The sequence below is a fragment of the Pseudomonas sp. DC1.2 genome (assembly GCF_034351645.1).
In the GTDB taxonomy this organism is placed as follows: domain Bacteria; phylum Pseudomonadota; class Gammaproteobacteria; order Pseudomonadales; family Pseudomonadaceae; genus Aquipseudomonas.
Map to the genome: position 1 here is coordinate 3,796,830 of NZ_CP133782.1, position 230,686 is coordinate 4,027,515.

214 protein-coding genes, 4 tRNA genes and 5 pseudogenes (2 of these 223 only partly in view) are annotated in these 230,686 nt (G+C 57.1%); 61 read left to right on the plus strand and 162 right to left on the minus strand.

The features are described from left to right. Together RHM68_RS16995 and RHM68_RS17000 are read left to right on the plus strand one after the other, a co-directional pair. Window positions 1-3,556: the 3' portion of a transporter substrate-binding domain-containing protein gene (locus RHM68_RS16995; protein WP_322216880.1), read on the plus strand. 89 nt of this gene lie to the left of the window's left edge; only the last 3,556 of its 3,645 coding nucleotides appear in the window; its start codon lies off the left edge, out of view; its stop codon occupies window positions 3,554-3,556. 48 nt (window positions 3,557-3,604) lie between these two features. Continuing rightward, complete coding sequence (locus RHM68_RS17000; protein ID WP_322216882.1) at window positions 3,605-6,553, plus strand: HD domain-containing phosphohydrolase; 2,949 nt, start codon at window positions 3,605-3,607, stop codon at window positions 6,551-6,553. Here RHM68_RS17000 and RHM68_RS17005 read toward each other — a convergent pair whose 3' ends face one another. Further along, window positions 6,554-7,036, minus strand: a complete 483-nt coding sequence (locus RHM68_RS17005) for a GAF domain-containing protein (RefSeq protein WP_322216884.1) — start codon at window positions 7,034-7,036, stop codon at window positions 6,554-6,556. Beyond that, the gene (locus RHM68_RS17010; protein WP_322216887.1) at window positions 7,033-7,923 is read right to left on the minus strand and encodes an ATP-binding protein; all 891 of its coding nucleotides are present in this window, start codon (window positions 7,921-7,923) and stop codon (window positions 7,033-7,035) included. The genes RHM68_RS17005 and RHM68_RS17010 overlap by 4 nt, the downstream gene beginning before the upstream one ends. 166 nt (window positions 7,924-8,089) lie before the next feature. Between RHM68_RS17010 and RHM68_RS17015 the strand changes: the two genes are divergently transcribed. Continuing rightward, window positions 8,090-10,411, plus strand: coding sequence for a hybrid sensor histidine kinase/response regulator (locus RHM68_RS17015; RefSeq protein ID WP_322216890.1), 2,322 nt, complete (start codon window positions 8,090-8,092; stop codon window positions 10,409-10,411). Here RHM68_RS17015 and RHM68_RS17020 read toward each other — a convergent pair. From RHM68_RS17020 to msrB, 3 genes are all read right to left on the minus strand, one after another. Further along, a complete protein-coding gene (locus tag RHM68_RS17020; RefSeq protein ID WP_322216892.1) occupies window positions 10,395-10,856 on the minus strand; it encodes a MarR family winged helix-turn-helix transcriptional regulator in 462 nt (153 codons plus the stop codon). The genes RHM68_RS17015 and RHM68_RS17020 overlap by 17 nt on opposite strands. Continuing rightward, window positions 10,853-11,338, minus strand: coding sequence for a glutathione peroxidase (locus tag RHM68_RS17025; protein WP_322216894.1), 486 nt, complete (start codon window positions 11,336-11,338; stop codon window positions 10,853-10,855). The genes RHM68_RS17020 and RHM68_RS17025 overlap by 4 nt, the downstream gene beginning before the upstream one ends. Before the next feature lie 129 nt (window positions 11,339-11,467). Beyond that, entirely contained in the window at window positions 11,468-11,863 is a 396-nt protein-coding gene (gene msrB, locus RHM68_RS17030) for a peptide-methionine (R)-S-oxide reductase MsrB (protein ID WP_322216897.1), read from the minus strand. Between the two features lie 226 nt (window positions 11,864-12,089). Here msrB and RHM68_RS17035 point away from each other — a divergent pair, with 226 nt between their 5' ends. The 3 genes from RHM68_RS17035 (at window position 12,090) to RHM68_RS17045 (ending at window position 16,033) form a co-directional block, all read left to right on the plus strand. Then, window positions 12,090-13,301: a pyridoxal phosphate-dependent aminotransferase gene (locus RHM68_RS17035; RefSeq protein ID WP_322216900.1), complete on the plus strand. Its 1,212-nt coding sequence runs from the start codon at window positions 12,090-12,092 to the stop codon at window positions 13,299-13,301. Window positions 13,302-13,608: 307 nt separating this feature from the next. After that, on the plus strand, window positions 13,609-14,496 hold the full coding sequence (gene htpX, locus RHM68_RS17040; RefSeq protein WP_322216902.1) for a protease HtpX: 888 nt from the start codon (window positions 13,609-13,611) through the stop codon (window positions 14,494-14,496). A 112-nt stretch (window positions 14,497-14,608) separates the two neighbouring features. Further along, a complete protein-coding gene (locus RHM68_RS17045; RefSeq protein ID WP_322216905.1) occupies window positions 14,609-16,033 on the plus strand; it encodes an IS1182 family transposase in 1,425 nt (474 codons plus the stop codon). Between the two features lie 138 nt (window positions 16,034-16,171). Here the strand turns inward: RHM68_RS17045 and RHM68_RS17050 are convergent, their stop codons facing one another. Continuing rightward, window positions 16,172-16,828, minus strand: coding sequence for a thiopurine S-methyltransferase (locus RHM68_RS17050; RefSeq protein WP_322216907.1), 657 nt, complete (start codon window positions 16,826-16,828; stop codon window positions 16,172-16,174). 102 nt (window positions 16,829-16,930) lie between these two features. Here RHM68_RS17050 and RHM68_RS17055 point away from each other — a divergent pair, with 102 nt between their 5' ends. Beyond that, window positions 16,931-17,698 carry a class III extradiol ring-cleavage dioxygenase gene (locus RHM68_RS17055; RefSeq protein WP_322216909.1) on the plus strand — a complete coding sequence of 256 codons (768 nt, stop codon included), beginning with the start codon at window positions 16,931-16,933 and terminating at the stop codon, window positions 17,696-17,698. Window positions 17,699-17,814: 116 nt separating this feature from the next. On the opposite strand, the gene RHM68_RS17060 is transcribed toward RHM68_RS17055, so the two are convergent. Then, entirely contained in the window at window positions 17,815-19,488 is a 1,674-nt protein-coding gene (locus RHM68_RS17060) for a DEAD/DEAH box helicase (RefSeq protein ID WP_322216912.1), read from the minus strand. Between the two features lie 421 nt (window positions 19,489-19,909). Between RHM68_RS17060 and RHM68_RS17065 the strand changes: the two genes are divergently transcribed. Beyond that, window positions 19,910-20,701: a crotonase/enoyl-CoA hydratase family protein gene (locus RHM68_RS17065; protein ID WP_322216914.1), complete on the plus strand. Its 792-nt coding sequence runs from the start codon at window positions 19,910-19,912 to the stop codon at window positions 20,699-20,701. Window positions 20,702-20,755: 54 nt separating this feature from the next. Here the strand turns inward: RHM68_RS17065 and RHM68_RS17070 are convergent, their stop codons facing one another. Continuing rightward, a complete protein-coding gene (locus tag RHM68_RS17070; RefSeq protein WP_322216916.1) occupies window positions 20,756-21,511 on the minus strand; it encodes a spermidine synthase in 756 nt (251 codons plus the stop codon). Window positions 21,512-21,660: 149 nt separating this feature from the next. Between RHM68_RS17070 and RHM68_RS17075 the strand changes: the two genes are divergently transcribed. Further along, window positions 21,661-23,007: a class II 3-deoxy-7-phosphoheptulonate synthase gene (locus tag RHM68_RS17075; RefSeq protein WP_322216919.1), complete on the plus strand. Its 1,347-nt coding sequence runs from the start codon at window positions 21,661-21,663 to the stop codon at window positions 23,005-23,007. A gap of 324 nt (window positions 23,008-23,331) precedes the next feature. On the opposite strand, the gene RHM68_RS17080 is transcribed toward RHM68_RS17075, so the two are convergent. Further along, window positions 23,332-23,547 (minus strand): DUF1127 domain-containing protein, encoded by a 216-nt coding sequence (locus tag RHM68_RS17080; RefSeq protein WP_322223829.1) that lies wholly within the window; start codon window positions 23,545-23,547, stop codon window positions 23,332-23,334. A 94-nt stretch (window positions 23,548-23,641) separates the two neighbouring features. Between RHM68_RS17080 and RHM68_RS17085 the strand changes: the two genes are divergently transcribed. Next, window positions 23,642-24,496, plus strand: coding sequence for a LysR substrate-binding domain-containing protein (locus RHM68_RS17085; RefSeq protein ID WP_322216922.1), 855 nt, complete (start codon window positions 23,642-23,644; stop codon window positions 24,494-24,496). Here RHM68_RS17085 and RHM68_RS17090 read toward each other — a convergent pair. Next, entirely contained in the window at window positions 24,486-25,235 is a 750-nt protein-coding gene (locus tag RHM68_RS17090; RefSeq protein WP_322216924.1) for a sulfite exporter TauE/SafE family protein, read from the minus strand. The genes RHM68_RS17085 and RHM68_RS17090 overlap by 11 nt on opposite strands. Window positions 25,236-25,345: 110 nt before the next feature. Here RHM68_RS17090 and RHM68_RS17095 point away from each other — a divergent pair, with 110 nt between their 5' ends. The 4 genes from RHM68_RS17095 (at window position 25,346) to RHM68_RS17110 (ending at window position 28,589) form a co-directional block, all read left to right on the plus strand. Next, a complete protein-coding gene (locus tag RHM68_RS17095; RefSeq protein ID WP_322216926.1) occupies window positions 25,346-26,302 on the plus strand; it encodes a LysR family transcriptional regulator in 957 nt (318 codons plus the stop codon). A gap of 69 nt (window positions 26,303-26,371) precedes the next feature. Next, window positions 26,372-26,833 carry a MarR family transcriptional regulator gene (locus tag RHM68_RS17100; RefSeq protein WP_322223831.1) on the plus strand — a complete coding sequence of 154 codons (462 nt, stop codon included), beginning with the start codon at window positions 26,372-26,374 and terminating at the stop codon, window positions 26,831-26,833. Between the two features lie 288 nt (window positions 26,834-27,121). Further along, the gene (locus RHM68_RS17105; RefSeq protein ID WP_322216928.1) at window positions 27,122-27,541 is read left to right on the plus strand and encodes an organic hydroperoxide resistance protein; all 420 of its coding nucleotides are present in this window, start codon (window positions 27,122-27,124) and stop codon (window positions 27,539-27,541) included. Between the two features lie 34 nt (window positions 27,542-27,575). Beyond that, on the plus strand, window positions 27,576-28,589 hold the full coding sequence (locus RHM68_RS17110; RefSeq protein ID WP_322216932.1) for an alpha/beta hydrolase: 1,014 nt from the start codon (window positions 27,576-27,578) through the stop codon (window positions 28,587-28,589). Between the two features lie 120 nt (window positions 28,590-28,709). Here RHM68_RS17110 and RHM68_RS17115 read toward each other — a convergent pair whose 3' ends face one another. After that, window positions 28,710-29,279, minus strand: a complete 570-nt coding sequence (locus RHM68_RS17115) for an elongation factor P (RefSeq protein ID WP_322216935.1) — start codon at window positions 29,277-29,279, stop codon at window positions 28,710-28,712. A gap of 48 nt (window positions 29,280-29,327) precedes the next feature. Next, window positions 29,328-30,470, minus strand: coding sequence for an elongation factor P maturation arginine rhamnosyltransferase EarP (gene earP / locus RHM68_RS17120; protein WP_322216937.1), 1,143 nt, complete (start codon window positions 30,468-30,470; stop codon window positions 29,328-29,330). Window positions 30,471-30,594: 124 nt separating this feature from the next. Between earP and RHM68_RS17125 the strand changes: the two genes are divergently transcribed. Together RHM68_RS17125 and RHM68_RS17130 are read left to right on the plus strand one after the other, a co-directional pair. Beyond that, window positions 30,595-31,005 (plus strand): hypothetical protein, encoded by a 411-nt coding sequence (locus tag RHM68_RS17125; protein ID WP_322216940.1) that lies wholly within the window; start codon window positions 30,595-30,597, stop codon window positions 31,003-31,005. 2 nt (window positions 31,006-31,007) lie between these two features. Beyond that, window positions 31,008-31,490, plus strand: coding sequence for a transcription elongation factor GreAB (locus RHM68_RS17130; RefSeq protein ID WP_322216944.1), 483 nt, complete (start codon window positions 31,008-31,010; stop codon window positions 31,488-31,490). Between the two features lie 9 nt (window positions 31,491-31,499). On the opposite strand, the gene cysB is transcribed toward RHM68_RS17130, so the two are convergent. The 5 genes from cysB to RHM68_RS17155 all read right to left on the minus strand — a co-directional run bounded on the left by cysB (window position 31,500) and on the right by RHM68_RS17155 (window position 35,451). Continuing rightward, window positions 31,500-32,474 (minus strand): HTH-type transcriptional regulator CysB, encoded by a 975-nt coding sequence (cysB, locus tag RHM68_RS17135; protein ID WP_322216947.1) that lies wholly within the window; start codon window positions 32,472-32,474, stop codon window positions 31,500-31,502. Between the two features lie 112 nt (window positions 32,475-32,586). Next, window positions 32,587-33,090, minus strand: coding sequence for a universal stress protein (locus RHM68_RS17140; protein WP_322216950.1), 504 nt, complete (start codon window positions 33,088-33,090; stop codon window positions 32,587-32,589). A 92-nt stretch (window positions 33,091-33,182) separates the two neighbouring features. Then, a complete protein-coding gene (locus tag RHM68_RS17145; protein WP_322216953.1) occupies window positions 33,183-34,088 on the minus strand; it encodes a 5'-nucleotidase in 906 nt (301 codons plus the stop codon). Between the two features lie 23 nt (window positions 34,089-34,111). Further along, a complete protein-coding gene (locus tag RHM68_RS17150) occupies window positions 34,112-35,068 on the minus strand; it encodes a putative 2-dehydropantoate 2-reductase (protein WP_322216956.1) in 957 nt (318 codons plus the stop codon). Further along, window positions 35,065-35,451, minus strand: a complete 387-nt coding sequence (locus RHM68_RS17155) for a thioredoxin family protein (RefSeq protein WP_322216959.1) — start codon at window positions 35,449-35,451, stop codon at window positions 35,065-35,067. The genes RHM68_RS17150 and RHM68_RS17155 overlap by 4 nt, the downstream gene beginning before the upstream one ends. Here RHM68_RS17155 and RHM68_RS17160 point away from each other — a divergent pair. Both RHM68_RS17160 and RHM68_RS17165 read left to right on the plus strand, forming a co-directional pair. Continuing rightward, window positions 35,450-35,893 carry a PilZ domain-containing protein gene (locus RHM68_RS17160; protein ID WP_322216962.1) on the plus strand — a complete coding sequence of 148 codons (444 nt, stop codon included), beginning with the start codon at window positions 35,450-35,452 and terminating at the stop codon, window positions 35,891-35,893. The genes RHM68_RS17155 and RHM68_RS17160 overlap by 2 nt on opposite strands. Before the next feature lie 128 nt (window positions 35,894-36,021). After that, a complete protein-coding gene (locus tag RHM68_RS17165; protein ID WP_322216964.1) occupies window positions 36,022-37,098 on the plus strand; it encodes a 3-deoxy-7-phosphoheptulonate synthase in 1,077 nt (358 codons plus the stop codon). Between the two features lie 71 nt (window positions 37,099-37,169). On the opposite strand, the gene RHM68_RS17170 is transcribed toward RHM68_RS17165, so the two are convergent. Further along, a complete protein-coding gene (locus RHM68_RS17170; protein WP_322223833.1) occupies window positions 37,170-37,457 on the minus strand; it encodes a GNAT family N-acetyltransferase in 288 nt (95 codons plus the stop codon). A 637-nt stretch (window positions 37,458-38,094) separates the two neighbouring features. Between RHM68_RS17170 and oprI the strand changes: the two genes are divergently transcribed. After that, complete coding sequence (gene oprI / locus RHM68_RS17175; RefSeq protein ID WP_002553018.1) at window positions 38,095-38,346, plus strand: outer membrane lipoprotei OprI; 252 nt, start codon at window positions 38,095-38,097, stop codon at window positions 38,344-38,346. 121 nt (window positions 38,347-38,467) lie between these two features. Here oprI and RHM68_RS17180 read toward each other — a convergent pair whose 3' ends face one another. From RHM68_RS17180 to RHM68_RS17190, 3 genes are all read right to left on the minus strand, one after another. After that, window positions 38,468-39,439, minus strand: a complete 972-nt coding sequence (locus tag RHM68_RS17180) for a L,D-transpeptidase family protein (protein WP_322216984.1) — start codon at window positions 39,437-39,439, stop codon at window positions 38,468-38,470. A 156-nt stretch (window positions 39,440-39,595) separates the two neighbouring features. Next, window positions 39,596-39,889, minus strand: a complete 294-nt coding sequence (locus tag RHM68_RS17185) for a hypothetical protein (RefSeq protein ID WP_322216985.1) — start codon at window positions 39,887-39,889, stop codon at window positions 39,596-39,598. Window positions 39,890-39,944: 55 nt separating this feature from the next. Beyond that, window positions 39,945-40,550 carry an arylesterase gene (locus RHM68_RS17190; RefSeq protein WP_322216987.1) on the minus strand — a complete coding sequence of 202 codons (606 nt, stop codon included), beginning with the start codon at window positions 40,548-40,550 and terminating at the stop codon, window positions 39,945-39,947. A gap of 10 nt (window positions 40,551-40,560) precedes the next feature. Here RHM68_RS17190 and RHM68_RS17195 point away from each other — a divergent pair, with 10 nt between their 5' ends. From RHM68_RS17195 to greB, 3 genes are read left to right on the plus strand one after another with little or no spacing between them, the layout of a single operon-like run. Beyond that, the gene (locus RHM68_RS17195; RefSeq protein WP_322216989.1) at window positions 40,561-41,244 is read left to right on the plus strand and encodes an ABC transporter ATP-binding protein; all 684 of its coding nucleotides are present in this window, start codon (window positions 40,561-40,563) and stop codon (window positions 41,242-41,244) included. Further along, the gene (locus RHM68_RS17200) at window positions 41,244-43,748 is read left to right on the plus strand and encodes an ABC transporter permease (RefSeq protein WP_322216991.1); all 2,505 of its coding nucleotides are present in this window, start codon (window positions 41,244-41,246) and stop codon (window positions 43,746-43,748) included. Before RHM68_RS17195 ends, RHM68_RS17200 begins: the two co-directional genes overlap by 1 nt. A gap of 34 nt (window positions 43,749-43,782) precedes the next feature. Then, a complete protein-coding gene (gene greB / locus RHM68_RS17205; protein ID WP_034150173.1) occupies window positions 43,783-44,280 on the plus strand; it encodes a transcription elongation factor GreB in 498 nt (165 codons plus the stop codon). Between the two features lie 2 nt (window positions 44,281-44,282). Here greB and RHM68_RS17210 read toward each other — a convergent pair whose 3' ends face one another. From RHM68_RS17210 to RHM68_RS17225, 4 genes are all read right to left on the minus strand, one after another. Next, complete coding sequence (locus RHM68_RS17210) at window positions 44,283-44,591, minus strand: class I SAM-dependent methyltransferase (RefSeq protein ID WP_322216994.1); 309 nt, start codon at window positions 44,589-44,591, stop codon at window positions 44,283-44,285. 316 nt (window positions 44,592-44,907) lie between these two features. After that, window positions 44,908-46,332 (minus strand): IS1182 family transposase, encoded by a 1,425-nt coding sequence (locus tag RHM68_RS17215; protein WP_322216996.1) that lies wholly within the window; start codon window positions 46,330-46,332, stop codon window positions 44,908-44,910. Window positions 46,333-46,440: 108 nt separating this feature from the next. After that, entirely contained in the window at window positions 46,441-46,875 is a 435-nt protein-coding gene (locus RHM68_RS17220; protein ID WP_322216997.1) for a DoxX family protein, read from the minus strand. 103 nt (window positions 46,876-46,978) lie between these two features. Next, window positions 46,979-48,400: a transglycosylase SLT domain-containing protein gene (locus RHM68_RS17225; RefSeq protein WP_322216999.1), complete on the minus strand. Its 1,422-nt coding sequence runs from the start codon at window positions 48,398-48,400 to the stop codon at window positions 46,979-46,981. 237 nt (window positions 48,401-48,637) lie between these two features. Here RHM68_RS17225 and RHM68_RS17230 point away from each other — a divergent pair, with 237 nt between their 5' ends. The 3 genes and pseudogenes from RHM68_RS17230 to RHM68_RS17240 form a co-directional block, all read left to right on the plus strand. Continuing rightward, window positions 48,638-49,447: a TatD family hydrolase gene (locus tag RHM68_RS17230; protein ID WP_322217002.1), complete on the plus strand. Its 810-nt coding sequence runs from the start codon at window positions 48,638-48,640 to the stop codon at window positions 49,445-49,447. 126 nt (window positions 49,448-49,573) lie between these two features. Further along, window positions 49,574-51,055, plus strand: a complete 1,482-nt coding sequence (locus RHM68_RS17235) for a methyl-accepting chemotaxis protein (protein ID WP_322217005.1) — start codon at window positions 49,574-49,576, stop codon at window positions 51,053-51,055. A gap of 117 nt (window positions 51,056-51,172) precedes the next feature. Beyond that, window positions 51,173-51,403: pseudogene (locus tag RHM68_RS17240) on the plus strand (terminase); the annotation flags it as partial. A gap of 31 nt (window positions 51,404-51,434) precedes the next feature. Here RHM68_RS17240 and RHM68_RS17245 read toward each other — a convergent pair. The 3 genes from RHM68_RS17245 to RHM68_RS17255 form a co-directional block, all read right to left on the minus strand. Further along, complete coding sequence (locus RHM68_RS17245) at window positions 51,435-52,232, minus strand: thioesterase family protein (RefSeq protein WP_322217008.1); 798 nt, start codon at window positions 52,230-52,232, stop codon at window positions 51,435-51,437. A gap of 175 nt (window positions 52,233-52,407) precedes the next feature. Then, entirely contained in the window at window positions 52,408-53,175 is a 768-nt protein-coding gene (locus tag RHM68_RS17250) for a CHAD domain-containing protein (protein WP_322217011.1), read from the minus strand. Window positions 53,176-53,263: 88 nt separating this feature from the next. Beyond that, window positions 53,264-53,542, minus strand: coding sequence for a hypothetical protein (locus RHM68_RS17255; protein ID WP_322217014.1), 279 nt, complete (start codon window positions 53,540-53,542; stop codon window positions 53,264-53,266). A gap of 223 nt (window positions 53,543-53,765) precedes the next feature. Between RHM68_RS17255 and RHM68_RS17260 the strand changes: the two genes are divergently transcribed. Next, window positions 53,766-54,803: a patatin-like phospholipase family protein gene (locus RHM68_RS17260; protein WP_322217016.1), complete on the plus strand. Its 1,038-nt coding sequence runs from the start codon at window positions 53,766-53,768 to the stop codon at window positions 54,801-54,803. Between the two features lie 39 nt (window positions 54,804-54,842). Here the strand turns inward: RHM68_RS17260 and RHM68_RS17265 are convergent, their stop codons facing one another. The 6 genes and pseudogenes from RHM68_RS17265 to kdpF all read right to left on the minus strand — a co-directional run bounded on the left by RHM68_RS17265 (window position 54,843) and on the right by kdpF (window position 62,934). Further along, a complete protein-coding gene (locus tag RHM68_RS17265) occupies window positions 54,843-55,541 on the minus strand; it encodes a response regulator (RefSeq protein ID WP_322217018.1) in 699 nt (232 codons plus the stop codon). A 48-nt stretch (window positions 55,542-55,589) separates the two neighbouring features. Further along, complete coding sequence (locus RHM68_RS17270; RefSeq protein WP_322217021.1) at window positions 55,590-58,241, minus strand: sensor histidine kinase KdpD; 2,652 nt, start codon at window positions 58,239-58,241, stop codon at window positions 55,590-55,592. A 127-nt stretch (window positions 58,242-58,368) separates the two neighbouring features. Continuing rightward, window positions 58,369-58,914 (minus strand): potassium-transporting ATPase subunit KdpC, encoded by a 546-nt coding sequence (gene kdpC, locus RHM68_RS17275; RefSeq protein WP_322217024.1) that lies wholly within the window; start codon window positions 58,912-58,914, stop codon window positions 58,369-58,371. Between the two features lie 159 nt (window positions 58,915-59,073). Further along, window positions 59,074-61,127: pseudogene (kdpB, locus tag RHM68_RS17280) on the minus strand (potassium-transporting ATPase subunit KdpB). A 14-nt stretch (window positions 61,128-61,141) separates the two neighbouring features. Then, the gene (kdpA, locus tag RHM68_RS17285) at window positions 61,142-62,836 is read right to left on the minus strand and encodes a potassium-transporting ATPase subunit KdpA (RefSeq protein WP_322217029.1); all 1,695 of its coding nucleotides are present in this window, start codon (window positions 62,834-62,836) and stop codon (window positions 61,142-61,144) included. 8 nt (window positions 62,837-62,844) lie between these two features. Next, on the minus strand, window positions 62,845-62,934 hold the full coding sequence (gene kdpF / locus RHM68_RS17290) for a K(+)-transporting ATPase subunit F (RefSeq protein ID WP_032830911.1): 90 nt from the start codon (window positions 62,932-62,934) through the stop codon (window positions 62,845-62,847). A gap of 413 nt (window positions 62,935-63,347) precedes the next feature. On the opposite strand from kdpF, the gene eat reads away from it, so the two are divergent. Together eat and RHM68_RS17300 are read left to right on the plus strand one after the other, a co-directional pair. Next, window positions 63,348-64,712 (plus strand): ethanolamine permease, encoded by a 1,365-nt coding sequence (gene eat / locus RHM68_RS17295; protein WP_322217035.1) that lies wholly within the window; start codon window positions 63,348-63,350, stop codon window positions 64,710-64,712. A 126-nt stretch (window positions 64,713-64,838) separates the two neighbouring features. Then, window positions 64,839-65,006 (plus strand): DUF2897 family protein, encoded by a 168-nt coding sequence (locus RHM68_RS17300; RefSeq protein WP_322217037.1) that lies wholly within the window; start codon window positions 64,839-64,841, stop codon window positions 65,004-65,006. Between the two features lie 61 nt (window positions 65,007-65,067). Here RHM68_RS17300 and RHM68_RS17305 read toward each other — a convergent pair whose 3' ends face one another. Next, window positions 65,068-65,919 (minus strand): urea carboxylase-associated family protein, encoded by an 852-nt coding sequence (locus RHM68_RS17305; protein ID WP_322217039.1) that lies wholly within the window; start codon window positions 65,917-65,919, stop codon window positions 65,068-65,070. Window positions 65,920-65,934: 15 nt separating this feature from the next. Further along, a complete protein-coding gene (locus tag RHM68_RS17310; RefSeq protein ID WP_322217040.1) occupies window positions 65,935-66,588 on the minus strand; it encodes a GntR family transcriptional regulator in 654 nt (217 codons plus the stop codon). Between the two features lie 177 nt (window positions 66,589-66,765). Between RHM68_RS17310 and RHM68_RS17315 the strand changes: the two are divergent. Next, window positions 66,766-67,313, plus strand: a pseudogene (locus RHM68_RS17315) (TetR/AcrR family transcriptional regulator). Here the strand turns inward: RHM68_RS17315 and fabF (RHM68_RS17320) are convergent. The 7 genes and pseudogenes from fabF (RHM68_RS17320) to tnpB all read right to left on the minus strand — a co-directional run bounded on the left by fabF (RHM68_RS17320) (window position 67,310) and on the right by tnpB (window position 75,172). Then, window positions 67,310-68,584 carry a beta-ketoacyl-ACP synthase II gene (fabF, locus tag RHM68_RS17320; protein ID WP_322217043.1) on the minus strand — a complete coding sequence of 425 codons (1,275 nt, stop codon included), beginning with the start codon at window positions 68,582-68,584 and terminating at the stop codon, window positions 67,310-67,312. The pseudogene RHM68_RS17315 and the gene fabF (RHM68_RS17320) overlap by 4 nt on opposite strands. A 32-nt stretch (window positions 68,585-68,616) precedes the next feature. Further along, the gene (locus RHM68_RS17325) at window positions 68,617-69,411 is read right to left on the minus strand and encodes an SDR family oxidoreductase (protein WP_322217044.1); all 795 of its coding nucleotides are present in this window, start codon (window positions 69,409-69,411) and stop codon (window positions 68,617-68,619) included. A 188-nt stretch (window positions 69,412-69,599) separates the two neighbouring features. Then, window positions 69,600-69,935, minus strand: coding sequence for a helix-hairpin-helix domain-containing protein (locus tag RHM68_RS17330; RefSeq protein ID WP_322217047.1), 336 nt, complete (start codon window positions 69,933-69,935; stop codon window positions 69,600-69,602). A 112-nt stretch (window positions 69,936-70,047) separates the two neighbouring features. Next, window positions 70,048-72,042 (minus strand): nucleoside-diphosphate sugar epimerase/dehydratase, encoded by a 1,995-nt coding sequence (locus tag RHM68_RS17335; RefSeq protein ID WP_322217050.1) that lies wholly within the window; start codon window positions 72,040-72,042, stop codon window positions 70,048-70,050. 341 nt (window positions 72,043-72,383) lie between these two features. Beyond that, window positions 72,384-73,331 carry a glycosyltransferase family 2 protein gene (locus RHM68_RS17340; RefSeq protein ID WP_322217051.1) on the minus strand — a complete coding sequence of 316 codons (948 nt, stop codon included), beginning with the start codon at window positions 73,329-73,331 and terminating at the stop codon, window positions 72,384-72,386. Between the two features lie 1,279 nt (window positions 73,332-74,610). After that, a pseudogene (locus RHM68_RS17345) lies at window positions 74,611-74,793 on the minus strand (IS66 family transposase); the annotation flags it as partial. Beyond that, the gene (tnpB, locus tag RHM68_RS17350) at window positions 74,765-75,172 is read right to left on the minus strand and encodes an IS66 family insertion sequence element accessory protein TnpB (RefSeq protein WP_322217053.1); all 408 of its coding nucleotides are present in this window, start codon (window positions 75,170-75,172) and stop codon (window positions 74,765-74,767) included. The pseudogene RHM68_RS17345 and the gene tnpB, both read right to left, overlap by 29 nt. Window positions 75,173-75,574: 402 nt before the next feature. Here tnpB and RHM68_RS17355 point away from each other — a divergent pair, with 402 nt between their 5' ends. After that, entirely contained in the window at window positions 75,575-77,941 is a 2,367-nt protein-coding gene (locus tag RHM68_RS17355; RefSeq protein ID WP_322217055.1) for a hypothetical protein, read from the plus strand. Between the two features lie 217 nt (window positions 77,942-78,158). On the opposite strand, the gene RHM68_RS17360 is transcribed toward RHM68_RS17355, so the two are convergent. The 32 genes from RHM68_RS17360 to mtnA all read right to left on the minus strand — a co-directional run bounded on the left by RHM68_RS17360 (window position 78,159) and on the right by mtnA (window position 114,317). Continuing rightward, window positions 78,159-78,548 carry a GtrA family protein gene (locus RHM68_RS17360; RefSeq protein WP_322217057.1) on the minus strand — a complete coding sequence of 130 codons (390 nt, stop codon included), beginning with the start codon at window positions 78,546-78,548 and terminating at the stop codon, window positions 78,159-78,161. Continuing rightward, window positions 78,549-79,214, minus strand: a complete 666-nt coding sequence (locus RHM68_RS17365; protein ID WP_322217058.1) for a class I SAM-dependent methyltransferase — start codon at window positions 79,212-79,214, stop codon at window positions 78,549-78,551. Window positions 79,215-79,227: 13 nt separating this feature from the next. Next, on the minus strand, window positions 79,228-80,514 hold the full coding sequence (locus RHM68_RS17370; RefSeq protein ID WP_322217059.1) for an NAD(P)/FAD-dependent oxidoreductase: 1,287 nt from the start codon (window positions 80,512-80,514) through the stop codon (window positions 79,228-79,230). A gap of 1 nt (window position 80,515) precedes the next feature. Beyond that, a complete protein-coding gene (locus RHM68_RS17375; RefSeq protein WP_322217061.1) occupies window positions 80,516-81,454 on the minus strand; it encodes an NAD-dependent epimerase/dehydratase family protein in 939 nt (312 codons plus the stop codon). A gap of 14 nt (window positions 81,455-81,468) precedes the next feature. Then, window positions 81,469-83,052 (minus strand): hypothetical protein, encoded by a 1,584-nt coding sequence (locus RHM68_RS17380; protein WP_322217063.1) that lies wholly within the window; start codon window positions 83,050-83,052, stop codon window positions 81,469-81,471. A 340-nt stretch (window positions 83,053-83,392) separates the two neighbouring features. After that, window positions 83,393-84,139, minus strand: coding sequence for an SDR family NAD(P)-dependent oxidoreductase (locus tag RHM68_RS17385; protein WP_322217065.1), 747 nt, complete (start codon window positions 84,137-84,139; stop codon window positions 83,393-83,395). Between the two features lies 1 nt (window position 84,140). Continuing rightward, on the minus strand, window positions 84,141-85,433 hold the full coding sequence (locus tag RHM68_RS17390) for an FAD-binding oxidoreductase (protein ID WP_322217067.1): 1,293 nt from the start codon (window positions 85,431-85,433) through the stop codon (window positions 84,141-84,143). Then, window positions 85,430-86,920, minus strand: a complete 1,491-nt coding sequence (locus RHM68_RS17395) for a UbiA family prenyltransferase (RefSeq protein WP_322217070.1) — start codon at window positions 86,918-86,920, stop codon at window positions 85,430-85,432. The genes RHM68_RS17390 and RHM68_RS17395 overlap by 4 nt, the downstream gene beginning before the upstream one ends. Before the next feature lie 11 nt (window positions 86,921-86,931). Beyond that, entirely contained in the window at window positions 86,932-87,276 is a 345-nt protein-coding gene (locus RHM68_RS17400) for a hypothetical protein (RefSeq protein ID WP_322217072.1), read from the minus strand. Between the two features lie 61 nt (window positions 87,277-87,337). Next, complete coding sequence (locus tag RHM68_RS17405; RefSeq protein WP_322217073.1) at window positions 87,338-88,648, minus strand: hypothetical protein; 1,311 nt, start codon at window positions 88,646-88,648, stop codon at window positions 87,338-87,340. Continuing rightward, window positions 88,638-91,523: a glycosyltransferase gene (locus RHM68_RS17410; RefSeq protein WP_322217074.1), complete on the minus strand. Its 2,886-nt coding sequence runs from the start codon at window positions 91,521-91,523 to the stop codon at window positions 88,638-88,640. The genes RHM68_RS17405 and RHM68_RS17410 overlap by 11 nt, the downstream gene beginning before the upstream one ends. Beyond that, window positions 91,520-92,893, minus strand: a complete 1,374-nt coding sequence (locus RHM68_RS17415; protein WP_322217076.1) for an ABC transporter ATP-binding protein — start codon at window positions 92,891-92,893, stop codon at window positions 91,520-91,522. Before RHM68_RS17415 ends, RHM68_RS17410 begins: the two co-directional genes overlap by 4 nt. Continuing rightward, window positions 92,883-93,698 carry an ABC transporter permease gene (locus RHM68_RS17420; protein WP_322217077.1) on the minus strand — a complete coding sequence of 272 codons (816 nt, stop codon included), beginning with the start codon at window positions 93,696-93,698 and terminating at the stop codon, window positions 92,883-92,885. The genes RHM68_RS17415 and RHM68_RS17420 overlap by 11 nt, the downstream gene beginning before the upstream one ends. Further along, entirely contained in the window at window positions 93,698-93,946 is a 249-nt protein-coding gene (locus tag RHM68_RS17425; RefSeq protein ID WP_322217079.1) for a dTDP-4-dehydrorhamnose 3,5-epimerase family protein, read from the minus strand. Before RHM68_RS17425 ends, RHM68_RS17420 begins: the two co-directional genes overlap by 1 nt. Before the next feature lie 136 nt (window positions 93,947-94,082). After that, entirely contained in the window at window positions 94,083-94,475 is a 393-nt protein-coding gene (locus tag RHM68_RS17430) for a hypothetical protein (RefSeq protein WP_322217081.1), read from the minus strand. Between the two features lie 138 nt (window positions 94,476-94,613). Next, on the minus strand, window positions 94,614-95,630 hold the full coding sequence (locus RHM68_RS17435) for a glycosyltransferase family 4 protein (protein WP_322217083.1): 1,017 nt from the start codon (window positions 95,628-95,630) through the stop codon (window positions 94,614-94,616). Then, window positions 95,627-96,589: an SDR family oxidoreductase gene (locus RHM68_RS17440; RefSeq protein WP_322217085.1), complete on the minus strand. Its 963-nt coding sequence runs from the start codon at window positions 96,587-96,589 to the stop codon at window positions 95,627-95,629. Before RHM68_RS17440 ends, RHM68_RS17435 begins: the two co-directional genes overlap by 4 nt. Beyond that, entirely contained in the window at window positions 96,586-97,509 is a 924-nt protein-coding gene (locus RHM68_RS17445; protein ID WP_322217087.1) for a glycosyltransferase, read from the minus strand. The genes RHM68_RS17440 and RHM68_RS17445 overlap by 4 nt, the downstream gene beginning before the upstream one ends. Before the next feature lie 55 nt (window positions 97,510-97,564). Next, window positions 97,565-98,455 carry a glucose-1-phosphate thymidylyltransferase RfbA gene (rfbA, locus tag RHM68_RS17450; RefSeq protein ID WP_322217090.1) on the minus strand — a complete coding sequence of 297 codons (891 nt, stop codon included), beginning with the start codon at window positions 98,453-98,455 and terminating at the stop codon, window positions 97,565-97,567. Then, complete coding sequence (rfbD, locus tag RHM68_RS17455) at window positions 98,452-99,345, minus strand: dTDP-4-dehydrorhamnose reductase (RefSeq protein ID WP_322217092.1); 894 nt, start codon at window positions 99,343-99,345, stop codon at window positions 98,452-98,454. Before rfbD ends, rfbA begins: the two co-directional genes overlap by 4 nt. Continuing rightward, window positions 99,342-100,418 (minus strand): dTDP-glucose 4,6-dehydratase, encoded by a 1,077-nt coding sequence (gene rfbB / locus RHM68_RS17460; protein ID WP_322217095.1) that lies wholly within the window; start codon window positions 100,416-100,418, stop codon window positions 99,342-99,344. The genes rfbD and rfbB overlap by 4 nt, the downstream gene beginning before the upstream one ends. A gap of 229 nt (window positions 100,419-100,647) precedes the next feature. Then, window positions 100,648-100,887, minus strand: coding sequence for a LapA family protein (locus RHM68_RS17465; protein ID WP_322217097.1), 240 nt, complete (start codon window positions 100,885-100,887; stop codon window positions 100,648-100,650). 11 nt (window positions 100,888-100,898) lie between these two features. Continuing rightward, a complete protein-coding gene (gene ihfB / locus RHM68_RS17470; RefSeq protein ID WP_054051920.1) occupies window positions 100,899-101,207 on the minus strand; it encodes an integration host factor subunit beta in 309 nt (102 codons plus the stop codon). Window positions 101,208-101,358: 151 nt separating this feature from the next. After that, on the minus strand, window positions 101,359-101,637 hold the full coding sequence (locus RHM68_RS17475) for a hypothetical protein (protein WP_322217100.1): 279 nt from the start codon (window positions 101,635-101,637) through the stop codon (window positions 101,359-101,361). A 218-nt stretch (window positions 101,638-101,855) separates the two neighbouring features. Further along, window positions 101,856-103,550, minus strand: coding sequence for a 30S ribosomal protein S1 (gene rpsA, locus RHM68_RS17480; RefSeq protein ID WP_123406822.1), 1,695 nt, complete (start codon window positions 103,548-103,550; stop codon window positions 101,856-101,858). Between the two features lie 120 nt (window positions 103,551-103,670). After that, window positions 103,671-104,360 (minus strand): (d)CMP kinase, encoded by a 690-nt coding sequence (gene cmk / locus RHM68_RS17485; RefSeq protein WP_322217104.1) that lies wholly within the window; start codon window positions 104,358-104,360, stop codon window positions 103,671-103,673. Further along, a complete protein-coding gene (locus RHM68_RS17490; RefSeq protein ID WP_322223835.1) occupies window positions 104,357-106,564 on the minus strand; it encodes a bifunctional prephenate dehydrogenase/3-phosphoshikimate 1-carboxyvinyltransferase in 2,208 nt (735 codons plus the stop codon). The genes cmk and RHM68_RS17490 overlap by 4 nt, the downstream gene beginning before the upstream one ends. Window positions 106,565-106,592: 28 nt before the next feature. Further along, window positions 106,593-107,705 carry a histidinol-phosphate transaminase gene (hisC, locus tag RHM68_RS17495; protein WP_322217106.1) on the minus strand — a complete coding sequence of 371 codons (1,113 nt, stop codon included), beginning with the start codon at window positions 107,703-107,705 and terminating at the stop codon, window positions 106,593-106,595. A 12-nt stretch (window positions 107,706-107,717) separates the two neighbouring features. Next, the gene (gene pheA / locus RHM68_RS17500) at window positions 107,718-108,812 is read right to left on the minus strand and encodes a prephenate dehydratase (protein ID WP_322217108.1); all 1,095 of its coding nucleotides are present in this window, start codon (window positions 108,810-108,812) and stop codon (window positions 107,718-107,720) included. Beyond that, a complete protein-coding gene (gene serC, locus RHM68_RS17505) occupies window positions 108,812-109,897 on the minus strand; it encodes a 3-phosphoserine/phosphohydroxythreonine transaminase (RefSeq protein WP_322217110.1) in 1,086 nt (361 codons plus the stop codon). The genes pheA and serC overlap by 1 nt, the downstream gene beginning before the upstream one ends. 255 nt (window positions 109,898-110,152) lie before the next feature. Further along, window positions 110,153-112,807 (minus strand): DNA gyrase subunit A, encoded by a 2,655-nt coding sequence (gene gyrA, locus RHM68_RS17510; protein WP_322217112.1) that lies wholly within the window; start codon window positions 112,805-112,807, stop codon window positions 110,153-110,155. A gap of 433 nt (window positions 112,808-113,240) precedes the next feature. After that, window positions 113,241-114,317, minus strand: a complete 1,077-nt coding sequence (gene mtnA / locus RHM68_RS17515) for an S-methyl-5-thioribose-1-phosphate isomerase (protein WP_322217115.1) — start codon at window positions 114,315-114,317, stop codon at window positions 113,241-113,243. A 108-nt stretch (window positions 114,318-114,425) separates the two neighbouring features. Here mtnA and RHM68_RS17520 point away from each other — a divergent pair, with 108 nt between their 5' ends. From RHM68_RS17520 to RHM68_RS17540, 5 genes are all read left to right on the plus strand, one after another. After that, window positions 114,426-115,760 (plus strand): TRZ/ATZ family hydrolase, encoded by a 1,335-nt coding sequence (locus RHM68_RS17520; RefSeq protein WP_322217117.1) that lies wholly within the window; start codon window positions 114,426-114,428, stop codon window positions 115,758-115,760. Between the two features lie 56 nt (window positions 115,761-115,816). Continuing rightward, window positions 115,817-116,515 (plus strand): bifunctional 2-polyprenyl-6-hydroxyphenol methylase/3-demethylubiquinol 3-O-methyltransferase UbiG, encoded by a 699-nt coding sequence (ubiG, locus tag RHM68_RS17525; RefSeq protein WP_322217120.1) that lies wholly within the window; start codon window positions 115,817-115,819, stop codon window positions 116,513-116,515. Window positions 116,516-116,519: 4 nt separating this feature from the next. Next, window positions 116,520-117,191, plus strand: coding sequence for an N-acetylmuramic acid 6-phosphate phosphatase MupP (gene mupP / locus RHM68_RS17530; protein WP_322217122.1), 672 nt, complete (start codon window positions 116,520-116,522; stop codon window positions 117,189-117,191). Window positions 117,192-117,342: 151 nt separating this feature from the next. Next, complete coding sequence (locus tag RHM68_RS17535) at window positions 117,343-118,083, plus strand: YciK family oxidoreductase (RefSeq protein ID WP_322217124.1); 741 nt, start codon at window positions 117,343-117,345, stop codon at window positions 118,081-118,083. 372 nt (window positions 118,084-118,455) lie between these two features. Next, complete coding sequence (locus RHM68_RS17540) at window positions 118,456-119,382, plus strand: GGDEF domain-containing protein (protein WP_322217126.1); 927 nt, start codon at window positions 118,456-118,458, stop codon at window positions 119,380-119,382. A 108-nt stretch (window positions 119,383-119,490) separates the two neighbouring features. Here the strand turns inward: RHM68_RS17540 and RHM68_RS17545 are convergent, their stop codons facing one another. From RHM68_RS17545 to RHM68_RS17575, 7 genes are all read right to left on the minus strand, one after another. Then, window positions 119,491-120,252 (minus strand): TenA family transcriptional regulator, encoded by a 762-nt coding sequence (locus tag RHM68_RS17545; RefSeq protein ID WP_416195201.1) that lies wholly within the window; start codon window positions 120,250-120,252, stop codon window positions 119,491-119,493. 78 nt (window positions 120,253-120,330) lie between these two features. Continuing rightward, window positions 120,331-122,787 carry an EAL domain-containing protein gene (locus RHM68_RS17550; RefSeq protein ID WP_322217132.1) on the minus strand — a complete coding sequence of 819 codons (2,457 nt, stop codon included), beginning with the start codon at window positions 122,785-122,787 and terminating at the stop codon, window positions 120,331-120,333. Between the two features lie 248 nt (window positions 122,788-123,035). Continuing rightward, complete coding sequence (locus RHM68_RS17555; RefSeq protein ID WP_322217135.1) at window positions 123,036-124,853, minus strand: ABC transporter ATP-binding protein; 1,818 nt, start codon at window positions 124,851-124,853, stop codon at window positions 123,036-123,038. Continuing rightward, window positions 124,846-125,448 (minus strand): DsbA family protein, encoded by a 603-nt coding sequence (locus RHM68_RS17560; protein ID WP_322223837.1) that lies wholly within the window; start codon window positions 125,446-125,448, stop codon window positions 124,846-124,848. The genes RHM68_RS17555 and RHM68_RS17560 overlap by 8 nt, the downstream gene beginning before the upstream one ends. 36 nt (window positions 125,449-125,484) lie before the next feature. Further along, entirely contained in the window at window positions 125,485-126,426 is a 942-nt protein-coding gene (locus RHM68_RS17565; RefSeq protein WP_322217138.1) for a rhodanese-related sulfurtransferase, read from the minus strand. Between the two features lie 102 nt (window positions 126,427-126,528). After that, window positions 126,529-126,828, minus strand: a complete 300-nt coding sequence (locus RHM68_RS17570) for a BolA family protein (protein ID WP_322217141.1) — start codon at window positions 126,826-126,828, stop codon at window positions 126,529-126,531. A gap of 12 nt (window positions 126,829-126,840) precedes the next feature. Then, window positions 126,841-127,365: a DUF2059 domain-containing protein gene (locus RHM68_RS17575; RefSeq protein ID WP_322217144.1), complete on the minus strand. Its 525-nt coding sequence runs from the start codon at window positions 127,363-127,365 to the stop codon at window positions 126,841-126,843. A gap of 204 nt (window positions 127,366-127,569) precedes the next feature. On the opposite strand from RHM68_RS17575, the gene RHM68_RS17580 reads away from it, so the two are divergent. Continuing rightward, a complete protein-coding gene (locus tag RHM68_RS17580; protein ID WP_322217147.1) occupies window positions 127,570-128,964 on the plus strand; it encodes a class II fumarate hydratase in 1,395 nt (464 codons plus the stop codon). 46 nt (window positions 128,965-129,010) lie between these two features. On the opposite strand, the gene RHM68_RS17585 is transcribed toward RHM68_RS17580, so the two are convergent. Further along, window positions 129,011-129,964: a DMT family transporter gene (locus RHM68_RS17585; RefSeq protein WP_322217150.1), complete on the minus strand. Its 954-nt coding sequence runs from the start codon at window positions 129,962-129,964 to the stop codon at window positions 129,011-129,013. Between the two features lie 209 nt (window positions 129,965-130,173). On the opposite strand from RHM68_RS17585, the gene RHM68_RS17590 reads away from it, so the two are divergent. Next, the gene (locus RHM68_RS17590; protein ID WP_322217154.1) at window positions 130,174-130,368 is read left to right on the plus strand and encodes a DUF6316 family protein; all 195 of its coding nucleotides are present in this window, start codon (window positions 130,174-130,176) and stop codon (window positions 130,366-130,368) included. Between the two features lie 105 nt (window positions 130,369-130,473). Here RHM68_RS17590 and RHM68_RS17595 read toward each other — a convergent pair whose 3' ends face one another. After that, window positions 130,474-131,658 carry a thiolase family protein gene (locus tag RHM68_RS17595; protein WP_322217157.1) on the minus strand — a complete coding sequence of 395 codons (1,185 nt, stop codon included), beginning with the start codon at window positions 131,656-131,658 and terminating at the stop codon, window positions 130,474-130,476. Between the two features lie 104 nt (window positions 131,659-131,762). Next, on the minus strand, window positions 131,763-133,277 hold the full coding sequence (gene pap / locus RHM68_RS17600) for a polyphosphate:AMP phosphotransferase (protein ID WP_322217159.1): 1,515 nt from the start codon (window positions 133,275-133,277) through the stop codon (window positions 131,763-131,765). A 209-nt stretch (window positions 133,278-133,486) separates the two neighbouring features. Here pap and mnmC point away from each other — a divergent pair, with 209 nt between their 5' ends. From mnmC to RHM68_RS17625, 5 genes are all read left to right on the plus strand, one after another. After that, window positions 133,487-135,466: a bifunctional tRNA (5-methylaminomethyl-2-thiouridine)(34)-methyltransferase MnmD/FAD-dependent 5-carboxymethylaminomethyl-2-thiouridine(34) oxidoreductase MnmC gene (gene mnmC / locus RHM68_RS17605; protein WP_322217162.1), complete on the plus strand. Its 1,980-nt coding sequence runs from the start codon at window positions 133,487-133,489 to the stop codon at window positions 135,464-135,466. A 242-nt stretch (window positions 135,467-135,708) separates the two neighbouring features. Continuing rightward, on the plus strand, window positions 135,709-137,481 hold the full coding sequence (locus tag RHM68_RS17610) for an N-acetylglutaminylglutamine amidotransferase (RefSeq protein WP_322217164.1): 1,773 nt from the start codon (window positions 135,709-135,711) through the stop codon (window positions 137,479-137,481). Window positions 137,482-137,484: 3 nt separating this feature from the next. Then, a complete protein-coding gene (ngg, locus tag RHM68_RS17615) occupies window positions 137,485-139,230 on the plus strand; it encodes an N-acetylglutaminylglutamine synthetase (RefSeq protein ID WP_322217166.1) in 1,746 nt (581 codons plus the stop codon). 68 nt (window positions 139,231-139,298) lie between these two features. Then, window positions 139,299-140,489 carry an osmoprotectant NAGGN system M42 family peptidase gene (locus RHM68_RS17620; RefSeq protein ID WP_322217168.1) on the plus strand — a complete coding sequence of 397 codons (1,191 nt, stop codon included), beginning with the start codon at window positions 139,299-139,301 and terminating at the stop codon, window positions 140,487-140,489. A 138-nt stretch (window positions 140,490-140,627) separates the two neighbouring features. Continuing rightward, window positions 140,628-140,855, plus strand: coding sequence for a YheU family protein (locus RHM68_RS17625; RefSeq protein ID WP_007945785.1), 228 nt, complete (start codon window positions 140,628-140,630; stop codon window positions 140,853-140,855). A 5-nt stretch (window positions 140,856-140,860) separates the two neighbouring features. On the opposite strand, the gene csrA is transcribed toward RHM68_RS17625, so the two are convergent. The 3 genes from csrA to RHM68_RS17640 all read right to left on the minus strand — a co-directional run bounded on the left by csrA (window position 140,861) and on the right by RHM68_RS17640 (window position 142,419). Beyond that, a complete protein-coding gene (gene csrA, locus RHM68_RS17630) occupies window positions 140,861-141,055 on the minus strand; it encodes a carbon storage regulator CsrA (RefSeq protein WP_322217170.1) in 195 nt (64 codons plus the stop codon). A 152-nt stretch (window positions 141,056-141,207) separates the two neighbouring features. Beyond that, complete coding sequence (locus RHM68_RS17635; RefSeq protein ID WP_322217172.1) at window positions 141,208-141,540, minus strand: YnfA family protein; 333 nt, start codon at window positions 141,538-141,540, stop codon at window positions 141,208-141,210. 63 nt (window positions 141,541-141,603) lie between these two features. Beyond that, window positions 141,604-142,419 (minus strand): SDR family oxidoreductase, encoded by an 816-nt coding sequence (locus RHM68_RS17640; RefSeq protein ID WP_322217174.1) that lies wholly within the window; start codon window positions 142,417-142,419, stop codon window positions 141,604-141,606. A gap of 410 nt (window positions 142,420-142,829) precedes the next feature. Between RHM68_RS17640 and RHM68_RS17645 the strand changes: the two genes are divergently transcribed. Further along, a complete protein-coding gene (locus RHM68_RS17645) occupies window positions 142,830-142,988 on the plus strand; it encodes a DUF3309 family protein (protein ID WP_322223839.1) in 159 nt (52 codons plus the stop codon). A gap of 59 nt (window positions 142,989-143,047) precedes the next feature. On the opposite strand, the gene RHM68_RS17650 is transcribed toward RHM68_RS17645, so the two are convergent. The 10 genes from RHM68_RS17650 to RHM68_RS17695 all read right to left on the minus strand — a co-directional run bounded on the left by RHM68_RS17650 (window position 143,048) and on the right by RHM68_RS17695 (window position 152,541). Next, window positions 143,048-145,141 carry an LTA synthase family protein gene (locus tag RHM68_RS17650; protein ID WP_322217177.1) on the minus strand — a complete coding sequence of 698 codons (2,094 nt, stop codon included), beginning with the start codon at window positions 145,139-145,141 and terminating at the stop codon, window positions 143,048-143,050. A gap of 339 nt (window positions 145,142-145,480) precedes the next feature. Then, window positions 145,481-146,092 (minus strand): START domain-containing protein, encoded by a 612-nt coding sequence (locus tag RHM68_RS17655; RefSeq protein ID WP_322217179.1) that lies wholly within the window; start codon window positions 146,090-146,092, stop codon window positions 145,481-145,483. A gap of 41 nt (window positions 146,093-146,133) precedes the next feature. Continuing rightward, window positions 146,134-146,388: a YkgJ family cysteine cluster protein gene (locus RHM68_RS17660; protein ID WP_322217181.1), complete on the minus strand. Its 255-nt coding sequence runs from the start codon at window positions 146,386-146,388 to the stop codon at window positions 146,134-146,136. A 165-nt stretch (window positions 146,389-146,553) separates the two neighbouring features. Beyond that, the gene (locus RHM68_RS17665) at window positions 146,554-147,036 is read right to left on the minus strand and encodes a translation initiation factor 2 (protein WP_322217183.1); all 483 of its coding nucleotides are present in this window, start codon (window positions 147,034-147,036) and stop codon (window positions 146,554-146,556) included. A 91-nt stretch (window positions 147,037-147,127) separates the two neighbouring features. After that, window positions 147,128-148,567, minus strand: coding sequence for a PLP-dependent aminotransferase family protein (locus RHM68_RS17670; protein WP_322217188.1), 1,440 nt, complete (start codon window positions 148,565-148,567; stop codon window positions 147,128-147,130). Between the two features lie 201 nt (window positions 148,568-148,768). Then, window positions 148,769-149,581 carry an OmpA family protein gene (locus RHM68_RS17675; RefSeq protein WP_322217190.1) on the minus strand — a complete coding sequence of 271 codons (813 nt, stop codon included), beginning with the start codon at window positions 149,579-149,581 and terminating at the stop codon, window positions 148,769-148,771. Continuing rightward, window positions 149,578-149,934, minus strand: coding sequence for a DUF4398 domain-containing protein (locus RHM68_RS17680; RefSeq protein ID WP_322217192.1), 357 nt, complete (start codon window positions 149,932-149,934; stop codon window positions 149,578-149,580). Before RHM68_RS17680 ends, RHM68_RS17675 begins: the two co-directional genes overlap by 4 nt. A gap of 9 nt (window positions 149,935-149,943) precedes the next feature. Continuing rightward, entirely contained in the window at window positions 149,944-150,780 is an 837-nt protein-coding gene (locus RHM68_RS17685; RefSeq protein ID WP_322217194.1) for a substrate-binding periplasmic protein, read from the minus strand. A 79-nt stretch (window positions 150,781-150,859) separates the two neighbouring features. Continuing rightward, the gene (locus tag RHM68_RS17690) at window positions 150,860-151,789 is read right to left on the minus strand and encodes an electron transfer flavoprotein subunit alpha/FixB family protein (protein WP_322217197.1); all 930 of its coding nucleotides are present in this window, start codon (window positions 151,787-151,789) and stop codon (window positions 150,860-150,862) included. Between the two features lie 2 nt (window positions 151,790-151,791). Continuing rightward, on the minus strand, window positions 151,792-152,541 hold the full coding sequence (locus RHM68_RS17695) for an electron transfer flavoprotein subunit beta/FixA family protein (protein WP_322217200.1): 750 nt from the start codon (window positions 152,539-152,541) through the stop codon (window positions 151,792-151,794). A gap of 545 nt (window positions 152,542-153,086) precedes the next feature. On the opposite strand from RHM68_RS17695, the gene RHM68_RS17700 reads away from it, so the two are divergent. Further along, a complete protein-coding gene (locus RHM68_RS17700) occupies window positions 153,087-154,751 on the plus strand; it encodes an electron transfer flavoprotein-ubiquinone oxidoreductase (RefSeq protein WP_322217202.1) in 1,665 nt (554 codons plus the stop codon). Between the two features lie 93 nt (window positions 154,752-154,844). Here the strand turns inward: RHM68_RS17700 and RHM68_RS17705 are convergent, their stop codons facing one another. Then, complete coding sequence (locus RHM68_RS17705) at window positions 154,845-155,735, minus strand: AraC family transcriptional regulator (protein WP_322217205.1); 891 nt, start codon at window positions 155,733-155,735, stop codon at window positions 154,845-154,847. A gap of 178 nt (window positions 155,736-155,913) precedes the next feature. On the opposite strand from RHM68_RS17705, the gene RHM68_RS17710 reads away from it, so the two are divergent. Next, window positions 155,914-156,966, plus strand: a complete 1,053-nt coding sequence (locus RHM68_RS17710) for an NAD(P)-dependent alcohol dehydrogenase (RefSeq protein WP_322217207.1) — start codon at window positions 155,914-155,916, stop codon at window positions 156,964-156,966. On the opposite strand, the gene RHM68_RS17715 is transcribed toward RHM68_RS17710, so the two are convergent. From RHM68_RS17715 to RHM68_RS17740, 6 genes are all read right to left on the minus strand, one after another. Further along, window positions 156,963-157,766 carry an IclR family transcriptional regulator gene (locus RHM68_RS17715; RefSeq protein WP_322217209.1) on the minus strand — a complete coding sequence of 268 codons (804 nt, stop codon included), beginning with the start codon at window positions 157,764-157,766 and terminating at the stop codon, window positions 156,963-156,965. The two genes, RHM68_RS17710 and RHM68_RS17715, sit on opposite strands and share 4 nt — an antisense overlap. Before the next feature lie 60 nt (window positions 157,767-157,826). Continuing rightward, window positions 157,827-159,137 (minus strand): MFS transporter, encoded by a 1,311-nt coding sequence (locus RHM68_RS17720; protein ID WP_322217211.1) that lies wholly within the window; start codon window positions 159,135-159,137, stop codon window positions 157,827-157,829. Between the two features lie 84 nt (window positions 159,138-159,221). Then, the gene (gene dgoD / locus RHM68_RS17725) at window positions 159,222-160,370 is read right to left on the minus strand and encodes a galactonate dehydratase (RefSeq protein WP_322217214.1); all 1,149 of its coding nucleotides are present in this window, start codon (window positions 160,368-160,370) and stop codon (window positions 159,222-159,224) included. 46 nt (window positions 160,371-160,416) lie between these two features. Beyond that, entirely contained in the window at window positions 160,417-161,037 is a 621-nt protein-coding gene (locus tag RHM68_RS17730) for a 2-dehydro-3-deoxy-6-phosphogalactonate aldolase (protein ID WP_322217217.1), read from the minus strand. 19 nt (window positions 161,038-161,056) lie between these two features. Further along, entirely contained in the window at window positions 161,057-162,049 is a 993-nt protein-coding gene (locus RHM68_RS17735) for a 2-dehydro-3-deoxygalactonokinase (protein ID WP_322217220.1), read from the minus strand. A 187-nt stretch (window positions 162,050-162,236) separates the two neighbouring features. Further along, window positions 162,237-162,719, minus strand: coding sequence for a GNAT family N-acetyltransferase (locus RHM68_RS17740; RefSeq protein ID WP_322217222.1), 483 nt, complete (start codon window positions 162,717-162,719; stop codon window positions 162,237-162,239). 139 nt (window positions 162,720-162,858) lie between these two features. Between RHM68_RS17740 and RHM68_RS17745 the strand changes: the two genes are divergently transcribed. Both RHM68_RS17745 and RHM68_RS17750 read left to right on the plus strand, forming a co-directional pair. Then, a complete protein-coding gene (locus RHM68_RS17745) occupies window positions 162,859-163,512 on the plus strand; it encodes an HD domain-containing protein (RefSeq protein ID WP_322217224.1) in 654 nt (217 codons plus the stop codon). Window positions 163,513-163,704: 192 nt separating this feature from the next. After that, the gene (locus RHM68_RS17750; RefSeq protein ID WP_322217226.1) at window positions 163,705-164,043 is read left to right on the plus strand and encodes a hypothetical protein; all 339 of its coding nucleotides are present in this window, start codon (window positions 163,705-163,707) and stop codon (window positions 164,041-164,043) included. Between the two features lie 77 nt (window positions 164,044-164,120). On the opposite strand, the gene RHM68_RS17755 is transcribed toward RHM68_RS17750, so the two are convergent. From RHM68_RS17755 to RHM68_RS17885, 27 genes are all read right to left on the minus strand, one after another. Further along, complete coding sequence (locus RHM68_RS17755) at window positions 164,121-165,041, minus strand: PfkB family carbohydrate kinase (RefSeq protein ID WP_322217229.1); 921 nt, start codon at window positions 165,039-165,041, stop codon at window positions 164,121-164,123. Beyond that, complete coding sequence (locus RHM68_RS17760) at window positions 165,034-166,500, minus strand: purine-cytosine permease family protein (protein ID WP_322217231.1); 1,467 nt, start codon at window positions 166,498-166,500, stop codon at window positions 165,034-165,036. Before RHM68_RS17760 ends, RHM68_RS17755 begins: the two co-directional genes overlap by 8 nt. Window positions 166,501-166,691: 191 nt before the next feature. Beyond that, entirely contained in the window at window positions 166,692-167,708 is a 1,017-nt protein-coding gene (locus tag RHM68_RS17765; protein WP_322217233.1) for an ADP-ribosylglycohydrolase family protein, read from the minus strand. Next, window positions 167,705-168,418, minus strand: a complete 714-nt coding sequence (locus RHM68_RS17770) for a GntR family transcriptional regulator (protein WP_322217236.1) — start codon at window positions 168,416-168,418, stop codon at window positions 167,705-167,707. Before RHM68_RS17770 ends, RHM68_RS17765 begins: the two co-directional genes overlap by 4 nt. Window positions 168,419-168,589: 171 nt before the next feature. Further along, window positions 168,590-169,558, minus strand: coding sequence for an L-arabinose ABC transporter permease AraH (gene araH / locus RHM68_RS17775; protein ID WP_322217239.1), 969 nt, complete (start codon window positions 169,556-169,558; stop codon window positions 168,590-168,592). A gap of 9 nt (window positions 169,559-169,567) precedes the next feature. Further along, on the minus strand, window positions 169,568-171,112 hold the full coding sequence (gene araG / locus RHM68_RS17780; RefSeq protein ID WP_322217241.1) for an L-arabinose ABC transporter ATP-binding protein AraG: 1,545 nt from the start codon (window positions 171,110-171,112) through the stop codon (window positions 169,568-169,570). A 64-nt stretch (window positions 171,113-171,176) separates the two neighbouring features. After that, window positions 171,177-172,181, minus strand: coding sequence for a substrate-binding domain-containing protein (locus tag RHM68_RS17785; RefSeq protein WP_322217243.1), 1,005 nt, complete (start codon window positions 172,179-172,181; stop codon window positions 171,177-171,179). 128 nt (window positions 172,182-172,309) lie between these two features. Then, window positions 172,310-173,128: an SDR family oxidoreductase gene (locus RHM68_RS17790; RefSeq protein ID WP_322217245.1), complete on the minus strand. Its 819-nt coding sequence runs from the start codon at window positions 173,126-173,128 to the stop codon at window positions 172,310-172,312. 272 nt (window positions 173,129-173,400) lie between these two features. Then, window positions 173,401-174,276, minus strand: coding sequence for an SMP-30/gluconolactonase/LRE family protein (locus tag RHM68_RS17795; RefSeq protein WP_322217246.1), 876 nt, complete (start codon window positions 174,274-174,276; stop codon window positions 173,401-173,403). A gap of 64 nt (window positions 174,277-174,340) precedes the next feature. Further along, entirely contained in the window at window positions 174,341-175,057 is a 717-nt protein-coding gene (locus tag RHM68_RS17800; protein WP_322217249.1) for a FadR/GntR family transcriptional regulator, read from the minus strand. 141 nt (window positions 175,058-175,198) lie between these two features. Continuing rightward, window positions 175,199-175,759, minus strand: a complete 561-nt coding sequence (locus RHM68_RS17805) for a DUF1285 domain-containing protein (RefSeq protein ID WP_322217250.1) — start codon at window positions 175,757-175,759, stop codon at window positions 175,199-175,201. A gap of 16 nt (window positions 175,760-175,775) precedes the next feature. Beyond that, entirely contained in the window at window positions 175,776-176,381 is a 606-nt protein-coding gene (locus RHM68_RS17810; RefSeq protein ID WP_322217252.1) for a DUF4823 domain-containing protein, read from the minus strand. A gap of 159 nt (window positions 176,382-176,540) precedes the next feature. Then, window positions 176,541-177,509 carry a GTP 3',8-cyclase MoaA gene (locus RHM68_RS17815; RefSeq protein WP_322217253.1) on the minus strand — a complete coding sequence of 323 codons (969 nt, stop codon included), beginning with the start codon at window positions 177,507-177,509 and terminating at the stop codon, window positions 176,541-176,543. 141 nt (window positions 177,510-177,650) lie between these two features. Beyond that, complete coding sequence (locus tag RHM68_RS17820; protein ID WP_008152317.1) at window positions 177,651-178,289, minus strand: TetR/AcrR family transcriptional regulator; 639 nt, start codon at window positions 178,287-178,289, stop codon at window positions 177,651-177,653. A 342-nt stretch (window positions 178,290-178,631) separates the two neighbouring features. Next, the gene (locus RHM68_RS17825; RefSeq protein WP_322217261.1) at window positions 178,632-179,417 is read right to left on the minus strand and encodes a TatD family hydrolase; all 786 of its coding nucleotides are present in this window, start codon (window positions 179,415-179,417) and stop codon (window positions 178,632-178,634) included. Between the two features lie 15 nt (window positions 179,418-179,432). After that, window positions 179,433-179,789 carry a PilZ domain-containing protein gene (locus RHM68_RS17830; protein WP_322217263.1) on the minus strand — a complete coding sequence of 119 codons (357 nt, stop codon included), beginning with the start codon at window positions 179,787-179,789 and terminating at the stop codon, window positions 179,433-179,435. 42 nt (window positions 179,790-179,831) lie between these two features. After that, window positions 179,832-180,821 carry a DNA polymerase III subunit delta' gene (locus tag RHM68_RS17835; RefSeq protein ID WP_322217265.1) on the minus strand — a complete coding sequence of 330 codons (990 nt, stop codon included), beginning with the start codon at window positions 180,819-180,821 and terminating at the stop codon, window positions 179,832-179,834. After that, window positions 180,814-181,446: a dTMP kinase gene (gene tmk, locus RHM68_RS17840; protein WP_322217268.1), complete on the minus strand. Its 633-nt coding sequence runs from the start codon at window positions 181,444-181,446 to the stop codon at window positions 180,814-180,816. The genes RHM68_RS17835 and tmk overlap by 8 nt, the downstream gene beginning before the upstream one ends. 19 nt (window positions 181,447-181,465) lie before the next feature. Then, window positions 181,466-182,686, minus strand: a complete 1,221-nt coding sequence (gene mltG, locus RHM68_RS17845; protein ID WP_322217271.1) for an endolytic transglycosylase MltG — start codon at window positions 182,684-182,686, stop codon at window positions 181,466-181,468. Between the two features lie 3 nt (window positions 182,687-182,689). Beyond that, the gene (gene pabC / locus RHM68_RS17850; RefSeq protein ID WP_322217274.1) at window positions 182,690-183,505 is read right to left on the minus strand and encodes an aminodeoxychorismate lyase; all 816 of its coding nucleotides are present in this window, start codon (window positions 183,503-183,505) and stop codon (window positions 182,690-182,692) included. Then, the gene (gene fabF / locus RHM68_RS17855) at window positions 183,505-184,749 is read right to left on the minus strand and encodes a beta-ketoacyl-ACP synthase II (protein ID WP_322217277.1); all 1,245 of its coding nucleotides are present in this window, start codon (window positions 184,747-184,749) and stop codon (window positions 183,505-183,507) included. Before fabF (RHM68_RS17855) ends, pabC begins: the two co-directional genes overlap by 1 nt. 108 nt (window positions 184,750-184,857) lie before the next feature. Continuing rightward, window positions 184,858-185,094 carry an acyl carrier protein gene (gene acpP / locus RHM68_RS17860; RefSeq protein WP_322217280.1) on the minus strand — a complete coding sequence of 79 codons (237 nt, stop codon included), beginning with the start codon at window positions 185,092-185,094 and terminating at the stop codon, window positions 184,858-184,860. 191 nt (window positions 185,095-185,285) lie between these two features. After that, window positions 185,286-186,029, minus strand: a complete 744-nt coding sequence (gene fabG, locus RHM68_RS17865) for a 3-oxoacyl-ACP reductase FabG (protein WP_322217283.1) — start codon at window positions 186,027-186,029, stop codon at window positions 185,286-185,288. A 16-nt stretch (window positions 186,030-186,045) separates the two neighbouring features. Then, window positions 186,046-186,984, minus strand: a complete 939-nt coding sequence (fabD, locus tag RHM68_RS17870) for an ACP S-malonyltransferase (protein WP_322217286.1) — start codon at window positions 186,982-186,984, stop codon at window positions 186,046-186,048. Window positions 186,985-187,109: 125 nt separating this feature from the next. Beyond that, window positions 187,110-188,120: a phosphate acyltransferase PlsX gene (gene plsX, locus RHM68_RS17875; protein WP_322217289.1), complete on the minus strand. Its 1,011-nt coding sequence runs from the start codon at window positions 188,118-188,120 to the stop codon at window positions 187,110-187,112. A 4-nt stretch (window positions 188,121-188,124) separates the two neighbouring features. Beyond that, entirely contained in the window at window positions 188,125-188,307 is a 183-nt protein-coding gene (gene rpmF / locus RHM68_RS17880; RefSeq protein WP_008152339.1) for a 50S ribosomal protein L32, read from the minus strand. 13 nt (window positions 188,308-188,320) lie between these two features. Beyond that, window positions 188,321-188,848: a YceD family protein gene (locus tag RHM68_RS17885; protein WP_322217292.1), complete on the minus strand. Its 528-nt coding sequence runs from the start codon at window positions 188,846-188,848 to the stop codon at window positions 188,321-188,323. Between the two features lie 105 nt (window positions 188,849-188,953). Between RHM68_RS17885 and RHM68_RS17890 the strand changes: the two genes are divergently transcribed. Next, on the plus strand, window positions 188,954-189,532 hold the full coding sequence (locus RHM68_RS17890) for a nucleoside triphosphate pyrophosphatase (protein ID WP_322217296.1): 579 nt from the start codon (window positions 188,954-188,956) through the stop codon (window positions 189,530-189,532). Window positions 189,533-189,578: 46 nt separating this feature from the next. Here RHM68_RS17890 and sppA read toward each other — a convergent pair whose 3' ends face one another. The 3 genes from sppA to rluC are packed head-to-tail and all read right to left on the minus strand — an operon-like array spanning window position 189,579 to window position 192,201. After that, window positions 189,579-190,568 carry a signal peptide peptidase SppA gene (gene sppA, locus RHM68_RS17895; RefSeq protein WP_322217299.1) on the minus strand — a complete coding sequence of 330 codons (990 nt, stop codon included), beginning with the start codon at window positions 190,566-190,568 and terminating at the stop codon, window positions 189,579-189,581. A gap of 24 nt (window positions 190,569-190,592) precedes the next feature. After that, the gene (locus tag RHM68_RS17900; RefSeq protein ID WP_322217303.1) at window positions 190,593-191,252 is read right to left on the minus strand and encodes an HAD-IA family hydrolase; all 660 of its coding nucleotides are present in this window, start codon (window positions 191,250-191,252) and stop codon (window positions 190,593-190,595) included. Continuing rightward, window positions 191,239-192,201, minus strand: coding sequence for a 23S rRNA pseudouridine(955/2504/2580) synthase RluC (gene rluC / locus RHM68_RS17905; RefSeq protein ID WP_322217306.1), 963 nt, complete (start codon window positions 192,199-192,201; stop codon window positions 191,239-191,241). The genes RHM68_RS17900 and rluC overlap by 14 nt, the downstream gene beginning before the upstream one ends. 703 nt (window positions 192,202-192,904) lie before the next feature. Here rluC and rne point away from each other — a divergent pair. After that, a complete protein-coding gene (gene rne, locus RHM68_RS17910; protein ID WP_322217309.1) occupies window positions 192,905-196,153 on the plus strand; it encodes a ribonuclease E in 3,249 nt (1,082 codons plus the stop codon). A gap of 179 nt (window positions 196,154-196,332) precedes the next feature. On the opposite strand, the gene RHM68_RS17915 is transcribed toward rne, so the two are convergent. The 12 genes from RHM68_RS17915 to RHM68_RS17970 form a co-directional block, all read right to left on the minus strand. Next, complete coding sequence (locus tag RHM68_RS17915) at window positions 196,333-196,923, minus strand: nucleotidyltransferase family protein (RefSeq protein ID WP_322217311.1); 591 nt, start codon at window positions 196,921-196,923, stop codon at window positions 196,333-196,335. Next, window positions 196,920-197,903 (minus strand): XdhC family protein, encoded by a 984-nt coding sequence (locus RHM68_RS17920; RefSeq protein WP_322217314.1) that lies wholly within the window; start codon window positions 197,901-197,903, stop codon window positions 196,920-196,922. The genes RHM68_RS17915 and RHM68_RS17920 overlap by 4 nt, the downstream gene beginning before the upstream one ends. Then, window positions 197,903-200,233 carry a xanthine dehydrogenase family protein molybdopterin-binding subunit gene (locus tag RHM68_RS17925; RefSeq protein ID WP_322217317.1) on the minus strand — a complete coding sequence of 777 codons (2,331 nt, stop codon included), beginning with the start codon at window positions 200,231-200,233 and terminating at the stop codon, window positions 197,903-197,905. The genes RHM68_RS17920 and RHM68_RS17925 overlap by 1 nt, the downstream gene beginning before the upstream one ends. Continuing rightward, window positions 200,230-200,700, minus strand: a complete 471-nt coding sequence (locus RHM68_RS17930) for a (2Fe-2S)-binding protein (RefSeq protein ID WP_322217319.1) — start codon at window positions 200,698-200,700, stop codon at window positions 200,230-200,232. The genes RHM68_RS17925 and RHM68_RS17930 overlap by 4 nt, the downstream gene beginning before the upstream one ends. 241 nt (window positions 200,701-200,941) lie before the next feature. Beyond that, window positions 200,942-201,961: a UDP-N-acetylmuramate dehydrogenase gene (gene murB, locus RHM68_RS17935; protein WP_322217320.1), complete on the minus strand. Its 1,020-nt coding sequence runs from the start codon at window positions 201,959-201,961 to the stop codon at window positions 200,942-200,944. After that, window positions 201,958-202,422 carry a low molecular weight protein-tyrosine-phosphatase gene (locus RHM68_RS17940; RefSeq protein ID WP_322217323.1) on the minus strand — a complete coding sequence of 155 codons (465 nt, stop codon included), beginning with the start codon at window positions 202,420-202,422 and terminating at the stop codon, window positions 201,958-201,960. Before RHM68_RS17940 ends, murB begins: the two co-directional genes overlap by 4 nt. Beyond that, the gene (gene kdsB / locus RHM68_RS17945; RefSeq protein ID WP_322217327.1) at window positions 202,422-203,186 is read right to left on the minus strand and encodes a 3-deoxy-manno-octulosonate cytidylyltransferase; all 765 of its coding nucleotides are present in this window, start codon (window positions 203,184-203,186) and stop codon (window positions 202,422-202,424) included. The genes RHM68_RS17940 and kdsB overlap by 1 nt, the downstream gene beginning before the upstream one ends. Then, complete coding sequence (locus tag RHM68_RS17950; protein WP_007945752.1) at window positions 203,183-203,368, minus strand: Trm112 family protein; 186 nt, start codon at window positions 203,366-203,368, stop codon at window positions 203,183-203,185. Before RHM68_RS17950 ends, kdsB begins: the two co-directional genes overlap by 4 nt. A 24-nt stretch (window positions 203,369-203,392) precedes the next feature. Further along, window positions 203,393-204,403 carry a tetraacyldisaccharide 4'-kinase gene (gene lpxK, locus RHM68_RS17955; RefSeq protein ID WP_322217336.1) on the minus strand — a complete coding sequence of 337 codons (1,011 nt, stop codon included), beginning with the start codon at window positions 204,401-204,403 and terminating at the stop codon, window positions 203,393-203,395. Then, window positions 204,403-204,831 carry a biopolymer transporter ExbD gene (locus RHM68_RS17960; protein ID WP_322217339.1) on the minus strand — a complete coding sequence of 143 codons (429 nt, stop codon included), beginning with the start codon at window positions 204,829-204,831 and terminating at the stop codon, window positions 204,403-204,405. The genes lpxK and RHM68_RS17960 overlap by 1 nt, the downstream gene beginning before the upstream one ends. Then, window positions 204,828-205,463, minus strand: a complete 636-nt coding sequence (locus RHM68_RS17965; RefSeq protein WP_322217342.1) for a MotA/TolQ/ExbB proton channel family protein — start codon at window positions 205,461-205,463, stop codon at window positions 204,828-204,830. The genes RHM68_RS17960 and RHM68_RS17965 overlap by 4 nt, the downstream gene beginning before the upstream one ends. A gap of 98 nt (window positions 205,464-205,561) precedes the next feature. After that, window positions 205,562-207,796, minus strand: coding sequence for a ComEC/Rec2 family competence protein (locus RHM68_RS17970; RefSeq protein ID WP_322217343.1), 2,235 nt, complete (start codon window positions 207,794-207,796; stop codon window positions 205,562-205,564). Between the two features lie 135 nt (window positions 207,797-207,931). On the opposite strand from RHM68_RS17970, the gene RHM68_RS17975 reads away from it, so the two are divergent. Then, window positions 207,932-208,447, plus strand: a complete 516-nt coding sequence (locus RHM68_RS17975; RefSeq protein WP_322217346.1) for a DUF2062 domain-containing protein — start codon at window positions 207,932-207,934, stop codon at window positions 208,445-208,447. A 68-nt stretch (window positions 208,448-208,515) separates the two neighbouring features. Here RHM68_RS17975 and RHM68_RS17980 read toward each other — a convergent pair whose 3' ends face one another. From RHM68_RS17980 to RHM68_RS17995, 4 genes are all read right to left on the minus strand, one after another. Beyond that, complete coding sequence (locus RHM68_RS17980; RefSeq protein ID WP_322217348.1) at window positions 208,516-209,295, minus strand: ABC transporter permease; 780 nt, start codon at window positions 209,293-209,295, stop codon at window positions 208,516-208,518. Next, window positions 209,292-210,224: an ABC transporter ATP-binding protein gene (locus RHM68_RS17985; RefSeq protein WP_322217351.1), complete on the minus strand. Its 933-nt coding sequence runs from the start codon at window positions 210,222-210,224 to the stop codon at window positions 209,292-209,294. The genes RHM68_RS17980 and RHM68_RS17985 overlap by 4 nt, the downstream gene beginning before the upstream one ends. Before the next feature lie 133 nt (window positions 210,225-210,357). After that, window positions 210,358-210,981 carry a glutathione S-transferase gene (locus tag RHM68_RS17990; RefSeq protein WP_322217353.1) on the minus strand — a complete coding sequence of 208 codons (624 nt, stop codon included), beginning with the start codon at window positions 210,979-210,981 and terminating at the stop codon, window positions 210,358-210,360. A gap of 43 nt (window positions 210,982-211,024) precedes the next feature. Further along, entirely contained in the window at window positions 211,025-211,684 is a 660-nt protein-coding gene (locus RHM68_RS17995) for a transglutaminase family protein (protein ID WP_322217355.1), read from the minus strand. 249 nt (window positions 211,685-211,933) lie between these two features. Between RHM68_RS17995 and RHM68_RS18000 the strand changes: the two genes are divergently transcribed. Next, window positions 211,934-214,381 (plus strand): acyl-CoA dehydrogenase, encoded by a 2,448-nt coding sequence (locus tag RHM68_RS18000; RefSeq protein ID WP_322217358.1) that lies wholly within the window; start codon window positions 211,934-211,936, stop codon window positions 214,379-214,381. Between the two features lie 86 nt (window positions 214,382-214,467). Further along, a complete protein-coding gene (locus RHM68_RS18005) occupies window positions 214,468-214,875 on the plus strand; it encodes a PA2817 family protein (RefSeq protein WP_322217361.1) in 408 nt (135 codons plus the stop codon). A gap of 93 nt (window positions 214,876-214,968) precedes the next feature. On the opposite strand, the gene RHM68_RS18010 is transcribed toward RHM68_RS18005, so the two are convergent. Next, complete coding sequence (locus RHM68_RS18010) at window positions 214,969-215,967, minus strand: LysR family transcriptional regulator (RefSeq protein ID WP_322217364.1); 999 nt, start codon at window positions 215,965-215,967, stop codon at window positions 214,969-214,971. Window positions 215,968-216,057: 90 nt separating this feature from the next. On the opposite strand from RHM68_RS18010, the gene RHM68_RS18015 reads away from it, so the two are divergent. From RHM68_RS18015 to RHM68_RS18025, 3 genes are all read left to right on the plus strand, one after another. Beyond that, on the plus strand, window positions 216,058-216,684 hold the full coding sequence (locus RHM68_RS18015) for an alanyl-tRNA editing protein (RefSeq protein ID WP_322217366.1): 627 nt from the start codon (window positions 216,058-216,060) through the stop codon (window positions 216,682-216,684). Between the two features lie 93 nt (window positions 216,685-216,777). Next, a complete protein-coding gene (locus RHM68_RS18020; RefSeq protein WP_322217369.1) occupies window positions 216,778-217,548 on the plus strand; it encodes a 2OG-Fe(II) oxygenase in 771 nt (256 codons plus the stop codon). Window position 217,549: 1 nt separating this feature from the next. Then, a complete protein-coding gene (locus tag RHM68_RS18025; protein WP_322217372.1) occupies window positions 217,550-218,188 on the plus strand; it encodes a LysE family translocator in 639 nt (212 codons plus the stop codon). Between the two features lie 114 nt (window positions 218,189-218,302). On the opposite strand, the gene RHM68_RS18030 is transcribed toward RHM68_RS18025, so the two are convergent. The 4 genes from RHM68_RS18030 to RHM68_RS18045 form a co-directional block, all read right to left on the minus strand. Then, window positions 218,303-218,378 (minus strand) — tRNA-Gly (locus RHM68_RS18030). A gap of 3 nt (window positions 218,379-218,381) precedes the next feature. Next, window positions 218,382-218,457: transfer RNA gene (locus RHM68_RS18035), tRNA-Glu, on the minus strand. Between the two features lie 105 nt (window positions 218,458-218,562). Then, window positions 218,563-218,638 (minus strand) — tRNA-Gly (locus tag RHM68_RS18040). 3 nt (window positions 218,639-218,641) lie between these two features. Then, window positions 218,642-218,717, minus strand: a tRNA-Glu gene (locus RHM68_RS18045). 393 nt (window positions 218,718-219,110) lie between these two features. Here RHM68_RS18045 and RHM68_RS18050 point away from each other — a divergent pair. After that, entirely contained in the window at window positions 219,111-219,869 is a 759-nt protein-coding gene (locus RHM68_RS18050; RefSeq protein WP_322217375.1) for a hypothetical protein, read from the plus strand. A 173-nt stretch (window positions 219,870-220,042) separates the two neighbouring features. Here RHM68_RS18050 and RHM68_RS26770 read toward each other — a convergent pair whose 3' ends face one another. From RHM68_RS26770 to RHM68_RS18065, 4 genes and pseudogenes are all read right to left on the minus strand, one after another. After that, window positions 220,043-220,924 carry a methyl-accepting chemotaxis protein gene (locus RHM68_RS26770; protein ID WP_416195249.1) on the minus strand — a complete coding sequence of 294 codons (882 nt, stop codon included), beginning with the start codon at window positions 220,922-220,924 and terminating at the stop codon, window positions 220,043-220,045. Then, window positions 220,904-222,196, minus strand: a pseudogene (locus tag RHM68_RS26775) (HAMP domain-containing protein); the annotation flags it as partial. The gene RHM68_RS26770 and the pseudogene RHM68_RS26775, both read right to left, overlap by 21 nt. Continuing rightward, window positions 222,120-223,508 (minus strand): PLP-dependent aminotransferase family protein, encoded by a 1,389-nt coding sequence (locus RHM68_RS18060; RefSeq protein WP_322217379.1) that lies wholly within the window; start codon window positions 223,506-223,508, stop codon window positions 222,120-222,122. The pseudogene RHM68_RS26775 and the gene RHM68_RS18060, both read right to left, overlap by 77 nt. A gap of 196 nt (window positions 223,509-223,704) precedes the next feature. Next, window positions 223,705-224,466 (minus strand): SDR family oxidoreductase, encoded by a 762-nt coding sequence (locus RHM68_RS18065; RefSeq protein ID WP_322217380.1) that lies wholly within the window; start codon window positions 224,464-224,466, stop codon window positions 223,705-223,707. 236 nt (window positions 224,467-224,702) lie between these two features. Here RHM68_RS18065 and RHM68_RS18070 point away from each other — a divergent pair, with 236 nt between their 5' ends. Continuing rightward, window positions 224,703-225,707: an NADP-dependent oxidoreductase gene (locus RHM68_RS18070; RefSeq protein WP_322217382.1), complete on the plus strand. Its 1,005-nt coding sequence runs from the start codon at window positions 224,703-224,705 to the stop codon at window positions 225,705-225,707. Between the two features lie 42 nt (window positions 225,708-225,749). Here the strand turns inward: RHM68_RS18070 and RHM68_RS18075 are convergent, their stop codons facing one another. Further along, entirely contained in the window at window positions 225,750-226,352 is a 603-nt protein-coding gene (locus RHM68_RS18075; RefSeq protein WP_322217385.1) for a tRNA-uridine aminocarboxypropyltransferase, read from the minus strand. 4 nt (window positions 226,353-226,356) lie between these two features. Continuing rightward, on the minus strand, window positions 226,357-227,250 hold the full coding sequence (locus tag RHM68_RS18080) for a LysR family transcriptional regulator (RefSeq protein ID WP_322217387.1): 894 nt from the start codon (window positions 227,248-227,250) through the stop codon (window positions 226,357-226,359). Window positions 227,251-227,415: 165 nt separating this feature from the next. On the opposite strand from RHM68_RS18080, the gene speB reads away from it, so the two are divergent. The 4 genes from speB to RHM68_RS18100 all read left to right on the plus strand — a co-directional run. Continuing rightward, window positions 227,416-228,366: an agmatinase gene (gene speB / locus RHM68_RS18085; protein WP_322217389.1), complete on the plus strand. Its 951-nt coding sequence runs from the start codon at window positions 227,416-227,418 to the stop codon at window positions 228,364-228,366. 9 nt (window positions 228,367-228,375) lie between these two features. Beyond that, window positions 228,376-228,798, plus strand: coding sequence for a YybH family protein (locus RHM68_RS18090; protein ID WP_322217391.1), 423 nt, complete (start codon window positions 228,376-228,378; stop codon window positions 228,796-228,798). A gap of 54 nt (window positions 228,799-228,852) precedes the next feature. Continuing rightward, the gene (locus RHM68_RS18095) at window positions 228,853-230,364 is read left to right on the plus strand and encodes a purine-cytosine permease family protein (RefSeq protein WP_322217393.1); all 1,512 of its coding nucleotides are present in this window, start codon (window positions 228,853-228,855) and stop codon (window positions 230,362-230,364) included. A gap of 67 nt (window positions 230,365-230,431) precedes the next feature. Beyond that, on the plus strand, window positions 230,432-230,686 hold the beginning of the coding sequence (locus RHM68_RS18100) for a sodium:solute symporter (protein ID WP_322217396.1). It continues 1,125 nt past the right edge of the window; 255 of the gene's 1,380 nt are visible here — the first part of the coding sequence; its start codon is at window positions 230,432-230,434; its stop codon lies beyond the right edge, outside the window.

A 230,686-nucleotide genomic window follows, 5' to 3' on the forward strand; every position in this document is an offset into this window, starting at 1 on the left:
GAACTACACCCTTCTCAGCCGCTCAACGGTCGGGCACATGGAAGTCCAACTGGATAAACCGCAACAACAATGGATACAGAGCAAACGCGAACTCATCCTGGGCACATCCTCCCCGGACTACCCCCCGTTTGATATGACCATCAGCGGCCACGACTATGAGGGTTATACGGCTGACTATGCCGCCATCCTCGCTAGGGCAACGGGATTGTCCATCAAGGTCCAGCGCTTTGCTTCGCGTGACCGCGCCATCAAAGCGCTGGAACGCGGTGAAGTCGACCTCTTGGGCACCGCCAATGGATTCGAGGCGCACAGCACCGACATCGTGCTCTCAGCACCTTATGCCGTGGATCAACCGGTACTGGTGACACGTGAAGACGAAACCCGCTCCCTGAGCGACGGCCTCGCCGGGCTTCGACTGAGCATGGTGTATCACTACCTGCCGCTGGAAGAGATAAAGGCGCTGTATCCCAAGGCAATCGTCGTTTCCTACCCGTCCTACCAGAATGCAATCAACGCCGTTGCGTTCGATCAGGCCGACGTTTTTCTCGGCGACACCATTTCTACTCACTACATGATCAACAAGGGTTACCTGAACAACGTCCGCATGGCCAATTTCGGTAAACATGAGGCTTACGGTTTCAGTTTTGCCGTCAACAAGAATAATCCGCAGCTCCTTGGGATCATCAATACAACACTCGACGCCATACCCACCAGCGAACGAGAAAACATTGCCAAACGCTGGAGTGCCGGCAGCGACATATTGCTCACCGATCACAAACTGCAACTGACACACCGCGAAGACCGCTGGCTGGAGCAGCATCCGGTAGTGCGGGTGGTGGTCAACGAAGCCTTCGCACCGCTGACGTTTTTCGACAATGACGGTAACCTTCGTGGCGTCACCGCTGACCTGCTGGAACTCATCAGGTTGCGTACTGGCTTGCGCTTCGATATCCAGCGCAGTCGCAGTGACGATCAGATGATCGAAAAAATCAACAACCATCAGGCCGACCTGATCGCCGCATTGCTCCCAAGCCCAACGCGCGAATCGACGCTGAACTTCAGCCGCCCTTACCTGGAAAACTCCTTTGTCCTGCTGACGCGAAAATCCGCGGACAGTCCGACCAACCTTGCACAACTTGAAAACCAGCGCCTGGCAATCGCCAAGGGCAATCCCTTGGCGGACTACCTACGTCACGAGTTTCCACAAGTCCATCTGATCGAAACCAATGACACCTTCAGCGCCGTGGAGTTGCTGGCCGAAGGCAAGGTGGAAGGCGCCGTTGCAGCACTGGTAATCGCCAATTACTTTATTTCCTCGGGAGTCTTTGAGCACAAACTTCAGATCAGCACCACGATTGGCACCCAGCAGGCCGCCTTCTCTCTGGCCACAGCGCGAGGTGCCACGGAACTGAGTTCGATCATCGACAAAGCACTGTTAAGCATTGCCCCGCAAGAGCTGGGGGTCATCAACAACCGCTGGCGTGGCTACTCGCCAGCCTCGCAAAGTGCCTGGCGAAACTATCACCGCGTGTTCTATCAGGTCGTCGGCGGTGCTGGCGTGCTGTTGCTGCTTTCCATGGCCTGGAATGCCTACATGCAGCTTCAGATCAAACGACGCCAGGCGGCAGAGCTCGCACTGAACGATCAGTTCGAATTCATGCGTTCACTGGTCAACGGCACCCCTCATCCGATTTACGTGCGAGACCGTCAAGGGCTGCTGCAAAGCTGTAACGACAGTTACCTGCAGACCTTCGGCGCGAAACGCGAAGACGTCATCGGCAAAAGCATCATGCAGGGCAACATGAACAATGCCTTCGAAGCTAAGGAATACCAGGCGGACTATGAACGTGTCATGGCCGAGGGCGCGCCGTTGATCGTTGACCGCCCGCTGCACATCGGAGGTCACCGAATGACGATTTATCACTGGATTCTCCCTTACCGTGATTGGAGCGGTGAAGTGCAAGGCATCATCGGTGGCTGGATCGATATCAGCGAACGGCGACAACTGTTCGATGAACTGCGGGCCGCTAAAGAACGGGCCGATGACGCCAACCGAGCTAAAAGTACATTCCTGGCCACCATGAGCCACGAAATCCGCACGCCAATGAATGCCGTCATCGGCATGCTTGAACTGACCCTCAAACGCCTTGATCAGGGGCACATGGATCGTTCATCAATCGAAACGGCGTACAGCTCGGCAAAGGATTTACTGGAATTGATTGGCGACATTCTTGATATCGCACGGATCGAAACCGGGCACCTGAGCCTGAGCCCCGAGCGCGTCAACCCGGGTGAAATCGTTGCCTCAGTGATCAGGGTTTTCGACGGGCTGGCCAGGCAAAAAAATCTTCTCCTGCTGCTGGAGTTCACCCCGCCTCCCAAGCCGGTCGACGTGCTGCTCGACCCACTGCGCTTCAAGCAGGTGCTGTCGAACCTGGTCAGCAACGCCATCAAATTTACGCAGCAGGGCCAAATCAGAATTATCGTCGACCTGCTGGCGGCCGAAGCCCCTGATCGGGCTTGGATGCAGGTACAGGTACAGGACAGCGGCATAGGGATCAGCGAACAGGATCAGCAGCGTCTGTTCGAACCGTTCGCGCAAGCCGAAAACTGTGGGCAGCTGGCCAGAGGCGGCGCAGGTCTGGGTTTAGTGATCAGTCGCAGCTTGTGCGAAATGATGGGGGGCAGCCTGCAACTGAGCAGTGAGCCCGGGGTCGGTACCCATGTCAGCGTTTCGCTGCAACTGACAACACTGCCACTTGAGAAATCTGCGGAACGGATTGAGGCGCCCATCCACACCAGCGATACCCCTCTGAACGTACTGGTGGTCGACGATCATCCCGCCAATCGCCTACTCATGTGCCAACAGCTTGAGTTCCTGGGGCACCGGTTCACCGGTGCCTGCGATGGCGAAGCGGGACTGCTGGCCTGGCAAAGCGAGTCCTTCGATCTCATTGTTATCGATTGCAACATGCCCATCATGAATGGCTACCAACTCGCTCGCGCCATCCGCCAGCATGAACAGCAGGAACATTCTCCTCGCTGCACCATTCTCGGCTTTACCGCCAACGCACAACCGGAAGAGGTCCAGCGCTGCAAGCAAGCTGGCATGGACGATTGCCTCTTCAAACCTCTCAGCCTGACGGTATTGAGCCAGTGGGTCGAAAGCATCAAGCCGACCGCACCAGTGCGGGTGTTCAATCTGGAAGGACTGCGTTTGTTGACCGGTGACAATCCGGCGTTGACCCAGCGAATGCTAGCCGAACTGTTGAGCAGCAATCGCCTGGACCGCCATGAGTTACTCGCCCTGCCCTGCTTCGATAACCGGCAGGCGCTGATGGACGTCGCGCACAAGATCAAAGGCGCGGCACGAATCGCTCAGGCCGCCCGGTTAATCGGCAGCTGCGAGGCACTCGAAAAGGCGTGTCACGAGACGCGTGACGAAAGTGAAATTGAGCGCTGCCGCACAGCGATCAACGATGCCATGCTCGAACTGGAGCAAGCACTGCTTGTTCAGATAGGGCGAAACGACAACAGCAAAATGATGGAGCCTTAACTATGCTAAGGGCTGAGCAGTGCCTTAATTACTAAAGAGAGTCTTGTAATGCCCAACCCACTGCTCCCGGATCAACGTCGGTTCCCGTTGCATGTGCATATCAGCGCCATGTTCACCTTTCTGTTGTTACTGACGGGTGTTGTGTTGGGTATTTTCAATTATCAGCAAACCACGCAGATCATCCTCTCGAGCAGTGAAAAGCTCTTCAATCGCATCGAGCAGGATGTGCGCCAAGACTTGCAGGCCACCTATGAGCCGATTCGTCACCTGTTGAGTCTGCTGGCTGATTACCCAGCCGCCCAGACCACAGGGATCGAACAGCGTTTGGCGCTGCTCAAACCGTTCAGCCAATCGCTCAAGGACAACCCCAACCTCGCGTCGCTGTACCTGGGCTACGGCAATGGCGACTTCTTTATGGTTCGTCCACTGCGTACCCCCGCCCTCAGAGCGCTCGTTCAAGCCCCCGACGCGGCGGCCTATCAGGTCTGGAGTGTCGAACAGCAAGGCAGCGGCGCCAAGTTCCACTCACAATCCTTGTTCTACGATCAGGCCCTGACGTTCATCAGCCGCCAGGACGTTCCCGACAACACCTTCGACCCGCGCACCCGAGCCTGGTTTTCCGCGGCTCGCCAAGACGCAGATCAGATCACCACCCAGCCGTATGTTTTTTTCTCCACCCACAACGTCGGCACCACCCTGGCCCGACGCAGTGGCAGCAGCGCCGTGATAGGTGCCGACCTGACCCTGGACGCACTCAGCGCGACCTTGGCCAAACACGTGGTTACGCCCAGCACCGAAATCGTACTGTTCGATACTCAAGGCAATGCGATTGCCTACCCCGACAGCCGCAAACTGATCGTCGATGACCAGACCGACCGGCTGAGCAAAGCCGCCGACCTGAGCCCCGCCCTTAATGCCTTGCTCAACCATCCGCCAGAGGGCAATCGACTGGACGCCACCGGCCGCCAGTGGATCGTCGCCCGCAGCAGCCTGCAAGAGGGGGGGCCTCAAGGCCTGCAACTGGCGCTGCTGGTGCCGGAAGACGAGTTACTGGTCGATGCCTATCGCATGCGCTGGCAAACGGCGCTGATTACCCTGGCGACCTTGCTGCTGTGCCTACCGTTAGGCTGGCTGACCTCCCGAATTCTGGTCAAACCACTAAGCGTGTTGGTGCAGGAAGCCGATGCGATTCGCAGTTTCAACTTCAACTTTCCCGTCAGCCGCCGGTCGCCGGTGCTGGAAATAGATCAATTAAGCACGTCGATGGCGCGGATGAAGGACACCCTGGGGAGTTTTTTCCAGATCACCGAAAGCCTGAGCGCCGAAACCCGATTCGCCCCGCTACTGCAACTGGTGTTATTTGAAACGGTGAAAATCGCTCAGGCGCAGGCAGGTCTGATCTACTTGCGCGAACGTGACGGCAATCGAATGGAGCCTCAAGGACTGATCATCCACAACACGTCAGAGGCGCTCACGTCATTCAATATTGAGGGTCACGACCTCAATGGTATGCAGAGCCCGGATTGGCTTCAGCAGCTTTCCAAAACCGACAATATTGTCACCAGCCTCGGCTTCGAACAGGCCGGTGACCTGCAGACTGTGTTCCTCGCGCTGGCGGCTCCGCGTGTCCATTTGATCGGCATTCGATTGCACAACCGGCATGACGAAACTGTAGGGATGCTGATACTGTTGCTGGCTGACAGCGGTCACCAATCCGACCTGGAAAAGCTTCGCCCCGATCGCATCGCCTTTCTTCAAGCGGTGTCCGGTGCAGCGGCAGTGTGCATCGAAAGTCAGCGCCTGCAAGCCAAGCAGAAACAACTGCTCGACTCCTTCATTCAACTGCTGGCCGGCGCGATCGACGCAAAAAGTCCTTACACCGGCGGCCATTGCCAGCGAGTGCCGGCGCTGACCCTGATGCTCGCTCAGGCGGCTGCCGCCAGTCAGGCCCCTGCGTTTGTCGGCTACCAACCTACAGAGGATGAGTGGGAAGCCCTGCACATCGCGGCCTGGCTACATGACTGCGGCAAGGTCACCACCCCTGAATACGTAGTCGACAAGGCGACCAAACTGGAAACCTTGAACGACCGTATTCATGAAGTTCGTACCCGCTTCGAGGTACTCAAGCGCGATGCCTGGATCGACTACTGGCAAGCAATTAGCGCGGACGGTAACGCGCAACACTTGGCCGCAATGCGCGACGCCACCCTGGCGGAGCTGGATGATGACTTCGCTTTTGTTGCCCGCTGCAATCTCGGTGGCGAGGTCTTGGCCGAGACCGACCTGCAACGCCTGAACACTATTGCCCAACGCACCTGGAGCCGAACCCTGGATGATCGATTGGGGGTGTCCTGGGAAGAGAATCACCGTCAGGCCAAAAGCCCAGCGCCGGTGCTGCCGGTCAGTGAGCCTTTACTCGCGGATAAACCCGAACACCTGCTTGAACGCGCCGAGGTCGAACTGATCCCGGCCGATAATCCGTGGGGGTTCAAACTCGACGTACCGCGCTACAAGTACAACCGTGGCGAGCTGTACAACCTGAGCATCAGCCGCGGCACCCTGACTCGCGAGGAACGTTACATCATCAATCACCACATGGTGCAGACGATCCTGATGCTCAGCCACCTGCCGTTCCCTAGCCACCTCGACAACATTGCGGAAATCGCCGGCGGCCACCACGAGAAAATGGACGGCACCGGGTATCCCAAAAGATTGAAGCGTGAAGAGCTGAGCCTGCCGGCGCGGATGATGGCGATTGCCGATATTTTCGAGGCACTCACCGCGGCCGATCGTCCTTACAAGAAAGCCAAGTCCTTGAGCGAGGCGTTAGGCATCATGGCCACGATGTGCCGTGACGCCCATATCGACTCTGAATTGTTCGAGCTGTTTCTCAATGACCGGATTTACGAGCAGTACGCCGAGCAGTTCCTCAATCCAGAGCAGATCGACGCGGTAGATCCAAACAGCCTGTTGATCAAGGCTGGCTTGAAAACCTGATCAGCAATCGGTCAGGCGCAAGAAAATAGCGGCCAGATGCTCGATGCCAGCCTGATCGAGTTCGGTAAAACGTGACAGATTCGGGCTGTCCAGATCCAGCACGCCAATCAATCGACCGTCCTTGACCAGTGGCACCACCAATTCACTGTTAGACGCGCTGTCGCAAGCGATATGCCCAGGGAATGCATGCACATCTGCCACTCGTTGAGTCTGCAAGGTGGCCGCCGCCGCACCACACACGCCCCGACCGAACGGAATCCGCACACAGGCGATCTGCCCCTGAAACGGCCCGAGCACCAGTTCTTCGTTGCGATTCAGGTAGAAACCAGCCCAGTTCAAGTCATCGATCTGGTTGAACAAAAACGCCGAAAACTGCGCGGCATTGGCGATAAAATCGCGCTCGTCAGCCAACAAGGATTCCAGCTGCGCCCACAACAGGCCATAGCCATCAAGGCCCTGCCCGCTCTTTTGTAATTCGATCATGCCTTGTGCTCCAACAGCTTGAGGCCTACCCAATAGCGCGCAAACTGGTAGGCGCACCGTCCATTACGATTACCCCGCCCCGTGGCCCAGCGCACCGCAAGAATGTCCAGCTCATCGCAACGCTGCCACTCAAGGCCGGCCTTGTCCGCCAATTGACCGATCCAGTGCTCGACGACGTCGAGGAAGTGTTCCTGGGTAAATGGATAGAACGAGAGCCACAAGCCAAAACGGTCCGACAGTGCAATTTTGTCTTCCACCGCCTCGCTGGGATGCAGTTCGCCATCAACCCTTTTCCAGTTTTCGTTATCACTGTCCTTTTCCGGCACCAAGTGGCGGCGGTTGGAAGTGGCGTACAGCAGTACGTTATCCGGCGCCTGTTCAAGGGAGCCGTCGAGCACACTCTTGAGCACGCGATAGTCGCCCTCGCCCGACTCGAACGACAGGTCATCGCAGAACAGCACGAAACGTTGAGGCAACTTGGCGATCTGCTCGACCACTCGCGGCAGATCCGCCAAGTGATCGCGCTCGATCTCGATCAGTCGCAGGCCAGCACTGGCGTGCTCCGCCAGCAAGGCGCGCACCAGCGACGACTTACCGGTGCCACGGGCGCCCCAGAGTAAGGCATGATTGGCGGGCATGCCATCGAGGAACTGCTGGGTATTACGCCCCAGTTGTTCCAACTGACGGTCAACGCCAATCAGGTCGGACAACCGCATATCGAGGCTGACTTGCAGCGGCAACAGAAACCCATTGCGCCCTTCACGATGCCAGCGCGCTGCCAGGCAGTGCGTCCAATCGATGGTCTGCCGAGGTGCCGGCAGCAGCGGTTCGATACGGGCCAGAACGGCATCGGCGCGTTCAAGAAAAGCATTCAATCGGGAATCCACGTCTTCTCCTCGGGCTCGTTTAACAGTAATGATGGCGATACAGCTGACAAACAGTACGTTCAATACTCGGATAAGCCCTCAACAAGGGCTACCCGCCAATAACGGTATCCATGCATGATCGACTATGCTTGAGCAGCGAAGGGAAACGGAAGTGGTTCAACACCCCATGGATATCAAGTTCACCCACCGACTGTCTTATAAACAGGCCCGGCTGACTGTGCTGGTCGGTTTCATACTGGGCACCTCGCTCAGCTTGCTGCAAATAGCCATCGATTATGCCAGCGAAGACGCCTCCATCAACCGCGAAATACGGTCGTTGCTGGAAATCAGCCATAACCCTGCCTCACGCATCGCCTACAACATCGATGCGGAACTGGCTCAGGAACTGACCCAGGGCCTTTTGCGCTCGCCGGCAATCATCGGTGCGCAGTTGACCGACAACAACAATACCGTGCTGGCACACGTCAAGCGCCCCGGTCTTCAGAGCGGTTACCGGGCCATAAGCGATTACCTGTTCGGCGCCAACCGCCAGTTCGAAGACCGACTCTATCTTGAGCACCTGCCAGACGAATCCCTCGGCTCGCTACACCTGGAAGTCGATACCTACGCGTTCGGTAGCCGCTTCCTGCGTCGGGCCGAGATCACCCTGCTCAACGGTTTTGTCCGCAGCCTGATCCTTACCGGCATTCTGCTGGCGCTGTTCTACGTGATGCTGACCAAACCGTTGGTGCGTGTCATCCGCGAACTCAGCGACCGTGACCCAGGCAGCACTCAGCCCACCTGGCTGGAGTACCCACCCGGCCATGAAAACGATGAAATCGGGGTACTGGTCAAAGTCGCCAACCAGCAATTCGAAAGTATTGCCACTGAAATTCAGCAGCGACGCAACGCCGAAAACCGATTGACTGACTACCTGAGCCAACTGGAAAACATTGTTTCGGCCCGCACAGCTGAACTCAAGGCGATCAACACTCGGCTCAGTCAATCCAACCAGGAACTGGAAATCGCGCGCAGCACGGCTCTGGACATGGCCGAAGCGCGCTCATCCTTCCTGGCCAACATGAGCCATGAAATCCGCACACCGCTCAACGGCTTGCTGGGCATGATTGCACTCTCACTCGACGGCCCCCTTAATGCCGAGCAACAGCAACAACTGTCCATCGCTCATGACTCAGGCAAAGTGCTGGTGGAACTGCTCAACGATATTCTCGACCTGTCGAAATTCGACGCTGGCCAACTGGAGCTCGAACACATTCCATTCGACTTGGGCTCCCTGATCGAGGATACCGCCAACCTGCTATCGCAAAACGCCGCGCCCAGCGTAGAGCTGGCATGCCTGATTGATCCACAATTTCCAGCGTTGGTAATTGGCGATCCGACGCGGGTCCGGCAGATTGTCAGCAACCTACTATCCAACGCCCTCAAATTCACCCGCTTTGGCCGTGTCGATGTTCGCCTTTGCACGTTCGAGGATGGCGTCAGAATCGAGGTTTGTGACACCGGCATAGGGATTGCCCAAGACGCGCAGGTCAAAATCTTCCAGCCCTTCACCCAAGCCGGCGCCGGCATTACCCGACAATTTGGCGGCACCGGGCTCGGGTTGGCCCTGACCTATAACCTTTGCGAAGCCATGCAGGGGCGACTGACCATCAGCTCGGAAGCCGGCTTTGGCAGTCAGTTCTGCGCCGACCTGCCGCTACCGTGCCATACGCGCGCCTTGGTGCCAAAACCGCTGCAAGGCAAGGTCGTCGCCATCACGGCGGCCAGCAGTGGCCTGGCAGAGCTATTGAAGGGGCTGCTGCCTGGATGGGGGATCGACTATGAGCGACGCTCCATCGAAGATTCATTAATCGGCCTCAATCCCGATGTGTTGATCACTGATTGCCCCGAATGCCTATTCGGCCTGAGGCCCACGGTCCCCGCAGCAATTTTGTTGGTGACCGCCTACGGCAGCTTCCTGCCCAGCGAAGAAGCCAGCGCCCTCGCGCCGCTCCAGCAACAAGCGCGCCCGCTGGCTCGCAATGCGCTTTACCAGACGTTGCGGCGAGTGTTGCAACCGGATCTCATCAGCAATAACGATGTGCGTGCCGATAACCTCACACCCCAGCGACGCGGACGCGTATTGCTGGTGGAGGACAATCCGGTCAATCAATTGGTGGCCAAGGGGATGCTTGGCAAGCTCGGCTGCGAGGTGATTGTGGCGGCCCACGGCGGCGAAGCGCTGGACCAGCTTGAGCAAAGAGATTTCGATCTGGTGCTGATGGATTGCAATATGCCGGTGATGGACGGATATGAGGCCAGTCGGCAAATTCGTCGCAGCGGGCGCTGGCCCCAGTTACCTATTGTCGCCCTGACCGCCAACGCCATGTCCGAAGAGCGCGAACGCTGCCGCGCGGCAGGCATGAGTGACTACCTGGCCAAACCCTTTCGTCGCGAAGAACTGACCGCCCTGCTCGACCTGTGGATCCCTACTACGACAGCGCTTTGATGTGCGCCAGCAACTGATCAAGCCCCACGCGCAAATCCGTCAGGCAATCCAGGTCGATGCCGCTGTCGCACAGTAACCGGGCCTTGAGCGGGCCGACCTCATCGCGCAACGCCTTGCCCGCGGCGCAAAGGCTCAGGTGGACCTCGCGCTCATCGCGTACCGAGCGCTGACGCTGAATCAACTGCAAGTGTTCAAGGCGTTTGAGCAAAGGCGTCAGGGTCCCGGAATCCAGCGCCAGGCGCTCGCCCAGCGCCTTGACGGTAGGCTGCTGCGGCGCCGCGTCCTGCCACTCCCATAACACCAGCATCGCCAGGTATTGCGGGTAAGTCAGGCCCAACTGATCGAGCATTGGCTTGTACGCTCTAATCACCGCCCTGGAGGCCGCATACAGCTTGAAACAGAGCTGACTGTCGAGGTTAAGGGAATCGACTGACAGCGTGTTCATTTGAGCAGAGCTTCAATCTCAAGGCTCAAATCTTGCGGCTTGGTGGTCGGCGCGAAACGCTTGACCAACTGGCCATCCTTACCGATGAGGAACTTGGTGAAGTTCCACTTGATGCCCTGAGACCCCAACAAACCCGGCGCACGTTTTTTCAATTGCACGAACAGCGGATGAGCATCGGCACCATTGACCTCCACCTTCTTGAACAACGGAAAACTGACACCGAAGTTCAATTCACAGAACTCGGAAATCGCCCCCTCGCTACCCGGCTCCTGCTTGCCAAACTGATTACAGGGAAAACCAAGTACAACCAAGCCCTGATCCTTATAGGTTTGCCAAAGCTCTTCGAGGCCTTTGTATTGCGGGGTGAATCCGCATTTGCTCGCAGTGTTGACCACCAGCACCGCTTTGCCGGCGAAATCGGCCAGGGTCTTTTGCTCACCCTTGATGGTGGTGCAAGGGATGCTCAGAAGGTTATCGCTCATGGCAAGGCTCCAGATAAAGTTAAGGAAGGCCAAACATAGCGAGCAATTGAATTGTGTGCAATTTAATAAATCGATCCTGTGTTTAGCGCTGGAGCCGCCGTAGGGTCGGCAACTCCAACAGGCCACCAATCATTCGCGAGGGACGAGGTCCAGGCACACCGAATTAATGCAGTAGCGCAAACCGGTCGGCGGCGGGCCGTCGGGAAATACGTGCCCCAAGTGCGCGTCACATCTACCGCAGACCACTTCGGTGCGGATCATCCCGTGGCTGACGTCGCGGATCTCGACCATGGCGCTGTCACCGAGCGGTGCATAAAAACTTGGCCAGCCGCAGCCGGAATCGAATTTGGTTTTAGAGTCGAACAACGGCTCATTGCAACAAATGCAGTGGTAGACACCGTCAATCTTGCTGTCGTTGTACTGGCCGGAGAACGGGCGTTCAGTGCCTTTGAGGCGGCAAACGTTGTACTGCTCCGGATCGAGCATCGCCCGCCACTCTTCCAGGGTTTTTTCCAACTTTTCCATCGTCACACCTCAGCAGCTGAAAAAGCCCGATCTGTACCTTTTCCACGGATCGGGCGGCACGTATGATTGCGCCTCGTCAAACGCCAGTCTGGCAGCCAGACCACGCGCATTCAAACGGATTTATGGGTGCAGCATTTCAAGGCGTCAGGCCTGTGTGAATACGCAGGATTCCCAGTACGGTAGTTCACACACCGCCTGGATCGTTCATTTTTGGGAACACATCGCCATGCAGGTTAGCAAATCGAACAAGCTCGCCAACGTCTGCTACGACATTCGCGGCCCAGTGCTCAAGCACGCCAAGCGCCTGGAAGAGGAAGGCCATCGCATCCTCAAGTTGAACATCGGCAACCCGGCGCCCTTTGGTTTCGAAGCGCCGGATGAAATCCTCCAGGACGTGATCCGCAACTTGCCAACCGCTCAGGGCTACAGCGACTCCAAGGGCCTGTTCAGCGCACGCAAAGCTGTGATGCAGTACTACCAGCAAAAGCAGGTTGAAGGCGTCGGCATTGAAGACATCTACCTGGGCAACGGCGTTTCCGAGCTGATCGTGATGTCGATGCAGGCCTTGCTCAACAATGGCGACGAAGTGCTGGTGCCGGCCCCCGACTATCCACTGTGGACTGCCGCAGTCAGCTTGTCGGGCGGCAGCCCGGTGCATTATCTGTGCGACGAGCAAGCTAACTGGTGGCCGGACCTGGCCGACATCAAGGCCAAAATCACGCCGAACACCAAGGCACTGGTGATCATCAACCCAAACAACCCGACCGGCGCGGTGTACTCCAAAGAAGTGTTACTGGGCATGCTGGAACTGGCGCGCCAACACAACCTGGTGGTGTTCTCCGACGAAATCTACGACAAGATCCTGTACGACGACGCCGTGCATATCTGCACCGCTTCGCTGGCGCCAGACCTGCTTTGCCTGACCTTCAACGGCTTGTCCAAGTCCTATCGAGTGGCGGGTTTCCGGTCTGGCTGGATCGCCATTTCCGGGCCAAAGCACCACGCCCAAAGCTACATTGAAGGCATCGATATGCTGGCCAATATGCGTTTGTGCGCCAACGTACCGAGCCAGCATGCGATCCAGACTGCACTGGGCGGATACCAAAGCATCAACGACTTGGTGTTGCCGCAGGGCCGCTTGCTGGAACAGCGTAATCGTACCTGGGAATTGCTCAACGACATTCCAGGCGTAAGCTGCGTCAAGCCGATGGGCGCGCTGTATGCATTCCCGCGAATAGATCCAAAAGTCTGCCCGATCCTCAACGACGAAAAATTCGTGCTCGACCTTCTGCTCTCGGAAAAACTCCTGGTGGTTCAAGGCACCGCCTTCAACTGGCCATGGCCGGACCATTTCCGTGTCGTCACCCTGCCCCGGGTCGACGAACTGGATCAGGCCATCGGCCGCATCGGTAATTTTCTCAAGACCTACCGTCAGTAAACCGAACATCACCGTGCGACGCGTGCGCATGTCGCACGGTGATTAATCCAGCAACACATCTACTCCCTCCCGCCTCCCAGGCCTGCACCTACGACTGCCGGATGATTACTGTCGAGCTCACGTCTAACAGAAGCGGGGGTTAGGGATGACAAATGCGTCCGGTGTCAGCGTCGGAAATGCCCTGCAAACAGCGAGGCAATTGCCGTAGGACACAGTTTGAAATAGTCACCCAGTTGAATAGCCTGCAACAGCACCTTATATACCCCGCAGTACGCTACATCTTTAGCATGAGGAGATTTCTACAACCATGATGCGCATCCTGCTGTTTTTGGCCACTAACCTGGCGGTCGTGCTGATTGCCAGCATCACCCTGAGCCTTTTCGGCTTCAACGGGTTCATGGCGGCCAATGGGGTTGATCTCAACCTCAATCAGCTGCTGATTTTCTGTGCGGTCTTTGGTTTCGCCGGCTCCCTCTTCTCGCTGTTCATCTCCAAGTGGATGGCGAAGATGAGCACCAGCACCCAAATTATCAGCCAGCCGCGCACCCGGCACGAGCAATGGTTGCTGCAAACCGTAGAGCAACTGTCCAGGGAAGCCGGGATCAAGATGCCCGAAGTAGGGATCTTTCCGGCTTACGAGGCAAACGCCTTCGCCACCGGCTGGAACAAGAACGACGCCTTGGTTGCGGTCAGTCAGGGGCTGCTCGAGCGCTTTACACCGGACGAAGTCAAAGCCGTTCTGGCCCACGAAATTGGTCACGTGGCCAACGGTGACATGGTGACCTTGGCGCTGATTCAAGGCGTGGTGAACACCTTCGTCATGTTCTTCGCACGGATCATCGGCAACTTTGTCGACAAAGTAATCTTCAAAAACGAAGAGGGCCAGGGCATTGCTTACTACGTGGCGACCATCGTCGCCGAACTGATTCTGGGCATTCTGGCCAGTTCCATCGTGATGTGGTTCTCGCGCAAACGTGAATTCCGCGCGGATGAAGCCGGCGCGCGCCTCGCCGGGACCAGCTCGATGATTGGTGCTCTGGAACGGTTACGTGCCGAGCAAGGCCTGCCGGTACACATGCCAGATACTCTGAACGCCTTCGGCATCAACGGCGGTATCAAACAAGGGTTCGCTCGCATGTTCATGAGCCACCCGCCGCTAGAAGAGCGTATTGACGCATTGCGTCGTCGAGGCTGAAAGGCTACGCACTAAAAGAAGAGGCCCGCAGTGATCAGGCTGTGTGAAAACCTAGCAATCTGCTGGCCGGTTGAAGAAAATGCCCGTATCGCAAGATACAGGCATTTTTCTTATGCGCTATATCCAAGGTGAAAACCGCTCCCAGAGCGCGCTGTTTCCACTCTCGCTAGACGAACTCATTCCCGATGACCATCTGGTTCGGGTGATCGAGGCCTATGTTTCGCTTCTGGACTTTGAGCTGCTGGGCTTCGACAAAGCCAGGCCCAAGGCCACGGGACGCCCTTCGTATGATCCCGCCGACCTGCTCAAACTCTACCTCTACGGCTATTTTCAGCGCATCCGCTCGTCGCGGCGGCTCGAGGCCGAGTGTCAGCGCAACGTTGAAGTCATGTGGCTGCTTGGCCGGCTGGCCCCTGACTTCAAAACCATCGCTGATTTTCGGCGCGATAACAGCGCTGCGTTCACCGCAACCTGTCGCACCTTTGTTCGGTTTTTCCGAAATGCCGGTCTGATTGCCGGCGAGTTGGTGGCAATCGATGGCAGCAAGTTTCAGGCGGTTGCCTCAAGTCGCAAACACCTGACACCGAAAAAACTCAAGCAGCGAGAAGCGGTGCTCGATAAGCGAATTGCGCGTTATCTGGCACAACTTGATGAAGCAGATCGTGGCGAGGATGGGGAATCGATTGATCGTTCAGCGGTGCAAGCCGCGCTTCAAGAGTTGCAGGTAAAAAAGGCCAATAACCAGACCTGTCAGGTGCCGATGGAGGCTCAAGGTCTGGCTCAACACGTCGTGGGCGAGCCCGAGGCCCAGAAAATGCGAACGGCGTCCGGCCCGCTCGTGGTCTACAACATTCAAAGTGCTGTAGATGCCAAACATTGTCTGATTCTGCACCACGAAGTCACTCAGGAAGGCACCGACAATCGCCAGCTCGATCCGATGGCCAAAGCGGCCAAAGAGGAGCTGCACCAATCAGAACTCTGCGTCACAGCGGATGCGGGTTACTCCAATGGCGCCCAGTTTCAGAGCTGTGAAGATGCCGGCATCACGGCGTTTGTGCCCCCGAATCGGTCAATCAACACCACCGGTGGCGACGAACAGTACTTTGATCGAACCGAATTCATTTATGACACGGACAACGATCAATATCAGTGCCCCGCCGGCAACCAACTGACGCTCAAACAACTGAGCAAGGGCGACCGGATCTATCAGGCGGCTATCAGCGACTGCCGAAGTTGTCCGCTCAAAAGCCGCTGCACCAAGGCCGAACGCTGGTATCTGACGCGCCATGCCCACGAAGCGGCATTTGAGCGAATGGAGCGGCGGATGAAGGCCCATCCCGAAATGATGGTCAATCGCCGATCCATCGTCGAGCATCCCTTCGGCAACCTGAAGCAATGGATCTTCGGCAATGGCCGGTTTTTGCTGCGCCAGTTACAGGGTACTCGCGCAGAAATGGCGCTTGCGGTACAGGCCTACAACTTGAAAAGGGCTATCCAGGTGTTGGGAGCGCAAAAGCTGATGGCGCTGATGGGCTGAGAGGCCCTTTATTTTTCAGATCGCAGAAAAGCAAATGCCCCGACAAGTCGGGGCATTTGCTTTTAACCGGGACAGATTGTGTTTTCACACAGCCTGAGTGATGCGGGCCTTTTTTATAATTTGCGTGGCGCCCAAAATCTACCGGCTAGAGACCCGGTAGACCCGCTCCTCAAGCCGAGTCACCCCACCCTGCAAAAACTTCGGACTCTGGGCAAGAATGTCCTGATCTTCCAGAATCTTCAGTGTCCACGATTTGCCAAACAACCGTCGCACGTCCTCATCAAGCACAGCAAACGGCGGCCCCTCGATTTGCGTCTGATCGTAGTCCATCGTAATCAGCAACCCTAGGGAGTCCTGCGGCAGGATTCGCTTGAGATGCTCGGCATACTGCTCACGCATCGTCGGCGGCAAGGCGATTAACGCGGCGCGGTCGTACACCGCACTGCAATCGGCAACATCGCCAGCAGTCAAAGCAAAGAAATCACCGCACCAAATTTCGATCGACCCTGCCCGATAGACAGTAAAGGGACCTTGGTCGCTGACGTTTGGGTCAAATTGATGCTCGCGGAAAAAGTCCTCCACCGCTTTTTCCGACAGTTCGACACCCAGCACCTCATGCCCGCATTGCGCCAGCCACAAAAGATCGAGGCTCTTCCCGCACAAAGGCACCAGTACTCGAGCACCCTGATCCAGACCCAGCTGCGGCCAGTAGCGTTGCAGATATGGATTAACTTCAGGCAGGTGGAAGCCGATCTGATTCGTCGTCCACCGTTTGTGCCAAAACTCCGGCTGCATAAATAATCCTAAAAATTCGATCAAAAGACGCTAAAACTTATATTAGATTTAGATCAATGATCTGACTGAAGATGGCGCCATCTTACTCTCAGGAGCGCATTCATGTTCCCCAGCCTGTACATCTCTCATGGTTCTCCCATGTTGGCACTTGAACCTGGTGCCAGTGGTCCGGCCCTGACGAGCATTGCCGCCCACCTGCCGACACCCAAAGCCATCGTGGTGGTGTCCGCGCACTGGGAAAGCGACGAACTGTTGGTCAGTGGCAATCCTCAACCACAAACCTGGCACGACTTCGGCGGGTTCCCGCAGGCCCTGTTTGACGTGCAGTACCCCGCGCCAGGCGACCCACAACTGGCGGCCAGGATCGTCGAACTACTAAAAATTGAAGGCCTGCCCGCACGCATTGACGCCAAGCGTCCCTTCGATCACGGGGCTTGGGTGCCCTTGTCGTTGATGTACCCGAAGGCCGACATCCCGGTCGTGCAAGTCTCACTGCCCACCCGGGGCGGCCCAGCCCTGCAAACTCGTGTTGGCCATGCACTGGCCGGCCTGCGCGCACAAGGCGTGCTGCTGATCGGCTCCGGCAGTATCACTCACAACCTGCGCGAACTGAACTGGCACGCAGGCACAGAAAGCGTCGAACCCTGGGCCAAGGCGTTTCGCGACTGGATGATTGAAAAACTCGCTGCCAATGATGAAGCCGCGCTGCACGACTATCGCCAGCAAGCGCCAAATGCCGTGCGCAACCACCCAAGCGATGAGCATTTGCTGCCGCTGTACTTTGCCAGAGGCGCCGGAGGCGAGTTCAGCATTGCCCATCAGGGGTTCACGATGGGCGCCTTGGGCATGGACATTTATCGTTTTGGCTAGCGTGTAGGCGCGAGCCGCGCCCCGCCCTCCTCAAGACCAGCCATAAACAGCAGGCATAAAAAATCCCCGAACCAGTCGGGGATTTTTTATGTTCGATCAATCAGCTCGAGAGCGGATTAATCTTCGCGATAGCGACGCAGCTTCAACTGCTTACCAGCAACGCGAGTGTCCTTCAGTTTGGTCAGGAGTTTTTCCAGACCATCTTCCGGCAGCTCGACGAGACTGAAGCTGTCACGTACCTGGATGCGACCGATTGCTTCGCGAGCCAGGCCACCCTCGTTGAGGATAGCGCCCAGCAGGTTCTTGGCAGCGATACCATCACGCGCGCCCAGCGCGGTACGGCAACGAGCACGACCTTCAGCCAATGCAACCGGAGCACGACGCTCACGATCACCACGGTCCGGACGATCACCGGTACGCTCTGGACGATCGCCACGCGGTGCGTTGTTCGGCACCAGTGGACGTTCTTTCTCGATCGCAGCCAGGGTCAACGCCTGAGCGTTGGTTGCCTTGCGCAGCAGAGCAGCGGCCAGCGCACGTGGGGTGCAACCGATATCGGCGGTCAGGCGATCCAGCAGATCACCGTGAGTCGACTCGGCGTCAGCCACCAGCGGCGACAGGCTGTTGGTCAATTTCTTGATGCGAGCATCGAGAACAGCTTGAGCGTCCGGCAGGCGAACTTCAGCAACCTTTTGACCGGTTACACGCTCGATCACTTGCAGCATGCGACGCTCACGCGGAGTCACCAGCAGCAACGCACGGCCTTCGCGACCGGCACGGCCGGTACGGCCGATACGGTGAACGTAGGACTCTGGGTCGTATGGCATGTCAACGTTGAACACGTGAGTGATACGCGGAACATCCAGACCACGAGCGGCTACGTCGGTCGCTACAACGATGTCCAGACGGCCATCCTTGAGGGATTCGATCACGCGCTCACGTTGGTTCTGAGCAATGTCACCGTTCAGCGCAGCAGCTTTGTAGCCTTTGGCTTCAAGGGCACTGGCCAGGTCCAGGGTCGCTTGCTTGGTACGCACGAACATGATCAGGGCGTCGAAGTCTTCGACTTCCAGCAGGCTCAATACAGCCGAGGTCTTCTGGTCAGCGTGAACCAACAGGTGAGCCTGTTCGATCGCGGTAACGGTCTGAGTCTTGGTCTGAATCTTCACGTGCTGCGGATCACGCAGGTGACGCTCGGCAATGGCACGGATCGACTGCGGCAAGGTCGCCGAGAACAATACGGTCTGACGGGTTGCAGGCAACGACTTGAAGATAACTTCCAGGTCGTCCATGAAACCGAGTTTGAGCATTTCGTCCGCTTCGTCGAGAACCAGGTGGTTCACGGTAGCCAGGACTTTTTCGTCGCGACGCAGGTGGTCGCACAGACGACCCGGAGTGGCGACAACAATCTGTGCGCCATTACGGATTGCTTTCAGTTGTGGACCCATAGGGGCGCCGCCGTAAACGGCCACAACGGTAACGCCCGGCATTTGCTTGGCGTAGGTTTCGAAAGCGGTTGCTACTTGCAGCGCCAACTCACGGGTTGGCGCCAGGATCAGGGCTTGCGGCTCGCGCTTAGCAGGATCGATGCGATGCAGGATTGGCAGGGCAAATGCGGCGGTTTTACCGGTACCGGTTTGCGCCTGGCCAATCATGTCGTGGCCGGCCATGATGATCGGGATCGATTGATGCTGAATAGCCGAAGGCTCTTCGTAGCCAGTCGCGATGACGGCTGCAAGGATATTCGGATTAAGATTAAAAGCGGCGAAGCCGCCGGTTTCCTGGGTCATGGGTCTGCCTCTAAGTGCATCCGCAAAGACCCATGCTCCAAAGCTGCGCATGCCGTGTAAGACTCAAGAGTCGCCCTGGCTGCTTTGTCGGCGGGGATTTGCGAAAACGAATGAATGAAAAAGATTCGTCAAGGAAGAGTCCGCTGTACGGACATGCAGCCGAAGCTGACTTCGGGGAATTGCGCTACCTAAACGCGGCCCGGTTAAAGGCCGGCGCGCACTATACCGGAATTCGGCCAAAAAGGGAGCATTATTTGTCGGAAAACTGACGCATACACCGTTATGTCACAGGCTTTGCGGATATTCGTGCAACGGTCTATTTTTCAAAGGCCCGGCCCTGTTGGGGATGGCGCTAAAACGGTTCACCCTGGTGAAGCAGACCTTCGGTCTGACACACCCTTCCCGCCCGAGGAAACGCCCCATGACTCAGCCCGTTTCCAGTCGCGTCAGCCGAGAACGACGCGGTCACGTCCTGTTGATCGGACTCGATCGAGTTGCCAAGCGCAACGCGTTCGACCTTGATCTGCTCAACGAACTGAGCCTTGCCTATGGCGAGTTCGAAGCAGATACCGAGGCGCGGGTAGCGGTCGTGTTCGGGCACGGCGAGCACTTCACCGCCGGGCTCGATCTGATCAACACCAGCGCGGCCCTGGCTCAGGGTTGGCAAGCGCCACCCGGTGGCTGTGATCCGTGGGGGGTATTGGCCGGCCCCAGGGTCAGCAAACCGGTGATCGTCGCCGCGCAGGGTTACTGCCTGACCATCGGCATCGAGCTGATGCTGGCCGCCGACATCAACCTGTGCGCCAGCAACACCCGCTTTGCCCAAATGGAAGTGCAACGCGGTATTTTTCCGTTCGGCGGCGCCACGCTACGGCTGCACCAAGTAGCCGGCTGGGGCAATGCCATGCGCTGGCTGCTAACCGGCGATGAGTTCGATGCCCATGACGCGCTGCACCTGGGACTGGTGCAGGAAGTCATGGCCAGCGAGGATTTGCTGCCGAGGGCGATTGAGCTGGCGCAGCGAATCGCCCGACAGGCGCCACTGGGCGTACAGGCGACGCTGATGTCTGCAAGGCAGGCGCGTTATGAAGGGGAAACAGCGGCAGCGCAGGCATTGCCGCCGCTGGTGAAAAAGTTGCTGGCCAGTGAAGATGCCAAGGAAGGAGTTCGTTCAATGGTCGAAAAGCGCCCCGGTGTTTTCAAAGGTCTTTGACTTGGGTGCGGGCTTTATAAAGCTATTGCAAGCAGGCTCGCAACGCGACAACGCCTATGTCGCCGGCCGGATTGCCTTGATCAGCGACTGCAACGAATACCCTAACTGCGGCGCCAGCCCTTCGGCCCGAGTAATCAGGCCCTCCATGTTCAGCTCCTGATCCAGCTCCGACGGCACGATCAGGATTACGTTGCCCTCCTTCACCGGCAGCTCCCAGTAATGCCGGTGATAAAGGCCACGAAACAACGCAGCACCCAACGGTTTGCCATCGTCGGTGGCCCACTGATTGATCACCAGCCAGCCACCCGGATTCAAGCGTTTCTGGCAGTCGCCAAGAAAACGCCAGGCCAAGTGCCCGACACCCGGACCGACGTCGGTATAAAGGTCGACAAAAATGAGGTCCGCAGGCTCAGCCGTTTCCAGCAGCTCCAACGCGTCGCCAATCCGGATATACAGTCGCGGATCGTCATCCAGCCCCAGGTATTCGATGGCCAGGCGCGGTACGTCGGGGCGCAGCTCAATGGCCTCGACGTCGTCCAGTGGCAGAAACTTAAGGCATGCCTGGGTCAGGGTGCCGGCACCCAACCCCAGAAACAAAGCGCTCTCCGGCTGCTCATGGCACAACGCACCAATCAACATAGCGCGGGTGTAGTCGTACTCCAGCCAGCTCGGATCAGCGGTGAAAACGCAGCTTTGCTCAATGGCATCGCCGAATTCGAGAAAACGATAATCGGCCACTTCCAGCACGCGAATCACCCCGAACTCATCCTGTACCTCGGCGAGCAGATGCTCGACGCGCTCCTCAGTCATTTCTTCTCCTGATGGTCACCGGGCCCGGCAACGCAATAAAACCGCTGGCCTACAGCTTATAAGACGCGATTGTCCGCGAAGCGACGGGAACAGGTCACGCACTAATTGCTGATAACATGGCCGCCCGTGCGTAAACCCTAGAGACCGTGATGAACCAACCCTGGAGCCCTGACAGCTGGCGCGCCCTGCCGATCCAGCAGCAACCCCATTACCCAGACGCGGCCAAGTTGCTGCAAGTCGAGCAAACCCTGGCCAGCTATCCGCCGCTAGTGTTTGCCGGCGAAGCCCGGGAGTTGCGCCGTCAATTTGCCGAAGTGACCCAGGGGCGCGCGTTTCTGTTGCAGGGCGGCGACTGCGCCGAAAGCTTCGCTGAGTTCTCCGCCGCGAAAATCCGCGACACCTTTAAGGTGCTGCTGCAAATGGCGATTGTCATGACCTTTGCCGCCGGTTGCCCAGTGGTCAAGGTCGGCCGCATGGCCGGTCAGTTCGCCAAACCGCGTTCGGCCAATGACGAAACCATCGGCGGCGTGACCCTGCCGGCCTATCGCGGTGACATCGTCAACGGCATCGGTTTCGACGAAAAAAGCCGCGTGCCCGACCCGGAGCGCCTGTTGCAGTCGTATCACCAGTCCACCGCCACGCTGAACCTGTTGCGTGCTTTCGCCCAAGGCGGCTTTGCCGACTTGCACCAAGTGCATAAGTGGAACCTCGATTTCATCGCCAACTCAGCCCTGGCCGAGAAGTACAGCCACCTGGCTGATCGCATCGATGAAACCCTGGCCTTCATGCGCGCCTGCGGCATGGACAGCTCGCCACAACTGCGCGAAACCAGTTTCTTCACTGCCCATGAAGCGCTGCTGCTTAACTACGAAGAAGCCTTCGTGCGCCGCGACAGCCTGACCAACGATTACTACGACTGCTCGGCCCACATGCTGTGGATCGGCGACCGTACCCGTCAATTGGACGGCGCTCACGTCGAATTCTTGCGCGGGGTAAACAACCCAATCGGGGTCAAGGTCGGCCCGAGCATGAACCCTGACGACCTGATTCGTCTGATCGACGCACTCAACCCGGATAACGATCCGGGTCGCTTGAACCTGATCGCGCGAATGGGCGCGAACAAGGTCGGGGATCACCTGCCTGCATTGATCCGAGCCGTGCAGCGCGAAGGTAAGCAAGTGCTGTGGAGTTGCGACCCGATGCACGGTAATACCATCAAGGCCAGCAGTGGCTACAAGACGCGCGACTTCGCGCAGATCCTGGGTGAGGTGAAGCAATTCTTCCAGGTTCACGAGGCTGAATGCACATACGCCGGGGGCATCCACATCGAAATGACCGGGCAGAACGTCACCGAATGCATCGGTGGGGCACGACCGATCACCGAGGATGGCTTGTCGGATCGTTATCACACCCATTGCGACCCACGCATGAATGCCGATCAGTCGCTGGAGCTGGCGTTTTTGATTGCTGAAACCTTGAAGCAGGTCAGGCGCTAAATCTCATCGACTGCCTCGCGGGCAAGCCCGCTCTCACATTGGAATGCGTTCCGATGTGAGAGCGGGCGTGCCCCCGCTAGCATCAACTCAATCACCACCCATCTTGCGTGGCACTTTTTCAGGGCCACAACGAGCTAAATGCTGATAACTGATCGATCAGCCGGTTTGATTGTCGATGGCGGCTGGCGCCCATTAAATCCTTGGGCGACCAGCGCCAAACGCCGTGCTTGCGTGAGGCAAAAAGACGTCATTGCGCGCATGAGCATCTCCTCATCTGCTCGCAACCTGTCTCACCGGGAAAGGCTTTGTGTAGCGGTGGCCCCCTCATTTATGAATCGGATCGTCCCAAAACGGCCTGATCGACTCCTGCTCCACATCGGCTCGGCTCACACCGATGTCTTTCAGCGCTTCATCACTCAAGCTCGCCAGCAGCTCACGTTCGCGGTGAAGTTCGTACCAGCGACCAAACTTGTGCAGCAGATCGGACACCGCGTGAATCGAGAACCTGTCTTCCGTTGCTGGCTGATTTTGACCTTTCATCATTTACCCTCCGTTGGAATGGCTCAAGTCTCGCGCCGCGGCTATGATCAATCCAACGAATGTTTCTGATACCACGCATCTCGGAGATTGATGAATGTCCGCCTACCCCAGTATCGACACCGATGTGCTACGCACCTTTGTTGCCATCGCCGATCAGGGCGGTTTCACCCGTGCCGGAGAAATGGTCAACCGCACGCAGTCGGCGGTCAGCATGCAGATGAAACGCCTGGAAGAAGATGTTTTGCAGCGACAACTGTTCGAACGGAGCGGGCGCCAGGTCAAACTCACGGCCGAAGGGCAGGTACTACTGGGCTATGCACGGCGCATCCTCAAACTTCACAGCGAAGTCTTCAATACACTGCGCGAGCCGCACATGGTCGGCACCGTGCGCATTGGGACGCCTGATGATTACGTTATGCGCTTTTTGCCGGGCATTCTGTCGCGTTTTGCGAAGTTCTACCCGCTGATCCAGATCGAAGTTCACTGCGAATCGACCAAACAGTTGTTACAGCGCCAGGACCTGGACTTGTCCATCGTCACCCGCGAACCCGGCACCGAAATAGGCCAGTTGCTGCGCAAAGAGCGCTTCGTCTGGGCCGAGGCGCAATGTTTCAGCGCTCACGAGCAAACGCCATTGCCCTTGGCAATGTTCAACAGTGACTGTTTCTGTCGGCAGTGGGCCTGCAATGCCCTTGATGCCATGGGCCGCGATTACCGCATCGCCTACAACAGCACGAGCCTGTCCGCATTGATGGCCGTGGTCAGCGCCGGCCTGGCCGTCACCGCGCAACTGGAAAGCCTGATCACTGCGGACATGCGCATCCTTGGCGCCGCCGAAGACCTGCCGTTGCTGCCAGAAGCTTGCATCATGCTGGTGCGCAATCTGAACAACCCCTCCCCGATTACGGAATGCCTGGCAGAGCACATCGTCGAAGGTTTCAAACTTTAACGGCGAGCATGGCCGCACAAAATACCAGGAAGCCACAAAACAGCCCGCGCAACAGACGCTCCGGCATTGCGTGGGCAATTTTCACGCCCCAACTGATACTCATCAGGCCACCGATGGCCAAGGGCAGACCAATCATCCAGCTCACCTGATGGTGCAGGGCGTAAGTCGCCAGCGTGATGCTTGTACTCGGCAGCGCCAACGCCAGAGACAAACCTTGAGCCACTACCTGACTGGTGCCGAACAGGCTGGTCAGCACCGGGGTTGCCACCACCGCCCCGCCTACACCAAACAACCCGCCCATGGTGCCCGACACAGCGCCGAGTAACCCCAGCCACGGCCATGAATACTGCATCTGCGCAGACGCCGGCGCGCTGACGATAAACATTCGCACCAGATTGTAGGCAGACAGCACCACCAGAAACGCGACAAACCCTAAGCGCATGGTTTGCGCATCAACGCCCACCGCCCAGGTTGAACCGATCCAGGCAAAGCAAAACCCCATCGAGGCCAGCGGCAGCGCATGGCGTAGCTCGATGCGGTTGCGCTGGTGATAGCGCCACAACGCCAGCATCACGTTGGGCACCACCATCACCAGCGCCGTACCTTGCGCGATCTGCTGGTCAAGCCCAAACAACACGCCAAGCAGCGGAATGGCAATCAGGCCGCCGCCGATGCCGAACAGTCCGCCCATGGTTCCGAGGGCAACGCCAAAAACCAGATAGATCAAAAACTCAATCACAGGACTATTCCCTCTAATCAGGCGACTTATCCTACGCAGTCGTGTCTGGCACGGAAACGCACAGCAACGCACAATGGCTGTGCCAACTTCGCATAGGCACTATCGAAACCATGAACCCCAATCAACTCACAGAGCAACTCGGCCTGTTCCTCGATGTACTGGAAACCGGCAGTTTTTCCGCCGCGTCACGTCGCCATCCGCTAACGCCTTCGGCGGTCGCACGGCGTATCGATAGTCTTGAAAACGCGGTCGGCAGCCAGTTGTTCATCCGCAGCACTCATGCAGTACGCGCGACACCGGCCGGCCTGGCTTTTGCCGAACGTGCCCGACGCATCGTTGCCGAACTGCGACTGGCCCGGGCCGAAGCCGTCTCATTGAGTAGCGCACCGGAGGGGCTGCTTCGAGTCGATGCACCGGCAGCGTTCGGACGCAGACATCTGGCGCCCGTGATTGCCGACTTTCTGATGCTCTACCCCAATCTCGATGTGCAATTGCACCTGATCGACAGTTTTGTCGACATGCAGGGTTTGAATTTAGGCAAGGTCGATCTGGTGCTGCGTGCTGGGCAAATGGCCGATACCCGACTGGTGGCCACGCCGCTGGCGAACATGGTTCGCATCGCCTGTGCCAGCCCCGATTACTTGAAACGTCGGGGCGTACCAATCGATCCTACGCAGTTGACCGAGCACGATGGTCTTGACTGGGACGGCCTCGCCCCAGCTTTTGCCTGGCGCTTCGAACGCGAGGGGCATATGCACTTTCACCGCCCTGCGCGTATCAGAATGAAAGCCAACAATGCCGAAGCGCTGGTGTGCGGCGCGTTGGCCGGACTGGGCATCGCCCATTTGCCGACGTGGCTGGCCAGCGAGTACCTGTTGCGAGGGGAGCTGTTGCCATTGTTCTGCGAAAGCGGCCTGCCGAAAGCGGAAACGACAGGCATCTATGCGTTGCGCCTTGAGCAGCATGCGAACGCACGCAGTCGTTTGCTGCTGGAATACCTGAAAACCCGCTTTAGCCCCATCCCGCCATGGGATCTAGCGCTGCAAAGCGACCTGCATCGGCACTAGCTGATAATTATCTGGCGCATTAAAGGTTCGCCCGCTAGATTCATGACCATTACCGATCAAGGCACCGACATGACCACCGAACGCAACACCCCGGACACCTGCGATGACCTGCTGCTGAACAATCAGGTCTGCTTCGCGCTCCACTCCACTTCGCTGATGATGACCAAGGCCTACAAGCCACTTTTGCAAGCACTGGGTCTGACCTATCCGCAGTACCTGGCGATGATGGTGTTGTGGGAACGGGACGGATTGACCGTCGGCGAAATCAGCACACGCCTACTGACCGATCCCGGCTCATTGACGCCGCTGCTCAAGCGCCTCGAAGTCGAAGGCCTGCTCAGCCGCACTCGTAGCCGCGAAGACGAACGCGTGGTCATTGTCGAGCTGACCGAGCAAGGCCGCGCGCTAAGAGAAAAGGCTCGCGGCATACCTCAGTGCATCCTCGGTGCCAGTGGCCAGACATTGGAACAGTTGAAAACGCTGCAAGCGGATCTCCAGGTACTGCGCAGCAACCTGCAAGCCAGCCTGTAGTCCAGAGAACGTTATCCATGACCAGTGGGAGTAAGCTCCCACAGACCCTCTTACAACGTTCCGCCGCCATGCCGCCGCCCTTCTGTCAAAAAATCGGCTGCTAAGAATTTCTAACGAGCGGCTCTAAAGCAACTGTCTTGACCTCATTCGACCACGTGACTGGCGCCACGGAACGATTTTTCTGAAAATTTATCTTGCGCGCAAACTATTAGCGAACTACATTTGCTTCGAACTTACTTGGCGCACAATTATTTGGCGCTAACACCCCAGTCCAATGAGGCCTACACCATGCAAACTCTCTACACCGCAATCGCAACCTCCACCGGCGGCCGTGATGGTCGTGCCATTTCCAGCGACAACATTCTCGACGTCAAACTCGCCACTCCGAAAGAACTCGGCGGCGCTGGCGGTGCGGCCACCAACCCTGAGCAACTGTTCGCGGCCGGCTATTCCGCCTGCTTCATCGGTGCATTGAAATTCGTCGCCAGCCAGACCCAGCGCAAAATCCCGGACAACGCCTCGATCACCGCCCATGTCGGCATCGGCCAGATCCCCGGCGGTTTCGGCCTCGACATCGACCTGCACATCAGCCTTCCGGGCCTTGAACAAGCCGATGCGCAAAGCTTGGTAGACGCCGCTCACCAAGTTTGCCCGTACTCCAACGCCACCCGTGGCAACGTCGATGTACGCCTGCACGTTAGCGTCTAACAACTGATTCCCTGGCCTGTACAAGGAAACCCACATGCGCACTTTCAGTAAAGTTTTGACCGGTACCGTTCTCGCCCTGTCCATCCACAGTGCATTTGCAGGCGATGGCATTGAACACAGCACCCAGGCATTTCTCGATGCGCTGAATGCCGGCACCGGCAAACCGATGGAGCAACTGACGCCTAAAGACGCTCGCGCCGTCCTGACGGGTGCGCAGGCCGGGGTAAAGCTGACGCTGCCAAAAGCCGATGTCAGTGAGAAAATCATTCAAGTCGACGGTCAATCCATCAGTCTGACCATCGTCCGGCCGGCTGGGGTCAAGAGCGAACTGCCAGTGTTTATGTTCTTCCACGGCGGGGGCTGGGTGCTGGGGGATTTCCCGACTCACGAACGGCTGGTTCGGGACTTGGTAGTGGGGTCGGGTGCGGCGGCCGTGTTCGTCAATTACACCCCGTCGCCGGAAGCGCATTACCCGGTGGCGATCAACCAGGCGTATGCCGCCACAAAGTGGGTGGCCGAACACGGGAAGGAGATCAACGTCGATGGCAAGCGCCTGGCGGTGGCCGGCAACAGCGTGGGTGGCAACATGGCGACCGTCGTGTCGCTGATGGCCAAAGACAAGGGCACACCCGCTATCAAGTTCCAATTGCTGCTATGGCCTGTCACTGATGCCAGTTTCGAGACAGCCTCCTACAACCAGTTTGCGGAAGGACACTTCCTCACCAAAAACATGATGAAGTGGTTCTGGGATAACTACACCACCGACGCCAAGCAACGTAACGAGATCTACGCCTCACCGCTGCGGGCAACCACCGCACAACTCAAAGGGCTGCCGCCCGCACTGGTGCAAACCGCCAGCGCCGACGTGCTGCGCGATGAAGGCGAGGCTTACGCCCGCAAGCTCGACGAGGCAGGGGTGCCCGTCACGGCAGTACGCTACAACGGCATGATCCACGACTACGGCTTACTCAATGTCGTGAGTCAGGTGCCCGAAGTGCGTTCGGCGATACTTCAAGCCTCTGAAGAGCTTAAGCAACACCTGAAATAAATAACCTGTTGGAGCACGCTCGCTGACACCAGGTTTCATCGTTGTACTTGAGACAGCCGTTCTGACAGATACAAAAAAGCCCGACTCAAAGGTCGGGCTTTTTCATTCCTGGGGCTGTGCTTATTTGGCACGGCCTTTGTAGGAACCGCCTTCGCGGGTATCGATCTCGATCATGTCGCCGATTTCGATGAAGTCAGCAACCGACAGCTCGGTACCGTTCTTCAGTTTGGCAGGCTTCATCACCTTGCCGGAAGTGTCGCCGCGAGCGGAACCTTCGGTGTAGTCGATCTGACGCACGATAGTGGTCGGCAGTTCTACGGAAACCAGGCGTTCTTCGAAGAAGATCGCTTCGCATACATCGGTCATGCCTTCTTCAACGAAAGGCAGAACGGCTTCGATGTCTTCAGCGTTCAGCTCGTACATGGTGTAGTCGGAGGTGTCCATGAACGTGTAAGTGTCGCCGCTGATGAAGGACAGGGTCGCTTCTTTGCGGTCGAGGATCACGTCGTCCAATTTGTCGTCAGCGCTGTAAACGATCTCGGTCTTGTAACCGGTCAGCAGGTTCTTCAGCTTGGTTTTCATGATCGCGCTGTTACGACCGGACTTGGTGAATTCAGCTTTCTGAACCAGCCAAGGATCGTTTTCGAGACGGATCACGGTACCGGGTTTCAGTTCTTTACCAGTTTTCATTGCGAATATCCGAATTTGGATGGGATTTACAAAAATCTAGGCCGCGTATCATATCCAATTTACCCAAAACTGTACCAGCGCCGCGGCAAGATCAGCCTGCAAGGCTTGTTCCAGACACCACGCCTCAGCGTGTTTTTCCAGCTCAGGCCAGTGTTTACGGGCCGCCAGCCACTGGTCGGCCATGCCGTCACCTGCATTCCAGGCCCGCCACAAACCGCTGATAGCCGCTTCGGCCGGCGCCGAAAGGCCTTTTGTATAGAGCACGAGGAACGCTTCCAGCTTGTCCAGGTGAATGTCTTCGTCTTGCGAGTAGATGTGCCAGAGCAACGGCCGACCTGCCCACTGAGCGCGGACAAAGGAGTCTTCGCCGCGCACGGCATTAAAATCGCAGCTCCACAACAACAGGTCATATTGGTCCTGTGGGACGAATGGCAACACCTGCACCGTCAGAGCACCGCGGACGTGTAGCGCGCCAGGGACCAATCCTTTCACCCCGAGCCAGTCCTCGACATCATCGAGAATCCGACCTACAGGCACTAACAGATGGGCCGGGGTCGAGTCAGTCGACATCGCGTCGAACCAGCGCGCCAACCCAGTATTTTCGTAGGCAAACAGTGAAATCAACTGCGCTCCTGAAGCACGATTAACCCCCAACCCACGCAGGAAGTCTCGCTGTGCTTCTGGACTTTGCTGAAACTGCCGACGCCGATCAAGTAATTGGCTTTCACGCAGCAAGCCACCGGTGCCCTTCTGGAATCCCGGAAAAAAGAAGTACTTCTGCACGGTCTTATACTTCACCGACGGCAATCCATGGCAGCCGACGACCCAATCCTCGGCGCTCAGATAATCCAGGTTCAACCACAGCGGCGGTTTTTCCCGAACGGCCATCGCGTTCATGTAGGCAACGGGCAGTTGACAGGCAAACGCGGCAATGACGACGTCGGCTGCCGCAGTGGGTGGCCACTCGGCCGGCCATTGACACACCTCAACCCCCTGCTGCCACTGCTGCGACACATCGATATCGATTTCCGGGCACAGATGTTCGAGGGCGCGCAGATCATCGACCCACAAACGCACCTCAAGGGCGTGCTCGGTCACCAGTTGACGGGCCAGGCGCCAAGTCACGCCGATGTCGCCAAAATTGTCGACGACGGTGCAAAAAATATCCCAGCGGGTTTTCAGTTCAGGCATTGCAGGCTCCCGTTGGCAAAGGCGCCGATTGTCCGCATAAATTACCCCGTACAGAAGAGCCGACGGCGATTAATCTTCGTGCGACAATCGCCGCTCGCTCGCGACTATCCGCCAGGAGGCAGCCATGCCCTACCGTCCCAACACGCGCCGCCCATTGCCGATCCGCTTCAATGCAATGCAATTGAGCATCAGCATTGCCGTGGGAATATGGCTGGGGTTCATCGCCATCGCACTGACATTCTGGCTCGCCTCCGGCTTTATCTTTCCCGAGCAATTGGCACCAGTGACTCAAGCCGTGCAACGCCTGGCAAAACCGCCGATGGTGGTGCAACCGACGCCAGACATTCCGACACAGAGCCAGATGTTCGAACAATACAAAGAGAACCTGCGCAAGAACGAGCAACAGCAAGCCCTTGATCAGGCTCGGACCAATAACCGCAACCTGTCCAACCCGAAATGCCAATTCTGGCTGCAACAGGACCAGACCGCGCCGAATGAAAAAAGCCGCGCCAACGTTCTGCAATTCTGCGATTGATCATGAACAAACAGATCGTCCACCAACTGATTATCGACAAACTGCGCATCGACCTCGACATCGCAGAACGTGCGGCGCAAACCGCTTATGAAACCGCAACCCACGAAGAAAATATCGCCGAAAACAAATACGACACGCTCGGACTGGAGGCGTCTTATCTGGCAGCGGGACAGGCAAAGCGAGTGGAAGAGATCAGGCAATCGCTGAACCTTTGCCAGCACCTGACGTTACGCGCCTATGACGATCAGCGCGGTATCGAAGTCGGCGCCTTGCTCGGCCTGCAGGACGAAAAGGGGCGCGAGCAATGGTTGTTCCTGGCCCCGGACGCGGCGGGTTTGAAGGTCGATCTGGTGGGGCAATGGATCACCGTCATTACCCCCCGCTCACCGCTGGGAAAGAGCTTGCTAGGCAAGTTCGAGGGGGACGAAGTGGACATTCTGGTGGCGGGCGCTCGGCAACAATTCGCTGTTACCGAGGTGGTTTAGGCCGGACGATCAGTGGACGGGCAATTCGACGCCGTCGAACAGCTCTTCCAGTTCCTGCTTGTTATGACACTGGATGGCTTTAGCCATCACTTCGCGAGTCAGGTGCGGGGCGAATTTCTCAATGAAGTCGCACATAAAACCACGTAAGAATGTACCGCGACGGAAACCGATCTTGGTCACACTGGATTCGAACAGCTCACTGGCATCAAGCATCACCAGGTCGCTGTCGAGCTTGGCATCGACGGCCATTTTCGCCACGATACCCACGCCCAGGCCCAGGCGAACGTAAGTCTTGATCACGTCGGCGTCGGCCGCAGTGAATACCACTTTTGGCGTCAGACCACGATGGCTGAAGGCTTCGTCGAGTTTCGAGCGACCAGTGAAGCCGAACACGTAAGTCACAATCGGGTATTCGGCCAGCGCTTCGAGGGTCAGCTTCGGCAACTTCGTCAGCGGGTGCCCCTGAGGCACGACCACGCAGCGGTTCCAGCGGTAGCACGGCATCATCACCAGGTCACCAAATAGCTCGAGGGCTTCAGTGGCGATGGCAAAATCCACGGTGCCGTCGGCGGCCATTTCAGCAATCTGCATCGGCGAACCCTGGTGCATATGCAGGGCAACGTCCGGGTACTGCTTGATGAAACTACTAATCACCGGCGGCAACGCATAACGGGCCTGAGTGTGCGTGGTAGCAATCGACAAGGTGCCTTTCTTCTCGTTGGAGAACTCCTGGGCGATCTGCTTAATGCTTTCCACTTTGCGCAAAATCTCGCCGGCGGTGTTGATGATGCGCTCGCCGGCCGGGGTGACGCGGGTTAAATGCTTGCCGCTACGGGCGAACACCTCAACGCCTAATTCGTCTTCCAGCAGACGGATCTGCTTGCTGATGCCGGGCTGAGAGGTGTAAAGACTTTGAGCTGTGGCTGAAACGTTGAGGTCGTGGTGCGCCACTTCCCAGATGTAGCGCAATTGTTGAAGCTTCATATGAATCCCTCAAAGCAGGTAGACGCCACGGGCATCAGCGACGGTATATAACTATATTAATGGTTTGAATAATAAATCTAGAACTTTTTATCAAAATGCCATTATTCGTGCGCTAACGATCCCCTTGGCGCCGACGCTGCACCAGCGGCACCAGGTAAACCGGTACCGGCGAGAGCTGCAACACCCTCGCAGCCGTCCTGCCCAAGGGCATTTGCGTACCAGCGCCCTGGCTGTGACTACCTACGATCAGTAAATCCACGGAGAGTTTCTGCACCTGGTCGAGAATCACCTGCGACGGCTCGCCCTGCAGCACCCGCACCGCCTGAATTCGTTGTAAATCCTGTGCGCCTTCGTCCCCCAGTTCTTCACGAAAACTGTCGAGTACCCGTTGCTCGATACTGGCGATCACCGTATTCAGACCCTGACTGTGGAACTCGTTCAACGCCTTTTTATCGAGGTAGCTCTGTAGCACGGACTCAGCGAACAGCCCCATCGGTTCAACTGCGTGTACGACGTACAAGTCGGCGTTGAATGTTCGCGCCAAGGCCAAGGCATGCTGCATCACGACAGGTGCGTACAACCCGAGGTCAGTGGCATACAGCATTGCGCGAATCATATGAACTCCTCGTGCCAACATGGCGGAGACTGATTCAGCTTAGCAGTGCCATGGCGAGTACGACGGGCCGCACAACGTGTTGAACCGCGAGCTTAGCCCTTCTGTTCATTGCTGATGCCATGGGGCACGTGACCGGTGGCAACCACTTCCCGGGCAAGCTCGCAATGACCAGCCTGATCGTCGAAAAACACGTCGGCGGCGAAGGCTTCCAGAAATGCCGACTTGGTCAAGCCGCCGAGGAACAGCGATTCATCCAGACGAATGTCCCACTCACGCAAGGTACGGATCACCCGCTCATGGGCCGGCGCCGATCGAGCGGTGACCAGGGCCGTGCGGATCGGGCATGCGCCCTCGGGAAATTCACGCTGCAATAAATTGAGTGCCGCCAGAAAACCTTTGAACGGCCCACCGCCCAATGGCTCTCGCGCAGATTCACGCTCACTGGCCTGAAAGGCTTCGAGGCCGCCCGCCTGATAAACGCGCTCCGACTCATCGGAAAACAGCACCGCATCACCGTCGAAGGCAATGCGCAGTTCGTCGCTGGCCGCACGGCTCGCGCCACCGGACAGGATGGTCGCCGCCGCAAAGCCTGCGTCCAGCGCACTGCGCACGTCTTCAGCATGGGTGGACAGAAACAGGTCACAGCCAAAGGCCTTGAGGTACGGGTAAGGACTGCGTCCGCCGACAAATGCCGCACGGGAAATCGCCAGGCCGTAGTGGTGAATCGAGTTGAACACCCGCAGGCCAGTATCGGCACTGTTGCGCGACACGAGGATCACCTCGACACGAGCGCGACCGAGTCGAGTATTGAGGTTCAGGAGTTTTTCCACCAACGCAAATGCATCGCCGGGTTCGAGGATTTCGTCTTCGTGCTCGATCTGATACTGCCGATAGGCCTCAACCCCGCTCGACAGATAGACCTTGTGGCTTTCACTCAAATCAAACAGCGCGCGAGAAGAAATCGCCAGCACCAATTTGTCGTCTATTACCTTTGCCATGCCCTTCCCCCCGATTGATCGACTTAAGTATTACGTCGATCGATAAAACTCAAACTGCGATGCAAGCTCTCGATGAGCGGTAACTCGCACCCTGCGGCCTTTGCCGCTGCCAGAGGCTTGAGGTAAATGGCGTCCAGTTCCAGCGGGCGCTTGTGCAGAAAATCGTGATACATACTTGGCCAGTAGTCGGGCATTTTTTCGGTCACGCTCAGCAAATGGTCGGCATAACCGAGCGGCATGTCATGGCCGCAAGCTGTCGCACCGCGGACCACTTCGGCCATCAACGCCTTGACCAGCTCCCGACTGTCGACATCGGCCATCAGCGGCGCAGTACTGGCCCCGAGCAAAACCGACAGACCGTTGTAGGGAATGTTCCAGACCAGTTTTTGCCAACGCGCCTGATGCAGGTTCGGCATGGCCAGGGAGTCGATACCTGCAGCCCGAAATAGCGCGGCCCCCTCCTCTACAATCGCTATGCGCGCCTTTTCATCGGCGGCAGGACCGCTGTGGTAGCCGACATTCACCGCACCGAGCGCCTGGTGGGTAATGACCCCAGGGTCGGCACGGTGGACGCAAATAAAACAGAGCCCGCCGAGCACATGCAGCGAATCTGGAAGCCACTGACGCAGGCTGTCTTCAACGCCCAGGCCATTTTGCAGCAGCAGCACTTTTGCACCGGGCGCCGCGGCGTGAAGAATGGCAGGGGCAAGATCCGCGTTGCTGGTGGTCTTGGCGCCCACCAGCAACCAGTCACACGGCGGCATGTTTTCGGCCGATGAATAGGCCTGGACCGGATTCAAGGTCAGCGCTCCATGCACTGCGCTATCCAGTTTCAGGCCGTGCTCGGCCACCGCTGAAAACTCACTGCGCAATAAAAAATGCACATCGAAGCCCGCTCGCGCAAGTATTACCCCATAGAACCCACCGATTGCTCCGGTGCCGACAATACCGATTGTCGGTTTTGCAATTGCACCCATCATGGCAACTCCTCTGCAATTCGAGTCAACGCTTGCTTCAAGGCGGCATTAAGCTCGGTAGGGGTCAAGCGCGACTGTAGCGCCCCAAAGAACTGACCGTCGCGCACTACAAACAGCGCCGGTAAATGAAAGACCTCATAACGCTCCACCAGCCCACCGTTGTTTTCCGCATCGACCCAACACAGCCGATCGATCCTCAGATCGAGTCCAGGCAATTGTTGCCGGGCAAATCGGCAACTGGCGCAGCCGACGCTGGTAAAAACAATCAGTGACACACCACCCATCGCTAGCAGTCGTTGATCGGCGTCGAAATCGGTCAGTTCCGATTCGGCCACTATACTGGTGGAAACACTGTCAAATGGGCGACACAGGGAATCCGTGTTCATGGGACGTTTTCTTCCTCATCCTGATGATGTGCCCGTGGAGCTGACGCTGCTCAAGCATGAGTGCATTTCACGGCAACGGCTGCACACTATCAGCCTCGGCGGCATGGCTTGCAATTATCACCGTGCCTGGCGACGGGGGTCAGCGCTGGAAGTGCGAATGCCCAGCTTGAGCCCCAATCTTTGCTATCTGGGCTACGTCGCCTGGTGCTTGAGACGAAAGCGCGGCTATCTGGTCGGGATTGCCTTCGTCGACGAGCAGACACTGTTCAGTGCTCGAATGGGCGAGCAGGCGTGCCAGATCGACCGCTACTGCCGCCTGCACGAACCCCAAAACCAACTGCAAAACAATCAGGCCCTGGCCCTGGAATGGGTCCAGCAACACGCCGACGAGTTCTCTCACGATACGGTCAGCAAGGCATTTGCACAGCCAGTGCTGGATTAAACCGGTGTCTGCCCATTGTCGAGCAGGCGCGTAACGCGCTAAGGTTCGGCTCCCCGACGCGCTTAATTTGCTGTGCTCCGCCGCGCGGGTTCGCTGGCGGCCGGCACCCGTGACCTGACGAGTAAACGATGGCTGATTTACCGATCAACGACCTAAACGTCGCCTCCAACGAGACGCTGATCACTCCCGATCAGCTCAAGCGTGATATTCCTCTGAGTGACGCTGCCCTGCACACCGTCACCAAGGGCCGCGAAGTGATTCGCAACATCCTGGACGGCACTGACCACCGCCTGTTCGTGGTCATCGGGCCATGCTCGATCCACGACATCAAGGCTGCCCACGAATACGCTGAGCGCCTCAAGGCTTTGGCCGCAGAAGTGTCCGATACCCTGTATCTGGTCATGCGTGTGTATTTCGAGAAGCCGCGCACCACCGTCGGCTGGAAAGGCTTGATCAACGATCCGTACCTGGATGACTCGTTCAAGATTCAGGATGGCTTGCACATCGGTCGCCAGCTACTGATGGACTTGGCTGAAATGGGTTTGCCAACCGCCACCGAAGCCCTCGACCCGATCTCCCCGCAATACTTGCAGGACCTGATCAGTTGGTCGGCCATCGGCGCACGCACCACCGAGTCCCAGACTCACCGTGAGATGGCCTCTGGCCTGTCCTCGGCCGTCGGCTTCAAAAACGGCACCGACGGTGGCCTGACGGTTGCCATCAACGCCTTGCAATCGGTTTCCAGTCCGCACCGTTTTCTGGGTATCAACCAGGAAGGAGGCGTGTCAATCGTCACCACCAAGGGCAATGCTTACGGGCATGTGGTGCTGCGCGGCGGGAATGGCAAGCCGAACTACGATTCGGTCAGCGTTGCGCTCTGCGAACAAGCGCTGAACAAGGCGAAGATCAAACCGAACATCATGGTCGATTGCAGCCACGCCAATTCCAACAAGGACCCGGCCCTGCAACCGCTAGTGATGGAAAACGTCGCCAACCAGATCCTCGAAGGCAACCAGTCGATCATCGGCCTGATGGTCGAGAGTCATCTGAATTGGGGCTGCCAGGCAATCCCGAAAGACCTCGCCGACTTGCAATACGGCGTGTCGATCACCGATGCCTGCATCGATTGGTCAGCTACCGAAAAAACCTTGCGCAGCATGCATGCCAAGCTCAAGGATGTGCTTCCAAAACGTGATCGCCACTGATCAGACGTCTTTATCGCACACACAAAAACGCCGGGCTTAACCCGGCGTTTTTTTATGCGTGATTGTTTGGGTTACGGGTTCAGCTTCGCGGCATGCCGCTGGTGACGCTCCATGTAGCGCTCGACGTAGGAGCACGATGGAATCACGGTGTAGCCCATTTCCTCGGCATACTGCAGCGCCTGCTCGGTCAGTGCCGCTGCAATGCCTCGACCGCGCAATGCGTTTGGCACGAAGGTGCGATAGATATCCAGGGTCTGCTTTCCCAGATCCATATAGGTCAGATAGGCACGATGACCGTCCACATTGGTCTCGAACTGATGACCAGCCTGGTCATGGTGGATGGACAACGCCTCGCTCATCACTACTCCTCGCGGGTCTTGAATTTTGACCCCTACCTTACCGATGTTTTTCCGGCGAAGGAACATCTACGCCACCCTGCGCCTGAATGGACACCGAGAAGAGCGGCACCGATCTCGCGCAACCTGGCACGTATCAAATAGTAGGCACCATTGACACAAATGCTCAAGATACGCTCGTCATCACGTTTGGGTGACGGGTGCATTGCGCAATTACGCAGGGGCGACTCGACCAAAGATCAGAAGGTCGAAAGCCTGAACATTGCCGGATGTTGAGACTTAAGACGAGCGCCCGTTGTTAAAGTCACCTCAACATGCAGAAAGATATGAGGGAGGCACTGCAAAATTCGAACAGAAGTGTAGACGACCCCATCTAGACAAATTGTAGTCAACACCAAAAAAACAGCCGCCAGCGCAGACAGCCTTGCGCCAGACGGCTCGCTGAATCCGAGCCTTGCCGATGCATATTTTTTAGACAACTCAGTTAAAAGTTGCTCGAAAAAGAATCAACGCCTACAATTTTTTTGCTTCTTGCGCTACGTCAGTTTACTTACTACAAGTAATGGGTAGTATGTACGCCGGCTATTTCCTCACTCTGAGGAGACAGCTACTTAATAGAAAGTCCTTGAAGGGGAACACGATGAACAACGTTCTGAAATTCTCTGCTCTGGCTCTGGCCGCAGTTCTGGCTACCGGTTGCAGCAGCGTATCGAAAGAAACCGAAGCACGTCTGACCGCTACTGAAGACGCAGCTGCTCGCTCCCAGGCTCGTGCAGACGAAGCTTACCGTAAAGCTGATGAAGCTCTGGCTGCTGCTCAAAAAGCACAACAGACTGCTGACGAAGCTAACGAGCGTGCTCTGCGCATGCTGGACAAAGCTAGCCGCAAGTAATAGTCCTTCGGGATTATTATCAAGCCGACCCATTTTTGGGTCGGCTTTTTTATGCCTGGATTTTAGCCCGGTCATAGAAAACCCGCCGACGCGATTAACGCCGGCGGGTTCCTTCACACGATTACTGCTGCAGGTCGATCGGCGTACTCGAGACCATTGGAGCCGCGGTGTTAGGCACAGCGATCTCGGTTGGCAAGCCATCTTCGGCCGCCACCACGTCACGTACCACATCCCAGTTCATGCGCAGATTGTTGGTGATGTCTTCACGCTTGAGCATCGCGTTGATCACCGCAGTGTGTTTGTCGACTACCGACGGGTTGCCCTTGTCGTCCAGCGGCGTATGCGCTTCGAGATAAACCTTGCCGCCGCTCATGCCGAACTTGTACGGGTCGTTGATGATCCGTACCGAAGTACCGACCGGCACCATGGCCGCCATTTCCAGTACGTTGTTGTTGAACATCCGGAAACAGCCATGGCTGGTGCGCATACCGATGCCAAATTTTTTGTTGGAACCGTGAATCAGGTAGCCCGGCGTGCCCAGGTTGAACTTGAATGGCCCCAGAGGATTGTCCGGGCCTGCGGGCACCACATTCGGCAGTGGATCACCATCTGCGGCGTGCTCGGCCTTAATCGACGCTGGAGGCGTCCAGGTCGGGTTCGGCGTCTTCGCGGTAATAGTGGTGTGAGCAATAGGCGACCCCCAGCCCTCGCGACCAATACCCAGCGGGAAGGTGTAAACCACGTTGCGGCCTTTCGGGTAGTAGTACAGGCGGTATTCAGCCAGGTTGATCACGATACCTTCGCGAGGACCCGGCGGCAGGATGAAGCGGGTCGGCAGCACGACTTCAGTGCCGGCGCCCGGCAGCCAGGCGTCGACACCGGGGTTGGCTGCGACCATCTCCAGGTAACCCAGGTCATAAGTGGTGCCCAGGTCGGCGAAGGTGTCTTCGTACTTGGCCTTGATCACCTGCACCTGACCGATGATATCTTCGCCGGGCGGTGGCAGAGGCAACTCCAATGCTGCAACGGGACCTGCCACACAGAGGGCGGCAAGAGACAAGCAGCGGGTGACGGCAGGAAAGCGCGACAACATCCGGAAAATCCTTCGCATGATCGACAAGGGTTATAAGTCGGCGATTGTACACCGACGCCCGCGAATTCGGGGAGATGGAGCGCGCCACAGACGATGCATGACGTTTTTTTCATGTGGCGGGGAGCGGGTTTGAAGAGCCCCCCCTCGGCTTTAAGCCTAAAGCTCGAATCGCAGTTCAGGCCAGATCGGCGATGTACCGCGCTTCTGCGACTCGAGGATGGCCCGGCACAGCGAACACAGCCGTTGATCCTGGAAGACTCTGCGATCAACGCTCGACCAGCGCGGCTGTGCCGGCAGCAGGCCGCCGCACAGGGTGCGGTCTGCCGAGCCACCGAGTTCCAACTGACGGGCCACCAGATGCACGCGCACTTCCTGGCAGGCAAACAGATCCAACTGCTCATCAGGCTCGATCAGTTGGTAGGCAAACAGGGACCAGGCGGGACGCGGCATCGGGGGCTCCAAATCGGGGCGCCACCTTAGCCGAAACACCGCCGCTAGAAAAGCGTCAAAGCAGCGGTTTCAGTGTCGGCCAGACATTTTCCAGCAACTTGCCTTGGGCCCCTGCCGCAGGGTGTAGGCCGTCTGCTTGCATGAGGTCCGGATGGCCGCCTATGCCATCGAGAAAAAACGGCACCAGCGGAATCTTTTTTTCGTTGGCAAGAGTGCCGTACACCTCGGCAAAAGCTTTGGTATAGCGCGCGCCGTAATTGGGCGGCAATTGCATGCCCAACAACAACACCTTGGCGCCACTGGCCCGGGAGCTGTCGATCATCGACGCAAGATTTTGTTGCAATTGAGTCGGCAGCAAGCCACGCAGGCCGTCGTTACCACCCAACTCAAGGATCACCAGTTGCGGCTTGTGCTCTGCAAGCAGCGCCGGCAGGCGCGCCTGGCCTCCGGCACTGGTGTCGCCGCTGATGGACGCGTTGACCACCTTATCGTCGAAACCTTCACGCTTGAGGCGTTGCTCAAGCAACGAGACCCACCCCAAGCGGGTATCCAGGCCGAAACCGGCGCTGATACTATCGCCAACGATCAGGACTGTTCCCGCCGCTGCGTTCTGGGCCATGCACATCAAGGCCAGGCCAGCACTCAAAAACCACACTCGCATCGGACTCTCCATGGGCGCAAGTATTCTCACCGCGAAGAACCTCAGCAAAGTGGTTCCCAGCGCGGAAGGTGAACTGACCATCCTGCACGAACTCAGCCTGGAACTGAACAAGGGCGACAGTCTGGCGATCGTCGGCGCCTCCGGTTCCGGCAAATCCACCCTCCTTGGACTGCTCGCCGGCCTGGATCTGCCGAGCAGCGGCGAAGTCACGCTCGCCGGGCAAGCCCTGAGCCGTCTCGACGAAGATCAACGGGCCCGCATTCGCGCCGAGCACGTAGGGTTTGTGTTCCAGTCATTTCAATTGCTGGACAGTCTCAACGCGCTGGAAAACGTCATGCTGCCCCTGGAACTGGATGGCCGCAAAGACGCCCGCGAACGTGCCACCGAGCTACTGCAACGAGTGGGCTTGGGTCAGCGCCTGACTCATTCGCCGCGCCAGCTCTCCGGCGGAGAGCAACAACGCGTAGCGATTGCCCGCGCCTTCGCCGCCGAACCCGACGTTCTGTTTGCCGACGAACCCACTGGCAATCTCGACAGCCACACCGGGGAGCGCATCAGCGACTTGCTGTTCGAATTGAACAAGGAGCGCGGCACGACCCTGGTGCTGGTGACCCACGATGAACGCCTGGCACATCGCTGCCGGCGCCTGATCCGTCTTGAAGCGGGCCTGCTGGTCGCGCCCCTGGAGCCTTGATGGCACGCCTGCCAATGTTGCGCCTGTTCAGTCTCGCCATCCGCCAGCTACTGCGCGACGCTCGTGCCGGTGAGTTGCGCGTGTTGTTCTTCGCGCTGGTGGTCGCCGTCGCTGCGAGCACCGCCATCGGCTACTTTGGTGCTCGCCTGAACGGCGCCATGATGTTGCGTGCCACCGAGTTTCTCGGCGCCGACCTGCTGCTCGAAGGCAGCTCCCCGGCACGCGACGAACAGATACGAAGCGGCACGGAGCTGGGGCTTGAACATGCTCAAGTGGTGGAGTTTTCCAGCGTCATCGCCACCGACAACGGCATTCAACTCTCCAGCATCAAAGCCGTCGACAACAGTTACCCTCTGCGCGGCGAACTGAAAAGCGCCCCGACCCCCTTCGCCCCGGAAGTGTCCGGCGGCGGGCCTAAACCCGGCGAAGCGTGGGTTGAAGCGCGACTGCTGACTGCGCTGAACCTGAAAATGGGCGATAGCATCGACGTCGGCATGAAAACGCTGAAACTGTCGCGCGTGCTGACATACGAACCGGACCGCGCCGGTAATTTCTACAGCCTCACCCCTCGGGTCTTGATTAATCTCAGCGATCTGAACGCGACCGGCGTCGTACAACCTGGCAGTCGAGTCAGTTACCGTGAACTGTGGCGCGGCCAATCGCAGATGCTGGAAGCCTATCGCCAATCGATCAAGCCCGGCCTCGCGGCCAACCAGCGGTTACAGGATGCCCGCGATGGTAACCGGCAGATCGGCGGCGCCTTGGGCAAGGCCGAACGTTACTTGAACATGGCCAGTCTGGTAGCGGTGCTGTTATCCGGCGTGGCCGTTGCGCTGTCGGCGACACGCTTCGCCACCCGCCGATTCGATGCGAGTGCGTTGCTGCGCTGCCTCGGTTTGTCACGCCGGGAAACAATGGTGCTGTTCAGTTTGCAACTGACCCTATTGGGATTGCTGGCCAGCCTAAGCGGTGCCCTCATCGGTTGGTTGGCGCAACTTGGGTTGTTTGCGTTGCTGCATGATTTGGTCCCCAGCGATGTGCCACCGGGCGGCCTGTTTCCGGCCATTGCCGGGATCGGCACCGGGCTGGTCGCACTGGCCGGGTTCGCCCTGCCGCCGCTGGCCGCTCTGGGTAGAGTTCCGCCATTGCGCGTGCTGCGCAGGGACATGCTACCCATTCCCTCCAGCACCTGGATGGTCTACGGCGCAGCACTGGGCGCACTCGGGCTAATCATGTGGCGCTTGAGCCTGGACCTGGTCCTGACTTTCGCTCTGCTGGGCGGCGGCGTGCTGGCAGCCTTGATCCTCGGCGGCTTGCTGTTGCTGCTGCTCAAAAGCCTTCGCCGAATACTGGCTCGCGCGTCGTTGCCATGGCGCCTGGGCTTGGGTCAATTGCTGCGCCATCCACTGGCCGCAGCCGGCCAGTCGCTGGCCTTCGGTTTGATTCTGTTATCCATGGCTCTGGTCGCGCTGCTGCGCGGCGAGTTACTGGACACTTGGCAAAATCAGCTCCCCAAAAACGCACCGAACTACTTCGCGTTGAACATTCTGCCAGCGGACAAACAGGCCTTCACCGACCGCCTGATCGAACTCTCCGCGCAGTCGGCGCCTCTTTACCCGGTGGTGCCAGGACGTCTGATCAGTATCAATGGCGAGCCCGTGCAGGATGTTGTCAGCAAGGACTCCGCAGGTGACCGGGCGATTCAGCGCGACCTGAGTCTGACGTGGGCGGCGGACCTGCCGGCGGGCAATACGCTCACCGCCGGCTCTTGGTGGACCCAACAGACCGCGGATGATGTCCCCGGCGTTTCAGTCGAAGGTAAAGTCGCTGAAAGTTTGAAGCTGAAACTGGGTGATCACTTGGTGTTCACCGTCGGCGGGGTCAATCGCGAAGCAAAAGTCACCAGCCTGCGCCAAATCAATTGGGACAATTTCCAACCAAATTTTTTCATGATCTTCCAGCCAGGCACCCTGAAAGATCTGCCGGCGACGTACCTCACCAGCTTCTATCTGGCTGCCGGTCACGATCAGCAGATTGTCGACCTGTCCAGGGCATTCCCGGCGGTCACTATTCTGCAAATCGAAGCCTTGTTGGAGCAGTTGCGCAGCATCCTCGCTCAAGTAACCCTGGCGGTGGAATACGTGCTGTTGTTTGTCCTCGCAGCGGGGATGGCGGTGCTGTTCTCCGGCTTGCAGGCGACCCTTGATGAACGTATTCGCCAAGGCGCACTGTTACGGGCGCTGGGCGCCGAACGGCAACTGCTGGTCAAAGCCCGGAGGATCGAATTCGGCTTGTTGGGCGCCGTCAGCGGTTTGCTGGCAGCACTGGGTTGCGAATTGGTGAGCCTGGTGCTTTACCGCTATGCCTTCGACCTGTCTTGGCATCCGCACCCATGGCTGTTGGTATTGCCACTGATCGGAGCAGTGCTGATCGGTGGCGCCGGCGTCTTCGGTACGCGCCGCGCACTGAACGCCAGCCCCCTGACAGTCCTGCGCGAGGGTTGATAGACTCGATGCCTTTCCACAACAAGAAGTCGCCATGAGTCGTTATCGCCCTCCCCGCACTGCGGGCACCGCGCTGATCACCCCCGAAGGTGAAGCGCGGATGCGCGCCGAGTTTCACGAGCTCTGGCATGTGCGCCGACCACAGGTAACGCAGTCGGTCAGCGAGGCTGCGGCACAGGGTGATCGCTCGGAAAACGCCGAGTACACCTACGGCAAAAAAATGCTGCGCGAAATCGATAGCCGCGTGCGCTTCCTTACCAAACGGCTTGAGGCACTCAAGGTCGTCAGTGAGAAGCCCAGCGATCCGAACAAAGTGTATTTCGGTGCCTGGGTCACGATCGAGGATGAGGACGGCAAGGAATCACGCTACCGCATCGTCGGACCGGATGAGCTGGACTTGAAGCAGGGCCTGATCAGCATCGACTCACCTCTGGCTCGCGCACTGATCGGCAAGGCGCTGGACGCCGAGGTTCGGGTGCAGACACCCACCGGTGAACAGTGCGTGTACATCGTGGCCATCGATTACCCCTGACCTCAGCGGCGGGTAATCAGCCCTTGCCGAGCCACACGGATCAACTGTTTGATGACGTCTGGAGCATCTGCAAGGCTGGGCGACTGAATCACCGCCAAGTCGAAACTGTCATTGGCGAAACGTAATAGCGATTCACCGTCTTCGACGAACTGGATCAGAAAGGCAGCCGGCCGACCGGTACGACGAGGCCAACCATCGAGATAACGCAAGAGCGTTGGCTGATGTTTGCCGCCTAGCAAGATTTTTGGATTGCGTTGGGTCAGGTGTGCCGTGATCGGCGCGGGGCGTACAACGGGGCTTAGTGCATTCATTGGGTCGTGTCTCTGCCTCAAAAGTCTGCATGGCAGGTGAGAGGCAACACCGAACCAGCGCTTTAGCGGTATTTCGAAGCCCTGTTCTGGCTTCTATCGGCAACTCACTGAGTCACCTGGCGCCCCGCAAGTAGCTGTTTAAATCGGCGCATGAGCCACATCCTAGAGAAGCTGAGTAGACAGTGTCAACAATCGTGAAAACAAAAAAAGGCCCGCGAATCAGGCTGTGTGAAAACACAATCTGTCCCGGTTAAAAGCAAATGCCCCGACTTGTCGGGGCATTTGCTTTTCTGCGATCTGAAAAATAAAGGGCCTCTCAGCCCATCAGCGCCATCAGCTTTTGCGCTCCCAACACCTGGATAGCCCTTTTCAAGTTGTAGGCCTGTACCGCAAGCGCCATTTCTGCGCGAGTACCCTGTAACTGGCGCAGCAAAAACCGGCCATTGCCGAAGATCCATTGCTTCAGGTTGCCGAAGGGATGCTCGACGATGGATCGGCGATTGACCATCATTTCGGGATGGGCCTTCATCCGCCCCTCCATTCGCTCAAATGCCGCTTCGTGGGCATGGCGCGTCAGATACCGGCGTTCGGCCTTGGTGCAGCGGCTTTTGAGCGGACAACTTCGGCAGTCGCTGATAGCCGCCTGATAGATCCGGTCGCCCTTGCTCAGTTGTTTGAGCGTCAGTTGGTTGCCGGCGGGGCACTGATATTGATCGTTGTCCGTGTCATAAATTAATTCGGTTCGATCAAAGTACTGTTCGTCACCACCGGTGGTGTTGATGGACCGATTCGGGGGCACAAACGCCGTGATGCCGGCATCTTCACAGCTCTGAAACTGGGCGCCATTGGAGTAGCCCGCATCCGCTGTGACGCAGCGTTCTGATTGGTGCAGCTCCTCTTTGGCCGCTTTGGCCATCGGATCGAGCTGGCGATTGTCGGTGCCTTCCTGAGTGACTTCGTGGTGCAGAATCAGACAATGTTTGGCATCTACAGCACTTTGAATGTTGTAGGCCACGAGCGGGCCGGACGCCGTTCGCATCTTCTGGGCCTCGGGCTCGCCCACGACGTGTTGAGCCAGACCTTGAGCCTCCATCAGCACCTGACAGGTCTGGTTATTGGCCTTTTTTACCTGCAACTCTTGAAGCGCGGCTTGCACCGCTGAACGATCAATCGATTCCCCATCCTCGCCACGATCTGCTTCATCAAGTTGTGCCAGATAACGCGCAATTCGCTTATCGAGCACCGCTTCTCGCTGCTTGAGTTTTTTCGGTGTCAGGTGTTTGCGACTTGAGGCAACCGCCTGAAACTTGCTGCCATCGATTGCCACCAACTCGCCGGCAATCAGACCGGCATTTCGGCAAAACCGAACAAAGGTGCGACAGGTTGCGGTGAACGCAGCGCTGTTATCGCGCCGAAAATCAGCGATGGTTTTGAAGTCAGGGGCCAGCCGGCCAAGCAGCCACATGACTTCAACGTTGCGCTGACACTCGGCCTCGAGCCGCCGCGACGAGCGGATGCGCTGAAAATAGCCGTAGAGGTAGAGTTTGAGCAGGTCGGCGGGATCATACGAAGGGCGTCCCGTGGCCTTGGGCCTGGCTTTGTCGAAGCCCAGCAGCTCAAAGTCCAGAAGCGAAACATAGGCCTCGATCACCCGAACCAGATGGTCATCGGGAATGAGTTCGTCTAGCGAGAGTGGAAACAGCGCGCTCTGGGAGCGGTTTTCACCTTGGATATAGCGCATAAGAAAAATGCCCGTATCTTGCGATACGGGCATTTTCTTCAACCGGCCAGCAGATTGCTAGGTTTTCACACAGCCTGGAATGCGGGCCTTTTGATTGAGCCTGGGCGGTCAACCCGAGATCGCGCGGTCTACCGAAAGCTTGCCGGCACCCTCAATCATTACGGCGATGCTGCCGCCGAGCAATGCCAGGGCGAACTCGTAACCGTTGTTGGCCATAAACAGACCGTTATGAATGTGTACCGACAAGATCGCGACCAGCGAGAGAAAGCTCAACCCCAGCGCAGCGGGACGCACCAACAAACCAATAATCAGCGCCAAACCGGCGAAAAACTCCGTGCCGCCTGACAGGATCGCCATCAGGTAACCCGGCGTCAAACCAAGACTCTCCATGTACTGCGCAGTACCGGCCAAGCCATAACCACCAAACAGACCAAAAAGCTTCTGCGAACCATGGGCAGCGAAAATGATACCGACGAAGATCCGCAAAACGGTCAAACCGTAGCCAGCGCGGGTGAACAAAACCTTGTTGATCAGTGTGCTCATGCCGTGTCATTCCTTATAAACGAGTGGGGGGTGGCCGCCATATTAATCGGATAATCAAATGATATAAGCGCAAATAACCCATCATAACAATCGATTTATTTGATTACTTGCGAGAGGCGATTTTTTGCTCCTGGGGCTCCAACGACTCCCTCTCTCGATCAAACGCCAAATAGTACTTGTTCACGCTATTTACATAGCTGACGGCGCCCATCCCCACTTGCTCCATGGCGATACGTTCCACCTGAAAGAACCATTGATTGGGGTTCAAACCCCTTCGCCGAGCTTCGGCACGCATACCCTGCACGCGCTCCGGCCCCATGTTGTAGGCCGCGAGCACGAACGCCATGCGCTCACGCTCATTGAGTTTGGGGCTTGCGAAGAACTTGCGGCGGATCATCGCCAGGTACTTGGCACTCGCTTGCACATTGGCGTCGAGGTTCTGGATATTGTTGACGCCCACGCGCTGGGCGGCTGACGGAGTGATCTGCATCAGGCCAGTAGGACCGCCGCCGTTACTCGCGCCAGGCTGCAATGCGGACTCCTTGAATGCCAGCGCAGCCAGATTTAGCCAATCCATGCCTTGCGCATCAGCATGTTTCTGCAACACCGGCCGGAGTTTTTCCAGACGCTGTCGATCAGACTTGGCCAAGGGATAGCGCACTTGATACAGCCGTCGGTAAATACGTAGAAATGCCACGTCGTCATCGGACGGTTTTTTGTAGGTGCTCAGGAAACGATCAATACTGGCGCGCAACATCGACGCATCACGACGCACAAACCAATGCTCTTCACCCGGCTCGCTGATGATCACCTGCCGATCAAAACGTAGCTTGGGCAGAATCTTGCCCCAACGCTCGGCGATCGGCTGCTCGACGATGGTCAGGTGGAAGATGCCGCCCTGGACCATTTCCAGGACGTCCTCCACCGCCAGGCTGGGATCGACCCATTCGACCTTGATCGGTGCCAGTTTGCGCAGGGCAAGTTTTTGATTGATCTGACTGATTGCGTCGCCGGCGGCACTGCCATTGGCAAGGGCCAGGGTTTTGCCAGAGAGCTGCTCCAGATGGGTGTAACGCCGCTCCCCCTTGATACCGACCAACAACAACGGCACGTTACTGGCAATCGGTTGACTGCTACTGACTGCGTGCCCCGATTGCGCATCGAGCAGCTCGCCAGGCGCCACCAAGTCACCCTCCCCGCGCTGCAAGGCGCCAATCAGTTGATCCTTGGCTTTGGGGATAATCTTGAGGGTGATTTCCTGACCGTCACGGGCATGACTGTTGAGGTATTGCTCGAAGGCGCGCAAACGGTGGTACTCAACACCGATGGACTGGCCTTGGACTTCGCCGGAGCTGTTACGACTCTGATTGACCAGCACCCGCAGCACGTGGCTGCTGCGGATGGCTGCCAGATCACGCGCCTTGCTAGACGGCACTGCCTGCAGCGGCCCGGCCAGACGGGCAACTGCCGGCATCGGCAGCAAAAACGAACAACACAGCAGTAGCAAAACCGAGGGACGTATCATCCACTCTCCGGAAAGAATACTGGCGGACCTCATGACACATTTCATGAAGTTGAGCGACAGAAACAGAGCGCCTTGAGCGCTGGCAACGTGCGAAAGACTGGCACAGTGATGGCAACCCCACCAACCTGACCTGTCTCGCGGCATCAAGAGACAGCTATAACTCTATGTAGTTCTTGGCTTTTCTTATAAATCTACAGCTCTGATATGCTTTCCGGCCTTTTGGTCCGAGGTAGCACCATGCAACTCATCGATATCGGCGTCAACCTCACCAACCCCAGTTTCGACGACAAGCACTCAGCCGTACTCGAACGCGCCTATGCCGCCGGAGTCTGCCAACTGGTGCTCACCGGGACCAGCGTGGAGGGCAGCGAGCACGCCCTGGAGCTCTGCCGGCAACTGGATGAAACCGCTCAGCGTTTGTTTGCCACCGCCGGCATTCACCCGCATTCGGCCAGCGACTGGAACGCCGACAGCGCCCAGCGCCTGCGCAGTTTGCTCAAGGAACCGAACATGGTGGCCGTGGGTGAATGCGGGCTGGATTTCAATCGCGACTTCTCGCCGCGCCCGCAGCAGGAGAAGGTCCTGGAAGCCCATCTGGAAATGGCGGTCGAGCTGCAATTGCCGGTGTTTCTTCACGAGCGGGATGCCAGCCAACGACTGCTGGAAATCCTGCGTAACTACCGCGATCAGCTACCTGCTGCCGTGGTGCATTGCTTTACCGGTGAAAAGAAGGCGCTCTTCAGTTACCTCGATCTCGATTTGCATATCGGCATCACCGGCTGGATTTGCGACGAGCGCCGGGGCACGCATCTGCATCCATTAGTCAAAGAGATCAAGCAAGGACGACTGATGCTGGAAAGTGATGCGCCGTATCTGCTGCCGCGCACACTCCGACCCAAGCCGAAAAACGGGCGCAATGAACCGGCGTACCTGACCGAGGTCTTGCGGGAAGTGGCGCTGCACCGCGCTGAGCGCGAAGAAGATCTGGCGGCGCACACCACCGCGTGCGCGAGGGCCTTCTTCAGTCTGCCGACTATTGCCCAATAGCCGCCGACTTCCAGTCGTGCTCGCCTGCTGGCTTGCGCATTGACCTGCATCAAGATCCAAACTCCTGCATAGCGGCACAATGCTGGCACCTTGCCAATGCTGTTTCCGCTATCAGAGAAGACCTCCATGGGTGCCTGGCTTAGCAACATCTCACTGAAATACAAATTCTGGGCGGTCAACGCCGTCGCTTTCATCACCACACTGCTGCTGGTCCTGTACGCCGTACAACTTGAACAGGAGGCTCGCAGCCATGCCTCTCAGGCGTCGGCCCAGGCTCAGGCGCGATTGCTCTCGGCATGGCCGGCCGGGCAACCGCTGCCCAAGGCCGACAATGTGCTGACTTTTAGTCACGGACAAGCGCCGCGAATAAACGAGCAACCGGTACTGGAACTGACCGACAGCAATGGCTGGATCGACATCAACGCCATGCCGCTGTTCGGCGACAACTTGTTAATGGGCGCCGAGGTCTTCAGTCGTGCCGACGGCCAGCAAGTCGCTGTCATTGCCTACGGCCCGAGCCTGAGCCAGGTGTTCGGCGAACGCTTCTTCAACTATGCAATGGCGGTGGCGATCCTGATGCTGGCAATGCTCGGTGCGTCGCAGTTGTTGATCCGCTTCCTGCTCAGTCAGCTCAACACTCTGAAAGATGTGATGCTGCACGTGGAGCAGACCGGCGACCTGTCGGCCAGGGTGCCGTTGGCCTGCAAGGACGAAGTCGGGCAGATGGCCAGTGCCTTTAACGCGATGCAGGCCGGTTACCAGCGCGTGGTCAATACCGTGGCCAACACCGCGCGGCAACTGGATGTCGGCGCGGCGCGATTGGCCTCGAACATGAACGAAGTGCGACACGGCATGCTTGGCCAGCAAAGTGAAACTGATCAGGCGGCGACAGCGATCAATGAAATGACCGCCACCGTCCACCACATTGCCCAACATGCCGGCGCCACCCGCGACCTCTCGCAAAGCGCCGACACCCTCGCCGGTGGAGGACAGGAAGTGGTCAGTCGCGTACAGAAATCGATTGCCGGGTTGTCCAACGGCGTGCAACAGACCGCCGAAATGATCCAGCGTCTGGCCGAAGACAGCCAAAAGATCAATGGCGTGGTCAGTGTGATTCACAGCATCGCTGAACAAACCAACCTGCTGGCGCTCAATGCCGCCATCGAAGCCGCTCGCGCCGGCGAAATGGGCCGAGGTTTTGCGGTCGTGGCCGATGAAGTGCGCAACTTGGCCAAGCGCGTGCAAACCTCTACCGATGAAATCACCCTGATGGTTTCTGCGTTGCAGGCCGGAACACGGGACGCTGTGGACTTTATGCAGGAAAGCTCGTTCAAGGCCGACGACTGTGTGCAACAAGCTCAGGAAGCCGGCGCGGCCTTGGCGGAGATCACCAGCGCGGTGGCACAAATGCGCGAGAGCAACACACAAATTGCGGTGGCAGCCGAGCAGCAGAGCCATGTGGCAGAGGAGATGAATCGGGCAGTGGTGAGCATTCGTAATGTGACCGAGAACACCGTGCAGCAAACGGTGGCGTCGGCCACCACCAGCAACGAGCTGGCGACATTGGCCGGAGAATTGAGCAAAGCCATCGGGCAGCTAAAACTGTGAAGGCCGATTCGCCAGCAAGCCCCCCTATCGCGCCGATAGCCAACCTTGATTCGCCGTCCACTGCCGCCAAGCCTACTCTTCAAGCATGTCTTCAACATGTAACGAGGAGTTTCCACCATGGGCAAACGTCATCCCCACCTTCCCGCCTGGCAATGGCGAGTTAATCCACAGACTGATCAGCACTCCGCCCACTGGGCGCTGCAACTGATCGCCGCGCCACTGTTCATCATTGCGTTCATGCTGATGGTCTCCGGGGTGTTTAGCGCCAGCTTGCCGAGTCTCGCTATCGGTATCGTCGGCCTGGTGGCCGCGCTGGGTTTACAACGCCACGGTCATGGCCTGGAGGCGTGATCGAGGTCGGTGCCAGCGAGCTCACCGATCAGGCAAAAATCGTCACCGTCTGGCGGCTCATGGCTATCAAGTGCCCGTCGCTGCTCCACAGCTGGGCGGCGGCGTGGCCATAACCCTGCGCGGCGTGTTCGATTTCCACCCGGTATTTGAACCAATCCAACGCGCTCAACGTGCGCAGCGGCTGGACGAATTCGATGGTCCAGGTCAGCGTGCTACCTGGCGCCGGTTTGTTCAGGTGCGGTAACAACGCTGGCGGCCACGCGTCCACCAGCGCCAGGATATACGCTTCGCTGAGCGCCTCTTCTTTGACCTCGCCACGCAAACGTACCCAACCGCCCATGTCACGGGATTTGTTGCCGGTGAAGGGCAAGCCGCCGATACTCCAGCGCATCGCCAGATTGCGCATAAACTCCGGCGTCACGCCCTTGATGTAAGGCAATTCCTCGCAGTCATCCCAATGTTTCATCTGCGGGGCCGATTGCGCCGCCACCGCCACCTCGCTAGGTCGCGACGCACCAAAGCTGCCCTGCACCAGCGTGACGACCTGTCCTTTCTGCATCACGCGGCCCAGCACTTGGCTGACGGCTTTGCCCTCGCGCAGTACCTCGACTTCAAAACTCACAGGCACCTCGGGTTCGACCGGGCCAACAAACGTGATCGCCAACGAACGCACCGGACGATCCGCCGGTACTTTTGCGCGCATGACTTCGTATTGCAAAGCGGCGACCAAACCACCGAAGCTGGCACGGCCCTGGCCCCATTCAGCGGGTATAGACAGCGCTTGCGGGTGGCTACGGACAGCGTCGAGCAGATCGGAAAAGCGCATGAAAACCTCGCGAAGTGGAAAAAGATGACAGGATCTTAACCAGCCAACGCAAGCGGCACAGCGTTCATTCCAGCCATAAGCACTGACAGATGAGCCGCGCTTACCTCGAACGCCACACACACGCCCCGGCAGGAGGGCGCGTTTGCGCGCTCCCCACAGGGGTCGTCAATGCCTTTCAGGATTTGAAGCAAGCGCTACTGAGCTTGTCGAGCACCCGGTCAGCGCGGCTTTCGGCCTTGGCCATGGTCGTTTTCCAGATCGCGACACAGGGCAACAAGTCTGCTTCCTGCTCGGCCCGGGCCAGCCATTGCCAGCAGTCGTGCCAATCACCCAGCGCAGCCTGGGCCGATTGAAGCCTGGGCAAGGCCGTTTCAGGTAAACGGTCCAGTTCGGGATAGGCTTCAATGCCGTAGCGAACACGCTTGATCAACAGGCGCAAGCGATGACGATCATGAGTCGGATCGTGCAGTGTCTGATCGAGTTTCTTCCATTGCCCGGACAGGCGTTTTTCGATGCGTGGGCGTAAGCCCTTGAGCAATCCCTGACGCTGAGATGCCCGTAGGAAACGTGGAAAGGCGTCGAGCACTCTCAGCAAATGTGCCAACTCATCACTGGCCGCCACCGCCGGATAGGCAATAGCCATCTGCGCCATACGCCGCTGCGCTGCCGCGGGCTGATGGTGCAGCAGCAGATACGCGGCCAGCACTTCGCGATCACGCAGCGGCGTGGTCAGTTGCCCGACACCGGACGCGGCCGCCTCCAATTGCTCGACACCGGGCAAGCCGCGCAGGGGACGCAAAAGACTGCGCAAACGGCGGACCGTGGTGCGCAAATCATGCAGCGCTTCAGAGTCGGTACAGGCACTCAAGCGTGCCTGACAGGACAGCAAACGGACTTCCAGGCTCAACACCTGAGCCACTAATCGGTCAATCAAGGCAGACATCGCTTGCTCCCTGAATCGAAGTTCCCACAGCAGTCATCGCAATGTTGCCAGCATCAACGCCACCGTTCATTGCGCTGCATCAAGCAGCTTAGCGCCCTGCGCGGGACTCACCAATGTAGAAGCGGGCCTTCTCGGCCTTGCTGGTGCAGCCTTCATAGGCTTCGAATTGCTGCTGGGTCTTGGCGCCGGTCAGCAACGACAAGGCTTTGGAGTAACTGACCGTACCGGCAAACCCTTCGGCTTTGGCCAGGTCCAGTTCGTGCCAGGCGCCGTCGAGCTGGCTTGCACAACTGTCTCGGTAAGCAGTTTTGCCAGCGCATCCGGCGAGCGTCAGGGCAATCAAAGGCACACAGATCCAGGCTTTCATCAATAACACCTCAACGTTAGGTCAACATTCGTGCAGGTTAAGACGACGCGACCGGTAAAAAGTGCCTTGGCCCGCCTCAGGAAACTGTAGCGCGGCCAAGGATAGCCACTCGCCGCCGCGGCGTATCGAAAAAACGCGCCTTGTCCGCGTCCGACGAGCTTAGCGATTGAAGCACGCCCCTCGATGGGTGCATTGTTGAGGCCTTGTCAGATGAGGGCGGTTCATGAAAAAGCGTGTCGCACTGGTGCTGGGCTCAGGCGGAGCCCGTGGCTATGCCCATATCGGTGTCATTGAAGAGATCGAACGGCGTGGCTACGACATTGCCTGCATCGCCGGTTGCTCAATGGGCGCGGTGGTCGGCGGGATCTACGCCGCCGGCAAACTCAACGAATACCGCGACTGGATCGAAAGCCTGGATTATCTCGACGTGTTGCGGCTGGTGGACGTCAGCTTTCGCTTGGGGGCGATTCGCGGTGAAAAAGTCTTCGGGCAGATTCGCAAAATCGTCGGCGAAATCAATATCGAAGACCTGCGTATTCCCTACACGGCGGTGGCGACCGACCTGACCAACCAACAGGAAATCTGGTTCCAGGAAGGTTGCCTGCACCAGGCAATGCGCGCCTCGGCAGCAATCCCCAGCCTGTTCACCCCGGTGATGCAGGGCAATCGCATGCTGGTGGACGGAGGTCTGCTGAACCCATTGCCCATCGTGCCGGTGGTGTCGAGCCATTGCGACCTGATCATTGCGGTTAACCTCAACTCTACCAACCAGAAGCACTATCAACTGCCCGTCATCCAACGCCCGCCGGCGTTCAGGAGCCGCTTCGACAACCTGATCAACTCCCTCGGCTCACACCTGCCGTTCCGCCGTAAGCAAGCCGAGCAACTGCTGTTGCTGGAGCAGGAAGCGCTGAAGGCCGAAGCGGCGGAAATCAACCCGTGGATCGAATCGGCCGAACCTGAAGCACAGCAACCGGCGGCGGCTCCCGAAGTCGAGGGCGCCCCGAAGTCCGCTACTGGGTCATTCATCATCGACAACGTCGGGCCGGCGTCGCTGCTGGACCTGATCAACCAGAGCTTTGAGGTGATGCAGACGTCACTCGCGCAGTACAAGATCGCCGGGTATCCGCCGGATGTATTGATCAACGTACCCAAGCGCGTGTGTCGGTTTTTCGAGTTCTACAAGGCGCCGGAGTTGATCGCCCTGGGGCGCGAGATCGCGCGCGATACGATGGACCGGTACGAGAGTGAGCAGAGCTGAAGCGTTTCGGTGAAGGCGTCCTAACCCTCAACGTCCCCCCTAAAGACTGCCTTCGTTCAACAACCGATACCCGACCCCCGCTTCGGTCACGATAAAACGCGGCTGGGTCGGATCATCCGCCAGTTTTTGGCGCAGATGGCCGACGACGATCCGCAGGTAATGGCTGTCTTCAGTATGGGTCGGCCCCCAAATATCCTTGAGCAATTGCTGCTGGGTGATGACCCGCCCTGGATGACGCGCCAGTTGCGCCAGCACTGCGTATTCCTTGCGGGTCAGCGCCACTTCAGTGCCATCAAGCGATACCCGGCGATACGCCAAGTCCACGGTCAGCGGGCCGAATGTCAGCGCTGCTTGCTGCACCTCACCGGTCGGTGCCTGGCGCAACAACGCACGAACCCTGGCGAGAAATTCCTGAATGCCAAACGGCTTGGTCACGTAGTCGTTGGCGCCACCGTCCAGGGCTTCGACTTTCTGTCCCTCGCCGGCGCGCACCGACAGCACCAGCACAGGCACCGTCGACCACTCGCGAAACTCACGCAACACTTGCTGGCCGTCCATGTCTGGCAAGCCGAGGTCGAGCACCAGCAAGTCGGGCTTGTTCAACGCCGCCTGCGCCAAGCCTTCAGTGCCGTTGCCGGCCTCCAGCACCTTGTAGCCTTGGGAGGCAAGACTGATGCGCAGGAATTTGCGGATCTGCGGTTCGTCATCAATGATCAAAATGGTTGCGGTCTGGCTCATGAATTCACATCAACACAAAGAGGTGGCGAGAGAGTAGCGCACGCGCGCTCAGGCTTCACTTTCATAGCCCGGCTGTTCCTGCAACGGCAGGTGCAAGGTGATGCAGGTGCCGTGCCCTTCGATGCCATCTGCGACGCTGATCCGCCCACCGTGAGCACCGACCATGCCCTGACAGATCGCCAGCCCCAGCCCCGTGCCCTGCCCACCCCGATCACCGCGAGCGGCGGTGTAGAACATGTCGAAAATCTTCGCCCGTTCGTCCTCCGGAATACCCGGTCCTTCATCGCTGACCGAGAAAAACAGTTCACTGTCCTCGGCTCCGGCGCGCACTTGCAAGCGGCCGTGAGGCGGGGAAAACCGCGCGGCGTTTTCGATCACGTTGACCAGCGCCTGTTCGATCAGCGCAGCATGAACGTAGAGCAGCGGCAACTCGGCCGGCACTTCGGTGCTGACCTGCAACGGCGCCAACACCGCCCGCAAACGATTGAGAGAACTGCCCACAATGTCCGCAGGCGACACCCAGTCACGCGCCAGTTTCAAGGCACCGTGTCCGAGACGCGTCATGTCCAGCAGGTTTTGAATGTAACGGTCGAGGCGCTCGGCCTCATCGCGCGTGCCTTCGAGCAGCTCACGCCGATCCTCCAGCGGGATCGCTTCACCCAGGGCCAACAGGCTGTCGATGCTGCCGCGCATGGAGGTCAGCGGCGTGCGTAAATCGTGGGATACCGAGGCCAGCAAGGCACTGCGCAACTGCTCGGTTTCGCCATGCAGACGTGCCGCCTCCAGGTCTTCGGCCAGTTGCGCCCGGGCCAGCGCCTGCGCCAGCGGCTGGCTCAACGCAGTCAATAAACGCCGACGCTGGCCGCTCAACGTCTGGCCCTCTTTGGCACACACACCGAGCAGGCCGAGCGGCCCGTCTTCGACCGACAAAGGCCACCACCACCAGCGCCCAAACGGCAGCGTACCGGTGCCGGCGCCGGCAGGCTGATCATGTTGCCAGGCCCAATCGGCGGCAGCACGTTCGGCTTCGGAAAACGACAGTGGACCACCGGTTTCGACTTTCCAGCCACCCTGCCCATCACGATTGAGCAGGCACAGCGTCAAATCGCTCCAGCCGGTGAGGTGCTGGGCGGCCGCACTGATCACGGCCTGACGGTCGGTGGCCGCGGTGAGTTTGCGCGACAAGTCGAGCAGTTCGCTGGTCTCTTGCTGGGTTTCGCGCAGCGCCTGCAACTGCCGCCGTTGCCGAGCCGCCAGGTTACCGGTCAGGGCGGCCATCAACAGGAAGAACAGCAAGGTCAGCACATCTTCTTCGCGCTGAATGGCGAAAGAAAAACTGGGCGGGATAAACAGAAAATCGTAGGTCAGAAACGACAGGGCCGCGCAGGCCAGCGACGGGCCAAGGCTGCTGCGCACCGCCACCAGCAATACGGCCGCGAGGAAGACCAGCGAGATGTTCGGCAACGGCAGCACACTCGACACGCCCCAAGACAGAGCCGTGGCGAGCACCGTGGCCACCAGCGCCAACGCGTAGTCGAACCAGACCAGCGTCAAGGCTGAGCGCTCGCGCGGCAGATGCTGCTCCTGATCACTGTCGAGAACGTTGATTTCCAACCCACGAGCATCGCGCAGCAAGCGCGAAGCCAATCCACCGCCGAACAGTCGGCGGCGCAAGCGCTGCCGCGACTGCCCTACCAGCACCAGGCTGGCGCGACGTTCGGCAGCATGCTGAATCAGGGTTTTCGCCACTTCCCCGGCCCGCAGCAACACCACTTCGCCACCGAGCCGTTCGGCCAGTTGCTGGGCGCTTTGCAGGCGCAAGCGAGATTGCTCGTCGCGCACACTGCCGTTGTCCACATGCACCAGGCTCCAAGGCAAGTGCCGACGCTGGGCGACACGGCTGGCATGACGCACCAGACGTTCGGCCTGAGCGTCGCCGTCTACCCCGACCAGCAAGCGCCCGCGCACTGCCGGTGCAGCTTGGCCGAGCTGGCGATAACCCTGGGCCAGGTCATCATCGACTTGCGCGGCAGCGGTTTGCATGGCCAGTTCGCGCAGAGCAGTCAAGTTGGTCTGGGTGAAAAACGCGTCGATGGCCGCCCGCGCCTGCTCCGGCACGTAGACCTTGCCGTCGCGCAGACGCTCCAGCAACTCACGCGGCGGCAGGTCAATCAGCAGCAATTCGTAGGCTTCTTGCAGCACCCAGTCCGGGAGGGTTTCACGCACCTGGACACCGGTGATGCCGAGCACCTGATCGTTGAGACTTTCCAGGTGCTGAACGTTGACCGTGGTGTACACGTCAATGCCCGCGGCCAGCAGTTCCTGGATGTCTTGCCAGCGTTTGGCGTGGCGACTGCCGGGGGCGTTGCTGTGGGCCAGTTCGTCCACCAACACCAGCTTCGGCTTGGCCTTGAGCAGGCCATCAAGGTCCATTTCTTCAAGCATCACGCCACGGTATTCGGAGCGCACCAACGGCTGTTGCGGCAACCCGCCGAGTAACGACTCGGTTTCGGCGCGGCCGTGGGTTTCCACCACGCCGGCAAGGACTTTCACGCCTTGGCGCAATTGGCTGTGGGCCGCTTGCAACATGGCGTAGGTCTTGCCGACACCCGGTGCCGCACCGAGGAAAATCTTGAGCCGGCCACGACCATCGCGGGGCAGGTCTGCTAACAGCGCATCGGCGCGGCCGGAGTCACTCATGCTTGAAGTTCTCTTGATCGTTCCCACGCTCCGCATGGGAATGCTGCCTGGGACGCAGGGCGCCCCCAAAACGGACGCAAAGCGTCCGGTCATTCACTCCCACGCAGAGCGTGGGAGCGATCCCTTGTTAAAGGTTTTCCAGCGCCATGTTCAGCGCCAACACGTTCACGACCGGCGGGCCTACCAGCGGCCGCTCGATGTGAGCGTTCATCAGCTGCTCAACCTTGGCCACCGGCAAATTGCGCGCCTGTGCGACACGCGCCAGTTGATAGGCAATCGCCTCCGGTGGCAAGTGCGGATCGAGGCCACTGCCGGAGGTGGTCAGCATGGCCAATGGCACTGGACCTTGACCCGGCACCAGCAGTTTATTGGCATCGTCGATCACCCGAGTGGCCAGGGCCGGGTTACTCGGCGACAGGTTGCTGGCACTGCTCGACACGGTGGCAAACGCACCCGCCGATGGACGTGGGTGGAACCAGGCATCACCGACAAAATCCTGGGCAATCAGCGACGAGCCGCGAACCTTGCCGCCAGCGTCACGCACCAGGCTGCCGTTGGCCTGGTCAGGAAACGCAACCTGAGCCACGCCGGTGACGACCAACGGGTAGGCGACGCCGGTGATCAGCGTCATCAAAACTAGCAGGCTCAGGGCCGGACGTATCATTGTGGACATTTCAAAATCCTCGAATTCAGAGATCACTAGCGCGTTCATTCAGACTTGATGCGCTGTATTCATCGCGCCAAGACCGCGCTTACAAAAGCCTCAAGGCTTCCAATGGGCACGAGCTTGCCCGCGATGGCGGTGTGGCTGGCACACCGCACCGCGCCAAGGTCAAACCAAATGCAACGCCGTCAACAGCATGTCGATCGCCTTGATACCCACGAACGGCACCAGAAGCCCGCCCACCCCGTAGATCAACAGGTTGCGCCGCAACAGCGCCGCCGCACTGGCGGCCTGCACTCGCACCCCCCGCAGAGCCAACGGAATCAGCACCACGATGATCAAGGCGTTGAACACAATCGCCGAGAGAATCGCGCTCTGTGGACTGCGCAGGTGCATGACGTTGAGCACCCCCAGTTGCGGGTAGATCGAGGCAAACAGCGCCGGCAGAATGGCGAAATATTTGGCCACGTCGTTGGCGATGGAGAAGGTTGTCAGCGCGCCGCGCGTCACCAGCAATTCCTTGCCGATCTGCACCACGTCCAACAGCTTGGTCGGATCGCTATCGAGATCGACCATGTTCGCCGCCTCGCGCGCCGCTTGGGTGCCGTCGTTCATCGCCATGCCCACGTCTGCCTGGGCCAGAGCCGGAGCATCGTTGGCACCGTCACCACACATGGCGACCAGACGACCGTCGTTCTGTTCATGACGAATGCGCGCCAGTTTTTTCTCTGGTGTCGCTTCGGCCAGCACGTCATCCACACCGGCTTCAGCAGCGATCGCCGCGGCAGTCAGCGGGTTGTCACCGGTCACCATGACAGTACGAATCCCCAGCTTGCGCAACTCGGCGAAACGCTCACGAATGCCAGGCTTGACCACATCTTTAAGGTGGATCGCGCCCAGCAGTTTGCCGTCGGCACACACCAGCAACGGCGTGCCACCGCTTTGGGCAATCTTGTCGATTTCCCGGGACAGCGACGCGGCCAGGTCGGCACGCTTCAAGCCGACGAAAGCCAGCAGCGAATCCACCGCGCCTTTGCGATACACGCGGCCCTGATAGTCAACACCGGACAGACGCGTTTCAGCGCTGAACGGCACGACCGTCAGCAGCTCGGCGCTCGGCTCGGCTTGCGGGTGCAGGCCGCGCAGGTACTCGACGATGGATTTACCTTCAGCCGTGTCATCCGCCAGGGAAGCAAACAGCGCCCCCTCGGCCAGCTCTTTACCGTTGACGCCAGGCGAGGCGTACACCGCGGTGCAACGACGATTACCGAAAGTGATGGTGCCGGTCTTGTCCAACAGCAGGACATGCACATCACCCGCTGCTTCCACCGCGCGACCGGATTTGGCGATCACATTCAAGCGCACCAGACGGTCCATGCCGGCGATACCAATGGCGGACAACAGACCGCCGATGGTGGTCGGAATCAACGTGACCAATAACGCCACCAGGAACACCAGCGGCAGGCTGCCGTTGGCGAAGTGGGCGAACGGTTGCAGGGTGACGACCACCAACAGAAAGATCAGGGTCAGGCCAATCAGCAGGATGTCGAGTGCCACTTCATTCGGGGTTTTCTGACGTTTGGCGCCTTCGACCAGAGCGATCATGCGGTCCAGGGTCGACTCCCCCGGGTTGGCAGTGATGCGCACCAGCAGCCAGTCAGAGACCAGCCGCGTGTTGCCGGTGACCGCCGAACGGTCGCCGCCAGACTCGCGAATGACCGGCGCCGACTCACCGGTAATCGCCGCTTCGTTGACCGCCGCGATACCTTCAATCACCTCGCCGTCACCGGGGATCATTTCCCCGGCTTCGACACGCACCACGTCATCCTTGCGCAGGCTGGTGGCAGGCACCACCTGGAAGGTGCCATTGGAGGTTTTGCGCCGAGCGCTCAAGCCTTCGCTGCCAGCCTTGAGGCTATCGGCGCGGGCCTTGCCGCGACCTTCAGCCAAGGCTTCGGCGAAGTTGGCGAACAACACGGTGAACCACAGCCACAACGCGATTTGCGCCGCGACATACGTCGGCACCGCCGCATCGGGGATAAAGCAGAGCACGGTGGTGAGGATGGCGGTCAGTTCGACCACCAACATCACCGGCGCACGCTGCAATTGCCGTGGGTCCAGCTTGACGAAGGCTTGCACCAGCGCTGGACGCCACAGGGCCGAGATCGCCGTTTTAGGTTGTTCCGGCGCCTTGACGACGACCGGTTTAGTTGCGGGCATATTCATCATTGACTCCTTAGAAGCCCATGCTCAGATGTTCAGCGATTGGGCCCAGCGCCAGGGTCGGCAAAAAGGTCAGGCCGCCCACCAGCAAAATGGTCACGGTCAACAAGGTCACGAACAACAGGCCGTGAGTCGGGAAGCTGTTCTGACCAATCGGCGCGGTTTTCTTCATCGCCAGACTGCCAGCCAGGGCCAGTACCGGAAGGATGTAACCGAAACGACCAATCAACATGCCCAGCCCCAGCATCAGGTTGTGGAACGAGGTGTTGGCACTCAGGCCACCGAATGCCGAGCCGTTATTCGCGGCGGCTGAGGTGTAGGCGTAAAGCAACTGGCTGAAGCCATGAGGGCCTGGGTTGCTGATGGCACCGGCAGGACCGGGCAGGCTCGCCGCAATCGCGCCAAGCACCAGCACACCGATCGGCATCACCAGCAACGTCACGACCAGTAGTTGGACTTCCTTGGCTTGCAGCTTTTTGCCGAGGTATTCCGGTGTGCGGCCGATCATCAAGCCAGCGAGGAACACTGCGATCAACACGTGCAGCAGCATGCCGTAGAGCCCGGCACCGACGCCGCCGAAGATCACTTCGCCGACCATCATGTTGACCAGCGCGACCATGCCGGTAAGCGGGTTGAGGCTGTCATGCATGGCGTTGACCGAACCGTTGGACGCCGCCGTGGTGGCCACCGACCACAAGACCGTCGCCGTCGTACCGAACCGCGCTTCCTTGCCTTCCAGCGGTGCAGTCTGTTCGACGGCCGCGTTGACGAGGGTCGGGTTGGGTTGGTATTCAGCCCACATCGATGTCGCACAACCGATCAGGAACAGCGCAAACATGCAGGCGATGATCGCGCGGCTCTGACGCAGGTCTTTGACGTAATGGCCAAAGGTAAATACCAACGCCACCGGGATCAGAATGATCGAGCCCATCTCGAACAGGTTGCTCCACGCAGTCGGGTTCTCGAACGGGTGCGCCGAGTTGACGCCGAAGAAACCGCCGCCGTTAGTGCCCAGTTGCTTGATCGCAATCTGGCTGGCGGCCGGGCCCAGCGGAATCACTTGATCGACGCCCTGCAAGGTCAGGGCATTCACGTAATGCGCGAAAGTTTGTGGCACGCCCTGCCAGACGAGGTACAACGCCAGCACCAGGCACACCGGCAGCAGGCCGTAGAGCGTGGCGCGGGTCATGTCGACCCAGAAGTTACCCAACGTTTTGGTGGACTTGCGACCGATACCACGGCACAACGCAACCAGCACAGCGAGGCCGGTGGCGGCGCTGACAAAGTTTTGCACGGTGAGGCCGACCATCTGACTCAGGTAGCTCAGGGACGCTTCACCGCTGTAGGACTGCCAGTTGGTGTTGGTCATGAAGCTGATGGCCGTGTTGAACGCCAACGTCCACTCCTGACCCGGCAGGTTTTGCGGGTTGAGCGGTAAGTGATCCTGGAACAACAGGATCGCAAACAGCAGCAAAAAGCCCGCAAGGTTGAACGCGAGCAACGCCAGGGTGTATTTCTGCCAGCTCTGCTCCTCCTGCGGATCCACGCCAGCGACTCGATAGCAGCCGCGCTCCACAGGACCCAGGATCGGTGAAAGCCACGTGCGCTGTCCCTCCATCACCTTGTAATAGAAACGCCCCAGCGCTGGCGCCGGAATCAGCACCAACGCAAAGAAGGCGAGGATCAGCCAATAGTCATAACTGTGCATAACCGCTCCTAGCTCCGATCCGCGCGCAACAGCGCAACCAACAGATAAATGAACAGCCCCACTGCGAGTAGCAGTGACACCCCGTCCAGAACGCTCATGGAAGTTCTCCGTGTTACGGCGTATTGCCGCGTGTGGAGCCATTGTCCGCAGGGTGGCTGTAAAGGAACGAGAGCGAGGGGTGAGGCGAGGCATAAAGAAAGCGTAAAGAGTGGCTTTATGCCGGCGTTACAGACAGGTTTGGCGACGCATGGCCGCACCTCCTCGCGAGCAGGCTCGCTCTCACGGGTGATCGGCACAGTGCCTCTGAAGGCATTCCAACGGTGGGGAGCCTGCTCGCGAAGGCGGCATATCAGATGAAGCCGCCCGCAACTGGCGCAGAAAAATGCGCACATCAAGCTGCGATCATCACCGATACGACAGCTTTCCGCACTTTACGACGAACAGTCACACAATGGCACGCCCACTGCACGCACCCTCCCGTGGACTTTCAAAATCGTTCAGGGAGCAACCGATGAACACACAACTCAAACCCACGCTGGGCACGCTGCACTTATGGGGGATTGCGGTCGGCCTGGTGATTTCAGGTGAGTATTTCGGCTGGAGTTACGGCTGGGGCGTCGCGGGCACCCTCGGTTTTCTGGTGACCTCATTGATGGTCGCCACGCTGTACACCTGTTTCATCTTCAGCTTCACCGAACTGACCACGGCGATTCCCCATGCCGGTGGTCCTTTTGCCTACAGCCGCCGCGCCTTTGGCGAAAAAGGTGGGTTGATCGCCGGATTGGCGACGCTGATCGAATTCGTCTTCGCCCCACCCGCCATTGCACTGGCGATTGGCGCGTACCTGAACGTGCAGTTTCCAGCGCTTGATCCAAAACAGGCGGCTGTCGGCGCCTACATTGTGTTCATGGGCCTGAACATCCTGGGAGTGAAACTGGCGGCGACCTTCGAACTGGTGGTCTGTGTGCTGGCGGTCGCCGAGTTACTGGTGTTCATGGGCGTGGTCGCACCTGCGTTCAGCTTCAGCAATTTCGCCCTTAACGGCTGGGCGGGCTCCAACGTGTTCGGTGCTTCAGCAATTTCCGGGATGTTTGCCGCGATCCCGTTTGCAATCTGGTTTTTCCTGGCCATCGAAGGCGCGGCCATGGCGGCCGAAGAAGCCAAAGATCCGAAGCGGACGATTCCTAAAGCCTATATCAGCGGCATCCTGACCCTGGTGCTGCTGGCCATGGGCGTGATGTTCTTTGCCGGTGGCGTCGGCGACTGGCGCGCCCTGGCGAACATCAACGACCCACTGCCACAAGCGATGAAAGCCGTCGTCGGCGAAAGCTCCGGCTGGTTGCATATGCTGGTGTGGATTGGCCTGTTCGGTCTGGTCGCGAGTTTCCACGGCATCATCCTCGGCTACTCGCGACAGTTCTTCGCCCTCGCCCGTGCCGGTTACTTGCCTAAATACCTGGCCAAACTGTCACGCTTCCAGACCCCGCACCGAGCAATTATCGCCGGAGGCCTGATCGGCATCGCCGCGATCTACAGCGATGGTTTGATCAACCTCGGCGGCATGACCCTGACGGCAGCGATGATCACCATGGCGGTGTTCGGCGCAATTGTGATGTACATCATGAGCATGCTCAGCCTGTTCAAACTGCGTAAAACCGAGCCGAACCTGGAACGGACTTTCCGCGCGCCGTGCTATCCGCTGGTACCAATGATTGCGCTGGTACTGGCGGTGGTGTGCCTGGTGGCGATGGCCTGGTTCAACGCGTTGATCGGGCTGATCTTCCTCGGCTTCATGGCGGTGGGTGTCGTGTACTTCACGCTGACCGCGCAATTGCGCGCCGATGCGCCGGAGGATGTGATGTTGACCGGACTCTAAATGGCTGCAGATGTTGCAGATAGATCAGGCATAGAATGGAACCACTGCGAAAATTAATCGCTCAAAGTGGTTATGCATGATCGGTTGGCGAAACCCGCCAACCGACCTGCCCTCAAGGAGAGCGCTATGCCCTGGTATGCCTGGTTGATTCTGGTGGTTGCAATTGGCTCGATCGTGGGTGGTCTGATGATGTTGCGCGACACCGCCAACAAGGTCGACATGACCGATGAGCAACGTAAACGCGTCGCCGAACGCAATGCGCAAATGGACGCCAAGGATGCCCAGGACCGCTGACCGAAAACCCCACCCTCGCCGGTGGGGTTTGTTCTGAACCTTACCAGAACACAAAAGAGCGTTACTGTTCCCAGTCTGCTTTGGCAATGTGTAAACCATGCTGGCCCTTATAGGCCGCACGTTCGGGCTGGCTCCAGCCTTCGAGCAACGAATCCTCCAGCCGATAAATTTCCACCCCCAGCGGTCGACACACGCTCAAGGGATCCTGCGCCTGCGGCCCCCACATGGCCAATGACAAATCGCCCCCCGGACACGTCGATAGCGCACACAGCAGATCAATTTCGGCGAAAAACTCCAGGTAATCGCCCTTCTGCGCCGGGCACGCCTTCATGAAGTACATGTCATCGTGGTTCAAGCCCGTGCATTGGAAAATGTTCAGCACATCATGCACGTCAAACTCCGTCAGGCCATGGGGCAACACGGCGCGGGTCAGGTTCGAGTGGCAGTGGTGATGGAAGTCCTCGCCGGTAAGCATTTTGTTCACGTAAGGATCGCAGCGCGTGCCCAACAGATCGTGTAAACGTCCGCCATGTTCATCGATGCCATAGCCGGCCAGGCTGTCATCGGTAATTGTCACCAACGGTCGCAAAAATGGCAGGTTCGACCACAAACGGTCATGCGTGCTGACATGCGCGCCCTGCAATTGTCGAGTACGCGCCGCCCACAAACGCTCACGCGGGTCATGCGCATTCCAGACGTTGAAATCCCCCACCTGCGGCCCGACCGGTGTGGTCACGCGAAATACATGCCCGGCCGGCACATGCCAGGCGCGGCCGGTGCGGATCGGCACGTCGAATTGCTCGATCAGGGTGCGCCCGTCCTTACTGTCGCGGACCCGTTCATAGAACGCCTTATCCACCTGTAAAGCCGAGCCTTTGCTGACTTGATAGGCCGCCGGATAGTCTTTGTACATGGCACGAATCCTCGATCAGTGATGGGAAGTGGGGGTCAGCATTTGCAGCAACAGTTGCTCGGAATCGTCGAGGTACAGGCTCACGGCATCCAGCGCAGACGCCTTATTACCTTCGGCGAGCAAGTCGTGGATCAAACGGTCACGGGCCAGCCACGGCGCCTGAAACCGCGATTCATCGGGGGCGCTGCAAAACACCAAGCGCAGTTGCGCGACGACGTTGGTAAAGAACTCATCGAACAAGGGGCTGCGCAGCAACCCGACGATGTGTTGATGAAAGGCCAGGCTGTGGGTGCCGACGGCGCGCCAGTCCTCACGTTCCCGGGCCAGTTCGGTGGCTTCCAGGGCTTCGAGCATTCGGTCGGACTGGTATTCACGCAGCGGCTGGCTGGCGCTGATGGCTTGCAATTCCAGGGTACGGCGCACGTTGAACAGGTCCTTTACATCTTCAACGCCCACTCGGCGCACCATCACACCTTTGTTGCGCACATAGCGGGTCAGGCCTTCCTGCCCCAAGCGGTGCAAGGCCTCACGAATGGTATTGCGCGAAGCGTTGTAGGCCGACACCAGATCGTTTTCCACCAATGCCATGCCCGGCAGCAAGCGACCGCCAATGATGTCGGCGCGCAACTCCAGGGTGATGTGATCGGCCAGGGACAGTCCGCTGCTCATGCTCATCGCCTCATGATTGTTCAACAATCGTTGACGAAGGAGTAATCACTATTCATGCCAATTGGTTAAACATACTGCGACCAAGTTGGACGCATCTGCATGCTTTTAAGAAGTAGAAGTACAGTCACCATTCAACTTTCATTGGTTAATATGGCGAGATTGTCGCGGAGAATCGAGATGCGTTACTCGCAGGACCATAAAGCCCAGACCCATCAGCGAATCATCAAGGAAGCCTCAGCACGTTTTCGCCGCGACGGAATCGGAGCGACTGGCTTGCAACCTTTAATGAAAGCGCTAGGGCTGACCCACGGCGGCTTTTACTCGCACTTCAAGTCCAAGGACGACTTGGTAGAAAAGGCCTTGCAGATGGCCGGCGACGAGCTGGACGCGCATTGCGCCACGCTGTTTGCGGAAGATCGCCCTTTGGAAGCCTTCGTTGACAGCTATTTGTCGCAGTGGCACCAGACGTCTCCGCACGAGGGCTGTCCGCTGTCGACCATGTCGTCGGAGCTTGGCCTGCGCGGACAACCGAGCCCGACCACAGACACGGTGCTCAATTCCCGACTGAAGCAAGTGCAAGATACTCTCGAAGGCGACGATGCCCTGGAGCGCAGCATTGTCATCATGTCGACGCTTTACTACTCTCACGCAGCGTCGAAAACCCCGAGCTGGCTCAGCGGATCCTCGACGCTACACGCGATCACCTCAAGCAATCCGCCGACTAACCTTGCCAGCGCTTAAACAACACACTGGCATTGACCCCTCCGAAGCCAAAGCCGTTGGACAGCGCGTATTCAATGGGCATCGAGCGCGCCTGGCCATGAACAATGTCCACCCCTTGCGCTGCCGGGTCCGGGTTTTCGAAATTGAGCGTGGCCGGGACGATCTGATCCCTCAGGGCAAGCAGCGTGAAGATGGCCTCTATCCCGCCCGCCGCACCGAGTAAATGCCCGGTGGCCGATTTGGTCGATGTCACGGCAATCTTGTTATCCGTTCCAAACAATGACTTGATGGCCGCCAACTCCCCCAGATCACCCACAGGGGTCGAGGTCGCGTGAGCATTCAGGTGTTGGACCTGCGCCGGCGAAATACCCGCTTGCGCCAATGCCAGCGCCATCGCCCGACGCGCGCCGCTGCCATCTTCGGGGCCAGCAGTCAGGTGATAGGCGTCGGCACTGGTGCCGTAGCCGACCAGTTCTGCAATCGGTTGAGCACCCCGGGCCAAGGCATGCTCAAGGGACTCGATCACCAGCAGCCCCGAGCCTTCCCCCATCACGAAGCCATCGCGGCCACTGTCGAATGGCCGCGAAGCGCGCTCCGGGGTTTCGTTATAACCGCTGGACAAAGCACGGGCGGCGGCAAAACCGGCCAGGCTGACGCGATCAATCGAAGCTTCCGCCCCGCCGCACACGGCAATATCCGCTTCACCGCAACGAATCAGCCGCGCAGCATCGCCAATCGCCTGAACCCCGGCCGCACACGCGGTGACCGGTGCACCCAATGGGCCTTTGAAACCATGCTGGATCGACACGTGACCGGCGGCGAGGTTGACCAGAAAAGACGGAATGGTGAACGGCGACAAACGTCGCGGCCCGCGAGTGTCGGTGGTCCGCACCGCATCCGCAATCGCGCCAAAACCGCCGACCCCGGAACCGATGATGGTCGCCGTGCGTTCTTGGGCATTCGCGTCCTGAGCTTGCCAACCGGCCTGCTCCACCGCCTGGCGCGCGGCTTCCATGGCGAACAGAATGAAGCGATCCATCTTTTTCTGTTCTTTGGGTGGCGTTGCCCGATCCGGGTCGAAACCGGCCTCAGGATCTTCCGCCAAAGTCTGCACGGAGCCACCAACCTTGGCCGGCAAATCGGCAACCACCTCATCCGGCAATGCGCGAATCCCGGAACGCCCCGCCAGCAGCCGCGCCCAAACCGCCTCGACACCGCTACCCAACGGCGACACCAGCCCCATCCCTGTTACAACTACTCGACGATCACTCATACCGCATTCACCTCAAACCGATTCATGGCGCCTCACTTATAGCGTGCGGCGGCTTTATCTCGGGACAAGTTCGGCGCCATCACATGACGGGCCGCAACAAAGGATTCCCACTCACCGGCCTCTGGCAAGGAAGGAATGGTGATCAGCTCACCCTGGTCCAGACCGGCCAGTGCGGCGTCGACCATTTCCCCTGCCTCCATGACCATTTCCGCCGGGATGCCACTGGCATCGATCCCGGAACGCTCCCAGATCTCAGTGCGTGTTACCCCTGGCAACACCGCTTGGACCTGGACACCGGTGCCGTTGAGTTCAGCATTCAGCGACTGGGTCAGACTCAGAACATACGCCTTGCTGGCGCTGTAGGTCGCATTGAACCGTTCAGGGAATAAGGCCACGACCGAAGCGATATTGATGATCGTCCCCCGCCCTGCCTTGGCAAAACTGGCGGCCGCGGCCGAGGCCAATCGAGTGACGGCGGTGACGTTGAGTTGAATTAAACGCTCGAGCTGATCCATATCGGCATTGGCCAGCAAACCATCGGCTGCGACACCGGCATTGTTGAGCAACAGGCTGATGCTCGAATCGCTGCGCAGGCGTTGCTCGAGTTTGATCACTTCATTTTTTTGCGTCAGATCGGCTTTCAATACTTCAACCTGAATGCCGTGCTCGGCGCGCAACTTGCTCGCGGCCGCCTCCAGTCGCTGCTCATCTCGAGCCACCAACAACAAATCAAAACCACGGGCCGCCAACCGCTCGGCGTAGACCGCTCCGATACCTGATGAGGCGCCTGTGACGAGGGCCGTACCTTGGGATTGGACTGAATTCATGACGGTGCTCCTTTGGTATTTGAGAAAGGCGAGCGCCAGAGCGCATCAGCTATTTATTATAGGCATAATCCAAATGCAATATGATAAGCGTAATTTTTCATGCGCCGACGAAAGGGAACCCATCGCTGCTGACGCCAGAATGCAAAAAGGCCGGTCAATGACCGGCCTCATGGCGTTGATCTACAAGCTTAGTTCACTTGAAGCTTTTCACGATTACGGTCCAGAATCGCCTTGCCGATCCCTTTCACTTCCAGCAACTCGTCCACGGACGCAAACGGCCCATTTGTCTCACGATACGCAACAATCGCCTTGGCCTTGGCTTCACCGACACCGGCCAGTTCGCGTTGCAGGGTCTGGGCATCCGCATCGTTCAAGTCGATTTTTTCACCCTGCGCCTTCGCGGCAACGTTCTGCACCAGCGGGGCTTTTACCGCATCAGCCGTGGACGCGGGTGCAGCGATAGCAGCAATAGAGGCGCTGGTGAGCAGGGCGAAAACCAGAGAATAGAAATAGCCAGTACGCATAAATGAAGCTCCATGACATCAATTGAGAAAGCAGCTTTTCCGAAGCTGCTCTCCAAACTTAGGCGATGTGGTGGAGCTGTCAAAAGTGTGTCTGTTACGGGATGTGAAATAATCAGGGTTCGAGGCGACGTTCCTGGTAGATCCAGTCGACGATTTCGCCGTCGGGGGAATAGCCACTGACGGTTTCGCGCAGGAGTTGGCGGACTCGGGAGTAATCGTCTTGATCAACGGCACTCAATAACTCGGTCAAGCGCTCCTTGAGAACCTCCCAAGGTAAATGGTCTTCATTGGCGCACATGATCATCGGATGTTGAGTCGCCGAAACGTTGTCGCCAATCAGCAACTCTTCATAAAGTTTCTCGCCTGGCCGCAAGCCAGTGAATTCGATCGAGATATCCCCCTGAGGATTCTTCTCAGAACGAATGCTCAAGCCGGAAAGGTGGATCATCTTCTCAGCCAGCTCGACAATCTTCACCGGCTCGCCCATATCTAGCACGAACACATCCCCTCCTTGGCCCATCGAGCCGGCCTGGATCACTAACTGCGCGGCTTCGGGAATGGTCATAAAATAACGAGTGATTTTGGGATGGGTAACGGTCAACGGACCGCCAGTTTTGATTTGACGATGAAAAAGCGGGATGACGGAACCCGAAGAGCCCAACACATTGCCGAAGCGAACCATAGTAAAACGGGTTTTGTTTACACGAGACACGTTAGCCTTGTCGCCGAACAAGACAGGAGCAATCTCGCGGCTAAGCGCCTGAAGGCTCAACTCGGCGAGACGCTTGGTGCTGCCCATCACATTAGTGGGACGGACAGCCTTGTCAGTGGAAATCAGCACAAAGTTGGAAACACCCGACTGCAACGCCGCCTGAGCAGTGTTAAGCGTTCCGATGACATTGTTCAGAACGCCTTCGGCAATGTTGTGCTCGACCATTGGGACGTGCTTGTAAGCCGCAGCGTGGTAGACGGTATCTACGCGCCAGGCTTTCATCACGTCGAGGAGTTTTTCCTGATGGCGGATTGAGCCCAGGATGGGGAGCAGCTTGACCGGCATCGACTCGCGACAGCCTCGTTGCTCCAACTCGGAGAGAATGCTGTAGAGATTGAACTCACTGTGCTCGAACAGCAAAAGAGTGGACGCGCCAAGTGAGAATATCTGACGGCAAAGCTCTGAACCGATCGACCCGCCAGCCCCCGTCACCATCACTGTCTTGCCCTTGATACAGCGCTCAAGCAAGTCCGGTTGTGCAGGCACCGAGTCGCGACCCAGCAAATCGGCAATGTCCACCTCCTGGATATCTTCGACTTTTACGCGGCCGCTGGCCAGGTCGGTGAAGTTCGGAACGCTTCTTATGTGAAGCGGGAAACGTTCCAAAATAGTTAGAATCTCGCGACGTCGTGCGCGGGTAGATGACGGCAGAGCCAGGAGGATTTCCTGCGCGCCTGTTTCATCGATCATCTGCTGCATGTGTTTGGGTTTGTAGACCTGCAGGCCTGCGATCGAACGATCTGCAATGCTTGGATCATCATCTATAAATGCCACGGGACGCATCACTCGCCCCATACGAAGTGCCGCTACAAGCTGGTTGCCGGCCACCCCTGCACCGTAAATGGCGACCTTGGTAAGGCCATCATCTCGGTTAGTGAACGGTACATGTTGGGAGGCATTGAACCAGTCGCCCATGAAGTATTGACGCATGCACAAGCGCAGGCCGCCGATGATGACGAGGCTAAGCCACCAGTAGTTAAAGACAATAGAACGCGGTACCACCGACTCATGATTGCTATACCAGTAGACGACGAGCGCCAGAATCAGCGATGAGAGGGTGACGGCCTTAATGATGGCGACAAGAGCGTCGTTGCCGAAGTAACGCATCACAGCGCGATACATACCGAATCGGATGAAAAGAGGAATCGCTATCAAGGGTGCGAATAGGAACAACCAGAGGTGCACCTTGAAAGGGTTGAACATCTCATCAACACCCAATCGAACGACAAAGGCCATCCACAGCGCTGCCCATACCAAGACGACGTCTGTGACGACCTGCAACAATCTCTTCTGTCGGCGGGGTAGCGCCAACAAAAACGACTTTATCCTGTCCATATTGCTATCCGGCACCTAAGAGAGCTCCATTCAAAGGACTGCGAAATTCCAAAGGATTCTATAGCCGAACCTCGTCACTATAAAGATCAATAATATTAATAGACGTTCGAGTTGGCTCTGGGCACATCGTTCCGACGGACAGACAGTTGGTCGCCCCGCCCCACCAAGCAGATCCACACATTCGTGCCTCATCCACTGCAGCAGGCGATAGAATCTCTCTTTCCATGCCACGCGCCCGACCATCAGAACCTGCTCTGCTGCAGTCGGAGTGTCGCTGCCAGATACTCCGCTCATCGTGCAGCAACACCTTCATGGTGTTAGACGCGGTGGTTGGCAATTTATCATTTGATTTTACCCGTCACTCCAATCATTCCGTCCCGCAGGCCTCGCCACATCATCTTCAAGCAAACACTTCGCGACGAAGAGAAGATCCCAAAAAACAAAAAAACGCTAAGGCATCGGTTTATGTCAGCCAGTTTCCAACCCAACGGCATGTAAGATCTACGCTGGAGCAAAATGCTGTTTCTAAACATATAGTAATAGCGAAACGGGGAATGATAAGGAACAGTCCGCCAACGTAAGAACCAGACTCTTACTCTCCGATCTCCAAGCGTGTGGAGCATTACTGCGTTACATACTCCAAAAAGCCTATAGCCTTTTGACTTGGCACGAAAGCACCATTCTGTATCGACATGATCTATAAACAAGCTGGAATCCATTTTACCCACATCCTCAATAACGGACATGGGAATTAACGACCCAGAAGAGATAAGAAAGTCTGCCTCGACTAAGCCTGCCCCTTCGACACAAGCCGTCCGCTTAAAACCAAAAATACCGAGGCGCACAAAGCTCGACAATGCCCCACCTTGAGTATCTTTATAGGAGGGTGCAACCGCAGCCAAACGCACCCCCGTAAGCTGTAACTCAACTGCAGAGGTGTGAAGCCTTTCAATCATATTTGACTCAGGGCAACTATCCTGATCAAAAAATGCAACATAGGAGGCGCCAGCGTTTCGAGCATAATCGATACCAACGTTTTGGGCGTAACCGATTCCCAAATTTTCGCCAAGACTTAAAACAGCAACATTATTGATAAGCCTCTGCGACACCACAAAACTTTCTAAAGATTCAGGAGAGCCGTTATCGACGACAACAATCTCCGCGACCTGCCCCGTCAATGAGGCAAGCAGAACCTTTAAATTCTCCAGATCTGGATGGTAGGTTACTACTACAGCACAGATCGATAAAACTTGACTATTCATATAAACCCAACTAAACGCGCCATTCATTAGTGCTTCTCGGCGCTTTGCAAAGCAAAACAGTTTGCAAATCGATGTAAAGCCTTACATAAACATCTCAACGCCGCAGACGATACAGACAATACAGTTTTGTTACCACCCGATGCACGGACTATCGCAAAACGATTTCGAAAATTCTTGAGAGGACCCACGCCAGTGGTCCCGAGGTTACCGTATGGCCTGTCAGGCACTGTTAGTGTAGAACTGCCAGCCGATCTCGTCTAGATGAGCGCTCGCCACCTTGAAGCCGCTGGGTTTAGGTGTGGTGATAAACGTTTGGGGCCGCTGCAATCTGGCGTCGTCGCGCAAGCCAGAGGCTCAAACTAAAGCGAGCGAGGATGTCGCGGTTTTTATCGGAACTGGCGTTATTTTCATCTAGGAAAAAACCACCCAACGGCGGTTAGATAGTTCTCGGGGCGATTGCTTACTAATTGGTTGGCAGATCTGATGCGGGCGAAAACGATGCTAAGCCCAAATTGAGTGACCGACTCTCAACATATCGGTAAGTTAACATCACAACTGGAGTTCTCACGAAGGTCAACGAGTATGCCACGAAAAGCGAAACCAGCGACGACATCCGAACTCCGACATTCAGAAATAGATTGCTGATCGCATACAAAATAACGAAATTAGTCAAGTAGAAATTATAGAAAATGTGTCTCCCCCTAAACAGAGAAACTCTGTTATCGAGCAACACCAAAAATCGCGATAGAGTGCCATCATTGATAGCCAGAATCAAACTTGATTCTGCAAGTACTATCACTCTACCGGAAAAATGAGCTATCTGATGAGAGAAAGAAATCAGCGCGACAATTAATAATCACCTATCACCAATAATATTTCCCCCAAGCGCAACGACTTCGTGTAGTCGGAGGTTTAGAATCGCGGTACCGACCACAAACACGTAGAAGTAATGAAAAGCGATGTAATTTTATGGAGGTAGAGGGCAATTTAAACATCGAGTGTGATAACGTCGGCGTCCCGAATTGATCTTTCCAAGATTGATCTATCTGCCCTATGGAAAGCCATATCATTGAGCGACAAACCGCAGACTTCGGTAACTCCTTGAAGATCTTCCTATCGGCTAAGGAAGCGTGAAGCCACCATGCCCGTTACACTCATCTTTAGCATCCCCGAAAGAATCCCTATGTTAGCAGAAGGCCTAACTGGTTGGACCTAGTATTAATGGAAGCATCGGTGCATCAGTGCATTTACTACGCTAACAATAATTGCCGATGGCGCCGGACTGTACAGAATTCGGAATGACCACGTCATTGAAAAGGGCTAGTTGCGGCGTGGATGGATCGATTGTTTGTTCGGACTTGCGCCCGAACAAGCGCTGGCGCAGTAGCGCATTTTCTTCCTCGAGGAAACCGACCCGCGACTGCATCTTCGCAAGCATTTGCTTGAGCAGTTGGGGGTCGTCAGGAAGTTTTTCGGGCACGGAATCCATGCCCTGGATCATAGCGAATCAAGCCACAAATCGCGGCGCCAAAACCTGATGAGGACGGTTTCGCCAGAGGTCGAAACCGTCGAGCATCCAGTTGAACTCCTGAACAGTGAGGACAAATCGCCTCGTCGCCAGCATCGGGTGATGTTTTAAATCGCTCGGACTCCAGACGTTTGAGCCAAAGGCAGAAGCCGTTACGCTCCCAATACAAAATCTTCACGCGGTTGCGCGGCTTGTTGAGGAAGACGAAGAGCACGGGGTCAAACACGGCGACCTTAATGCACAGCTCGACCAACGCAGCAAGCCCATCGATGGATTTTCGGAAGTCGACTGGCTTTGGATACAGATAGACTTTTTCGACTTTTGCATCGGGTCGCATCATGGCGAACGGGCTCCTAAGAGAATCGGGAGCACAGCATCCGACATCAGCGAAGCGCTTTGAATGTGGGGCATGGAGCGCTTACAGTTGATCTGGCAGATCAGCATTCTGGAAAGCGAGCGTTCCCTACCATTGTCCACAATCAGCAGGTCGCCGCTGAATACTCCGGCACGCTGGATGCGCTGCCTTCGCATTTCATCATCTATATGCCAGGTGAGTGAAGGCTCCGCAGAGGGCCGAGGGATATTACGAAGCGACCGGAGCCAACCGCAATGGCCAAACACTGGATAAATGAACAGCATCAAAACTGCTATCCATCTATTCAAGTGATTGCCGACGAGTAGACCGTATCGATAAACTGCGCCGGCGGACTAACACTAAAAACTCAAAAAATTTGGCGGTGGCATGAGATCGGAAATCGGCAGCACCCAAAGACAAATAGGAAAACTTTTAGGCGAGAACTTCTACACCTACCTAGCAAAACTGGCATTGCTGTTGATTCTTTTACTAACAATAGTTCCATTCTACCCGTTGTTCCCTCAGGGTTCACTTGATGATTCATGGATTTACGGACTGAATCAAGCTGTTGCCCAAGGATTGGAGTTCGGAAAAGATATAATATTCACCTTCGGCCCCTACGCCTCAATTTACACAAGAAGCTTTCATCCAGATACGAACCTAATTATGATGCTCGGCAGTACCTATATCGCCATATCTCTATGGTTATCAGCATTATTGCTAACTAATAAAAAAAAATTAATTGTAACCATAGCTTTTATTTTAACTTATTTTTATGTTGCCCGATCCGCCGAAGCAATATTGTTTTCATACACGCTGATCGCTGCGCTCAATGTGCTAGTGATTTCTGAAAAATACGAAAACAGCAAAGCCCCAGTTTGGATATATGTAATATTTTTACTTTTTGGGCCGATTGGCCTTTTGCCGTTAATAAAGGGTTCATTATTAATCCTGTGCACGGGATTTACATTATTTTGTTTTATATTCCTCCTCTCTAGAAGACAATACGGACTAGCACTCCCATTGCTATTTTCCCCCATAATTTCATCCGTAGCGTTGTGGATAATTTCTGGGCAGCCAATCCCTGGGATGGTTTTATACTTCAAAACAATGATGCAAATGTCAGCAGGTTATACAGAGGCAATGGCCACAAATGGAAATACATCTGAAATACTTGCTTTCTTAATAGGTGCCGGCACACTTATCATTCTAGTCATTCGAGAACACAACCCACTAACAGCAAAAGGGTTGCTTTTGCTTCTGACGCTTAGCCTATTTTTATTTATTTCATTTAAGTCCGGCTTTGTCAGACATGATGGACACGCTATATTGCCGACTGTCACACTTGTTATATCGTCGGTGTTTTATTTGGCTATTGCAGATAGAAGAACGGTAGCAATCGCAGTTTCGATACTTTCTTTTTCTGTTTGGGGATATGTGTACGGGAACTACGTTCGGCAATCACCTACTACGCTAACCAACAACATACTTTACGATTACAAAAGAACCATAATTGGTTTGAAACATCAACTTTTTGAGAAGCAATGGCTTCTACAAAACTATGCAATTAACGCCGAAAAAGTCAACAAACGATATAGTCTATTGACCCTTAATGGAACGACAGACATCTATTCATTCGGACAGTCTTACCTGATCGCCTCCGGTAACAAGTGGAATCCGCGACCAGTATTTCAAAGTTATGCGGCCTACACGTCACAACTTGCTCATGCGAACCAAAAACACCTGACAGGCGAGAATCCTCCAGATAATATTATTTTTAAATTAGAACCAATCGATGGAAGACTCCCTTCATTAGAAGATGGAGCAAGCTGGGCTACAATCATTAACAACTATGTGCCAAGTCGCCTTGACGAAGACTTTCTATACCTTAAAAAACAACAAGGGAATGATACTGTTGGTGATGTATCAGTTTTGAGTAGTGTCACTTTCAATCTAGGTCAGCGGGTCGATCTTCCAGATACTGATAAGCCAATTTTTGTCGAGATCAATGTTGAAAGAAGCTTAGCTGGCAAGCTAGCGAACCTACTATACAAAACATCTATTCTCGAGATCGAACTGACGTTAAATAATGGTGAGAGTCGACGATTCCGCACTGTTTCAGAGATGATGAAATCTGGGTTCGTCTTATCCCCGCTTATAGAGACAAATTCAGAATTCTCCATGCTGTACGGAAACACTTCAACTTTATCAGGAAAACAAGTAAAATCTTTCTCAGTCATCACTACGGAAAAAGGCCAGTTTTTTTGGAAAAATGAAGTGTCGGCAACCTTTACGAAAATAAATACACACCAGACTAACAAGAAATTAAACATAGTCCCCCTAGATAAAATCTATAAAAACACTTCGAGCGAGATAGCATCCGCCACGGAATGTCATGGCGGAATCGACAAGATTGGCGTACCAGAAATTTCAAATAACACCAGCGCCTCCAAGACAATAACTGTAATGGGATGGCTATCTCAATCGGTGGCAAAAGAAACAAATCCGAATAGTGCTGTTATGGTTTTGACGAAGAATGATAAAAGTATAGCGCTCATTGAGACGCACAAATCCTATCGTGCAGACGTCGGAGCTTACTTTAAAGATGAATCTCTGAGTTACGCGGGATTTTTATCTACATTTGACGCAAAAGACTTCGAAGGAGACTACCGGATAGGGATGGCATTGAATCAGAATGGTGAGCTCAAGCTGTGCCCTCAGACTTGGCTACCCATGATTGTTCCTAAAACCTAGTCTTTCTTCTTATCTGTCATTTCGCGCACGATGCTCTGGCAAGTGGCCAGAGCTATCGTTTCTCGATTACCGGTGTCGGTCATTCCGGTGACAAGCTGAAGGTGCAGAGGAAAGTCGCGGTCTTGTGGCGCCATAAACCACGCCGTCGATTCAGGCTAAGGTTGGTACCGAGGAGCCTCCAGCGGCATTGAGTGCATTCCCTTATCTCCACTCCCAATTATCGAAACGTCAAAAGCTTGTGCCCAAAATAGCTGCTAACCACAGGTAGCAATACACCCGCCAAATGAGCCAAGGCTTCAGCATGTTGAACAATGCCCATCGCTGGAAAAAGCCAACGAGCACAGACAATGCTAATAATAAGGGTTTGACCTAACGCCAGTAAGTTTACGGCAACGTACTTCCCGACTTGCGGAGCCAGTGGCTTGCCAGCACCGTCAAAAACAAACAGGCGCATCAGGATGAATCCGGAAAGCAAGCCAACGAGAAACGCCAGGATGACCGCGATCTCAAACTGAAAAAACACAGAAAAGAGAAAGCGCGATCCCCAGTTCAATCCAGCAGCAACACCACCGCTAACGAGGAAGAAAGCAAACTGTTTAACCGCCACTTATGACTTCTCTGCAATGACTAAAAATTGCTTGCCGAAGAATCTCCATGCGAAAGCCATTTTTAGATAAAGACGGATAGCAATCAGCGGAGCATTTCTGCCGCCAGACATCGTGTAAGGAAGGAAGCGATCAACCTTTCTGACCACGTTGAATCCCTTCAGAGAAAGCGCCTCAGCCATCGATTCTTCGGTAATCGGAATATAGTGATCCCAATAGTCCCAATACGCACCAGGGACGAACTTAATGTTTGGCCCCATACAAATGATCTTTCCGCCAGGTTTCAAGCAACGGAAAGCCTCACGAAGGGTTTTGTCGACCAAATCCTTGCTAGGCAAGTGCTCGAGAAAATTACTGGTGAACACAACATCCAGTGAGCCATCTTCGATAGGCCATGTCATTGAGCAGTCCTGATGCAGAAACGTAGAGTGACCAGCCACTCGTGTTCCGCAATCAGGGTTCAAGTCCATCGCATATTTCTTTTCAGCCTGGATATTCCGCGAAAACTCACCCCAACCCGCGCCCAAATCCAGCAGAACACTATTTTTATTGATGTACTTCGAAAAAAACTCATTGCAGAGTATTTTCCAAACAGCGTCACGGTATTGGTCTGCACCTTCAAAACGCTTTTGATACTCTTCCTGCAAATCCGTCGAACGCGTATCCATTATTTTTCCCACTTTAAGAAACTGCACTCTTCGCCATTTGGCGGCCAAAGCCAATACTTTCCGAAATACCTCTATCCTCTGGATAGTAATAGGAGGTATCAGCGACCCACAATCCTTTTACTGGTAATGCAACCGGGGGAAGTTTATCGAGGTATCCGGGATCACAAATAGGCTGTGCATAACGATAACGACTTGCGCGGATATCGATGAAGTCATCATCGCTTAGCAACGGATTGATCTTTTTCAAATAACTACGCACTTTGCCCAAAAAAGCCTCGTCAGGCTCAGCAAACATCGGATGCTCGCCGGGCACGTAAAAAGGCACATACACAACATGTTGATCAAGCGGGCGGAGGTTGCTGTATTCAACCAACCCGGGAATATCCATCTCAGGGTCGTTGGTGTTCAGCCAGAAATTCTCGGTAACCGGCTTCTTCAGCTTGGCGATTACACAGACCACAGCGATATTTTTAGTGGCTGCAAATTTAGCCAACACATCAGCTGGCAGATCCGGCATCAGCTGTGGCACATAGGGTAGCGGCACGGTACTAATGACTTTGTCGAATACCTCTAGCTGACCAGCAATCTGCACACCGGTAACAGCACCGCCCTCAATGAATACTTTTTCCACCGGAGTTTTTAGCCGAATCTCGCCGCCAGCGGCCTCAATGGCGCTCTTAAGCCCTTGCAACAAAGTTGTTGAGCCGCCTTCAAGATAACCGAGCTTCTCGCGGAACAGGCTGTAACGGGAGCGGCCTATACGGCGAATACGGCTCCATATCCACGCAGCAGACAAACCATGAGCGTAATTATAGAACTTATAGTCAAATAGCCTACGCCAAAGAATCTCCCATGCTTCATCCCCCACCCAGCGCCGAATCCAGCCTGCGGCCTCTACGTTATCGAGCGGTCGCCAGTCTTTACGTTTAGTAGAGAGGAATGCGTGCAAGCCGTAGCGGAACTTGGCCATCAGACTCAAACCGCGGAACTTGAGCAGCGCCACTGGGTTGCCCCAGGCCTGCAAACGGTTCTGGTACCAGTAGCCCATTTTGGTTTCGACCCAACGCATCCGGTCGGCCAGACCTAACTCCTCAAGCACCTGCAGGAAGTCATGATCGGAAATGCAGTGGAAGTGATAATAGCGCTCGATCTCCAGCCCATTAAAATCGAAACACGCGGTCATGCCTCCCACGCGATCATCGGCCTCAAACAGCACTGGCTGGTGACCGTCCAGTGCCAATTGATACGCGACAGCAAGCCCCATTGGCCCCGCTCCCAATACTGCTATCCGCTGTCCCATCTTAGAACTCCAGCACCACGCCGCTGTACCGCGGGTCGTTAAACGTTTCGTCAATGGCGGCTTTAAACGAGGTGCAAGGCACACCGAAAATTCCAGGCCAGTCGATCACCTCAAACTCATCCTTGGCGCTCAAGGCTGCCAGCTGCTGAGTGGTGAACGGCGGGTTATTATCAAACAAACCCCAGACCCATAACAACGCATAAAACAGGCCATACGGGATCCGCAAAATCATCGCATTGGCATGAGTCGCGCGCTTTATCTCGCGGATGATATCGATGTAGTCGACCTTTTCATGCCCGGATATGTTGTAGACACCATCGCGCACACGGTTCTCTAAGCAGCTTATGATGATATTGGAAAAATCTCCGACATAGAGCGGTTGACGCATGTAGCGACCGTCAGCAGGCACAGGGAATACCGGTACCTTGGCCATAAAACGTGATAGCCAACCCAAGTGCTTGCGGTCGAACCAGCCAAACATCAACGTCGGGCGCAAGATCGGGCAGGGAATGCCACTCTCTAGCACCATCTTTTCTTGGTCATCCTTGGTCTTGGTATAAAAATCATCAGCATCAGACTCCACTACGGAGGAACTGATATGCACCAGATAAGGCACATTGTTGAGCTTTATGGCTTCAAGTATCAGGCGAGTAGAGTCAACGTTATTACGCACGAACTCTTGGTAATCATTACCGCCAATTTGTGCTTGTAACATCACCACTACGTCGGCACCTACAAAGTGCCGCTGCCAATCACCCGGCTCCGCGAGATCTGCGTACTCCACAGTAATATCTGGTTGCACGCGCTTTAGCACATCGATATTCGCTTTATGCTTGTCTAAGACGAGAATATCGGAATAACCTTTTGCCTTTAATCGTGCAACCAAATTCTGGCCAACCAGGCCTGCACCACCCGGAAGAACAACCTTACTATTAATCATCACTCGCCACCCTATCAATTGCCAAGACAGTAAATATCAATTCCAAAAATTTTATTCAAGGAAGTATCTGCTATGGGGTCAAATCGTAATGTACCAGTCAGCGTATTTGGCACAACAAAATCCATATTAATTCGGCCGCGTGGGTAGAAGCGGAGGGCAGAATTTGCTTCGGTAAATCCATCACTGCCAGCCCAAAAAATCTGCGCCCAACCTTCAGAGTGCCGCTGAACATCGAGCCGCACGCCGATGTAGTGGCTGGAGCACTTCTCCTTGGACTCAAATATAATAAATGGATCGCTTTGATCAGAAGATACTTCCAAACCGCCACTAGAAAATCTAAGCACCCCATTGCCTGAAAGGTTCTTTATACCCAACTCCAGCGGCGCTCTTAACAGATTTGATTTCGCAGCTATGTGCCAACCTGGATAAACTGCTCCAACCGGATTAATTGGAATGACCACTCCCTCAGCTTGATTAGAAAACTGAGCATACTGCTCATAGAAAATCTGATTTTTTTCAAAAACTCTAAATTGAATAATACAGATTACAGTGAAGCTTATAAGGCTCACCCCTAATACAATCCGTCGACGTATGAGAAGAAAGCAAACTAGGAAGACAGCAATGGCGTAGGGTATAAAAAAATAACGTGAGCTGCCGCTCATGGGATCAAGGACCTGCGGCATACCTTTATTTGACCACAATCCACCAACATAGGTAACTAACAGAGAAAATATTAATCCGCCCCCCGATATAAGCCCTACCCGATGCGCAGTCGAAGAAGCTCGGAAAAAATGACATATACCGTAGAAAAGCCCAGCCCAAAACAGAAAAACAAAAATCAAATACCGTTCTGCCAAACCGAAAGATAAAAACATATAAAAAGAATGAAGCCAGTGAGAGAGCTCCTTATCCAAGTAAATATTTTTTATCAATCTTGATGACAGCACAAGAAAAAAAACCTGGATAGCAGTTAAGCCAAAAAAAACAACATAAAAGCCCAACTTCTTTTTGAGCTCGGGCTCGACAACCATACGAAGTAGCAATAAAGGCAAAAGCAAGATAGAAAACGGCCCCGTAAGACAAAAAACACTTAAACATATAAAATCACGAAAACCGACTTCTGGTATTGGGTCCATACACACCATTAGCATTAGTGCGGCTCCCAGAAACCATTGCGCATTCGTTATATTAAAATAAACCTCTCCATTGTGCGGCTGCATCAACACTAAAACTGCTGCCAAGATGGACAACCATCTATTACAACCCGCTTGATTGAGCCTACTTACAAAAACGTAAAACAGCACTGCCGCTGCAGCTAACCACCCACAAAAAAACAAATATGGAAATGACTCAAGCCCCATGATTATACCCACATAAGCTATAATCCTAGGATAGATTAGCAAGTAGCCTGCATAGGGTTCAAAAATTGAATTAACACCAAGCCGGTCCGCTTGATTTACAAAAACATTGCCATCCTCTGCCCAAAGAAAGTCTCCTAGCGAAGCATGAACTGGCAGACGTGCAACTACCGCACATAAAAATGCGATCAATGCCATTAACCAATATTTTAACTGCGGATTAGTTCTTAACAATAACATAGACCCCTCCTAATTAAACCCGCATAAAAAACTAAAACCTAGTTAATCAGCAAAACTGCGCCCCCTGCCTCTCCTTCTTCATTACATCCAAAACAAAATTACACACTGTCTTTTACATATAGTAATAGTCACTTACAAAAAGAGCTTTTTTCAAAAAGGCGTGCCTCTGCCAAAAAGTTTTGATTCAGACTGTGTTTCTAAAAGAGCAACAGCCTATAACTATGCATTGGAAATAGTAGGAGGGCGAACAAAAACAACGCGATAAAAAACCAGAATCTCACTCAAACACTCGAGCGAATACGGAGCTGCATAATTATTCATTGCGGTTCAACTCCCGCATTCATATATTCATCCTGTTAAATATAAATCGCGGAAGGTGTCGAATAACCATCATAATTACAGCCCACCTTCCCGGAGCATAAATAACGGGCTGACCGGAGGCAACACCGGAAACTATTTGTTGTGCTACATCCCCGACGTTTGCCAGTTTTGCACCTTCACCTTTGAGATGAGCAGTCATCGGCGTGTCAGTTGGACCAGGCTTGATTAAAACGACCTTGACGTTGGTGCCGGCAAAACGGTGCTGCAGCCCTTGTGCATAACGCGTTACCAACCCCTTGGCTGCGCCATACACATAGTTGGACTTGCGCCCTCTATCGCCCGCTACAGAACCAATAATCGCCAAAGTGCCTTTACCCGCCTTGGCGAACTGGGCTGCAAATGCTTCAGCAAATAGCACTGGGGAAATCGCATTAAGCTCCAGCGCTTCTCGCCCTGCGTTCAGGTCTTGCTGACAAATTTGCTGATCCGGCAAAGAACCGTGGGCGATCAGGACGATGTCTGGGCACGCCGAAGCGCTCACTTCCTGGACGAACTCAGTGATCGCCGCGGAATCAAGAAACTCGGTTGTGCGCACGGACACAACAGTATTTGGCGAGCGCACGCGCAAGTCTATTGCTATCGGTTCGGCCTTTACTGCATCTCTAACAACCAAAATAAGTTCCGATACACCCTCGGTGATCCAGAGGCGTGCGCAATGCTCAGCTATCGAAGACGTTGCGCCAACAATTACGATTTTCTTGCTCAACCTAGTACCCCATTAAGCGACGTGACATAGACGAGCTGATGCCCGGGTCGCGGTAATTCAAAAATTCGTTTAGCCGTGGATAACCGGACTCAAATAACTCGCGTGGCATGCGCGCATCTTTAGCCATGTAAATACGCCCGCCTGCCTCGCTTACGATTGCATCAAGACGCGCAAACAACGCGTGAGTCTGAGCCCCATGGTTCGGGAAATCCAGCGCCAAGGTCAAGCCTGGTTGAGGGAAACTCATCATCCCTACTGGCTGCCGGTCAGCGAAGGTCTTCAATACAGCAAGAAACGAACCATCCCCGGAACGCGCGATCTCTTTCAACATGGCGCTAACCGCGTCTTGTCCGACATCCCGCGGAACCACGCTTTGGTATTGGTAGAATCCACGCGGGCCGTATACCCGGTTCCACTCAAGTACGTTATCCAGGGGATAGAAAAACGACTCGTAATGCGCAAGTGACCTGCCACGCTTGTACGCCTGTAGCTGGTAATAGGCGATGTTGAACGGCTTCAACGTCAGGCGATTTACCAACGACACGGGAGGCGCGAAAGGCACCGTTATTTGTCGGGTCTTGGCCTTAGGCCCCTGTACAGCATTAGTGTGGTTGCCGCGCATAAAGATGCCGCGCGCGCCCTTGCGGGAAACACAATCGATCCACGAAACTGTGTGCTCCCAGCCGGACTCCGAATCGTCGGCAACCTCAAAAAAGTCATTCAAATTGGCATAGGGCACATTTTCGGTTTCCAACCACGGCCCGGTGACTCGCCGCAATTGGAGGCGAGCTTGTGTGACTACGCCTGTAAGTCCCATCCCTCCTACCGTTGCAGTAAACCACTCGGAGCGCTCTGTGTGTCCGCAATCGATAACTTCACCATTGGTGCGCAATAGCTGCAGTGCGAGCACTTGGTCACCGAATGTGCCCATCACGTGATGGTTTTTTCCGTGCACATCGTTGGCAATCGCGCCGCCTACGCTGAGCAATTGAGTACCAGGGGTTACAGGTAACATCCACCCACGAGGTACGAAGGTGCGCTGAATATCTCTTAATAGCGTCCCGGCCTCGCACTCAAGTACGCCAGTCTCAGCATCAAAAGTAATCAAATGATCGAGACCGCTGGTGGTCCAGAGCACACCGTCAGGATTTAAACAGACGTCGCCATAACTTCTGCCATTACCGTAAGCCAGCCCCTGTTTTCCGGGTTCAAGTAACAGCCGCTTTCGAGTAGCAACAGGTTGAACCGTGTGCGGGAATTTCCCCAGCCTTCCCCAAGAGCCAACGTCGGTCATGACCAGCCGCCTGCGCCAACAGTAATGAATAGTACAAAGAACGCGCCTGCTGCGATACTAGCCTTATCTTTAACAGCAAAAACCAGAGGATCGTCATGCATTTCCCCGCGGTGCGCGCGCAACCAGACCCAACTGATCCAGAACAGCATTACAGGGACATTGCCCCAAACCCATTCTGGATTCTGGTACAGGCGCAGGACATCAACGCTGTTCAAGTACAACGCCAATACCAGCACCGACGAGAAGCCGGAAGCGATACCCAACATTTGAATCAGTGGCGCGTCATCAGTGAAATATCCGCGACCATGCGCCTTGTGCTTACCGTGCAGCAACTGCATCTGCAACTCGGCAAAACGCTTGACGAAGGCCAGGGACAAAAACAGGAACACCGAAAAAGCCAACAACCAGAATGAGAGCACCATACCCACCGCTGCAGCACCTGCAACGATACGCAACGTGTAGAGGATGGCGAGGGTCAAGCAGTCGACAAGTACGAGCTGCTTGAGCTTGAACGAGTAGATGCATGTCAGTACAAAGTACACGCTCAACCACGTCAGGAAGCCCGGGCTGACCAGTGTCGCGATCAACAGACTGACAACCAACAAGACCGGTCCTAACAGCACACCCTTCCAGGCAGGAACCAGGCCGGCAGCGAAGGGGCGCTTACTTTTGCGCGGATGCTGACGATCACTCTCGAGATCCAACAGGTCATTGGCGATGTACACTGAAGACGCGCAAAGACTGAAGGCGACAAAAGCGAGTAACAAAGACAACCAGGCGCCGCCGTCAGTAACACCGTGCGCAGCGAACAGCGGAACAGCCAGCAAACCGTTTTTCAGCCACTGGTGCACACGAAGCAACTTGCTCCACGTGGTTACACCAGAACTCATACCGGCAAAAACCCGCTCCACTTCCGCGCAAGCACTGGCATCGTTCTGCAGTTCATTTGAAGCGTTAACCACAATCGCCCGACGCGCACGCTCCCAGACCTTCAAGTCGGCGCCGGAGTTTCCGGCATAGTCAAAACCTTGCTCACCGAAACGCTCAACCAGGGCCTTTGCCTTATTCGTCCCGGCAAGGTTGACCAAGCCGTCACTGGCGAGTACTTCATCAAAAAAACCAAGATGTTGCGCAATCGGATTGGCAATAGAACGATCCGAGGCCGTGCAGAGAATCAGTCGGCGGCCCGCTGTATGCTGCTCACGCAACCAGGCAAGAAAGTCCAGGTTGTAGGGCAACGACGAGGGATCAAACTCCGTCCGCTCGGCTATCTGCTGCTTCATTTCTGCCTTGCCCTTGACCAACCAGAAAGGCAAACGAAACAGCGATAGCGGGTCTGCCTTGATCAACCCAAGGACACTCTCGTGAAGCATATCGGAATGTATGAGTGTTCCGTCGAGATCAATACAAAGCGGGACTGAACATGCATTATTTTTCATATTTATAACTGCACAACCATCGTTAAGAGTACGGGATAAAAACTCCACACCTGCTAAAACTAAAAAGTGCGAACAGGCAAAACAAAGCAGGTATACTCATTATCAGACATCAATCTTTTAAAGCGCCCACAAAAATTTATTATTGCCGTCCATGCGCGACTCATACAGCTTATTGCTCTACACTTCAGTAAGGAGCCACCACCTAAAACAACATATCTTTTGACGATGCCCTGTTCGTCAATCGTATGTCCAACTCCGTATTTTTTGCACAATCTTTCAATATCGTAATCATCGATATAAATTATATCGGTCTCTGACTTCGAAAAAAACAGGCCATAAAAAGATCGTATTTCAAGATCCGGTGCTACTGGTGTCTGGATTCTCGCTTGAACACTATCTCTCATGGCCAAAATTCGTTCTCCTTTAATGATTGAGGGTTTCTAAATCTACTCCCAACCAACAATTCTAGACGCCGGACTTGTACCCACTAGTCTTAATGTCGCCCACCAGTGCTGCGATAATATGACCAAAGGGGTTTTCCACTTCGCGAAACTTTTGAAAGTAAGGGGCTTGTGGCAAGTGACCATACGCATCAGAGCTATAACGCTCCATTATTGAAATAACTTTTCCAGACAGGGATTCGGTCGATAGGTAATCAACAGAATGAATATTATCGCTTAACGATGACAAATTCTTTTCATCATAACCATTGGTCAAGACGTTAATACCAAAGGCAGCCATCTCTAACGGAGGATAACTTGGATGTGGCGAGACCATCAACGAAATACCGGCAAAGGTTTTTTGTAACTGCGCCCCATACTCATCAATCGACAGCTTACCCAATGATTTAAGAGAGAAACCTTTGCCCAAATCGATATTAGGATGCGCCTCACCGGCCGAGCAAAATGTCCATCCACGACAATCAGTTGTAGAGACAACGTCACGTAGAGCCATCACGATTAATTCAAAGCAGTTCCTGCTCACGCTGGGCCGCCCATAAACCAAAATTGTGCGTTCACGAGCTTTGTGGGGACAAGCTAACAAAAATGGTCGTAGGCTTTTATTAAGTACCGGTTCAAAAACAAACTTGTTATTGAACTCGTACCCTTTCGCATCAAAATAGTCCTGCAGAAACGAAGTATTAAAAACTGCTACGCAATCTCGGCCATCGTGATAGGAAGCCTCGGCGAGTGCGTATCGGCTAGACCACGGATAAAACCCTGGCTCGTAATCTTGAATAAGATATACGAATTTACCTTCACTGCAGCCAGGCCAGAAAGCCTTGCGCTGAGCCAAGAGTTTCTTGATTGCTGAGGCAGTCCACCACGCGGTAGCGATAAATACATCGTTTTCACGCAACGCTAGTGTATGTTTTGACCGGTCTCCCGCTGAAACAATCGTTTTCCCGGCATGATCATTATCCGTAAGGCTCAGTATCGTCCAATCCGCAAAATCCGGATTATCCGAACCAGCAAAGGCCATCTCATCCGTGACAACGATTCTGACATCTTCAAAGTGAACAGCCATTTCTTGGAAGAAGTGCAGCGCTGTTGATATGCCGCCGAAGACATGCCTCGTAGAAAGAGCAGGAACGACAAGATTGAGCCTCAATCCAGACAAACTGCTCTTCCGCGCAAATATAGGCGAAGCCTCTGGAACGGACACCTGCAGGCCGGACTCAACGCCAGCACTTGGCGTGCATGCTAGGTACACTCTCCGCAGTGCGGCATGCATCTGCGGATTGCGAAGTGCAAATCGAACGATTTTACGAAGCACGAGGCGCTCCCTCTATACGGGGGGTTTTGAACTGCAGGCTGAGATTGGGATTGAAATAGGGATCAGTTCGCTCTACTCGGTAAGGTGCATACTTCAATACAGATTGTTCAAAGTCATTTTCAGGCACGTAAGAAGAGCGGGTTTTTGACTCGAAATGATGTAAGCGCGCATCGGCGCACATCACGTTATAAAGACCTGCCTTAACTGCTCGCAAACAGATTTCGACGTCACTGCCACAGATAATGAAATTTTCATCGAACCCGCCAAGCGAATCGAATTTTCTTCTTGTCATGGCCATACAGGCACCCGTTACTGCGAGCACATTGCGAGTCAACACAGGCGAAACAAACGGGCCTGCACCAGTATGTGCAGCGGCCTGCGCATGATAGACATGATCGGCCCAGCCACCCATGCCAACAACGACGCCAGAGTGCTGGATGCTTCCATCCGCGAACAACAACAACGCTCCGACCACGCCGACATCAGCTAGTGACGCGTACCCCCCTAAATTCTCGAGCCAATCCGGGGAAATTACCGAGGTATCATTGTTCAAGAAGACTAAAACGTCCCCACTCGAATACAGCGCTCCTAAATTGTTGAGTTTGGACCAATTAAATTCAAAAGCAGCAGTAACTACGCGAACACGATTGTCTGCTTTTTGTATGTACTCAAAATACTTGAAAGTGTCGATCTCAGTCGAATTGTTATCAAGAATGATTATCTCGAAATTTTGACAGGTCGACTTGTGAATAACGCTATCAATGCACTCTGACAGCAAATCCACTTTATCCTTCGTCGGTATCACAATTGAATACTTCAAGGAGTCAGATAGCTTGAACTTTAACTTGTAGGTAAATAGGTGATCCCCATTCACAGCAGAAACCGATTCACTTCCGTACACGTTCGATACGAATTTATTCACCGCAAGCAGGCCAGCGGAATCCGCATAATTTTTGCTTTCCGGGTTGCTCGCCGTGGACTCCTGGTGCATCCGCCAGTGATATAGAATCTTCGGAACATGGACAATTTCCTCTGATTTAAGCTTGCTCGCGATGGTCAGCCAAAGGTCGTAGTCCTGAGCACCTACAGCGTCTTCATCAAAACTCGGTATTCCGTCCGAAATATTAAAAACGACAAGATGCCCCAGATAGGCTTGCGAACAGGCCAGATGAGGAGACCAATCTGGCTTGCAAAATGGCAGGCAGCGATCTCCTTTGGTATCCAACTTGTCTTCATCAGAGTAGACGAGCTTGGCATTTGGAGAATTTTGAATCGCTTCCGCTATCTCAAGCAACGCATGCTCAGTCAGAAGATCATCATGATCCAGTAACGCTACCCAGTCGCCCGAAGCAATGCCAAGCGCACTATTGGATGCAGCCGAAATATGCCCATTCTGCTCCCTGAACACAACTTTAATACGGGCGTCCTCTCGCATATAACGCTCAAGAATTTCGCGTACCTTAGGATCTTTTGAAGCATCATCGGCAATGCATAGCTCCCAGTTTAAATAGAGCTGCTTGCGAACCGATTCAATGGCCTCCGTGAGCCAAACCGGGTTCGGGTTGTAGGTTGGCATCACCACAGAAATTTTTGGTTTGGAGGCAAGTTGATCATAGCGTGCCCGGAGTTGTACACGACCGTCCTCAGTGATAGTGTCGTATTGCTCCACCCAGCGGGAATACTCAACTGGCAGAGGATCTGAAGAGCTGGAAACTCCCTTAGCAGCGCTTAATGCTAAAAAAGCGCGTTTTAGGCCAGGGATCCCTTCTCGTTTATACAATGCTAAAACCCTGCCGGCGTTATGCCTGACCCCACCATCAAGCTTTAACATGAGAGGTGCTCTTCTCATTAATAAAACGCACCGCTTTATTTGACGACTTGCGAATCTAATTGGAAAGGTTAACCGCCAACTGGTCGAATTCCGAAGTTGAGAAATATCATCTGTCAGCTTATCAGCATGGGTTTGTAACTGAGCAAAACTTGCCTGCAGCTCGGCAACAGTTTCAGTCAACTTATTAACTTCAATATTTCGGCCAGCCAACTGACTTGAGATTACCGCCCACTCCTCTTCGGGAGCCCGACTCATCAGTGACCAGGTATTCTGACGCTGGCTAGGGGGAGCCGACAGTTCAGACATAAGTCCTAAATGACCAGGGACAACTTTCTCGTCAGCCCCGGCAATATGACGTTTGCCAAGGACGTTCTGCGAACTTTGGCGTTTGTGTACCACGCAAACAGAGTTAAAGAACTCTACAGAATGTATTTCTGCCAAGTCATCTTCTGAAAATGCCAGCCCATACTCTGCTGAAAACCCTTTCAGCAGTTGATCCCTGCTTTTATCAACGCCCCAGTGCTCATAGTTAACTATGTCTGCTAAACGCTTGAAAAATGCAATGGAGGAGTAGGGATAATAAATGCCGCCCTCCCACTCCTGCCAGTAACTGCAATGAAGGTCTTCTGCTACAAAGACCCCACCCTCTTTAATTTTACAAAAATATCTGGAAAAAGCCTTGGCGATATCCCCAGAGGTATGTGAACCATCGTCAATAATTATGTCGAAGGTCGGGGACAAACCAAGAATATGGTTTTCAGAAGAGTCGGAGTTAGCATCTCCAACAACCACGTTTATCCTTGGGTCTTCATACTCCAATACGGCACACTGAGGATTGATGTCACAACCCACGAAGACGCTTGCATTATTAAAGTACTTGGACCATATCTCCAATGATCCGCCATTTTGAATTCCAATTTCCAGAATACTGACAGGAAGTTCGCGATAAGGAGAGAAAATACGATCGTACTCAGACAAGTAGATCGACCACTTATCGGATACTTTGCCTTGATGCTGGGAATAAAGCTCAAATAACGAATTCATGTAGCTACCTTTAGCTCAACACTGTCGAAATCAACGCCAACCAAACCCCATCTCACCTTACTTGACGACACATTTAATATGAGAGCGTCATGTAACCAATGGTGTTGCACGTTAGTATACAGATCCCCATCTGCGAGAGAGACCATCACCGAATAATGCCCATTGGGAAGCATAGGTAAACGAAAAACAAACTCTGCGGTAAAGCTGGATCCCGCCGCCAATCGTCGGGGATGTCTATCAGTGAACGGAAGTGTATTTTCACCAAATAGATCTTGCCCTAAACGGTCTTTTACAATGAAACCGATAATCGGCTGCTCCAGATCTTGATAGGCCTTCGCATTAATTACCAACCGGACTTTTTCTCCACCACGGTATATATCCGGTAATTGCTCTAATATAGGCGCGACGGCAACCGTCAAAATTTCTGCTGCACCAGTTTTCCAACCGTTCGCTTCCGTCAAATTATTACTTAAATGTAACTTAGCTTCATAATCAACGTAGGGAGAGCCATCAGACACGGGAGCGTTCTCGGACTGGATAGTTGGGCTGGCTATTGCCAAATCAACCTCTCCTGGTTTAACCAGTTGCAGCGTTTCCTCCTGCCCATAAACCTCCTGTAAGGTGTATTGCAGGTATGCTTCAGAAATATCCTTCGACGGCCCTATCTGGCGTAATTGCCCCTGATGCAGCCAAATTGCGCGCTCACACAGATTGAGCACGGAACTCATGTCATGGCTGACAAAAACAAGCGTTCCCGTCTCTTTGAATTTACGCAAAAAACGCATGCATTTTTGGGTGAAAACCGCGTCGCCGACTGCCAGCGCCTCATCGATCACCAGAATATCGGCATCCACATGCGCAATCACTGCAAAAGCCAGCCGAACATACATACCGCTGGAATACGTTTTAACGGGTTGCTCAATAAACTCCCCGACATCCGCGAACTTAATGATGGCTTCAAAACGCTGATCGATTTCTTTTGGTGTCAACCCCAGTAGCGCAGCGCTCATATATACATTTTCGCGGCCACTGAACTCCGGATTAAATCCAGAGCCCAATTCAAGCAATGCGGCTATCCGACCAGTTGACTGGATGCTGCCAGTCGTTTGATTAAGCGTACCGCACAGCATTTGGAGAAGCGTCGACTTGCCGCTGCCATTACGCCCCACAATGCCAACTGTTTCGCCCCTTTTGACCTCAAAGGATACGTCCTTCAACGCCCAGAATTCACGGTAGTACTGCCTGCTCTCGCGCTTGGTTAAACGGAAGAGGTGCGGCATCAAAAACTGTTTGAGCCGATCACGCGGGCTGCTGTAAATCTGGTAGCACTTGCTGAGTCCTGCAACCTTGATAGAAATTTCAGATGACATCAGCAAACCCTTTCCGCGTTTTCTGGAACCAGAAAAAACCTAGCCAAGCGATCAATGAAGTGGCAATAAGATAAACACCAAGCATTGCAAAATCCGGGGTCTGTCCAAAGAAAAGTACCGCACGGGTCTGCTCGATAACAGGGGTGAGCGGATTCATATAAAGCAGGCCTCTATAAGCTTCAGGTAACGCCGATACTGGATAGAAAATAGGTGAAAGAAACATCAATATGGTGGTCAAGATACCGATGAACTGACCTACGTCACGCAGGTAAACACCCAGCGATGCCAATGCCCAACTGATCCCCATAATAAAGAACATAAAGGGAAGTAGTATTAGTGGCAGGTAGAGAACCGTCAAATGAGGGACACCAAAAAAAACGATGTATGCCAACAACCAAACGCCGAGACTGATAAGAAAGTGAAAAAAGGCTGCACCCAGCCCTATCCATGGCAGTATTTCAAGAGGAAAAATAACCTTCTTTACATAATTAGGATTCCCCAAAATCAGGTTTGGTGCGCGGTTAATACATTCGCTAAAAAGATTGAAAACAATCATCCCTGCAAACAGTACTAAAGCAAATTCGGTTTTTGACTCACTCCCCCCCCAACGCGCCTTAAATACAACACTGAATACAAAGGTGTACACAGCGAGCATAAGCAACGGGTTGAAAAACGACCAGAGAATGCCAAAAAAAGATCCACGGTAGCGCCCCACGACCTCTCGCTTCGTGGCCGCAGTTAAAAGGTTACGATTGCGCCAAAGGCTTGCAGCAACCTCGCGAAGGCTGGCAGAGAAATCTTGCATCAGGCAAACACCTCTGTTTCCACGAGGTGTTTTGCCGTTACGTCCTTTTTCGCCCCTAAAAAATGTAGGATGCGCAGTACGCCTTTGACCGAGGAAGAGTGGTTTTCCTGAACAAAATCAACGGAACGATCGGTTGCAGCTTCAAATGCCTGCCGATTCAAGCTCTCGTAATGAAATCCATGGTCGTCGCCAACTATTATTGGCTCAATCAACATCACGTCAGGCAAGCTTAAGCGCGTAAGAATCATTAATACACGGTCTCTATCAAAATGCGTTTTAGGTACGGGCCATGGCCATTTTTACATATTGGTACAGCTAGGTGGTCGAGCAGTTCAGCGTCGATCCGTTTTTTCTGAGAGCGAGCGCTCCCCGGACAGGCCACCTTCAAGCCCTCACGGCGTTCGAAGGACGCAACATACTGACCACTTTCAGACTGCGAATCACGCATACCCTTGCCCAACCAGGCAAACTGCGTCCAATGATTCCTGCGGACAACTCAATCTGTTTAAGGTAAACCCGGTTAAAATCGGTGATTTCCAGCTCCCTACGCTCGAACGGCTTGATGCTTTTCGCACTGTCCACCCTTTGCAGATCGTCGAAGTATACCCGGGTTACCGAGTAATTGGACTTTGGCGGCAATGGTGGTTGTCCACGGCTGATTGCTCTGCCGACAGCGTCGAACTCACCAACGCCCTGATGCTCAAGGCCCTGCACCTGGCACGCAAATAAACTAGCGCTCAGGTATGCCGCAAAAAAAACAGGCGCAGCCAAACCCATACGCATACTCGCGGAAACTGATGCAAGTGGTACATATCTGAACAAAAACCAGGTTCACACTGGTCATTACAAACTAAATTCTCGGCCGTTTTAGGCGAACAGACCTTTCATTAAAACCAGGACATTATTACGGTATCGCTAGTCTGCTGTGGGTTTTCCCGCCTTGAAATACCATGCCAACACCATCAGGGGACAGTAGGCCAACAAGCCCCCCACGACCCCGTCCAGGCGACCGCTTCCCACTAGCACCGCCAGGGGCAGAAGAACCAATACGTTTATGGCGACTACGCTCAGTGTCACCACTCGATGCCGCTTGAATTGATCAGTTGCGTGTTGATAAGCATGGCTGCGATGAGCCTCATACACTTTATCTCCGCGCAGGAAACGCTGAATCAAGGTCCAGGTCGCATCGACAATGAAGACACCGAGCAAAATGACCCAACTCCAGAGCAGATCGAACGAGACCTGCGCAGCCTGTATAGCGATAGCGCCAAGTATCAGCCCCAGAAATCCGCTTCCGGCGTCCCCCATAAATATCCGCGCCGGGGGAAAGTTCCACCAAAGAAACCCAACCACCGCGGCCGTCAAAATCAATGGTACCCAGATCAAGTCGAGCGTTCCGCTCGCCCAGTAAACTAGGCACATCCCCAGGCAGACACTGATCGCTTCGGCACTGGCTAAGCCATCAATACCATCCATAAAGTTATAGAGGTTGAGCATCCATACCAGATAGACCAACGAAAGCGCACTACCAAGCCATCCCAGATCTACCGTGAAGCCGGCGAGTTCGATGGGGGGCAGACCGCCCAACCAGAACAGAGCCCACGCTGCCGAGATGGAATGACCCAGCAGCCGCCACCTCGCCGCGATATGCCCGTGGTCATCGGCGAAACCGATAGCGGCAACAAGCAGACCCGAGCCAAGTAGTCCAACCAAGGCCGGGAGGCTTATCAGATCCAAACTCGCAAGCAGCGGCAGCGCCAGTAGAAAGGACACCACAATGGCCACCCCTCCACCCCGAGGAGTTGGTATCGAATGAGAGCTGCGCTCATTGGGTATGTCCATCAAACTTTTCGCCAAAGCATAGCGACGCAAGACGAGAGTCAAGCCCCAGGAAACGACGAATACTGCAACCAGAAACCACCAAACACTCATTTCGCCTGTTTATCCAAATAGTGGCCAGCGGTCTGACGCATGGCTTTGTCCATGGTGACGGGTGGCGTCCACCCCAGTAATTCACGATTCTTACTAATATCAACTTGCAGCGAACCACATATGCGCTGCACCGCTGCCTGTTTGCCCAGGCTCGAAGCTGCGAGCTTCAATAGCCATTCAGGCACCGGCAGGAGTCGCGCAGGCTTGCCTAACGCACTCGATAAGCGCCGCAGCAGTTGAGTTGTAGACAGGTCTACTCCGTCGCTGACCAGGAATGTCTGATTGGCTGCTGCGGGATGATCAATACAAGTGACTATGAGGTTCGCCAGGTTTCCAATTGCCACCAGGCTACGGTTATTCCGAATCGCCCCAAGAGGCAAAGGAATGCCCTTATTAAGCCAATTCAACATAGTCAGAAAGTTAGCTTTAACACCAGGCCCATAAACCAGCGGGGGACGAATGATTACGACGTCCATACCCGTTTCACGACCTAACTGCTTCAATGCCTCTTCCGCTTCGTATTTGGATACACCATACGGATCACCAGGATTCGAAGGGTCATCAGATTTGAATGGCTTGCCCGGGGTTGTACTTTCACCATTGACCTTGATCGAACTAATGAAGATAAAGCGTTTTACTCCTGATTCGGCGGCACGCTGCGCCAATTTGAGAGTGCCTTGCACGTTAACCTTACGAAATTCGGTCAACGCGTCCACAGCAACTTCATTCATGACATGCACTCGAGCAGCGGCATGAATGACTACTTGCACATCATCAAGTACCGGCAAGATCTTGGCGTCGCCCAAATCGAGGGGCCGGACAAGGCATAGCCCGTACAACCGCGAGGCTCCCCGTACAGCGGCAATCGGACAGAACTTCTTATCCACCAACAGCTTGAAAACCACTGCTTCGCCAACAAAACCGCTTGCCCCTGTAACTAATACCTTCAGGGAAGTCATCGAGCCTTATTCCCTATCAACGCTGTAACCCAGCAAATACAAAAGAAAAACACTTTATCCCGCACCCGTCGTCGGCAACGCCAGGCACTAAAGGAAAGTTTCAAGAGTTGCCCGCGATGCAGTTTCAACCAAGTTCGAACAAAAGGATCGGTGCCCTGCCCTACCAAGTATGCAATCAGCTGCACCTGATGGAACCACCAACCGTCATGTATGGTTTTGTAGCGGGCAAACAGTGGGCTCAGACCTTTGTTAGCACCTACCTGGTTACGCTCATGCTGGCGATAATCCATGGAAGGACCTGGGTCTATATACCAACGAAAACCATGGCTTCGAGCGAAGGCGTAGCAATACCAGTCATGCAAACTGACATCTTGCAGTTGCTGCCAATTATCGAGCATCGAAGTCTTTAGCGGATCCGCCAGGCTTTTGCTCATGACGTAGGTGCATCCAGGCCCCGCCGCTTCGAACAAGAAATCCCATTCAACCTGAGGTTGTGCCTTGTCCAGCAAATGGGTTTTACCGTCTTGCCAAAACGCCGTGACATTACTTGAATACGCATCGACCTGACGAGATTGAATGGCGAGGAACGCGCGTTGGAGTTTATCCGTGTGCCAAACATCATCTTGGTCAGCAAAGGCGATGCAGTCGTAACCGTCGAAGTCGACATCGCGGATCAGCCGGAAGAAGTTACGAGATGCGCCACCAAAACTGCCAGCAGCCGGAAGAACCAAAACCTGGGGGTGCTGAACAGCATATCCCGCGCACCAAGCCTCGGTACCATCAGTGGAGGGGTCGATACTGACGTAAACGGTTACGTCGACAGCTAACTGGCCGAGAATCGAGGCTAACTGCTCCTCAATCCACTGCATGCCATTGTAGGCAGCCAGCAAAACCGCAATCTTGGGATGTTTTACTGGCATGCCATTCCTGCTTGAACCGGTTGACGCTTCTACTCGACAGGATTGAGCGGTCGAGTCAGTGGGAAGGCGAGTCCAACAATTTTTGAAGGTATTGACCGTAACCAGTCTTCTTCAGGGCATCGGCTTGAGCGCCCAACTGCTCGGCGGTGATCCAGCCGTTGTGGTAGGCAATCTCTTCCAGGCAGGCCACTTTCAGGCCTTGACGCTGTTCGATGGTGTGCACGAAGTGACTGGCTTCCAGCAGCGAATCATGGGTACCGGTATCCAGCCAGGCAAAGCCGCGGCCGAGCATTTCAACGCTCAGCGTCTTGCGCTCGAGGTATACACGGTTAACGTCGGTAATCTCCAGCTCTCCACGCTCGGAAGGCTTGATGCTCTTGGCGATCTCGACAACGTCGTTGTCGTAGAAGTACAGACCGGTAACCGCATAGTTAGATTTTGGCTTAAGCGGCTTTTCTTCAATGCTCAGCGCTCGACCGGTTTTATCGAACTCAACAACACCGAAGCGTTCCGGATCGGAGACGTGATAACCGAATACAGTCGCACCATGCTGTTGAGAGCTAGCCGAGCGCAAATTGTCCGAAAAGTGCTGACCGTAAAAAATGTTGTCACCCAGAATCAGGCAGCAAGGATCTTTGCCGATAAACTCTTCCCCGATAATGAAAGCTTGTGCCAGCCCATCCGGACTAGGCTGTTCAGCATAGGTCAGCTTGACGCCGTATAAGCTACCGTCACCCAGCAGCTTGCGGAAACACGGCAAGTCTTCAGGTGTGGAGATAATCAAAATCTCACGCATACCCGCCAGCATAAGCACCGAAAGCGGATAGAAAATCATCGGCTTGTCGTAGATCGGCAGCATCTGCTTGGACACGCCAAGGGTCAACGGATGCAGGCGTGTGCCCGAACCGCCAGCGAGGATGATGCCTTTACGATTTGTCGTGGTCATTTGTTCAGAACTTCCCTAAGCATTCGGGTTACGCCACTTTGCCAATCCGGCAAGTGTAGAGAAAAATTGTCACGCAGCTTCTGAGTATCCAAACGGGAATTCAGAGGACGGCGCGCAGGTGTTGGATAGGCGGTCGTTTCGATCGGATTAATTACCGTGACGGCCAGATGCTCGCCATTGGCCTGAGCGAAAGCGATCACATGGCTGGCATAGCCGTGCCAAGAAACTTGGCCACTAGCGGCCAAGTGATACAGCCCCGCGAGCTCTGGTCGTCGCAGCACTTGCTGAATGGCCAGCGCAGTCACGTCGGCAATAAGGTCCGCACCGGTAGGTGCACCGATCTGGTCAGCGATGACGCTCAGGCTTTCGCGATCTGCGGCCAGGCGTAGCATGGTCTTCGCAAAGTTGTTGCCACGCGCACCGTACACCCAACTGGTACGAAAGATCAGGTGCTTGCAGCCCGACGCGGTAATGGCCTGTTCGCCGGCCAGCTTGCTGGCACCGTAGTGATTCACTGGCGCGACCGCATCAGTCTCTCGCCATGGTGTCGAACCCTGGCCGCTGAAGACATAGTCGGTCGAATAGTGAATCAACCAAGCGCCCAGAGACGAGGCTTCTTCAGCCATAGCCTGACTTGCCTGGCCGTTCACAAGATCGGCCAGTTCAATATCGGACTCGGCCTTATCGACGGCTGTATAGGCAGCAGCGTTGACGATGACGTCAGGCTTGATCTGACGGATCGTCTTACGCAATGTGTCGATATCAGACAAATCGCCGCTCAAGCCATCGAGCGCTTGACGATCCAGGCCAATCAATTCACCCAGCGGCGCGAGGGAGCGCTGCAACTCCCAGCCAACTTGACCGTTCTTTCCTAGCAGAAGGATTTTCATGCCTTAGTCGAGCGATCCGCGTAGTTTTGATCAATCCATTGCTGGTAGCTGCCGCTCTTCACGTGAGCAACCCACTCAGTATTATTTAGGTACCACTCGACCGTCTTACGGATGCCGGTTTCGAAGGTTTCTTCAGGCGTCCAACCCAGCTCACGCTGGATTTTGCTGGCATCGATCGCATAACGCTGATCGTGGCCCGGACGATCCTGGACGTATGTGATCAGGCTGGCGTGAGGACGGTGGGCGGAATCAGGACGCAATTCATCAAGCAGTGCGCAAAGTGTGTTCACGACTTCAATGTTTTGCTTTTCGTTATGGCCGCCAATGTTGTACGTTTCGCCGATAACACCTTCGGTCACGACCTTGTACAGAGCGCGAGCGTGATCTTCGACGTAGAGCCAATCACGAACCTGGTTGCCTTTACCGTAAACGGGCAGCGGCTTACCTTCCAGAGCATTGAGAATGATCAGCGGGATCAATTTCTCAGGAAAGTGGCATGGGCCGTAGTTGTTCGAGCAGTTGGTGACCAGAGTCGGCAGGCCGTAGGTACGGCTCCAGGCGCGAACCAGGTGGTCGGAGCTGGCTTTGCTGGCCGAGTACGGCGAGCTAGGCTGATAAGGGGTCGTTTCGGTGAAGAGGTCTTCCGGACCTTCGAGGTCGCCGTAAACTTCATCGGTGGAAATATGATGAAACCGGAAGTTGGCTTTGCGCACATCATCCATAGCAACCCAGTAGTAGCGTGCAGCTTCCAACAGGGTGTAAGTGCCGATGATGTTGGTCTGGATAAATTCAGACGGGCCAGAGATCGAACGATCGACGTGTGACTCTGCGGCGAGGTGCATGATGGCATCTGGCTGATGTTCACGCAGGACACGATCGATTTGATCGCGGTCACAGATGTCAACGCGCTCAAAAACATAACGCGAGTTCTGGCTAACTTCGGCCAACGACTCAAGGTTACCGGCGTAAGTCAGCTTATCGACGTTAACGACAGAGTCGGAGGTGTTGGAGATAATATGACGAATGACTGCCGAGCCGATGAAGCCGGCGCCGCCGGTTACTAGAATTTTCACGCGAAACCATACCCTTGAGTTGCTGACAGGGCCGCCAACCGAGCGCTGTCTAATCCATGAACGCAAAAGCCGTCATCTAAGCAGAGGCTTCTGACAGAGTCAGTATGATCCGATGTTGGAGTTTGCCATCATCGGACAAGCCTAGCATTTTACAGCTTAATGACGATTTTACTAATGGATATAGACAAGCTGTGGCGCGCACTGGACACACACTGTGTATTTGTCGCGATCAGACAAGGCGCTTGCGTGCAGCTCTGGATGTACGCCCCAGAAACCATCCCAGAATCGGCCCAATCAGCATGCCGATCAGCAGCGCAAGAACAACGAAAAGCGACACAGGTAGTTGAGGTCCAGCCAAGCCAAGGAACAACAACGAAACCGACTGTTGATTCTCAAGAACGAAGGCAAGCACCGCCAGAACAAGCAGCAGTACAAACACGCCAAGGAGTATCCGCTTGAGATTACGCATGCGCCGATCCTTTAATTATGAAGGTCAAACCCCTCCTCCTCTTCCTCGTTCACCCTGTCACGCAGCTCTTTTCCTGGCTTGAAGTGCGGAACGAACTTGCCGTCCAGGCTGACAGATTGACCGGTTTTTGGATTACGGCCTACGCGTGGCGCGCGATAGTGCAACGAGAAGCTGCCAAAGCCGCGGATCTCGATACGATCCCCGGTGGCCAGACATTGGGACATTTGCTCAAGCATGGTCTTGATGGCCAGCTCCACATCTTTAGATGAGAGCAGCCCTTGATGGGTGACAATTCGTTCGATCAACTCCGACTTCGTCATATTTTTCCCTTCTTTTTCAAGCAGCTAGATCAGCGCTTCAAAGGTTTTAGCACGCCCGGAGAAATTTGAAAAGCCCGAGTATTGACATATCTTTACCGAAGACGTGGCGCACATTTATGTAGCACAACATCACTACAAAATTATTACGATCTCACCGACAAATAATCAACATTGTGCGCGTCACATACCCTGCAGGATTGAAACCAAAAGGAAACTCATCCTCTTCCTTAGCCTCGTCGGACCTTGCAATAACCTTGTAACCCGCAGCCTTACACTCTCTATCAGCTCGCTTACGGCATTTTTCCCATCCAGAGCCTAGCCCCGAGCAATCAATTTCGATACCGCTAACGCCCCGCACTACGTGCGTCTTGGCATTCGTGGCACAGCCAGCCAATGTCATTAATGCGATGGCGACAATGAGCTTGTTCATCTACATCCTTATGCCGGGCACACTGCCCAACTGTCATTTGCTTCAGGCTAAAGACTAGTTGCAAATAAGCGATTGATCCTATTAAAGAAAGAGACAATATGTAACGGCTTTTGGTTTCAAAGTCATGGATTAAAGGCCGATTTAAACTTCAGACCCACCAAATCACAGACACAAAAAAGGGCGACCGAAGTCGCCCTTTTTCTATGGTCTGACAGAACTTAGTTCTGTTTTTCCATTTGTGCACGCAACAGGTCGCCCAGAGTGGTAGGACCAGCAGCAGGTTCCGAAGTCGCTGGCTTGTCGCGCAGGCTTTGGATTGCTTCTTTCTCTTCAGCATCGTCTTTCGACTTGATGGAGAGCTGGATTACGCGGCTCTTGCGGTCAACGCTGATGATCTTGGCTTCTACTTCCTGGCCTTCTTTCAGAACGTTGCGCGCGTCTTCAACGCGGTCACGGCTGATTTCGGAGGCTTTCAGAGTCGCTTCGATATCGTCGGCCAGAGTGATGATGGCGCCTTTAGCGTCAACTTCTTTCACGATGCCTTTAACGATTGCGCCTTTGTCGTTCTCTTGAACGTACTCGGAGAACGGATCGCTTTCCAGTTGCTTGATACCCAGGGAGATGCGCTCGCGCTCTGGGTCAACCGACAGGATAACGGTGTCCAGCTCGTCGCCCTTCTTGAAGCGGCGAACGGCTTCTTCGCCCACTTCGTTCCAAGAGATGTCGGACAGGTGAACCAGACCGTCGATGCCGCCGTCCAGACCAATGAAGATACCGAAATCGGTGATCGACTTGATGGTGCCGGAGATTTTATCGCCCTTGTTGAACTGGCCAGAGAAATCTTCCCATGGGTTAGATTTGCACTGCTTGATGCCGAGGGAGATACGACGACGCTCTTCGTCGATGTCCAGAACCATAACTTCCACTTCGTCGCCGACTTGTACGACTTTCGAAGGATGGATGTTCTTGTTGGTCCAGTCCATTTCAGAAACGTGTACCAGACCTTCAACGCCTTCTTCCAGCTCAGCGAAGCAGCCATAGTCAGTCAGGTTGGTTACACGAGCGGTAACGCGAGTGCTTTCTGGGTAACGGGCTTTGATAGCGACCCATGGATCTTCGCCCAGCTGCTTGAGGCCCAGGGAAACACGATTGCGTTCGCGATCGTATTTCAGAACCTTGACATCAATCTCGTCGCCAACGTTGACGATTTCGGAAGGATGCTTGATACGCTTCCAAGCCATGTCGGTAATGTGCAGCAGGCCATCGACGCCACCCAGATCGACGAATGCGCCGTAATCGGTGAGGTTTTTGACGATACCTTTGACTTGTTGGCCTTCCTGCAAGGATTCCAGCAGAGCTTCGCGCTCGGCGGAGTTCTCGGCTTCCAGGACGCTACGACGGGAAACGACAACGTTGTTGCGTTTCTGGTCGAGCTTGATGACCTTGAATTCCAGCTCTTTGCCTTCCAAGTGCGTGGTGTCGCGCACTGGACGGACGTCAACCAGAGAACCTGGCAGGAACGCACGGATGCCGTTAACGTCGACAGTGAAGCCGCCTTTAACCTTACCGTTGATAACGCCCTTAACCACTTCTTCGGCTGCGAAGGCTGCTTCCAGAACAATCCAGCATTCAGCGCGCTTGGCTTTTTCACGGGACAGCTTGGTTTCACCAAAGCCGTCTTCAACCGAGTCCAGAGCAACGTGAACTTCGTCACCGACGTTGATAGTCAGTTCGCCAGCATCGTTGTAGAACTGCTCAAGCGGGATGAGTGCTTCAGACTTCAGGCCAGCGTGAACGGTTACCCAACGAGCTTGGTAATCGATATCAACGATAACACCGGTGATGATGGAGCCTGCCTGAAGGTTCAGGGTTTTTAGGCTTTCTTCAAAGAGTTCCGCAAAGCTTTCGCTCATTTTAATTCCTGTTGAATAAGGGCGAAGGATACGCCCATCTCCACATCCCAGACGACGTGGGTTACGTTCATTTGAAGAAGCAGCGCAGGACTATGACTGGTCCCCTGGGTCGCTTCTTGGTCACCCGGCAATATCGCGAATTGCGATCTCACTCATGATGCGTTGCAGCACCTGATCGATGGATAATTCCGTTGAATCCAGCTGTATGGCGTCAGCCGCCGGTTTAAGCGGGGCTACCGCTCGCTGGGTGTCACGCTCATCGCGGACACGTATCTCATCTAGCAGACTCGACAGACTAACACCATCGACTTTGCCCTTCAACTGCAAGTATCGACGGCGCGCACGCTCCTCCGCACTGGCAGTGAGGAATATCTTCAGCGGCGCATCGGGAAACACCACCGTACCCATGTCTCGGCCATCAGCCACCAACCCCGGTGGCTCCTGAAATGCACGCTGGCGCTGCAGCAGCGCATCGCGCACGGCCGGCAGCGCGGCGACCTGGGAAGCCCAGGCGCCGACCTGCTCGTTACGCAGGTCATCCGTCACATCATCACCTTCAAGAATGATTCGCTGGGGATGACCTTCCGTCGCACCAACAAACTGCACGTCCAGATGAGCGGCCAACAGCTTCAGCGATTCTTCATTGGTCAAATCGACGCCATGATTGCGCGCAGCGAATGCCAACAGGCGGTAAAGGGCACCGGAATCCAGCAGACACCACCCCAACTGCCTGGCCAGGATACCGGCAATAGTGCCCTTGCCCGAACCGCTAGGACCGTCGATGGTGATGACCGGTGGCTTGATATTCACGACTGAGCCTCTTGAACAACACGAATGCCGACCTGAGCACACAACGCGAGAAAGTTCGGGAACGACGTCGCGACGTTGGCGCAATCATGGATGCGAATCGGGGCAGTCGCACGCAGCGAAGCCACGCTAAACGCCATGGCAATCCGATGATCGCCATGCCCATGCACTTCGCCGCCGCCGATCAGGCCGCCGTCGATGATGATGCCGTCCGGGGTCGGTTCGCACTTGACGCCCAACGCCAGCAAGCCATCGGCCATGACCTGGATCCGGTCCGACTCTTTGACTCGCAGCTCTTCGGCACCACGCAGTACGGTGCGTCCCTCTGCACAGGCGGCGGCGACGAACAATACCGGAAACTCGTCGATGGCCAGCGGAACCAGCGCCTCGGGAATTTCGATACCTTTGAGTTTAGCTGCTCGCACGCGCAGGTCTGCAACTGGCTCGCCGCCGACTTCGCGCAGGTTTTCCAGGGTGATGTCTGCGCCCATCAGGCGAAGGATATCGATCACACCAGTACGAGTCGGGTTAATGCCGACGTGCTCAAGCACCAGCTCGGACCCTTCGGCGATCGACGCTGCCACCAAGAAGAACGCCGAAGACGAAATATCGCCCGGCACTTCAATATGGGTCGCTGTCAATTTGTGGCCGGACTCGACCGACGCCGTAGCGCCATTAACGGTCACCGGGTAGCCGAAGCCGCGCAGCATGCGCTCGGTGTGGTCACGAGTCGGCGCTGGCTCGGTGACCGAGGTTTTGCCTTCGGCGTACAGACCCGCCAACAGCAGGCAGGATTTAACCTGAGCACTGGCCATTGGCATGGTGTAGGTCAAGCCTTTGAGCGTCTTGCCGCCACGAATGATCATCGGCGGGCGACCTTCAGCAGCCGTCTCGATCACAGCGCCCATTTCACGCAGCGGATTGGCCACGCGATTCATCGGCCGCTTGGACAGCGAAGCATCACCGGTCAGCGTGCTATCGAAGCTTTGCGCAGCCAGCAGGCCGGACAGCAAACGCATCGACGTGCCGGAGTTACCCAGGTAAATCGGACCCGGTGCAGGCTTCAAGCCATGCAGGCCGACGCCGTGAATCGTCACGCGGCCGTGGTGCGGACCTTCGATAACAACGCCCATGTCGCGGAAGGCCTGCAAGGTCGCCAGGGCATCTTCGCCCTCAAGGAAACCTTCGACTTCGGTGGTGCCTTCGGCCAAGGAGCCAAGCATGATCGAACGGTGGGAAATCGATTTGTCGCCCGGTACACGAATCCGCCCAGTCAGGCGGCCACCAGGTTGTGCCAGGAAAATCAGGTCGTTGGAGTTCATAGCGTCCACATAAGCCCGGCGGGCCAGGATTTTACTGAAATGTTCGCGGGCAACCCGGGCGCGAGTAAACACGCCCAATAATTGGTGCCCATCCCCTGCATCGACCGCGTCGCGCAAGGCGTCGAGGTCACTGCGAAATGTATCGAGTGTGCGCAGGACAGCTTCGCGGTTGGCGAGGAAGATGTCGTGCCACATGACCGGGTCGCTACCAGCGATTCTTGTGAAATCGCGGAAACCGCCCGCAGCGTAACGGAAGATCTCAAGATTTTCATTGCGCTTGGCCAGCGAGTCGACCAAACCGAATGCAAGCAAGTGCGGCAAATGGCTGGTGGCCGCCAACACTTCATCGTGGCGTTCGACCTGCATGTGCTCGACATCGGCGCCCAATTCGCGCCACAACCGATCGACCACAGCCAATGCGACCGGATCAGTTTGATCCAGCGGCGTCAGAATCACTTTATGACGACGGAAAAGGTCCGAGTTGGAGGCTTCTACCCCGCTCTGCTCGGAACCGGCAATCGGATGCCCCGGCACAAAGCGCGGCGGCATGCCGCCAAACGCTTCGGTCGCCGCACGCACCACATTGCCTTTCGCGCTGCCGACGTCTGTCAGAATCGCCTGACCAAGCTCCATACCGGCCAACTGGACCAACATTTTTTCCATGGCCAGGATCGGTACGGCGAGCTGAATCACGTCGGCGCCCTGGCAGGCGACAACCAGGTCTTCTTCGCAGCGATCCACTACGCCCAACTCGACCGCCAGCTTGCGCGATTGTGGATCGAGATCGACACCGACCACTTCGCGACACACGCCGCTTTCACGCAGACCTTTGGCAAACGAACCGCCGATCAATCCCAGACCGACCACCACCAGGCGACCGATCATAGGCTGCGCAGATTGCAGTGCAATGACATCAACCACGAGTCATAACCTTGGTCAGCGCCTCAAGGAAGCGGCTGTTTTCAGCCGGCAGACCGATGGTGATGCGCAAGTGGTTGGGCATGCCGTAGTTGGCCACGGGACGCACGATAACGCCTTCGCCAAGCAAGCCCTGGAAGACAGGTGCAGCAACCTGCCCCAGATCGACGCAGATAAAGTTGCCTTTCGAAGGGATCCAGCTCAGCCCCAGCGCACGAAAACCCGCTTGCAATTGCAGCATGCCGGCTTCATTCAAACGACGGCTTTCAGCGAGGTACTCGGCATCCTGCAACGCCGCGCAAGCAGCGGCCAAGGCCAGACTGTTGACATTGAACGGCTGACGCACACGGTTCAGCACATCCGCGACCACCGCCGTAGATAAACCATAGCCAACCCGCAGCGCTGCAAGGCCATATGCCTTGGAGAAGGTCCGCGACACCAACAAGTTCGGATAAGCCGCCAGGTAGTCGAGGCCATCAGGCAATTCGCTGCCTTGCGCGTATTCGATGTAGGCCTCATCCAGCACGACTAGCACATGAGCCGGTACGTCCTGTAGGAATTCGTCCAGCGCCTCGGCATCGAACCAGGTCCCGGTCGGGTTGTTCGGGTTAGCGATAAACACCACCCGGGTATCGGCATCAATCGCAGCCAACATGGCTGGCAGGTCATGCCCCCAGTCTTTGGCCGGAATCACCTTGGCCTGCGCGCCGACTGCCTGAACGACGATCGGGTAGACCGCAAACGCGTGTTCGCTGAACACGGCATTCAAGCCAGGCGCCAGATAAGCACGTCCGACCAACTCAAGAATGTCGTTGGAACCATTGCCCAGCGTTACCTGATTCAGTTCGACACGGCACTTGTCGGCCAGCAAGCTCTTGAGCGCAAAACCGTTGCCATCTGGGTAACGAGTCAGTTCAGCCAACGCTTCATGAATGGCCTCCAGCACCTTGGGACTGGCACCCAGTGGGTTTTCGTTACTCGCCAACTTGACGATTTTAGCCGGATCGATATCCAGCTCGCGCGCCAGCTCGTCCACGGGCTTGCCCGGAACGTAAGGCGAAAGTTGTTGCACGCCCGGCTGTGCCAGAGCGAGGAAGTCGCCACTCATTTGCTACCGCCCTTAGAGAACTGCTTTCGGGTAGGAACCCAGCACTTTGAGTGCTACTGCTTCCTGACTGATCTTTTCCAGCACGCTTTTGACCAGCGGGTCGCGGTGATGGCCGACGAAATCGATGAAAAACACGTAAGTCCATTTACCACTGCGCGACGGACGAGTCTCAATGCGGGTCAGATCGATACCGTTGTCGTGAAACGGCACCAACAACTCATGCAATGCGCCTGGCTTGTTGCTCATGGAAACGATGATCGACGTTTTGTCGTCGCCGGTCGGCGGTACTTCCTGGCTGCCAATGATCAGGAATCGCGTGGAGTTGTCCGGACGATCCTCGATTTTTTCTGCAAGACGGGTCAGACCGTACAAACCTGCGGCCATGTCGCCGGCAATCGCCGCCGAATTCCACTCACCTTTAACCCGCTTGGCCGCTTCGGCGTTGCTGGAGACGGCCACACGCTCGACATTTGGATAATGGGCGTCCAGCCACTTGCGGCACTGGGCCAGGGACTGGGCATGGGAGTAGATGCGACTGATGCTGTCGGTCTTGGTGTTTTCACCGACCAACAGATGATGGTGAATCCGCAGCTCAACTTCGCCACAGATCACCATGTCGTGTTCCAGGAAGCTGTCGAGGGTGTGGTTGACCGCGCCTTCGGTGGAGTTTTCCACCGGGACCACGCCAAAGTTCACCGCACCGGCCGCCACCTCGCGAAACACTTCGTCGATCGCCGCCATGGGTTTGCTGATCACCGCGTGGCCGAAGTGTTTCATGGCCGCCGCCTGGGTGAAGGTGCCTTCAGGCCCGAGGTATGCGACTTTCAGCGGCTGTTCGAGCGCCAGGCAGGAGGACATGATTTCACGGAACAACCGCGCCATCTCCTCATTGCCCAACGGCCCCTGATTGCGCTCCATCACACGCTTGAGCACCTGAGCTTCGCGCTCGGGACGATAGAACACCGGCACTTCGCCTTCGGCCAGTGAAGCCATCTTTACGCGTGCAACTTCCTGGGCGCAGCGTGCGCGCTCGCTGATCAACTCCAGGACTTTAGTGTCCAGGGCATCAATGCGGACGCGCAGTGCCTTGAGTTCTTGCTCAGACATTAGCCGTGTTCCTTCTCGAACTCTGCCATGTACGAAACCAGCGCGTTAACCGCAGTGATGTCGACGGCGTTATAGATGGAGGCGCGCATGCCGCCCACCGAACGGTGACCCTTGAGGTTCAACAGGCCTCGCTCCTCGGCACCCGCCAGGAAAGGCTTGTCGAGGCGGTCATCGGCCAAGCGGAACGGCACGTTCATCCACGAGCGGTCCGGCTTGTTGATCGGGTTGCTGTACAAGCCACTGGCGTCAATGAAGTCGTACAGCGTGCGCTGCTTGATGTCATTGAGCCTGCCCATGGCTTCAACGCCGCCCTGCTCTTTCAGCCACTCGAAGACCAGGCCAGAGAGGTACCAAGCCAGTGTCGGCGGCGTGTTGTACATCGAGCCGTTATCGGCCGCGACCTTGTAGTCGAGCATGGTCGGGCACAGGGAGCGCGCGCGACCCAGCAGGTCTTCACGAACGATATTCACCAGAATGCCGCTCGGGCCGATGTTCTTTTGAGCACCGGCGTAGATCATGCCGAAACGCGAGATATCCATAGGTCGGGACAGGATGTCCGAGGACATGTCAGCCACCAGCGGGACGTCGCCGGTTTCGGGAATCCAGTTGAACTCCAGACCGCCGATGGTTTCATTCGGCGCGTAATGGACGTAGGCCGCGTCCTTGGACAGCTTCCATTCGTTCTGACCGGGAATAGCGAAATAGTCATAAGGCTTGGCGGTTGCGGCCACATTGACGTGACCGTAGCGCGAAGCTTCTTCAATGGCTTTCTGTGACCAGATACCGGTGTCGATATAGTCGGCCGAGCCATTTTCCGGCAACAGGTTCAGAGGAATCTGAGCAAATTGCTGGCTGGCACCGCCCTGCAGAAACAGCACTTTATAGTTCGAAGGGATATTCAGCAGATCACGCAGATCCTGCTCGGCCTTGGTGGCAATCGACACGAACTCATCACTGCGATGGCTCATCTCCATGACCGAAAGGCCCTTGCCGTGCCAATCAAGGAGTTCACCCTGGGCGCGCGTCAGGACAGCTTCGGGAAGCGCCGCAGGACCGGCACAGAAGTTATAGGCTCTCTTGCTCACATCCAATCTCGCTCTGATTTGGGGGTATCACGTAATAAATAATCAGTCGACACAGACCTCACGGGCAAGCCTTTGTGGGAACTGGCTTGCCTGCGATTGCATCAGCGCGGTGCTCAAGACACACCGCAGTGCCCGCATCGCGGGCTAGTCCGGCGCCCACAAGAGCCCTTTCACTCAGGATCTTCGGGGGTGTCGAATTTTCAAAAGGGACAAACAACAAGGGGGCGAATCTTCATCCGCCCCCTGCATGTCCGCTTATTCCTGCGGTTCTTCGTCGGCTGCGGCGTCGAGCTGCTGGTCTTCGACAGCGCCGTCGATCACGACTTCACCCTCGAACCCTGCACCCTCTTCACCTTCCAGCTCTTCGCCCTCGACTTCCGACGGCTCCTGAACCCGCTCCAAACCGACCAACGTTTCATCGCTGGCGAGTTTGATCAGGGTCACGCCTTGGGTGTTACGCCCCAGGCTGGAGACTTCGTCGACACGAGTACGAACCAATGTGCCCTGGTCGGAAATCAGCATGATTTCCTCGCCATCAAGCACCTGGACCGCCCCAACCAAGCGACCGTTACGCTCGTTGCTGACCATGGCGATAACACCTTGACCGCCACGCTTGTACTCAGGGAACTCGGTGATCGCGGTACGCTTGCCGTAACCACGCGCAGAAGCGGTCAGGATCTGGCTGCCCTCTTCCGGAATCAGCATGGAAATCAGTTTCTGACCTTCCGGCAGACGCATGCCGCGAACGCCGCGAGCGGTACGGCCCATGGCGCGAACGTCGGACTCTTTGAAGCGAGTGACCTTGCCGCCGTCGGAGAACAGCATGACTTCACGCTCGCCATCGGTAATGGCGGCAGAAATCAGTACGTCGCCCTCGTCCAGCTCCAGCGCGATCAGACCGACACTGCGTTGACGGCTGAAGGATTCCAGCGGGGTCTTCTTCACAGTACCGTCAGCGGTGGCCATGAAGATGAAGTGACCCTCGGTGTACTCGTCGACCGGCAGCATGGTGGTGATGTATTCACCATCGCCCAGCGGCAACAGGTTGACCAACGGACGACCGCGGGCAGCGCGGGACGCTTCCGGAATTTCGTAGGTTTTCAGCCAGTACACTTTGCCTTTGCTGGAGAACAGCAGCAGCGTGGTGTGGCTGTTCGCGACCAGCAGGTGAGCGATGTAATCCTCATCCTTGACGCCGGTAGCCGATTTACCTTTACCGCCGCGACGCTGAGCCTGGTACGCAGCCAGTGGCTGGGTCTTGGCGTAGCCACCGTGGGAGATGGTCACGACGCGCTCTTCTTCCGGGATCATGTCACCCAGAGTCAGGTCCAGACGCGCATCGAGAATTTCGGTGCGGCGCACGTCACCGTATTCGGCGCGAATCACTTCCAGCTCTTCGCGGATCACTTCCATCAGGCGCGTTGCGCTGTTGAGGATGCGAATCAGCTCGCCGATTTGATTGAGAATCTCCTGGTACTCGGCCAGCAGCTTTTCATGCTCCAAGCCGGTCAGGCGGTGCAGACGCAGTTCCAGAATGGCTTGCGCCTGTTCTGGCGACAGGAAGTACTTGCCTTCACGCAGACCGTATTGCGGATCCAGTGTCTCTGGACGGCACGAATCAGCACCGGCACGCTCAACCATTGCAACAACGGCGCTGGATTCCCACGCCATCTTGATCAGCGCTTCCTTGGCTTCCGACGGTGTCGGCGAAGCCTTGATCAGCGCGATGACCGGGTCGATGTTCGACAAGGCAACCGCTTGACCTTCGAGAATGTGACCACGCTCGCGTGCTTTACGCAGCTCGAACACGGTACGCCGGGTAACCACTTCGCGACGGTGACGGACGAAGGCTTCCAGCAGATCCTTGAGGTTCAGGATGCGGGGACGGCCGTCGATCAGCGCCACGATGTTGATACCGAACACCGCTTGCAACTGAGTCTGAGCGTAAAGGTTATTGAGGATGACCTCAGGCACTTCGCCGCGACGCAGTTCGATCACGACGCGCATACCGTCTTTGTCAGACTCGTCGCGCAGCTCAGTGATGCCTTCCAGTTTTTTCTCTTTAACCAGCTCGGCGATCTTCTCGATCAGACGGGCTTTGTTCAACTGGTAAGGCAGTTCGGTGATGACGATTTGCTGACGGCCACCGACCTTGTCGATGTCTTCGATCATCGAGCGGGCACGCATGTAAATGCGGCCGCGACCGGTACGGTAGGCTTCAATGATGCCGGCACGACCGTTGATGATCGCAGCGGTCGGGAAGTCGGGACCGGGGATGTAGTGCATCAACTCATCAATGGTCAACTCTGGGTTGTCGATGAGTGCCAGGCAACCGTCGATGACTTCACCAAGGTTGTGCGGCGGAATGTTGGTCGCCATGCCCACGGCAATACCGCTGGAGCCGTTGACCAACAGGTTGGGAATACGGGTCGGCATGACCGCGGGGATCATTTCGGTGCCGTCGTAGTTCGGCACCCAGTCCACGGTTTCTTTGTGCAGGTCAGCCAGCAGCTCGTGCGCCAGCTTGGTCATGCGCACTTCGGTGTATCGCATGGCGGCAGCGTTGTCGCCGTCCACAGAACCGAAGTTGCCCTGACCGTCTACCAGCAGGTAGCGCAGGGAAAATGGCTGCGCCATCCGAACGATGGTGTCGTATACCGCGGTATCACCGTGAGGGTGATACTTACCGATCACGTCACCGACAACACGGGCAGATTTCTTGTACGGCTTGTTGAAGTCGTTGCCCAGCTCGCTCATCGCGAACAGCACACGCCGATGCACGGGCTTCAAGCCATCGCGCGCATCCGGCAACGCCCGACCAACAATTACGCTCATTGCATAATCGAGGTAGGACTGCTTCAGCTCGTCTTCGATATTGACCGGGAGGATTTCTTTGGCCAGTTCGCCCATGAGAAGCTCGATTCCTTTTTCTGGTGAAACCTCGTCACATCCATATGGGACGAACGAAGCTCGCCGCTGCAGGCTGAGTGCCATGCACCGACTTACGACAAATCAATAAGTTAAACCATGGATTTGCGCAGTAAAGACAACCCCGCGGGACTGCCTCGGAAAACGCCGGATGTTATCACAAGAGCCGCCACGCACCTATCCCCCTGACGAGCATGGAGCATAGTTAGTTGACCGATGACAGGCTTAACGGCGACGAGAGAAGCTTAGAGCCGTGGTGAATGCAGATTGGGGGCCTGAATGGGGACTCTTTGTTGGCTGCCGCACCTCTTCGCGAACAGACTCCCCCCATGAGATGTTTGTTGTGCCGACGCGCGCGGTCACACCTCGATCAACGTTGGGGCGAGCCTGGCGAATTATCAGTCGCCCCAGACCCTCAATGCAGGCGCTTGCGGCACATCAATTGGGCCATTTTCGCGGCATCAGGCCGTTCGACGATGCCTTTTTCAGTGACGATCGCATCGATCAAATCGGCCGGGGTCACGTCGAACACCGGGTTGAACGCATCGACATCAGCCCCGACCCGCTTGCCGCCGACTTCCAAAAGCTCACGACCATCGCGCTCTTCAATCGGAATCTCGTCGCCACTGGCCAGGGTCATGTCGATAGTCGAACTCGGCGCCACCACCATGAAGCGCACGCCGTGATGCATCGCGTTCACCGCCAACTGATACGTACCAATCTTGTTCGCCACGTCGCCATTGGCGGTGATGCGGTCGGCACCGACGATGACCCAGGTAATACCTTTGGTCTTCATGATGTGGGCGGCGGCAGAGTCAGCATTGAGTGTCACTGGAATGCCTTCGTTAGCCAGCTCCCAAGCGGTCAGTCGCGAGCCCTGCAGCCACGGACGGGTTTCGTCGGCATAGACGCGCTCGACCATGCCTTCGATAAAGGCACCGCGAATAACCCCCAATGCCGTCCCAAAGCCGCCGGTGGCCAGGGCCCCGGTGTTGCAATGGGTCAGGATCGTCTGGGCGTTGCCCTGGTGCTTGCGGATGAGGTCCACGCCCAGTTGCGCCATGGTCAGGTTGGCTTCGCGATCACTTTCATGAATGGCGATAGCTTCCGCCTCCAGTGCCGCCAGAGGGTCGGCATGTTCCTTGAGACGATCCAGGCGGTCACGCATGCGACTCAAGGCCCAAAACAGATTCACCGCCGTTGGACGAGAATCGGCCAGCACCGCGTAATCCTCTTCCCACGAAGCTTGCCAGTCACCGCCCTCGGCAATCCGGGCGCGGGCCGACAGCACCATGGCATAGGCGGCACTGATGCCAATCGCCGGCGCACCGCGCACCACCATTGAACGAATGGCCTCGGCCACGCCAGCCGCGCTGGTGTAGGCGATCCAGGTCTCCTCGAACGGCAAAATACGCTGATCCAGCAGATACAGGGCACCATCACGCCAATCGATGGCCTTCACCTTCTCCGCAGCCAACAGTCGATCGCGCATCCCTCACCCCGCACTCATGAACAAAAGCCGCCGATTATAGCGATCCCCCCGCGAAGACGCTCGGGTATACTTCGCCATCCTTTACAAAAGCACTGGAACCGATCCTCGATGCCCAAACCTGTCGTTGCGCTCGACTTACTATTGCTGCCGACCTGGCTGGTACCCGTCGAACCCGCTGGCGTGGTCCTCAGGGAGCACGGTCTAGGCATTCGTGATGGCCGCATCGTGTTTATCGGCCCACGCGCCGAAGCGCTGAAGTGTAACGCTACCGAAGTGCGCGAACTGCCGGATGTCCTGCTCAGTCCCGGCCTCGTCAATGCCCACGGTCATGCGGCGATGACATTGTTCCGCGGCCTGGCCGATGACCTGCCACTGATGACCTGGCTCGAAAATCACATCTGGCCGGCCGAGGCCAAGTGGGTCAGTGAAGAGTTCGTGCGCGACGGAACGGACCTTGCCATCGCCGAACAACTCAAAGGCGGCATCACCTGTTTCTCTGACATGTACTTCTTCCCGAAGGTTGCCAGCGAACGGGTTCACAACAGCGGCATTCGCGCGCAAATCGCGATTCCCATCCTCGATTTCCCGATTCCAGGCGCCAGCACGGCGGACGAAGCCATTCGTCAGGGCGTGGAACTGTTCGGCGATCTCAAGCACCACGATCGGATAAAAATCACTTTCGGTCCTCACGCCCCCTACACCGTGGGTGACGAAAACCTGGAAAAAGTCCGGGTGATCGCTGAAGAGCTGGACGCCTCGATTCACATGCATGTCCACGAAACGGCCTTCGAAGTGCAGCAGGCCGTCGAACAGCGTGGCGAACGTCCACTGGCCCGCCTCGCCCGTCTTGGTCTACTGGGGCCGCGCTTCCAAGCGGTTCACATGACCCAGATCAGCGAGGAAGACCTCGCATTGCTGGTAGAAAGCAACACCCATGTCATTCATTGCCCTGAGTCAAACCTGAAACTGGCCAGCGGCTTTTGCCCGGTCGAGCGCTTGTGGCAAGCCGGGGTAAACGTTGCCGTCGGTACCGATGGCGCGGCCAGCAACAATGACCTCGACTTGCTCGGCGAAACCCGCACCGCCGCACTGCTGGCCAAGGCCGTCGCCGGCTCGGCAACAGCGCTGGATGCCCACAGAGCCTTGCGCATGGCCACTCTGAACGGTGCCCGCGCACTGGGCATGGAGGCTGAGGTCGGCTCGCTGGAAATCGGCAAGGCCGCTGACATCGTCGCATTCGACCTGTCGGGCCTGGCGCAACAACCGGTCTACGACCCGGTGTCGCAGCTGATTTACGCCACCAGTCGCGACTGCGTAAAACACCTCTGGGTTGCCGGCAAGCAACTGCTCGACGACGGACGCCTGACCCGTCTGGATGAAGAACAGCTGTGCGCCACTGCCAAAGCCTGGGGCCAACGCATCAGCGGCCATACCGAATCGTAAGTCTCCCGGACCGAAACCGGGGCAACAGCATTTTTGAAGTTTAGAGGACTTAAACCATGAGCAACGTCGACTACGCAGAAATCGCCAAATTCGAAGCCCTGGCCCACCGTTGGTGGGACCGCGAAAGCGAGTTCAAGCCACTGCACGATATCAATCCGCTGCGGGTCAATTGGATTGACGAACGGGTCAATCTGGCCGGCAAGAAAATCCTCGACGTCGGCTGCGGCGGCGGCATCCTCAGCGAAGCCATGGCCCAGCGCGGCGCCACCGTGATGGGTATCGACATGGGCGAAGCCCCCCTGGCGGTGGCTCAACTGCATCAACTCGAATCCGGCGTGAGCGTTGAGTATCGACAGATCACCGCCGAAGCCCTGGCCGAAGAAATGCCCGAGCAGTTCGACGTGGTCACGTGCCTCGAAATGCTTGAGCACGTACCAGACCCCTCTTCAGTGATCCGCGCGTGCTTTCGCATGGTCAAACCCGGCGGCCAAGTGTTCTTCTCCACCATCAACCGCAACCCGAAGGCCTACCTGTTCGCCATCATCGGCGCCGAATACATCATGAAGCTGCTGCCACGCGGTACTCACGACTTCAAGAAATTCATCCGGCCTTCCGAGTTAGGCGCCTGGAGCCGCATGGCGGGCCTGACCGTCAAGGACATCATCGGTCTGACTTACAACCCGCTGACCAAGCACTACAAACTCGCGGCCGATGTCGACGTCAACTACATGATCCAGACCCTGCGCGAGGAGTAAGCCGATGCGAATCAGAGCAGTCCTTTTCGACATGGACGGCACCCTGCTCGACACCGCACCCGACTTCATTGCCGTCTGCCAGGCAATGCGTGCCGACCGCGGTTTGCCGCCGATGAACGACAAGCACATCCGCGACGAAGTCTCCGGCGGCGCCAAAGCCATGGTCGCGGTGACCTTTTCAATGGACCCGGAGTCGCCAGGCTTCGAGGAGCTGCGTCTTGAGTTTCTGGAACGCTACGTCAAGGGATGCGCGGTTCACAGCAAGCTCTTCGACGGCATGAGCGAACTGCTGGCTGACATCGAAAAAGCAAACCTGATCTGGGGCGTGGTCACCAACAAACCGCTGCGCTTTGCCGAGCCGATCATGCAACAACTGGGGCTGGCAGAACGTTCGGCGCTGCTGATTTGCCCGGACCACGTAAAAAACAGCAAACCGCACCCGGAGCCTTTGATCCTGGCGTGCAAAATGCTCGACCTGGACCCGGCCAGCGTGCTGTTTGTTGGCGATGACCTGCGGGATATCGAGTCAGGACGCGATGCCGGTACCAAAACGGCTGCTGTGACCTACGGCTACATCCACCCGGACGATAACCCGCGGCACTGGGGGGCGGACGTGGTAGTTGATCATCCACTGGAGTTGCGCAAGGTGTTGGATAGCGCCTTGTGTAGCTGCTGATAATCGGTTTCAGACGCTGAGAATGAGGCGCGAGCAGTGACGCCTTCGCGGGCCAGCCCGCGTTCTTCTCACGACTGCGAAACCCATGCGGGGGCGGGCGTGCTCACAAATGAACGCTCTTCAGTCTGTTTTCTGTTTTGTTGAGGTTTTTATGTTTGATTACTCCGCCCGTCCTGAATTACTCAAGGGCCGGATCATCCTGGTCACCGGTGCGGGTCGCGGTATCGGCGCCGCCGCCGCAAAAACCTACGCGGCCCACGGTGCCACGGTGCTCCTGCTCGGCAAGACCGAAGCAAACCTGACGCAGGTCTACGACGAAATCGAAGCGGCTGGGCACCCACAACCGGCTGTGATCCCGTTTAACCTGGAAACCGCCCTGCCCCATCAATACGATGAGCTGGCGGCCATGATCGAGACTGAGTTCGGCCACCTTGACGGGCTACTACACAACGCCTCGATCATTGGCCCTCGGACACCGATTGAACAATTGTCCGGCGAAAACTTCATGCGTGTCATGCACATCAACGTCAACGCGATGTTCATGCTCACCAGCACGCTGCTGCCGCTGCTCAAATTGTCGCCGGACGCTTCGGTGGTGTTTACCTCCAGCAGTGTCGGACGCAAGGGCCGAGCGTACTGGGGCGCTTATGGCGTATCCAAGTTTGCCACCGAAGGCCTGATGCAAACCCTCGCCGATGAACTGGATGCCGTGGCACCCATGCGCTCCAACAGCATCAACCCAGGCGCCACACGCACCAGCATGCGCGCCCAGGCCTACCCGGCAGAAAACCCTCTGACTAACCCGACACCTGAAGAAATAATGCCGGTCTATCTGTACCTGATGGGACCGGACAGCACAGGCATCAATGGTCAGGCGTTCAACGCCCAGTAGCGCCATATATCGCTTTTATGCCGTGCCGTTTTACCGGCGCGGCAATCAAAGACCGCGGTAACGCGCCCCGAATCAGTCAAACAATTGCCATCACCTAGCGCCGCCCACCACAAAAATCCTTCTAACTAATTGATTTAAAAAGTCTTTTATTAATATGAACTGAATGGCACGACTTTCGCTCTAATTTTGTTCAAACACGCAGTGTGAAAGCAAATGGGGCGTCGCTTAAATCAGAAGGTTATTAATCTTCGACAAAGCGGATTAAGCTTGGACCAAATGTCCTACGGGACTGATGGACCAGTACGACACGCAGCCCAAAGCCGCTCTCACCCAGCCTGTAAGACAGCCTTACTGCTTAGGGGCGCACACCATATGAAATCACCTTCCCAGACCAACGCAATTGACTTCGATAGCGCCAAATTGCAACGCCTGGGCTTTGGCCAGCAATCCCCTCTTCTGGAACGGCCCGTCAGTCTGGCGCGGCTGAGGCAGCAATTGGGCCAACAGTTGCAAACCAGTCTTGAGCCGAAACGCATTCTTGGGCTCTTTTTCCGCGAAATCCAACGACTCGTCCCACTTGAGGCCCTGAGCTATGGGCACAAGGCGAGTGATTTGCGTCTGGAGTTTGGTCAACGCGGCCATCATTCGGTCAGCTACAGCCTGAGCCATGAAGGCGAGCCTCTGGGTGAGCTGGTGTTTCGCCGCAATCAGCGCTTTAGCGAGCAAGAACTTGGCAATCTGGAATCGCTGTTATCGGCGCTGCTCTACCCTATGCGCAACGCACTGCTGTATAGAGTGGCCACCCAAAGTGCATTGCGCGACCCGCTGACCGACACCGGCAACCGTATTGCCATGGATCAGACCCTGCAACGAGAAATAGAGATGTCGCGGCGGCACTTGCAGCCCCTGTCGCTGCTGATGCTGGACATCGATCACTTCAAAAGCATCAACGACAACCATGGGCACAGCGCCGGTGATGACGTACTCAAGGCTGTTGCCACCCTGATCAAAGGTCAGTTGCGCAACGTGGACATGGTGTTCCGGTTCGGGGGTGAAGAGTTTTTGATCGTGCTGTCCAATACCCACCGGGAAGCGGCGGCGATGGTCGGTGAACGGCTAAGATTTGCCGCGCAGGCTGAGGATTATCAAGCCGATGGCAAGTCGGTCGAACTGACGGTCAGCCTGGGTTGTTCAACGCTGCTCCCAGGCGAGTCGGCCGAAAGCCTGTTGCGACGAGCAGACAGCGCCCTCTACGTCGCCAAACGCGAAGGGCGCAATCGATTGGCGATGGCAGGCTGAACGAGGATAACCCTTTCGGGCGCCACCTTGCTTGTGATGATCCATAACCGGATTGTGCATTAAGCCCCGCAGGCAAGGTCACCCCCGCCTGACTAAGTGGGCCTCAGATCAGTTTTCGACCATCACCATGCGCTCACGAGCGACTGGCACTTTTTCCGAGTGTTCCAACTGAATGCAACGCTCGAGGAACAGGTACATGTAGTCGTAGCTCTTGCACACCGCTTGACGCAATTCGGCTTGAAGTGACTTGCTCGGGTTCATTCCGGCCAGGGTGCAGATGATTTCAAGCGCTTCCCAGGGATGGGCATCATCGTACTGAGCATGCATCTTCAGCCACTTCATCGCCCGCTTTCGGTCTTCCTCAGGGAACGCTGCCGCGTACAACCCATTGGAGCAGACCAGCGCCGACCATTCCCCGGTCGCACCTTCGATGGCGTAGTTAGTGGCAGCGATCGCAACAATCAGCGAATCGGCAGAACTGGTGTGCCAGCACCAGTGACTCAGCGCATGCAGTTCCGGCGCAACCTGTTGCGCCTGAAGATCTTCAAGAGTCACACCATGAGCGCGACTCCAGTTCACCCAGTAATCGGCGTGATTGAGTTCGACGCGAATGTTACGCATCAACCAACGACGCGCCATGTCTTCGCCCGGATGGCGCGCAAAGCGGGTCTTCGTCAAGTTCTGCGCCATATATAAGGCGAACTGTTCGACAACTGGCCAGCCACCGACCAGGTACTGGCGCATGGTTTTAGCGCTAAGTTTGTTGTCGCGCATGCGCTGATAAAGTTCATGCTCGACAACCCGACGCTTACTCTCGCTGCAATCCTGGATCAGTTTCTGAGCCCAGGCGGGGTAACTTGCAGCTTCCATGAGTGGTCCGGTTCGGTTGAATGTGTCGATCACTGTTCGGCTCCTTTTGATTGTGATTGTAAAGATCAGCAAGAGATTTCAACGGAACGTGCCAGGCGCCTTGAACAACAAAGGTTGAGGCCTGGCAGGACGACTTTGCAAACTGTCGCAGGTAAACAATTGCGGGCGCTCTATTACATACCCTTGAGCGTAATCTACCCCAATCTCCAGCAATGCCTGCTCGATCTGAGGTGTTTCAACAAACTCGGCAATCGTGCGTTTACCCATTACATGACCGATGTGGTTAATCACTTCGACCATGGCGCGGTTAATCGGGTCGTCCAGCATATCCTTTACGAAACTCCCATCGATTTTCAGGAAGTCTACAGGTAAATGTTTCAGATAAGCGAACGAAGACATACCGGCGCAAAAGTCATCCAATGAGAACTGACAACCTAAACCTTTGAGTTCATTGATAAATCTTATTGCACTTCCTAAATTTGAAATGGCGCTGGTTTCTGTAATTTCAAAACAAATCATTTCAGGTGGAATAGAGTAAGTAACAAACTGTTCACGCAAGAAGTCCAGGAACGCCTCATCTCCGATAGTAATACCTGACAGATTAATCGCACACACCGCCAAGGGGCCTTTATGTTCTTGCGCTATACATTGCGCAATGATCTTGAAAACGTTTTCCACTACCCAGCGGTCCAGCGATGTCATCAAACCATAACGCTCGGCGGCCGGAATGAAACTGTCGGGCAGAATCATGCGCCCGGCTTCGTCATGCAGACGTAGCAGGATTTCGATGTGCCCGCCCTCCTCGACTCGGCCTAGCGGGGCAATCTCTTGGGCGTAGAGGCAGAAGCGGTTTTCTTCCAGCGCCATGTGCAAGCGCTGCACCCACGCCATTTCGCCGAAACGCATAGACAGCTCAGAATCGTCGGCGTGGTAGACCTGAACCCGGTTGCGCCCCTTCTCCTTGGCCATGTAGCAGGCCATATCTGCAGCACGTAGAGAAGCCTCGAGCGTGGTCGGAGTATGGGCGACATGCACCAGACCAATGCTCACGGTGGTCAGGAACGGTCGCCCCTTCCACACGAAGTGCAGGTTTTGCACCGTCTGCCGCACACTCTCGGCGATTTTTTCCGCGGCTTCCGGCGCACAGTTTTCCAGCAGAATGCCGAACTCGTCGCCGCCCAACCGGGCCAGGGTATCGCCCTCACGCAGGCCCGATTGCAGCAGCGCACAGATGTGCCGCAGCAACTCATCGCCCGCCGCGTGACCACAGGTATCGTTGACCAGCTTGAACTGATCCAGGTCCAGAAACATCAAAGCGTGACGCCCCGACTGCCGCGTCAAATTGTGCAGGGCCTGTTCGAGGCGGTACTCGAACTCACGGCGGTTAGCCAATCCGGTCAAGGCATCATGGGTGGCCTGCCACGACAGATTGGCGATGTACTGTCGCTCTTGGGTCATGTCGTGCAGCACCAACACCGCACCACTGACCTTGTCGGCGTTGCGGATAGGCGCTCCGACCAACGTGACCGATACGGTGCTGCCGTCCAGACGCTGGATCAGCTTGGAGTGTTCACTGCCACCGCTGAGCTGGCCGCTCAAAATATGCTCGATCAGGGTGAACCCGTCGGCCATGGCATTTTCGTCCAGTAAATTGAACAGTGCCGCCAGCGGCAACCCGATTGCCTGTTCAGCTTTCCAGTGCGTCAACGCCTCTGCAGCCGGATTCATATAAGCAATTGCACCTTCGACATCCGTGGTGATCACCCCATCACCAATCGATTGCAGAGTGATTTGCGCTCGATCCTTCTCCAACTGCAAGGCATCAGCAAACGCATGACGCTGCTTGAGCAACTTATGGGTACGCAGTAACGCCAGCACAATCAATCCCAGCGCAGTAGCCAGGTTGGTCACCAGCAGCAGCCGCAGAATCAATCGCGACCCCTCACCCAACGCATCGCTGAAGGCTTTAGCGGCAGGCGTCACGGCGTCGTTGATGGCAAAAACCTGATCTTTCCAGCGTTTGATATCGTCAGAGGCGGCCAGGTTATTGGCAATACGCCGATGCATCTCCTGTGCCACGTTATCGAGTTGCATCAGATAGGAGTCACCGACCGTCCAGCGATCGATGGCTTTCTCGAGATAGCTGAAATGCCGGAAGTTCAGATACAGCCAGATCAGGCTGGACACGTCGTCCGGGTGATTGCCACCCTTGAGAATGCCACGACGCGCAGCCTCCAGATCTGGGGGTTGCTGATCGAGTGCCAGCCGTAACTCATGCCCGCCCTGAGGAACGGCAATAGCATTCTGGTACTTGAGGAATATCTGCTCATCGCGGCTATCCGCGTAGAGATTGAGGTAATAAATAGCGTCTTTCTGGCCCTTGGACCACAAGCTCTCGCCGGCAACATAGCCGCGAACCGCCGAGAGGACGTAAAGACTGACGCCCCCCAGCAAAGCCTGAAAGAGCACAACCGCGATAAATGGCCATACGATGCCCAACAACCGTGGCGTTCCGAGAGTCCGATTTTGCTTCATGAGGTCCCTTGCATGCGCACTTCCAGGCCGTTACTAACGTGACCTCCGTGGTTAGCCTAGGTGGCGTTCTCACTCCAGGCAAGCACAGGTTCCTCGCACTGTCGTATTTGAAGCCGATGAGCTGCTGCCATGCGATGCCTGCTCGCTGGACACCCCATCGATCAAGCAGCGCCCTGACTGTCGATATCGACCGCAGACATCGCCCAATGCTCACCCTATGCACGCACGATAATTAGCAAAAGAGCGAACTATAGTTGCTGCAAATGCCCGTAGAGTTTGGCGTATAAACCACCCTCGGCAATCAATTGCTGGTGGTCTCCATCCTCGGCAATTTGGCCGCCATCGAACACCAGGACGCGGTCGGCCTGCTTCACGGCGGATAAACGGTGGGCAATGACCAGGGTCGTCCGGCCATTTAAAAAACGCGCCAGTGCCCGGTGCAGGCTGTATTCGGTGGCAGCATCCAGGGCCGAAGTGGCTTCGTCGAGGATCACCACTTTGGGATCGGACAGAACCATTCGAGCAATGGCCAAGCGCTGTCGCTGACCGCCGGACAACCGAACACCGGAGCGTCCGACAATGCTGTCGAGGCCCTGCGGCAGGGCTTTGACGGTAGCGTCGAGTTGCGCAATTTCCAGCGCGCGCCAGCATGCTTCATCGCTGCGCGTGCGGCCCATGCTCAGATTGGCCCGTACCGTATCGTTGAACAGCGCCGGATGCTGAAGAACCACCGCGACATTTTCACGAACGGTTTCCAGGCCAATCTCCTGCTGGCTCGCCCCACCAAAACGGATCGTCCCCGCTTGCGGTGTGTACAGGCCCAACAACAACTGCACCAACGTGCTTTTACCGCCGCCGCTAGCGCCGACGATCGCAACTTTTTCACCGGGGGCGATGGACAGATTCAATTGATCGAGCACCGGTTCGTCGCCGTAGCCGAACCGTAAACCCTGAACCTCGATGCCCACGGTTTCTCGCCCCTTGAACGGATCGATACCCCCGGGGTATTGCGGCTCATCGGCCCGAGCCAGCAACTCGTTGATACGCGACAGCGCACCGCTCGCCGCGTAGTAGGCGTACTGCAGATTGAGCAGTTGTTCTACCGGCCCGATCATGAACCACAGGTAGCTGAACACCGCGAGCATCTGGCCGATGGACAAGTCGGAGAACAGCACGGTGAGCATGGCCGCCGCACGAAATATATCGATGCCGAACTGGAACAACAGCCCGCTGGCCCGGTTTGAAGCATCGGTTTTCCACTGAGAGTTCACCGCGTAATCCCGGACTTCACGGGCTCGCAGGCCCAGACGCCCGAGAAAAAAGCCCTGACGGTTGCCGGCGCGTACTTCCTGTATCGAGTCCAGGGTCTCGGTCAACGCCTGGGTGAAACGCGCGGTACTGTCGTTCTCGAGTTTCTTCAGGTGTTTGACCCGCTTGCCCAACTGTACCGTCGCGTAGATCACCAACGGGTTGAACAGCAGGATCAGCAGCGCGAGCTTCCAGTGCATCCACATCAAAATGCTCGCGGTGCCGACCAGCGTCAACATGGCCACGAGGAAGCGACTGAGGGTTTCGCCGACGAATTTATCGAGGGTATCCAGATCAGTGACCAAGTGGGTGGTTACGGTGCCACTGCCCAGGCTTTCGTATTCGGCCAGGGATATACGCTTGAGTCGCTCGATCAGCCGCACCCGAATCCGGTACACCAGGTCTTTGGCCAGCGCAGCAAACAGTTTTGCCTGCACCACGTTGAACAAGAGTGCCCCGCAACGCAGCACAAAGGTCACCAGCAGCATCAGGCCGATGTAACCCGCAGCTTTCTGCCAACCATCGGGCAGCGCGTGGTTCATGATCTTCAGCGCGTTGTCACCGTGGCCGAGCAGCACCTCATCGACCAGCAAGGGCAGCAGCAACGGGATCGGCACGCTGCACAGGGTCGCGAGTACCGCCACGCCGTTGGCAATCCACAAGGATTTTTTGTGATGTAAAGCCAGGCGGCGGATTTCTGCCCAGCTCAACCGATCAATGCCCTTCGCAGTAGTGACGTCATCGGGCAAATCATGCACAGGCAGCACGCTCCAGCCAGCGGCCGAGTAGCGGTGACAGTTCACTCAACGGCTGATAACCATTGGTCAGCAGCGCCAGTTGGCCATCACGTTCGGCCAGCAGCGTTGGGAAGCCGGCAATGCCCAAGTCCTGGACCCACGTGAAATCGGCAGCGGTCGCTGCGTGCTGGTCAGCCCGGTCGAAAGCCGCTGCGAACTCAATACGCGGCAACCCAGCCTGCTCCGCCAGCTCCACCAGGACACTGGCGTGAGTGACGTCGCGGCCTTCAACATAAAAAGCATGTTGAATCAGCCCGAGCAGTTTCCACGCGCAATCCGGTGCCAGGCTGCGTGCGGTGACCAGCGCCCGGCAGGCGGGCTCGGTGTCGTAGACAAAACCGTCGGGCAACGCACCCTCAAGCTTGAAAGGCTGGCCGGTGGCTTCAGTGACGGCCGCCCAATGCTCAAGGATGTAACGCCGAGTGGTCGGCTCCAGCGCAGCGCCACTGCCCGTGCGCAAGCCGCCCACCACCAGATGCAACTCCACACCCGCCGCCTGCGCCTGCGCGATCAGCGCTTCGGCCACCGGCGCAAAACCCCAGCACCAGGAACACATCGGGTCCATTACATAGAGCAGGCGGGCAGACATGGTTCAAGCCTCGGAGGGTGATTGCTTGTAGTTGTAACCAATTGGGTGAGGCAGGTTGCGCGCCTTCGCCAGCTCGATCTGCTTCTGCCGGTCGATGGCACTGCGGCGAGTTTTCTCGCTCAGCTTATCCCAGCAATGCGGGCAACTGATGCCCGCCACGTAGTGCTCGGATGCACGGTCTTCAACACTGACCGGTGTGCGGCAAGCATGACATTGATCGTAGTCGCCTTCGCTGAGGTCGTGGCGCACGGTCACGCGATTGTCGAATACAAAGCAGTCGCCCTGCCATTTTGTCTCTGCCTGAGGTACCTCTTCGAGGTACTTCAGAATCCCGCCCTTGAGGTGATAAACCTCGTCGAAGCCCTGGCTGAGCATGTAGCTCGAAGCCTTCTCGCAACGAATGCCACCGGTGCAGAACATCGCGACTTTCTTATGCACGGCCGGGTCGAAATGGGCTTTGATGTAATCGGGGAACTCGCGAAAACTGGTGGTTTTGGGATCGATGGCGCCTTCGAAGGTGCCAATCGAAACTTCGTAGTCATTACGGGTATCGATCAGCAGCACTTGCGGGTCGCTGATCAACGCGTTCCAGTTTTCCGGGTCGACGTAAGTGCCAACCTTTTTGTTCGGGTCCACGCCTTCAACGCCGAGGGTGACGATTTCTTTCTTGAGTTTGACCTTGGTGCGGTAGAACGGCTGGTCAACGCAGTACGACTCTTTGTGGTCGATGTCGTCCATGCGCGGATCGTTCTTGAGCCAGGCCATCAGCCCGTCAATGCCTTCACGGCTGCCGGACACGGTGCCGTTGATGCCTTCTTCGGCAATCAGCAGGGTGCCTTTGACGCCGTTATCGACCATTGCTTGCAGCAGCGGTTCGCGCAGGGCGACGTAATCTTCGAGAGTGACGAACTTGTAAAGTGCCGCCACGACAATCTGTTGTGTCATGGGTGTTTCTCCAGGTGGCTACCCTCGTAAAGGGTGAACCGGATGCGAAAAAAAACGCGCCGGGTGAGCGGCGCGTTGCGGATTCTAGCAAAAAACCGCTGTTCAGTGCTTGCTGCCGCCAGCACAGGTCGGCGAGGCCGGGGCTGCGTCGATCTGTGCCCACTCTTCAGGCGTGTAGGTATGCAGCGCCAACGCGTGGAATTCACCCATCAGTTCGCCCAGGGTGCCGTACACCTTCTGGTGACGCTTGACGCGATTGAGGCCCTCAAACTGCTGGCTGACCACCACCGCCTTGAAGTGAGTTTGCAACCCACGGCTGTGCATATGGCTTTCATCCTGCACTTGAAGGTGTTGGGGCTGCAACAGCCCCAAAGTCGATTCGATGCGTTGTTGCAGGGTCATACCGAACTCCGCTTAAGGCTTTTTCTTGACGGGCGCCGCGGCGCCTTTAGGCTCCAGCTCGGCGGTCATGTCAGCCAGCAGCTTGTTGACCACAGGCACCGCGCTTTCAAGCTTGTCTTGAGTCATCTTTGCCGATTGCTGAGTCAGCTGAGGCATTTTCTCCAGGACTTTCTTACCCAGTGGCGACTGGTAGAAAGCAACCAGGTCCTTGAGTTCGGATTCGCTGAAGTTGGTGGTATAGAGCTTGACCATGTCCGGCTTCAGCTTATTCCAGCCAATAGCCTGGTCCAGAGCTGCGTTGGCCTTGGCCTGGTAGGTTTCCAGCAGGGCTTTTTTCGATTCAGGGGCTTTGGTCTGTTCAAAACGCTGAGCGAACATTTGCTGCACTTGCATGTACACCGGAGTGCCCAATTTGTCAGCGTGCGCCAAGGTCAGGAACGCTTCGGCACTGGCGTTGTGGCTGGCGGTATCAGCAAAAACCTGGCCGCTGGCGCAAACCAGTGCAACCGCGGTACAGATGGCACGAAGACGAGTCATCGAGTTTCCTTTTCTAGCAGGCGAGGTAAGACCCCAAGGGCGACCATTCTGCGCCTAAAAAACGCCGTGGCTCAACCCCTCCACCCTGCGGGGCTTGATTTAGAAGGGCTGGCGCAGAACTCTGTGGCCAAAAAGCAGACTGATGGAACCACAACCGCCTATCACGGCCTAAACTGCGCAATCAGACCTTAAGGAGTGTGACCGATGAGCCGTATCGAAACCGACAGCCTTGGCGAGGTTGAAGTCCCGGATGACGCTTACTGGGGCGCTCAGACCCAACGCTCGCTGATCAACTTCGCCATCGGTCAGGAGCGCATGCCCTTGGCGGTGCTGCACGCTCTGGCGCTAATCAAGAAAGCCGCGGCCCGGGTCAACGATCGTAACGGTGACCTGCCCGCCGATATCGCCCGGCTGATCGAGCAGGCGGCCGATGAAGTGCTCGACGGTAGCCATGACGATCAATTCCCGCTGGTGGTCTGGCAGACCGGCAGCGGCACCCAAAGCAACATGAACGTCAACGAAGTGATCGCCGGTCGCGCCAACGAGCTGGCCGGCAATCCGCGCGGTGGCAAGATACCGGTCCATCCCAACGATCACGTCAACCGCTCGCAAAGTTCCAACGACTGCTTTCCCACCGCCATGCACATCGCAGCGGTTCAGGCCGTGCAGCAACAGTTACTGCCTGCGATCAGCGAACTGTCGGGCGGGCTGGCCGAGCTGGCGGCGCGCCACATGAAACTGGTCAAGACCGGGCGCACCCACATGATGGACGCCACACCGATCACCTTCGGTCAGGAGTTGTCGGCGTTTATAGCGCAACTCGACTACGCCGAGCGGGCCATCCGGAGCGCGATGCCGGCCGTCTGTGAATTGGCACAGGGCGGCACCGCCGTTGGCACGGGTTTGAATTCGCCTCACGGTTTTGGTGAAGCAATCGCCGCCGAATTGGCCGCCCTCTCGGGCCTGCCTTTCGTCACCGCGCCGAACAAGTTTGCCGCACTGGCGGGGCATGAACCGTTGACAACCCTGTCGGGCGCGCTGAAAACCCTGGCCGTGACCCTGATGAAAATTGCCAACGACCTGCGCTTGCTGGGTTCCGGGCCACGTGCCGGTTTCGCGGAAGTAAAACTGCCCGCCAACGAGCCCGGCAGTTCGATCATGCCGGGCAAGGTTAACCCGACCCAGTGTGAAGCCCTGTCGATGCTCGCCTGCCAAGTCATGGGCAACGACGTCACCCTCGGATTTGCGGCGAGTCAGGGACACCTGCAACTGAACGTGTTCAAACCAGTGATCATCCACAACCTGCTGCAATCCATCCGTCTGCTGGCCGATGGTTGCTCCAACTTCCAGCAGCATTGCGTGGCAGGGTTAGAACCAGATGCCGCGAAAATGGCGGAACATCTGGAACGTGGGTTGATGCTGGTGACGGCGTTGAACCCGCACATTGGTTACGACAAATCCGCAGAGATAGCCAAGAAGGCTTACGCCGAAGGGCTGACGCTGCGCGAAGCGGCGTTGCAGTTGGGCTACCTGACGGATGAACAGTTCGATGCCTGGGTGCGGCCGGAAAATATGCTGGAGGCCGGCGTCAAGGGCTGAGCACCCTGCGCTGATCGCTCCCACGCGCTAGTGGGAGCGATCATCCTCACGCCATGCGCATCCGGCGCGCCCTGAGTCCGGCTATTAATGAGGGTCCCAACGCTACCAGCGCCGAACCCAGCACCACCAGCACCGCCCCGCCATAACCCAACGCATTGATCTGCTCGGCATGCACGTACTCTGGCCACAACCACGCGGCCAGTGCCACGGCGACAAAGGTCACCAACGGCGTGACCGCCAAGGTCGCGCTGACCCGCGATGCCTCCCAGTGCGCCAGCGCCTCAGCAAAAGCGCCATAGGCAATCAGCGTGTTCAAGCAACACGCCAGCAGCAGCCAGCCTTGCAGCGGGCTTAGTTGCAGCGCTTCCAGCGGATGCACCCACGGCGTCAGCAGCAAGGCACAGAACAGGTAAATCACCATCATGACCTGCAACGAATTCCACACTGTGAGCAATTGCTTCTGCCCCAGGGCATAGAAAGTCCAGACCGTGGACGCAGCTAATATCATCAGCACCCCGGCGGTGTAATCGCTCAGCGAAGTGAGCAACTCGGCCAGGCGCTGATTGAAAAACAGCGCGAAGCCGATCAACAGCACCAACAGACCCACCCCTTGCCCGATGCTGAAGCGTTCCTTGAACACGAATAGGCTGGCAATCAGCAACAGGATGGGGCCCATCTGTACCACCAGTTGCGCAGTGCCGGGACTGAGAAGGTTCAGGCCCATCAGGTACAGCACGTAATTTCCCACCAACCCCAGAACAGCCATTAACACCAGCCAGCCCCCTCTGGGGCCCAGCACTTTGCGACTGGGAAGGCGCCGGGTCGTCGCCAGGTACAGAAACAGGCAACCGCCGGAGACCAGCAGACGAAACCAGGTCACCGTGACCGGGTCCATCACCAGCAGCACTTGCTTGAGTTTGATCGGCAGGATTCCCCACAGCAGCGCGGTCAATAAGGCCAGGAAAAACCCATACACCCAGCGCCCCGATGAAATATGCATGCAATCCCCCAAGCCAATGACGCGAAACACCATTCTAGGCGCAGAGCCGCAAACGACGCAGGAACGGTTGTCGCCTGGCCGCAAATACAACGGTGCAGGTCGTACTGTTAAGGGAAGGTTGTGCCGTCGATCAGGAGAAAAGACGCTTAACCGAGTTCAGGCATAAGCTAATTCGGTAACCCCCCAGGAACTTCCCTCAGGAGATCGCCATGTACGGCATGCGCGCCCAGGACAACGCCCCCGCCACGCACTTCCGCAGTGACCGGTTGTGCCGGGTAAATGGTCGTTTGTACTTCAACACTCGAGAAAACACTCTCGAAGGGCCGTTTGACAGCCCCGACGTAGCGCTGAGGGAAATTCAGGCGTACATCGAGCGGATGCAGACGTTGTGTATCAACCCATAACTGCGGCGCCGGCATCGCGAGCAAGTTCCGCCACCGGGACATTCCAACTGCGGGTGGTAGAGCGTGCTCGCGATAGCGCACGATCAGGCAACAAGACTGCCTGGCTTAAAGCACCGCCTCAAACAGCCCCGTAGCCCCCATCCCGCCGCCGACACACATAGTGACGATGCCATAGCGCACATGGCGCCGTTGCAGCTCTCGCACCAGATGACCGACCTGCCGCGACCCGGTCATGCCAAAGGGATGGCCGATAGAAATCGAGCCACCGTTGACGTTGTACTTCGCGTTATCGATTTCCAATCGATTACGGCTGTAGAGGCACTGTGAAGCAAAGGCTTCGTTCAGTTCCCACAGATCAATATCGGCCACTTGCAAGCCCTTGGCCTTGAGTAATTTGGGCACGGAGAACACCGGGCCGATGCCCATTTCATCCGGAGCACACCCGGCCACCGTGAAACCACGGAAGAACGCTTTGGGTTTTAATCCCAGCTCCAGCGCTTTATCCAGGCTCATCACCAAGGTCATGGACGCGCCATCGGACAACTGCGAAGCGTTACCAGCGGTCACCGAACCGTCCTCGGCAAACACCGGTTTCAACGCAGCCAGACTTTGCAAAGTGGTGTCCGGCCGGTTGTAGTCGTCGCGATCGACAACCCCTTGAACTAATTGCACCTGGCCTGTGAGTTTGTCTTCAACCCGGTACGTCACCGCCATGGGCACGATTTCATCATCAAACAGCCCGGCGGCTTGCGCGTGGGCAGTGCGCTGCTGACTTTGCAGCGCGTACACATCCTGCTCTTCGCGGCTGACATGGTAACGACACGCAACGATTTCCGCCGTCTGCCCCATAGGGAAGTAGATACCCGGCACGTTTTCCTTGAGCAACGGGTTGATCAGGTGGTCGGTGTTGACGCTTTTCATGGTCAGGCTGATGGACTCGACGCCGCCGGCGACAATGATGTCGCTGCAACCCGAGGCGATCTGGTTCGCAGCAATGGCAATGGCCTGCAAGCCCGAAGAGCAGAATCGGTTGAGGGTCATGCCCGCCGTGCCGATGCCCAGTTGCGAGAGCACCGCGACATTGCGCCCGATGTTGTAGCCCTGAGCACCTTCGTTGGAGCCGGCCCCGACGATGCAGTCCTCGACGCTGGCCGGGTCAATGTCGTTACGAGTAAGCAGCGCGTTCACGCAGTGGGCCGCCATGTCGTCTGGACGGGTCTGGTTGAACTTACCGCGAAAGGATTTGGCCAGGCCGGTCCGCACGCTGTCGACGATCACCACTTCACGCATGGCATACCTCATTGTTGTTATCGGTTGAGAGTGGACCGAGCATAAGTCCACCCCTTACCGACCGCGACAATCATTCATCCCGCGTATGCGCAACCATGGCGTGGCTACTTGTCGTGCTTCTTGCTGTGTTTGTCAGACTTTTCGAACGCCTCTTCCAGCGCTCGGTTGATGGTGCGTAACACCTTGATTCGGGCCCAGCGCTTGTCATTGGCTTCGACCAGGGTCCACGGTGAAATCTCGGTACTGGTGCGATCCACCATGTCGCCGACCGCCGCGCGGTAATCGTCCCACTTGTCGCGATTACGCCAGTCGTCCTCGGTGATTTTGAAGCGTTTGAAAGGAATTTCTTCGCGAGCCTGAAAGCGTTCCAGTTGAGTCTGTTTGTCGATGGCTAGCCAGAACTTGACCACGATGACACCGGCTTCGGCGATCTGCTCTTCGAAATCATTGATCTCGCTGTAGGCCCGCAACCAGTCTGCCGGTGGGCAAAAGCCTTCGACGCGCTCCACCAACACCCGGCCATACCACGAACGATCAAAGACCGTGAACTTGCCGCGTGCCGGGATGTGCCGCCAGAACCGCCAGAGATACGGCTGCGCACGCTCTTCTTCGGTGGGGGCTGCAATCGGCACGATGCTGTACTGGCGCGGATCGAGCGCCGCCGCCACTCGCCGGATCGCGCCGCCCTTGCCGGCAGCGTCGTTGCCTTCAAACACCGCCACCAACGCGTGTTGCCGCATGCGCTTGTCACGCATCAGGCCGGAGAATCGCGCCTGCTCGGTGATCAGTTGCTCTTCGTAATCGTCCTTCTCCAAGCGTTGAGTCATGTCGAGGCTGCCGATCAGGCTCAGTTGATCGACACTGGCAGGCAGTGGCGCGGCGTTGACGTGAGCGGGGTTGACCTGGGGCCGACCGAGGGCACTCTGCAAACCTTCGAGCAGGATCTTGCCCACCGTCAGACTTCGGTAATGGGCGTCAACTCCTTCAATCACGTGCCACGGGGCATAGTCGCGGCTGGTACGGCGCAGTACCCGCTCGCCGTACTTCACGAACTTGTCATAGGTTTTCGATTGCTGCCAATCCAGCGGGCTGATACGCCAGCTGTGCAGTGGGTCATCGGCCAAGGCCTTGAGCCGCGCTTTCATTTGCTTTTTAGACAGGTGGAACCAGAACTTGAAGATCAGCGCACCTTCATCGCAGAGCATTTTCTCCAGGCGCTCGGACTGATTGATCGCTTGATCCAGCACCGCGTCTTTGAACGAACCATGCACCCGGCCTTGCAGCATCTGGCTGTACCAGTTGCCAAAGAACACACCCATGCGGCCCTTGGCCGGGAGCATGCGCCAGTAGCGCCAGGCCGGTGGCCGCGCCAGCTCTTCGTCGGTCTGCTGATCGAAGGTGCGCACTTCAATCAGGCGCGGGTCCATCCACTCGTTGAGCAACTTAACCGTCTCGCCCTTGCCGGCGCCTTCAATACCGTTGATCAGGATGATGACCGGGAAGCGTTTTTGTTGCTGTAGCTCGAACTGTGCTTCGAGCAACGCTTCACGCAGGGCCGGCACCTCGGCGTCATAAGTTTCTTTGTCGATGGCGTGACCGATTTCGGCAGATTCAAACATGGGCGGCTCCATTCCAGGATTGAGCAAGACTAGCGGATTGGGCAGGTGATCATCAGAGAAGTTCTCTTTAGCGCAAGGCATGCCTGGCAAGTGGCGATGCCAATGAGGCCGTCGATTTTCCATGATTCGTCACACCGCACCCTTGCCATGGATCAAGCGCCGCACCGTCGATCGGCTAGAATGGCCGACTTGCCGTTGCCGAGCCTGCCATGAAACCCGAATTGCCCCACGCCCAGCTCGACTGGGACGACCAAGGTCGCCCTCATTCTCGTGTATTCGACGATGTGTATTTCTCCGACAAGTCGGGGCTGGAAGAAACCCGTTACGTGTTCCTCGAACAAAACCGTTTGCAGGAGCGTTTTGCCGCGCTGCCGGCGGGCGGGCGTCTGGTCATCGGCGAGACAGGGTTTGGTACGGGCTTAAACTTTCTCTGTGCCTGGCAGTTGTTCGACCAGCACGCTGTGGCAGGCGCCCGTTTGCATTTCGTCAGCGTTGAAAAATACCCGCTCAATGCCGCAGACCTGCAACGGGCCCTGGCGCTGTGGCCAGAACTCAAGGTGTTTGCCGATCAACTGCTGACGCACTACGTCGCCATTCATCAAGGCTTCCAGCGCCTGACCCTGGACAACGGCCGGGTCAGCCTGACATTGCTGATCGGCGACGCGCTGGAACAACTGCCGCAACTGGATGCCCAAATCGACGCCTGGTTTCTCGATGGTTTCGCACCGGCCAAAAACCCCGACATGTGGACCGCCGAACTGTTTGCCGAACTGGCGCGCCTGGCCGCACCCGGCTCGACCATCAGCACTTTTACCAGTACCGGCTGGGTCCGGCGCCTACTCAACGCGGCCGGGTTCAAGATGAAGCGCACCCCCGGCATCGGTCATAAGTGGGAAATACTGCGCGGGGTATTTCTCGGTTGGCCGCAGGAAACCGTCCCCCCTGCCCTGGACAAACCTTGGTTTGCCCGACCGACACCATTGACCGGTGAGCGCAGCGCATTGGTGATCGGCGCCGGGCTGGCAGGTTGCGCCAGCGCCGCCAGCCTCGCCGCGCGGGGCTGGCACGTCAGTCTGCTGGAGCGTCATGCTCATCTGGCGCAAGAAGCATCAGGCAACCCGCAAGGCGTGCTGTACCTGAAACTGTCAGCCCATGGCACCGCGCTCTCGCAACTGATCGTTAGCGGTTTCGGCTACACCCGGCGCCAACTCGAACACTTGCAACGCGGCATCGATTGGGATGACTGCGGCGTACTGCAATTGGCGTTCAATGCCAAGGAGGCCGAGCGTCAGGCCGAACTGGCCGGCGCTTTCTCCCATGATTTGTTGCACCTGCTCGATCAGCCTGAGGCGCAAGTCATGGCAGGCATCGGTCTGACTCACGGCGGCATGTATTTCCCTGAAGGAGGCTGGGTGCATCCACCTGCATTGTGCCAATGGCAAGCCTCGGCACCGAACATCGAGCTGCTTACGCACCATGACGCGCTTGAGTTACGTAAAGTTGATGACCTCTGGCAAGCCTGGGACGGCGAGCGGTTGCTGGCCAGTGCATCGGTGGTGGTGTTGGCCGGTGCGGCGGAAATCCAGCGCTTCAGCCAAAGCGCTGAACTGCCGCTCAAACGTATTCGCGGGCAGATCACCCGACTGGAGCAAACCGCTGAAAGCCAGTCGCTGGCAACCGTGGTGTGCGCCGAAGGTTACGTTGCGCCAGCGCGGCTGGGCGAGCACACCTTGGGGGCCAGTTTCGACTTCAAGAGTGACGACCTGACACCGACCCTGGCCGAACACCAAGGCAACCTGACCATGCTCAAGGAGATTTCCGAAGACCTGGTTACGCGGTTGCAGGTGCCCGATCTTGCGCCTGAAAGCCTGCAAGGGCGGGCCGCCTTCCGTTGCACCAGCCCCGACTACTTACCGATTGTCGGCCCTCTGGCCGACATCACGGTCTTCAACCAGACCTATGCCGCCTTGAGCAAAGACGCCCGACACGTGCCGGACGCCCCCTGTCCGTGGCTGGACGGTTTATACATCAACAGCGGCCACGGCTCACGGGGCCTGATCACCGCGCCACTGTCCGGGGAGTTGTTGGCGGCCTGGCTCGACAACGACCCCCTGCCCCTGCCTAAAAGTGTCGCGCATGCCTGTCATCCGAACCGATTTGCCCTACGGCGGCTGATCCGTGGCAAATGACGCGTGAGCCTGGGGAAGCGCGCGGCTTCCCGAGGATTTAAAACCGCACTGCCCCAGCGTGGCATGGCTATTTAGCACCCCTCTGCCACGCCTCTGAGGCCCTGGATCAGGTCATCGTCTCGCGCCGCTTATAACTTATCGTTCTAAAACTCCCTTTCCCGAGGCGGGTCAGTTTCTGGGTACGCGCTGTTTTGGCGCGGCATCGATTGACCCTCCCCAACGGAAAAACCGGTAAGGACTTTATGTGCGGATTAGCTGGCGAGTTACGCTTTGATCACCAACCTGCCGACCTGGCAGCCATTGAGCGGATCACCCATCACCTTGCACCTCGTGGACCAGACGCGTGGGGCTTTCACGCCCAAGGGCCGATTGCCCTGGGCCATCGGCGCCTGAAAATCATGGACCTGTCGGACGGCTCGGCGCAGCCGATGATCGACAACGACCTGGGCCTGTCCCTGGCCTTCAACGGCGCAATTTACAACTTCCCGGAACTGCGCACCGAGCTTGAAAGCCTCGGTTATGCCTTCTATTCAGGCGGCGACACTGAAGTGCTGCTCAAGGGCTACCACGCTTGGGGAGAAGCACTGCTGCCAAAGCTCAACGGCATGTTTGCGTTTGCCATTTGGGAGCGTGATGCCCAACGCCTGTTTATCGCTCGCGACCGCCTCGGCGTGAAGCCGCTGTACCTGTCACGCACCGGTCAGCGCTTACGCTTCGCCTCGGCGTTGCCGGCGTTGCTCAAGGGCGGCGACATCAACCCGCTACTTGATCCGGTAGCACTCAACCATTACCTGAATTTCCATGCTGTGGTCCCGGCACCGCGCACCTTGTTGGCGGGCATCGAAAAACTGCCGCCGGCGACCTGGATGCGCATCGAGGCCGACGGCAGCACTGAGCAAAAAACCTGGTGGACGCTGCCCTACGGCCCCCGCCCCGATGAAGTCAATCTGACACTGGAAGACTGGCGTGACCGTGTGCTCGACAGCACTCGCGATGCCGTAGCCATCCGTCAACGGGCGGCGGTGGATGTCGGCGTGCTGCTGTCCGGCGGCGTCGATTCGAGCCTGTTGGTCGGTTTGCTGCGTGAAGTCGGCGTGGAGAACCTGTCGACGTTCTCCATCGGTTTCCAGGATGCCGGTGGCGAGCGCGGCGACGAGTTTCAATACTCGGACCTGATCGCCAAACACTACGGCACCCAGCACCATCAACTGCGCATCGACGAAAAAGAGATCATCGAGCAACTTCCGGCAGCGTTTCGTGCGATGAGCGAACCGATGGTCAGCCATGACTGCATCGCCTTCTACCTCTTGTCACGAGAAGTGGCCAAACACTGCAAGGTGGTGCAAAGCGGCCAGGGCGCGGACGAGTTGTTCGCGGGTTACCACTGGTATCCCCAGGTGGACGGCGCCAGCGACCCGTATGCGGCTTATCGCACTGCGTTTTTCGACCGCAGCTACGACGACTACGCTGCCACCGTACAGCCGAAGTGGCTGACCGCGAATGACGCGGCTGGCGACTTCGTAAAGGAACATTTCGCACAGCCCGGCGCCGATGCCGCGGTGGACAAGGCCCTGCGTCTGGACAGCACCGTGATGCTGGTCGACGACCCGGTCAAACGCGTCGACAACATGACCATGGCCTGGGGCTTGGAAGCGCGCACGCCGTTTCTCGACTACCGCCTGGTGGAATTGTCAGCACGGGTGCCGGGCAAATACAAACTGCCCGACGGTGGGAAACAAGTCCTGAAAGAAGCGGCACGGTTGGTCATTCCAAGCGAAGTCATCGACCGCAAAAAAGGCTACTTCCCGGTGCCAGGTCTCAAGCATTTGCAGGGCGACACACTGAATTGGGTCCGCGAACTGCTGCTCGATCCGAGCCAGGACCGCGGGCTGTTCAACCCGGCCATGCTCGACCGCCTGCTGACCGATCCACAAGGCCAGTTGACCCCGTTGCGCGGCTCGAAGCTGTGGCAACTGGCGGCGCTGAATCTGTGGCTCAGCGAACAAGGAATCTGATTGATGAAACCCCATGCCACGGCTTACAACCAACGCTTGCTGCGTGGCCAGGCCCCCACCTACGAACGATTGCAGGCACGTCTGGCCGAAGACGGCAGTGAACGAGGCGCGGCACCGATTGCGGTGCATTGCGGGTGGGGCCGGCTGTTGATTGGCCATACCTTCCCCGACCCGGCAAGCCTCGCTCTAGAGTTGCTCAACGAGCAACCAGGCGAGCGCGACATCGCGCTGTATGTCGCCGCGCCCCAGCAAGTGCTGGGGCTGGAGCCGGCGCAATTGTTTCTCGATCCGTCCGACACGTTGCGTTTGTGGTTCAGCGACTATCGACAGGCCACGCGAGTGTTTCGTGGCTTTCGCATTCGCCGCGCGCAAAGCGACGCCGATTGGCAGGCAATCAATCTGCTGTACCAGGCCCGAGGCATGCTGCCCATCGACGCGTCGCTGCTAACCCCGCGACATCAAGGCGGTCCGGTGTATTGGCTGGCCGAAGACGAAGACAGCGGCGCGGTGATCGGCAGCGTGATGGGCCTCAATCATCAAAAGGCTTACAACGACCCGGAAAACGGCAGTAGCCTCTGGTGCCTGGCGGTGGATCCCCACTGCTCGCGGCCTGGGGTCGGTGAAGTGCTGGTGCGGCACTTGATCGAGCATTTCATGAGTCGTGGCCTCAGTTACTTGGACCTGTCGGTGTTGCACGACAACCGACAGGCGAAAAACCTGTACGCCAAGCTCGGTTTTCGCAACCTGTCGACCTTCGCCATCAAGCGCAAGAACGGTATCAACCAGCCGCTGTTTCTCGGCCCGGGCCCGGAAGTCGAGTTCAATCCTTATGCACGGATAATCGTCGAAGAAGCCCATCGTCGCGGCATCGATGTCCAAGTCGACGATGCCGACGCCGGCCTGTTCACCCTCAGCCACGGCGGACGCCGGGTGCGCTGCCGCGAATCGCTCAGTGACCTGACCAGCGCTATCAGCATGAGCCTGTGCCAGGACAAAAGCCTGACCCACAAAGTGCTCAAAGCGGCCGGCCTGAAGCTACCTTCTCAGCAATTGGCCGCAAACGCTGACGACAATCTGGCGTTTCTCGATGAGCACCAGCGGGTGGTGGTTAAACCGCTGGACGGCGAACAAGGCCAAGGCGTGGCCGTGGATTTACAGACGATTGAGGAGGTCCAGCAAGCCATTGAGGCCGCCCGGAAATTCGACAATCGAGTGCTTCTGGAAAGCTTCCACGAAGGGTTGGACCTGCGAATTCTGGTGATCGGTTTCGAGGTCGTTGCCGCGGCCATACGCCGGCCAGCAGAAGTGGTTGGTGACGGTCAGCACTCCATTGGCGCGTTGATCGAAGCCCAGAGCCGACGTCGCCAGGCGGCGACCCAAGGTGAAAGCAAGATCCCACTGGACCACGAAACCCAACGCACGTTGCAGGCAGCGGGTTACGACTACAACAGCGTGCTGCCGGCAGGTGAGCACCTGTTCGTGCGACGCACGGCGAATCTTCATACCGGCGGCATTCTTGAGGACGTCACCGCAATCCTGCATCCGACGCTGGTGGATGCCGCCGTGCGCGCGGCGCGGGCCTTGGACATCCCAATGGTCGGGCTCGACCTCATGGTGCCTGCCGCCGACCAGCCGGATTATGTGTTTATCGAAGCCAACGAGCGCGCCGGCCTGGCCAACCATGAACCGCAGCCAACGGCGGAGCGGTTTGTGGATTTGTTGTTTCCGCACAGTCAACCAGCGGTTTAATCCTCTCCTTATGATTGTTCCCGTGCTTTGCATGGGAACAATCAACTCGTTACTCATCAGGAGTTTCCATGACCCGCAAAATTCCCGAACCGGATCTCAACTACCTGCAAAAAGTCCTGCTGGAGATGCTTGCTATCCCCAGCCCTACCGGGTTTACCGACACCATTGTGCGTTACGTCGCCGAGCGGCTCGAAGAGCTTGGCATTCCCTTTGAAATGACCCGTCGCGGCACCATACGCGCCACCCTCAAAGGACAAAAAAACAGCCCGGACCGCGCGGTTTCAGCGCACCTGGACACCATCGGCGCCGCCGTTCGCGCGGTGAAAGATAATGGTCGCCTGACCCTCGCGCCGGTGGGCTGCTGGTCCAGCCGTTTTGCTGAAGGCAGCCGGGTCAGCCTGTTTACCGACAACGGCGTGATTCGCGGCAGTGTGTTGCCGCTGATGGCCTCGGGGCATGCGTTCAACACCGCCGTGGATGAGCTGCCCATCAGTTGGGACCATATCGAGTTACGCCTGGACGCCTATTGCGCTACGCGTGCCGATTGCGATTCGCTGGGAATCAGTGTCGGCGACTTCGTCGCCTTTGATCCGTTGCCGGAGTTCACTGACAGCGGCCACATCAGCGCGCGCCACTTGGACGACAAAGCCGGAGTCGCAGCTTTGCTCGCAGCGCTCAAGGCAATCATCGACAGCGGTGAAGAACTGATGATCGACTGTCATCCGCTATTCACCATTACCGAAGAAACCGGCAGTGGCGCGGCAGCAGCGTTACCGTGGGACGTCAGTGAATTTGTAGGCATCGACATTGCGCCGGTCGCCCCAGGTCAACACTCCAGCGAACACGCCGTGAGCGTAGCCATGCAAGATTCCGGCGGGCCTTACGACTATCACCTGTCTCGGCATCTGCTGCGCCTGGCCAGTGACAATGAATTGCCGGTCCGCCGCGATCTGTTCCGCTATTACTTCAGCGATGCCCATTCGGCAGTCACCGCCGGCCACGACATTCGCACCGCCCTGCTGGCGTTCGGCTGCGATGCGACTCACGGCTACGAACGCACGCATATCGACAGCCTGGCAGCCCTCAGTCGCCTACTGGGCGCCTACATCCTCAGCCCGCCGGTATTTGCCAGTGACGCACAACCGGCCAAAGGCTCGCTGGACCGCTTCAGTCATCAAATCGAACACGAGACGCAGATGGAAAGCGATACGCGGGTGCCGTCGGTGGACAGCTTGGTAGGCCAACGCTCCGACAACTGACGCCGGAGGGCTTTGCGTTGCCTGGAGAATCGCCATCGCGAGCGTGCTCGCGATGGCGACAACGCACCGCATGAGTCCGGACTAGCCGCCACCGGCCATTGGCCGTAGCATCGCCACATTGTTTTAACCGAGGTGCCTATGCTGATCCCCTACGACCAACTCGAAGTCGACACCCTGACCCGCCTGATCGAGGATTTCGTGACCCGTGACGGCACGGATAACGGCGATGACACGCCGCTTGAGACCCGTGTATTACGCGTTCGCCAGGCATTGACCAAAGGCCAGGCACTGATCGTCTTCGACCCCGAAAGCGAGCAATGCCAGTTGATGCTCAAGCACGACGTGCCCAAGCACCTGTTTGACTGAAGCCTTCAGCGACCCTTGCTCTGGGCACGCTGGACCTGTTGAACCTGGATGCGCTCATACACCTCGGCTCGATGAACACTGACGTTTTGCGGGGCCTCCACGCCCAAGCGCACATTTGCGCCATTGACGGCCAAAATGCGCACGGAGATGTTGTCGCCAATCGAAATCAATTCGCCGACAACGCGGCTAAGTACAAGCATGGAATTTATCCTTCAAGGTTACCGGACCTTGAAGATGCCCCGTGCGCCGCACGCCGACAATGAGACGGCAGCAAAACAGTCCCGCCCTACAACGCCTAAAGAATCTACTGACAGATACGCCCCGCAAAACCATCCAATGAAGGATCGGTCCGTCAGGCAGCGCTAAAACGCGGGCCAAATAAAATAACGCTGGCGCCGATGACGCACAGTGCGACACCGATCCAGTCCGAGCTGAGCGGACGCACACGCTCAACCACCGCCAGCCAGCCAATTGACGCAATGATATAGATGCCACCGTAGGCGGCGTAAGCACGACCGGCGTAGGTCGCTTCGACTCGGGTCAGCAGCAGCGCGAACAGGGTCAGGCTTAATATTGCTGGCACAACCCACAGCGCGCTTTTGCCCTGTCGCAGCCACATCCAGAAAGCGAAGCAGCCCGCAATTTCGAACAGTGCTGCGAGGAAAAACCATACGTAATTGAGCATACGAACGACTCGTGAGAATGGCGTTGGCGCTCACCCTAACGACGCCCTTGCCCAAGGGCAAGTTCAGCCCGCCGTTTGTTTGGCCTTGGCGCGCATTTTGTCGGCCATGACGGTCATTTCGTTGTAGAGCAATTGTGGGTTCTTTTGTTTGATCGCCCAGGCCATGCGACCTTGTTCGTGGGGCAGGATCATGAACTCATCCGCTGCGACCTGCTGGTAGATGTAATCGGCAATATCAGAGGCGCTGATGGGTGAGCTTTCAAGCAACTTGCCGACTTGGGCTTTCATGGCCGGAGTCGGGCCACGAAAGGAATCCAGTAAGTTGGTCTGAAAGAACGACGGACAAACCACATGCACACCGACTTCCTGTTGGGCGAGTTCAATCAGCAAGCTTTCAGACAATGCGACCACACCGGCCTTGGCCACGTTGTAGTTGCTCATGGCAGGGCCTTGCATCAGCGCCGCCATCGACGCGATGTTGATGATCTTGCCCTTGCTTTTTTCCAGCAGCGGCAGAAACGCCTTGCACCCCTTGACCACGCCCATCAAGTTGATCGCGATCTGCCAGTCCCAATCTTCCAGTGACAGCTCACTAAAGAACCCGCCCGAGGCCACCCCGGCATTATTGACGATGACATCGACACCACCGAGTTTCTCTTCGCAAGCCTGGGCCAAAGCGGTCAACTGGCTGTAGTCGCGCACATCGCAGCGCTGGGTAAACCCTTCACCGCCCGCCTCTCGAACACGTTTCAGCGTTTCCTGCAAACCAGCCTCGCTGACGTCTGACAGTGCCAACTGCCAGCCCTCGCGCGCCCAGCGCAGCGCGATTTCTCGACCCAGGCCAGAGCCCGCGCCAGTGATCATCATGCGATTTTGCATAGCAGACAGCCTTGTTGTTCCGGGAAAGATCCAGCGAGTGTAGCGAAGGATATTGGCTTAACCACGCTCCATCAGATTGCTGAATAGCGTGAGCAAACCCGCGCAGTGAGTGCGTAGGTTTACAGCAGAGCGCGCGGCCTCCTTTGCGAACAAACCTTTGCTCATACGGGCTCTTCAGCACGCCAACATGACGTGTTCGCCAACGCGGCGATGCAGTTAATCAGACAAAGTTCCACGCGCGCACAACAACTACTGGAGCGAAAAAGAAATAAGCCCGCGATCTAAAAACGTTAAAAAAAATTTGAATTATTTTTCAGGTGTAGCAGTCGGACCTTGTAAGCAGTTCGGATTCCTTGCGTTCCAGCTGACAGTTAAAAATCAAGTCACTCTCGAATACTTAGAACAAGGAAATAGACATGGGCACTATTCTGATCGTTATTCTAATCTTGCTGCTGGTAGGGGGACTGCCAGTCTTCCCACACTCCAGAAGTTGGGGTTATGGCCCGTCCGGCATCATCGGCGCAGTACTCGTAGTGCTGCTTGTTTTGCTCTTGCTCGGCAGAATATAAAGACTTAACAGGCAAAAAAAAGAGGCTCTTAAAGAGCCTCTTTTTTATTGCATCAACCGTTAATTCAGTTTGCTGTCCACCACACCAGCGGTGTTGTCCAGCAGGCTTTTGGTCGCGGTTTGCAGGAACGACTCAAGCTTGCGCTGAAGCTCGGCTTCATCAGCAGCGGCGGGGATCAAGTCGCCTTTCGGGTTGGCGCCCAATTCGTACCGGTACAACTTAGGTGGCATATCTTTGGGCAAGACCAATACACGGTCGGCGGTCAGCAATGCGACCGTCTGCTCGCTGCCCGAAGGCTTGATCACGCCGAAGCCCTTGTCGCCTGGCGGCAAGTTCAGCAAGTCACGCCCCCAACATTGATGCACGACATCGCCACCGACGCGCCCCATGATCGTTGGCACGATGTCGATCTGAGTGCCCACTGTGTGGTCACGCTGGCCGAATTTTTCCTGGATACCAGGCCCGACCATCAGCATCGGCACGTTGAAGCGGCCCAGGTCCATTTCGGTAATTTGCTGCTCGTTACCAAAACCGTGGTCACCCACCACCACGAACAGCGTTTCCTTGAAGTAAGGCTCTTTACGAGCCTTCTCAAAGAACTGCCCCAACGCCCAGTCGGAATAGCGCATGGCGGTCAAGTGTTCGTTCAGGCTGCCACGGTCAGTCACCGGTTCCACCGGCAACGGCGTCGGCAATGCGTATGGCGTGTGGTTGGAGAGGGTCTGTAGCAAGGCATAAAACGGCTTTTTATCCGTGCCATCGCGTGCCTTCAACTCTTCCAGGCCTCGGTCAAACATGTCTTGGTCGGACACGCCCCACGTCGGGTCGGAGAACACCGGATTGACGAAGTCATTACGCCCGATGAAGTTGGTCATGCCTTGGTTGCTGAAGAACCCCGACTGATTGTCCCAGGCGAAATCGCCGTTATAGACATACACATCATCGTAGTCGCGGCCACTCAGCAACTGCGGCAGGCCAGACAGCTTGTGACTGCCTTCGGGGGTCTGCATCAGGTACTCGAAACCGGGCAGGTTCGGGAAGCAAGCCATGGTAGCGAACATGCCCTGGTGGGTATGCGTACCGTTGGAGAAAAAGCGGTCGAACAACAGCCCTTCTTTCGACAGTTTGTCGAAGGCCGGCGTGATGTTGCCCGGGCGACCCAGCGCACCTACCGAGTGACCGGCGAAGCTTTCCATCAGGATCACCACGACGTTTTTGATCGGCAACGTCTTGCTGGCGTCCGGGGTGTAGTTACGGCGGACGGCGGCACTGTCGGCATCCACCAGCTTATCGCTTGGGGTGAGCAGCATGTCACGCACGATTTGCTGGGCTACCGGCTGATCCAGCGTGGCCTTCCAAATGTTGCTGTGTTCATCCGACATGCGGCTCTTGGCCGCCGCGATCAGTTGCAAGGTGCCATTAAGGCCCAACTGGTTGGCGAAGTTTGAGTCAGTGGTGTAAACGTCACCCCAGCGCAGTGGCGGGCCCTGGCGCAAGGTGCCACGGGCGGCGACCACGCAGACCAACAAGCAAACCACGAATACCGCAATGCGCGTGTACCACGGGGCAATCTGCCGAGTGCCGATGCTGCCGCCACTGAAAGGACCACGAGGACGGGTGGCGCGGTCGGCGCCCTTGAACGCCAGCGTCAAAATCAGGGTGCCAACGGCCCAAGCCAGCAGGTAGCGAACGACTGGAAAACCGTACCAGAGCATGCTCATCACGGTTTTTGGATCTTCCTTCACATATTGGAAGACCAAGCCGTTGAGGCGCTGGTGGAACTCACGGTAGAAGTCCATCTCCATCAGACCGAGGAACAGCGCAATGCTCGAAGCGACGGTCAACCAGAAGCGGAAGAATCCGCGTGCTGCCATGGCGCGCACGCTAAACAATGCCAGCAACAACGGAATACAGATGTAAACCACCAGGCGCAAATCGAAACGCAAGCCGTTAGCAAACGCTTCGAGGAAAGTCGACGCTGGTGTGTTGAGGATCATCTCGCGGTTATAAGCCAACAGCGCAACGCGCAGCAGGGTAAACATGACCATCATGACCAGAGCGCACAGCAGCGTGTAGGCCAGATGCGATTTGACGGTCGGTTGCAGCAGGCGACTAGAAGCTCGCTGCTGACTCAGGGCGTCCGGGTTTGCCATGTCGTTTTAGGACCCATTGGAAGTTAAAGTTTCAAAATACAGCGACACATTGTCCTCTGTTGGTCTGTTCCCAGACCTCGGGGTTTGCGCGGTGCGCAAATGTTGCACGATCACCCGCGGCATTGCCATTGATTACTGTCTGGCATGCACAAGTCCCGCTTTAAACACCAGAAAACAAGCCACCTAACGCAAAGCTGCATGTGAAGTTGGAGGGAACGAATTGTCTTGGAGGCTTTGTGAAAATTTCGTTCAACGCATATTTTGAAACAAAATACAGCACCTAAACAAACGCCCCGAAGAGTCGGGGCGTTTGTTGACGGTCAAAAACCAATCGCTGTCTTATGGTTTCTCGGCGCGATCTTTCAGCGCCTTGAGGGTATTAAACGGCGCATCGACCACAAATTTGTTGGCCAACCACGACGGCACGCTGCCGCCCGGCTCGGTGTGGACCTGGTAGGTCACTTCGATCTGATCGGCGCCTTTAGGCACGAATTTCCAGAAACCTTCAACCTGAGCGACCCGCACAAAGCCCTTTTCTTCAGGAAGGTAGGTCGGCACACCTTCGAGCTTGCGTGTCAGGCTGCCATCGGCGCCTTCGACCGTGGTGACATGCAACACCGAATCTCGCGCGGTAACCGGCCATGGCGTATTGAACTGCGTGTAAGTCCAGCTTTGGTCGCCTTCGTGCTTGAGCAGCTTCTGCGTCTTGCACTCATGAATCCAGGCACAGGCCCCTGCGACGTCTTCCTGCAATGCACGCAGTTTGGCCATGCTGGTTTTCATGACTGTAACGCCACGGTAAGCCTTGTATTGAGAGCCCGGCACTTCACTCAGGGAAACTTTGATACCGCCCTCGTCCTTGGCGGTTTTCCAGTCCTCGGCGTGGGCGGCCGTAGTGGCCAGTAACACCGTCAAACCACACAGCACAGCAATACGATGCAGCGAACCCATAGTCTTATTCCTTATTGTTGAAGTTGCGTTCGTTGAACACATCATGCAGCCGTCATTTGTTCCCACCAGCCCAACAGTTTTATCGCTTCTTCACTGCTGCCACCGCAGACCTCGGCATCGGCTGTGAATGCAGAACAAACTGTCGGACGTTCTGCCTGGCCGAAAATATTGCACATATTTTCGACAGAAAGCTGGACGCAACGTTCTCCCGCCGCTTTGCCATTGGGCATACCGGGAATCGATGAACTGATGGACGGGGCAATACAACAGGCGCCACAGCCTTCACGGCATTTCATGACGACGAGCTCCTGGCAACGGGCAGTGTGTTAAAGGACGGGGCACAGAGTAACCGCTAAAACGGTTGTTTTAAATTACCTGTGCCGGGGTTTTTTCGCTTAAACGAACGTGACTGACCAGTCGACGACGAAGCGTCTGGTTTGCGCATCATGGAGGGGAACGATTTACTGCTTGAACTCGAAATCCAGCGCTGCGCCTTCGACGTCCCGGCGCTCTTCATTACGCAGTTGCAACTGCATTTCGTTACTCAGCAAACGGCCGTTGAGCTGGAAGGGGCTGCTCCCGGTCTTGTCACCGAACATTTGCGGAAATGCCGTGTCGTGCCGGGACAATGGCACCGTGCCAATCGGCTGTAGCTGCTTGACCATTTCGGGGGGCAGGCTCAGATCGAGTTTGGCCGGTGGCAATCGGGTTTTCGCGACTTCGCTGGCCGATTTCGACTTGGAGGCAGTAGAAGCACGCCGCTTCGCTGGAGGCGCTTTCTTTTTAACCGCTACCGCTTTTTTGTCCTGCACCGGTGCATTCGGCGTTGCCGCAGGACGGTGAGTAGCCGGGTTATCTTGAATGGAACTTGCCATGACGCCGTCCGTATAGACGGTCATCAGTAGGCAGATAAACAGCCAGGCGGCAGAAAAAATAGTCTTCATAGACCCAACGGCGCTAACGGCAGAGGGCCATATGCTCGCCTGTTGAACGCGACATGACAAGAGTGAGCTGAGCAAGCCATTCCCAGCCATGTCAAAAACCGACTGCTGTCTCCTGGCACAGCTGGGTGGCGAGCAGCCCTAGAGTCATCAATGCTCGTTCCGCTTCACGGTTCCAGGGAATCCCACAGTTCAAGCGTATGCAGTGGTTGAATTGCTCGGTGTTACTGAAAATCAGGCCCGGCGCAATGCTGATACCCTGCTGCAAAGCACGCACGTGGAGTTCTTGGGTATTGACCCGTCCCGGCAGACTCACCCACAGAATGAAACCGCCGGTAGGTCGGGTCATTTGCGTGCCTTCGGGGAAGTACTGCTGCACGGCAAGTTGGAAAGCACTGAGATTTTTACGGTACTCCTGCCGGATGTAGCGCAAATGCCGGTCGTAACCACCGTTCTCTAAATAGGCTGCAATCCCCATCTGTGTAACGCTGCATGCCGAATGAGTGCTGAATGTCTGCAAACGCTGGATTTCCTGCTGATATTTACCGGCGATCATCCAGCCGATTCGCACGCCTGGGGACAGCGTCTTGGAAAAACTTGAGCAGTAAATCACTCGGTCCAGACGGTCGTAGGCTTTCAGCGCCTTGGTACGGCCCTGCTCGAACATCAGTTCGCCATAGATGTCGTCTTCGACGATCTGGATGTCGAAATCAGAGGCCAGACGCAGCAGTTGTTTCTGCCGCTCTTCTGGCATGGTGCCGCCCAAGGGATTGCTCAGGCGAGTGGTCAGTACCAAGGCCTTGATCGACCATTGGTTAGCCGCCAGTTGCAGGGCTTCAAGGCTCATCCCGGTGGCTGGATCGCTGGGAATCTCGATAACTTTGAGGCCCAGCAGATCGGCCAGTTGCAGCAACCCGTAATAAGTCGGCGACTCGGCGGCAATCAGATCGCCCGGACGGGTCAGGACACGCAGCGACATCTGCAAGGCGTCGACGCAACCGTGGGTGATGACGACCTCCGAGGGATCGACCACCACCCCGGCATCGCGCATGCGAATCGCCACCTGACGGCGCAACGGCTCGAACCCCGGACTGAACATGTAGCTGAACGCACGTGGGCTCTGGAAACGGGTGACTTTGGCCAGTTGCTGATGCAAGGCACGCACGGGCAGGTAATCGACACTCGGCACGGCCGCGCCCAGAGGAAAGACACCCTCGCGGCGTGACTCAACCAGCACTTGCTGAATGATACTGCTGCGAGTGACCAAGCCAGGACGCTCGACCCGTGCGATGTCCGGCGTCGGCGCCGTCAACGCGGGCGTCTGGTGTACGTAGTAACCGGACTGCGGCCGAGCGCGGATCAGCCCTTGATCCTCAAGATTGGCGTAGGCCTGCAGCACCGTCGCATGGCTGACGTTGAGCTGCGAGCTCATCTTGCGCACCGAAGGCACGCGCTCCCCCGGTTGATAGACACCCCGACGGATGTCTTCGGCCAGTTGCTGAGCAATACGTTGATAGAGCAAAAGATTGGTCATGACGCAGCACTCGATTTCACGGGCATTTTATTCTTGTGCGAAACAATACCGGAACAGTTTAGAAGTGTACTGGGACAGTTGCCACAATAGACGACCGTACAGTGCAGTGTCAGCAAAAACTGTACTGTTTTTTCGAGGCAATCGACAGGCAAAAAAAACCCGGCACTGCTGAACAGGCCGGGCTTTCCAGTAACGCGGCCCTTAGCGGGCAGCGCCGAGCTGGCCTTTTTCGTCGGAGAACACAATTTCCACCCGACGGTTTTGTGCTCGCCCCCGCTCGGAGGCGTTCACATCAACCGGGTATTCATCACCATAGCCTTCGACTTGAATACGTTTATCGTCGATGCCCAAGTCCATCAGCACGTCCGCCACGGATTGCGCCCGGTCACGGGACAGCTTGAGGTTTTCCTGCTTACCGCCGGTGCTGTCGGTGTAGCCCTCGATGCGTACCACACGCTTTGGATTGAGTTGCAGAAACTGCACAATCTTGAGTACGACGCGATTCGCCGAATTCTTCAACTCAGCTTCTCCGGTGTCGAAGAGCACGTCGCCAAGCGTCATCACCAGACCGCGGTCAGTCTGGGTCGTAGCCAGCGCAACGATCTGCTCTTCTAGCCACTTGCCCTGCTGCTGCACACTGATCAGCTTTGATTCGCGCAAGGCCAGTTGCAGACGCTGACGCTCGAGTTCAAGTTTCGTTTCCCGCTCTTGGTTGAGCACTTGGTTGCTGTGCTCCCGAGCGATTTCACTGTATCGCTGGCTCAGATAAGCGTAGTGCGCAACATCCGCGCCACTGCCCCAATAGCTGGACAGACGATCAGCACGAGCCAGGGACTCACCGGCGCGTATCACGTCCTTGGGCGCGATACGCAACACGTTGGCATCTTCCTTGACCTTCTGGAAGTCGGCGCTGGCGAGCTGCAACGCCACGTCACTGTGCTGGCCGGCACACCCGTAAAGGGTTGCGCAGCCTGCCAGGATCAATCCGCCGAGGGCTTTGCTCTTGAGGCTCATTTGGCATCTCCCAGTTGCTTACGCAGGCGAGCGATGCGGGTATTGAGTACGTTCAATTGCTCCTGACTCTTGAGGGTCAACACGCGGGCTTCGGCAAGACGCGCGTCTAGCTCAGCCTGCTCGGCTTGCATGCGCGCGTCCTTGAAGGATTGCTCGGTCATGTCAGCCTTGGCCTGGGCGAACTTGTCTTCGGCCAGTCTCAGCTCCGGCACTTCGTCTGCGGTGGCGCCAACAGCCTTGGCTTGCTCCACCGCCTGCTCAGTCAAGCGTATCTGTTCATTCGGCGCCGGATCGGCTGCACAACCCGCCAGAGCCAGAACGGCCAGGGCAGCGAAAGGAGGTCGAATACTCACTAAAAATCCCTACTGTTTTGGGGTACTGACGGGGTGTGGTTGCGGTTGTGAGCGTTGTGCTTTCCAGCGCTCGACATTGCGCAGCAGCACGGTTTCCGTCAGTCCGGAGGCGGGCAATTCTGTCATCTTTTTGGCCAGTTGTCCGCGCAACCACGGATCGTTGCAGGCGGAGTTATGGGAAACAGCGAGGAACAAACCGGGTTTATCCACGGGTTGCGGATACGTTTGCAAGTCATTAGCCATGGACAGTGTCTGCGCGACGGCCATCCCCGAATAACGTCCAGCCAAGACAAATTCCACCTCACCCAGCAGCAATTTCTGAAAGGCCTGCGTTAGGTTTTGAGTACGAACCAGGGTCAATTTCCGCCCAGCAAAAGCACCAAATTCCTGGGTCAAACGGGCCTTTTCCGACACTGCGCCGGGATGACCTTCAAGGTCTTTCGGCTCGTTATAAACCAGCGGCGACCGCTTGCGAGTCCAGACCAGGTAATCGTTTTCCAACAACGCTGGATAAATATAATCCAGGGTTTGCACCTCACTGAGCGTCAACGGTGTATCAGCCAGCATATCCATACGCCCGCTGCGCACTTCGTCGAGGGCCTGGGAGCGTTTACCGGCATAAAGCAGTTCGACCTTGATGCCCAACTCCCCCGCCACGTGTTGCAACAAGTCAGCACTGGCGCCAATCAGGTGCTTTGGATTTTGCGGATCCTGCCACAAATACGGTGGTGCATCCGGGCTGCCAGTGACCACCAGGCGCTCGCACTTGCCGGCAGCAAGAGACAGGCCCGGCAACATCGCCAGCCCCATCAGCAATGACCAGCTACACACCCGGCGCAAATCCATGGCGACACTCTCCCACTCAAATTCGGAACAAAAAAAACCCGACCAAAAGGCCGGGCTCTTTATAAGTCAAGCTGCTGGATTAGACCAGTTTCTCGAACTCAGGAATGGCTTCGAACAAGTCTGCCACCAGGCCATAATCGGCCACCTGGAAGATCGGCGCTTCTTCGTCCTTGTTGATCGCAACGATCACTTTGGAGTCTTTCATGCCAGCCAGGTGTTGGATCGCGCCGGAGATACCGACCGCGATGTACAGCTGTGGAGCAACGATCTTGCCGGTCTGACCGACCTGCATGTCGTTGGGTACAAAGCCTGCGTCAACCGCAGCGCGGGAAGCGCCAACGGCCGCGCCAAGCTTGTCGGCCAAAGCGTAAAGGTGCTTGAAGTTGTCACCGTTCTGCATACCACGACCGCCGGAAACGACGATTTTGGCAGCCGTCAGTTCCGGACGATCGGACTTGGCCAGTTCTTCACCGACAAAGCTCGAAGTACCCGCATTGTGCGCCGCTACAACGGCTTCAACCGCCGCCGAACCACCTTCAGCTGCAACCGGGTCAAAACCGGTGGCACGCACGGTGATGACTTTCACCGAAGCGTTGGACTGAACAGTCGCGATAGCGTTGCCGGCATAGATCGGACGCTTGAAGGTGTCAGCGCTTTCAACCGAGATAATCTCGGAAATCTGATCAACATCAAGGGTTGCGGCAACGCGCGGCAGGATATTTTTGCCGTTAGAAGTAGCGGCAGCCAGGATGTGGCTGTAGCCAGTGCCCAATTCGGCAACCAGCGGCGCTACGTTTTCCGGCAGTTGATGAGCGTAAGCGGCGTTATCAGCCACCAACACTTTAGCCACGCCAGCGATTTTCGCAGCGGCTTCAGCCACGGCGCCAACGCCCTGGCCGGCAACCAGAACGTGGATGTCGCCACCAATTTTGACGGCAGCAGCCACAGTGTTCAACGTAGCCGGGGCCAGCACTTTGTTGTCGTGTTCAGCGATTACCAAGATAGTCATGATTAGATTACCTTCGCTTCGTTTTTCAGTTTCTCGACCAGTTCAGCTACCGACTTGACCTTGATACCTGCGCTGCGTGCAGCAGGCGCTTCGACTTTCACGGTCTTGTTGGTGGAGGCGGTGGAAACGCCCAAAGCATCAGGAGTCAGCACTTCAAGCGGCTTCTTCTTGGCTTTCATGATGTTTGGCAGGGACGCGTAGCGCGGCTCGTTCAAACGCAGGTCGGTGGTGATGATGGCGGGCAGTTTCAGCGAAACCGTCTGCGCGCCGCCGTCGATTTCGCGGGTCACAGCGACGCTGTCACCAGACACTTCGACTTTCGACGCGAATGTGCCCTGACCGTAGCCGCTCAAAGCAGCGAGCATCTGGCCAGTCTGGTTGTTATCGCTGTCGATGGCTTGTTTGCCGAGGATCACCAGTTGAGGCTGTTCCTTGTCGACAACAGCCTTGAGCAGCTTGGCAACGGCCAGGGAGGTCAGTTCTTCAGCGGATTCGACAAGGATGGCACGGTCGGCGCCCAGAGCCAGCGCGGTGCGCAGTTGCTCTTGAGCGGTGGTCGGGCCGATGGAGACGACGACGATTTCAGTCGCAACACCCTTCTCTTTCAGGCGCACGGCTTCTTCCACTGCGATTTCGCAGAACGGGTTCATCGACATCTTGACGTTGGCGAGGTCAACGCCGGAATTGTCCGCCTTGACGCGAACCTTGACGTTGTAATCAACAACGCGTTTGACAGCTACAAGAACCTTCATGGATTCCTCGTTACTCTCCGGTGAAAAGGAAGCCGCCTAGGCGAACCTGGCGGTTGATACTTGGGCGCGCAAGGGCACCTCTAAAAACGCTGGCACATGAATAGATGACAACGCCCACTAAACTGATGACCGTCCGTCAGTGGTGACTGACGAGTCATTCATTAGCGTAGCGTGTAAACTGCGCGCCGAAACCGCGCAACCCGCCACCTTGTACCGCCATCGCCCTGCCTTTAGAGGTGCTCCTGAAACCAGCAGTCAGCCTACGGCGAGCGCAAAACCGCCCGTATATTGACCGGAACGCCTATTCCGGTCAATACGGCAAAATGGCCGTTCATAAGCCGCGTTACTTTGATTTCTCTGGCTTTGAGCCAATTCAAACAAACGTTTGTATTGGACGCTGGGAGTGGTGTAGATATAATGCGCCACCCAGAGAGAAAGGCGAGTCGCCCATTGCCTCCTTCCCTTGTGTTTGCGAAGGAAACAATGGAGGCAACACCAAACCTCCAATTAGAAAAAACTGTTGAGCCTTGAGTAGGAGATAGCCTGTGGAACGCGAATACATGGAATTCGACGTGGTCATCGTCGGTGCCGGCCCCGCTGGCCTGTCTGCCGCCTGCCGGTTAAAGCAGAAGGCCGCCGAAGCCGGTAAGGAAATTAGCGTCTGCGTGGTCGAAAAAGGCTCCGAAGTCGGTGCTCACATCCTTTCCGGTGCCGTATTCGAACCACGCGCTCTGAACGAACTGTTCCCGGACTGGAAAGAACGGGGTGCTCCACTGAACACGCCAGTTAAGCGTGATGACATTTTCGTCCTCAAGAACGCCGACAGCGCCACAAAGATTCCCGACCTGCTTGTGCCCAAGACCATGCACAACGAAGGCAACTACATTATTTCTCTGGGCAACCTGTGCCGCTGGCTTGCCCAGCAGGCCGAGAACCTGGGCGTAGAAATCTACCCAGGTTTCGCTGCCCAAGAAGCGCTGTTCGACGAGAACGGCGTAGTGCGCGGGATCATCACTGGCGATCTGGGTGTTGACCGCGAAGGTCACCCGAAAGAAGGCTTGTACACGCCGGGCATGGAGCTTCGCGGCAAATACACGCTGTTCGCCGAAGGTTGCCGTGGCCACATCGGCAAGCAACTGATCAAGCGCTTCAACCTCGACAGCGATGCCGATGCCCAGCACTACGGCATCGGCCTGAAAGAAATCTGGGAAATCGACCCGGCCAAGCACCAGCCAGGCCTGGTGGTCCACACCGCAGGCTGGCCGCTGGACATCATGGGCACCGAAAATACCGGGGGCTCGTTCCTCTATCACCTGGAAAACAATCAGGTGGTGGTTGGTTTGATCGTCGACCTCTCCTACAGCAACACCTACCTGTCACCCTTCGACGAGTTCCAGCGCCTCAAGCATCACCCGGTACTCAAGCAGTACCTGGAAGGTGGCAAGCGCATCAGCTACGGCGCTCGCGCCATCTGTAAGGGTGGCCTGAACTCGCTGCCGAAGATGGTGTTCAAGGGGGGGGCGCTGATTGGCTGTGACCTCGGCACACTGAACTTCGCCAAGATCAAGGGCAGCCACACCGCGATGAAATCAGGCATGCTCGCCGCTGAATCGGTAGCTGACGCGTTGTTCGCCGATCTAGACGGCACTGCTGAGCTGACCACTTACGTGGACGCCTTCAAGAAAAGCTGGCTCTACGATGAACTGTTCGCCAGCCGTAACTTCGGCCCGGCGATCCACAAGTTCGGCGCTATCGTGGGTGGCGGCTTCAACTGGCTCGACCAGAACATCTTTGGCGGCAAACTACCGTTTACCCTGCACGACACCACGCCGGATTACGCGTGCCTGAAGCTCGCGGCCGACTGCAAAAAGATCACCTACCCGAAACCAGACGGCAAGCTGAGTTTCGACAAGCTCAGTTCGGTGTTTATCTCCGGCACCAACCATGAAGAAGAACAACCGTGCCACCTGAAGCTGACTGACCCAAGCATCCCGATCAGCAAAAACCTGCCGCTGTATGATGAGCCCGCTCAGCGCTACTGCCCGGCTGGCGTGTACGAAGTAGTGACCAAGGAAGACGGCGAGAAGCGCTTCCAGATCAACTCCCAGAACTGTGTGCATTGCAAGACCTGCGACATTAAGGACCCTTCGCAGAACATCACGTGGGTTGCACCTGAAGGCGCCGGCGGCCCGACTTACCCGAACATGTAAGCCGCACGCCTGAACATCAAGGCTCCCTAAACGGGGGCCTTTTTGTTGCCTGCAACTCCGAACGCAACCCAACACCAATAGACTCTCATCAGTTCAAGCGGCACGCTCGTCTCCGGGGTTGCGCTCAAAGTAGCGCTTGTACTCGCGACTGAACTGCGACGTACTCTGATACCCCACCCGATGCGCGACCTGAGCCACACCCAGGCCCTCAGAAATCAAAAGCTGCTGCGCCCGCAGCAAGCGTAGGCGTTTGAGGTACTGCACCGGCGATAACAAGGTGCTGCGTTTGAAGTGTTCATGAAAGGTCGACGCGCTCATATTCGCGCAACTCGCCAAGGTCTCGACATTCAGCGGCTCGGTGTAGTGCCCGTGCAGATGGCTGAGTGAGGCGGCGATTCGAGCGAACTGCCCCTGCTGCTCCACCAACGCTCGCAACACATCCGCTTGCGGCCCGCGTAACGCAACGAACAGCAACTCACGCAAGCGCGCCGGCCCCATGATCTGGCACTCCAGCGGATCATGCAGACAACGCAGCAGCCGTTCCACACAACCGCGCATGGCATCGTCGAGGACTGCCGAGGTCATCGACTCGGGCGTCTGCGCCGGAATATGACGCCCCGACGCCAGCCCCATGGCCAGTACCAACTCGCCGAGCAGCACCCGGTCGATCGCAATGGAAATCCCGAGCATCGGTGCATTTGGCATAGCGAAGGTTTCGCATTCGAAAGGCACCGGCAATGCCTGAATCAGGTAATGTCCGGCTCCGTACTCGAGCGTGCGCGGCCCCAGGTAAGCCAACTTGCTGCCTTGGGCGATGATTACCAGGCTGGGCTCATAAATCTGCGGGCCACGGGCCACATCACAACTGGCCCGCAACACCTGAACACCCGGCAACGCGGTGGGCGCGAAGCCATCGCGGGTCGTCAGGGGCTGGATCAGCGAAACCAGCGTGGCATTGGCATCGAGATGACGGGTCAACAACATGGGAAAAATTCACGAAAAAGGGATGACGGCATCATCGCAGGTCTGACGGGCAATACGACCAATCAGAGGCACATGCCGGAGGATTAGGCATGACACCCGGAGGATTCGCCATGGCCGATATCCGGCACGGCCTCCAGAATCACCCTCCTCACCTGCCACTGTTTTTGCGAGGTTTTTCATGTACACCGCTATCGGATATGCTGCCCAATCGGCCACCACTCCCCTCGCCCCTGTGAAATTCGAACGCCGCAGCCCAAGGGCCGACGACGTGGCGATCGACATTCTTTACTGCGGCGTCTGCCATTCCGACATCCACCAGGCCCGCAACGAGTGGGGCATCGCCGTGTACCCGCTGATGCCTGGCCACGAGATCGTGGGCAAAGTGACCGCCGTCGGGGCGAATGTTACCCAACACAAAATCGGCGATCTGGTCGGCGTCGGCTGCATGGTCGACTCCTGCCGCAGTTGCGAAGCCTGCCGGTCCAACCTTGAGCAATATTGCCTCGAAGGTCCGACCATGACTTACGCCACCCCGGACCGGGTCGATGGCAGCAACACAATGGGCGGTTACTCTGACAGCATCGTAGTCAGCGAGCACTTTGTGGTGCGCATCCCGGAAAAACTCGACCTGGCCAGCGCCGCACCGATTCTCTGTGCCGGCATCACCACCTACTCGCCGCTCAAGCACTACGGGGTGAAGGCCGGCGACAAAGTCGGGATTCTCGGCATGGGTGGCCTCGGCCATATGGGCATCAAGTTTGCCAAGGCAATGGGCGCTGAAGTGACATTGTTCACCCGCTCGGCGAGCAAGGCCGAGGAAGGCCGACGTCAGGGCGCCGACCACGTGATCGTCTCCAGCGATGCCGAACAGATGAAGGCTGCCGCCGGACAGTTCAACTTCCTGCTCGACACCATTCCCGTGCAGCACGACCTCAACCCCTACCTCGACACCTTGCGTTTCGACGGCGTACACATTTTGGTGGGGTTGATCGAGCCGATAGATCCGCCAGTCCACGCCGCCAAACTGGTATTGGGCCGCCGGGTATTGGCCGGCTCGCTGATTGGTGGCGTCGCAGAAACTCAGGAAGTGCTGGATTTCTGCGCCGAACACGGCATCACCTGCGACATCGAAATGCTCGACATCAACCACATCAACGAAGCGTTCACCCGCATGATTGCCGGTGACGTGAAATACCGCTTCGTAATCGACATGGCAACGTTGAAGGTTTAAACCTTCAGGCCTAGCTCCGCCGAGAGCCGAGCCGTGACCCCTTTGATCAGGGGAATCAGCTCGGCCATTTTTTCCAGCGGCATATAGGGCACAGTGCTAGCGATACTGATACCGGCGACGATGCGCTTGCTCGCATCACGAATCGGTGCGGCCACGCAGCGAATCGACGGCTCATTGTCTTCCAGATCGAACGCGTAACCGCCCGCCACATACTCGACCATGCGCTGCTGAAACTGCGCCCAGGACTGTTCCGGGTGCTGCGGCCAAAACTGATTTTTCCCGCCCTGCGGCAAACTGACTTCGTAAAGCCGCTGCCAATTTTCCTGCGCATCATCGAGCATCAGCGCCTTACCAATCCCGGTGCGCGCCAACGGCATACGATGGCCAACCCGCGAGCGCATTTCCGGGCCATTACGCCCCGGATTTTTGTGCAGATACAGCACCTCGTCACCTTCACGAATAGCCAGGTGAATGGTGTCGCCGGTCAACGCCGATAGCTCATCCAGATACGGCCCGGCCAGGGTCACCAGCGGCAACTCTTCACGAGCCTGGAAGCCCAACTCAATCAGCTTCGGCCCCAATAGATAGCCGATTTGCGGCACGACGCGCAGGTAACGCTCTTCCACCAGGCAACTGGCCAAACGGTGGGTGGTGCTACGCGTGGTGCCGATCAGCCGGGCGATTTCCTTGAGATCGCGGGCGCCACTGGCCACGGCCTGAACCACACCCAAGCCACGAAGCAGGGTTTGGGTGCCGGTGGGCGCGGCGTCCTTGACGATTTTTGGGGCATCTTCCTGCATATCCAGCCTTTACCGTTGAGCGAGGGAACGGGCGGCATTATGGTCGCCCGACGGCGGTGACTACAACTTGATGCGCTCGACCTTGCCGACCAGTAATACGTAGGACAGTGCGCCAATCAATGCGAGCACCGCGATATAGGTGATCGCAGGGGCAAACGAATCGCCGCTGGCGAGAAAACCGATGACGATGGGCGTGGTAATCGCCGACAGGTTACCGATGAAATTGAACACCCCGCCGGTCAAGCCGAGCAACCGAGCCGGCGCCAACGTGGAGACCAGCGACCATGTGATCGACGCCAGCCCATTGCCGAAGAACGCCAACGCGAGAAAGGCAATCACCAACGGGGTTGACTCGACAAAGTTGGCGCCGATGATCGACGTCGAAATCAGCAGACCTCCAATGATCGGCAGCTTGCGCGCAAACCCCACGGTGTAACCGCGACGGATCAGAACGTCCGAGAAGAACCCCGAACACAACACACCGACAAACGCCGCCAGAAACGGCAACGACGCCAGCAAGCCAGACTTGATGAAGTCCATGCCGCGATATTTCACCAGGTAGGTCGGGAACCACGTCAGAAAAAACCACAGTGTCGAGTTGAGGCAGAACTGACCGAGGTAGATGCCCCAAAGCTTGCGTTGACTCAAGACAATCCCAAGGTCGGTCCAGCTGAATGTGGCTTTGAGCTTGGCGTGTTCCGTCTGGATGTCCACCAGCCCGCCCCCGTCGCGAATCAGGTCGATCTCAGCGTCATTGGCGCCTTTGAAATCCCGTGGCTCGCGATACGCCGCGTACCAGATCACCGCCCAGACAATGCCCACCAAACCGGTACTAACGAACACCATGTGCCAACCGTACTGGTGTTGCAGCCACGCGAGAACCGGCGTCAAAAACGCCAAGCCGACAAACTGACCGGACGTGTAGAAGCCGATGGCCGTCGCACGCTCACGTTCAGGAAACCACGTGGTAACCACGCGACTGTTGATCGGATAGGCTGGCGCCTCGAGTGCGCCAACCGCCATGCGCAGCACGAACAACGCGATGAAACTGGCAGCGAAGCCCAGCAACACGGTGGCGATAGACCACAGCAACAGTGCGATGCTGTAGAGGATGCGCGGCGGCACACGGTCCACCAGCCAGCCGCCAGGAATCTGCATCGCCGCGTAGGTCCAGCCAAAGGCCGAGAAGATAAGACCGACATGGATCGAGTCGATGTTCAGTTCGCTGGTCAGCGCCGGGGCCGCAATCGACAGGTTGCTGCGGTCCAGGTAGTTAATCACCACCGTAATAAACAGCAGCACCATGATAAAAAAACGCTTGCGACTGGGCGTCACCAGCGACGCCTGCCCGGTGAGGGTTTGCGGTTGCATGGAAGGTGCCTCTTCTTATGGTTATTGAGGGCGATATCAACACACGCGCAGGCCCCGGTGGGAACGAGGTGATTCAGGCAGCACTCACCACTCGGCAAAACTGCCATCGGCATGCCGCCAGATCGGGTTGCGCCAGCGATGGCCAACCGCTGCACGTTCAATGACGTATTCCTCGTTGATCTCGATTCCCAGGCCCGGCCCGTTAGGAATTTTCACGAAGCCTTTGTCGTAATCGAATACCCGTGGATCTTTCACGTAATCGAGCAGGTCGTTGCTCTCGTTGTAGTGAATGCCCAGGCTCTGCTCCTGAATGAACGCGTTGTAGCAAACGGCGTCCAGTTGCAGGCACGCCGCCAAGGCAATCGGGCCCAGCGGGCAGTGCAGCGCCAGGGCCACATCGTAGGCTTCGGCCATGTTGGCGATCTTGCGCGTTTCGGTGATGCCGCCCGCATGGGATGCATCGGGCTGGATGATGTCGACGTAACCTTCGCTGAGCACGCGCTTGAAATCCCAGCGCGAGAACAGTCGCTCACCCAAGGCAATCGGGGTGCTGGTCAGTGGCGCCAGCTCTTTCAACGCTTCGTAGTTTTCACTGAGCACCGGCTCTTCGATGAACATCAGTTTGTAGGGGTCGAGTTCCTTCATCAGCACTTTGGCCATGGGCTTATGGACCCGGCCATGGAAGTCGACGCCGATGCCCACGTGCGGACCCACCGCGTCACGCACGGCGGCAACGTTGGCCAGGGCCAAGTCGACTTTTTCGTAGGAATCGAGGAATTGCAGCTCCTCGGTGCCGTTCATTTTCACGGCGGTGAAACCACGCTCCACCGCCTCTTTTGCCGCACGGGCCGTGTCGGCTGGCCGGTCGCCGCCGATCCACGAGTAAACGCGAATCTTGTCCCGCACCTGACCACCCAACAGGTCGCTGACCGAGACTCCCAAGGCCTTGCCCTTGATGTCCCACAATGCCTGATCGATGCCAGCCAGAGCGCTCATGTGAATCGCCCCGCCACGGTAGAAACCGCCACGGTAGAGCACGGTCCAGATGTCTTCGATGTTGCGTGGGTCTTTGCCGATCAAGTAGTCGGACAATTCTTCAACAGCCGCAGCGACCGTGTGCGCGCGGCCCTCGACCACGGGCTCGCCCCAACCGGTCACGCCCTCGTCAGTTTCGACCTTAAGGAAGCACCAGCGCGGCGGGACGATGAAGGTCGTCAGTTTGGTGATTTTCATCTATTGCCTCTCTTATTGGATGTAGCGCTCGCAGCGCCAAAATGGCTTAGCGCAGAGCGTTCCATGCAGCGACATACGCCTTGGCTTTCACCGCGACATCTTCTGGGCTCATCCCCGGCTTGAACAACCCGGAACCGAGGCCAAAGCCTTTGACACCTGCCTCGACAAACACCTGCATGTTGTCCGGTGTAATCCCGCCCACCGGCGCCAGAATGGTGCCCACGGGCAACACCGCGAGCCAGGCTTTAACGACGGCGGGCCCCATCTGTTCGGCAGGAAACATCTTCAGTACGTCCGCCCCCTCAGCCAAGGCCGCAAAGGCTTCAGTGGGCGTCGCCACGCCCGGTGACAGAAACAAGCCTGCCGCTTTCGCCGCCCGCAGCACGTTGGCGTCGCTGTGGGGCATCACGATCACCTGGCCACCCGCCGCCTTCACCTGCTCAACCTGCTCGGGCGTGAGCACCGTACCCGCGCCGATCAGGCAATCGGCAGGCAACGTACTGCGCAGAATGCGGATACTTTCGTAAGGCTCGGGGGAATTGAGCGGCACCTCGATGACACGAAATCCGGCGCAATAAAGGACTTCTCCGATGGCCGCCGCTTCTATAGGGCGCAGGCCGCGCAGGATCGCGATCAGGCCGTTTTGCGCCAGGGCTTGCTTGAGCATGTCAGCTCTCCAGTCAGGTTTAACGGGATGGATTAGGCGTGATCAGCCCAGCGGCGACCGCCAGTTGCCACAACCCGCGCTCGGTGGCCTGCTCAGCCAACATCACCCGGCTAAAGCCACAGGCGTCGAGGGCTCGGCGATAGCGGGCGCAGAGTTGAGCATTACCAATGAGGATGATCGAGGGCAGATGAACACTGTTGCGCCGGCGCCGCTGAACACTGGCCAGGGCCGACAGTTCATGACCGATCAACAGGCCAGACAAATAGTCCGGTTGCGCGGTGGCGCTCAGCTCGCCGGTCAGCCCGAGGCTGCGCGCACTGAACAGCGTCGACAACGGCCCGATCTCGCCGTCCACCGACAAGGCCACCTGTACACCACGATCAAAAGCTTGGCCATCGAACGACGTACCCTGTTGCTGGGTGCGTCCGAGAATGCTGTGCTGACTGAGCACGGCGAAGACTTCGCCGGTCATGAAGGTATCGAAATGCACGATGCAGCCACCCGCTACTTCTACCCATTTCGAATGACTGCCTGGCAGGCCGATCAGCAGATCAGCGCTCGCTATGTCGGGCAGATTTTGCAGCACCCCGAGCACTTGGGTTTCCTCGCCCCGCATCACATTCGGCAGACGCGAACGCTGGATCACGCCCGGCACGATGTGAACATCAACACCGCGAAGACTGCGAACCGTTTGTAGCGACGTTCCGAGATTGGCGACGTTGGCCGGCGTGTCACAGTAGGCTGCTTCGCGCCAGCCTTGGGCACTGCCGACCATGCCACAGGCAATCACCGGCACGTCCGGTTGGGCGTCGAGCCAATCAGCGCAGGCCTCATCGAAAGCTAGTTCAAAACCGTCAGTGCAGGCCTGACCGTTGATGGTTCTCGGCGTGCGCGGCAATTGCATGATCCCCGAGGACAGCGAACGCTGTTCGAGCACCTGGCCACCCGCACCCAGTTTGTAAGCACGTAATGAGGTTGTACCCCAATCGAGCGCGATCAATTGCGCCAGCATCGCTTCACCTGTTTTGTTTTTGGCAGTGAGTGCGCTGGACTATAAACCCGGATGCCACCATATCTCAATATATAAATATCACTCCCATATATTGGGATATAACAAAAAAGATCGCCGCCTTCGGTTATGCCTCCTCTATCGGTAGAAGCAGCTGAAGGCCGGCGATCGTTAACCAGACCGCAGGTGATTAGTTACCCTCGGCAAACTCGCGCAACACCGCACCGTCCATCCGATAGCGCACCCACTCTTCCTGCGGCTGAGCGCCAAGGGACTTGTAAAAATCAATGGCAGGCGTGTTCCAGTCCAGCACGCTCCACTCGAAACGACCACAGTCGTTGGCGCAGGCGATTTTTGCCAAATGGCGCAGCAAGGTTTTGCCCGCGCCACCGCCGCGCTGGTCTGGCGTGATATAGAGGTCTTCGAGGTACAGGCAGTTACTGCCAAGCCACGTGGAATAACTGAAGAAAAACACCGCGAAACCGATGGGCACGCCGTCGCGCAGGCAGATCAGGCCGTGGGCGGTGGCGCCTTCACTGAATAGACTGCGCTCAATGTCGGCGACGCTGGCAATGACTTCATGGCGGGCACGTTCGTAGTCGGCCAGCTCAGTGATGAACGCGAGAATTTGCGGTGCATCGCTGGGGGTCGCCGGGCGGATCTCGATCATCATGGACAGGCCTTGTCATCAATTGAGAACGCCATACTAAGGCGCCAATCGACGCTCGTCACACGGCAACGCAAAAAGTACCCTGACACCCTCGCCACACCGGCGAATTGCTACATGACTGTTTTCAGCTAAAAGGACGTTTATGACCACGCCGGCTTTCGCCCCACTGCAATCACTCGCCGAGACCCTGCTGCCCCACGCACTGGAGCCCTCGGAAGATGGCGCCCACGACCTGTCTCACCTGCAACGGGTGTGGCACAACGTGCGCACGCTGCACGCAGAAGAAGGGGGCGATTTGCGCGTCATGCTGGCGGCCGTGCTGTTGCACGACTGCGTGGCGGTGGAGAAGAACTCGGCGCTGCGTACACAAGCGTCAAGGCTGGCTGCACAAAAAGCCATTAAGGTGTTGGCGCAGATGAAGTGGGCCGACGCAAACATCCAGGCCATCGCCCATGCCATCGAAGCACACAGTTTTTCCGCCAACATCACCCCCACCAGTCTTGAAGCGCGCATCGTGCAGGACGCCGACCGCCTCGACTCCCTTGGCATGCTCGGCGTGGCCAGAACGTTCTACATCGCCGGACGCATGGGCAGTGCGCTGTATGACCCTAAGGACCCTGAAGCGAAGGCAAGGGACTACGACGACAAGCGCTTTTGCCTCGACCATTTCCAGACCAAATTGCTGCACCTGGCAGACGGTTTCCAGACCACCACGGGCCAACGCCTGGCGCAAATTCGCCATCACCGACTCAAAGGGTTTATGGAGCTGTTCAAGGAAGAGATCGGCATTGGCTGAAACCGTTACGTCGGGGGCGGGGTCGGCCAAGACCCGACGTTTTACTTGATGACAGGCATGAAGGCTCCGGCGCCACGTAACCCGCGGCCAAACATTGCCACCGTTCTAGACCGTTCGTCGCTCATCAGGCACCAATCCAAACCGAGGGCGGACCAATATCAGGTAAGGATTCTCATAAATGGAGACGACACCATGATCACGCCCAGACTGACCGCCATCGCTCTCGCCACCCTGCTGTCCTCTACTGCTTTCGCCGCCACAACGACGTCCACCACCGCACCGACCGACCCAATGGAAAAACCGAACGCCCCCACCCTGCAAACTGCTCCCGGCACCAACACCAACGGTTCGAATATCGATAACAGTCTGCCGCCATCCACGGGCACCGATCCGCGGATCCAGGGTAACGACGCGGGCCGTCAGGGCGGAATGAACATGCCTGACACCCAGACGCCGGATAACGCCGGTATTGGCATCGGCTCGAAAACCACTACTGGAGGGTCGGGTTCCGAAGGCGGCGCCCGTCAATAATTCGCCTACGCCGCGCAAAGTGGATGTTTGACGTCAGTTGCACCCTGCCCGTAGCGGCTGACGGTCATTCAAAAACCCTAAATCTTACGGATAAAAGCATCCACCTCCGACGATTTCGGAGACGTCGCCGGCCCCCAGCGTGTGACCGCCAGAGCCGCTGCCGCATTTGCCCGTCGTGCTGCGTCTAGCGGTGATAATCCCTGCGCCAACCCGGCCACGAACACCCCGACATGCGCATCCCCGGCGCCATTGCTGTCGAGCGCATCGACCTTGAAACCAGGCACATGCTGATGATCGCCGCGCTGGCTGACCCAGCACCCGTGCGGTCCATCGCGCACCACCAGCAACACCTCGGGCGGTAGATACTGCGCCAGGCGTTCCAGCGCACATTCAATGTCCGGCGCAGCGGTAAAGCGCATGGCCTCAAGGCTGTTGCTGGTCCACAGGTCGATACGCGCCAGCAACGTTTTCATCAACGGTGCGTCGGGCGAATCCACCAGCGGTCCCGGATCGAACACCACGTTGATCCCCTCCGGCAAACCCAATACCCACGCCACCAGCGCCTGCGCCTTGGCGCTATGTAACAGGCTGTAGCCACTGACGTAGACGTAATCGCCCTGCTCGGGCGCAACACTCGCCAAGTCCTCAGCCGTCAACTCGCCTTCGGCACCAATGTAGGAAATAAAACTGCGTTCGGCCGACGCTTCCGTGACGGCGACGCAGAGCCCGGTATCACGCTCGGCACGGTGGGTAATACCGATACGGATGCTCTCCGCCTGCATCGCCTCCCGCGCCAGATCGCCGAAACGGCCGGTACCGTGGCGTCCGAGGTAAACCGCTGGCAAACCATTGCGCACGGCAGCCGCCATCACGTTGAACCCGCCGCCGGTTTCAAAGCGGGCGGACTGCGCCAACACGTCGCCGCCGGAGGTCGGCAGTTTATCCACGGCCATCACCAGGTCGATCACGACCTGGCCGGTGTGCAACAGCTTAGGCATGAGCGTTCTCGATCAAGGCGGCGCGCCGGTCCTTGGCACCACCGAGTACGCCGTAAACCCCACCTGCCACCAGGAACGTGACTATCCAGCCCAGGCCGTTATGCCCCAGCCAGGAGTCGGACAGGAACCCCTGGAACCAGACGTTTTGTGCGGTGGTGCCTATAGTGGTGAAACTGAAACCCAGCACAATCGCCAATGCCCACGCACCGAAGGCACGCCACTCGACTCCGCCGTGATACCAGTAGGCGCTGCTCGGGCTGACGTCCAGCAAGTCGTGAGGGCTGTAGTAATGACGATGAATCAAGTCGATCACAAAGATGCCGACCCACGCCGTAATGGGTACCGCCAGCAAGGAAATGAAGGTGATGAACGGACCGTAGAAGCTGTCGGCGATCAGCATGAAGTAGATCGATCCGGCAAAAATCGCCACGATGTCCACCACCACCGCGTAGACGCGTTTGACCTTCAGGCCGAGGGTCAGCGTCGTCAAACCGGCGGAGTACACCGACAGGTTGTTCGACAGCAGCAGCCCGCCGAATGCAGTGATGAGGTACGGCACCGCCATCCAGGTCGGCAGCATGTCGCGAATCGCGATGATGGGGTCGGTGGCTTGGGCCAGGTCGTTATTGCCCACCGACAACAGGCCGCCGAGAGTGATCAACAGCACCAATGGAATTCCCGCGCCGAAGGCGGCAGAAGCGACCAGACGCATGGCTTTGACGCTGCGATGCTGGTAGCGCGACATGTCGGCGCCGGCGTTGGCCCAGCCGATTCCGGTGCCGGCAGCCATGGTGCCGATGCCGATGATCATCGCGCTCAGCGGTGCCGGCGTGGCGTTGAACACGGCGCTCCAGTCGATGGTGGCGCAGAGAAAGCCACCCACCAGCAGGTTCAACGCGCCGAACACGTAAGTCGCCCACTTCTGAATCACCAGCAACGTGGCGTGACCGAGGCCGGAGACCGACAACGTCAGCAACACGAAAACTGCTATAAACAGCAAGGTCAGCGCCGGGGCACTTTTAGCCGCCACCGGCGAACCGAACAGTATTGAGCACAGCGACAGCAAGACAAAGGCAGCGGTGGTGGTGTTGACGGTTTCCCAGCCCAGCCGTGACATCAACGAGACGACCGTCGGGCCGATGTTGCCGCGAACTCCGAAGATCGCTCGCGACAGCGTTAAACTCGGCGCACGACCACGACGACCGGCGATGGAGATGATGCCGACCACCGCAAACGACCCGGCAGCGCCGAGGACCGCGACGATGATCGCCTGCCATATCGCCAGCCCGCGAAAGGCTACTAACGTGGCGCCCAACGGCAAGCCGAGGATGGAAATATTGGCGGCGAACCAGACCCAGAAGAGTTGCAGCGGATGACCGTTGCACTCGCTTTCCGGCACCGGCTCGATGCCACGGGTTTCCAGTTGTCCGGCACTCGCACCGACGTTTGATGAACTCATGAAAAATGCTCCTGTTGCCATTATTTTGGTTATGGGCAGTCTCGGGAGTCGGCGTAACGTCCCGGCAGTCCTGGCCGTATTCGTGCTGTCCGTTGCGGGTAAAACGTTCAGGTATGGGTGCATCTATCGAGGGCAAGCCCGCGCCTGCAAGGGATCGAGCACGTGTTCAGGCTCGCTTGCTCACGCACGCGTCAGCGCAAAGCCAACAGCCCTTGGACCAACGGTTCCAGTTGCAGATCATTGACGGTTTTGACCTGCTCGATCAGCGCCGCCGGCCAACTCTCAAGCCCCAGGCAAGCACCGAGCATCGCTCCGAGAATCGCCGCGATGGTATCGGTGTCGCCGCCAAGGCTCGCAGCCATGCACAGCGCTTCAAAGGCATTCATTTCGCCAATGGCCACTCGCTGGGCCAGGGCAAAGGACACCACCACTGACTCCTGCGACGCCACCGACGTACCGATCACTTCGTATAAAAAATCGGCCAGCGGCACGTTGTCGTTGTCGTTGTCGTTGTCGTTGTCGAGGCTATAGGTCCGCGCCCAACGGATGCGCGAGGCGATGCGTGCGCCAGCCACCCAGTGGCCGTGGCTTTCAGCCTGTTGCGCAAAATGCTGACCAAGGTTCAACGCTTCATCCAGGTGCAGGCCATTGATGCCGGCGGAAACCACCGCCGCCACCGCGGCCGCACTCGCAATCCCCAGCGTCGTGTTGTGGGTCACCTGACAGGCTTGCACCACGGCGCTGATAAAGCGTTCCGGCGCCGCGACATCGGCCGAGATCCCCACGGGCGTAATACGCATGGCCGCACCGTTGGTTGTGCCGTAGCGCCCCGCCTCTTCCGGTGAGTGACCGGCCAGGATCATCTCGATGGCACGCTTGGTCGAAGGGCCGAGCAAATCCTGAGACCCCTTGGCCCGCATCTCGGCTTCCCAGGCGATAAGACTCTGGGCCAGCGCTGCCGGCTCGATCCGGCCTTGGCCCTGAATCAACAATTGACCGACCAGGATCGCCTGCTGCGTATCGTCGGTGATCGAACCCTTGGCCATATTGGCGGCAATAGGTTGATCGGGGCCGGCGTCTTCCAGGCCCGTGATCTCACCGAAACGAAGCTTGATCTGGTCGCGGCTCAAGGATTGAGTCGGCATGCCCAGCGCGTCTCCCAACGCCAATCCGTAGAACGCGCCCAGGGCACGATTCAGCGCGGTCATGGTGAATTTCCAAATTGCAGGTGCAGACGGAAGTGAACCGGATCGAGCAGGCTCTCGACCTGCTCCATAAATCGCCCCTGACGATCGTAGGTCGTGCGCAAGGCTTTAAGGAAGACCGTCCCCAGCGCACGCCCGAGCAGTTCTGCGTCTTCGGCGTTCAATGGTTCAGCGCCAAGCCACTGGTCCCCTCGCTCGCCAATGTAGCCATAGGCGGCCAGCGTAATGGTCAGGGAGTTGTCGATCAGGCCAACCCGCGGCAGGCTTTCCAGGCCACCGGTGGCAGGCATCAGCGAGCGCTCGAGCGACACCAGCTTGCCGTCATTGGAACGGCGGCGGCGATCAAGGGTGATGAATTTTTCGGTGCCGAAACGCGATAGCAGGTCAGGGCGATCCACCGCCTCCAGCCGCAGCACTTCGGTATTGATCAGCGCGCCGCTGTCGGCCAGCGCCTGAGCCCAACCGCTGCGTTGATCAAGCACCACACCGTCAAAAGTGACGATGGAGCCCACACCGCTTTGCGTCGCGATGTACTTGCGCCGCTTCAACTCAGCCAGGGCTTCGCGCAGCGTGCCTCGGCTGACGTTGAATTCCTGAGCCAATTGATGCTCACCCGGCAACAGAAAGCCGTCCTCCATCAAACCGCCTTCGATGCGCCGAATGAGTTCGTCAACCACCCGTTGTTTCTTATCAAATCGTACTTGTCTAATCATGTACAAATTGATACACGAAGCAAGGTCGGGCGAGCAAGGGCTATTTTGGCGGAGATGACGGAAGGCGCGGGAGCGATTAAAACTCACGCGCGCGGTCGCGTTGGCAGTTCCAATCTCAATGTGTCAGACCTGACGCTATCGCGAGCAGGCATGCGCCCACAGCCATCAGGGTCAGCGTTGTTTGAGACGGTCAATCACGACAGCCAGTAACAAGATCGAACCGCGAATCACGTATTGATAAAACGTATCAATGTTCTTCAGGTTCATCGCGTTTTCAATGATCGCCAGAATCAACACCCCGGCAATGACATGCCGAATCATCCCGATACCGCCGCTCAGCGAAACGCCGCCCAGCACGCACGCTGAAATCACCGTCAACTCAAAACCCTGGCCAATCATCGGCTGGCCGGAGGTCATGCGCGATGCCAGGATCACCCCGGCCAGCGCGCCAATCACACCGTGTACGGCGAAGATGATGATTTTGGTACGGTCAACGTTAACCCCTGCCAACAAGGCAGCTTCCTGGTTGCCACCAATGGCCATAGTGTTGCGCCCATAAGTGGTGTAGTTCAGCAGCCAGCCGAAAAACAGAAAGCAGGCGACGGTGATTAAAATCGGCACCGGAACGCCGAACAACTGGCCGTTACCGAAAACGAAGAATTGCTCCTGCGACACACCCACCGCTTTGCCATTGGCAAAAATGTAGGCTAGACCTCGGACGATTTGCATGGTCGCCAACGTCGTAATCAACGCATTGACCCGCAGCTTGGCAATCACGATTCCGTTGATCAGCCCAACAATCAACCCCATGAACAGCGCGGCCACGACCCCGAGAAACACGCTGTCGGTGTCACGCATCACCACGGCAGCCACAACGCCGGCACAGGCAATCACCGAGCCTACGGATAAGTCGAAATGCCCGGACGCCAGGCAATACAACATGGTGCAAGCGGCGATACCCGTGGTGGAAATCGCCAGGCCGAGGCCGCGCATGTTCAGCGGTGACAGGAAGTTGTCGATCAGCAAGGTGCAGAGCACAAAGATCCCGACCGCCGCCAGCAGCATGACCCAGTCGTCGAGGAAACGCCGCAGGTCCAGCGGTTTGCGCGGGGTAGGCAGAGCGTTGTTTTGGATGGTCATAGTCACCTCTCAGTTCGCCACGCCGTCAGCGCGTTGGCGCGGCAAAGCCAGTTGAAGCAAGTTGGATTCATTCGCCTGTTCGCGGGTCAGTTCGCCGCTCATCGCACCTTCACACAGCACTAGAATGCGGTCGGAAATGCCCATGACTTCCATCAAGTCGCTGGACACCACAATCACCGCAATTCCGCTCTCGGCGAGGTTATGGATGATCTGGTAAATCTCGGCTTTGGCCCCGATATCGATACCGCGAGTGGGTTCGTCGAGCAGCAGGACTTTCATCGGCATCGACAGCCAGCGACCCAGAATGGCCTTCTGCTGATTACCACCGGACAGGTACATGATTTTCTGCGACGCATTCGGCGTCTTCACTTTCAGCGCCTTGATCTGCTGGTCGGCGTTGTCCTTCTCCCACAGTCCACGCAACAGGCAGCCGAGGGTGGAATGCGCGCCACGGGCGCTGATGTTGATGTTCTCGGCAACGCTCGCAAGTGGAATGATGCCTTCCTTCTTGCGGTCCTCGGGGCACAGCAGAATCCCGGCCGCAATCGCATCGCGAGGTGAGCGCAATTTCAGTTCATGACCGCGCAAGGCCAAGCGTCCGGCGGTGTTGCGCGTCAGACCACTCAACATTCGGAACAGCTCGGTACGACCCGCGCCGACCAAGCCGAACAGCCCCAGAATCTCGCCCTTATGCACCTCGAAACTCACGGGTTCACGCAAGCCTGGCCCCAGCAAACCTTCGACTTTGAGCGCCACTGCGCCACGTTGGCGGCTGCGGTAATTGTAGATGTCCTGAATGTCGCGACCGACCATGCACGTCACCAACTGGTCGTGGGTCAGTTGGCTCATGTCCTCGAACGTGCGCACGTAACGGCCGTCCTTGAACACCGTGACCGCGTTGCAGATGCGGAACACTTCTTCCATGCGATGGGAAACGTAAAGCACCACTTTGCCTTCGTCCCGCAGGCGACCGATGATTGCCATCAAGCGATCAATCTCCCGCGCCGAGAGGCTGCTGGTGGGCTCATCGAACGCGATCACATGGGCGCCACGGGACAACGCCTTGGCGATTTCCACCAATTGACGCTGCCCGAGGGACAGGCGTCCTACCTTCTCCTGCGGGTCAATTTCATCCGCCAGACCTTTGAGACAGGCCAATGACTGCGCCCGCAACGCTGCGCGATTGATCAAGCCGAAATGCGCGGGCAGATGACCGAGGAACAGGTTCTCCGCCACGGTCATTTCCGGCACCAGGTGCAACTCTTGATGGATCACCGCAACCCGACTGGCAATGCTCTCGGCGGTGGACTTGAAGACCTGGGTCTGCTCGCCGATCTGCAACTGGCCGCTGCTCGGCGTGTAGGCACCGCCAAGGATTTTCAGCAGCGTGGATTTGCCGGCGCCGTTCTCGCCCATCAAGGCGTGAACCTGCCCCGGATGAGCGACGAAGCTAATGCCATCCAGCGCTTTGACGCCGGGAAAGGTCTTGCCGATCCCGTTGAAACGCAGGCTGCCGCTCACACTGTGTTCTTGTGCTTGTACTTGCGCGTGCATAACCACCTCATCACACCGATCAGGTAGCCCCGTCGCCGGGGCCACCAAGGAATTCAACCGTCCCTCAGTTCCAGAGGCCGATTTTTTCCAGTTCCTGCTTGAAGTTCTCGCGCGTGATCAGCGTCACGTCATCCATGGCGGTATATTTCGGTGGCTCTTTGCCGGTGGTAATCCACTCAAACATCATGGCCGCGGTGTTGTAGCCCTCAATGTGAGGGCTTGGCAGCATTGAGCCGAAGAAACCACTGTTGGGTTTCTTAAGTTCGCCGATGGCGTCGGTGCCGTTGATGCCGATACCGATCACATTGGCGGCGGCAAACCCGGCGCTTTCGGTAGCACGCACGCCACCCAGCACGGTGTTGTCGTTCATGCCGCCAATGATCAAGTGTTTGGCGCCACTGGGCAGTTTCACCAGCGCCGAGTTAGTCGCGTCCATGCTGCCCGGTACGTCGAGTGTTTTCAGCGCCGAGAACAGAATGTGGTCTTTTGGCAGGCCAGCATCCTCCAGGGATTTGGCAGAACCGTCAGTGCGTTTCTTGCCCGTGTCGAGTTCATTAAAGGTGTTGATCACTGCATACGTATCTTTCCAGTCCCAGCCGCGTTTTTTCGCTTCGGCGGCCATGGCATTGCCCTGTTTCTGGCCGACTTCGAACGCAGCCATGCCCAGGTACGGCACGTCTTCCATGAACTTGCCGTTGGCATCAACAAAACGGTCATCGACCGCTATCACTTTCATACCGTTGGCTTTGGCCCTGGCCATGATCGCCGGACCGAGGGACACATCCGGCGGGCAGATCACAAAGCCCTTGGCGCCGTTGGCTGCAAGGCTGTCGATGGCCGAGAGGGTTTTCTCGCCGTCAGGCACGGCGATCTTGATCACGGTAAAGCCTTTGTCTTTGCCGGCCTTTTCGGCAAAGGCCCATTCGGTCTGGAACCAGGGCTCCTCCGCCTGTTTGACCAGAAAACCGATTTTCACTGCCTCGGCCGCCAGCAGCGTGCTGCTCAGGCTGACTGCCGTGACCGCCAAAGCGGCGCAGCACAGAGAACGGATCCCACGACGACGATTCATAAACTGACTCCTTGTTGTTGTTATTCAGAGTTGTTGTAAGCCGATGCAGCGGTCAAACCTGAAGCGAATTAGTCATATCGTATGATGATTGGATTTCAGGCGAAGTTTCCCCCTCTGAAACCCGCTTATTAGTCGTGGTACATGACCGAGCGTCCGCCATCGATAGTGATGCAAGAGGCGTTGATGAACGGGGCCTCATCGCTGGCCAGGAACACAGCAGTCATCGCCACTTCCATAGGTTGGCCGATGCGGCGCGGCGGATGCAGATCAAACGCGCGCTGACGTTCGGCGTGAGGGTCGGCAAAACCGTTCCAGTAATCGACGTTCAACTGGGTTTCGATGTAGCCCGGCGCGATGGCATTCACGCGAATACCTTTTGGCGCGTATTCAATGCCCAATGCGCGGGTCAGCCCAAGCAAGCCATGCTTGGCCACCGGGTAGGGGAAACAGCCCGGAATAATGTGGGTCGAATGGGTAGAAGCAATGTTGATGATGCTGCCGATGCCCTGCTCGATCATCTGCGGCAGCACGGCTTTACAGCCATACCAGGCACCGTCGAGATCGATGGCGAAACAACGACGCCAGTCTTCTTCGGTCATTTCCAGTGGATCACGAAACACGTTGACCCCGGCGCAGTTGACCAGCACATCAATCCGGCCATGGCGCTCAATAGCCAATCTGGCCATGGCGTGCAGATCTTGCTGGTCGGACACATCCGCCTTGATCGCTTGAACATCAAAACCTTTGTCACGCCACTGAGCAGCGACTTTTTCGACTTTTTCGGCCTGAATATCGCTGATGATCAGCTTGGCTTGCTGAGAGGCGAAGGTCGCGACGATTGCTTCGCCGATGCCTTGAGCCGCGCCGGTCAGCAGCACGACTTTGTTTTTCAGTCGTTCGCCCTTCGGCGGCTCGGGCACCGGTGGCAAGGAAAGAGGTTCAGCCATGGATCAAGACTCCTTTTGCAGGGACGACGAAAACCGGGCATCTGTCGATGTCCGGTCACTGGGCATTTGGGAATAGGCCGGCAGGCGCGAAAACGCTTGGGCGCCGAAGCGGCCTGAAGCACTGACTCCGTGAAGGAGTACCGTGGAATATCGCTGCATCACTTCACCTGTTTTGTTTTTTTAAGTGTGAGTGCGTGTAACTGATGGAGCCGACTATAAACCGGAGGAACAAATAATCTCAATATATAATTTTACATCTCATATATTGGGATTTAACCCGCAAAGCGCCTACAGACTTTTCCAGGCACATCGACCTCAATCGATAACACCGCCCCGTCCAAAGGATGAGCGAGCGGGCTCGCGGCGCTGGTGATGTACAAGGTTTTCAGGTCTTCGCCGCCGAACACACAACTGGTGGGGCGGCTGACTGGCAGCTCGATGACTCGGTCAACCTGACCGTCAGGCGCCAGCCGAAGCAGACAACTGCCGTCCCAGCGGGCATTCCAGACATAACCTTCAGCGTCCATGGCCGAACCGTCGGGGACGCCGCGCTCATGCGGCCCGAACCAGGTGTGTGCCGGTTCAAGGCTGCCGTCGGTACGAATGAAGTGCTGATACAGCGTGGCATCAAGACTGTCGGCGAGGTACAACGTCGTTCCGTCATCGCTCCAGAGCAACGTATTGGGAATTCCCAGCCCACGGAGCAAGGGCGTTACCCTGGCGTCGGGATCAATGCGAAACAGCCCCCCCGAACGCTGCAGGACGGGCAAGTCATCGCCGTACTCGCCGATGTTGTTCTGCATCGTGCCCAGCCAAAGCCGGCCCAAGCCATCGCACCGGGCTTCGTTGGGGCGATTGGCGGGCTGTGGGTCAGCCACGCAGAGCAACGTCAGTCCTGGCTCCAGACCCGGCGAGTCAAGGTCGAGCCGATAGACGCCGCTGCTCATGGTCACGAGCGCATCGCCGCGCTCGCAAGGGATGAAGGCGCTGACATGCTCCGGCATCTGCCAGATCTGCACGTTGGCGCCGATCAGCCTGAGCACTTGCTTACCGGCGATGTCGACCCAGTACAACGCCTGCATCGGCACATCCCAGAACGGGCCTTCACCGAGCTGTGCTCGGTGCCCGGTCACTGCGGTCCACGACATGAGGCCTCCTTTAATATTCTTGACTGACGATGGGAGCAAGTCCGCCCCCACAAAGTTCGCATGATCAGCTGGCTTTTTTGTCGGCCATGACTTGTGGGTAGAAACGCTTGATCGCAAGGTCCGCATTGTCAATCAGGGTCATGCAGGCACACACGCCCCGCGCCGCATCACGGGCGGCGATGGCGTCGGCCATGTCTTGGTGAATCGGCAGCGTGCGGCGTAACTCGTCCGGATCTGCCGCAGACACTTCAAAGGAAACCGCTAGCAGCGCGCCGAGGGCCGGGACCATTTGCTCGATGAATTGATTGTGACTGGCGGCGAGGATGCATTCGTGGAAGAGCTGATCGGCGCGGTTGTAATCAACGCCGCTGTCCACGGCACGTTCCAGGGCGTTATAGGCTTGGCGGATGGCCTGCACCTGCTCGACCGTTGCGCGCTCGCAAGCCCAGCGCACGGCCATCGGTTCAATAGTGCGACGCAGGTCGAGCAGGTCGTCGACAAAGTTTTCCGGCAAGCCATTGCGCGATAGCCAACCGACGACTTGCGGGTCGAAGAGGTTCCAGCGCCTGACCGGCAGCACCCGCGTCCCCACCTTTGGCCCGACTTCGAGCAGGCCTTTGGCGACCAGCGTCTTGATCGCTTCGCGGATGACGGTACGGCTGACGCCAAGCTGCTCGCCCAGGTCAGCTTCAACCTTGAGTGTCTGCCCGGGTTTAACCTGGCCGGCGGCAATCCAGCCACCTAGCCAATCGACAGTCGACGCGTGAAAGCTGCTGGACATGAAAACCTCAATGCAGGGACGGCAACAAGCCGTTCGCGATGGAAGTCCACGCTAATCATCATACGATTGAGTGTCAATTTGATTTTAAGGACACATGCCGCACATGTGCGAGCAAACACACGCTCGCGCATTCTTGATGGGCTAGGGCTCAAGACCAATAGGAAAGAACTCGCCGCCGCTCCAAACGCCAAGCCATCGCTGACCATCGAGCTCACGCGTGACCGCCAGCGCTACCAGTTGATAGAACACATTGCGGTGGATCAGCGCCTCGAGGTTCGTGCGCACATGCACGTAAGGCGCAGGCTCCTCGGTCACCGGATCAATCATCACGCGAATAGGATGTTCGACACCCGCCTCGGCGATCTCATCAACATTGGTGGTAAAGCGTAAGACCTGGGCTTCGCCCTCGCCTTCGACGTCGACGGCAATCGCCACAAACGGCGCGTCATCGACCTTGATGCCGACTTTCTCCACCGGGGTAATCAGGAAATAATCATCACCGTCGCGGCGCATGATGGTGGAGAACAGCTTGACCATCGGCTTGCGCCCGATCGGCGTGCCCTGGTAATACCAGGTTCCGTCCCGGGCAATGCGCATGTCGATGTCGCCGCAGAAATCCGGGTTCCACAAGTGGACCGGGGGCAAGCCTTTGGTTTTGGGGATTTGCCCCAACAGATCGTTGGCTTTTTGCGGGCCACTCATGACGCTCTCCTTGGAATTACTGGTCGCTGAGCCCAAGCAGGCTGCGCGCGTATTGCGCAAGCGGCGGGCCCAGCAAGTCTTCTGGCTTGGTGTCGTGGAACGTCAGTAAACCGCCACGACTCTTGATCCGTGCAGTATCGATCAGATACTGAGTGCTGGTCTCGATCAACATGATCTGAATCACGCCGCTGTCCAGACCTAGACGATCCACCGCCTCCTGGTCGAGCCACTCGTCCGAGTTGCCGATACGGTCATCGGCCTTGGCAAAGCGCGTGTAGAGCAGGTAATGCGCGCCGGCAGCACGAGCCTCGCCCATGGCGACATCGAGGCCTTCTGGCGCACGGGCGCGGCGGACCATCGGGAAATATTCGATAAAGCCGTTGAAGGCCTCTTCAGCCACCACGTTGGGGCGCGGATAGGCACTGCCCGGCGGCGCGAAAGCACCTTGAGCGATGTAGATGAACGAGTCAGCCTGAATGCGGAAGTTGTTCACCCGACGGCTGTCACTGTGATCCAGCAGACCCGCGTCACTCATGTGGTAGCGAACGCCTTCGCCCATATCACTGACATTCATGCAGCCGCCAAGTGCCAAAACGGCCAGCAGCAAAACCAGGCTACGCATCCTACCCTCCAAAGACCGGTGACGGAAAACCGGCGAATGGGCGTTAGATGCAGCTTCCACGCCAGCTCATGAACATCAGGATTTTATAGGCCGCTTTCGCGAACAGGCTCGCGTCCAAAGATGAAAGGTGGGAAAGAGCCAGATCGCGGAGAGGGGCTATCAGCCGCCGATAATTTTCATGATGGTCGCACCACCGGAGAACGCCACTTCCTGCTTGTCCCCCAGCGCTTTCACCAGCAGTCGCTGCAAAGCCGGCAGCGCTTGGTGACGCGGTTTGTCGAGCAGATCGCCGACATAGTGGCGATTACTCGACGACAGGCAGCCATGCAGCCATCCCGTGGACGACAGCCGCAGCCGCGAGCACGTCCGGCAAAACGGCACACTTTCATTGGCAATCACACCGAAATGCCCCTGCCCCGGAATCTCGTAACGCACCGCGGTGGCATCCACCGGGGCATCAGCTTGCAGGTATTCGTAGCGCTCACCAATCAGGCTCAGCAATTGCTGAAGGCTAACAAACTGCTGCAGAAAGGCGTTGGAGTCACTGGCCAGGTGGCCCATGCGCATCAACTCAATGAAGCGCAGCTCATAACCTCGCGCCAGACAGTAATCGAGCAACGGCATGACCTGATCAAGGTTCTGCCCGCGCAAGGGCACCATGTTGATCTTGATCTTGATGCCGGCAGCAGCGGCCTGGTCCATACCATCAAGCACGGTAGCCAGATCGCCGCCACGAGCGATGCTACGGAACCCACTGGCGTCCAGGGTATCGAGGGAAACGTTGATGCGCCGGATACCGGCAGCTAACAGTAGCGGTAGCTTTTTCGCCAGTAACTGACCGTTGGTGGTCAGGCTAATGTCATCAAGCCCCATCTGGCCGACCGCGGTCATGAAAGCCTCGAGTTTGGGACTAACCAGCGGTTCGCCGCCGGTGATGCGCAAACGCTCGATACCGGCGGCTTCGATCAAATACGCGACCCCACGCGCCATGGCCTCGGCCGACAATTCATCCTGCGCAGCCACCAGCCGCTTGCCGTCAGGCACACAGTAGGTACAGGCGTAATTGCAGGCTGAGGTCAGGCTGATTCGCAAATTACGAAAACGCCTGCCTTGACGGTCAACGATCATGAATCACTCCGGCAGAATAAGTTTCGGACCGCCAAAACTTGACTCACAAATCAAGTTTTGGCAAGGCCTAAGCCCGAGTATATTACTGCGGTACTGCGTCATGTAGCGAAATCATGGCGCAATGATGCGAACTGTAGGGATTCAGCTGCTGGGCGTATCGGTATCGCGCTTGCGCTTGTTGCCCATGCGCACGCCAATGTCCATCAGGAACTGGAAGAAACCTTCCTGATCTTCCAGCACATTGCTCCAGAACGGCGAGTGATATAGCGCCACGGCGCCATGCACCAGCGCCCAGGACGCGCAGTAATGGAAATAGGGCGGCACGTCTTCAAGCTTGCCTTCGCTGATCCTGCCTTTGATCAGCAGGGTCAGGCGTTCGAAGTTCGAGGCACGGATCTTGTGCAGTTCCTCGACCATCTCCGGCACCTGATTACCTTTGACCACCTTCTCTTCCAGGCGATCAAACAAGCGGTAGCGTTGCGGGTCACGCATGCGGAATTCGAAGTAGGCCCGGGACAGCGCCTCCTTGTCCTTATCGACATCAGCCGAATGCAGCAACTCGTTCAAATCACGCTCGTAATCGAGCATCAGGCGCAGGTAGATCTCCGCCTTGGATTTGAAGTGCTTATAGATCGTGCCTTTGCCGATACCGACGGCATCAGCAATCATCTCAACGGTGACACTGTCTTCACCTTGGTCGAGGAACAGCTTGAGCGCGGTATCGAGAATTTCTTGCTCGCGGCGACGAAACTCACGGACCTTACGAGGTTCTTTATGCATAAGAAAAGGTCTGTAGGGGTCAAAATTCGAAGCCGCGTATTATGCCTAACTTGCGCAAAAATGCACGGATCATCCGAGCATATCTGTGTTTCTTGATGAAATCGCGCAGGCTCGGCGCTTGATGAGAACTCAACCGAAGCGGCCGTATTCCAAATATGTTTAAAAACCACGGCGGCTAAACTGGACTCGCCGCGATACTGATCAATACTTGAACTGTCGGCGAAGCATCTCCCCCAAGTGTCGCGCCGACAAAGGTACCGAGGGACCGCGTGCCTTTGTTTTACTCCTAATGGTCTTAACCCGGATTCACCCCCCAGAACCCGGGTTTTTTTTGCCTGCGATTCAACCTTTCACATGTGCCAATGAAAACAATCGCTTGAAGTTCTCTGTCGTCTGCTCGGCAAAGCGCTCGTAGGACTCACCGCGCAACATCGCCAGGAACTCCGCCACTTCACGCACGTACTGCGGCAGGTTCGGCTTGCCACGGTACGGAATCGGCGCCAGGTACGGTGAGTCAGTCTCCACCAACAAACGATCAGCGGGTACCTTGCTAGCGACATCACGCAAGGCATCGGCATTGCGAAACGTGACAATCCCGGACAGGGAAATGTAATACCCCATGTCCAGCGCAGCCTTGGCCATGTCCCAATCTTCGGTGAAACAATGCAACACACCGGCCTGCGGCAGCGCCGCCTCACGCAGCAGGGCCAAAGTATCGGCCCTGGCGCCACGGGTGTGGATGATCACCGGTTTGCCAGTCTGCTGAGCCGCCTGCAAGTGCAGACGAAACGACGCCTGCTGCAATTCGGCAGCTTCTGGCTCGTAGTGGTAGTCCAGGCCTGTTTCTCCGATTGCCACCACCCGCGGGTGATCCAGCTCACGCAACAGCCAGTCCAACGCTGGCGCGGCGCCCGGCTGTACATCCAGCGGGTGAACGCCGACGGAACAATCGACGTCCTCATACCGCTCGGCCAGCGCTTTGACGTCGGCGGCATTTTCCACGCTGACCCCGATGCACAGGAAATGCCCGACGCCACGCGCGCGCGCCGCATCCAGGGCAGCATCCAGAGAGCCGTCATGGGCGGCGAGATCGAGGCGGTCAAGGTGACAATGGGAATCTACGAGCATAAAAAGGGCGGCTACTTACATCGTATGAGTGGGACGGTCGGACTTCAGGGCTCCGGCCAAGTGGGTTTCGATGCGACTGCGGGCGGTGTTGTCACCGTCATTGAACTGCACACCGACGCCAGCCGCACGGTTACCTTGAGCACCTTTGGGCGTAATCCAGGCAACTTTGCCGGCGACGGGGATTTTCTCGGCCTCGTCCATCAGGCTCAGCAGCATGAACACCTCGTCGCCCAACTTGTAGCTCTTGTTGGTCGGGATGAACAGGCCACCGTTTTTGATGAACGGCATGTAAGCGGCGTAAAGCACTGATTTGTCCTTGATGGTCAAGGACAAAATGCCATTGCGCGGCCCCGGATTGACGGGTTCATTCATGCTCACCTCCATTGCGGATGATCAGAGTTTAGGCTCAGACGATCATTTGTGGGTAGGCAAGGACACCCACTGCACCAAGAGCGCTTCCAGCAAGAGCGCCGGATTCAGGTTGGCCTTGCTCATGACTTTCTGCCGCTGGGCGAGGATCCAGTCCTGAATATTCAAGACTTTGTCCTGCGCGGTTTTTTGTGCCAGGTATTGAATCACCTTGCGCATATCTGCCAGCCCCAGCCCTGCTTCGTCCTGGGTCAATTGATAACGCAGGATCAGGCTCGACCAATCACAAAACCAATCGAACAACAGCAACATCGGAATGGACTTCCACTCTTCGGCTAACTGCGTGGGCGACTGCTGTTGCTTAAGTAACTTTTTCACGCCCTCAACAACGTTCGCACGTTGTTCGCGCACGCCCTGAGCCTGCAATTTGACAGCGGCCAGCGGCGAACCAGCCGCCAAGGTCAGCAGCTCAACACGCTCTTCTTGCGAGCAATCCGGCAACGCACTGGCCAGCCAGTCAAGGCTCATTGCCTCGCTCGGCAGCGGACAGGCCTGCTGCACACAACGACTCTTTAGGGTCGGCAGCAAACGGCTGGTCTGGTGACTGACCAACAGCAGAACGGTATCGCCGGAAGGCTCTTCAAGGCTCTTGAGCAAGGCATTGGCGGCGTTGATGTTCATCGACTCCACCGGCTCGATCAAGACTACTTTGCGACCGCCCATCTGCGCGGTCTGAACCACGAAGCTGACCAAGTCACGTACCTGATCGACCTTGATCGCCTTATCGGCTTCTTCCGGTTCCAGAATGTAATTGTCGGGATGGCTTCCGGCCCTGAGCAACAGACAGGATTTGCACTGCCCACAGGCCTCATGAGCAGCGTCCGGATGCTTGCACAGCAAGTTGGCCATCAGTCGCTCCGCCAGCGCACGCTTGCCGATCCCGGCCGGGCCATGGAGCAAATAGGCATGGGCATGCTGCGCACGACCGGCCAGATGCTGCCAGAGACTGTCCTGCCACGGATACGCTTCAGCCACGAGCCAACTCCAGCAGACGCGGCAGCAAGGCATCCAGCGACCGCTGAACCTGCGGCAGAGGCTGGGCGGCGTCCACCCGCACGTAACGCGCGGGATCAGCCTCAGCGCGCGTCAAGAACGCACTGCGCACAGCATCGAAAAAGGCGCGCCCCTCAAGCTCGAAGCGATCCAGGCGACCGCGCGCACTGGCGCGAGCCAGGCCCACTTCCACCGGCAAATCGAAAATCAGCGTCAGGTCCGGGCGCAAGTCGCCCTGGACGAACGATTCCAGCGTTGCGATGCGCGCCAGGGACAAACCGCGACCGCCCCCCTGATAGGCGTAAGTCGAGTCGGTAAAACGGTCACACAACACGACCGCGCCACGCGCCAGCGCAGGACGGATCACCTCGGCCAGATGCTGGGCGCGAGCGGCAAACACCAGCAACAACTCGGTGTCGGGGTTCATGACTTCGTCCACCGGCGCCAACAGGACTTCGCGGATGCGCTCGGCCAATGGCGTACCACCGGGCTCGCGAGTCAGCAGCACCTCGATACCGGCGGCGCGGAGGCGCTCGGCCAGGTATTCGCGGTTGGTACTCTTGCCAGCGCCTTCCGGGCCTTCCAGGGTAATAAACAAGCCAGTCACAGGCAGTCCTTAGTCAGAGTCATTGCGGGCTTTGCGGCACGGGTGCGGGCGCGGCGTCTTTCGGCGCAACGGGCGGCGAAGTTTCCGGGGCTGACGAAGGTGCGGGCGCAGGTTCTTGCGCTGGCACCTGCGGCAGCATATCGGGTGCCGTGTCCGGGGACGCCGCTGGAATCGCTGCCTTGGCTTGCGGCACCACGGGCGTATTGGCCGGGGCAGGGCTTGAGCGGTAATCGGCACGGCGTTTCAGCTGAAACTCGCGTACCGCCGTATTGTGAGCGTCGAGGTCATCGGAGAACACATGGCTACCATCGCCTCGCGCCACAAAATACAGACTGTTGCCCGCCACCGGATTGAGTGCCGCATGGATCGCCTCGCGGCCGACCATCGCAATCGGCGTCGGCGGCAACCCTGAAATTACGTAGGTGTTATACGGCGTCGCTTCCTTGAGATGCGCGCGGGTCAATTTGCCCTGATAACGATCACCCAGACCATAAATCACCGTCGGGTCAGTTTGCAGCAACATGCCCATCGCCAGCCGCCTCACAAAAACGCCGGCGATTTGCCCACGCTCCTGCGGCACGCCTGTCTCTTTCTCTACCAACGAGGCCATGATCAACGCTTGATAGGGCTCGGTGTACGGCACGTCTGCGGCACGCTTGTCCCACTCTTTGACGAGCACTTCATCGAGGCGATCGTAGGCCTTCTTCAGCAGTTCAGCGTCGGACATGCCACGCACAAAGCTGTAGGTGTCCGGAAAGAAGCGCCCCTCCGGGAAAACCCCGGCATGGCCGAGCTTATCCATCACCTGACTGTCGCTCAAACCGCTCAGTGTTTGTTTGAGCTTGTCATCCTTGGCCAGCGCTGCACGGACCTGATGAAAATTCCAGCCCTCGACCAGAGTCACGTTGTACTGGACCACTTCACCACGCTTCCACAGACCGATCAGACCCTCCACGGTCATGCCGGGAAGCATGCGGTATTCACCACTATGGATCGGCGTGCCTGCCAGATTGAAGCGCCAATAAAGGCGTAACCAGAAGGCGTCCTTGATCACACCGTCGCTTTCAAGTCGGATGAAGGTGCCAATCGGCGTTGAGCCTTTGGACACGTCCAGCAGTTCTTCCTGGGTGATATTCAGCGACTGTTCCAACGCCGAATGAATTTTCCAGTCCGAAGCGCCTAACAGTAATCCGGCCAGAACCAGGCCGGTTTCCAGCAGCAGCAAGAGTTTACGTCTCACGTATCAAGCATCCAGTAGCGCGCGGGCAATGACTTGGAGTTTACGGGTGAGCGGGCCAACCGGCCAGCTCAGTGCTGCATAGGCGCGCACCGGCCAAACGCCATACACGCTGTTGCAAACAAAAACTTCATCGGCCCATTGCAGCTGTTCAAGGGTAATGTCGGTGATTTGCGTGGTAATTCCCGATGACTCGGCTTGAAACAATAATTCAGCGCGCATGACACCAGCCACACCGCAGCGCTTGAGATCGGCGGTGGTCAGCACACCGTTGCGCACCAGGAATAAATTACTGTAAACGCCCTCGATGACGCGCCCGGCCTGATCCAGCATCAAACCTTCGGCATGATCGCAATCCCGCCATTCGGAGCGTGCGATGACCTGCTCCAGACGATTCAGATGCTTGAGGCCCGCAAGCAATGGCTGATGGGAAAGCCGTGTCGCACAAGGGAAAAGGCGCACGCCTTGCTCAGCGTTGTCAGGAGGATAAAGCGCAGGGGGATTACCGATAAAAATGCGTCGGGCCGCCGCCGATGGGTCGGGCGCGTAACCGCGCAGACTATCGCCGCGAGTGACGATAAGTTTGAGCACCCCTGCACCCATATTTTGGGCATAGGCCTGCAGCTCAGCGCCTAACGCCACCCAATCGACATTGATCGCCAATCGTTTGCAGCCTAACGCCAAGCGCTGCAAATGACGCTCCAGCAGCACTGGAGAACCGTCGCGCACAGCAATCGTCTCGAACAGACCATCACCGTAAGCCAGGCCGCGATCCTTCAGCGACAAAGCGTCGGCTGGCTGACCGTCGACCCAGCTGTCCATCAGCCTGCGAACCGACGAAACACCAGCGAGCCGTTGGTTCCGCCAAACCCGAAGGAGTTGGACAACACCACATCAATAGCCATGTTGCGCGCGGTATGCGGCACGAAGTCGAGGTCGCAACCTTCGTCCGGCTCATCCAGATTGATGGTCGCGGGAGCAACCTGACTGTTGATCGCCAGCACACTGAAGATAGCCTCGACCGCGCCCGCCGCACCCAACAGGTGGCCGGTCATTGACTTCGTCGAACTGACCGCCAGCTTGTAAGCGTGATCACCAAACACCGACTTGATTGCACAGGATTCGGCGAGGTCACCCGCCGAGGTCGATGTACCGTGAGCATTGACGTATTGGACTTGATCGCCATTGATCCTGGCGTCGCGCAAAGCATTGGTGATGCAGCGCGCAGCACCGGCACCATCGGCCGGTGGCGACGTCATGTGGTAGGCATCGCCACTGGTGCCGAAACCAATCAGCTCGGCGTAAATAGTCGCGCCGCGAGCCTTGGCATGCTCCAGCTCTTCGAGCACCAGCGCACCAGCGCCGTCGGAGAGTACAAAACCATCACGCCCCTTGTCCCACGGACGGCTGGCGCGGGTGGGCTCGTCGTTACGGGTAGACAACGCGCGGGAGGCACCAAAGCCCCCCATGCCCAAACCGCAAGCCGCCATCTCGGCGCCGCCGGCAATCATTACGTCAGCTTCGTCGTACATGATGTTGCGGGCTGCCATGCCAATACAGTGCGTACCGGTGGTACACGCGGTGGAGATGGCGTAGTTAGGTCCCTGTGCCCCCAAGTGGATGGACAGGAAACCGGAAATCATATTGATGATCGAGCCAGGCACGAAGAACGGTGAAATTCGACGGGGGCCAGAATCATGCAGCGTGCGGGCGGTTTCCTCGATATTGGTCAAACCGCCAATACCCGACCCCATCGCCACGCCAATGCGCTCACGGTTGGCGTCAGTGACTTCCAGACCGGAATTACGCACCGCCTGAAACCCTGCGGCCAGACCGTATTGAATAAACAGGTCGAGCTTTCGAGCCTCCTTGACCGACAGGTATTCCTCGACATTGAAGCCCTTTACCGAGCCGCCAAAACGGGTGGAATAGGCAGAAAGGTCGGTGTGTTCGATCAGACCAATGCCACTGCGGCCAGCCAGAATGCCCTGCCAACTGCTCGGCACATCCGTGCCCAGTGGCGACAACATACCCATACCGGTGACTACGACGCGTCTACGCGACACAGCACTCTCCTTTTTCAAATGACGATTTTGCATCAGACCTAAAGAAAAAACCGCACGCCATGATGGCAGTGCGGTTTTTCCATGACAGCAAGCAACGATTACAAGCTATTAAGCCTGGTGGTTAGTAACGTAATCGATTGCAGCTTGTACAGTAGTGATCTTCTCAGCTTCTTCGTCAGGGATTTCGGTCTCGAATTCCTCTTCCAGAGCCATCACCAGCTCAACGGTGTCAAGGGAGTCGGCACCTAGGTCTTCAACGAAGGAAGCAGTGTTAACCACTTCTTCGTCTTTAACACCCAGTTGCTCAGCAACGATTTTCTTGACGCGCTCTTCGATGGTGCTCATACCTTGTTTTCACTCCTAATGGACAAATTCAGGCAGCTGGCCGGTGGGTAAGTGTATAGAAAGACTTTTCAGCTTTTCAACTGAAAGCTTCACTCCTCAAACCCTGCGACCCTCTGCCTATAAATAGATTGCAGCTTTATAACGGATTTTAGACAGCTCGTATGACATTTTTTTGAAGCGATCCGTCACATTTAACTCATGTACATCCCGCCGTTTACCGGGATTGTAGCCCCAGTAACGTATGCCGCACCGTCGGATGCAAGAAAAGCGACCACCGATGCGATCTCTTGAGCTTGCCCCAGACGGCCCAGCGGAATCTGCGTTTGCAAGGCTTCACGCTGCGCCTCGGGCAGTTCGCGGGTCATATCGGTGTCGATGAACCCTGGGGCCACCGAGTTTACCGTAATGGAACGCGAACCGACCTCACGCGCCAATGCACGGCTGAAACCTTCCAGGCCGGCCTTGGCGGCGGCGTAGTTTACTTGGCCTGCGTTGCCCATGGCACCCACTACCGAGCCAATACTGATAATTCGTCCCCAACGGGCCTTGGTCATACCACGCAAAACACCCTTGGACAGGCGGAACAGACTGTTCAAGTTGGTATCGACGACATCATGCCATTCGTCATCTTTCATGCGCATCATCAGGTTATCGCGGGTGATACCGGCATTGTTGACCAGGATCGCCGGCGCCCCGAATTGTGCCTGGATGCTCGCCAACACCGCTGCCACGGACTCGTCACTCGTGACATTGAGTTCCAGCCCCGTGCCTTCGATACCCTGTTCTTTCAGGGTAGCGGCGATTTTCTCGGCACCTGAGGCAGAGGTAGCGGTGCCAATAACGATGGCGCCCTGACGACCCAGCTCCAGAGCAATAGCCTGGCCGATGCCACGGCTCGCGCCGGTGACCAATGCAACTTTACCTTGCAGACTCATGCAAGCTTCTCCTGGTTCAGGCCAACGCTGCGCGGGCGGCAGCGAAAGCGTCTGGGGTATTAAGATTGGAAGTCGACACGCCTTCGGCGCAGCGCTTGTTCAGACCGGCCAGGACTTTGCCTGGGCCACACTCGACCAATTGCGTCGCGCCCTTGGCCGCGAGAACCTGAACAGATTCGACCCAGCGCACAGGCTTATAGAGTTGCTCAAGCAGATCGCGCTTGAGGGTTTCCAAGTCCGCCGGCACGCCAGCACTGACGTTTTGCACGACTGGAATCTGCGGCGCTTGCCAGTTAATGGCAGCGATTGAATCGGCAAAACGCTCCGCAGCAGGACGCATCAACTCACAGTGAGATGGAACGCTGACCGGCAAGGGCATGGCGCGCTTGGCACCTCGCGCTTTGCAGCCCTCAATGGCACGCTCGACCGCCGCCTTGGCACCCGCGATAACGACTTGGCCCGGAGAGTTGAAATTGACCGCACTGACCACCTCGCCTTGCGCTGCCTCAGCACAGGCGGCCAGGACGTCAGCATCGTCCAGACCGAGGATAGCGGCCATGCCGCCCTGCCCCGCCGGAACGGCTTCCTGCATCAACTGACCACGACGCTCTACCAGTTTCACCGCGTCGCCAAGACTCAGGCTGCCCGCCGCAACCAAGGCGCTGTATTCGCCCAGACTGTGACCGGCAACATAAGCCGGACGCGCACCACCTTCGGCCAGCCACAGACGCCACAGGGCGATCGAGGCGGTCAGAATGGCAGGCTGGGTTTTATCGGTTTGGTTGAGTTGCTCTTCCGGCCCTTGCTGGGTCAACGCCCAAAGGTCGTAACCCAGAGCATCGGAAGCTTCTTTAAATGTTTCGAGGACCACCGGATGTTGCGCGCCCAACTCGGCCAGCATGCCGAGGGACTGCGAACCCTGTCCTGGAAAGACGAATGCGAGGGAAGCAGACATGTAACAAGCCCCTAATGATCTTGTCGTCGGTGAATTGACGTCCCGCCTTGGGGACGCAAGAAACTGACAGTTGGATGGCCAATTGAACTGAGCGGTCACATTTAAGCATTGTCCGACGAAAACGCCTAAGGCAACAAATCCTCCAGACGACCGTGAAGCCGCTGCGGGAGGTTTTCCTGGATCTCGATCAGGGCTCGCGAAATCGCACTCTGGAAACCTTGAACGCCAGCGGAACCATGACTTTTCACCACGATGCCTTGCAAACCTAAAAAGCTTGCGCCGTTGTGTCGCGCCGGCGCCAGATCCGCCTGGAGGCGCCTCATCATTGGCAGCGCCAGCGCGCCAACCACGCGCGAAGCGAGGTTTTTCTTGAACAAGGCTTCGATGCGCCCGGCAATCATGGTCGCCAGCCCCTCGCTGGACTTGAGCAGAATGTTACCGACAAAGCCGTCACACACCACCACATCCGCCTCACCACGGTACAGACCGTCACCTTCGACAAAACCGATGTAGTTAATACCACGGGCACTTTGCAACAAGGTTGCAGCCAGCTTGACCTGCTGATTGCCCTTGATGTCTTCAGTGCCGATGTTCAACAGCGCCACACGGGGACGAACAATGCCCAGGGTTTCCGCCGCCACCGAGCCCATGATTGCGAACTGCAACAGATGCTCGGCACTGCAATCGACATTGGCGCCCAGGTCGAGCAACTGGCAATAACCCGTCTGGGTTGGAATAGCCGCAACCATCGCCGGCCTATCGATACCCGGCAAGGTTTTGAGCACAAACCTCGACAACGCCATCAACGCACCGGTATTACCCGCACTGACACAGGCCTGGACCTTACCGTCACGCAGCAGCTCAAGCGCAACGCGCATCGACGAATCAGGCTTGCCACGCAAAGCCTGGGCTGGTTTTTCGTCCATGGTAATAACTTCGGTCGCCGGCACAATCGACAGCCGAGCACGATCCACAGCCGATTGGCCATAGAGCAATTCTTCTAATAGAGAGGGTTGACCGACAAGGGTCAGATGCAACGAGGGCGTAGCAGACAGACAAGCGAGGCTGGCCTGAACAATGTTGCGGGGACCGAAGTCCCCGCCCATTGCGTCAATCGCGATGATCGAAGCGGACAAGTAATTACTCGTCAGCGCCTTTATCGATCACTTTGCGACCACGGTATACGCCTTCTGGCGATACGTGGTGACGCAGGTGAATTTCACCTGTGGTTTTTTCTACAGACAGAGTGCTAGCCGTAAGGGCGTCGTGCGAACGACGCATGTCACGGGCAGAGCGGGATTTTTTGTTCTGCTGAACAGCCATAATTGATTAACTCCTAAACGTTTGGGTCACGCTTTAACTGCGCCAATACACTGAACGGGTTGGACCGCGTTATCTCGTTCTCGCTCGGTTCGGGCTCATCGAGACCCGCCGGCTGCTGGCATTCTTCCGGATGATGAGCAGGCACAATGGGCAAGGCAAGCAAAAGCTCCTCCTCGATCAGTGACTGCAGATCCAAAGGATCTTCGCCCAGTTCCAGCACGTCATAACCTTTCGGCAACGACTGGGTATTCGCACCCTCTTTCACCACAGCATAACTGCATTCGCTGTGGATCGGCAGGGTGACCAGCTCAAGACAACGCTGGCAAACCATTTTGACCTCGGTGTCGATAAAGCTGTGGATGACCACAGATTTACGTTCATCTCGTTCAAAAACGAATTTAGCCTGCACCGTACCGACAGTGTCGGAAAGCGGGTCGCAGAGTCTCTTCAAATCGGCCAGGAGCACTTCCCCTTGAAGGGTGGTGCCGCGATCAGCCAATTTGCGCGGGTCAACGTGAGGTGGAATCGGGTCATTCAACATAGGCGCAGCATTATAGGGATGCACCCAGCCATGTCAAAGGAAATTCAGCCCTGTGCGCCACTTGGAAGCCCCGCTAGAATTCGAGCCTGCCTTTTGGAGTTGCGCATGCTGCCCTTATTACTCGCTTCAAGCTCGGTATATCGCCGCCAATTACTGGCTCGCCTACAGCTGTCGTTCACGTACAGCTCACCCGATATCGACGAAAGTCATCGCCCCGGCGAGTCGGCCATTGATCTGGTAAAACGCCTCGCCCAAGAAAAAGCCAAGGCACTTGCCGATAGCCATCCCGCCCATCTGATCATCGGATCGGATCAAGTTGCGGTGCTCGGCGACAGGATTATCGGCAAACCTCACACCTTCGAAAACGCCCGCGAGCAATTGCTCGCATCAAGCGGCACCAGCGTGACTTTCCTGACCGGCCTTGCACTACTGAATAGCCAGACCGGCCACTGCCAAGTCGACTGCGTACCTTTCACGGTACACATGCGCGCACTCGACACCGCTCACATCGAACGCTACCTGCGCACCGAAACGCCCTACGACTGCGCTGGCAGCTTCAAAGCCGAAGGTTTGGGGGTGAGCCTGTTTCAACGCACAGAGGGCCCTGACGCCACCGCCCTGATCGGCCTGCCGCTAATTCGACTGATCGACATGCTACTGGCCGAAGGCGTGCAAATCCCTTAAACGGAAAAACCGGCACAAAGGCCGGTTCTCTAAAGCCTCCGGCAAGTCAGCGCAATGCTGGCCCCTGAAAACCCATCCACATCGCCAACTGCTCAGCCACACTCGCGCCAAGCTTTTTCGAGAAGCGATCGAACGTTGATTCCTGAACAGTAAAGTCGACCAATTCTTTTTCGCCAATCACATCACGAGCGACTGAACTGGCATTACCCAGACCGTCGATCAAGCCGAGCGGCAAGGCCTGCTCACCCGACCAGACCAACCCGGAGAACAACTCAGGATGTTCCTTATCCTTGAGGCGATCGCCACGCCCCTTCTTCACGCTATTAATGAATTGCTGGTGGGTGGTATCAAGCACACCCTGCCAGAATTGAGTTTCATCAGGCTTCTGCGGCTGAAACGGATCAAGGAACGACTTGTGCTCGCCCGAGGTGTAGGTGCGACGCTCAACCCCTAGCTTCTCCATGGTCCCGACAAACCCGTAACCGGCCGCCGTCACACCAATCGAACCCACCAGGCTGGCCTTGTCGGCGTAGATTTGGTCTGCCGCACTCGCAATGTAATAAGCACCAGAAGCGCCCAGATCGGAAATCACCGCATAAACCTTGACCTGAGGGTGCAGAGCGCGCAAACGAACAATCTCGTCATACACATAACCCGACTGCACCGGACTGCCACCCGGGCTGTTGATGCGCAGAATCACGCCCTTGACCTTGGTATCTTCGAAAGCCGAACGCAGACTGCCAACGATATTGTCGGCGCTCGCCGACTCTTTATCGGCAATCACACCGGTCACGTTGATCAGCGCGGTATAGCCGGAACCGCGAGTGGCGCTTTTTTCCATGTCCATCAGCGGCGTAAACATCACCAACGCGACAAACAGGTACACAAACGTCAGCAGCTTGAAGAAAATCCCCCAGCGACGTGAGCGGCGCTGCTCCTGCACGCCAGCCAGCAGCGTTTTTTCCAGCAGCTTCCAGCTCTTCTCGTCACCGCCTTCAGCGCTTGCCTTGGCAGGCGCTTTCCATTCGTCGGTCATACCATCCACCCCAGCAAAAACGTATTAAGCCTGACGTAGCCAGGCGCGCAATTCTGAAAAACGATCAATCGACAGTCGCGGCTCGAACAACTTCAGCGCCTCTATAGATTGGGCGCCATAGCTGACCGCCACAGAATCCATGCCAGCGTTGCGCGCCATCTGTAGATCGAAGGACGAATCCCCAACCATCAGCGCGTGCTCCGGACGCACATCGCAATGCGCCAGAATCTGCTCAAGCATAAGAGGGTCAGGTTTACTGGCAGTTTCATCAGCAGCACAGGTGATATCAAAATAATTTTCCCAACCGTGCGCCTTCAACACCCGGTCCAGCCCACGACGCGCTTTGCCGGTCGCGACCGCCAGGTGATAACCGTCAGCACGAAACGCCGCCATCGACTCGACAACACCCTCAAACAGCGGGGAAGGCACCGCCTCGGACGCAATGTAGTGATCGGCGTAGTGTTCACGGAACCTGACCAGCTCAGCGTGACTGATCTGCGGGTACAACGTGCGGATCGCCTCCGGCAACCCCAGCCCGATAATGCCTTTGACTGCAAAATCATCGCACAACTGAAACCCGGAACGCTGGGACGCAACGTGCATGGCCTCGACAATCCGGCCAATGGAGTCAGCCAGCGTGCCGTCCCAGTCAAAGATCAGCAATTTGTATTCAGATGGGTGCACTCAGGCGCTCCACGGTTTTAGCCCACATATCATCCACCGGCGCCTGCAACTTCAACTCTCCACCATCAGGCAGCGGCACGGTCAGCATGTAGGCGTGCAAGAACAAACGCTTTCCGCCCAAGTCACGAATTTCCTTGCTGAAATCGTCATCGCCATACTTGGTGTCGCCAGCAATACAGTGCCCAGCGTGCAGCGTGTGAACGCGAATCTGGTGAGTCCGTCCGGTGATCGGCTTGGCTTCGATCAGGGTGGCAAAGTCGCCGAAGCGCCGCAGGACCTTAAACACGGTCACAGACTCCTTACCCTCTTCCTCGTCGACCTCAACCATGCGCTCGCCAGAGCGCAGATTGCTCTTGCCCAGCGGCGCACGAACTTGTTTTATTGACGCCGCCCAGTTACCGCGCACCAACGCCATATAACGCTTATCGATGCCATCGCCACGCAACGCCGTGTGCAAATGACGCAACATACTGCGCTTTTTGGCAATCATCAGAAGGCCGGAAGTATCACGGTCGAGGCGGTGAACCAGTTCGAGCTCTTTGCAATCTGGACGCAACTGACGAAAAGCTTCGATCACGCCGTAGGTCAAGCCACTGCCACCATGAACCGCAATTCCGCAAGGTTTGTTGATCACAATCAGCGCTTTGTCTTCGAAGACAATCGAGGCTTCGAGGCGCTGCAAAAGACCCTGCGCCAACGGCACAGGCTCGTCGCGCTCAGGCACGCGAACCGGCGGCACGCGCACGATATCGCCCGCTTGCAGCTTATATTCGGGTTTGATCCGTCCCTTGTTAACGCGCACTTCGCCCTTGCGCAAAATGCGGTAAATCAAGGTCTTGGGCACACCCTTGAGCCGGGCGAGAAGGAAGTTATCAATGCGCTGGCCGGCATATTCCGGCGAGACCTCCAGCAGTTGTACGGCTGGGGTCGGAGGGGCTGTAGTCGTCATGGCGCGGATGATAACAATTTTTTATGGAATTGAAGCACTTAATCATTGCTGCTATAGTCGCGAAACCCGCCAAAAGCGGCCTGGACAGCGGACTAACGGTCAAAAACCGGCCCTGACCAACGCAATTCACCAGGACGCGAGGCCGTCCTACGGGGCTTTCGCTACGTAACGGTGGAGTTTGCAGGTGTAACGAGCGCAGGTGACATGAGGCCTGAATCAAGCGGCAAAGCAGAGTTTTCACTCGCCTTGCGAGCCAATATTCATGGCCAGTTCACAAAGTGCAGTCAGCTGCGAATGACCCCGAGCGAACGCTTCGGAAACAACGCCTAAATTAGCCATGATGCGTGACCTCCCCTTTCGGAGTTCACGGTAAATGCCAACCCGCTGCGGATTCTGCGCGCGGCAGCACCCGAATTATCAGGGATACGTGTAGGGTGGAGATGCACAACCGCTGGACTGTGTAGCAATAGGCTTTATCAAGACGCTTCATCTCGTCCACAGCCGCTGGTTGATTCCTCCTCCTGACTGAGTGCTTAAGTAGCCACAGCAAGCAGGACGCGTACGTCGCGATGCCGGCCCACATTGGCCGGACCTCGCTAGACACTGGAGTGTCCAACCACACTCCTGACGCACCTGACACCGACCGTGAGAAGTCGTGTGTGCCGAACGCCGTTTCCGGCAGCCCGGAAACCGACGGTACTACATGAAAAGAATGCTGATTAACGCAACTCAACCCGAAGAGTTGCGTGTTGCACTGGTAGATGGCCAACGCCTCTACGACCTGGACATCGAATCCGGTGCACGCGAGCAGAAGAAGGCCAACATCTATAAAGGCCGGATTACTCGCATCGAACCAAGCCTTGAGGCTGCCTTTGTCGATTTCGGCTCTGAGCGCCACGGCTTCCTGCCCCTCAAAGAAATCTCCCGCGAATACTTCAAGAAAGCCCCTGAAGGCCGCGTGAACATTAAGGACGTCTTGACCGAAGGCCAGGAAGTCATTGTTCAGGTAGAAAAAGAAGAACGTGGCAACAAGGGCGCAGCCCTGACCACCTTCATCAGCCTGGCCGGTCGTTACCTCGTCCTGATGCCGAACAACCCGCGTGCCGGCGGCATCTCCCGTCGCATTGAAGGCGAAGAGCGCAATGAGTTGCGTGAAGCCCTGAATGGTCTGGTAGCACCAGCCGACATGGGCCTGATCGTCCGCACTGCCGGCCTTGGCCGCAGCAGCGAAGAAATGCAATGGGACCTCGACTACCTGCTGCAGCTCTGGACCGCGATCAAAGAAGCTTCGCTGGACCGTTCCGCGCCATTCCTGATCTACCAGGAAAGCAACGTGATCATCCGCGCTATCCGCGATTACCTGCGCCAGGACATTGGCGAAGTGTTGATCGACAGCGTTGAAGCCCAGGACGAAGCCCTGACCTTCATTCGCCAGGTAATGCCGCAGTACGCCAGCAAGATCAAGCTGTACGAAGACAGCGTTCCGCTGTTCAACCGTTTCCAGATCGAAAGCCAGATTGAGACCGCCTTCCAGCGCGTCGTCGAACTGCCTTCCGGTGGTTCCATCGTTATCGATCCAACCGAAGCACTGGTGTCCATCGACATCAACTCGGCGCGCGCTACCAAAGGCAGCGACATCGAAGAAACCGCCCTGCAGACCAACCTTGAAGCTGCCGAAGAAATCGCCCGTCAGTTGCGCCTGCGCGACATCGGCGGCCTGATCGTCATCGACTTCATCGACATGACCCCTGCCAAAAACCAGCGCGCCGTGGAAGAGAAAGTCCGCGAATGCCTGGAGGCCGACCGCGCTCGCGTGCAAGTCGGTCGCATCTCGCGCTTCGGCCTTCTGGAAATGTCGCGTCAGCGTCTGCGTCCATCGCTCGGCGAAAGCAGCGGCATCGTTTGCCCGCGCTGCAACGGCACCGGCATTATCCGTGACGTTGAATCGCTGTCTCTGGCGATTCTGCGCTTGATTGAAGAAGAAGCACTGAAAGACCGCACCGCCGAAGTGCGCGCCCAAGTGCCGATCCCGGTCGCTGCATTCTTGCTTAACGAAAAACGCAACTCGATCACCAAGATCGAACTGCGCACTCGCGCCCGCATCGTCATCCTGCCGAACGATCACCTCGAAACGCCGCACTTCGAAGTTCAGCGTCTGCGCGATGACAGCCCGGAAGCGCACGTCAATCAGTCCAGCTACGAAATCGCTGCCGCTGCCGCTGAAGTAGAAGAAGTCCAGCCAGCCGCCGCGACCCGTACCCTGGTTCGCCAGGAAGCTGCGGTCAAGACTGCGCCGGTACGTGCCAATGCTCCGGTTCCGACCGAAGTTGCCGCGCCTGCCCCGGTTGCTGCACCGGCTGCCGTGCCAGAGCCTAGCCTGTTCAAAGGCCTGGTGAAGTCGCTGGTCAGCCTGTTCGCTACCAAGGAAGAGCCTGTCGCGCCGGTTGTTGTTGAGAAGCCAGCCACAGAGCGTCCGGCCCGTAACGAAGAGCGTCGTAATGGTCGTCAACAGAGCCGCAACCGTAATGGTCGCCGCGATGAAGAACGCAAGCCTCGCGAGGAACGTGCTCCGCGTGAAGAACGCGCACCACGCGAAGAGCGCCAACCACGCGAAGCCCGTGAAGAGACCAGCACTCCAGTCGTTGCTCGCGAAGAGCGCGCTCCACGCGCCTCTCGTGAAGAACGTGCGCCGCGCGCTCCACGTGAAGATCGCAAACCACGTGGCGATCGCGAAGAGCGTCCGGTTCGTGAATTGCGCGAACCACTGGATGCTCCGGCTGCTCCAGTTGCTGCGACTGCTGTCGCCGCCGCTGAAGAGCGTCCAGCACGCCAGCCACGCGAAGAACGCGCACCACGCGCACCGCGTGAAGAACGTCAACCGCGTGCCGAACAAGCCGCTGCTGCCGTAACAGAAGAAGAAGAGCTGACCACCAACGAAGAGCAGTTGCAGGACGATGGCCAGGACAACGCCGAAGGCGATCGTCCACGCCGCCGCTCCCGTGGCCAGCGTCGTCGCAGCAACCGTCGCGAGCGTCAACGTGATGCCAACGGCAACGTGATCGAAGGTTCGGAAGAATCCGAATCCGCCGAAGGCGAAGCCAGCGAAAGCAACGAAGCGCCAAGCGCTGCCGATCTGGCCGCTGGCCTGGCTGTAACAGCAGCCGTTGCCAGCACCGTGATCAGCGCACCGGCTGAAGCCCAGGCTCACGAGCAGGCCGAACGCGCCACCGCTGCCGTGCAGGAAACTGCCCCGGTAGAAGCGCCAGTTGTTGAAGCAACTACTCCGGTAGAAGCTCCAGCCGCTCCCGAAGTTGAAGTGGCGCCGGTTCGTGAAGCACAGCCTGAAGTTCAAGCTGTTGCAGAGCCTGCTGTCGTCGCTGAGCCAATGATTGTCGCCGAACCGGTTGTAGAAACTGTTAGCGAAACAGTGACTGAAACTGTGCGCGAAGTGCGTGAAGAGCAAACCGCGTTCAACTGGGTTGCCGAGCCAGCCGCCGCCGAGCCAGTGATCGAAGCACCAGCGCCAGTCGTTGAAGCTACGGTTGTTGAAACTCCGGTGGCGCCAGCGATCATCGCCGAACCCGTTGTTGCTGCTGAGCCAGCTCCGGTGGTTGAAGCACCGGTTGCAGCCGAAGTGATTGCGCCAGTCGTCGAAGCCGCCCCGGTCAGTGCCTTGACCGAAAATGGCCGTGCGCCGAACGACCCGCGTGAAGTACGTCGTCGCCAGCGCGAAGCGAAGGAAGCTGCACTGGCTGCCGCCGCGGCACCTGCTGCTGTCGAGCCAGCAGCGGCCGTCGCTGAAGTGGTCGAGGCAGCACCTGCCCCCGCGGCCGAAGTCACTGCCGAACCGGCTGACGCGGTGATTCACGAAGCACCACGCTCCGTTCAGGAAGAGGTAGAGCAACATGAGCAAGCCCTGGAAAAAGAGCACGAGCCTAAACCCCTCGTCTGATTCCATCGGCTAATAAAAAGCCCCGCCTGGTGATCCAGGCGGGGCCTTTTTATGTCTGTCTGTTTATCCCATAGACCGAATTGCCTTCACTCTAGAGCAAGCTTCCAAGAGGTATAGCGCCGGCCAACAATGCCAATCCAGGAACAACGTGCTCGCAATCAGAAATCGTCCAACAACGCCTACTTAAAGATCAACGCCTCAGGCACATCTACGTCCCACAAAACGCCAGGATCGTCCAGCGTCACCTTGACCACCCTCGACTGAGCGAACAAGGGCTTGGCCCCACGATCACCCGACAACCCCATCAACCCAGGGCCAAAGCTGCGTCCGAACCCAACTGGATGCCCACATTCGCCCTGGTACACCGGCACGCTGATGCAATCGTCCGCAATCCCAGCCGCCACCCGCTCGATACTCGACGGCAGAATGAACGGCATGTCCCCCAGCACAATCAGCCAGCCATCAAGCTGCGAACACGCGGCAACACCTGCCGCAATGGTGTCGCCCATGCCCGTGGACTCAATCAGCACGACTTCGTATCCATACGCCTGGGCCATGCGAATCACTTGCAGGCGATCCTCGGTAGTGACCAGTACGCGCCGCTCAAAGGACGACGGCAAACCAAACAGCACCTGCTCGATGACCGACCGCACACCACTGTCGCGACCGTTACAGTCGGCCAGTAACTTGTCCTTTTCGGCACCCGCCACCTGCCGAAACCGACTGCCCTGCCCCGCCGCCAGCACGACGATGCCAATGGCCTCACTCATTGGGCCACCGATAACGGCTTTTTCTGCTTCAGTTCAACGCCATTCTTGATCGCTACGATTTCCGCCAACAGCGACAACGCAATCTCCGCCGGGGTGTGGCTACCGATGTGCAGACCGATCGGACCATGCAGCCGGTCGATGGCCTGTTGCGACAAGCCCAATTGAGCCAGGTTGTCCCGACGCTTCAGGCTGTTGACCCGCGACCCCAGTGCCCCGACATAAAACGCCTTGGAGTCCAGCGCCGTGAGCAGCGCCATGTCATCCAAGCGTGGGTCGTGAGTCAAGGCGACGATGGCCGTGCGTTCGTCGGTTTGGATATTCAGCACCGCCTCGTCCGGCATGCCTGAAACGAAACGGCCATGCTGCTCTTCCCAGCCGTAAACGAACTCAGTACGCGGGTCGCAGATCAGCACTTCAAAATCCAGCAACCGGGCCATTTCAGCGACATAACGGGAAAGCTGCCCGGCGCCGATCAACAGCAAGCGCCAGCGTGGACCGTAAATGGCGCGCAACGTTTCGCCATCAAAACTCAGCGTGTCGGTCTTGTTTGATGGCTGCAAAACCACGTGACCGGTGGCAAGATCCAGCGACCTCGCGACGATTTCATGCGCCTCACAGCGCGCCAGCAACTCAGCCACCCACTCCGGATCGCCGACACGCTCCTCGGTCAGGCGCAACGTGCCACCACACGGCAGACCGAACCGCGCCGCCTCCTCACGAGTGACACCGTAAGTGATCAATTGCACGGGCGGCCCATCGACTGGAATACGCCCATCGTGCAGCCGCGCAATCAGATCATCCTCGACACAGCCACCCGATACAGAGCCAATCACCACGCCGTCTTCACGCAAGGCCAACATGGCACCCGGCGCCCGAGGCGCGGTCCCCCAGGTCTGAACCACGCTGTACAACACCACTCGCTGACCGGCACGGCGCCATTCAAGCACGCTGCGCAGGACGTTCAGATCGACGCTGTCCATCAGGCCTCCGCCTTCTGCCAACCCTGCAACTGATAGCGAACTGGCAGGCTGCGAATACGTTTGCCGGTGGCAGCGAAGATCGCGTTGCACAACGCTGGCGCAATCGGCGGCACACCCGGTTCACCGACACCGCCCAACGGCACAGTGCCCGGCGGCGTGACCAGATGCACAGCGACCTCTTTTGGTGCCAGAGACATGCGCGCCACTTCGTACATGTGGAAATTGTCCTGCTGGACTTTGCCATCCTTGAAGCTGATCTCTCCAAGTACCGCGTTACCGATCCCCATCACACAGGCGCCTTCGAACTGCGAGCGGATACGTTCGGGATTGATCTGCGGGCCGCAATCCACAGCGATATCAGCCTTGTGTACGATCAACGTGCCGTCGTCTTTGACTTCGACTTCGATCACCGCTGCCACATAGGTGACGAAGCTGTAATGCACCGCCAGCCCCAAGCCTCGCCCCTTGGGTAACTTGCGGCCCCACCCGGCAGCCTTGGCGGCGGTTTCCAGCACGGTGCGCATGCGAGCGGTATCGATCGGATAGCGCTCGGGAGACTCGCCGTAGTTCCACTCTTCACTCAAGGTGCGAGGATCAATCTGACGGTCCGGGCCGAGCAGTTTGATCTGATACTTGAGCGGATCCTGACCGGCCTTATGAGCCAACTCATCGACGAAGGTCTGAATGGCGAAACCATGAGGAATGTTCGACACCGAGCGATACCAGCCGACCCGGGTGTGGACCGTCGCTTGCGGATTTTCCAGGCGCACGTTGGGAATCGCGTAGGCCATGTTGGTGAAGCCCATACCCAGCTCAAACGCGGCTTCGTGGTTCATGCCCGGAGCAAACAACGCAGTGATACTCGGCGCAACGGTACGGTGCAACCAGCCGGACGGCATGCCGTCCTTGTTCAGGCTGGCCTTCAGATACTCGGCGGACACGGTGTGAAAATAAGAGCAGTGGATGTCGTCTTCACGGGTCCACTGCACGCGCACGGCCTTGCCGGGGAATTCTTTGGCAAGAATGGCCGCTTCGATGATGAAATCCGGCTTGGATTTACGCCCGAAACCGCCGCCCAGCAAAGTGACGTTGACGGTGACGTTATCGAACGGTAAACCGAGGCGCTCGCTGATTCGTTCGCGAGTAACTTGCGGAGCCTGGCTTGGCGCCCACGCTTCGCACACGCCGTCCTTGAAGCGAGCAATGGCAACCATCGGCTCCATCGGCGACTGAGCCAGATGCGGCAAATAGTATGACGCCTCGAGCGTGCTGCCAGCGCTGCTAAGGGCCTTGTCGATATCACCGGTGTTGCGCACCACTTTGCCTGGCTTGAGAGCGGCGGCTTCCAACTCTTTGCGGTAGGCAAGCGAATCGTAGCGGGCGTTAGCGCCGTCATCCCATTCGATGTTCAGCGCTTCGCGGCCCTTGATCGCGGCCCAAGTGTTGCTGGCCACTACGGCTACACCGCCCAGCGGTTGAAACTCCGAGGGCAGCGGACGGCTTTCGATCTGTAAGACCTTGATCACACCGGGGACTTTCATCGCCGCACTGTCATCAAAGGATTTGACCTTGCCGCCATAGACCGCTGGCCTGGCAATGGTGGCGTAGAGCATGCCGTCGAAATGGACATCGGCACCGAAGACTGCGCGTCCATTGACGATGTCGGCACCGTCGACCGCGCGCACACCTTCCTTGCCGATGTAGCGGAACTCTGACGGTTGCTTGAGCCGCAGACTTTCACGGGCCGGCACCGGCAGCGCGCCGGCAGCGGCGGCTAACGCGCCGTAACCCAGTTCACGACCAGTGGGCTGGTGAATGACCTTGTGCAGTTGCGCATGGCATTCGCCAAGCGGCACTTTCCATTGGTCAGCGGCAGCTTGTTCGAGCAGGGTTCGCGCGGCAGCACCGCAGCGGCGCATCGGTTCGTACCAATGGCGCATGCTGCGCGAGCCGTCGGTGTCTTGGTTGCCGAAGCGCACTTCATCACCCGGCGCCTGTTGCACTTTGACCAGCGCCCAATCGGCGTCCAGTTCATCGGCCACCACCATGCTCAGGCTGGTGCGTATGCCCTGGCCCATTTCAGAACGGTTGCACACCACGGTCACCGTGCCGTCGGCGGCGATGCTGATGTAAACCTTCGGATCGTCGATCCAGCCGTTGGGCATGCCATCGGCGCCGAATTTCTTGGGTTTGTCTTCGGCGAACACATCCTGCCAACCCCAACTTGCGGCGAGCACCAGCGCACCGGTGGCTCCGACGCCTTTGAGGAACCCGCGACGACCGGGATTACTCAAGTTGCTCAGGGCGAAATCATTCGGTAATTGGCTCATGCCTTGGCCTCCGTCAGGTGGGTGGAGGCTTGGCGGATTGCAGTCTTGATGCGGTTGTAGGTGCCACAACGGCAAATATTGCCGACCATCGCTTCTTCTATTTGCTCATCGCTGGGGTTGGGATTGATTTTGAGCAGTGCAGTGGCGGACATGATTTGCCCGCCCTGACAGAAACCACACTGTGCCACGGCGGTGTCGAGCCAAGCTTGCTGGACGATTTGACCCACCGGATCAGCGTGCAAGTTGTCGATGGTGTTGACGTTTTTACCGACCACCGAGCCGATGGGCGTGATGCAACTGCGTGCAGGCAAACCGTCGATATGGATGGTGCAGGCGCCACATAGGCCCATGCCGCATCCGAATTTAGTGCCGTTGTAACCTGCCACGTCGCGGATTGCCCAGAGCAGCGGCATGTCTGACGTGACGTCGAGTTGATGGTCTTGACCGTTGAGTTTCAGGGTAATCATGGGCACGCCCGCACAGGTATTTAGAGTAGGGGTCGAGCAATCTGCCACCGGAATTGGCGGAGGGTTAATGCAGATCGGCTCAGGCTAATGGGCTCTCTTACACAGACAACAACGTCTGTATCGGGCCTTCGATGGTGCAAATGTTTGCATCGTTAGGCAGCTAAGTTAACCCAGCATTAACAAAAAAGCCCTGCACAATTGAAGATGTGCAGGGCTTTTAAGTCAGCCTTAAGACTTAGCTTCAATAACGATTAGGCTCCATTTCCAGATCCACATTGAATCGTTGTGAAATGTCTTTCTGAATGCGCTGCGCCAGGTTCAGCAACTGTAGGCCCGTCGCGGCGCCGTAGTTGACCAATACCAGCGCCTGCAACGTATGAACGCCGGCGTCGCCGTCACGAAAACCTTTCCAACCGGCACGTTCGATCAGCCAACCGGCGGCCAGTTTCATTTGCCCGTCAGGTTGCGCGTAAGCCACCAGATCGGGGTATTGCACTTTGAGCTGCGCAACCCGCGCTGCAGACACCAAAGGGTTCTTGAAAAAGCTGCCGGCGTTGCCGAGCACCGACGGATCAGGCAGTTTTTCACGGCGAATACTGCAAATCGCCTGGCTGACATCACCGGGCGTCGGGTGGTCGATGCCTTGTTCGCTAAGACGCTGACGCACAGGGCCGTATTCCAGATGAAGGTGCGCGGTCCGATGGAGATTGAAACGTACCCGCAGAATCAACCAGCGCCCCGGCTCCTGTTTGAACAGGCTGTCGCGGTAGGAAAAATTGCATTCTTGTAAGGTGAAATCACGTAGCGCACCGCTCTGCCGATCCAGCGCAGTGAGGCCCGCGAACACATCTTTGATCTCCACGCCATAAGCCCCAATGTTCTGCATCGGCGCCGCACCGACCGTCCCGGGAATCAGGCTAAGATTTTCCAGGCCTGCCAAGCCTTGGGCCAGGGTGTGTTGCACAAACGGATGCCAAGACTCCCCCGCCTCAGCTTCAATCACGACATGGCTGCCGTCATCGCTCAACAGACGAATACCGCGTGTCGCCATCCGCAGCACCAGCGCCTGAATATCCGCGGTCAGCAGCAAGTTGCTGCCGCCGCCAATCACCAACAACGGCAACGCGTTCGTGACGGCATAAGCCAGCGCTTCGCGCACTTGCGCATCGCTGTGGGCTTCGGCAAACAGCTGCGCAAAAACGTCAACACCAAAACTGTTGAACGGTTTTAGGGAGACTCCCGGTTGTATGTGCAAACTCATAACCGTCCCTTCAACTCGATCACCAGCAGGTCACTGGCGCGTTCGATCAAATCCAGCACGTGCTCAAAACCCTGATCACCGTCGTGGTAAGGGTCCGGCACTTCATCGAGTTCCGACTCGTAGCGGCGCAGGAACAAGTCCAGCTCAGCCTTACCCTGAGCAGGCTGCAAACCCTTGAGGTGGCGCAGGTTGCTGTTATCCATCGCTAAAATCAGATCATAGGTCGCGAAATCGGCGCGACTCACTTGCTGGGCGCGCTGGGCGGACAGATCGTAACCGCGCCGCTTGGCCGCCGCTTGGCTACGCTTGTCCGGCGCATTGCCCACGTGCCAGTCACCCGTGCCGGCGGAAGCGACTTCGATTTGATCGGCCAGCCCCGCGTCACGCAGTTTCTGTCGCAGCACCCCTTCGGCCGTGGGCGAGCGACAAATATTACCCAGGCAGACGAACAGAACCCGCATCAGGCCTCCAGCAGGCGACGAACGCGCTCAAGGTCTTCGACGGTATCGACGCCGGTTGGAGGGGCGATCAGTGCGTCGGCAACGTGAATCCGCACGCCGTGCCACAGAGCACGCAACTGTTCCAGAGATTCGGTGTTTTCCAGCCAGCAAGGGCCCCAGCTGACGAAGTCATGCAAAAAACCGGCGCGGTAGGCATAGATGCCAATGTGGCGACGGTACGGCACGCCTTCCGGCAGCTGGTCGCGGTTCTTGGCGAACGCATCGCGGGCCCACGGCAACGTGGAACGGCTGAAGGTCAGCGCCAGACCATTGAGGTCGCTAACGACCTTGACCACGTTGGGATTGAACAAGGTTTCCACGTCCTCGATCGGCTCAGCCAGCGTGGCCATGCTTGCTTCGGTGTGGGCGGCCAGGTTGGCAGCGACTTGATCGATCACGCTCGGCGGGATCAGCGGCTCGTCGCCCTGGACGTTGACCACGATGGCGTCGGGCGCCAGACCAAGTTTTGCGGCCACCTCGGCCAAACGGTCGGTGCCGGAATTATGGTCTTCGCGGGTCAGCACCACTTCGGCGCCAAACCCCTTGCAGGCCTCGACGATGCGCGCATCGTCAGTGGCGACGACCACACGCTTAGCGCTACTTTTGCTGGCCTGTTCCCAGACGTGCTGAATCATCGGCTTACCCGCGATCAGTAGCAGTGGCTTGCCCGGCAGGCGGGTAGAGGCGTAACGCGATGGAATGACAACGGTAAAGGCTGTGGTCATTTATCCAGACGCTCGTCGGTGGTCAGGGTACGCGCTTCGGTTTCGAGCATCACCGGGATGCCATCGCGAATCGGGTAGGCCAGGCCGGCGCCCTTGCTGATCAGCTCCGTTTTGTCGGCGCTGAGCTTGAGCGGACCTTTGCAGACCGGGCAAGCGAGAATATCGAGCAATTTGGTGTCCATGAGCATTCCCTGGATAAAACTGAGTTAAGGCAAAAGACGAGCCGGCAACAGGCGCATCAACTGGGTATCGAACCAGGCCACAAAGGCCGGCGAAGGCACCGCATCAACCGCCAGGTACCACCAATCGGGGGCGGCGAAGGCACGGCACTTCACCGCGTCTTTTTCCGTCATGACCAACGGCAATGACGGTTTGAAATTCAAGGCCTGAACGCTGTATTCGGCGTGATCGGCAAACGCATGCGGGACCGGCTGCCAGTGTAGCGTCTGGAGGGTCGTGAAGAAACGCTGTGGGTTACCGATCCCGGCGACCGCGTGCAGCGCTTGTCCAACGGCAAAGTGGTCGAGGGGACGACGCTCGCCGCTTTGCAGATTGACCAATGCGGAGGGCTGCAGTGCAAAACAAAAACCGCCCTCATGGTCAGCACTCGCGCCGTTGAACAACACCGCATCCACGCTTTGCAGCCGTTCGAGCGGTTCACGCAAAGGCCCGGCGGGCAAGCAACGTTTGTTGCCCAGGCCACGAGCTGCGTCAATCAACACCAGCTCCAGGTCCCGCGCCAGCCGGTAATGCTGCAGGCCGTCATCGGACAGGATCAGGTCCAGCGGTTCGCTCGCCAGCAACGCTTTGACGGCACGGCTGCGCTCAGGATCGATCATCAAGGGCACGCCCGTCCGCTGAACGATCAGCAGTGGCTCATCGCCGACAACCCCGGCGCTCTGATCGACCTCGACCCGCCATGGCAGTTGCGGCGGTTTGGCGCCATAACCGCGGCTCACCACGCCAACCCGCAAGCCGCGGCGCTGGCAGTGCTGGATCATCCACAGAATCAACGGCGTCTTGCCAGTACCGCCTACGGTGATGTTGCCGACGACGATCAGCGGCACCGACGGTTGAAAGATCTCGCCTTCCCCCGCTAAAAAGCGATTGCGTTTGGCGGTGACAACACGCCGATACAACCACTCAAGCGGCCGCAGCAGTCTCAGGGCCGGATGACCGTCATACCAGGCGGCGAGCAATCGATCAGACATGGCCATCAGTGCGCCGGCGCCGCCTCGACAGTGGTCATGCGCAGGTGGCTGAACCCCAGCTTACCGGCGGCGTCCATCGCCGTGATCACTGCCTGGTGCTGAGTCTTGCCGTCAGCACTAATAGACAACGGCATATGAGTGTCTCCGTTGGACTCTTTCTGCAACGCATCCATCAAACTGGCGAGGTCGTTCTTCGGCAACAACTGGTTGTTAACCGAAAAGACCCCTTCAGCACTGATGGCGATGTCCAGTTGCTTGAGCTGCTGATCTTCATCTGGCGAGCCACTCACCGCCTCCGGCAGATCAACACGTAACTGGGTTTCACGAGTAAACGTGGTGGTAACCACGAAAAACAGCAGCAGGATGAACACCACGTCGATCAGCGACGCGAGGTTGATGTCCACATTCTCCCGTTGCTTGCGGCGGAATTTCACGCTTTGCCCTCGGCCAGGTCCACGTCACGGTCACCCTGCACCACCTCGACCAGTTTGATCGCTTCCTGCTCCATACCCACCACCAGCTCATCGATCCGGCGTTGCAGGAAACGGTGAAAAAACACCGACGGAATACCCACCATCAGGCCCGCAGCGGTGGTAATCAGCGCCTTGGAAATACCCCCCGCGAGCACCGCGGCATTGGTGGTCATGCCCGAGCCCATGAATGCACTGAAAATATCGATCATGCCCAGCACCGTCCCCAGCAAACCGAGCAACGGGGCCATGGCGGCAATAGTGCCCAAGGCGTTGATATAGCGCTCAAGTTCGTGAATCACGCGGGCAGCGGCCTCTTCGATGCACTCCTTCATAATCTCGCGACCATGTTTGGAGTTGGCCAGGCCCGCAGCCAGGATCTCGCCCAACGGGGAGTTGGCGCGCAGTTCCTTGAGCTTTTCCTTATTAAGTTGTTTGTCCTTGATCCAGACCCACACTTGCCCGAGCAAGTGCGCCGGGGTCACGCGACTGGCGCGCAGGGTCCACAGACGTTCGGCGACGATCGCCATGGCCGCGATGGAACTCAGAATGATCGGCAGCATCATCCAGCCGCCGGATTTGACCAATTCCCACACAGTGACAGTCCCCTCGAAAAAGTGCGCCACTCTAACATAGGGGGGTGGCGCACCGAAGACCGTGATGTGGTATCCCGTCCGCCTGTAATAACTCCTGGTTATTTGTTTTGCGCAGGAGTATCGCGCCAGAAACGTCGTTGTTGACGCAGGGTCCGGGGCGGTTTGAACGTCCCCAATTGCAGTTGGATGGCGCCCTGCTCGACGCTGTCGTAGATGCGCATGCCTCGCTTGCGATAGCGCGCCATAACCATCGGATGGGGATGCCCGAAGGCATTTCCATGACCTCGGGAAATCAGCACTGCTTTGGGCTGGAGCCCGTTCAGCAGCGCGGCGGATGATGAACTGCGACTGCCGTGGTGCGGCGCCTGCAACCAGTCGGTGCTGACTGCCAGCGGACTGTCCAGCAGCGCGCGTTCGGCGCTGGTATCGATGTCGCCGGTCAATAACAATCGCTCACCCTTGGCATCGATCTGTAGCACACAGGATTTCTGATTACTTTCGGTGGCTGAAGACCATTGCCAAAGTTCAAACCTCACCCCATCCCAGGTCCACTGCTCACCACTCTCGCAAGCCTTGGCGTGTAACTCGATGGGCAACGCCAGGGGATCACCGCTGAGCACTCGCTTCACCGGCAGCCCCTTGGCGACCGCCCGCGCGCCGCCAGCGTGATCGGCATCGGCGTGACTGACTAACATCAGATCGATTGATTGCACTCCCAGCTTGCGCAAAGACGGCAACACGACACGCTCACCCAGATCAAAATCACCAAAACGCGGGCCGGTGTCATACAGCAGCGTGTGATGCCGTGTGCGCACCAGAATCGCTAGCCCCTGGCCAACGTCCATCTGCCATACCTCGGCCAATCCATCCGGTAACGGTTCCCTGGGCGGGAACACCAGTAGCAATAACATCGGCCAACCCAGTGGGCGCAACGGCGTACCACTGGGGAGCAATAGAAGAAAGGCCCCCAGCGCACCCAGCCCCCACACCCCAATAGGAATCGCCACAGGCATCCACGCAGGCAATTGACCGGCCATTAACGCGAGGCCTTTGAACAGAACATCGATCAGCCCCCCGGCCAACCACAGCAATCCTTCCCCGACATAAGGTATGGGTAGCAGCAACGTCCCCAACAAAGCGGGCGGCAGTACCGTAAGACTGATCCAGGGCACCGCCAGCAGATTAGCCAACGGACCGCTGAGGCTGACCGGAAGCCCCAGCACCATTAACAGCGGAAACAAGCCGAGGGCCATCAGCCATTGCGCGCGGGTCCAGGTTTGCCACCAGCGCCAGGGCCCCAGCCGACCGCTGAAGGTAAAAATCAGCAGGGCCACCGCCGCGAAGGACAACCAGAAACCCGGCAGCAGGCTCGCCAACGGATCCAGCAGCAACACGCCATTGAGCGCCAGCAACAACGGCCACCAGGCGCCCAGGTGCCGAAACCGCAAACGCCACAACAGCAACAGGCCGATCATCACGCAGGCTCGTCGTACCGGGGTCTCGAAACCGGCCAACAGGCCGTAACCGAGCGCCGCCGAAAATGCCAGACCACAGGCCCACGGGAGCCAGGGCAAACGCTTCGGCCATAGGCCGTAACGAGCCAGCCCGGCAATTAGCACGTAAACCATCCCGGCCAGCAAACCGATGTGCTGTCCGGAAATAACCAGCAGATGCACCGTCCCGGTGTCTTGCAGCACCTGCCAGTCCTCGCGACTTAGCCCCGCACCGTCCCCGAGCACCAACGCGGCCAGTGCGCCTGTTCGCCCCTGAGCATCGACGCTGAGCAAACGCTGCCGGACGCTGTCGCGCCAGGCCCATTGGGCTTGACTCAAACGCTGGCCATCCTTGACCGTCCCGGTAGCACCGACGCGTTGCGCCAGCAGCCAGGCGTCATAATCGAAGGCATGGGGGTTGAGCAGTCCCGCCGGACGCTTCAACTTCACCGCCAACCGCCAACGTTCGCCACTGTTGACCGGCGGCCCGCCATACCACGCCAGACGCATCAACGACGGCAACGCGCCATGGCGTGACCGAGCGTCGGCCAGTTCGAAACGCACCACCGCGTCATTGTTCTGCGGCAACCCGATGACTCGCCCCTCAACCCAACGAGTCTCGCCATCGAGGTCTGCGTGCAAACGATCATTCACCGCCCACTGCGCACTCGCACACGCCCAACTGAAGCCGAACAAAAAAAACGCTAACGGATAAGTCCTGAATGGCAGCAGCATCAAACCCACTACGGGCATCAATAGCCACAAACCTGTCGGCGGCAATGCCGGTAAAAAACACAACGCCAAAAGCCCCAGCCCCAGCGCGACCATCCCTGTGCGCATAAGTCCGTCCTTGAGAGTCCCCTCCTAGGCATAGCCTTCTCTGCGTACAGGTGTCGTTATTAATTGTCACAAAGTCTGAATGGGTGGTTTATAGAATCCAGACATACTTGCCGCCTGAACCGACCGAGAAGCCTTATGCCCCGGCGCCTATTCAAACGTTACATGCCAGACCCGACCAGCATCAGGGAACACAAATCCTTACGCTTTCTCGGAACCCTGCTGCATGACCCTAACCTCTGGCACCTCAATCGTCATTCTGTCGCCCGTGCCATGGCGGTGGGTCTGTTCGCGGCGTTTCTACCCATTCCGTTGCAGATGCTGGTCGCGGCTTTCCTCGCCATTATGGTTCGAGGCAACCTGCCCATCGCCGTGAGTCTGGTCTGGCTGACCAACCCGATCACCATGCCGGCGGTGTTCTTTTGCACGTATCAGGCAGGGGCCTGGCTAATGGACGTGCCCACCCGGCAACTGCCAGAAACGCTGACCTGGGAGTGGATCAGTGGCGAACTTTCGACGCTGTGGCAACCGTTTCTGCTGGGGTCGGTGGTGACGGGGCTGGTACTGGGCGCCCTCGCCTACTGCGTGGTGATGATGTATTGGCGCTGGTGGGTGGCCCGGCAGTGGAAGCGGCGCAAAAAAAAACGGCTGTAGAAACGCAAAACGGCCTCCCTTTTGGGGAGGCCGTTTTTATACGGTGCCTGGAGCTGACGCCGTCTCGATCAGGTACGCATCCCGCGCCCACTCACCAGCAGCCGTGCGCATCCAACGTACAACACCACCGTCGCCACTAGCATGAACGTAATAGCGACGCTGATTTTGATGTCCGAAACGCCAAGAATGCCGTAGCGGAAGGCATTGACCATGTGCAGCACTGGGTTGGCCAGCGATACGGTCTGCCAGAACGGCGGCAGCAAGGTGATCGAATAGAACACCCCGCCGAGGTACGTCAGCGGTGTCAGCACAAACGTGGGGATGATCGAGATGTCATCGAAGTTACGCGCAAACACGGCGTTGATGAAGCCCAGCAGCGAGAAGATCGTCGCCGTCAGTACAACCACCAGAATGGTCACGCCCAGATGATGCACCTGCAAATCGGTGAAGAACAGCGACAGCAGAGTGACAATGACACCGACCATCAGCCCGCGAAGCACACCGCCCAGGGTGTAGCCAATCAAAATCGTATGCGGCGACACCGGCGAGACCATCAACTCCTCGATGGAGCGCTGGAACTTGCTGCCGAAGAAACTCGACACCACGTTGCCGTATGAGTTGGTGATCACCGACATCATGATCAGCCCCGGCACGATGTACTCCATGTACGTGAAGCCACCCATGCCACCAATCTGCTTACCGATCAGGTTGCCGAAGATCACGAAGTACAAAACCATGGTGATCGCTGGCGGCAGCAGGGTCTGCGGCCAGATCCGGGTAAAGCGCCGGACCTCGCGGTAAACGATGGTATTGAGGGCAACGAGGTTGGGTTGCAGTTCGGAACTCATACCGCCACCTTCGACAGATTTTTCTCCACCAGAGACACGAACAACTCCTCGAGGCGATTAGTTTTGTTACGCAGACTCAATACTTCGATCTGCTGCTGCGCCAACTGGGTGAACAGCGCCGTGATCCCCATGGCCTTGTCCACCTGAACTTCCAGCGTGTGGCTATCAAGCAAACGGGTCGGATAACCGAGCAGTTGCGGCGCGACGCTCAGATCGTTTTTGATATCGAGCAGGAAAGTTTCCACATGCAGTTGGCTAAGCAACTGCTTCATGCTGGTGTTCTCGACGATCGTGCCATGGTCGATGATGCCGATGTTGCGGCACAACTGCTCAGCCTCTTCCAGGTAATGGGTAGTGAGGATAATCGTGATGCCTTTCTGGTTGAGCTCGGTAAGAAAGGTCCACATCGAACGACGCAGTTCGATGTCTACTCCAGCGGTGGGTTCGTCAAGGATTAGCAGACGAGGCTCGTGAACCAGCGCGCGCGCGATCATCAGGCGACGTTTCATACCGCCGGACAGCGAACGAGACGGTACATCGCGCTTATCCCACAGACCGAGCTGGGTCAGGTACTGCTCGGCGCGTTCCTTAGCGATTTTTGCCGGGATGCCGTAGTAACCGGCCTGCGTCACGACAATGTCGAAAGTCTTTTCAAACTGGTTGAAATTAAATTCCTGAGGCACCACACCGATGCAGCGTTTGAGCGCTGCCGGGTTCTTGTCCAGGTCGTGGCCAAAGATATTAACCGTGCCGCTGGTCTTGTTAACCAGCGTGGAAAGAATGCCGATGGTGGTGGATTTGCCGGCACCGTTGGGGCCGAGCAAGGCGAAAAAATCACCTTCGGCAACATCCAGATCGATACCACTCAATGCCTGGAAACCGTTGCCGTAAGTTTTGGTTAGCTGCCGGATGGACAGAGCGGAACTCATATCGGATTTACGCACCAAGAAGGGAGGAAAAGAATAAGTAAGGGCGGGCGGCGGACAATACAACCACGGCGCAAGAGTGCGATGGTGCTTGTCGCCGCCACACAAGTACAGTCAAGTGTGTCGATAGTGAGTATTAAGTCAACGCGGTCATGACTGCTTTCTGATACGCAGGACGCTGTTTCAGGCGGGCATACCAAGCCTCGATATGAGGTTGCGGCGCTCGTTCGATCGGCATTTCGAACCAGGCATAAATGAAGCAGCCCAAGGGAATGTCACCCATGCCGATATCGTCGCCCGACAGGTACGACTTGGAAGCGAGTGCCTGATCGACCATCGACAGCAAGCCGTCACACTCCTTGATAGCCGCATTGATGGCTGTCCAGTCCTGTTGCTCCTTCGGGGTGCGTAACACGCCCCAAAATACGTTGCGAAACGGGCCGGCAAAACTTGAAGAAGTCCAATCCATCCATTTGTCGGCAGCAGCCCGTGCCTGCAAGTCAATTGGATACCAGGCCGTTGCGTTGGCATGACGAGCCATCAGATAACGCACGATGGCATTCGACTCCCACAACACAAAACCGTCATCCTCGATCACGGGAACGCGACCATTGGGGTTCATCGCTCGGTACTGCGGTGTGTCGACGACACCGAAGGCACCGCCGGCATCAATGGCCTCATACGCAAGGCCCAGCTCCTCGGCGGCCCACAAAGGTTTTCTGACATTCGACGAATTTTTCCGACCCCAGATCTTCAGCATGACCGCCTCTATTTGGATAAATGCGCAGGCAGCATACGCCGGATCAGGCGCGACTCAAATCGCTCTGCATATCACCCAACAAGGTCGGCAGTTGCTCACCGAACAGATGCGGATAGCACTTTTGCAAGTGCTCAAAAAAGAACACCTCAGGCACATCGGTGAAATGACCGTGGTCCACCAGATACTCCATCAACTGTTCTCCGTCGCGGTTGAACGGGTGAAAAACGCTGTCGTTCAGCCCATCGAACTCCAAGGGCGCGACGTTGAATAACTCACAGAGCTTTTGATTGAACGCCGGCGTGGCTTTGACCCATCGCTCATTCAGATACAACTCGGTATAGCCGTGCATGGCAAACACGTCACTTTTGAGCAATTCGAGCAAGCGCGGGGTCGACAGGTGATTGCGCACATCCGCCAGGCCAATGCGTGCAGGGATACCGCAATGCCGCGCGCAGGCAGCTAGTAGCGTGGCTTTGGGCACGCAATAGCTCTCGCCCTTTTCCAGCGCGTAACTTGCGCACAAGGTTTCGGAATCGCGACTGAAAGTGTAAGGGTTGTAACGCACGGCCTCGCGCACGGCGTAATAGAGATTTATCGCTTGCTCAAGCGGATCATGACCTACGCCGCGATGTTTTTCGGCGAACTCCACCACAGCCGGATGGTCACTATTGATGAAGCGGCCGGGTCTAAGATACTCGCGCATGAGGATAGTCTCCTGGAGAAGCTTCGAGTCTAGCGACAGCTTTAGCACAGAGATAACGACGTTTCGGCCAAACATCGGCGCTTTACAGCTTGCTCAACGAACGATTTCCGAGACCTGTTGCCAACAGGTCTTACAAAACCCATCCAAGGTTTCCCACGATTTCAATCACATTGCTCTGACCACCCAGTTTCGCGGATGCCGTCTAAGCTCTGAAAGTTGGTTTTGCCCTGGTTTCACGGAGGATTAAATATGCTGTTGTTGTGGATACTGGTTCTGGTCATCGGAATCGCCTGGTTGGCCCACCGCCGCACCGCACCGCTACCAGCCTTGGGCATTGTTGCCGTTTATGTTGTGGCAATGGGCGCCTTCAGCCATGCACCAGGCTGGCTGCTACTGATTTTTTGGGTATTGATCGCTGCAGTCGCAACCCCTCTACTGCTGCCCGACCTGCGCCGTAAGTTTTTCAGCGCGCCACTGTTCAGTTGGTTTCAGAAGACCCTGCCACCGATGTCGCAAACCGAGCGCGATGCCATCGATGCCGGCACGGTGTGGTGGGACGGCGAGCTGTTCAGCGGGCGGCCGGACTGGAACAAACTGCTGTCCTACCCAAAAGTGCAACTGAGCGACGAGGAACAGGCTTTTATTGACGGCCCGACCGAAGAACTCTGCGCCATGGTCAGCGACTGGCAGATTGGCCAAGCCATGGACCTGCCGCCGGAAGCATGGACGCACATCAAGGAGCATGGTTTCTTCGCCCTGATCATTCCCAAGGAATTTGGCGGAAAGGGCTTTTCAGCCTATGCCCACTCCCAGGTGGCAATGAAACTGGCGACCCGCAGTGGCGATCTCGCGTCCACCGTAATGGTCCCCAACTCCCTCGGCCCAGCCGAACTGCTGCTGCATTACGGCACCGATGAACAGCGTAACCACTACCTGCCTCGACTGGCCCGAGGCGACGATATTCCGTGCTTTGCATTGACCGGCCCGCTGGCTGGCTCCGATGCAGGGGCAATGCCGGATACCGGAGTCATCTGCAAAGGCGAATGGGACGGTAAGGAAACCCTCGGCCTGCGCCTGAACTGGGAAAAACGCTATATCACGCTTGGCCCGGTGGCCACGCTGCTAGGCCTTGCGTTCAAGGCCTACGACCCGGAACACCTGCTGGGCGACAAGGAAGACTTGGGCATCAGCCTGGCGCTCATCCCGACCGATACCGTCGGGGTTGAAATAGGTCGCCGTCACATGCCGTTGGGCGCAGCCTTCATGAACGGTCCGAACTCCGGCAAGGACGTGTTCATCCCGTTGGAGTTCTTGATTGGCGGCCAGGAGATGCTCGGCAAGGGTTGGATGATGCTGATGAACTGCCTGTCGGTGGGCCGGTCGATTTCGCTGCCCGCTGTCGGCACTGGTGCGGCCAAGTTCACCAGCCTGGTCACCGGCCAGTACGCCCAAGTACGCGAACAGTTCAACGTCCCGCTGTCGGCATTCGAAGGTATCCAGGAAGCGATGGCGCGCATCGGTGGCAACGCCTGGATGATGGACGCCGCGCGTATGCTGACGGCCAATGCCGTGGATCTGGGCGAAAAACCATCGGTGCTGTCGGCGATTCTCAAATATCACCTCACCGAACGCGGCCGCGAGTGCATCAGCCACGCCATGGACGTCCACGGCGGCAAGGCGATTATCATGGGGCCGAACAACTACCTGGGGCGCAGTTGGCAAGGCGCACCCATCTTCATCACCGTGGAAGGCGCAAACATTCTTTCACGCAACTTGATGATCTTTGGTCAAGGCGCTATTCGCTGCCATCCGTTCGTGCTTAAGGAGATGGCCCTCGCCGGCCGTGAAGACAAGGAACAGGCGCTCGCCGAGTTCGATGGGCTACTGCTCAAACATATCGGTTTTGCGGTGAGCAACGCCGCCAGCACCCTGGTCCTGAATCTCGGCCTGGGGCACTTCGAACAGGCGCCGGGTAACAAGCTCAGCCAAGGCTACTTCCGTGCCCTCAACCGTCAGGCCGCCGCCTTTGCGATGCTTGCGGACCTGAGCATGATGCTGCTGGGCGGCGAACTGAAACGCCGCGAACGTCTGTCCGCGCGCTTGGGCGATGTACTGAGCAACATGTACCTGGCCTCGGCAGCGCTCAAGCGTTACCACGACCTGGACTCTGCGGAACACATGGCGCCGCTATTTACATGGGCCATGGAAGAAAGCCTGGGTCAGGCTGAACGAGCGCTGGATGAACTGCTGACTAACTTCCCGAGCAAGGTACTGGGTTGCCTGCTGCGAGTGATCGTGTTTCCGTTCGGCCGCCGCCACAAAGGACCTTCGGACAAACTCGGTGCCGAAGTGGCGGCAGTTATCGGCCGTACAAAAGGCGATCCGACCCTCGAAGAACTACTCGCCGGTTGCTATCGTCCGCAATCAAGCGAGGATGCCGTTGGTGCGTTGCAACATGCCTGCGACTTGCTGACGGCGGCGCAACCGTTGCAGAAAAAACTGCATTTGGCGCTCAAAAGCGGCCAGGTCAACCCGGCTGCCGGAGAACACGCTATCGATGCAGCACTGGAGGCGGGCGTGCTGCAATCGGCAGAAGCGCAGACCCTGCGTGAAGCCGAAGCCGCGCGACGCAAGGTCATTGATGTCGACGATTTCGCCAAAGAGGAACTGGCGCGGGCTGAAGGCAAGGTCCGCTGATCCATCAACCATGTGTGCTGCACCATGTAAAAAAGGCGTAGGGGCTTTATACTCTTGCGCCCGTTTTGCTCTTGAGGACTTATCTCGTGTCCAACGTCGTTGCCGATCATCTCGTCCTGCTCGATCACTTGCGCAGCATCCTGGTCGCCGTAGGTGAGGCCGAACAGGTTCCCGAAGAAAGCCATGCCTTGTTCCTGGAGCGTTTTGACGAACTGCGTGCCTTGCTGCCGGTTGACCCGATCGAAAGCCAGTACCTGGGCCAGGATATTCTGTGCCAGGTCATCACTCGTTACCCGCAAATTGCCCATTTGGTCCCACGTGATCTGCTGTGGTACTTCGCCGGTGACTGCCTGCATTACATGCCAGATGATGAAATCGATCTTTACCAGGCGCTGGAAGAGCGTCGTTTCGAGGCAGAGCAAAACGAAGAACCTTTCGATTGGAACCAAGAAAAACAGCTCCTGGCAATGTCGAACCAGGACAGCAAGCACTGATCCACGACCAGTCACTCAAAAGGCCCTTATGGATATCCATAAAGGCCTTTTTTTGCAATTACAGAACGCACTGACGCCTTGCTAAAGCGTCCGTCAAAGCAACCCTTCACTCTCCGGCAGCTCATATTCGGCCGCAACTTTGCCCGCGCTATTCAACTTCCCTGGTTTGCTCAGGGTCGGCTCTTTCTCCAGGCAATCAACCAGATAATCGATGAACACCCGAAGTTTTGGCGGCAGATAACGGGTCGGCGAATGCAACAACCAGGCGCCGCCATGATAAGAGGCCAGAAAGGTCCATTCCGGTAAAACCTGCACAATCAGCCCCTGCTCTAACGCATACCTCGCCGTGAAATACGGCAGGCTGCCGATCCCGATATGCTGCAACACAGCTCCCAATCGCACGCCCGTGTGATTGGCGGCATAACGCCCGCGCACACCGACAGTCACGGCCTTGGAACCTTTCTTGAATTTCCAGCGGGCATCGCTCGGGGTTTCGCCCAGGTAGATGCAACTGTGATTGAGCAAATCGTGAGGGTGACTCGGGGTGCCATGTTCGGCCAGGTATTGCGGTGTTGCACAGAGTAAATGATCGATGGTCAGAAGTTGTCGACCGACCAGCCCCGCAGGAGGTCGGTCGGTAATACGGATCGCCAGATCGACGTGGTCATCGATCAAATCCACCTGGCGATCCTCAAGCAGTAATTCCACATCGACCTTGGGGTAGCGGCGCAGAAACTCCGGCATATGCGGATGAATTACAAATCGCCCGACGGCCTTGGGCACACTGACTCGCACCAACCCTTCTGCCTCATGGGTGAACTGGCCGCTGATCTCCATGACCGACTTGGCCGCACTCACCATCTCCTGGCAGCGCTTGAACACCTCTTCACCGCCGTCACTCAAGCGCAGCTTGCGCGTGGTGCGTTGCAGCAACCGGGTGGCCAGAGCCTTCTCCAGGCGCGAGATGCTTCGGCTGACCGCCGAGGGTGATGCTCCCAACTGTCGAGCCGCCTCGGAGAAACTGCCGGTCTCGACAACCTTGACGAAAATCGCCATTTCCCCCAGCAGCGGCAACGGTAGATTTATGCTCACAGCGCAACAGTCCTTTGATGTTTGAACGGATTATCACGCAATTCCATGCTTCATATAATAAAAATAGAAACTTTAATAAGGGTATGGAATATGACGCTTCGCCTCTTTTTCCATAGTGATGACCTCAAAGCCAATGTGGAAGTCCTGGATTGCACCCCCCACGAGCATGAGTTCGCGGTCATTCTGCGCGCTACATTGTTTCATCCCCAAGGCGGTGGACAGCCCTGTGACACTGGCTGGATCGGCGAAAGCCAAGTGCTGCGAGTAGTTCAGGATACGGACCAGATCATCCACTACGTTAGCCACCCCGTAAAACTCGGCATGACCCAAATCCGCATTGATGAACAGCGCCGTCAGTTCAATACCCGCATGCACTCGGCTGGCCACCTGATCGGCCACTTCGTTCAGGCCTTGGGCTGGACGCCGATCAAGGCTCATCACTGGCCGGAAGAAGGTCGCGTGCAGTTCCAACCGGGCGATTCGGCACAGGCCGTGGAGCTTCAGCCCCTGCAACAAGGCATCGAAAAATGGATTAGCCATGACTTGCCGCGCCTGACGTCGTTGCGCGAAGGCGCCCGAGAAATTGGTTTCGGTGAATTGCCCGCCTACGGCTGCGGCGGCACACATGTACGTAGCCTGAAGGATTTGGGCTCGATCACGATCGCGTCCCTTTCGCAGAAAAAAGGGACGCTATCAGTCCACTACAGCGTGGACTGAAGGATTTTGGGCGATGTCGACCCTGGCATCGCCTGACGCCGGGGAACCCGGCATTCGCAGCTCCGTTGACTATCCGATAGATGGACCTAAGACATGATGCTTGACGTCGAGCGTCTCGATGAGACGTGCATAAAAAAACTGGCCAACGAAGAAGTGCTCGCCATTCGCGTCAAAGGCTTTTTGCCGCAGCCTCTGGCGATCAAGATTGGCGACAAGATTCTGGCCCCTGGCTTCGAAGGCTATATCAACGCACCGAGTATCGGCCGCATCGGCATGGCGTTTTATGAAGCGGAAAACCAACCGCTGCTGATCGAAGATTATTTCGAGCGCGCTACCAGCAATATCGAAGAACTGCGCAGCCGATGTGCGCCTTATTCATCACCTGTCGATACCTTGCGTTGCATGTTCGATGAGTCTTGGCCGGCGGGCGCTCATCTGGAGAATCTCTACGGCCGCAAGATGTATGTCGGGCTGTCCAGAGTGGTAAAACCCGGGGTGTGCTTCCTCGCTCACCACGATATTTTCGCCAAAGACGCCCCGGACAGCGTTCAGGCCAAGAGCCTGGAGGCGCAGTTTGCCTGCAACGTTTACCTGAACATGCCCTCCGAGGGCGGGGCATTGCAGATGTGGGACCACGATATTTCACCCGACCAGTTTGATGAAATGCGTGGCGACAGCTACGGCATCGAACCGACCTTGCTCGGACCTCCGACCTTGGAGGTGCGCCCTGAGCCAGGTGATTTCATCATGTTCAATTCGCGCTGTATGCACTCGGTAACCCCGGGCGTGGCGGATCCCCGACTGAGCCTTTCGTTCTTTGTCGGCTATCGCGGCAATGCCTCCCCCCTGACCTTTTGGAGTTGAAATGCTTTCGAATTATCTAGGCGAATTCCTTGCGCTAGCGACGATCCACTTTCTCGCCGTCGTCGCGCCTGGGCCTGATTTTGCAGTGACAATTCGCCAGAGCGTGCGCTTTGGACGGGTGGTGGGGATCTGCACGGCGCTGGGTATTGGCGCAGGAATTTCGGTACACGTGCTCTACACGTTGCTGGGCGTCGGCGCACTGATGCACACCACTCCCTGGCTTTTGACAGTGGCCAAAGTGGTAGGTGGCGCCTACATTCTGTACCTCGGCGTCAGCCTGTTGCGCAGCAAACCCAAGACCGAACTGGTAGGCGACAAATGCGCTGACGAGCAGGTCGTGGAGCAAACCCTGTTGAAGGCGTTCACCACAGGCTTCCTGACCAACGCGACCAACCCGAAAGCCACACTGTTCTTCCTGGCGATCTTCACTACCATCATCAGTACAACCACCCCACTGAAGATTCAGGCGCTTTATGGCATCTGGATGTGCTTCGTCAACGCGTTGTGGTTTGTGATCGTCGCGCTATTCTTTTCCAGCGCCCGGATACGGCTACTGTTCATGCGCATGGGGCACTGGTTCGAACGAACCATGGGGGTGATTTTGATACTGTTTGCCGGACGTCTGATTCTGTCGATGTAAAACATGTACCGCTGCTAGAGGCCCGCTCAGTCTGACTGACGGGCCTTTTTTGATACCAGACGAAATCGAGCGCACACAAAAACGCCGCTCATTGAGCGGCGTTTTTGTTAAATATGGAGCGGGAAACGAGACTCGAACTCGCGACCCCGACCTTGGCAAGGTCGTGCTCTACCAACTGAGCTATTCCCGCAAATGGCGTCCCCTAGGGGACTCGAACCCCTGTTACCGCCGTGAAAGGGCGGTGTCCTAGGCCACTAGACGAAGGGGACACGCTAACTGAAACGCATGGTATGCGCTTCAGTGCCCAAATCCGTATCCGAAGATATCGGTTCTGGTTTCACTCAGCGCCGCCGTAAAGCAACACTGTTTAAAATTGGAGCGGGAAACGAGACTCGAACTCGCGACCCCGACCTTGGCAAGGTCGTGCTCTACCAACTGAGCTATTCCCGCATATGGCGTCCCCTAGGGGACTCGAACCCCTGTTACCGCCGTGAAAGGGCGGTGTCCTAGGCCACTAGACGAAGGGGACACACGTACAACATTCACTTCTTACCGCGTTTCGCTGTGTGCTTTACGCTGTAAGTGGCGCGCATTCTATGGATGGATTGAGAGGTCGTCAACCCCCAGATATAAATTTATTTAAATCAATGACTTCGCCCCGCTTTTGACAGCGAATCCGGCTTTTCCGTCGTCCAGCGTTTGACGCCTATATTCTGGCACCCGCCAAGGCGCTATAGTCCACCCACGTTGCAGATGATGGCAATCTGCTCTCTGGGCATTGTTGCTTATATAAGCAGTGATGCTGCCGATACAGGCAGAGCGAGAACAGATTCAACTCGTCGAGCGACCCTATGCGCCCCAGTCGCAAGCCACTAAACTGGCACGCGAATCCTATAAAGAGGTCTTACCGGTGACACCACTCATGATCACCCTGCTAGTCGTAGCCGGGATCGCACTATTGATCGCCATTGGCTACATGAACCATGTGGTGGAAAACAGCAAGCTGGATAAGGCACGCACCCAGATTGAACTCAACGACCGCCTGCGTCGCTGCGGCGAAATCACTGAGACCTTCCCGGGCCAGTTGATGACACCAGCGCTCAAGCTGCTGTTGACTCGCCTGGAGCTGAACGTCTGCCAACGCCTGCTGAACCTGGAAAAATCCAACGCCAACCTCAAGGTCCGGATTACCGAACTGAATGCGCTGATTGGCCAAGGCGAATCGATCCCGGTGAATAACCCCCCAGCACCGATCCAGACAGAAGCCAAGGCTAAGGACGTGCGCTTTCTGCTTGAAGCGCTACACGGCCAGATCACCCGCGCCGCCCAAGACGGATTTTTGCCGACCAACGAAGCCAAGCGCTGGATCCGCGAAGTGCGCCATATCCTGGTGCTGCTGCACATCGAGTTTTTCAACAATCTAGGCCAGCATTCCCTGCAACAGAACCAGCCCGGCCAGGCCCGACTGGCGTTCGAGCGCGGCGTGCAGTACTTGCGTAAACAGCAGGAGCCGCAAGTCTACGCTGAGCAACTGCAATACCTGGAAAAACTCCTGGCTCGCGCCAACGCACAGGTCATGGACAAAATCGCCCCAGCGGAAGGCGAGATAAACCAATTGACTGAAGGTCTGAAAGACGACGAGTCTGATGCAGACTGGAAGAAGAAAGTGATCTACGACTGATTGGAAGAGTCAGAAAAGCCACCGAACCAGGTGGCTTTTTTTTGCTTTTATTTTGATCAACGTGCAGACCATACGCCGAACGTCTTGAAGATCCTGCCTGGGAAAGAGCTCACCGCCGATAGGAACTCACCGCCGATTAGACCGAGTTCGTGAGCACGCACTCCCCCACGCACCTATAGCCTGAAATGCCCCACCATCCCCTTCAACTCTACCCCCAACTGCGCCAACTCAATGCTGGAGGCCGCGTTGCCCTGCATCGCCAGGGAGGATTGATCGGCACTGGCACGAATGCTGGTGACACTGCGATTGATCTCCTCAGCCACCGAACTTTGCTCCTCGGCGGCGGCGGCAATCTGCAAATTCATCTGCTGAATCAACGACACTGCGGCGGCAATACTGCCTAGCGCACTCTCGGTCTGAAGTGCATCGCTGACCGCCAGTTTGACCAGTTCACCGCTGTTTTGAATCTGCTGCACCGACGACTGTGCCGCCGAGCGCAAGGCGCTGACCAAACGCTCAATCTCTTCGGTTGATTGTTGAGTTCGCTTGGCCAGAGCACGCACTTCGTCAGCCACCACCGCAAACCCCCTACCCTGTTCACCGGCACGGGCCGCCTCAATCGCGGCGTTGAGGGCCAACAAGTTCGTTTGCTCGGCCACGCTCTTGATCACACTCAGCACCGTACCGATATTCTGGATTTGCGCACTCAAGCTCTCAATGCTGGAACTCGCCGAGGTCGCAGAGCTTGCCAACTGCTCGATTCGCGCCATGCTCTGGCGCACCACCTGCTGACCGCTCTCGACCTTGCCGTCGGCGGACAGCGCCGCCTGAGCCGCCTCCTCGGCGTTACGCGCGACGTCATGCACGGTAGCGGTCATCTGGTTCATCGCCGTGGCAACCTGCTCGGTTTCCTCCTTCTGGCTACTGACTTCAAGGTTGGTTTGCTCGGTCACTGTCGACAACGATTGAGCTGAACTGGCCAACTGTTCGATACCGGCCTGTAAACCACTGACGATACTGCTGAGTCCCGCGCCCATCTGCTGCATAGCCTGCATTAGCTGACCGATCTCGTCACGGCGAGTCACCTCAATCGTTGCACTCAAATCTCCCGCCGCAATTTGCTGAGCCACACGAATAACACTGCGCAGCGGTGCCACGATCAAGCGAGTAATGACCCAAGCAGCGATCAGCCCAACGAGCAACGCCAGCGCAGAAGAACCAATAATCAACAGTGAATTCTTTTTCAGCTCCGCCTGCATTGCACCATCTTCGGCGCCGTAAGCCTGATCCACTCGCGCCACCACTTGAGCGGCGCGCTGGTGAAGTTGCTCATAGACGGATTTTTCCTGGGCAAGGAGGCCGGTGTACTCGGTGAGCTTGTCGCTGAAGCTGGCAATATGGCCAGTCACTTCATTGAGTACCGTCTGGTAGCCCTCATCCTTGACCGTAGTCTTGAGCTGCTCGGCCTGGGCCAGCGCCTGATCGGCCTGCTCGATCTTGCCTTTACCGGCGCTGTCGTCGTCACCTTTGCGGCTCTGGTCCAGACGCACGCGGGCTTCGTTCATCGCCTGCAACATCAGTCGCGACACCTGGCTGACCTGATTGGCCTGTTCGATGAATTGCGCACCCTCCTTGCCTTCGGATTCCTTCAAGGTATAAGCGCCATCATCGGCAAGGCCGGCCTGTAATACATCCAGGTTATTAGCCACACTGGACACCGACCAACTGGCCATTTCCAGCGCGAGGTCTTTGGCTTGAGTCAACGAAACGAACTCATCAAATGCCTTGCGATAGGCCTCCAGCGACTGTTCAACGTCATTCATGACCGGCACGTTGGCCGCTGACTGCGCCTTTAACTGGATAGCGAGAGCAATCAGTGCATCCACGCCCTGGTGCAAACCATCGGCCGTTTTCGGGTTCCCGTGCAACGCGTACTCCTGCTCAAGCAAACGCACCTTGAGCAAGCCACTGTTGAGCGCCGACATCTGCTTAAGCCCGTCGAAGCGATGACTGATGGTTTGTAGGGACCAGACGCCGATAGCTGCCACCAAGGCTGTCAGCAACAGCACCAGGACAAATCCGACCCCCAGTTTTTTAGCCATACCGAGGTTAGCAAAACGTCCTTGCACGGCCGAGTTCATTGCGCGTAGTCCCTTTGCCATTATGTATAGGTGCAGATTCGCAACGGGCCTGCGCCAACACAAGACTCTGGCGCCGGAATAATGGCAAAAAGCTACATCTTCGTCGTTTTCAGAACGTTTGAGGTCGATCCGAAGCGGTGGCTTGGAAAAACCCACGGGCGCGGGGATCACAGGCACACGCCACATTGATTCGCTGCCACGCACTGGCCTCACCGCTAGGACTGAACGACGTCGGGGACGACAACAGGACACCAAAACGCCGCGCCGCAATTCGTACCTGTGCATCGTCAACCCGCGATCTCGCCCAGATAAACAACCCGCCTACAGGCTTGCCAAACACCTCCCATCCCGCATCTTCGAGCACTTGCAGCGCCGCGGACCTTTCTGCCGTCAAGCGCTGACGCTGGCGCTGCACCAACTTGCGATAGGCGCCGCTCGCCAGCAGGCAGGCCAGTACCGATTCACAGAACCGGGATGCCCCCATGCTGCTGATCATCTTGACCTGGGCCAGGCGCGAAATAACCTCAGCACCGGCCACCACAAACCCCACACGCAGAGAACTGCTGAGGGTTTTGGAAAAGCTGCCGACGTAAATCACGCTCGCAGCGTCATCCAGCGCCGCAAGCCGCGTACCAGGACCATTGTGCAAGTCGGCATAAATATCGTCTTCAATCACCAGTATTCCGTGGTCTTTGCTCAGTTGTAGAACGCGCTGCGCCACAGCAAGCGTCAGGCTGCTACCGGTGGGGTTATGGTGAAAGCTATTGATAAACAATGCGCGAGGGTTGTGCGCCAGCAACACGCTCTCAAGCACTTGCGTATCAGGCCCGCGCGGGGTTCTAGGCACCTCGACCATGCTGACTCCGTGAAGCCTGAGCAGATCGAAGAGGTGAGCGTAACCGGGACTTTCCACGACCACGCAATCCCCCGGATTAAGCAAGGTGCGAACGATCAGGTCGAGCCCCTGACTGGCGCCGGCGGTCGTCATCACACTGCTTTCGTGCGCCGTGATGCTGAGGCGTTTCAATCGTTTGAGGATCTGTTGACGCAAAGCCGGCAGGCCCAGCGGCGTGCTGTAATTGAACAGGCCCGCCATGTCGGTACGCGCAACTTGGCGAATCGCGTAACCGAGATCATCGGTCTCACGCCAGGCCTCAGGCAGCCCGCCACTGCCCAGGCTCAGCTCACCACAATGACCTGCGGCGCAACTACCGGCCCACTCGCCCCCAGGAAGAGCCTGCGCCGTTTGCGCAACTGGCACTGACGCCGCGACAAAGAACCGCGCCCCCTGACGCGCGCCCAAAACCCCCTGAGCCACTAAGCGCTCACAGGCTTCAATGACACTGGACTGACTGAGCAGGTTGATCCGCGCGATATGCCGCACAGAGGGCAAACGTGTTGCCGGCGGCACTTCGCTGTGACGGATCCAACCTGCCAGCCCGTCAACGATTTGCTGTACGACCGGCACCATTGCCTGTCGATCGATTCTCAATTCCATGAGCAAGCAAACTCCTGTCCGTTTTTTGCTGGAAGCAGTTAATCACAGGAGCGCACTAGAGGCTGTGCGACAACGCCGCCAAAAACGCCAGTTCTAACCATTTGAAACACATTCCATGATGCCTTCAGAGAACTGACGCACGCGTATAAAAAAACCTGCACACGTGCAGGCTTTTTCCACGTTCACTGCCTTGGGTTCAAAACGCTGTAACCCCCCCATCCACCGCCAACGAATGCCCGGTGGTGAATGCCGCACCGTCACTGCACAGGTACAACACCGCACTGGCAATTTCCTCGACCTTACCGATACGTCCGACCGGGTGCATTGCCGTGGCGAACTCACCCTTCTTCGGATCCGCCTCGTAAGCACGACGAAACATATCGGTGTCGATAACCGCCGGACACACCGCATTCACGCGGATTTTCTTCTTGGCATATTCAATAGCCGCTGATTTGGTCAAGCCGATCACCGCGTGCTTCGACGCGGCGTAAATACTCATTTTCGGCGCAGCACCCAAGCCGGCTACCGACGCGGTGTTGACGATCGCACCGCCACCCTGAGCCAGCAGCAGCGGCAATTGATACTTCATGCACAACCACACACCTTTGACGTTGACCCCCATGATCGCGTCGAACTCATCGACAGTCCCCTCGGCCAACTTTCCTTTTTCGATCTCGATACCGGCATTGTTGAAGGCATAGTCCAGACGGCCGTAAGCGTTGATCACTGCTTCCATCAGATTTTTTACATCGCTTTCCAGCGTGACGTCACACCGGACGAAGGTCGCTTCACCACCGACAGCACGAATCAACGCTACGGTCTCCTCACCGCCCGCCGCGTCCAAATCGGCGACCACCACTTTGAGCCCCTCGCCAGCGAACGCCTGGGCCGTTGCGCGGCCAATACCCGCGGCGGCTCCCGTCACAACAGCTACTTGGCCGGAAAACGTCATGCTCATTGTTATGTCCTCATAAAGAAGAATACGGGTGATCGCCTCTTGCCAGTCTAGCCACAGCGCCCCATCGCGCGGCAGCACTATCAGAGGGCCGGTTGAACGCCCATGAGTTGCAGTGATAAAGCAGGCACCCCAACTATCACCGTACTGGATCGACTTGCATTCGCCGCATCAGCCGAACTTGCGACATCGCACTTGAAGGTCTATCAACAAGTCTTCATTCATCTTGAGTGCCCGTCATGACTACCCAGACCAATCGCCAGTTCCTGCTTGCCAAACGCCCGGTGGGTCCGGCGACCCGCGAGACGTTCACCTACCAGGAAGTCCCCGTCGGCGAGCCGGGCTCGGGACAGATTCTGGTCAAGAACGAATACCTGTCTCTGGACCCGGCCATGCGTGGCTGGATGAATGAGGGCAAGTCCTACATCCCCCCGGTCGGTATCGGTGAGGTAATGCGTGCATTGGGCGTAGGCAAGGTAGTGGCTTCAAACAACCCTAGCTTCGCCGTCGGGGACTACGTCAACGGTGCTCTCGGCGTGCAGGATTATTTCCTTGGCGAACCACGAGGTTTCTACAAGGTAGACCCGAAACTGGCGCCGCTGCCACGGTATTTGTCAGCCCTGGGCATGACTGGCATGACTGCCTATTTCGCCCTGCTCGATGTCGGTGTACCCAAGGCCGGCGACACCGTGGTGCTGTCAGGCGCGGCGGGCGCGGTGGGCAGCATTGCCGGGCAGATCGCCAAGCTCAAAGGCTGCCGCGTCATCGGCATCGCGGGCGGCGCGGACAAATGCAAGTTTTTGATCGACGAACTGGGGTTTGACGGCGCCATCGACTACAAGAACGAAGACGTCCACGCGGGCCTCAAACGTGAGTGCCCGAAAGGCGTCGACGTGTATTTCGACAACGTCGGCGGCGACATTCTCGATGCGGTCCTGAGCCGACTGAACCTCAAAGCGCGGGTAGTGATTTGCGGCGCTATCAGTCAGTACAACAACAAGGAAGCCGTCAAAGGACCGGCCAACTATCTTTCACTGCTGGTGAACCGCGCGCGGATGGAAGGCTTTGTGGTGATGGATTACGCCGCACAGTTCGCCGCTGCGGGGCAGGAAATGGCGGGATGGATGGCAACGGGGCAGCTAAAAAGCAAAGAGGACATCGTCGACGGATTGGAGACGTTTCCTGAGACGTTGATGAAATTGTTCAGTGGCGAGAACTTCGGGAAGCTGGTGCTGAAGGTTTAACGCACCGTCTGCCGCCATCACGAGCAAAAGGGGCGAGTGGCGCTATAAGGCGCGATCCGTATGATTGCGCTGAAACACGTCCTCCCCCATCGCAGCGATCTGCCCCTCGATCAACGCTTCGAACGGTCTCAACAACGGTTCGAAGGTCTTCGGTGCTTCCAAGATTTGCAGGGCCCGAACAATCGCCTCCACCGTCGACAACGCCCCAGGCTCCGGCGCCTTGCGCAACCGGTAGCGAGACACCGCGCCGCCGACCAGCGTCACCCTCGGCAACGCCGCCAGCAGCGGGTTAAGGTGCAACATCTTGCGCGCCTTGCGCCATGTGCCGTCCGGAACCACCAGCAGCAACGGTTCGTCCGTCGCGCTATAGCACCGCATTGGCTGCGCATCCTCGGCGGGAAACAACAATCGCGCCGTATAACCTGGCTGATTCAGCAGTGCCGTTAAATCTTCAAACACCTCGCCCACTCTCAACTCGGCATTCTTCAACCCCAGCGCCGCCAGTCGCGCGGTGTTGAGCGCATGATTCACTTCGCTTGGATGCTGCAACAGCAAGACCCGGGTGCGGCTGTCGAGGCTCGGAATCAGCGAACAAAGGCAATGGGGTTGGGGGCGCAGGCAGCGCGGGCATTGAATTCTGGACATCGTCTTAAGCCTGGTTGAGCTGCGCTTTAAGCAAATCGCGAAAAGTCTGGATCAGCGGTTCGCGACTGCGGCCACGGCGCACGATCATCGAAAACGGGGCCTGATAGCCAAAGGTCGCCGGCAGCAGCACGCGCAGGTCACCCTTATCGGCCCAAGCCTGAGCATAGTGCTCCGGCAAATAACCGATGTATGCACCGGACAGCACCAATATCAGTTGGGCTTCCATGCTTTCCACCGTGGCCGCGCTGTGTTTGAAACCATGGCGTGCCAGTTCGGCCTGACTCCAGTAGCCACGGCCGACCATGCGCTGCTGAGTGATGACTTGTTCGGGAATGCGCCGCTCGGTAAACAGCGGATGTCGGCTGCTGCAATACAACCAGTGCTGTTCACGGTACAGCGGCATGTAGACCAGACCACTCATGCGCGTTGAAAACGCACCGATGGCCAGGTCGAGGCGATTGTCCTGCACGCCGAGTTGCAGCTCATAAGGGCTCATGACCGACAGGTGCAAATGCACCGCCGGGTGTTCCTGACTGTAGGCGCCGATGGCTTCAGCGAAGGGCAAGGCCTTGTCGCTGACGGTGGAGTCGATGACTCCCAGGTTCAAAGTGCCGCGCAGTTCACCCTTGAGGGCCGCGGCGTATTGTTCAAACCCTTCGAGCTCACCCAAAAGGCGCAGCGTTTCTTGATGAAACAGCTCGCCTTTGCTGGTCAGGCTGAACCCGCCACGGCCGCGATGGCAAAGTACCAGGCCCAGCGCCGCTTCGAGCTGACTCATGTACGTGCTGATGGCCGAGGTCGAGAGATTGAGTTCGTGCTGGGCGCTGGCAAACCCCTGATGGCGAACCACGCTGACGAAGATGCGCAATAGTTTGAGGTCGGGTAAAGCGTTGGCCATTGGGAAGGTTCCGTCTTTAGCGGGTGCGCACACGAACGCAAGTCTATCGCCGCGCCGCTCATTAGTTTAGAAAAATCTGAACTAAGTATTTGTCCGCAGCGATTCTTCCCACCCACTGCATTTCGCAAAATCGCCCCCTAATACAAAAAAGATGAGGCCCTACCCGTGGACAAGATTCTTCACCAACCACTGGGCGGCAATGAAATGCCGCGCTTCGGCGGCATCGCCACCATGATGCGACTCCCCCACCTGCCCACCGCTGCTGGCCTGGACGCGGCTTTTATTGGCGTGCCGCTGGACATCGGCACGTCGCTACGCCCCGGCACTCGTTTCGGGCCGCGTGAGATCCGTGCCGAATCCGTCATGATCCGCCCCTACAACATGGCCACTGGCGCTGCACCGTTCGACTCGCTGTCGGTCGCCGACATAGGTGATGTGGCGATCAACACGTTCAACTTGCTGGATGCCGTGCGGATCATCGAAGAGTCCTACAACGCTATTCTCGAACACGATGTGATTCCCCTGACCCTGGGCGGCGATCACACCATTACTCTGCCCATCCTGCGTGCGATTCATAAAAAGCACGGCAAGGTGGGTTTGGTACATATCGACGCCCACGCCGACGTCAACGATCACATGTTTGGCGAGAAAATCGCCCACGGCACCACGTTCCGCCGTGCTGTTGAAGAAGGTCTCCTGGACTGCGATCGCGTGGTGCAAATTGGTTTGAGGGCCCAGGGCTACACCGCTGAAGACTTCAACTGGAGCCGTAAACAAGGCTTCCGAGTGGTCCAGGCCGAAGAGTGCTGGCACAAATCGCTGGCGCCGTTGATGGCCGAGGTGCGCGAAAAAGTCGGCGGCGGTCCGGTGTACCTGAGTTTCGACATTGACGGCATCGATCCGGCCTGGGCTCCAGGCACTGGCACCCCGGAAATCGGCGGCCTGACGACCATTCAGGCGATCGAGATTGTCCGTGGCTGCCAAGACCTCGACCTGGTCGGATGCGATCTGGTAGAAGTCTCGCCCGCTTACGACACCAGCGGCAACACCTCGCTGCTGGCCGCCAACCTGCTGTACGAAATGCTCTGCGTACTGCCGGGCGTGGCCCACCGCTGAGAATCGGTCATGAACGAACAGACTCAGGTACTCAGCGCTGCCGCTGAACTGGTATCGGCATTTGCCCGAAACGATCGCGCAGGCTACTTCGGTGCTTTCAGCGCCGATGCCAGCTTCGTGTTCTACACCCTCGAACAGCCTCTGCTGTCGCGCGATGCCTATCAGGCGTTGTGGGACAGTTGGCGGGCCGAGGATAGCTTCGAGGTGCTGTCATGTACCTCAAGCAACGCCTTTGTCAGCCTGCAAGGTGACGTGGCGATTTTCATCCATGACGTAGCCACCGAGCTGCGCCTGCAAGGGACGCGACACTTCAGCCAGGAGCGCGAGACGATTGTTTTCAAAAAACAAGCGTCTGGCCCACAACAACAAGGCCATTGGCTGGCCTGCCACGAACATTTATCCGCAATGCCGGAAGGGCTGCCACCCCCTTAGCCAAACAGGTGACGCTCGCACACGATGAGCGCGCCTTTATGATCGGAGCTGATCATGAATAAAAACAACAACGACCAAAGCCTTACACGAATAGAAACCTATGGGGTAGAACAAATCCCAGACAGCGAACGCACCGCAGGCCCGACGGACTTGTTCCGGATGATCTTCGGCGGTTCAAACACGTTTGCCACCGCCGTGCTCGGTAGTTTCCCGGTGCTGTTCGGCCTGTCCTTTCAGGCGGGCGTCTGGGCAATCGTGCTAGGCGTGTTGCTGGGCTCGCTAATCCTGGCGCCGATGGGCCTGTTCGGCCCGCTGAACGGCACCAACAACGCGGTGTCGTCTGGCGCGCACTTCGGTGTGCATGGGCGGATCGTCGGTTCGTTCCTGTCACTGTTGACGGCTATCGCTTTCTTCTCGCTGTCAGTATGGAGTTCGGGGGATGCCCTCGTGGGTGGCGCCAAACGCCTGATCGGCCTACCGGAAACCGACCTGACCCTGGGACTGGCTTACGGTCTGTTTGCGATTCTGGTGCTGACGGTGTGTATTTACGGCTTCCGCTTTCTGTTGTGGGTCAACAAGATCGCGGTGTGGAGCGCCAGTCTGCTGTTTCTGCTGGGCATCTTCGCATTCGCCGGGCCTTTCGATGTGAACTACACCGGCACTGTGAGCATGGGCCAACCGGGTTTCTGGGCGGCCTTCATCGGCGCGGCACTGGTGGCCATGAGCAACCCGATTTCCTTCGGTGCGTTCCTCGGTGATTGGTCACGCTACATCCCGCGTGACACGTCCAAGGGCCGGATCATGGCCGCCGTCGTCCTGTCGCAAATTGCCACGTTCATCCCGTTCCTGTTCGGCCTGACCACGGCCACCATTGTGGCGATCAAGGCGCCAGACTATATCGCCGCCAACAACTATGTCGGCGGTTTGCTGGCGGTGTCGCCCAACTGGTTCTTCCTGCCGGTGTGCATGATTGCGGTGATCGGCGGCATGTCCACCGGCACCACGTCGCTCTATGGCACCGGGCTGGACATGTCCAGCGTGTTCCCACGTCTACTGTCGCGGGTCAAAGCCACGCTGCTGATCGGGCTGATGTCGATTGCCTTCATCTTCATCGGGCGCTTTGCGGCAAACCTGGTGCAGAGCGTATCGACGTTCGCCGTGCTGATCATCACCTGCACCACGCCATGGATGGTGATCATGATCATCGGCCTGGTGGTGCGGCGCGGCTTCTACTGCCCGGATGACCTGCAAGTGTTCACCCGTGGCGAGAAAGGTGGCCGTTACTGGTTCACCCATGGCTGGAACTGGCGCGGTCTTGGGGCCTGGATCCCGAGCGCACTGGTAGGTCTGTGCTTCGTGAACCTGCCGGGACAATTTGTCGGTGTCCTCGGGAATTTGGCGGGGGGCATCGACATCAGCCTCCCCGTAACCCTGGGCCTTGCCTCGCTGGTGTACTTGGCGCTGCTCAGCTTGTTTCCAGAGCCAGCAGCCGTGTTCGGCCCAGACGATACACGCAGCAAGGGCACGGATTCGCTCGCAAAATCGACGATGCGACAAGCTGCCTGATCCAACACGCGCCCCCAGGGATTGCTGTTGACCTCACCATAAAAAAAATAATCGGAGACCTGCCACCATGGCACTGGATTTATTTGTCGTCCTCATCTACGCCGCCGCGATGCTCGTGCTCGGCTACTACGGCATGCGCAAAGCCAAAACCAACGAAGACTATCTGGTCGCCGGGCGCAACCTGGGTCCGACCTTGTACATGGGCACCATGGCCGCCACCGTTCTGGGCGGTGCATCCACCGTCGGCACCGTGCGCCTGGGTTACGTGCATGGTATTTCCGGCTTCTGGCTGTGTGCCGCGCTAGGTTGCGGGATCGTGGCG

Excerpts from the sequence above, each read along its gene's own strand:
- RHM68_RS17015 (WP_322216890.1), top strand. The coding sequence starts at position 8,090 with ATGGATATCAAGTTCACCCACCGACTGTCTTATAAACAGGCCCGGCTG.
- RHM68_RS17805 (WP_322217250.1), bottom strand. The coding sequence starts at position 175,759 with ATGAGTGGCCCGCAAAAAGCCAACGATCTGTTGGGGCAAATCCCCAAA.
- RHM68_RS17110 (WP_322216932.1), top strand. The coding sequence starts at position 27,576 with ATGCGCACTTTCAGTAAAGTTTTGACCGGTACCGTTCTCGCCCTGTCC.
- RHM68_RS18070 (WP_322217382.1), top strand. The coding sequence starts at position 224,703 with ATGACTACCCAGACCAATCGCCAGTTCCTGCTTGCCAAACGCCCGGTG.
- RHM68_RS17770 (WP_322217236.1), bottom strand. The coding sequence starts at position 168,418 with ATGATTAGACAAGTACGATTTGATAAGAAACAACGGGTGGTTGACGAA.
- cysB (WP_322216947.1), bottom strand. The coding sequence starts at position 32,474 with ATGAAGCTTCAACAATTGCGCTACATCTGGGAAGTGGCGCACCACGAC.
- RHM68_RS17925 (WP_322217317.1), bottom strand. The coding sequence starts at position 200,233 with ATGAGCCAATTACCGAATGATTTCGCCCTGAGCAACTTGAGTAATCCC.
- RHM68_RS17465 (WP_322217097.1), bottom strand. The coding sequence starts at position 100,887 with ATGCGTAATCTCAAGCGGATACTCCTTGGCGTGTTTGTACTGCTGCTT.
- mtnA (WP_322217115.1), bottom strand. The coding sequence starts at position 114,317 with ATGCGCGATCGACTGTTGGCTGCGGAGAAGGTGAAGGCCATCGATTGG.
- RHM68_RS17445 (WP_322217087.1), bottom strand. The coding sequence starts at position 97,509 with ATGCCAGTAAAACATCCCAAGATTGCGGTTTTGCTGGCTGCCTACAAT.
- RHM68_RS17810 (WP_322217252.1), bottom strand. The coding sequence starts at position 176,381 with ATGCGTAGCCTGGTTTTGCTGCTGGCCGTTTTGGCACTTGGCGGCTGC.
- RHM68_RS17655 (WP_322217179.1), bottom strand. The coding sequence starts at position 146,092 with ATGGGTTCGCTGCATCGTATTGCTGTGCTGTGTGGTTTGACGGTGTTA.
- RHM68_RS17990 (WP_322217353.1), bottom strand. The coding sequence starts at position 210,981 with ATGCTGAAGATCTGGGGTCGGAAAAATTCGTCGAATGTCAGAAAACCT.
- RHM68_RS17885 (WP_322217292.1), bottom strand. The coding sequence starts at position 188,848 with ATGTTGAATGACCCGATTCCACCTCACGTTGACCCGCGCAAATTGGCT.
- RHM68_RS17375 (WP_322217061.1), bottom strand. The coding sequence starts at position 81,454 with ATGATTAATAGTAAGGTTGTTCTTCCGGGTGGTGCAGGCCTGGTTGGC.
- RHM68_RS17625 (WP_007945785.1), top strand. The coding sequence starts at position 140,628 with ATGCTGATCCCCTACGACCAACTCGAAGTCGACACCCTGACCCGCCTG.
- RHM68_RS17735 (WP_322217220.1), bottom strand. The coding sequence starts at position 162,049 with ATGCTGGCGCAATTGATCGCGCTCGATTGGGGTACAACCTCATTACGT.
- RHM68_RS17080 (WP_322223829.1), bottom strand. The coding sequence starts at position 23,547 with ATGAAAGGTCAAAATCAGCCAGCAACGGAAGACAGGTTCTCGATTCAC.
- RHM68_RS17335 (WP_322217050.1), bottom strand. The coding sequence starts at position 72,042 with ATGGACAGGATAAAGTCGTTTTTGTTGGCGCTACCCCGCCGACAGAAG.
- RHM68_RS17055 (WP_322216909.1), top strand. The coding sequence starts at position 16,931 with ATGTTCCCCAGCCTGTACATCTCTCATGGTTCTCCCATGTTGGCACTT.
- hisC (WP_322217106.1), bottom strand. The coding sequence starts at position 107,705 with ATGAGTGGCGACTTCCTCGCTCTGGCACAGCCGGGCGTGCAACAACTT.
- RHM68_RS17750 (WP_322217226.1), top strand. The coding sequence starts at position 163,705 with ATGATCACGCCCAGACTGACCGCCATCGCTCTCGCCACCCTGCTGTCC.
- RHM68_RS17075 (WP_322216919.1), top strand. The coding sequence starts at position 21,661 with ATGAACCAACCCTGGAGCCCTGACAGCTGGCGCGCCCTGCCGATCCAG.
- RHM68_RS17940 (WP_322217323.1), bottom strand. The coding sequence starts at position 202,422 with ATGCGGGTTCTGTTCGTCTGCCTGGGTAATATTTGTCGCTCGCCCACG.
- RHM68_RS17105 (WP_322216928.1), top strand. The coding sequence starts at position 27,122 with ATGCAAACTCTCTACACCGCAATCGCAACCTCCACCGGCGGCCGTGAT.
- RHM68_RS17635 (WP_322217172.1), bottom strand. The coding sequence starts at position 141,540 with ATGCTCAATTACGTATGGTTTTTCCTCGCAGCACTGTTCGAAATTGCG.
- RHM68_RS17665 (WP_322217183.1), bottom strand. The coding sequence starts at position 147,036 with ATGAAGACTATTTTTTCTGCCGCCTGGCTGTTTATCTGCCTACTGATG.
- RHM68_RS17330 (WP_322217047.1), bottom strand. The coding sequence starts at position 69,935 with ATGCGTACTGGCTATTTCTATTCTCTGGTTTTCGCCCTGCTCACCAGC.
- lpxK (WP_322217336.1), bottom strand. The coding sequence starts at position 204,403 with ATGGCCATGTCTGATCGATTGCTCGCCGCCTGGTATGACGGTCATCCG.
- rpmF (WP_008152339.1), bottom strand. The coding sequence starts at position 188,307 with ATGGCTGTTCAGCAGAACAAAAAATCCCGCTCTGCCCGTGACATGCGT.
- RHM68_RS17340 (WP_322217051.1), bottom strand. The coding sequence starts at position 73,331 with ATGAATGGCGCGTTTAGTTGGGTTTATATGAATAGTCAAGTTTTATCG.
- RHM68_RS17930 (WP_322217319.1), bottom strand. The coding sequence starts at position 200,700 with ATGATTACCCTGAAACTCAACGGTCAAGACCATCAACTCGACGTCACG.
- RHM68_RS17740 (WP_322217222.1), bottom strand. The coding sequence starts at position 162,719 with ATGATGATCGAGATCCGCCCGGCGACCCCCAGCGATGCACCGCAAATT.
- oprI (WP_002553018.1), top strand. The coding sequence starts at position 38,095 with ATGAACAACGTTCTGAAATTCTCTGCTCTGGCTCTGGCCGCAGTTCTG.
- RHM68_RS17270 (WP_322217021.1), bottom strand. The coding sequence starts at position 58,241 with ATGAGTGACTCCGGCCGCGCCGATGCGCTGTTAGCAGACCTGCCCCGC.
- RHM68_RS17355 (WP_322217055.1), top strand. The coding sequence starts at position 75,575 with ATGAGATCGGAAATCGGCAGCACCCAAAGACAAATAGGAAAACTTTTA.
- RHM68_RS18020 (WP_322217369.1), top strand. The coding sequence starts at position 216,778 with ATGATGCTTGACGTCGAGCGTCTCGATGAGACGTGCATAAAAAAACTG.
- RHM68_RS17365 (WP_322217058.1), bottom strand. The coding sequence starts at position 79,214 with ATGGATACGCGTTCGACGGATTTGCAGGAAGAGTATCAAAAGCGTTTT.
- RHM68_RS17005 (WP_322216884.1), bottom strand. The coding sequence starts at position 7,036 with ATGATCGAATTACAAAAGAGCGGGCAGGGCCTTGATGGCTATGGCCTG.
- RHM68_RS17265 (WP_322217018.1), bottom strand. The coding sequence starts at position 55,541 with ATGAGCCAGACCGCAACCATTTTGATCATTGATGACGAACCGCAGATC.
- RHM68_RS17155 (WP_322216959.1), bottom strand. The coding sequence starts at position 35,451 with ATGAACACGGATTCCCTGTGTCGCCCATTTGACAGTGTTTCCACCAGT.
- RHM68_RS17915 (WP_322217311.1), bottom strand. The coding sequence starts at position 196,923 with ATGAGTGAGGCCATTGGCATCGTCGTGCTGGCGGCGGGGCAGGGCAGT.
- rfbA (WP_322217090.1), bottom strand. The coding sequence starts at position 98,455 with ATGACCACGACAAATCGTAAAGGCATCATCCTCGCTGGCGGTTCGGGC.
- RHM68_RS17565 (WP_322217138.1), bottom strand. The coding sequence starts at position 126,426 with ATGACACAACAGATTGTCGTGGCGGCACTTTACAAGTTCGTCACTCTC.
- RHM68_RS17145 (WP_322216953.1), bottom strand. The coding sequence starts at position 34,088 with ATGGCAAAGGTAATAGACGACAAATTGGTGCTGGCGATTTCTTCTCGC.
- RHM68_RS17195 (WP_322216989.1), top strand. The coding sequence starts at position 40,561 with ATGGGCGCAAGTATTCTCACCGCGAAGAACCTCAGCAAAGTGGTTCCC.
- rne (WP_322217309.1), top strand. The coding sequence starts at position 192,905 with ATGAAAAGAATGCTGATTAACGCAACTCAACCCGAAGAGTTGCGTGTT.
- RHM68_RS17235 (WP_322217005.1), top strand. The coding sequence starts at position 49,574 with ATGGGTGCCTGGCTTAGCAACATCTCACTGAAATACAAATTCTGGGCG.
- ngg (WP_322217166.1), top strand. The coding sequence starts at position 137,485 with ATGAAACCCCATGCCACGGCTTACAACCAACGCTTGCTGCGTGGCCAG.
- RHM68_RS17085 (WP_322216922.1), top strand. The coding sequence starts at position 23,642 with ATGTCCGCCTACCCCAGTATCGACACCGATGTGCTACGCACCTTTGTT.
- RHM68_RS17710 (WP_322217207.1), top strand. The coding sequence starts at position 155,914 with ATGTACACCGCTATCGGATATGCTGCCCAATCGGCCACCACTCCCCTC.
- RHM68_RS17415 (WP_322217076.1), bottom strand. The coding sequence starts at position 92,893 with ATGTCATCTGAAATTTCTATCAAGGTTGCAGGACTCAGCAAGTGCTAC.
- RHM68_RS17170 (WP_322223833.1), bottom strand. The coding sequence starts at position 37,457 with ATGAGCGAGGCGTTGTCCATCCACCATGACCAGGCTGGTCATCAGTTC.
- RHM68_RS17800 (WP_322217249.1), bottom strand. The coding sequence starts at position 175,057 with ATGTCCAGCAGCTTTCACGCGTCGACTGTCGATTGGCTAGGTGGCTGG.
- RHM68_RS18000 (WP_322217358.1), top strand. The coding sequence starts at position 211,934 with ATGCTGTTGTTGTGGATACTGGTTCTGGTCATCGGAATCGCCTGGTTG.
- earP (WP_322216937.1), bottom strand. The coding sequence starts at position 30,470 with ATGCCTGAACTGAAAACCCGCTGGGATATTTTTTGCACCGTCGTCGAC.
- RHM68_RS17380 (WP_322217063.1), bottom strand. The coding sequence starts at position 83,052 with ATGTTATTGTTAAGAACTAATCCGCAGTTAAAATATTGGTTAATGGCA.
- RHM68_RS17125 (WP_322216940.1), top strand. The coding sequence starts at position 30,595 with ATGCCCTACCGTCCCAACACGCGCCGCCCATTGCCGATCCGCTTCAAT.
- RHM68_RS17815 (WP_322217253.1), bottom strand. The coding sequence starts at position 177,509 with ATGATCGTTGACCGTCAAGGCAGGCGTTTTCGTAATTTGCGAATCAGC.
- eat (WP_322217035.1), top strand. The coding sequence starts at position 63,348 with ATGAACACACAACTCAAACCCACGCTGGGCACGCTGCACTTATGGGGG.
- dgoD (WP_322217214.1), bottom strand. The coding sequence starts at position 160,370 with ATGAAAATCACCAAACTGACGACCTTCATCGTCCCGCCGCGCTGGTGC.
- RHM68_RS17160 (WP_322216962.1), top strand. The coding sequence starts at position 35,450 with ATGGGACGTTTTCTTCCTCATCCTGATGATGTGCCCGTGGAGCTGACG.
- RHM68_RS17255 (WP_322217014.1), bottom strand. The coding sequence starts at position 53,542 with ATGAAAGCCTGGATCTGTGTGCCTTTGATTGCCCTGACGCTCGCCGGA.
- pabC (WP_322217274.1), bottom strand. The coding sequence starts at position 183,505 with ATGGACAGCTGGGTCGACGGTCAGCCAGCCGACGCTTTGTCGCTGAAG.
- RHM68_RS17975 (WP_322217346.1), top strand. The coding sequence starts at position 207,932 with ATGCCCCGGCGCCTATTCAAACGTTACATGCCAGACCCGACCAGCATC.
- RHM68_RS17650 (WP_322217177.1), bottom strand. The coding sequence starts at position 145,141 with ATGGCAAACCCGGACGCCCTGAGTCAGCAGCGAGCTTCTAGTCGCCTG.
- RHM68_RS17140 (WP_322216950.1), bottom strand. The coding sequence starts at position 33,090 with ATGATTCGCGCAATGCTGTATGCCACTGACCTCGGGTTGTACGCACCT.
- RHM68_RS17640 (WP_322217174.1), bottom strand. The coding sequence starts at position 142,419 with ATGCAAAATCGCATGATGATCACTGGCGCGGGCTCTGGCCTGGGTCGA.
- RHM68_RS17575 (WP_322217144.1), bottom strand. The coding sequence starts at position 127,365 with ATGACTCGTCTTCGTGCCATCTGTACCGCGGTTGCACTGGTTTGCGCC.
- RHM68_RS18095 (WP_322217393.1), top strand. The coding sequence starts at position 228,853 with ATGAATAAAAACAACAACGACCAAAGCCTTACACGAATAGAAACCTAT.
- RHM68_RS17580 (WP_322217147.1), top strand. The coding sequence starts at position 127,570 with ATGAGCCGTATCGAAACCGACAGCCTTGGCGAGGTTGAAGTCCCGGAT.
- RHM68_RS18015 (WP_322217366.1), top strand. The coding sequence starts at position 216,058 with ATGACGCTTCGCCTCTTTTTCCATAGTGATGACCTCAAAGCCAATGTG.
- RHM68_RS17820 (WP_008152317.1), bottom strand. The coding sequence starts at position 178,289 with ATGCATAAAGAACCTCGTAAGGTCCGTGAGTTTCGTCGCCGCGAGCAA.
- RHM68_RS17300 (WP_322217037.1), top strand. The coding sequence starts at position 64,839 with ATGCCCTGGTATGCCTGGTTGATTCTGGTGGTTGCAATTGGCTCGATC.
- RHM68_RS17560 (WP_322223837.1), bottom strand. The coding sequence starts at position 125,448 with ATGTGTTCCTGGTGCTGGGGTTTTGCGCCGGTGGCCGAAGCGCTGATC.
- kdpC (WP_322217024.1), bottom strand. The coding sequence starts at position 58,914 with ATGTCCACAATGATACGTCCGGCCCTGAGCCTGCTAGTTTTGATGACG.
- msrB (WP_322216897.1), bottom strand. The coding sequence starts at position 11,863 with ATGGAAAAGTTGGAAAAAACCCTGGAAGAGTGGCGGGCGATGCTCGAT.
- RHM68_RS17695 (WP_322217200.1), bottom strand. The coding sequence starts at position 152,541 with ATGAAGGTTCTTGTAGCTGTCAAACGCGTTGTTGATTACAACGTCAAG.
- RHM68_RS17130 (WP_322216944.1), top strand. The coding sequence starts at position 31,008 with ATGAACAAACAGATCGTCCACCAACTGATTATCGACAAACTGCGCATC.
- rluC (WP_322217306.1), bottom strand. The coding sequence starts at position 192,201 with ATGACGACTACAGCCCCTCCGACCCCAGCCGTACAACTGCTGGAGGTC.
- RHM68_RS18080 (WP_322217387.1), bottom strand. The coding sequence starts at position 227,250 with ATGGCCAACGCTTTACCCGACCTCAAACTATTGCGCATCTTCGTCAGC.
- RHM68_RS18025 (WP_322217372.1), top strand. The coding sequence starts at position 217,550 with ATGCTTTCGAATTATCTAGGCGAATTCCTTGCGCTAGCGACGATCCAC.
- RHM68_RS18050 (WP_322217375.1), top strand. The coding sequence starts at position 219,111 with ATGATCACCCTGCTAGTCGTAGCCGGGATCGCACTATTGATCGCCATT.
- csrA (WP_322217170.1), bottom strand. The coding sequence starts at position 141,055 with ATGCTTGTACTTAGCCGCGTTGTCGGCGAATTGATTTCGATTGGCGAC.
- RHM68_RS17660 (WP_322217181.1), bottom strand. The coding sequence starts at position 146,388 with ATGAAATGCCGTGAAGGCTGTGGCGCCTGTTGTATTGCCCCGTCCATC.
- araG (WP_322217241.1), bottom strand. The coding sequence starts at position 171,112 with ATGCACGCGCAAGTACAAGCACAAGAACACAGTGTGAGCGGCAGCCTG.
- acpP (WP_322217280.1), bottom strand. The coding sequence starts at position 185,094 with ATGAGCACCATCGAAGAGCGCGTCAAGAAAATCGTTGCTGAGCAACTG.
- sppA (WP_322217299.1), bottom strand. The coding sequence starts at position 190,568 with ATGACCGACGAATGGAAAGCGCCTGCCAAGGCAAGCGCTGAAGGCGGT.
- RHM68_RS17535 (WP_322217124.1), top strand. The coding sequence starts at position 117,343 with ATGTTTGATTACTCCGCCCGTCCTGAATTACTCAAGGGCCGGATCATC.
- rpsA (WP_123406822.1), bottom strand. The coding sequence starts at position 103,550 with ATGAGCGAAAGCTTTGCGGAACTCTTTGAAGAAAGCCTAAAAACCCTG.
- RHM68_RS17755 (WP_322217229.1), bottom strand. The coding sequence starts at position 165,041 with ATGCCTAAGCTGTTGCACACCGGCCAGGTCGTGATCGACCTGGTGATG.
- RHM68_RS17730 (WP_322217217.1), bottom strand. The coding sequence starts at position 161,037 with ATGCTCAAGCAAGCCCTGGCGCAAAACGGCCTGATCGCGATCCTGCGC.
- RHM68_RS17765 (WP_322217233.1), bottom strand. The coding sequence starts at position 167,708 with ATGACCGCGCTGAATCGTGCCCTGGGCGCGTTCTACGGATTGGCGTTG.
- RHM68_RS18065 (WP_322217380.1), bottom strand. The coding sequence starts at position 224,466 with ATGAGCATGACGTTTTCCGGCCAAGTAGCTGTTGTGACGGGAGCCGCC.
- RHM68_RS17050 (WP_322216907.1), bottom strand. The coding sequence starts at position 16,828 with ATGCAGCCGGAGTTTTGGCACAAACGGTGGACGACGAATCAGATCGGC.
- RHM68_RS17970 (WP_322217343.1), bottom strand. The coding sequence starts at position 207,796 with ATGCGCACAGGGATGGTCGCGCTGGGGCTGGGGCTTTTGGCGTTGTGT.
- rfbD (WP_322217092.1), bottom strand. The coding sequence starts at position 99,345 with ATGAAAATCCTTCTGCTAGGAAAGAACGGTCAAGTTGGCTGGGAGTTG.
- pheA (WP_322217108.1), bottom strand. The coding sequence starts at position 108,812 with ATGTCTGAGCAAGAACTCAAGGCACTGCGCGTCCGCATTGATGCCCTG.
- RHM68_RS17545 (WP_416195201.1), bottom strand. The coding sequence starts at position 120,252 with ATGGAAGCTGCAAGTTACCCCGCCTGGGCTCAGAAACTGATCCAGGAT.
- RHM68_RS17920 (WP_322217314.1), bottom strand. The coding sequence starts at position 197,903 with ATGGACAGCGTCGATCTGAACGTCCTGCGCAGCGTGCTTGAATGGCGC.
- araH (WP_322217239.1), bottom strand. The coding sequence starts at position 169,558 with ATGACCATCCAAAACAACGCTCTGCCTACCCCGCGCAAACCGCTGGAC.
- RHM68_RS17985 (WP_322217351.1), bottom strand. The coding sequence starts at position 210,224 with ATGAGTTCCGCTCTGTCCATCCGGCAGCTAACCAAAACTTACGGCAAC.
- RHM68_RS17225 (WP_322216999.1), bottom strand. The coding sequence starts at position 48,400 with ATGATACGTCCCTCGGTTTTGCTACTGCTGTGTTGTTCGTTTTTGCTG.
- RHM68_RS17190 (WP_322216987.1), bottom strand. The coding sequence starts at position 40,550 with ATGCGAGTGTGGTTTTTGAGTGCTGGCCTGGCCTTGATGTGCATGGCC.
- RHM68_RS17715 (WP_322217209.1), bottom strand. The coding sequence starts at position 157,766 with ATGCAGGAAGATGCCCCAAAAATCGTCAAGGACGCCGCGCCCACCGGC.
- RHM68_RS26770 (WP_416195249.1), bottom strand. The coding sequence starts at position 220,924 with ATGCAGGCTATGCAGCAGATGGGCGCGGGACTCAGCAGTATCGTCAGT.
- RHM68_RS17550 (WP_322217132.1), bottom strand. The coding sequence starts at position 122,787 with ATGAAGCAAAATCGGACTCTCGGAACGCCACGGTTGTTGGGCATCGTA.
- RHM68_RS17830 (WP_322217263.1), bottom strand. The coding sequence starts at position 179,789 with ATGAATGAACCCGTCAATCCGGGGCCGCGCAATGGCATTTTGTCCTTG.
- RHM68_RS17890 (WP_322217296.1), top strand. The coding sequence starts at position 188,954 with ATGCTGCCCTTATTACTCGCTTCAAGCTCGGTATATCGCCGCCAATTA.
- RHM68_RS17995 (WP_322217355.1), bottom strand. The coding sequence starts at position 211,684 with ATGCGCGAGTATCTTAGACCCGGCCGCTTCATCAATAGTGACCATCCG.
- RHM68_RS17100 (WP_322223831.1), top strand. The coding sequence starts at position 26,372 with ATGACCACCGAACGCAACACCCCGGACACCTGCGATGACCTGCTGCTG.
- RHM68_RS17245 (WP_322217008.1), bottom strand. The coding sequence starts at position 52,232 with ATGCGCTTTTCCGATCTGCTCGACGCTGTCCGTAGCCACCCGCAAGCG.
- murB (WP_322217320.1), bottom strand. The coding sequence starts at position 201,961 with ATGAGTTTGCACATACAACCGGGAGTCTCCCTAAAACCGTTCAACAGT.
- pap (WP_322217159.1), bottom strand. The coding sequence starts at position 133,277 with ATGTTTGAATCTGCCGAAATCGGTCACGCCATCGACAAAGAAACTTAT.
- RHM68_RS17115 (WP_322216935.1), bottom strand. The coding sequence starts at position 29,279 with ATGAAAACTGGTAAAGAACTGAAACCCGGTACCGTGATCCGTCTCGAA.
- RHM68_RS17260 (WP_322217016.1), top strand. The coding sequence starts at position 53,766 with ATGAAAAAGCGTGTCGCACTGGTGCTGGGCTCAGGCGGAGCCCGTGGC.
- RHM68_RS17045 (WP_322216905.1), top strand. The coding sequence starts at position 14,609 with ATGCGCTATATCCAAGGTGAAAACCGCTCCCAGAGCGCGCTGTTTCCA.
- RHM68_RS17060 (WP_322216912.1), bottom strand. The coding sequence starts at position 19,488 with ATGACCCAGGAAACCGGCGGCTTCGCCGCTTTTAATCTTAATCCGAAT.
- RHM68_RS17520 (WP_322217117.1), top strand. The coding sequence starts at position 114,426 with ATGCCCAAACCTGTCGTTGCGCTCGACTTACTATTGCTGCCGACCTGG.
- gyrA (WP_322217112.1), bottom strand. The coding sequence starts at position 112,807 with ATGGGCGAACTGGCCAAAGAAATCCTCCCGGTCAATATCGAAGACGAG.
- tnpB (WP_322217053.1), bottom strand. The coding sequence starts at position 75,172 with ATGATGCGACCCGATGCAAAAGTCGAAAAAGTCTATCTGTATCCAAAG.
- RHM68_RS17410 (WP_322217074.1), bottom strand. The coding sequence starts at position 91,523 with ATGAATTCGTTATTTGAGCTTTATTCCCAGCATCAAGGCAAAGTATCC.
- RHM68_RS17785 (WP_322217243.1), bottom strand. The coding sequence starts at position 172,181 with ATGAATCGTCGTCGTGGGATCCGTTCTCTGTGCTGCGCCGCTTTGGCG.
- RHM68_RS17095 (WP_322216926.1), top strand. The coding sequence starts at position 25,346 with ATGAACCCCAATCAACTCACAGAGCAACTCGGCCTGTTCCTCGATGTA.
- RHM68_RS17400 (WP_322217072.1), bottom strand. The coding sequence starts at position 87,276 with ATGAGAGATAGTGTTCAAGCGAGAATCCAGACACCAGTAGCACCGGAT.
- ihfB (WP_054051920.1), bottom strand. The coding sequence starts at position 101,207 with ATGACGAAGTCGGAGTTGATCGAACGAATTGTCACCCATCAAGGGCTG.
- RHM68_RS17180 (WP_322216984.1), bottom strand. The coding sequence starts at position 39,439 with ATGTTGTCGCGCTTTCCTGCCGTCACCCGCTGCTTGTCTCTTGCCGCC.
- RHM68_RS17210 (WP_322216994.1), bottom strand. The coding sequence starts at position 44,591 with ATGAATGCACTAAGCCCCGTTGTACGCCCCGCGCCGATCACGGCACAC.
- RHM68_RS17610 (WP_322217164.1), top strand. The coding sequence starts at position 135,709 with ATGTGCGGATTAGCTGGCGAGTTACGCTTTGATCACCAACCTGCCGAC.
- kdpA (WP_322217029.1), bottom strand. The coding sequence starts at position 62,836 with ATGCACAGTTATGACTATTGGCTGATCCTCGCCTTCTTTGCGTTGGTG.
- RHM68_RS18060 (WP_322217379.1), bottom strand. The coding sequence starts at position 223,508 with ATGGAATTGAGAATCGATCGACAGGCAATGGTGCCGGTCGTACAGCAA.
- RHM68_RS17430 (WP_322217081.1), bottom strand. The coding sequence starts at position 94,475 with ATGGGTTTGGCTGCGCCTGTTTTTTTTGCGGCATACCTGAGCGCTAGT.
- RHM68_RS17215 (WP_322216996.1), bottom strand. The coding sequence starts at position 46,332 with ATGCGCTATATCCAAGGTGAAAACCGCTCCCAGAGCGCGCTGTTTCCA.
- RHM68_RS17440 (WP_322217085.1), bottom strand. The coding sequence starts at position 96,589 with ATGACTTCCCTGAAGGTATTAGTTACAGGGGCAAGCGGTTTTGTTGGC.
- RHM68_RS17220 (WP_322216997.1), bottom strand. The coding sequence starts at position 46,875 with ATGAGCACACTGATCAACAAGGTTTTGTTCACCCGCGCTGGCTACGGT.
- RHM68_RS17540 (WP_322217126.1), top strand. The coding sequence starts at position 118,456 with ATGAAATCACCTTCCCAGACCAACGCAATTGACTTCGATAGCGCCAAA.
- RHM68_RS17435 (WP_322217083.1), bottom strand. The coding sequence starts at position 95,630 with ATGAGTGTTTGGTGGTTTCTGGTTGCAGTATTCGTCGTTTCCTGGGGC.
- RHM68_RS17035 (WP_322216900.1), top strand. The coding sequence starts at position 12,090 with ATGCAGGTTAGCAAATCGAACAAGCTCGCCAACGTCTGCTACGACATT.
- RHM68_RS17325 (WP_322217044.1), bottom strand. The coding sequence starts at position 69,411 with ATGAATTCAGTCCAATCCCAAGGTACGGCCCTCGTCACAGGCGCCTCA.
- RHM68_RS17310 (WP_322217040.1), bottom strand. The coding sequence starts at position 66,588 with ATGAGCAGCGGACTGTCCCTGGCCGATCACATCACCCTGGAGTTGCGC.
- RHM68_RS17950 (WP_007945752.1), bottom strand. The coding sequence starts at position 203,368 with ATGGACACCAAATTGCTCGATATTCTCGCTTGCCCGGTCTGCAAAGGT.
- RHM68_RS17200 (WP_322216991.1), top strand. The coding sequence starts at position 41,244 with ATGGCACGCCTGCCAATGTTGCGCCTGTTCAGTCTCGCCATCCGCCAG.
- RHM68_RS17825 (WP_322217261.1), bottom strand. The coding sequence starts at position 179,417 with ATGCTCGTAGATTCCCATTGTCACCTTGACCGCCTCGATCTCGCCGCC.
- RHM68_RS17745 (WP_322217224.1), top strand. The coding sequence starts at position 162,859 with ATGACCACGCCGGCTTTCGCCCCACTGCAATCACTCGCCGAGACCCTG.
- RHM68_RS17230 (WP_322217002.1), top strand. The coding sequence starts at position 48,638 with ATGCAACTCATCGATATCGGCGTCAACCTCACCAACCCCAGTTTCGAC.
- RHM68_RS17185 (WP_322216985.1), bottom strand. The coding sequence starts at position 39,889 with ATGCCGCGTCCCGCCTGGTCCCTGTTTGCCTACCAACTGATCGAGCCT.
- RHM68_RS17020 (WP_322216892.1), bottom strand. The coding sequence starts at position 10,856 with ATGAACACGCTGTCAGTCGATTCCCTTAACCTCGACAGTCAGCTCTGT.
- RHM68_RS18090 (WP_322217391.1), top strand. The coding sequence starts at position 228,376 with ATGAACGAACAGACTCAGGTACTCAGCGCTGCCGCTGAACTGGTATCG.
- RHM68_RS17305 (WP_322217039.1), bottom strand. The coding sequence starts at position 65,919 with ATGTACAAAGACTATCCGGCGGCCTATCAAGTCAGCAAAGGCTCGGCT.
- RHM68_RS17390 (WP_322217067.1), bottom strand. The coding sequence starts at position 85,433 with ATGACCGACGTTGGCTCTTGGGGAAGGCTGGGGAAATTCCCGCACACG.
- RHM68_RS17025 (WP_322216894.1), bottom strand. The coding sequence starts at position 11,338 with ATGAGCGATAACCTTCTGAGCATCCCTTGCACCACCATCAAGGGTGAG.
- RHM68_RS17570 (WP_322217141.1), bottom strand. The coding sequence starts at position 126,828 with ATGACCCTGCAACAACGCATCGAATCGACTTTGGGGCTGTTGCAGCCC.
- RHM68_RS17475 (WP_322217100.1), bottom strand. The coding sequence starts at position 101,637 with ATGAACAAGCTCATTGTCGCCATCGCATTAATGACATTGGCTGGCTGT.
- RHM68_RS17760 (WP_322217231.1), bottom strand. The coding sequence starts at position 166,500 with ATGAGTTCATCAAACGTCGGTGCGAGTGCCGGACAACTGGAAACCCGT.
- RHM68_RS17595 (WP_322217157.1), bottom strand. The coding sequence starts at position 131,658 with ATGCGTGAAGTGGTGATCGTCGACAGCGTGCGGACCGGCCTGGCCAAA.
- RHM68_RS17670 (WP_322217188.1), bottom strand. The coding sequence starts at position 148,567 with ATGACCAATCTTTTGCTCTATCAACGTATTGCTCAGCAACTGGCCGAA.
- RHM68_RS17590 (WP_322217154.1), top strand. The coding sequence starts at position 130,174 with ATGTACGGCATGCGCGCCCAGGACAACGCCCCCGCCACGCACTTCCGC.
- RHM68_RS17690 (WP_322217197.1), bottom strand. The coding sequence starts at position 151,789 with ATGACTATCTTGGTAATCGCTGAACACGACAACAAAGTGCTGGCCCCG.
- RHM68_RS18075 (WP_322217385.1), bottom strand. The coding sequence starts at position 226,352 with ATGTCCAGAATTCAATGCCCGCGCTGCCTGCGCCCCCAACCCCATTGC.
- mnmC (WP_322217162.1), top strand. The coding sequence starts at position 133,487 with ATGAAACCCGAATTGCCCCACGCCCAGCTCGACTGGGACGACCAAGGT.
- RHM68_RS17685 (WP_322217194.1), bottom strand. The coding sequence starts at position 150,780 with ATGGATTTGCGCCGGGTGTGTAGCTGGTCATTGCTGATGGGGCTGGCG.
- RHM68_RS17425 (WP_322217079.1), bottom strand. The coding sequence starts at position 93,946 with ATGATTCTTACGCGCTTAAGCTTGCCTGACGTGATGTTGATTGAGCCA.
- RHM68_RS17585 (WP_322217150.1), bottom strand. The coding sequence starts at position 129,964 with ATGCATATTTCATCGGGGCGCTGGGTGTATGGGTTTTTCCTGGCCTTA.
- RHM68_RS17675 (WP_322217190.1), bottom strand. The coding sequence starts at position 149,581 with ATGAGCCTCAAGAGCAAAGCCCTCGGCGGATTGATCCTGGCAGGCTGC.
- ubiG (WP_322217120.1), top strand. The coding sequence starts at position 115,817 with ATGAGCAACGTCGACTACGCAGAAATCGCCAAATTCGAAGCCCTGGCC.
- RHM68_RS17795 (WP_322217246.1), bottom strand. The coding sequence starts at position 174,276 with ATGTCGTGGACCGCAGTGACCGGGCACCGAGCACAGCTCGGTGAAGGC.
- RHM68_RS17620 (WP_322217168.1), top strand. The coding sequence starts at position 139,299 with ATGACCCGCAAAATTCCCGAACCGGATCTCAACTACCTGCAAAAAGTC.
- RHM68_RS17065 (WP_322216914.1), top strand. The coding sequence starts at position 19,910 with ATGACTCAGCCCGTTTCCAGTCGCGTCAGCCGAGAACGACGCGGTCAC.
- kdpF (WP_032830911.1), bottom strand. The coding sequence starts at position 62,934 with ATGAGCGTTCTGGACGGGGTGTCACTGCTACTCGCAGTGGGGCTGTTC.
- htpX (WP_322216902.1), top strand. The coding sequence starts at position 13,609 with ATGATGCGCATCCTGCTGTTTTTGGCCACTAACCTGGCGGTCGTGCTG.
- fabF (WP_322217043.1), bottom strand. The coding sequence starts at position 68,584 with ATGAGTGATCGTCGAGTAGTTGTAACAGGGATGGGGCTGGTGTCGCCG.
- RHM68_RS17150 (WP_322216956.1), bottom strand. The coding sequence starts at position 35,068 with ATGATGGGTGCAATTGCAAAACCGACAATCGGTATTGTCGGCACCGGA.
- RHM68_RS17250 (WP_322217011.1), bottom strand. The coding sequence starts at position 53,175 with ATGTCTGCCTTGATTGACCGATTAGTGGCTCAGGTGTTGAGCCTGGAA.
- RHM68_RS17070 (WP_322216916.1), bottom strand. The coding sequence starts at position 21,511 with ATGACTGAGGAGCGCGTCGAGCATCTGCTCGCCGAGGTACAGGATGAG.
- RHM68_RS17370 (WP_322217059.1), bottom strand. The coding sequence starts at position 80,514 with ATGGGACAGCGGATAGCAGTATTGGGAGCGGGGCCAATGGGGCTTGCT.
- RHM68_RS17720 (WP_322217211.1), bottom strand. The coding sequence starts at position 159,137 with ATGCAACCGCAAACCCTCACCGGGCAGGCGTCGCTGGTGACGCCCAGT.
- RHM68_RS17790 (WP_322217245.1), bottom strand. The coding sequence starts at position 173,128 with ATGGCTGAACCTCTTTCCTTGCCACCGGTGCCCGAGCCGCCGAAGGGC.
- mupP (WP_322217122.1), top strand. The coding sequence starts at position 116,520 with ATGCGAATCAGAGCAGTCCTTTTCGACATGGACGGCACCCTGCTCGAC.
- fabD (WP_322217286.1), bottom strand. The coding sequence starts at position 186,984 with ATGTCTGCTTCCCTCGCATTCGTCTTTCCAGGACAGGGTTCGCAGTCC.
- RHM68_RS17165 (WP_322216964.1), top strand. The coding sequence starts at position 36,022 with ATGGCTGATTTACCGATCAACGACCTAAACGTCGCCTCCAACGAGACG.
- kdsB (WP_322217327.1), bottom strand. The coding sequence starts at position 203,186 with ATGACCACAGCCTTTACCGTTGTCATTCCATCGCGTTACGCCTCTACC.
- greB (WP_034150173.1), top strand. The coding sequence starts at position 43,783 with ATGAGTCGTTATCGCCCTCCCCGCACTGCGGGCACCGCGCTGATCACC.
- RHM68_RS17490 (WP_322223835.1), bottom strand. The coding sequence starts at position 106,564 with ATGATCGGTCGCCTGGTGGTGGTCGGTCTGGGATTGATCGGCGGTTCG.
- RHM68_RS17420 (WP_322217077.1), bottom strand. The coding sequence starts at position 93,698 with ATGCAAGATTTCTCTGCCAGCCTTCGCGAGGTTGCTGCAAGCCTTTGG.
- fabG (WP_322217283.1), bottom strand. The coding sequence starts at position 186,029 with ATGAGTCTGCAAGGTAAAGTTGCATTGGTCACCGGCGCGAGCCGTGGC.
- RHM68_RS17000 (WP_322216882.1), top strand. The coding sequence starts at position 3,605 with ATGCCCAACCCACTGCTCCCGGATCAACGTCGGTTCCCGTTGCATGTG.
- RHM68_RS17980 (WP_322217348.1), bottom strand. The coding sequence starts at position 209,295 with ATGAGTTCCGAACTGCAACCCAACCTCGTTGCCCTCAATACCATCGTT.
- RHM68_RS17705 (WP_322217205.1), bottom strand. The coding sequence starts at position 155,735 with ATGTTGTTGACCCGTCATCTCGATGCCAATGCCACGCTGGTTTCGCTG.